146 protein-coding genes, 1 tRNA gene and 1 pseudogene are annotated in these 212,113 nt (G+C 43.0%); 86 read left to right on the top strand and 62 right to left on the bottom strand.

Annotated features, from left to right (window positions below; genetic code table 11):
- Both JZY04_RS12525 and JZY04_RS12520 read left to right on the top strand, forming a co-directional pair.
- On the top strand, positions 1-391 hold a 391-nt coding region (locus JZY04_RS12525), incomplete at its 5' end, for a DUF1573 domain-containing protein (RefSeq protein ID WP_220577430.1).
- 165 nt (positions 392-556) lie between these two features.
- Positions 557-1,837, top strand: a complete 1,281-nt coding sequence (locus JZY04_RS12520; RefSeq protein ID WP_122142641.1) for a kelch repeat-containing protein — start codon at positions 557-559, stop codon at positions 1,835-1,837.
- 52 nt (positions 1,838-1,889) lie between these two features.
- Here the strand turns inward: JZY04_RS12520 and JZY04_RS12515 are convergent, their stop codons facing one another.
- Together JZY04_RS12515 and JZY04_RS12510 are read right to left on the bottom strand one after the other, a co-directional pair.
- Entirely contained in the window at positions 1,890-3,182 is a 1,293-nt protein-coding gene (locus JZY04_RS12515) for a retropepsin-like aspartic protease (RefSeq protein ID WP_122142640.1), read from the bottom strand.
- A gap of 240 nt (positions 3,183-3,422) precedes the next feature.
- Entirely contained in the window at positions 3,423-3,560 is a 138-nt protein-coding gene (locus JZY04_RS12510) for a transposase (protein ID WP_032542923.1), read from the bottom strand.
- A 336-nt stretch (positions 3,561-3,896) separates the two neighbouring features.
- On the opposite strand from JZY04_RS12510, the gene JZY04_RS12505 reads away from it, so the two are divergent.
- A complete protein-coding gene (locus JZY04_RS12505; protein ID WP_250706866.1) occupies positions 3,897-5,069 on the top strand; it encodes a 6-bladed beta-propeller in 1,173 nt (390 codons plus the stop codon).
- A gap of 220 nt (positions 5,070-5,289) precedes the next feature.
- Here JZY04_RS12505 and JZY04_RS12500 read toward each other — a convergent pair whose 3' ends face one another.
- A complete protein-coding gene (locus JZY04_RS12500; protein WP_122142638.1) occupies positions 5,290-8,331 on the bottom strand; it encodes a DEAD/DEAH box helicase in 3,042 nt (1,013 codons plus the stop codon).
- Between the two features lie 54 nt (positions 8,332-8,385).
- Between JZY04_RS12500 and mnmA the strand changes: the two genes are divergently transcribed.
- The gene (gene mnmA, locus JZY04_RS12495) at positions 8,386-9,477 is read left to right on the top strand and encodes a tRNA 2-thiouridine(34) synthase MnmA (protein WP_181996402.1); all 1,092 of its coding nucleotides are present in this window, start codon (positions 8,386-8,388) and stop codon (positions 9,475-9,477) included.
- 55 nt (positions 9,478-9,532) lie between these two features.
- Here the strand turns inward: mnmA and JZY04_RS12490 are convergent, their stop codons facing one another.
- The gene (locus tag JZY04_RS12490) at positions 9,533-11,044 is read right to left on the bottom strand and encodes a GH3 auxin-responsive promoter family protein (RefSeq protein ID WP_005779518.1); all 1,512 of its coding nucleotides are present in this window, start codon (positions 11,042-11,044) and stop codon (positions 9,533-9,535) included.
- A gap of 169 nt (positions 11,045-11,213) precedes the next feature.
- Between JZY04_RS12490 and JZY04_RS12485 the strand changes: the two genes are divergently transcribed.
- Entirely contained in the window at positions 11,214-12,224 is a 1,011-nt protein-coding gene (locus tag JZY04_RS12485) for an ATP-dependent 6-phosphofructokinase (protein ID WP_005779516.1), read from the top strand.
- Positions 12,225-12,242: 18 nt separating this feature from the next.
- Here the strand turns inward: JZY04_RS12485 and rnc are convergent, their stop codons facing one another.
- From rnc to JZY04_RS12470, 3 genes are read right to left on the bottom strand one after another with little or no spacing between them, the layout of a single operon-like run.
- A complete protein-coding gene (gene rnc, locus JZY04_RS12480; RefSeq protein WP_032530639.1) occupies positions 12,243-13,115 on the bottom strand; it encodes a ribonuclease III in 873 nt (290 codons plus the stop codon).
- Between the two features lie 4 nt (positions 13,116-13,119).
- The gene (gene fabF, locus JZY04_RS12475; protein ID WP_005779512.1) at positions 13,120-14,382 is read right to left on the bottom strand and encodes a beta-ketoacyl-ACP synthase II; all 1,263 of its coding nucleotides are present in this window, start codon (positions 14,380-14,382) and stop codon (positions 13,120-13,122) included.
- A gap of 15 nt (positions 14,383-14,397) precedes the next feature.
- Positions 14,398-14,634 (bottom strand): acyl carrier protein, encoded by a 237-nt coding sequence (locus tag JZY04_RS12470; protein ID WP_005779510.1) that lies wholly within the window; start codon positions 14,632-14,634, stop codon positions 14,398-14,400.
- Positions 14,635-14,732: 98 nt separating this feature from the next.
- Here JZY04_RS12470 and purN point away from each other — a divergent pair, with 98 nt between their 5' ends.
- On the top strand, positions 14,733-15,359 hold the full coding sequence (gene purN, locus JZY04_RS12465; protein WP_181996394.1) for a phosphoribosylglycinamide formyltransferase: 627 nt from the start codon (positions 14,733-14,735) through the stop codon (positions 15,357-15,359).
- Between the two features lie 128 nt (positions 15,360-15,487).
- On the opposite strand, the gene pdxB is transcribed toward purN, so the two are convergent.
- Positions 15,488-16,531 (bottom strand): 4-phosphoerythronate dehydrogenase PdxB, encoded by a 1,044-nt coding sequence (gene pdxB, locus JZY04_RS12460; protein WP_122142636.1) that lies wholly within the window; start codon positions 16,529-16,531, stop codon positions 15,488-15,490.
- A gap of 132 nt (positions 16,532-16,663) precedes the next feature.
- Here pdxB and JZY04_RS12455 point away from each other — a divergent pair, with 132 nt between their 5' ends.
- Both JZY04_RS12455 and JZY04_RS12450 read left to right on the top strand, forming a co-directional pair.
- Positions 16,664-17,380: a glycosyltransferase family 2 protein gene (locus JZY04_RS12455; protein ID WP_032538286.1), complete on the top strand. Its 717-nt coding sequence runs from the start codon at positions 16,664-16,666 to the stop codon at positions 17,378-17,380.
- Between the two features lie 4 nt (positions 17,381-17,384).
- Positions 17,385-18,839 carry a glycosyltransferase gene (locus tag JZY04_RS12450; protein ID WP_122142635.1) on the top strand — a complete coding sequence of 485 codons (1,455 nt, stop codon included), beginning with the start codon at positions 17,385-17,387 and terminating at the stop codon, positions 18,837-18,839.
- Here JZY04_RS12450 and JZY04_RS12445 read toward each other — a convergent pair.
- Positions 18,830-19,711, bottom strand: coding sequence for a glycosyltransferase family 2 protein (locus JZY04_RS12445; RefSeq protein ID WP_032536483.1), 882 nt, complete (start codon positions 19,709-19,711; stop codon positions 18,830-18,832). The two genes, JZY04_RS12450 and JZY04_RS12445, sit on opposite strands and share 10 nt — an antisense overlap.
- A gap of 33 nt (positions 19,712-19,744) precedes the next feature.
- On the bottom strand, positions 19,745-20,527 hold the full coding sequence (locus JZY04_RS12440) for an alpha-1,2-fucosyltransferase (RefSeq protein WP_255584439.1): 783 nt from the start codon (positions 20,525-20,527) through the stop codon (positions 19,745-19,747).
- A 304-nt stretch (positions 20,528-20,831) separates the two neighbouring features.
- Between JZY04_RS12440 and JZY04_RS12435 the strand changes: the two genes are divergently transcribed.
- Positions 20,832-21,851, top strand: coding sequence for a glycosyl transferase family 90 (locus tag JZY04_RS12435; protein WP_005812245.1), 1,020 nt, complete (start codon positions 20,832-20,834; stop codon positions 21,849-21,851).
- A gap of 17 nt (positions 21,852-21,868) precedes the next feature.
- Positions 21,869-22,783, top strand: a complete 915-nt coding sequence (locus JZY04_RS12430; protein WP_122142633.1) for a glycosyltransferase family 8 protein — start codon at positions 21,869-21,871, stop codon at positions 22,781-22,783.
- Between the two features lie 21 nt (positions 22,784-22,804).
- Here JZY04_RS12430 and JZY04_RS12425 read toward each other — a convergent pair whose 3' ends face one another.
- Positions 22,805-23,803 carry a glycosyltransferase gene (locus JZY04_RS12425; protein WP_085960014.1) on the bottom strand — a complete coding sequence of 333 codons (999 nt, stop codon included), beginning with the start codon at positions 23,801-23,803 and terminating at the stop codon, positions 22,805-22,807.
- Positions 23,804-23,946: 143 nt separating this feature from the next.
- On the opposite strand from JZY04_RS12425, the gene JZY04_RS12420 reads away from it, so the two are divergent.
- A complete protein-coding gene (locus JZY04_RS12420; RefSeq protein ID WP_032536481.1) occupies positions 23,947-25,113 on the top strand; it encodes a glycosyltransferase in 1,167 nt (388 codons plus the stop codon).
- A gap of 38 nt (positions 25,114-25,151) precedes the next feature.
- Here the strand turns inward: JZY04_RS12420 and JZY04_RS12415 are convergent, their stop codons facing one another.
- The gene (locus tag JZY04_RS12415) at positions 25,152-26,150 is read right to left on the bottom strand and encodes a glycosyltransferase (RefSeq protein ID WP_005779398.1); all 999 of its coding nucleotides are present in this window, start codon (positions 26,148-26,150) and stop codon (positions 25,152-25,154) included.
- A 226-nt stretch (positions 26,151-26,376) separates the two neighbouring features.
- Between JZY04_RS12415 and JZY04_RS12410 the strand changes: the two genes are divergently transcribed.
- Positions 26,377-28,212, top strand: a complete 1,836-nt coding sequence (locus JZY04_RS12410) for an ABC transporter ATP-binding protein (protein WP_032542836.1) — start codon at positions 26,377-26,379, stop codon at positions 28,210-28,212.
- Between the two features lie 218 nt (positions 28,213-28,430).
- On the opposite strand, the gene JZY04_RS12405 is transcribed toward JZY04_RS12410, so the two are convergent.
- Positions 28,431-29,066, bottom strand: coding sequence for a viroplasmin family protein (locus JZY04_RS12405; protein ID WP_005779394.1), 636 nt, complete (start codon positions 29,064-29,066; stop codon positions 28,431-28,433).
- Positions 29,067-29,186: 120 nt separating this feature from the next.
- Here JZY04_RS12405 and JZY04_RS12400 point away from each other — a divergent pair, with 120 nt between their 5' ends.
- Positions 29,187-29,789, top strand: coding sequence for a nitroreductase family protein (locus JZY04_RS12400; RefSeq protein WP_005779392.1), 603 nt, complete (start codon positions 29,187-29,189; stop codon positions 29,787-29,789).
- Between the two features lie 548 nt (positions 29,790-30,337).
- On the opposite strand, the gene JZY04_RS12395 is transcribed toward JZY04_RS12400, so the two are convergent.
- The 3 genes from JZY04_RS12395 to JZY04_RS12385 form a co-directional block, all read right to left on the bottom strand.
- Positions 30,338-31,816, bottom strand: coding sequence for a sulfatase-like hydrolase/transferase (locus tag JZY04_RS12395; protein ID WP_122142631.1), 1,479 nt, complete (start codon positions 31,814-31,816; stop codon positions 30,338-30,340).
- A 150-nt stretch (positions 31,817-31,966) separates the two neighbouring features.
- Positions 31,967-33,607 carry a RagB/SusD family nutrient uptake outer membrane protein gene (locus JZY04_RS12390; protein WP_122142630.1) on the bottom strand — a complete coding sequence of 547 codons (1,641 nt, stop codon included), beginning with the start codon at positions 33,605-33,607 and terminating at the stop codon, positions 31,967-31,969.
- A 6-nt stretch (positions 33,608-33,613) separates the two neighbouring features.
- Positions 33,614-36,715 carry a TonB-dependent receptor gene (locus JZY04_RS12385; protein ID WP_122142629.1) on the bottom strand — a complete coding sequence of 1,034 codons (3,102 nt, stop codon included), beginning with the start codon at positions 36,713-36,715 and terminating at the stop codon, positions 33,614-33,616.
- Between the two features lie 1,015 nt (positions 36,716-37,730).
- On the opposite strand from JZY04_RS12385, the gene JZY04_RS12380 reads away from it, so the two are divergent.
- The 10 genes from JZY04_RS12380 to JZY04_RS12335 all read left to right on the top strand — a co-directional run bounded on the left by JZY04_RS12380 (position 37,731) and on the right by JZY04_RS12335 (position 49,224).
- Positions 37,731-38,633, top strand: coding sequence for an AraC family transcriptional regulator (locus JZY04_RS12380; RefSeq protein ID WP_022011212.1), 903 nt, complete (start codon positions 37,731-37,733; stop codon positions 38,631-38,633).
- 136 nt (positions 38,634-38,769) lie between these two features.
- Positions 38,770-39,309: a shikimate kinase gene (locus tag JZY04_RS12375; protein ID WP_022011213.1), complete on the top strand. Its 540-nt coding sequence runs from the start codon at positions 38,770-38,772 to the stop codon at positions 39,307-39,309.
- Between the two features lie 147 nt (positions 39,310-39,456).
- Positions 39,457-41,955 carry a tetratricopeptide repeat protein gene (locus tag JZY04_RS12370; protein WP_122142627.1) on the top strand — a complete coding sequence of 833 codons (2,499 nt, stop codon included), beginning with the start codon at positions 39,457-39,459 and terminating at the stop codon, positions 41,953-41,955.
- 6 nt (positions 41,956-41,961) lie between these two features.
- Positions 41,962-43,728, top strand: a complete 1,767-nt coding sequence (locus tag JZY04_RS12365) for an HSP90 family protein (RefSeq protein WP_122142626.1) — start codon at positions 41,962-41,964, stop codon at positions 43,726-43,728.
- An 8-nt stretch (positions 43,729-43,736) separates the two neighbouring features.
- A complete protein-coding gene (locus tag JZY04_RS12360; protein ID WP_005812223.1) occupies positions 43,737-44,816 on the top strand; it encodes a hypothetical protein in 1,080 nt (359 codons plus the stop codon).
- Between the two features lie 57 nt (positions 44,817-44,873).
- Complete coding sequence (gene speA, locus JZY04_RS12355; protein WP_005779381.1) at positions 44,874-46,766, top strand: biosynthetic arginine decarboxylase; 1,893 nt, start codon at positions 44,874-44,876, stop codon at positions 46,764-46,766.
- Positions 46,767-46,899: 133 nt separating this feature from the next.
- Complete coding sequence (gene argB / locus JZY04_RS12350; protein ID WP_122142625.1) at positions 46,900-47,673, top strand: acetylglutamate kinase; 774 nt, start codon at positions 46,900-46,902, stop codon at positions 47,671-47,673.
- Between the two features lie 61 nt (positions 47,674-47,734).
- Positions 47,735-48,244 carry an RNA polymerase sigma factor gene (locus tag JZY04_RS12345; RefSeq protein ID WP_005779377.1) on the top strand — a complete coding sequence of 170 codons (510 nt, stop codon included), beginning with the start codon at positions 47,735-47,737 and terminating at the stop codon, positions 48,242-48,244.
- Positions 48,234-48,743, top strand: a complete 510-nt coding sequence (locus tag JZY04_RS12340; protein ID WP_005779375.1) for a hypothetical protein — start codon at positions 48,234-48,236, stop codon at positions 48,741-48,743. The genes JZY04_RS12345 and JZY04_RS12340 overlap by 11 nt, the downstream gene beginning before the upstream one ends.
- A gap of 4 nt (positions 48,744-48,747) precedes the next feature.
- Positions 48,748-49,224, top strand: coding sequence for a DUF4252 domain-containing protein (locus JZY04_RS12335; RefSeq protein ID WP_005779373.1), 477 nt, complete (start codon positions 48,748-48,750; stop codon positions 49,222-49,224).
- A gap of 187 nt (positions 49,225-49,411) precedes the next feature.
- Here the strand turns inward: JZY04_RS12335 and JZY04_RS12330 are convergent, their stop codons facing one another.
- Complete coding sequence (locus tag JZY04_RS12330; RefSeq protein WP_122142624.1) at positions 49,412-50,191, bottom strand: head GIN domain-containing protein; 780 nt, start codon at positions 50,189-50,191, stop codon at positions 49,412-49,414.
- 18 nt (positions 50,192-50,209) lie between these two features.
- Entirely contained in the window at positions 50,210-50,944 is a 735-nt protein-coding gene (locus JZY04_RS12325; protein ID WP_122142623.1) for a head GIN domain-containing protein, read from the bottom strand.
- Positions 50,945-51,064: 120 nt separating this feature from the next.
- Between JZY04_RS12325 and JZY04_RS12320 the strand changes: the two genes are divergently transcribed.
- Positions 51,065-51,763 (top strand): SprT family zinc-dependent metalloprotease, encoded by a 699-nt coding sequence (locus JZY04_RS12320; RefSeq protein ID WP_022011219.1) that lies wholly within the window; start codon positions 51,065-51,067, stop codon positions 51,761-51,763.
- A 195-nt stretch (positions 51,764-51,958) separates the two neighbouring features.
- On the opposite strand, the gene JZY04_RS12315 is transcribed toward JZY04_RS12320, so the two are convergent.
- A complete protein-coding gene (locus JZY04_RS12315) occupies positions 51,959-52,357 on the bottom strand; it encodes a hypothetical protein (RefSeq protein WP_122142622.1) in 399 nt (132 codons plus the stop codon).
- Positions 52,358-52,584: 227 nt separating this feature from the next.
- Here JZY04_RS12315 and JZY04_RS12310 point away from each other — a divergent pair, with 227 nt between their 5' ends.
- From JZY04_RS12310 to JZY04_RS12220, 19 genes are all read left to right on the top strand, one after another.
- Complete coding sequence (locus JZY04_RS12310) at positions 52,585-53,565, top strand: GntR family transcriptional regulator (protein ID WP_122142621.1); 981 nt, start codon at positions 52,585-52,587, stop codon at positions 53,563-53,565.
- 72 nt (positions 53,566-53,637) lie between these two features.
- Complete coding sequence (gene fucI, locus JZY04_RS12305; RefSeq protein ID WP_005779363.1) at positions 53,638-55,410, top strand: L-fucose isomerase; 1,773 nt, start codon at positions 53,638-53,640, stop codon at positions 55,408-55,410.
- Between the two features lie 18 nt (positions 55,411-55,428).
- Positions 55,429-56,583, top strand: a complete 1,155-nt coding sequence (gene fucO, locus JZY04_RS12300; protein ID WP_122142620.1) for a lactaldehyde reductase — start codon at positions 55,429-55,431, stop codon at positions 56,581-56,583.
- Positions 56,580-57,218 (top strand): class II aldolase/adducin family protein, encoded by a 639-nt coding sequence (locus JZY04_RS12295; protein WP_122142619.1) that lies wholly within the window; start codon positions 56,580-56,582, stop codon positions 57,216-57,218. The genes fucO and JZY04_RS12295 overlap by 4 nt, the downstream gene beginning before the upstream one ends.
- A gap of 19 nt (positions 57,219-57,237) precedes the next feature.
- Positions 57,238-58,650 carry a rhamnulokinase family protein gene (locus JZY04_RS12290; protein ID WP_122142618.1) on the top strand — a complete coding sequence of 471 codons (1,413 nt, stop codon included), beginning with the start codon at positions 57,238-57,240 and terminating at the stop codon, positions 58,648-58,650.
- 11 nt (positions 58,651-58,661) lie between these two features.
- Positions 58,662-59,993, top strand: coding sequence for an L-fucose:H+ symporter permease (gene fucP / locus JZY04_RS12285; protein WP_032536472.1), 1,332 nt, complete (start codon positions 58,662-58,664; stop codon positions 59,991-59,993).
- A 13-nt stretch (positions 59,994-60,006) separates the two neighbouring features.
- Positions 60,007-61,110, top strand: a complete 1,104-nt coding sequence (locus JZY04_RS12280; protein WP_005779353.1) for a hypothetical protein — start codon at positions 60,007-60,009, stop codon at positions 61,108-61,110.
- Positions 61,111-61,280: 170 nt separating this feature from the next.
- On the top strand, positions 61,281-62,432 hold the full coding sequence (locus JZY04_RS12275) for a 6-bladed beta-propeller (RefSeq protein WP_122142617.1): 1,152 nt from the start codon (positions 61,281-61,283) through the stop codon (positions 62,430-62,432).
- Positions 62,432-63,646, top strand: coding sequence for a 6-bladed beta-propeller (locus JZY04_RS12270; RefSeq protein ID WP_181996398.1), 1,215 nt, complete (start codon positions 62,432-62,434; stop codon positions 63,644-63,646). The genes JZY04_RS12275 and JZY04_RS12270 overlap by 1 nt, the downstream gene beginning before the upstream one ends.
- A gap of 137 nt (positions 63,647-63,783) precedes the next feature.
- Positions 63,784-64,251 (top strand): ribosome assembly cofactor RimP, encoded by a 468-nt coding sequence (gene rimP, locus JZY04_RS12265; protein ID WP_005779347.1) that lies wholly within the window; start codon positions 63,784-63,786, stop codon positions 64,249-64,251.
- A gap of 2 nt (positions 64,252-64,253) precedes the next feature.
- A complete protein-coding gene (gene nusA, locus JZY04_RS12260; RefSeq protein ID WP_005812181.1) occupies positions 64,254-65,516 on the top strand; it encodes a transcription termination factor NusA in 1,263 nt (420 codons plus the stop codon).
- A 120-nt stretch (positions 65,517-65,636) separates the two neighbouring features.
- Positions 65,637-68,687, top strand: a complete 3,051-nt coding sequence (gene infB / locus JZY04_RS12255; protein ID WP_005779343.1) for a translation initiation factor IF-2 — start codon at positions 65,637-65,639, stop codon at positions 68,685-68,687.
- A gap of 74 nt (positions 68,688-68,761) precedes the next feature.
- Positions 68,762-69,265, top strand: a complete 504-nt coding sequence (locus JZY04_RS12250) for a CvpA family protein (RefSeq protein WP_005812179.1) — start codon at positions 68,762-68,764, stop codon at positions 69,263-69,265.
- A gap of 5 nt (positions 69,266-69,270) precedes the next feature.
- Positions 69,271-70,725, top strand: a complete 1,455-nt coding sequence (sufB, locus tag JZY04_RS12245; protein ID WP_005779339.1) for a Fe-S cluster assembly protein SufB — start codon at positions 69,271-69,273, stop codon at positions 70,723-70,725.
- Positions 70,725-71,471, top strand: a complete 747-nt coding sequence (locus JZY04_RS12240) for a hypothetical protein (RefSeq protein WP_122142615.1) — start codon at positions 70,725-70,727, stop codon at positions 71,469-71,471. The genes sufB and JZY04_RS12240 overlap by 1 nt, the downstream gene beginning before the upstream one ends.
- 23 nt (positions 71,472-71,494) lie before the next feature.
- Positions 71,495-72,247, top strand: coding sequence for a Fe-S cluster assembly ATPase SufC (gene sufC / locus JZY04_RS12235; RefSeq protein WP_005779335.1), 753 nt, complete (start codon positions 71,495-71,497; stop codon positions 72,245-72,247).
- An 8-nt stretch (positions 72,248-72,255) separates the two neighbouring features.
- Positions 72,256-73,599 carry a Fe-S cluster assembly protein SufD gene (gene sufD / locus JZY04_RS12230; protein ID WP_005779333.1) on the top strand — a complete coding sequence of 448 codons (1,344 nt, stop codon included), beginning with the start codon at positions 72,256-72,258 and terminating at the stop codon, positions 73,597-73,599.
- 11 nt (positions 73,600-73,610) lie between these two features.
- On the top strand, positions 73,611-74,822 hold the full coding sequence (locus tag JZY04_RS12225) for a cysteine desulfurase (protein WP_122142649.1): 1,212 nt from the start codon (positions 73,611-73,613) through the stop codon (positions 74,820-74,822).
- Positions 74,823-75,082: 260 nt separating this feature from the next.
- Entirely contained in the window at positions 75,083-75,403 is a 321-nt protein-coding gene (locus JZY04_RS12220; RefSeq protein WP_005779329.1) for a heavy metal-binding domain-containing protein, read from the top strand.
- A gap of 149 nt (positions 75,404-75,552) precedes the next feature.
- Here JZY04_RS12220 and JZY04_RS12215 read toward each other — a convergent pair whose 3' ends face one another.
- From JZY04_RS12215 to JZY04_RS12190, 6 genes are all read right to left on the bottom strand, one after another.
- Positions 75,553-77,751: an alpha-N-acetylglucosaminidase gene (locus JZY04_RS12215; RefSeq protein ID WP_122142614.1), complete on the bottom strand. Its 2,199-nt coding sequence runs from the start codon at positions 77,749-77,751 to the stop codon at positions 75,553-75,555.
- Positions 77,752-77,857: 106 nt separating this feature from the next.
- On the bottom strand, positions 77,858-79,708 hold the full coding sequence (locus JZY04_RS12210) for a RagB/SusD family nutrient uptake outer membrane protein (RefSeq protein ID WP_122142613.1): 1,851 nt from the start codon (positions 79,706-79,708) through the stop codon (positions 77,858-77,860).
- Between the two features lie 10 nt (positions 79,709-79,718).
- Complete coding sequence (locus JZY04_RS12205) at positions 79,719-83,111, bottom strand: SusC/RagA family TonB-linked outer membrane protein (protein ID WP_122142612.1); 3,393 nt, start codon at positions 83,109-83,111, stop codon at positions 79,719-79,721.
- Positions 83,112-83,274: 163 nt separating this feature from the next.
- On the bottom strand, positions 83,275-84,423 hold the full coding sequence (locus JZY04_RS12200) for a FecR family protein (protein ID WP_122142611.1): 1,149 nt from the start codon (positions 84,421-84,423) through the stop codon (positions 83,275-83,277).
- A gap of 88 nt (positions 84,424-84,511) precedes the next feature.
- Positions 84,512-85,054, bottom strand: a complete 543-nt coding sequence (locus tag JZY04_RS12195; RefSeq protein ID WP_122142610.1) for an RNA polymerase sigma-70 factor — start codon at positions 85,052-85,054, stop codon at positions 84,512-84,514.
- Between the two features lie 233 nt (positions 85,055-85,287).
- A complete protein-coding gene (locus JZY04_RS12190) occupies positions 85,288-87,447 on the bottom strand; it encodes an alpha-galactosidase (RefSeq protein ID WP_220575453.1) in 2,160 nt (719 codons plus the stop codon).
- 241 nt (positions 87,448-87,688) lie between these two features.
- On the opposite strand from JZY04_RS12190, the gene JZY04_RS12185 reads away from it, so the two are divergent.
- The 3 genes from JZY04_RS12185 to JZY04_RS12175 all read left to right on the top strand — a co-directional run bounded on the left by JZY04_RS12185 (position 87,689) and on the right by JZY04_RS12175 (position 91,755).
- Complete coding sequence (locus JZY04_RS12185; RefSeq protein ID WP_122142609.1) at positions 87,689-88,243, top strand: hypothetical protein; 555 nt, start codon at positions 87,689-87,691, stop codon at positions 88,241-88,243.
- A 121-nt stretch (positions 88,244-88,364) separates the two neighbouring features.
- Positions 88,365-90,569 (top strand): sodium-translocating pyrophosphatase, encoded by a 2,205-nt coding sequence (locus JZY04_RS12180; RefSeq protein ID WP_005779303.1) that lies wholly within the window; start codon positions 88,365-88,367, stop codon positions 90,567-90,569.
- A gap of 580 nt (positions 90,570-91,149) precedes the next feature.
- Positions 91,150-91,755 (top strand): ribonuclease HII, encoded by a 606-nt coding sequence (locus tag JZY04_RS12175; protein WP_005779299.1) that lies wholly within the window; start codon positions 91,150-91,152, stop codon positions 91,753-91,755.
- Between the two features lie 11 nt (positions 91,756-91,766).
- Here JZY04_RS12175 and JZY04_RS12170 read toward each other — a convergent pair whose 3' ends face one another.
- The gene (locus JZY04_RS12170; protein WP_032542926.1) at positions 91,767-92,693 is read right to left on the bottom strand and encodes a magnesium transporter CorA family protein; all 927 of its coding nucleotides are present in this window, start codon (positions 92,691-92,693) and stop codon (positions 91,767-91,769) included.
- Positions 92,694-92,980: 287 nt separating this feature from the next.
- Between JZY04_RS12170 and gpmI the strand changes: the two genes are divergently transcribed.
- The 3 genes from gpmI to JZY04_RS12155 are packed head-to-tail and all read left to right on the top strand — an operon-like array spanning position 92,981 to position 98,100.
- The gene (gene gpmI / locus JZY04_RS12165; protein WP_005779296.1) at positions 92,981-94,495 is read left to right on the top strand and encodes a 2,3-bisphosphoglycerate-independent phosphoglycerate mutase; all 1,515 of its coding nucleotides are present in this window, start codon (positions 92,981-92,983) and stop codon (positions 94,493-94,495) included.
- Between the two features lie 60 nt (positions 94,496-94,555).
- Positions 94,556-95,137: a DUF3109 family protein gene (locus tag JZY04_RS12160; RefSeq protein WP_005779295.1), complete on the top strand. Its 582-nt coding sequence runs from the start codon at positions 94,556-94,558 to the stop codon at positions 95,135-95,137.
- A complete protein-coding gene (locus tag JZY04_RS12155) occupies positions 95,134-98,100 on the top strand; it encodes an AsmA family protein (protein ID WP_122142608.1) in 2,967 nt (988 codons plus the stop codon). Before JZY04_RS12160 ends, JZY04_RS12155 begins: the two co-directional genes overlap by 4 nt.
- Positions 98,101-98,195: 95 nt before the next feature.
- Here JZY04_RS12155 and gyrB read toward each other — a convergent pair whose 3' ends face one another.
- From gyrB to JZY04_RS12140, 3 genes are all read right to left on the bottom strand, one after another.
- Positions 98,196-100,154, bottom strand: coding sequence for a DNA topoisomerase (ATP-hydrolyzing) subunit B (gyrB, locus tag JZY04_RS12150; RefSeq protein WP_220577429.1), 1,959 nt, complete (start codon positions 100,152-100,154; stop codon positions 98,196-98,198).
- 180 nt (positions 100,155-100,334) lie between these two features.
- On the bottom strand, positions 100,335-100,589 hold the full coding sequence (gene rpsT, locus JZY04_RS12145) for a 30S ribosomal protein S20 (protein WP_005779290.1): 255 nt from the start codon (positions 100,587-100,589) through the stop codon (positions 100,335-100,337).
- 39 nt (positions 100,590-100,628) lie between these two features.
- Positions 100,629-100,700, bottom strand: a tRNA-Glu gene (locus tag JZY04_RS12140).
- A 298-nt stretch (positions 100,701-100,998) separates the two neighbouring features.
- On the opposite strand from JZY04_RS12140, the gene recO reads away from it, so the two are divergent.
- Positions 100,999-101,727, top strand: coding sequence for a DNA repair protein RecO (gene recO, locus JZY04_RS12135; RefSeq protein ID WP_122142607.1), 729 nt, complete (start codon positions 100,999-101,001; stop codon positions 101,725-101,727).
- Between the two features lie 164 nt (positions 101,728-101,891).
- Here recO and JZY04_RS12130 read toward each other — a convergent pair whose 3' ends face one another.
- The 16 genes from JZY04_RS12130 to JZY04_RS12055 form a co-directional block, all read right to left on the bottom strand.
- Positions 101,892-102,341: a GatB/YqeY domain-containing protein gene (locus tag JZY04_RS12130; RefSeq protein WP_005779288.1), complete on the bottom strand. Its 450-nt coding sequence runs from the start codon at positions 102,339-102,341 to the stop codon at positions 101,892-101,894.
- Positions 102,342-102,424: 83 nt separating this feature from the next.
- Entirely contained in the window at positions 102,425-103,735 is a 1,311-nt protein-coding gene (ftsZ, locus tag JZY04_RS12125; RefSeq protein ID WP_005779287.1) for a cell division protein FtsZ, read from the bottom strand.
- 26 nt (positions 103,736-103,761) lie between these two features.
- A complete protein-coding gene (gene ftsA, locus JZY04_RS12120) occupies positions 103,762-105,192 on the bottom strand; it encodes a cell division protein FtsA (RefSeq protein WP_005822778.1) in 1,431 nt (476 codons plus the stop codon).
- A 76-nt stretch (positions 105,193-105,268) separates the two neighbouring features.
- Complete coding sequence (locus tag JZY04_RS12115; protein WP_005779283.1) at positions 105,269-106,009, bottom strand: cell division protein FtsQ/DivIB; 741 nt, start codon at positions 106,007-106,009, stop codon at positions 105,269-105,271.
- Between the two features lie 31 nt (positions 106,010-106,040).
- Positions 106,041-107,435, bottom strand: a complete 1,395-nt coding sequence (murC, locus tag JZY04_RS12110) for a UDP-N-acetylmuramate--L-alanine ligase (RefSeq protein ID WP_122142606.1) — start codon at positions 107,433-107,435, stop codon at positions 106,041-106,043.
- Positions 107,432-108,574 (bottom strand): undecaprenyldiphospho-muramoylpentapeptide beta-N-acetylglucosaminyltransferase, encoded by a 1,143-nt coding sequence (gene murG / locus JZY04_RS12105; RefSeq protein WP_122142647.1) that lies wholly within the window; start codon positions 108,572-108,574, stop codon positions 107,432-107,434. The genes murC and murG overlap by 4 nt, the downstream gene beginning before the upstream one ends.
- Position 108,575: 1 nt before the next feature.
- On the bottom strand, positions 108,576-109,871 hold the full coding sequence (locus JZY04_RS12100) for an FtsW/RodA/SpoVE family cell cycle protein (RefSeq protein ID WP_005779278.1): 1,296 nt from the start codon (positions 109,869-109,871) through the stop codon (positions 108,576-108,578).
- Between the two features lie 58 nt (positions 109,872-109,929).
- Positions 109,930-111,264, bottom strand: coding sequence for a UDP-N-acetylmuramoyl-L-alanine--D-glutamate ligase (murD, locus tag JZY04_RS12095; protein WP_005812148.1), 1,335 nt, complete (start codon positions 111,262-111,264; stop codon positions 109,930-109,932).
- Positions 111,265-111,404: 140 nt separating this feature from the next.
- Entirely contained in the window at positions 111,405-112,673 is a 1,269-nt protein-coding gene (mraY, locus tag JZY04_RS12090) for a phospho-N-acetylmuramoyl-pentapeptide-transferase (RefSeq protein ID WP_005779275.1), read from the bottom strand.
- 84 nt (positions 112,674-112,757) lie between these two features.
- Positions 112,758-114,215 carry a UDP-N-acetylmuramoyl-L-alanyl-D-glutamate--2,6-diaminopimelate ligase gene (locus JZY04_RS12085; protein WP_122142605.1) on the bottom strand — a complete coding sequence of 486 codons (1,458 nt, stop codon included), beginning with the start codon at positions 114,213-114,215 and terminating at the stop codon, positions 112,758-112,760.
- Between the two features lie 17 nt (positions 114,216-114,232).
- Positions 114,233-116,332, bottom strand: a complete 2,100-nt coding sequence (locus tag JZY04_RS12080) for a penicillin-binding protein (protein ID WP_181996396.1) — start codon at positions 116,330-116,332, stop codon at positions 114,233-114,235.
- Positions 116,333-116,359: 27 nt separating this feature from the next.
- Positions 116,360-116,701, bottom strand: a complete 342-nt coding sequence (locus JZY04_RS12075) for an FtsL-like putative cell division protein (protein ID WP_122142603.1) — start codon at positions 116,699-116,701, stop codon at positions 116,360-116,362.
- 28 nt (positions 116,702-116,729) lie between these two features.
- Positions 116,730-117,644: a 16S rRNA (cytosine(1402)-N(4))-methyltransferase RsmH gene (rsmH, locus tag JZY04_RS12070; RefSeq protein WP_122142602.1), complete on the bottom strand. Its 915-nt coding sequence runs from the start codon at positions 117,642-117,644 to the stop codon at positions 116,730-116,732.
- 20 nt (positions 117,645-117,664) lie between these two features.
- Positions 117,665-118,117 (bottom strand): division/cell wall cluster transcriptional repressor MraZ, encoded by a 453-nt coding sequence (gene mraZ, locus JZY04_RS12065; RefSeq protein ID WP_022012506.1) that lies wholly within the window; start codon positions 118,115-118,117, stop codon positions 117,665-117,667.
- A gap of 106 nt (positions 118,118-118,223) precedes the next feature.
- Positions 118,224-118,724 carry an HU family DNA-binding protein gene (locus tag JZY04_RS12060; protein WP_122142601.1) on the bottom strand — a complete coding sequence of 167 codons (501 nt, stop codon included), beginning with the start codon at positions 118,722-118,724 and terminating at the stop codon, positions 118,224-118,226.
- A 360-nt stretch (positions 118,725-119,084) separates the two neighbouring features.
- Positions 119,085-119,591, bottom strand: coding sequence for an RNA polymerase sigma factor (locus tag JZY04_RS12055; RefSeq protein WP_005779258.1), 507 nt, complete (start codon positions 119,589-119,591; stop codon positions 119,085-119,087).
- Between the two features lie 602 nt (positions 119,592-120,193).
- On the opposite strand from JZY04_RS12055, the gene JZY04_RS12050 reads away from it, so the two are divergent.
- The 4 genes from JZY04_RS12050 (at position 120,194) to JZY04_RS12035 (ending at position 124,965) form a co-directional block, all read left to right on the top strand.
- Positions 120,194-122,353 (top strand): TonB-dependent receptor, encoded by a 2,160-nt coding sequence (locus JZY04_RS12050; protein ID WP_122142599.1) that lies wholly within the window; start codon positions 120,194-120,196, stop codon positions 122,351-122,353.
- Complete coding sequence (locus JZY04_RS12045) at positions 122,350-122,838, top strand: DUF4625 domain-containing protein (protein ID WP_122142598.1); 489 nt, start codon at positions 122,350-122,352, stop codon at positions 122,836-122,838. Before JZY04_RS12050 ends, JZY04_RS12045 begins: the two co-directional genes overlap by 4 nt.
- Before the next feature lie 264 nt (positions 122,839-123,102).
- Positions 123,103-123,921 (top strand): 1-acyl-sn-glycerol-3-phosphate acyltransferase, encoded by an 819-nt coding sequence (locus JZY04_RS12040; protein WP_005812123.1) that lies wholly within the window; start codon positions 123,103-123,105, stop codon positions 123,919-123,921.
- A gap of 30 nt (positions 123,922-123,951) precedes the next feature.
- On the top strand, positions 123,952-124,965 hold the full coding sequence (locus JZY04_RS12035; protein WP_005822786.1) for a GNAT family N-acetyltransferase: 1,014 nt from the start codon (positions 123,952-123,954) through the stop codon (positions 124,963-124,965).
- Here the strand turns inward: JZY04_RS12035 and JZY04_RS12030 are convergent.
- Positions 124,937-126,265 carry a deoxyguanosinetriphosphate triphosphohydrolase gene (locus JZY04_RS12030; protein WP_032531048.1) on the bottom strand — a complete coding sequence of 443 codons (1,329 nt, stop codon included), beginning with the start codon at positions 126,263-126,265 and terminating at the stop codon, positions 124,937-124,939. The genes JZY04_RS12035 and JZY04_RS12030 overlap by 29 nt on opposite strands.
- 101 nt (positions 126,266-126,366) lie before the next feature.
- Between JZY04_RS12030 and dut the strand changes: the two genes are divergently transcribed.
- The 5 genes from dut to JZY04_RS12005 all read left to right on the top strand — a co-directional run bounded on the left by dut (position 126,367) and on the right by JZY04_RS12005 (position 134,543).
- The gene (dut, locus tag JZY04_RS12025; RefSeq protein WP_032541624.1) at positions 126,367-126,801 is read left to right on the top strand and encodes a dUTP diphosphatase; all 435 of its coding nucleotides are present in this window, start codon (positions 126,367-126,369) and stop codon (positions 126,799-126,801) included.
- 30 nt (positions 126,802-126,831) lie between these two features.
- Positions 126,832-128,589, top strand: coding sequence for a tetratricopeptide repeat protein (locus tag JZY04_RS12020; RefSeq protein WP_122142597.1), 1,758 nt, complete (start codon positions 126,832-126,834; stop codon positions 128,587-128,589).
- A gap of 8 nt (positions 128,590-128,597) precedes the next feature.
- Entirely contained in the window at positions 128,598-129,173 is a 576-nt protein-coding gene (locus tag JZY04_RS12015) for a DUF4292 domain-containing protein (protein ID WP_370635115.1), read from the top strand.
- Positions 129,170-130,483, top strand: a complete 1,314-nt coding sequence (locus JZY04_RS12010) for a murein hydrolase activator EnvC (RefSeq protein ID WP_005822790.1) — start codon at positions 129,170-129,172, stop codon at positions 130,481-130,483. Before JZY04_RS12015 ends, JZY04_RS12010 begins: the two co-directional genes overlap by 4 nt.
- A 70-nt stretch (positions 130,484-130,553) precedes the next feature.
- Entirely contained in the window at positions 130,554-134,543 is a 3,990-nt protein-coding gene (locus JZY04_RS12005; RefSeq protein WP_122142595.1) for a hybrid sensor histidine kinase/response regulator transcription factor, read from the top strand.
- A gap of 314 nt (positions 134,544-134,857) precedes the next feature.
- On the opposite strand, the gene JZY04_RS12000 is transcribed toward JZY04_RS12005, so the two are convergent.
- The 5 genes from JZY04_RS12000 to JZY04_RS11980 form a co-directional block, all read right to left on the bottom strand.
- On the bottom strand, positions 134,858-135,934 hold the full coding sequence (locus JZY04_RS12000; RefSeq protein ID WP_122142594.1) for a family 43 glycosylhydrolase: 1,077 nt from the start codon (positions 135,932-135,934) through the stop codon (positions 134,858-134,860).
- Between the two features lie 192 nt (positions 135,935-136,126).
- A complete protein-coding gene (locus JZY04_RS11995) occupies positions 136,127-137,293 on the bottom strand; it encodes a glycoside hydrolase family 76 protein (RefSeq protein WP_122142593.1) in 1,167 nt (388 codons plus the stop codon).
- A gap of 286 nt (positions 137,294-137,579) precedes the next feature.
- Positions 137,580-139,364: a glycoside hydrolase family 2 protein gene (locus tag JZY04_RS11990; RefSeq protein WP_122130139.1), complete on the bottom strand. Its 1,785-nt coding sequence runs from the start codon at positions 139,362-139,364 to the stop codon at positions 137,580-137,582.
- Between the two features lie 116 nt (positions 139,365-139,480).
- Complete coding sequence (locus tag JZY04_RS11985) at positions 139,481-141,517, bottom strand: beta-L-arabinofuranosidase domain-containing protein (RefSeq protein WP_122142592.1); 2,037 nt, start codon at positions 141,515-141,517, stop codon at positions 139,481-139,483.
- A 36-nt stretch (positions 141,518-141,553) separates the two neighbouring features.
- Positions 141,554-143,617 carry a beta-L-arabinofuranosidase domain-containing protein gene (locus JZY04_RS11980; protein WP_122142591.1) on the bottom strand — a complete coding sequence of 688 codons (2,064 nt, stop codon included), beginning with the start codon at positions 143,615-143,617 and terminating at the stop codon, positions 141,554-141,556.
- A gap of 277 nt (positions 143,618-143,894) precedes the next feature.
- Here JZY04_RS11980 and JZY04_RS11975 point away from each other — a divergent pair, with 277 nt between their 5' ends.
- From JZY04_RS11975 to JZY04_RS11965, 3 genes are all read left to right on the top strand, one after another.
- Positions 143,895-145,001, top strand: coding sequence for a family 43 glycosylhydrolase (locus tag JZY04_RS11975; protein WP_122142590.1), 1,107 nt, complete (start codon positions 143,895-143,897; stop codon positions 144,999-145,001).
- Positions 145,002-145,102: 101 nt separating this feature from the next.
- Entirely contained in the window at positions 145,103-146,917 is a 1,815-nt protein-coding gene (locus JZY04_RS11970) for a glycoside hydrolase family 2 protein (RefSeq protein ID WP_122142589.1), read from the top strand.
- Between the two features lie 95 nt (positions 146,918-147,012).
- Positions 147,013-149,520 carry a glutaminase domain-containing protein gene (locus JZY04_RS11965; RefSeq protein WP_122142588.1) on the top strand — a complete coding sequence of 836 codons (2,508 nt, stop codon included), beginning with the start codon at positions 147,013-147,015 and terminating at the stop codon, positions 149,518-149,520.
- Positions 149,521-149,887: 367 nt separating this feature from the next.
- On the opposite strand, the gene JZY04_RS11960 is transcribed toward JZY04_RS11965, so the two are convergent.
- A complete protein-coding gene (locus JZY04_RS11960) occupies positions 149,888-153,505 on the bottom strand; it encodes a glycoside hydrolase family 38 C-terminal domain-containing protein (RefSeq protein WP_122142587.1) in 3,618 nt (1,205 codons plus the stop codon).
- A gap of 343 nt (positions 153,506-153,848) precedes the next feature.
- Between JZY04_RS11960 and JZY04_RS11955 the strand changes: the two genes are divergently transcribed.
- From JZY04_RS11955 to JZY04_RS11885, 15 genes and pseudogenes are all read left to right on the top strand, one after another.
- A complete protein-coding gene (locus JZY04_RS11955) occupies positions 153,849-157,052 on the top strand; it encodes a TonB-dependent receptor (protein WP_122142586.1) in 3,204 nt (1,067 codons plus the stop codon).
- A gap of 6 nt (positions 157,053-157,058) precedes the next feature.
- Positions 157,059-158,912 carry a RagB/SusD family nutrient uptake outer membrane protein gene (locus JZY04_RS11950; RefSeq protein ID WP_022012520.1) on the top strand — a complete coding sequence of 618 codons (1,854 nt, stop codon included), beginning with the start codon at positions 157,059-157,061 and terminating at the stop codon, positions 158,910-158,912.
- A 20-nt stretch (positions 158,913-158,932) separates the two neighbouring features.
- On the top strand, positions 158,933-159,646 hold the full coding sequence (locus JZY04_RS11945) for a DUF3823 domain-containing protein (RefSeq protein ID WP_122142585.1): 714 nt from the start codon (positions 158,933-158,935) through the stop codon (positions 159,644-159,646).
- A gap of 96 nt (positions 159,647-159,742) precedes the next feature.
- Positions 159,743-160,155 (top strand): annotated as a pseudogene (locus tag JZY04_RS21510) (hypothetical protein).
- A gap of 91 nt (positions 160,156-160,246) precedes the next feature.
- Entirely contained in the window at positions 160,247-161,224 is a 978-nt protein-coding gene (locus tag JZY04_RS11935) for a family 43 glycosylhydrolase (protein WP_122142584.1), read from the top strand.
- Positions 161,225-161,883: 659 nt separating this feature from the next.
- On the top strand, positions 161,884-163,002 hold the full coding sequence (locus JZY04_RS11930) for a glycoside hydrolase family 76 protein (RefSeq protein ID WP_101604157.1): 1,119 nt from the start codon (positions 161,884-161,886) through the stop codon (positions 163,000-163,002).
- Positions 163,003-163,030: 28 nt separating this feature from the next.
- A complete protein-coding gene (locus JZY04_RS11925) occupies positions 163,031-165,193 on the top strand; it encodes a hypothetical protein (RefSeq protein ID WP_122142583.1) in 2,163 nt (720 codons plus the stop codon).
- A 26-nt stretch (positions 165,194-165,219) separates the two neighbouring features.
- The gene (locus JZY04_RS11920; RefSeq protein ID WP_005822815.1) at positions 165,220-167,700 is read left to right on the top strand and encodes a glutaminase domain-containing protein; all 2,481 of its coding nucleotides are present in this window, start codon (positions 165,220-165,222) and stop codon (positions 167,698-167,700) included.
- Positions 167,701-167,818: 118 nt separating this feature from the next.
- Positions 167,819-170,104, top strand: a complete 2,286-nt coding sequence (locus JZY04_RS11915; protein ID WP_122142582.1) for a GH92 family glycosyl hydrolase — start codon at positions 167,819-167,821, stop codon at positions 170,102-170,104.
- Between the two features lie 39 nt (positions 170,105-170,143).
- On the top strand, positions 170,144-171,610 hold the full coding sequence (locus tag JZY04_RS11910) for a glycoside hydrolase family 125 protein (RefSeq protein ID WP_005812073.1): 1,467 nt from the start codon (positions 170,144-170,146) through the stop codon (positions 171,608-171,610).
- Between the two features lie 142 nt (positions 171,611-171,752).
- Positions 171,753-172,889, top strand: a complete 1,137-nt coding sequence (locus tag JZY04_RS11905; RefSeq protein WP_005779199.1) for an aldose epimerase family protein — start codon at positions 171,753-171,755, stop codon at positions 172,887-172,889.
- Between the two features lie 149 nt (positions 172,890-173,038).
- A complete protein-coding gene (locus JZY04_RS11900) occupies positions 173,039-176,020 on the top strand; it encodes a family 43 glycosylhydrolase (RefSeq protein ID WP_122142581.1) in 2,982 nt (993 codons plus the stop codon).
- Positions 176,021-176,171: 151 nt separating this feature from the next.
- Positions 176,172-177,140, top strand: coding sequence for a glycoside hydrolase family 43 protein (locus JZY04_RS11895; protein ID WP_122142580.1), 969 nt, complete (start codon positions 176,172-176,174; stop codon positions 177,138-177,140).
- 738 nt (positions 177,141-177,878) lie between these two features.
- Complete coding sequence (locus JZY04_RS11890; RefSeq protein WP_122142578.1) at positions 177,879-178,925, top strand: hypothetical protein; 1,047 nt, start codon at positions 177,879-177,881, stop codon at positions 178,923-178,925.
- Positions 178,926-178,990: 65 nt separating this feature from the next.
- Positions 178,991-180,370 (top strand): PepSY-like domain-containing protein, encoded by a 1,380-nt coding sequence (locus JZY04_RS11885; protein ID WP_122142646.1) that lies wholly within the window; start codon positions 178,991-178,993, stop codon positions 180,368-180,370.
- On the opposite strand, the gene JZY04_RS11880 is transcribed toward JZY04_RS11885, so the two are convergent.
- Positions 180,362-181,339 carry a substrate-binding domain-containing protein gene (locus JZY04_RS11880; protein WP_044299818.1) on the bottom strand — a complete coding sequence of 326 codons (978 nt, stop codon included), beginning with the start codon at positions 181,337-181,339 and terminating at the stop codon, positions 180,362-180,364. The genes JZY04_RS11885 and JZY04_RS11880 overlap by 9 nt on opposite strands.
- Positions 181,340-181,549: 210 nt before the next feature.
- On the opposite strand from JZY04_RS11880, the gene JZY04_RS11875 reads away from it, so the two are divergent.
- Entirely contained in the window at positions 181,550-183,637 is a 2,088-nt protein-coding gene (locus tag JZY04_RS11875) for a glycoside hydrolase family 127 protein (protein WP_181996390.1), read from the top strand.
- Between the two features lie 28 nt (positions 183,638-183,665).
- Entirely contained in the window at positions 183,666-186,065 is a 2,400-nt protein-coding gene (locus JZY04_RS11870; protein ID WP_181996388.1) for a family 16 glycoside hydrolase, read from the top strand.
- Between the two features lie 369 nt (positions 186,066-186,434).
- Here the strand turns inward: JZY04_RS11870 and JZY04_RS11865 are convergent, their stop codons facing one another.
- Positions 186,435-187,496: a M20 family metallo-hydrolase gene (locus tag JZY04_RS11865; protein ID WP_032531066.1), complete on the bottom strand. Its 1,062-nt coding sequence runs from the start codon at positions 187,494-187,496 to the stop codon at positions 186,435-186,437.
- A gap of 189 nt (positions 187,497-187,685) precedes the next feature.
- Between JZY04_RS11865 and JZY04_RS11860 the strand changes: the two genes are divergently transcribed.
- From JZY04_RS11860 to JZY04_RS11835, 7 genes are all read left to right on the top strand, one after another.
- Entirely contained in the window at positions 187,686-189,491 is a 1,806-nt protein-coding gene (locus JZY04_RS11860; protein WP_122142575.1) for a long-chain fatty acid--CoA ligase, read from the top strand.
- A gap of 60 nt (positions 189,492-189,551) precedes the next feature.
- Positions 189,552-190,668, top strand: a protein-coding gene (prfB, locus tag JZY04_RS11855) for a peptide chain release factor 2 (protein ID WP_122142574.1) whose coding sequence is annotated in 2 segments (ribosomal slippage) — positions 189,552-189,614 and positions 189,616-190,668 — 1,116 coding nt in all. Because the reading frame shifts where the segments join, the coding sequence is not laid out codon by codon here.
- A gap of 153 nt (positions 190,669-190,821) precedes the next feature.
- Positions 190,822-190,956 carry a hypothetical protein gene (locus JZY04_RS21310; protein ID WP_005812004.1) on the top strand — a complete coding sequence of 45 codons (135 nt, stop codon included), beginning with the start codon at positions 190,822-190,824 and terminating at the stop codon, positions 190,954-190,956.
- Positions 190,957-191,072: 116 nt separating this feature from the next.
- Positions 191,073-192,392, top strand: a complete 1,320-nt coding sequence (locus tag JZY04_RS11850; protein ID WP_005779161.1) for an OprO/OprP family phosphate-selective porin — start codon at positions 191,073-191,075, stop codon at positions 192,390-192,392.
- Positions 192,393-192,394: 2 nt separating this feature from the next.
- Positions 192,395-192,865: a CYTH domain-containing protein gene (locus JZY04_RS11845; protein ID WP_122142573.1), complete on the top strand. Its 471-nt coding sequence runs from the start codon at positions 192,395-192,397 to the stop codon at positions 192,863-192,865.
- A gap of 56 nt (positions 192,866-192,921) precedes the next feature.
- Positions 192,922-194,217 carry a DUF4010 domain-containing protein gene (locus tag JZY04_RS11840; protein WP_044299813.1) on the top strand — a complete coding sequence of 432 codons (1,296 nt, stop codon included), beginning with the start codon at positions 192,922-192,924 and terminating at the stop codon, positions 194,215-194,217.
- A 170-nt stretch (positions 194,218-194,387) separates the two neighbouring features.
- Positions 194,388-196,961 carry an outer membrane beta-barrel family protein gene (locus tag JZY04_RS11835; protein WP_032531070.1) on the top strand — a complete coding sequence of 858 codons (2,574 nt, stop codon included), beginning with the start codon at positions 194,388-194,390 and terminating at the stop codon, positions 196,959-196,961.
- A 230-nt stretch (positions 196,962-197,191) separates the two neighbouring features.
- On the opposite strand, the gene JZY04_RS11830 is transcribed toward JZY04_RS11835, so the two are convergent.
- The 8 genes from JZY04_RS11830 to JZY04_RS11795 all read right to left on the bottom strand — a co-directional run bounded on the left by JZY04_RS11830 (position 197,192) and on the right by JZY04_RS11795 (position 211,748).
- A complete protein-coding gene (locus JZY04_RS11830; protein WP_032531071.1) occupies positions 197,192-198,415 on the bottom strand; it encodes a DUF2264 domain-containing protein in 1,224 nt (407 codons plus the stop codon).
- The gene (locus JZY04_RS11825; protein WP_122142572.1) at positions 198,412-200,502 is read right to left on the bottom strand and encodes a glycoside hydrolase family 2 TIM barrel-domain containing protein; all 2,091 of its coding nucleotides are present in this window, start codon (positions 200,500-200,502) and stop codon (positions 198,412-198,414) included. The genes JZY04_RS11830 and JZY04_RS11825 overlap by 4 nt, the downstream gene beginning before the upstream one ends.
- Before the next feature lie 56 nt (positions 200,503-200,558).
- Positions 200,559-202,094, bottom strand: coding sequence for a beta-N-acetylhexosaminidase (locus tag JZY04_RS11820; RefSeq protein ID WP_122142571.1), 1,536 nt, complete (start codon positions 202,092-202,094; stop codon positions 200,559-200,561).
- 30 nt (positions 202,095-202,124) lie between these two features.
- Positions 202,125-203,036, bottom strand: coding sequence for an alkaline phosphatase (locus JZY04_RS11815; protein WP_122142570.1), 912 nt, complete (start codon positions 203,034-203,036; stop codon positions 202,125-202,127).
- 20 nt (positions 203,037-203,056) lie between these two features.
- The gene (locus tag JZY04_RS11810; RefSeq protein ID WP_181996387.1) at positions 203,057-204,268 is read right to left on the bottom strand and encodes a glycoside hydrolase family 88 protein; all 1,212 of its coding nucleotides are present in this window, start codon (positions 204,266-204,268) and stop codon (positions 203,057-203,059) included.
- Positions 204,269-204,271: 3 nt separating this feature from the next.
- On the bottom strand, positions 204,272-206,179 hold the full coding sequence (locus tag JZY04_RS11805) for a heparinase II/III-family protein (RefSeq protein WP_122142569.1): 1,908 nt from the start codon (positions 206,177-206,179) through the stop codon (positions 204,272-204,274).
- A gap of 350 nt (positions 206,180-206,529) precedes the next feature.
- Complete coding sequence (locus JZY04_RS11800; protein ID WP_032531078.1) at positions 206,530-208,377, bottom strand: RagB/SusD family nutrient uptake outer membrane protein; 1,848 nt, start codon at positions 208,375-208,377, stop codon at positions 206,530-206,532.
- Positions 208,378-208,394: 17 nt separating this feature from the next.
- Positions 208,395-211,748 carry a TonB-dependent receptor gene (locus JZY04_RS11795; protein ID WP_122142568.1) on the bottom strand — a complete coding sequence of 1,118 codons (3,354 nt, stop codon included), beginning with the start codon at positions 211,746-211,748 and terminating at the stop codon, positions 208,395-208,397.
- Positions 211,749-212,113: the final 365 nt, after the last annotated feature.

Here is a 212,113-nt window from a genome sequence, read left to right as displayed (position 1 = left end):
AAATCCGGTCCATAATTACGATGTAAGAGAACTCTATATCCATCTTATTTCAGGAGGAATAGATGGAGATTCTCTTTCAAATATGCGAACTGTGATAAAAATAGAGAAAGATATGGTTGATTTGAGGAGTTTTGATTGGAGGCGAGAGCAGCATATAACTTTTGAGATACACAATATTGGTGATAATAATTTGGTCGTTTATGATAATAAGACATCTTGCGGATGTACTTCTGTTGAATACTCCAAAGAACCCGTTCAGCCCGGAAAGTCTTTAGCAGTTAAAGTAACTTATAAAGCGGATCATCCGGAACACTTTAATAAAACTATTATACTATATTGCAATGCTTCCGCTTCTCCTTTGGAGTTAAAGATAACTGGAAATGCTGAATAATTTAATGTTTATATTTAGTACTTTTGAATCTTTGTTGACAGGTATTTGTATATGTCCCCTTAGCTTGAATATATGTTGCTAAATATAGGTAGTCAACCTTGGATCATTGCATTGGAACCTATTAATGTTATGGCTTAAGGTTGATTTTTATTTAATATTTGTTATATGAGAAGTCTGTTTTTAATATTCTTTTTTTGCTATGTAACTGGGAAAGCCCAGGACAGAGCGTGTGTCGTGAGTGAAAAGGATAGCATTCCTCTTTCAAATGTATATATCTGTTTGAAAGATAGGAGAGTCATAGCTATCAGTGATGAAAAGGGTGTGTTCTCATTAGAGAAATATGATTCGTTGTCATTGAATGATACTTTATATTTTTCTCATATTAATTATTTGCACAAGAAATTGTCTTATGGTGATTTTATTAAAAATAGATGTACCGTTTTTTTAATAGAGAATAATCGGGTTTTGGAAGAAGTATCTATTTTTAGCAATAGGCATTTAAATCGCTTTTTGCATTATGAAATATTGTCTCCATTGAAAAGAGGAGTCTATTCGTTTGCTTCGGTCTTGGTAGATGGGCAGATTTATATTGTAGGAGGGAGTACGTCGTGCGGTCCCTTTCAGAATTATATACGCTCTACTCTATTTTGGGAAAAATATAGTAACATGATGTATAGATATGATATCAAGCAAGATAAGTGGGAGACGATCAGGCATAAGTTTAGAGAAAGGGCATATCATACGGCGGGTTATTATGATGGAAAAATTTTTATTTTAGGGGGAAAGAGATTGTCTGAAACCAGAATTGTTGATTATCTGGATAATGCAATAGAAATATATGATATTAAGCGTGATACCGTTTGGACAGATTATACTAATCCGCATCAAGCGACTCTATTGGGATCCGTTGTGTATAAAGATAATATGATTGTTTTAGGCGGTGTTAAAAAGGTTTTGCAAAATAATGAAGGAGTCTATTCGGATGAAATGCATTTATGGAATTTAAAATCCGGCTACTGGTATGAGTTGGGAAAAATGCCGATTAGGCGAGCTCCTGATGCAATTCTGGTTGATCATTGTATTTATTTAATCGGAAATAGTAACGGTGGCGGACGGAGTCTTGAATGTTATAACTTATTGACAGGCGCATGGACCAATGCCGGACATTTGTTATATCGGCTTGGCTGGCCCAGTTTAGCTTATCATAATGATATAATTTATATTTTTGAACAAGGTGTTGTGCAGACGTTCAATATAAAAAGCAGGCAAGTTCGTTCGTATATGATAGATCTGAAATTGAAATCTCCAGCTTTGTATTACTTTGATGGGAAATTATATATTTTGGGAGGATTTTATATGGGAGATCCCTCGCGCAATGTATATAGTATTGATCTGAAAGAATTTGATAAAACAGAAATCGATTATTATTATCACAATAAAAGGTAAGCATTCGGTGAATCCTGTCTATTGTATAGAAACTGAACTTTATTGTTTTTTCTTATTCTACCATTATTATCATATTTTTAAAATCTAAAAGTATCTCTTTGCAATTTTTGAAATAGTCAACCCCTAAATAGCCATTGTATTTGCCATTAGCATTCTTCATGATAGAAAACTTATGCATATTTGTTTTGTGTTTATCAATAATTAAAGGGAAATCAGATATTGAATGGCTTTTATTAATTATAAATCCACTTATTCCACCAGCCTTGACAGAATCTTTTTTAAGTCTTAGCTCTCCAAATTTATCTTTGTTTTGTTGATAGAAATCATAATTAATATATCCTTCCATAGTCATACCTGTATCACAGAATAAAAGTAAACGAAGATTATTATAGAAAGCTTCTACTCCAACACTACCCATGAAATTAATCATATTAGAAGGTCGTTTTTGGATATTTAAATCTTGTGAAAGAGATGGGAATATTATTTTCTGTTCTTTAGGGTATATTATTGTTTGACCTATAGCTTCCATGAAAGGATTACCTAATACAGCTTCCATAGTATATACCAACGAATCTGTTTTGGGGAAAATATTGTCAAGTATATTAACTTTTACATTAGTGTAGGTAATATTACCTATTCTGAGTGTATCTACAACTCCCACTTTTGAATAGACAATGTCACCTGATATACCTGTTATGGACATGGAGTCTGCTACAACCTTTATGTGGTGCTTTTTTGCAAATGAGGTCGAAACCATATGAATTGCTGCTCCGGTATCAAATATAAAAGGTTCTTTTGTTCCATTTATTTCTACTGGAATGTACCAATAGTGTTTTGCACCTTTTATGTCTGTAATCATGTCTATAATAACTTCAGAGTTAGGAGATTGTCTTATGACTTCGCTCTTAGGCGTATTGCTTAGATTTTTGTACCCTTTGTAGTAATTATGTATCATTGTCTGCATTTCTGCGTCTTTATCGTAGTCGTTCACTTTTTTTAGAGTTTCAGCAGCCTCTTTATATTTTCCTATTTTAGATAATTGTTCCGCCTTTATTATTGTATAAGCTATAACCGCAGATGAACCCAAATCTGCTGAATAGTTATTTAATAAAGAATCAAGTAGGCTTATAGCCTCATGTGGTTGATTAAATGCGCAATTTATACCAGCTTCAGCCATTAATCCTATCATTGGATATGCTAAACTATCTTTTATAGTAGGATAGACCCTTTTTAGTTCCAAATAATCGTACGTGTTGATCAAATCTGCAACTTTTTGATCAGTATATTGAGCATATGATGAAAAACATAGACTCAGAATTACTAAAATCAAGCTTGTTCTTTTCATAATATTATGGTGTTGTTTACAAATATGGTAAGTCTTATAGATGATAGCAAATATTCTTTTCCAAAATTTGTTAATCTTGTTTGGGGTGCTTGAAGTATTTTAAATTAATTTGGTAGAATATTAATTTGGTTTTCTTTTTATCAAGAAATATCGTTCTACACTTGGTTCCATATTTTGACCCCGTTTTACAAGTACATATCCACGTAGTTTCTCTAACAACAAGTCAAGAGGGAGCATACGTCATTGACAACCGGTCTTCACTAAATAAAAGATTGCATTCCAAATCATTCGTAAATCATATTTTCGCTTTCTTGCTTGCGGGTTCAACACTTTTGTTATATATTGCCACTCTGTTTCCGTTAAATCAGTTTGGTACATCTTTTTTAAGTTTGGTCACTTCAAAGAAAGCAACTATCAGACTGATATGGAAACTTTGTTAGGAATTTTCTTTACTGCCTCTAAACAAACTGCAAAATGCAGTAGTATTGGAAGGTCTGGAAATGAAGGTGATTTTCGGGGGAAGCGGGTCTTCGTTGTGCCCAGATGGTTATCCGTATGTATTCAGGTGTTCTAATGGCAATCTACATTGTTGCAAAGTTAATTCAGAGTCTGTTTGTTGTCCATAATAGACAACTTACTCTTTATTAAATGCTTATCATCTATTTTGGCGGATGATAAGGCTCTGTTAATTAATTAAAATTGAAGATCATGAATATGAGAAAAGTATTTTATTTAGTTCTATCACTTGTAATTGCAAGTTGCACCTCTAATAAGGAACTGCAAGAGAAACTGGCATTTATTGATGTCACCAAAGAATATCCCGAAAAGAAAATTGAGCTCACCGATATTGCGGATGTCTCTTATCTGTACCTCAATTCGAAAAATGATGATTATCTCTATAAAGGCAGCATTGATTATGTAACCGAAAACAATATTATTGTTATAGACCGCTCTCAGAACAGCGTGCTGTTTTTCTCAAAAGAGGGAAATCCCAAATCACATTTTAACCGTAGGGGACAGGGATCGGAAGAATACAGAGATGCATATTCGGTAATGTATGACGAAGCAAATGATGAAGTGTTTGTTTCGCCCGACTTTAGCGATCATATTATGGTCTATTCATCATTGGGTGAATTCAAAAGGAAAATAAATTTACCTCAGACGAATGTTAACGGACAAATGGCTTTGTTTGACGATGTGTCCATATTGGTGTATGATAACACGAAATTGTGGAAATCTATCATGCAAAGCAATGCCCCAGGTATAGTACAAACCATTGATTCAGCTTTCTTTCTTATTTCCAAATTGGATGGTACAGTGCTGGATTATATCTCACTACCAAACAAAAATATAGATCTGAGTTATAAAGATTTGAACAGTGTATTTACTGGTCAGGTGAGTTACGGACGTGTGAGAAAGTCGGCTGACGGATTACTTTTATACAATCCTGAATCCGACACCGTTTTTCATTACAGCAAAGAAAAGCATTTAACTCCATATATGCACAAAAAACCAATATTGAGCAGTCAAACCTCAATGACGGTTATGGATATCTGCATGGATGCGGGAAAATATCAGTTTATAGCGGTTTACCCTTATCGGGAAACAGCGAAATCTCCGACACCAAAGTATTATATGCGCAACAAAGCAACAGGAGAACTGTTTCGCCCAAAAATAACTCTTTCCGATTTTGAAGGAAAAGAGTTGTATATCAATCCCCGGCTTTTAAATTATTATGAACATGCATACCACTTTGAACTGGATTTTGCTGAACTCGAAGAAGCATATTACAAAAACAAGCTCAGCGGTAAACTCAAAGAACAGGTTGCTTCACTTCTTGAAGATGAGGAAAGTAATAATGTTTTTGTGTTTGCGGATTTTTATTGATAAAAACACACCTTCTGGGGTTGTTTTCAATATTGAGTGATTTGTAAAAAGAGTTACAGATAAGCCTGGACTACATGAAGAGATGATATTACATGTCGTACCAAGATCAATACAATATTTTAGTAATTGCCAACAAGTCTTCAAACTACAAAACAATGACTTTTCTCGTAGCGCACTCAGCGATAATACTCATTATTAAATATTTAATAGAGGGGGAAGTTTACAAAAGTCCCGCCCACTCCTGATTGGTTAGTGTGGGGAGCTGATCTGTTTCTGTGATGAAAGTTTCCGCCAGTTTTCGTTTTTCCTCTTGTAGCTGTATGATTTTCTCTTCTATGCTTCCTTGCGTGATGAAACGGTAAGCAATTACTTGTTTGTCTTGTCCGATACGGTGCGCGCGGGCAATGGCCTGTGCTTCGGCTGCCGGGTTCCACCAGGGATCGATGATGAACACATAGTCTGCTTGTGTCAGGTTGAGGCCCACTCCTCCGGCTTTTAGTGAGATAAGGAAAGCTTGTATCCTGGGGTCACGGCTAAAGCGTGCAATCTCTTCCGGGCGATTGGTAGAAGAGCCTGTTAGAAGAGCATAATCCCATTGACGTTTACGAAACTCATCGGCCACCAATTCCAGATGTTTGACGAAAGAAGAAAAGATCAGGACCTTATGGCCTTCGCTTCGGAGTGTTTCGAAGGTCTCTATAATCAGGTTTAGTTTACCGGATTCACCGATGAAACCGGGTAAAATCATCTGCGGATGGCAGGCGAGTTGCCTTAAACGGAGAATCCCGTTGAGTACTATGAGCGGTTGCTGACCTTTCTCTGCGGTCTGTTCCAGCAGAATGTTCCGGAGACTGTTCTTTTCATGTTGGTAGAGCTCGTTCTGTTTCTTTGCCATGTCGCAATAAATCACTTCTTCGGTTAATGACGGTAGTTCCGGAGCTACTTCCTGCTTGCTTCTGCGTAGTATAAATGGGGAAATGAGTTGTCGTAAACGAAACTTCATCCGTTCGTCACCTTGACGGATGGCGTTGACGAACTGTTTGCTGAACGCTGTCTCGTTTCCTAAAAGTTCAGGCTGTAGAAAATGAAACTGTGCCCAAAGATCCTTCAGGGAATTCTCAATAGGAGTTCCTGTCAGAATTAGCCTGTGTTTACTTTGTAATTGTATCGCTGAACGGAATGTAAGTGATTCGCTGTTTTTTATGTTTTGACTTTCATCGAGAACTATGTACTCAAACTTATATTGGGATAAAGTCGCAATATTATTGCGCATCGTGCCATAAGTGGTAAAGACCAGATGATATTGGTCGAAGTGCTTTGACAAGCGATTGATTTCATTGGTGGAGTTTCCGTTATATTCCGTCATTGACAGGCTGGTAAAACGGGATGCTTCCCGTTTCCAGTTATGCAAAAGCGAGGTAGGCACAACAATAAGGGTGGCATGCAGGCGTGGTGTCTGGCTTTTCTTTTGATTTAGTACAGCACATTGCAAGTCGTTTTGTCCGCTTCGGGAGGCGTTGGGGGCTTCGGTTTTTACCGGAAAAAGTGATAACTGCCCCTTTTCATCGAAGAAAGCTTCCTTTTGTACAGGAGAGCCTTGAGTGTTTTCTTTCTCTTCCAGGCTGTTTGTTTCCTGATTTGTTGAGGCGGCTGTTCCCGGTTTGTAGATGTATTGTAAAAGTGTAAGGGTTTGCAAGGTCTTTCCAAGGCCCATATCATCGGCCAGACATCCTCCGAATCTTTCGAGGTATAGGTTTGCCATCCATGAGAAACCTTTCTGCTGATAGGGGCGAAGATTGGCCTTGAGTCCTGCAGGTACAGGGATTGGTTTCTCCAATCGGACGTCGGTTACTATACCTGGACCTTTTTCCAGGATCGATTTTATTACACCCACAAAAGGACGCTTCAGTCGGATGTTCTTACCTGATTCTTTACCTATCTCAAGCAGATTGGCGTATTTGGTGAACCATTCTTCGGGGAGGAGGATAATGCGTCCGTCAGAGAGGGGATATTCCCTGTTGTTGTCCAGTATATTTTTGCGGAATCGGCTGAAGGGAATTTTCTGATTGTCTATGACGACATTGATATGTAATTCGAACCAGTCGGGGCCATCTTCGTAATCCTGTTCTATCCGGATATCCGGAAGATAGTATGGCTTCTTGTGCGTATCACTTGATAAGATAAACTTTTCCAGTAGCATTTCCCGGTGACGGCTGACCCACTCGGTAATGTTTTTTTCGGGAGCGATAGGCGATAGTTTGAAATGGGAATCACTGATACATTGTAATCCGGCTTTTTGAAGCAGACCGATTGCCTGCTTCTCGGCAGTTGAGTTACGTTGGAAATAGTGGATGACAGTTTGTCCATTCTCTTGCCCCCGGAAGATGATTTTCTTGATTCCATCGGAACCATGAGGTGAAAAAGTCCGGTCTCCATAACGAAAATCAAGCCGTAACAAAGTATCATTATAGATTGTATCTTCAAGGTAGAGATAAGCATCACACGGACGTCTTTCTCTGATCACTTTGACTCCTTGAATATTGATTTCATGGTAATACGCAAGGGGAATCATGATATTGTCTATGTATTTTTCAGTCAATGAAGCGTCCACACTGATACGTTCTTTCTTGGTGAAAGGCAGTAAGCGTGAGGCTTCAATATGGGGGACAGTAAATAAATCCATACCCAGCAATAGGGTGGCAGGATTGGAGGTGAGGACAGTGACAGGTTTTTGTTCCATCAGTGAAACCGACAGGTCGTCATAGTAGCATTGCAGTTGATAGCTGAAATATTCCTCGGTTACTTTAAAAGAGAAATGGGCTTCTAAATCGTGGGGATGGACACGGTATGCATGGTGTTCATAGAGTTGCTTGCTTCCACTTGGTTTCTGATAAAACGGAAGTTGCCTGGTGCGTATCAGTTCTAACATCTCCAACAGTTTCTTCTCTATGAAAGGACGGATTTGTTCTTTAAGTTTGTTATTGTCCTCGGCCAGTTTGCGGAGGAATTTAGGGACTGTTTTTTCACGGGAATAGACTCCCATCAGATATTTTTCAGTATAATGAGAAGCAATGTCAATGGCTTTTTGTTCTGCTTCATTCATTTTTTTGATCGCATCGGGAGAGGCATGGAAAGCTTGTTCGATCACTTCCAACGTGTTGTCAGGGGTTCGTCTGACAGTGTAGGGGATGAGTAATATCCCCAGAACAGGGTGCTCTACGAGTACAATGACAACTTGGTTGGTGGAAAGTGCTTTTTTCATTCTGTCCGGTTTGGAAGGTCAAAGATACGGGATTTTATGTAATTTTGCGGTATGATGGAGGAAAACAAACGAGTCTTATTGGGAATGAGCGGTGGTACGGATAGCTCTGTGGCTGCCATGCTATTACTTGAAGCCGGTTATGAAGTAACGGGAGTTACCTTTCGTTTCTATGAGTTTAATGATTCTACGGAATACTTGGAAGATGCCCGTGCATTAGCAACTCGCTTAGGAATCGAACACATCACTTATGATGCGCGCGAGATTTTCCGGAAGAAAATTGTTGATTACTTTATCGATGAATATATGGCCGGACATACTCCGGTCCCCTGTACTCTTTGCAACAACTGGTTAAAATGGCCTTTGTTGGCCAAGATTGCCGATGAAATGGGAATTTTCTATTTAGCTACCGGTCATTATGTGAGAAAGAAATGGATGGACGGAAGCTATTATATTACGCTTGCCGCAGATCCGGATAAAGACCAGTCATTTTTTCTGTGGGGATTAAAACAGGATATTTTGCAACGTATGTTGCTTCCGATGGGTGAGATGACTAAACCTGAAGCACGTGCTTATGCTGCCGGAAGAGGTTTTGAGAAAGTTTCAAAAAAGAAAGATAGCATCGGGGTTTGTTTCTGTCCACTTGATTACCGTAGTTTTCTGAAAAAGCATTTTTGCAATGCGGGAGGCGACAGGAGCAATAAAATAATCCGGGAAGTGGGCAAAGGCAGATTCCTCGATGAAAGCGGCAATTTTATTGCCTGGCATGAGGGATATCCTTTTTATACTATAGGGCAACGCAGGGGGTTAGGCATCCAACTGAACCGTGCTGTTTTTGTAAAGGAGATCCATCCTGAAACCAATGAAGTGATATTGGCTCCTTTAAAGTCCCTTGAAAAGTCAGAGATGTGGTTGAAAGACTGGAATATAATCAACGAATCCCGCCTGCTGGGCTATGATGATATTATTGTGAGAATACGTTATAGGAAACAGGAAAACCATTGTTCTGTCACAATCACTCCGGAGGGATTATTACATATACAACTACACGAACCTTTGTCCGCCATTGCAGAAGGACAAGCAGCCGCTTTCTACAGGGATGGTTTGTTGTTGGGAGGAGGGATTATAACGATGAATGATGAACGATGAATCGTATGCGGATAGCACACAGCCCATTCATCGTTCATCGTTTATCGATTATCGTTCATTGTTTATTCAAAGCAATCATTTCTTCAATGTAGTCTCTTGTATTGCTGAGTCTCGGTACTTTATGCTGACCACCTAATTTCCCTTTTTGAGCTAACCAGTCATGGAAAAGTCCTTTGCGTGCGACAATCACTTCCAATGGTTGGAGAGCGATATCTTTCCATCGTTTTGCTTCGTAGTCGGAGTTTACTTCTTTCAGTGTAGTATCCAGTACCGCCGCAAATCTTTCGATGGAATCGGGCATTTTGGCAAACTCAATAAGCCATTGATGACGGCATTTGGCATTTTCATCCATAAATACGGGGGCAGCGGAATATTCGCTGACTTGAGCACCAGTTTCAGCACATGCTTTGGCAAGCCCTTTTTCTGCATTATCTACGATCAGCTCTTCACCAAAAGCATTGATGAAGTGCTTGGTACGTCCTGTAATGACGAACTTATACGGATTCTTTCTGGTGAATTTCACAGTATCTCCGATCATGTACCGCCATAATCCGCAGGAAGTGGAGATCACCATAGCATAATTTTTATTTAGCTCTACTTCTTCAAGGCAATAGGTGCGGGGATTCTCTTTTTCCACATCCTCCAAAGGAATAAATTCGTAGAAAATACCATAGTCAATCATCAATAACATAGATGGGTCGGAGAAATCGTTTTGTGTCCCGAAATAGCCTTCCGATGCATTGTAGGTTTCGACATAATGCATTTTAGAAGAATGAATGACTTGCTTATATTGTTCACGGTAAGGGGTAAAAGCGACACCTCCGTGGAAGAATACTTCCAGATTGGGCCATACTTCTTCCAAGGTCTGCTTGCCTGTTTTTTCAAGAATACGTTTGATTAAGACCAGCATCCAGGAAGGAACACCCGAAAGATTGGTTACATCTACCGGTATGGTGCTGTTGGCAATAGCTTCAATTTTGGTTTCCCATTCGTCCATTAATGCTATTTGCTTGCTTGGCACACGTATCAGGTTGATCAGCGGACTTACATTCTGGATCAATATGGCTGAAAGGTCACCTACCAGACTATGGTTGGAGTTCAGGTTCGGACTATGGCTGCCTCCCAGAATCAGTCCTTTACCGGAAAAAAAACGGCTGTCGGGATTCATGCGGAAGTAGATTGCGGCCGCGTCTTTTCCTCCCCGGTAATGAATATCCTGCAAGGCCTCTTTGCTAACCGGAAGAAACTTGCTTTTATCGTTTGTGGTGCCCGAGGATTTTGCAAACCAGCGTATTTCTGAAGGCCACAATAGGTTTTGTTCGCCTGCACGGAGACGTTCCACATAGGGCTTTACTTCTTCGTAGGTTTGTATGGGGAGTCGGTTTTTAAAGTCTTCGTAATTGCGGATAGATTTATAATCATACTTCTTTCCCCATTCAGTATTTTCTGCCTGTTTTACGAGACGGGTCAATACCCGGTGCTGTATATCTCCGGCTTGTGTATCATAAAGATCTATGGCTTTTAAACGGGAATCAAATACTTTGCTTATAATCTTTGTAATATTCATTGCTCTTTAACATATAATGTTTAGTCGTGCAAAAATAGCCTTAATTATCTTTTTTTTCTATCTTTACGACGGAAATAATAGTTAAAAGTGAAGATATGTCATGCTTTTGCAGACAGATGGGTAACTTTTTTCTTTTAAATACGTAATATTCAATAAAAAAAGAGCAGCAATGAAGATCGGAATTCTTACATCCGGAGGAGATTGCCCCGGCATAAACGCTACGATTCGCGGGGTGTGTAAAACGGCCATTAATCATTATGGAATGGAAGTTGTGGGGATTCACAGTGGTTTTCAGGGATTGCTGACGAAAGAGGTAGAATCGTTTACTGAAAAATCCTTGTCCGGATTGTTAAACCTGGGTGGTACTATGTTGGGAACTTCACGTGAGAAGCCGTTCCGTAAGCAAGGTATTATTTCGGATGTGGATAAACCGGCGCTGATACAACGTAATATTGCTGAATTGGGACTTGATTGCGTGGTGTGTATCGGTGGAAATGGTACGCAAAAGACTGCCGCAAAATTTGCAGCGATGGGAATTAATATCGTTTCTGTTCCTAAGACGATTGATAATGATATCTGGGGTACGGATATCTCTTTCGGATTCGATTCGGCAGTGAGCATTGCTACAGATGCTATCGACCGGCTTCACTCTACGGCAAGCTCTCACAAGCGGGTGATGGTAATCGAAGTGATGGGGCATAAAGCAGGATGGATTGCTCTATACTCGGGTATGGCAGGAGGAGGAGATGTAATCCTGGTTCCGGAGATACCTTATAATATAAAAAATATAGGGGATACAATTTTAAATCGTTTAAAAAAGGGGAAACCTTATTCGATTGTGGTCGTTGCGGAAGGTATCCAAACTGATGGGCGTAAGCGTGCTGCCGAATACATCGCCCAGGAAATTGAATATGAGACAGGTATTGAGACGCGTGAAACGGTGCTTGGCTATATTCAGCGCGGTGGCTCACCTACACCTTTCGACCGTAACTTATCTACCCGAATGGGAGGGCATGCGACGGAGCTGATTGCTAATGGGCAGTTTGGACGTATGATTGCATTGAAAGGTGATGAAATATCTTCCGTTGCATTAGAAGAAGTAGCCGGAAAGTTGAAATTAGTGACTGAAGAACATGACCTTGTGGTACAAGGGCGCAGGATGGGAATATGCTTCGGATAATAATCCGAGGTGTTTAGATTATATACTGATATTTTCAGTTGATGTTATTTTATCAACTTGCGGAGATTCCTCTGTCTGGTTTATTTCAGGATCGTCGGGTGTATCTTCTGTGGAGATATTATTCTGTACTTTGGCTTCTTGTACACCTGCCATGAACTCAGGATCCCCTTTGATTTTTTTGAGGGCCATCTGTGCGGCATTCTGTTGTGATTCCTTTTTGGAGTATCCTGTACCGGATCCTCCGAGTATGCCTTCAATCCGGACTTCTGTCTGAAACACGGGATTATTCTCTTTGTCAAGGAACTGTTCTATTAATTCGAAAGAAACTTCCATCTTGTTTTTCTGGCTCCATTCGATCAGTTTAGACTTGAAGTTCACCTCTTTGCGTGAGAGTTTGTCCAGATCTATATAGGGCTCGATGATTTTCTTCTGCATAAACTGTTTGCAACATTCATATCCCCGGTCAAGATAAATGGCTCCAATAAAAGCTTCGAACGCATTCCCATACATATAGCTGTTGTGGGAAGAAGAACGTGTAGAATATTTGATAAGTTTGTCCAGGCCTATTTCGACTGCCAGTTTATTTAATGTTTCACGCTGAACTATTTTAGAACGGGTGTTTGTCAGGAATCCCTCTCTTTTACCTTCGAAATGTTGATAGACAATATCCCCTACGATGGCGTCAAGAATGGCGTCACCAAGGAATTCCAGGCGTTCGTTGTTCAACGGACGTCCTTTCTCCGAACGTACAGCTGTCGATTTATGCAGGAGAGCCTGCTCGTATAGCCGGATGTTGCGTGGATAGAATCCAAGTATGCGATAAAAACAAAAATAAGACTCTCTATCCTTACAGAACAGGAGCCTTATCTTATCTATTTTATTACGTAACACGACTTTATTCAGCGTATTTCTTGAAGATTACACAAGCATTGTGACCACCAAATCCGAATGTATTCGAAAGGGCAACGTTAACTTCACGTTTCTGTGCTTTGTTGAACGTGAAATTAAGGTTATAGTCGATGTTCTCGTCGTTATCACCTTCGGCATGATTGATAGTCGGAGGAACGATGCCGTTCTTGATGGCAAGGATACTTGCAATAGACTCTACCGCACCGGCAGCACCCAACAAGTGACCTGTCATTGATTTGGTTGAACTGATATTCAACTCAAAAGCATGTTCGCCAAATACTTCCTTGATTGCTTTGGCTTCCGATATATCACCCACCGGAGTGGATGTACCGTGAACGTTGATGTAATCCACTTCTTTAGGATCCATTTCTGCATCTTCCAGGGCATTCATCATCACCAGTTTTGCACCAAGTCCTTCCGGATGAGATGCTGTCAGGTGGTGAGCGTCAGCAGACATACCTACACCGGCTACTTCTGCATATATTTTTGCGCCACGGGCTTTTGCATGTTCAAGTTCTTCAAGAATCAGACATCCTCCACCTTCACCCATTACAAAACCGTCGCGGCTCGCGCTGAACGGACGAGATGCTGATTGTGGTTCGTCGTTACGAGTTGACAATGCATGCATAGCGTTGAAACCTCCTACACCGGCTGCTGCGATAGCGGCTTCCGAACCACCGGATACAATCACGTTTGCCTTACCCAGACGGATCAGGTTGAATGCATCGGCGATGGCGTTAGTAGAAGTTGCACATGCAGAACAAGTTGCGTAGTTCGGGCCGTGGAAACCATACATAATAGAAATCTGTCCGGCAGCAATATCTGAAATCATCTTAGGGATGAAGAACGGATTATACTTAGGACCGTTTTCTTTGTGGAGGGCATAATTGCTTGTTTCCTCCTCAAATGTACGTATACCACCGATACCGGCACCAAAAATAACGCCGATTCTGTTTAAATCCTCATTTTCGATATCAAGACCCGAGTCTGCAACCGCTTCTTTGGCAACGGCAACGGCATACTGTGTGTACAAGTCCATTTTACGTGCCTCTTTGCGGTCGATATATTGAGTTACATCGAAGCCTTTCACTTCACATGCAAATTGAGTCTTGAATTGCGATGCATCGAAATGAGTAATAGGTCCTGCTCCACTAACCCCGTTCACGAGGTTTTCCCAAAATTCCGGGACGGTATTGCCAACAGGAGTAATGGCGCCCAGACCTGTTACTACAACTCTCTTTAATTCCATACTGATGAAATCGAATTACTTAGCGTGTTCTTCGATGTAAGCTACAGCATCCTGTACTGTGCCAATCTTTTCAGCTTGGTCATCAGGAATAGAGATACCGAATTCTTTTTCGAATTCCATGATAAGTTCTACAGTGTCAAGAGAATCAGCTCCCAGGTCGTTAGTGAAGCTTGCTGTTTCTGTAACTTCTGATTCTTCTACGCCCAATTTATCGACGATAATCGCTTTCACTCTTGATGCAATTTCAGACATAACTTTAAGTTTTTAATTAATAATTAGTTTTATTTCTTTAAATTTGCGGTGCAAAGGAATAAATATTTATCGTCCTGCGCAAATTTTTGATTAAATAAATGCAATCTTTTGCACATTTTTCACTGTTTTGTGCACTAAAAGGTCTGATTATGGAGAAAAACATCGCTATTTTTGCTTCCGGCTCTGGTACAAATGCTGAAAACATTATCCGGTATTTCGAGGGAAATGATTCAGTCAGGGTAAAATTAGTTCTTTCTAACAGGAAGGACGCGTATGTTTTGGAGCGTGCACATCGTTTAGGAGTGCTCTGTAGGGCTTTTCCGAAGTCTGATTGGGAAATAGCGGAATCCATCTTGGATTTGCTGCGTGAACATCAGATTGACCTGATAGTGTTAGCCGGCTTCTTGTTGCGTATACCGGATGCACTTTTGCATGCTTATCCTAATAAAATTATAAATATTCATCCGGCTCTTTTACCTAAGTTTGGGGGAAAGGGGATGTATGGCGATCGGGTGCATGAGGCGGTGGTAATGGCAGGAGAGTCCGAAAGTGGTATTACTATACATTATATAGACGAGCATTACGATGAGGGAAGTATCATTTTTCAAGCTAAATGTTCAGTGCTTCCCGGAGATACCCCTGCGGAAGTGGCTAAAAAAGTTCATGCGTTGGAATATGAATGGTTTCCCAGGATCATAGAACAAACCGTAAATACCTTCTTGTAGAGCTGGTTTTCTGAGGAAATGTTTTATAGTATCGTATGAGGTTGTGTCGAAACTCTTTTCACCACAGCCTCATGTGATATTTAATATCCTCTTATTGAGGATCGGTATTATCAGGGTTAAATAGTAAATCAACTGATATTAATCTTATATGCTCCTTCTTCTCTCCTTAATGGGTAATCTCCCCGGAGTTGTTCAAATAGCTTCGGATGGGTCTTTAGTGCATCGCTGTCCCGTCGGGGATCGTAAATTTGCAGGGAGGCCGCTTCATAAGTTGTTGCGGAAATTATTTTGTTTTCCGGTTCCGGAGGAACAATCTGATAGCCGGCTTCAATCCGGAAGAACCGGCATAAGGCTTCAAGTGACATTCGGGTTGCGTTTGCTTTTCCGTCTGCGGAATATCCGGCGATGTGAGGAGTGCCTATAATTACTTTCTCTAATAATTTAAGATTGATATCCGGTTCATGTTCCCATACATCAATGACAGCATCGGACAAGGTACCTGACTGAAGAGCATCGAGCAGTGCCTCTGTTTCGATAACTTCACCGCGTGAGGTGTTCATGACTATTGTCCCCTTTTTCAGTGAACGGAAGAAGTGTTTGTCTGCCAAATGATAAGTTTTATATTTTCCCTCCTTATATAAAGGTACATGAAATGTGATTATGTCACACTCTTTGGCTATATTCTCTAAAGTAGTGAACATTGTGCTTTCTTCTTTTTCTGCTCTGGGAAGATCGTTCAGCATTACTCGCATTCCTAATTTTCGGGCTACATCAGCTACTTTGCTTCCTACATTTCCTACGCCTACGATGCCAATGGTCATTTGATGCAACTTCATTGCATGGGTTTGTTGTAAAATGAACAGGGCAGATTGGATATATTGTGCAACGGATGCCGAATTACATCCCGGGGCATTGGTCCATGTGATACCTGCTTCCCGGCAATAGGCTGTGTCGATATGATCGAATCCTATTGTAGCGGTTGCGATAAATTTTACTTTGCTTCCGGCAAGCAGTGAACGGTTACAATGCGTACGTGTGCGGATAATTAATGCATCGGCATCATGTATCAGTTCCGGGGTGAAATCTTTTCCCGGAGCATATACTACTTCATCGGCTATTTGCTCAATAGCCTCTTTGATGTAAGGTATTTTGTTGTCTACAATAACTTTCATGATTGATCAGGGGTTTGCATGCAAAGGTAGGAAATAAAAAGCAGGAAAGATTGGCTATATGGAAAATATTGCATAGATTTGCCCGGTAATGCGCATTACGATAAGTTTGAACTTAGACAATTTATATCAATAATGAAGTGTATCCACATTATTACTCCGGTAAAAGATTCTATTGAGTTGACGTTGCAAACAGCTGAGGCTATTTTAAAATCAGATTTCACCGTTCCTTTTCATTATACTATTTATAATGATTTCAGCACCGATGAAAACACGAAACGACTGAAAGAAGCATCCCTGGCGATGGGATTTGAGTTAATTAATCTGTCCGAGATCACTTCTCATCCTTCTCCCAATTATTTGCTGGTGCTTCAGATGGCACAAGAAAAGGCTGTTGCCGCTGAAGCAGGCTTGCTGATCGTTGAATCTGATGTGATTGTGAAAAAACACACTTTGCAGGCTCTTTTTGATGGTGCGCAGTCCAGACAAAACTGTGGAATAGCTGCTGCTGTGACAGTAGATGAGAACGAGGTAATTAATTATCCCTATTTATATGCGAAAGGCAAAGAAAATCAGGTGTTTCCGGAAAAGAAACATCTTAGTTTCTGCTGTTCTTTGCTGACAACCGACTTTCTGCGTGCTTTTGATTTTCATTCTTTGAATCCGGAAAAGAACTGGTTTGATGTAACTATTTCCCATCAAGCACTTGAAAAAGGTTTTGTCAATTATCTGTTTACTACTTTGACTGTATGGCATCGCCCGCATAGTAGTCGTCCATGGAAACAGTTGAAGTATACGAATCCGCTTAAATATTACTGGTTGAAGTTCACTAAAGGATTGGATAAAATTTGATGGTATGGCAAAGCCGTTAGTATCTGTAGTTATTCCTGTATATAATATGGAGGAGTTTCTGGAGGAGACACTGGATTCTGTCCTGTCTTCTGATTATCCGAACTTTGAGGTGATTGTGATGGATGATGGTTCGAAAGACCGTTCTCTTGAAATTGCCGAAAGCTATAAGTCCCGGTATGAAAATGTAAGGGTTTACACACAAGTAAATAGTGGCGTTGCCACGGCTCGTAATCATGCTATTTCTAAAGCAGGTGGAGTATATATTTTGCCGGTCGATGCTGATAATCGTATTAGTAAAGAATTGATTCATTCTGCTGTAGATATACTGGAGTCGGATCCGGAAGTAAAAGTGGTCTGTCCACGTGCCGAGTTTTTCGGAGACCGTTCGGGCGAATGGGTATTACCACCTTTCTCGCTATCATTGCTTGCTCGTAAAAATATGATGGATACTTGTGCTGTTTACCGTAAGTCCGAATGGGAAAGAATTGGAGGATACTGTGCGGAGATCGTGGCTCGTGAAGATTGGGAATTTTGGATCTCAATGTTAAAGGATGGAGGAAAGGTTGTAAAGTTGCCGGAAATAGGTTTGTTTTATCGGGTGCGCGAACAGTCTAAACGTGTTACTGACCGTTTGCTAAAAAAGCATGTGATTGACGTTCTAAATAGACGACATCCTGATTTCTTTGAGCGGGAATTGGGAGGGCCGTTACGTTATCAGCGTTCCTGGTCAAGGTTAATCAATCGGATTTCCCGAATAATCCACCCTCGGAGAGTCTTCGTTGGAGATGATTTTCAGGACTTATCTTCTTTTGTACGTGTATTACCTGTGCATTTTGAGAATGGAGGAACGTTGATATATGAAGGAAGAAATAAATTGAAAGAGTTTGAAATACATGGTAGAAAGTTGATAGTGAAGTCATATCAGCTTCCTCACCTGATTAATCGAGTTGTTTATAATTCTTTTCGTGCCTCTAAAGCCCGCCGTTCTTATCAATACGCACAGATGCTGCGTAAAGCAGGTATTGGCTCTCCTGCTCCTGTTGGATTTTATTCTACGGGAACATGGTTGTTGTTTGGCCGTAGCTACTTTGTGAGCCTAAAGTCCGAATGTCCTTATACGTATCGTAATCTGTTAGAGGAGACTTTTACCGGTGACAAAGAAAAGGTGTTACGTGCTATAGCCCGTACCACAGCAGCTTTACACGAAAACGGTTTTCTACATAAAGATTACTCGGGAGGGAACATTCTTTTTAGGGAAACGGATAAAGGCATTGAAGTGGAAATCATTGATTTAAACCGCATGCGTTTTGGTAAAGTCGACATAGAAACCGGTTGTAAGAACTTTGAGCGCTTGCCCGGAACACATGAGATGTTTGTTATCTTGGCAGATGAATATGCCAAAGTGAGGGGATTCGATGCCGATAGATGTCTGGAACTGATTGAGAAGAGTCATTTATGACGCATTGATTGAGACAACCCTTTGCCTAAGATTATGGTGGGCAATATATACCAACGTCTGAAGTGGAAACATAATTTGATTATAATGATCCATTTATATATGATATAGAATAAAAAATTGGAATGCTTTTTATATACATATAATTTTGAAATAAACCTTTCTTTGTAAGCCAACGCATAAACTTTTGTAGATTCACCTTGGAGGTGTAAAAATCTATAGGTTGGTAAAACCGTTGACTGATAGTTGTGATAAGATAATCTTGTACAGATATCATACTCTTCATAATAGAGGAATATATTAGTATCAAAGCCTTTGATTTTGAAGAAGACTTCTGAAGGAAACATCATAAATGCTCCGTTGATCCATGAAGCATGTATAGGAAACTGGTATACTTTCTTTTTTCTTTTGGGGTAGCGGGCGGGACATAATCTTTCCGGGATGTCGTTTCCTAAAATCTCATATAGAATACCGATTGGATGATTGAATGAGGGTACTGCCTTCAGGTGTTTGTTGTATTGCTGTGGTGTAATGCATCCTGTTTGAGGATTTTCTTTCAGGTAGTTGCATAATGGGCTAATGCAGTCCTCTAATAGCTCAGTGTCATTGTTTAGAAAACAGAGGTATTTCCCTTGGGCTATGTTTGCGCCAACCATATTCCCTGCCCCGAAACCACTGTTTATTTTGTTGCGTATAATAGTAATTTCCTGACCGGAAAGATTTTCAGTAAGGTGTTGATAGTCTGTTTCCTGGCTGGCATTGTCGACAACTATTATTTCGTAAGTGCCATTAGGCAGGTATTTGTGTATACTGTTAATGCAGTTTAGGGTTAATCGGGAGGTATTATAATTCAGGATGATAATTGATACTTTCATAGTGGTATGGGGGTTATTTAATTATTATTGGGTTTATATATCTATCGAAATCCAGCTTTCCGGAAGTATGTGAGGTATCTTCTTGACGTTTGACCAGCGTGAAGGTGCGATAACAGTTTTATCCTTATAGGCATTTAGCCATGCTCCCCACCAACTGAAACTGCTGTTGGCTATTATATTATGACGACACAGGCTCATCAACATCATGTCCTGCCAACTGTCAGGGCCCCTATTCCAAGATATATATTGATGGGGTAAATGATGTATCTTCAAATGTGCTTTCGTCCATTCCACATCATCAGAAAAGATATGGAAGAATGCTTTCGGTTCTTTTTTTAATATGATTGAGATTGCCTTTTGATAGTATTCTTCTGTGCATATATTTCCATATTTTATTTTGTTTTTAGCTGATGTATAATCTCCTCTTCGGATATGAATTGATACGCTCGAACGTTGTTCTTTAATTATCTTTGCCCATTCTTTTGTTCTGAAATTGGCATTTTCTGTGTTGAAAGAAAAAATATCTCTTATGGTATCTGAAGATTCTTTGAAGAAGAGTTCAGATTGAAAGAATCCTTTGTAATATACTAATGGCCATCTCTTGTGTTGTGTGTATTTATGAATGGATAATTCTTCTTCGGATTTTTCTCGTATAATCGAAAAGAATGCATACACAATTACTCTTTTAAGCCATTTATGGGCAGATATTGTTTGGGGATGGACCGAAAACACATCTTCCAATTCATATCCGTTATGTAATTTATATTTCTTCATTTCAGACATATCTATCCGAAGCTCCGGAAATATTGTTTTCATTTGTATATAGAAGGCGTAAATGAACATTTGATTCCCTANTTGATATGTTTTTTTAAACGTACGTTTAAAAAACATCATATTTTAACCTGACATTTATTTTTATATGTTGTGAAATATGGATTATATTGTATGAGGTGTAAAAGGCTTATTAAAGGTTTGTTTAATCTTTATCTCCGGTTTTCTTAATAAAAAACTGTAATTAGTTTTTTCAAGTAGAAAATAAGTCTTATTTTTGTTTCATTAAACGTACGTTTAATGAAACAAAAATGAAGCTGAAAGACGTTTAGCTTAACTGCTTAATGATATGAATGATAGTCTTTTATATAAACTTTCCAGTGGCAAGCCTCCTAAGTTTATTTATTTTATAAGTAATACTTTGAAGATGCTTATTCCGAATGCTTTTTATCGGTATAAGTTGAAAAGTACATTGGCTCAATTACAGTATCGTTCGGATAAAGACTATATCGAAGAGAGAGTGAATTATTATAATAAGCTGTCTTCTCCTTCTTCTTTGCCGGAAAAGTCTTTTATAAAGAATGAATTTCGGTATTTGATCTTTTTAGGAACTCTTGCGGACAATAAAAAATCTCTTTTTCATACCGCATATTTTTTTGATACCAGGGAATATACCCGTTGGTTTAAACAATCTCTTCGGTGGGGATATTGCCCGGGCGATGTATATTTCACTCCGGAATTCCCGTCTATTGTGAAAAGCCGTTTACTGACCGATTCCAATGATAACTCTGTTGTTATGAAACTGGATAAGTTCAGGCATTTTATGTTTGTAAATGATACAATGCCTTTTTCTTCTAAAAAGGATATGGTTATCTTCAGAGGGAAAATACGACGAAGCCGTACCCGTAAATTATTTTTAGAGATGTATATGGACCATCCGATGTGTGACTGTGGAGTCGTTGGTAAGGATGAGGGAGTACCGGACGCATGGATGACTCCTAAAAAAACGATTCGTCAGCATTTGGATTATAAGTTCATAATGGCATTGGAGGGGAATGATGTTGCATCAAATCTGAAATGGGTAATGTCTTCTAACTCGATAGCAGTGATGCCGCGTCCCACTTGCGAAACTTGGTTTATGGAAGGAAAATTGATTCCTAACTATCATTATATTGAGATTAAACCCGATTTTACGGATTTGGAGGAACGGTTGAAGTATTACATCGAACATCCGGAAGAGGCTCAACAAATCATAGAGCATGCTCATGAATATGTGGCTCAGTTCAGAAATCCTCGTCGTGAAAAGTTAATATCGCTGTTGGTTCTGGATAAATATTTTCGGATGACAGGTCAAAATATTGAAGATTGATAAAACTCTATTCTCCTATGATACATATAGCATGTAATATTGACTCTAATTTTACGGTACACTGTGCAGTAACTTTGGTTTCACTGTTCGAAAATAACCGTGAATCTGAGTTTTGTATCCATATTGTGGCCTCTACACTGCCTTCTGAAGATAAGGAAGTACTAAAAACAATAGCAGGTCGTTATGGTAATGAAGTACGCTTTTACTTTCCTCCGGAAGACTTGTTGCATAATTTTTCTATCAAGAAGTTTGGTAAGCGCATTTCTATGGCTACTTATTACCGTTGTATGTTCTCAGCCATTTTACCGGAAGAGGTGGATAAAGTGCTTTATCTGGATTGTGATATTGTTATTCTTGGAGATATATCAGAGTATTGGAATACAGATATGAGTAATTATTCGGTTGCTTGTGTCGAAGATATCGGCAGTAATGAAGATGAACGTTATGATATCTTGAAGTATGATAAGTCATTCTCTTATTTTAATGCGGGAGTACTACTTATCAATTTGCGCTATTGGCGTGAGCATAAAATAGATGAACAATGTGAACAGTATTTTTTACGATATCCCGAGCGTATCCGCTTTAATGACCAGGATCTTTTGAATGCTGTTCTGCATGAATCTAAACTTTTTGTTCCCTTAAAATGGAATATGCAGGATGGTTTCTACCGTTATGGGGTGGATAAAGGAGTGAAAGATAAGAAGCAATTGCATCAACAATTGCTCCATCCTGTTATCCTGCATTATACTAATAAAAAACCCTGGAATTATGATAGCATGCATCCTTTGAAAGGGGAATACTTTAAGTATCTGGATATGACTCCCTGGAAAGGCAAACGACCTTTATCTACTTTTAAAGCTCGTTTGTCTTGGTGGTTGAAGTTGCTTCCTTATGCAATGCGGTTCCGTAAGCCCAAGTATATGAAGCTGTAAATACATTGATCAAAGCATTTGCTATCTGTTGCGTCTTTTTTGTACAATTTTCCGGTATATAATCATTCCAATTGTATATAGTTTGAAATGATTATATATGCAGTATCGTCTGATCGCTTTTGATAATCCGATGTCTTTCAGACTGAGATAGTCATAATGGTGACAAATCTCCATTGTAGCCGCAATTATTTGGTCATTAAGGGGGGAAGGCCTCATGATGACAATATGATTGATTAAGTGGAATGCTTTTTTTAGTAGTTTTAATGGCTTTTCCGATACAGTTTGTTCCTGTTTGACAAATTGGTATTGATCATGCAGGATCTTAACTAACTGGAATTCTTCAATTGGATTGAAAGTTGTGTTTGTGAGGCTGTCGGTGCGAATTCTATAGTGATACTTAGGCGCTTGTATCAATACTGTTTTGTTAGCTCTATGAAATATCTTGTAACTGAGGGCTGCATCTTCGAAAAATTTTCCCATGGGAAAGCGGAGATTGTTGAATAATTCCCGTTTATATAACTTTTCCCAAACATAGTTTCGTATAATCTTATCCTTAATAAGAGCCATCATGGCATCTTTGTGATTAAATGTAATTATCTCTTTAGACTCAAATGCAGCTTTGATCTTTGTTCCATATTCTATATAGTGCGCACAGGCAGATATGTCTGCTTGGTACTTACTTAGAAGATTATAAAGTGTTTCGTACATATCATTTTCAATCCAATCATCACTATCCACGAAACCTATTAAATCACCGGATGCAATATCAAGGCCTGCATTACGAGCATCGCTTTGTCCTCCGTTTTTTTTGTGTATGACTTTGATTCTTGTATCCAATTTAGCAAATTTATCACAAATAGCAGGGGATTCATCTGTCGAGCCGTCATCAACGATGATCACTTCTAAGTGGGTATATGTCTGGTCTAAGACCGATTGAATGCATTGGCTTAAAAAGGGGGCTACATTATATACCGGAATAATAATACTTATTAATGGAGACTCATCGATTTTTTTCATCATTAAGTAGTTTATTTAGTTAAGTCTAGGATCATTTTTACATATATGGATGCAAATATAGTATAATAGTAGTATATATGTGCTCTTTTAACCTAAAAAATGTAAATGCAATCCGTTTGTTGTCTTGGCTATACATACTTTTGTATATGATAAAGAGAAGAATTTTATTTTTTCATGGTGAGTTTCCTGCTGGAGGAGCTGAAAGAGTTACAATGGATATTGCCGATTTTGTAGCTCAATATGGCTATGAAACATATGTTATTACACATCAGATTAACAGTGGAAGTTATTCCAATATTAAGGTTATTGAGTTTCAAGGTGGAGGCGATGTTGACAGTCAGGAGAATGCTGACTTTATCATACATACTCTCAACTCGTTGAAAATTGATATCTTCATTCTGCCTATTTGTCTTTTAAGCAGATTGGATTTTATTAAAAGTAAAGTTGATAGTAAATTGATCTTTGCTTGTCACAGCACTCCTTTCTGGGAAATAACAGCCCGTCTACATAGGAGAAGGGGTAGAGCGCGTGGTTCTTTCTTTAAAATGTTGGAATGGGGGTTATTAACTTATCCAAAGATAGTATGGTTAAAGAAATATGACTCTTTTTTTATTAATCAATATAAGTTTGTTTATGATCAAGTTGATGCTTTTACTGTTTTGTGTGAGGAATATAAACAAATACTGCTTAATAAAATGGGAGTATCACTTGATGAGCAGAAAGTACATGTTATATATAATTCTGAGAGACAATGTCCGAATGTTAATTTGAATAAGAAAAAGCAGATTCTCTTTGTTGGGCGTATGAGTTATTATGATAAGCGGGTTGACCGTTTGTTGGATATTTGGGGAATGATATATAAAAAAGTACCGGATTGGGAATTGATTTTAGTAGGAGGTGGAAAAGAACTTCCTCTACTTCAAGCTAAAAGTCAAAAGATGAAACTTCAACGAATACGTTTTGCGGGACATAGCGATCATGTCGATGATTTCTATCGTGATGCTTCCGTATTATGTTTGACTTCAGCTTTTGAGGGATGGCCACTATGTTTGACGGAGGCTCAGGCGAATGGTGTCGTACCTGTAGCTTTTGATTGTGTAGCTGGGATACGCCAGATTTTGTCGCCTTCAGGAGTTAATGGGTGCCTTGTACCTTCTTTTAGTTTACATAAATATGCTGAGATGTTATTGTCTCTGTTGATGGATTCGGAAAAGTTACAAAAGATGCGGAATAACGTGATTTTGAAGTCAAAAGAGTACTCTCCTGAAATTGTCGGACAAAAATGGCTCGGTTTGTTCGAATCATTGTTATAATCTCTTTTGTATGAATACCTTTTTAGGAGAATATAAGTTTAAACTTTTCTCTTCTTGGGAATCAGTTTGCGATAAAGTGTCATTCCTATTTTATATATTCTGAAATGATGATAAATAAAATATCGTTTGATGGTTCTTGACACTCCGATATCTTGTGGTTTTAGATAATCATATTGGTGCATAATCTCTAATGTTTTGTCAATGACCTCATTGTTGAGTGTTGAGGAGGGTAGTATAATCGTGTGATTGATTAAGTGGATGCTTTTCTTTATAATCATTACAGGTTTGTCATTGATTAGTTGACGTTTTTTCATGAATTGATATTGTTCGTGTATGGCTTGCACATATTGTATTCCTTTGAGAGGGCTGAACGAAGAATTAGTAGTGCTTCCCCAACGAATTCTGTAGTGATATTTAGGTTTGTATTTTAATACAGTTTTGTTGGATCTATCAAATATCTTATAACTTAGGGATATGTCCTCAAAAACTTGTCCAATAGGGAAATATAATCCGGTAAATAGGTCACGTTTATATAATTTTTCTACGACATAATTTTTTATAATCTTATCTTCAAACAATGTTTTCATAACATCTGCATGGTTGAAAGTCATTATTTCCTCTTGCGATCTGTAGACAGTTGGTCTGCCATCCTCATATTCCAGATAATGTGTGCAGGCAGATATATCTGCTCCGTATTGACTGATTAGATTATAAAGTGTCTCATACATATCGTTATCAATCCAATCATCACTATCCACAAAACCAATATATTCTCCGGATGCTGTGTCTAAACCGATATTTCGGGCGTCACTTAACCCACCATTTTTTTTGTGTATCACTTTCACACGAGCGTCTAAGGCTGCAAAATGGTCACAAATAGCAGGTGAATGGTCTGTGGAACCATCATCTACAACAATAATCTCCAGGTTAGTATATGTCTGATCCAAAATTGATTGCAGGCATTGATGTAGATATGCCTCTACATTGTATACAGGCACAATAATGCTGATAAGGGGGAGTGTTCCCGATTTTTCCATTTTTATTTAGGTTTAGTAATATGCTATTGTCTTTGTACGTTGCAAAGATAACACTTTGTTTTTGTTTTTCTGAATATATATTTGATAGCTTTATGGGATGCGTGGTTGTTTTTGCAGTATAAAAAGAGAGCATCTGCTTAATTCGCCACTGACTTTCTACTCTCTGAATAGTAACTTGCTGAATATTTTCTGTTATCTTTGCAACTTAATCATTTAATAGTAAGTAATGAAGGAATTTTTTCAACTTATGCGGCGTTTTGTACCGCCTTACAAGAAGTATGTAATATGGGCGTTGATACTGAATTTATTCTCGGCCATTCTGAATATATTTTCTTTTTCTTTGATAGCCCCCATTCTACAGATATTATTTAAGGTTGATAAAGATGTATATGAGTTTATCCCATGGGATACTGCTTCAATTAGTACAAAGGACCTTCTGATAAATAATTTCTATTATTATGTTTCAGATATGATCCAGATCAATGGCGCTTCTTTTACTCTGATGTTGTTAGGACTCTTTTTAGTGGTAATGACTTTCTTTAAAACATTCTGCTATTTCGCTTCGTCAGCCGTGATGATTCCTTTGCGTACCGGTGTGGTACGGGATATTCGAGTGATGGTCTATGATAAAGTGATTCGTTTGCCACTTGGATTCTTCTCGGAGGAGCGAAAAGGAGATATCATAGCCCGTATGAGCGGGGATGTGGGAGAAATAGAGAACTCGGTTACCAGTTCATTGGATATGTTGGTAAAGAATCCGATCTTGATAATCGCTTATTTTACTACGCTGCTTGTAATCAGTTGGCAACTAACCCTTTTCACTTTATTGGTTGTACCATTGATGGGGTGGGTGATGGGTACGGTAGGCAAAAAACTTAAACGTCAATCCCTTGAAGCTCAGGCAAAGTGGAGCGATACGATGTCGCAACTGGAAGAAACATTAGGAGGACTTCGTATCATTAAGGCTTTCATTGCTGAAAATAAGATGATGAATCGTTTCCTGAAATGCAGTAACGAGTTTCGGGAGGCAACCAATAAAGTGGCGACCCGTCAGGCATTAGCCCATCCGATGAGTGAGTTTTTAGGTACGACCATGATTGTAATTGTGCTTTGGTTTGGCGGTTCACTGATTTTGAGCAGTCATTCTTCTATTGATGCTTCTACTTTTATGGTATATCTGACCATCCTTTATAGCGTAATCAATCCTTTGAAGGAATTTTCAAAAGCCGGGTATAATATTCCTAAAGGTTTGGCTTCGATGGAGCGTGTGGATAAGATTCTGAAAGCGGAAAATAAGATTGTGGAGATTCCTGATCCGAAGCCGCTGAATGGGTTAAAAGAGAAAGTAGAATTTAGGGATATTTCTTTCAGCTATGATGGAAAGAAAGAAGTGCTTCAACATATTAACCTCACTGTACCTAAAGGTAAGACCGTTGCTTTGGTTGGACAGTCCGGCTCAGGGAAATCTACATTGGTAGATTTGTTGCCCCGTTATCACGATGTACAGGAAGGAGCGATTACTATTGACGGAGTCAGCATTAAAGACGTTCGCATCTCCGACTTGCGCAGCCTGATCGGGAATGTCAATCAGGAAGCCATCTTGTTTAACGATACTTTCTTTAATAATATAGCTTTTGGTGTAGAAAATGCTACGATGGAGCAAGTGATTGAGGCTGCCAAGATTGCCAATGCTCACGATTTTATCATGGAGAAAGAAGACGGCTATCATACGAATATAGGTGACCGGGGCAGTAAACTTTCCGGAGGCCAGCGTCAGCGTATCAGTATAGCACGGGCTATCTTGAAGAATCCTCCGATTTTGATTCTTGACGAGGCTACTTCTGCTTTAGACACTGAGTCGGAACGGTTGGTGCAGGAGGCATTGGAGCGTTTAATGAAAACACGTACCACCATTGCTATTGCCCACCGTCTCTCTACCATCAAGAACGCAGATGAAATATGTGTACTATATGAAGGAGAAATAGTAGAACGTGGAAAACACGAAGAATTATTGGCTAAGAACGGTTATTATAAACGACTGAATGACATGCAGTCGCTGTAGGCATGGCAGAGAGATAGTGAACTCCCTCACTTTTTAATAATAACTTTTTTGCTAAGGCGGGTAGGGCAAGGTGGATTTGCCCTACCGGGGTTATAGCTAATTCGATATCAGAAGAAAGAATCTTTGAGGCGGTTGAACGTTATCATGTTTGAAAGAAATTTTTTCGGTAGTATTCCTTTCGGGATTTATTTGTTATTGGGGGTGATACGATACAATCCTTATTTCCTTCCGAAGTCTGCCGGGATTTCTCCCCATTGCTTGGTTTCCCACTTCAATATTGGGGTGGAATATTTATTTTCTTTAAGCCATTTTTCTGCACGTTCTATCAATCCGAACAATTTTTCTGTTTCAGCGGTCCGGGGAAGTTTTGTCTTGCATTTTTTTTGTTTTACCCAGCTGATTGCATTTGCGCTATCGCTATAGATAGGCATGTCGAATCCTTTCTGTTTCAGTAAAGCGAGTCCATGTACCAATGCCAGAAATTCGCCAATATTGTTAGTCCCCTTCATCGGGCCGAAATGAAAAATCTCTTGTCGGCTTGCGACGTGAACGCCACGGTACTCCATAGGTCCCGGATTACCACTGCATGCTGCGTCTACTGCAAGGCTGTTTTCAATGACCGCTGCCGGGAGTGTGTCTGGGGGGGTAGGGGAATCAGCTGTTTTCTTCTTAGCATTCTTGCCGATATAAGCATAAGGTGATGAAGCGAAAGCACGTTCTGCTTCCTCCCGGTTATCGAAAGATTTATATTTGGCACTATCATATCCTTTCACCTGCAGCTGACATTCGGTCCAGGATGTATAAATGCCGGGAGTTACTCCATCCCATACAACGTAATATTTTTGTTTGGCCATACTTGGTGTTTTCAGCTTATTGGGCAGTAAAGGTACGAATATATTCTATTACCGAACAACTTTCGTTTATAGGTTGTTTTAATTTCAAAGAACCAATGTAAAAAAGAAAGGAGTATTTTTATGAAAAAATCCTTCGAAGAGGCCCTCAAACATAGAAGGACCTATTATTCGATAACAAATCAGTCTCCGGTTTCTGATGAGGAGATAGAGCGGATTGTCAATCTTGCTGTAACCCATGTGCCCTCTGCATTTAACTCTCAGTCCACTCGTGTAGTGCTGTTGTTGGGTGAGAATCACAAGAAACTATGGCATATTGTAAAAGAAACATTGCGAAAGATTGTTCCACCGGAAGTTTTTAAAACGACTGAAGCTAAAATTGATAATTCTTTTGCCAGTGGTTATGGAACTGTTTTATTCTTTGAAGACCAGTCGGTTGTGAAGGGACTCCAGAATGCTTTCAGTAGTTATAAAGATAATTTTCCGGGGTGGTCGTTGCAAACGTCTGCGATGCATCAGTTGGCGGTTTGGACAATGTTGGAAGATGCCGGTTTCGGAGCTTCCCTGCAACATTATAATCCACTAATTGACGAAGAAGTGCGTCATACCTGGCACCTACCGGAAGAGTGGCACTTGATTGCCGAAATGCCGTTTGGACTTCCTGTGCAAGGACCGGGTGATAAGGATTTTAAAGATCTGGATTCCAGAGTGAAGGTCTTTAAATAAGGTATATTCATTTAAAGAGGCCCGGAGTTGGTTGATCCCTGGTGGGGCTTAGGGACTTTTAATATTTCTGTGTTTGCTTCTTTGTGAAATTGATAGCCGTAGAGAGGTCATCAAGAGGATAAAGAACAAATTGTATGATAGGATTTCATCCGATTCAAAGTGCTAAAGTATTGGAAGAAAACCTGCTTAAGAAAGCAATTAAGGTTCATCTTAGGCGCTAAGATGTGTATCTCAGCACTCAAGATATACATCTTGGCAGCCAAGATGTATATCTTAGCGGCTAAGATGGAGAAAATGAAATGAAGGGGCATAAACAGGAAAGATACTAAGGAACATAAAATGATATAATAGACAAATATAGATAAAAAATACTGATATGCTATTGGATATCAGTAGTGCATCCGAAGTTTTACCTAAGAAACAGAAGGTGAAAGATGGAAGATCAAACTGAGCTTTTTGTATGGGAGATGCTTGAATTCAAGTTATAAATGCGACCCCTCTCTTCAATTTATCATTCGCATTCATAACTTGAATTCAGAGCATTATAATTAAAATGACGAGTATTCCTTTTTATAGTCAGTTTTCATAATTTTCGAAAACCTTCTTACAATCTCTGGATAGGCATATATTATATTGTGCAATTCGGATGGGTCATTATTTAAATCATATAGTTCTGCACCTTGTCCGTTATAATGAGGAATGTATTTCCATTTCCCCATTCGTAAAGCTACCTGCCCGGCATTATTTTGTGTCATAATATATGGGCGATAGATAGGTGCTTCTTTAGAAAGAAACAATTTGGATCCGTCACGGCTGTCATTTTTTTCTGAGTCTGGTAAAGTGCTTCCAATCAGTGAGGGTAAAGTGGAGAGTAAGTCTAAGTATACAAAGGGCTGCTCTTGAATAAATGGAGATTTCATCACTGCAGGCCATGAAAATATAAATGGAACTTTAGTTCCTCCTTCATGTAGAGAATACTTTTCACCACGTAGATTTCCATAAGGATTGTGTCCGTTTATATTCTCCAAAGCTCCGTCTTGATACCCTTCCTTTATCATAGGGGCATTATCGCTCGATATAATTAAGATAGTATTTTCGTAAAGTCCCTCCTTTTTTAAGATTTCTACTAATCGACCTATCAAATCATCAAATTCTTCTATAACATCGCCATACACACCTGCTTGAGATTTTCCTTTGAAGGCTTTGGAAGGGACTCGTGGTTCATGGGCATTGTGTGGAGCATAATACAAAAAGAATGGCGCGTCTTTTTGAGAATGGATAAATTCTTTCACTTTATCAAATAAATGGTCAGCCATTTTATCATCTTTCCATAATGCTTTTTTGCCACCTTTCATCCAACCGATACGACTGATACCATTTATAATGGTACCATCATGTCCCAAATGATAAGGCATGGATAGTAATTCGGGATGTTCAGCTCCTGTAGGGTATTTTCCTATTTTCTTTCTATATGAAACTTCTATGGGATCTTTAGTATCAAGCCCATCTACTCGTTCATTCTCAATAAATAAGCATGGTACTCTATCATTCGTAGCGGGAAAATAATAACAATAGTCAAATCCGATCTCATGAGGTCCCATAGAAATTTCTTCGTTAAAATTTACAGGATTGTTTTTACTGCCTAACCCTAAATGCCATTTCCCTACTAAACCTGTAGAATAACCTAACTTCTGTAACATTTTGGGTAAGGTGTTTTTAGCCGTATCTATGGAAAGGGGAGCATCAGCTGGTAAAATTCCTACATTTTTTCTCCATGCGTATTCTCCTGTCAGTAGGGCATATCGAGAAGGAGAAGAGGTGGAGGCCGGGGCATAAGCATTTGTGAATCTCACACCTTGGGCGGCTAAAGTGTCTATTGAAGGAGTTTTTATTTTTTCTGCACCATAGCAACCTATATCCGTATAACCAAGGTCATCTGCTAAAATACAAATTATATTGGGGCGTTGTTGAGAAAAAGTGTTCATGATACAACAACTTGCTCCAAGCATAAGAAATAAAGGTTTCATAAGTTATTTTTTTATTATAATAATGTATTATTGAATTTTTTGATAGAGAATATAAGTATGATTATTACTATGTTTTCATCTCCATTGTTCTCATAATATTAATTGTACTTACATTCTCTATTGTAATAAGTGAATTTTTACTCGATCAGCCTACTCACGTAAATTCGGATTTAAATTCTGTTCAGATAATGGTATAGGCCAAGTATAATCTTGTGGAATGCGGAAGTCTCGACGTCCCACATACCAGCGACAATTACCAGTAGGATCTACTTGTTTGGTAGCTTTATCATACTTTTTTGATTCAGGATAAGGAGCCCCCCAAATTGTGCCGACTAAGGCTTTATCAGCTATCTGCCAACGCATCACATCCCAGTAACGAATACCTTCAAATGCCAATTCCACACGGCGTTCGTTGCGTACCCTTTCGCGAAGTGTTGTAGGATTGGTATCAGTAATTTTAGGCATATTCACGTCAGTGCGCCCGCGTACTTTGTTGATAGTCGCATCCAAAATTTCTTGGGTGATGGGTTGACCGCTTTCAATCATACACTCCAAATAGCTCAATAATACTTCCGCATAGCGAACGATTGGGGTCACAGCACTGTAGCTGGTAATGTCAGTGATAGGTGCTTCGTTAAAATATTTTCTCCACATGAATCCGGTTTTACTTGTTTCTGACGAGTAGTCTAAACACTCTTTGGTCGCAGCATCATAGTCGGGGCTTATGCGGTATTCAGAGCCATTAAAGTTGGAACCGTTGTAGTAGATGGTGTAGTCTAAACGTGGATCACGGTTTTCGCCCAGATTTTTGTGATTGTAACGAGCATCGTCATAGCTGAACGCTGTACCATCATTGAACTCATATGCTTCGAACAGTCCTGCAGTAGGATTGGACAGGCTCCAACCACCATCTTTAGCTGAGAGACATTGCTGCGGCATGCCGCAACCAAAGTAATTTTCCAAGTATTCAATGTAGAAGATATTTTCTTTATTGGCCACACCTGTGGCAGGCCAGAATAGTTCAGAATATGTACTGTGGATGTCATTGTCACCATAATCCATAATTTCCTGATAAGCGGTAGCGGCACTATTCCAGTCTTGTTGCAACATGCAAGTACGTCCTAAGAAAGCTAGTGCAGCCTGTTTGCAGGCATGACCTGTTTGAGTAGAAGTGATGTCCTTGAACCGAGGTAAATCGACAGCTGCTTCTTTGAACTCGGTTGCACACCACTTTAGAATGTTGATTTGTGTCTCTTTAGTCACATTGTTGGCCTCTTCACCAGTCAGTACGGTAGTCACTAAAGGTACGTCTTTGAAATAACTGGTCAAGTAGTGATACTGGGTGGCACGTAAGAAACGGGCTTCAGCAATTTTTCTACGCGTAGTCTCTGTATCAGGACAATTTTTTATGCCTTTGAGGAATCGGTTACATTTGCCTATGCGCATATAGGCTGATTGCCAATATGACTTGATAAAAGCATTATTATTGGTTAGTCTACCATTTGAGATCTGGAAGAAGCCATTGGTCTCTCCTCGACGATCGAAAGCGTTATCCGACAAATGTTCCATAAACAGAAGTCCGTGATATGACCAAAAATCCGACACTCCATATTCTAAACCGTTTGTGATGCTTCCACGATATAGAGCGGTTAATGCCAGATCAGCATTTTTCTCATCGTTCCAAAAGTTCTCTTCAGCCAGGCTCGTTAGAGGAAATCTCTCCAAATCGCATGAAGAAAAAGCCAGGGCAGTCATCAATGTGATGACTGATAAGAATCTATTTTTTTTCATTGTATATTAGAATTTTACTGATAAACCAAATGTGTAAGTTGACATAGTAGGATAATAATTACCACCATTACTTGTGATTTCAGGATCCCATCCTTGTCGATAATTACTAAAAGTAAGAGGGTTATCTAATGACACGTAAAACCGCAAGTTCTCGGAACCGAATTTTTTAGATAGAGTTTTGTGTAATGTATAGCCCAATTGAACGTTACGTACCTTTACGAATGAAGCATCGAGTATCCAATAATCGGAAGTGAGTGTATTGTTACTGCCACCTTGTGAAATAGCTTCCAGACGCGGATATTTAGGGTATCGATTGTCCTGCTGTACGTTCCAGCAGTTTTCCATCTGCCATCTTTGGATATTTCCTTCTTGATAGAATGCATATCCTGCCCAACCTGAGAACATTCCGCTTACATCAGTTACTCCCTGAATCAGTACGCTGAAATCGAAATTTTTGTATTCTGCTCCTAAATTTAAACCAAAAGTATATTTAGGAATGCTTGTACCCAAATAAGTACGATCATCGGAAGTTACCTTGCCATCACCTGTAATGTCTACATAGCGAATGTCGCCGGCTTTTGAGCCTTTAGCGATAGATGACTGGTTGTACCATTCATCCACTTCTGCATCAGTCAGGAATACACCATCAGTTTTGTAACCATAGTACATGTTCATAGGATAGTTTATGAACAGGTCGCTACCGTTACCTACCATACCATTGGGTTGGGTGACATTACCCATACCCAATGTTAACACTTTATTTTTAATGATGGAGAAGTTGCCATTCAAATGATAGTGAAAATCGCCAATATGATTGCGATAGCCCAACTCAAACTCCCAACCTTTATTTTCTACGGCACCGGTATTAACTTGCGATACGTTCATACCGAAAATAGAAGAGTAACTGGCCGATGGCTTATAGAGTATATCAGAGGTCTTTCTGTGGAAGTAAGAAGCATTGAATGTTAATGAATTATTGAAGAAGGCTGTCTCTATACCAAAGTCATAAGTGCGTGTACGTTCCCATTTTAAGTTAGGGTCCACATAGGTTGTGACAGCAGCACCTTGGGTATAAACACCTCCAAACACATAGTTACTACCCAATGCATATACCGACTGATAAGGATAGTTACCAATGTTATTATTACCCAATACCCCATATGATGCTTTCAACTTCAAGTTGCTAAACCATGATGACAAGGATTCGTTCTCTTTCCAGAAGTGTTCCTCTGATATGCGCCATCCACCGGCCACTGAAGGGAAGAAACCAAACTTTGTGTCTGTAGGGAAGCGAGAAGATCCGTCGTAACGCATTGTAGTTTCAAATAGGTAGCGTTGATCGTAGTTGTAGGTTAACCGACCGAAAATTGATTGAATGGCCCAGTCGTATCCACCGCCACCGTTGGTTTGTCCGTCACCGCCGCCGGCATCCAAATAAGGTACATCATCTGAAGGGAAGTTAACGCGGTAGCCACTAAGAGTTCGCTGCCCTTCATCTTCCCAAGTGTAGCCAAACAATGCAGAAATATTATGCTTTTGAGCAATAGTAGTGGTATAGTCAGCTATGCCTTGGAAGGTTTTGTAGACTGTGCGATACATAGTCTGCTGCAAATTAGAGGGGCCAGTACTTTTGTCACCCGCTAATATTAAGTCAGCGCGATAAGCTTTTGTCTGGTTGAGTGTATAATTATACCCTCCGATAGCCTTCAATGTCAGTCCCTTGAGCGGTTTCCAGGTCAATTCCATATTTCCCTTGAACTTGTCATTATCTGCACGGTAAAACGATGCGCTGTTCATCCAAGCTACGGGAGTACCTGTTAGATTAGGTCCTAATCCTGGGTTTCCATTTTGTAGATAGCTGGGAGTCTTACCTGGATAGCGGACCGCATTAGTGATAATCCCTCCAGCGCCTCCTATATCGACAATACCTGGAGTAGAAGGTTCATGGTAATCGGAAATAACCCCTGATACGCGAATTCCCAAAGTAAAGTTTTTAGCTATTTCGGCATTCAGGTTAACACGAGCATTATATCGGTTATAGTAATTGTTTTCCATTAAACCATTTTGGCGGAGATAACCCATACTGGCCATGTACTTCACTTTGCCAGTACCACCGCTTACGCTCAATTCATGTTTGGTCTGTAGAGCATGACCACCTAACAGCTCTTCTAAATACATTTCATCGGCGTAATTATCAGGATCGCTTCCATCACGATACTTTTGAATCATTTCAGGGGTATAAGACTCTTTGCCAATAGCCATATTGTAATATTCGGCATATTCATAAGAGTGTGCCATATCGGGTAACTCGGTAGCTTGGTTCATACCGATAGAGGCATTGTAGATGATGATTGGCTTACCTTCTTTGCCATTCTTTGTGGTAACGAGAATCACACCGTTGGCAGCACGCGAACCATAGATGGCAGCAGAAGAGGCATCCTTCAGTACAGAGATATTCTCAATGTCGGCAGGGGTTAGGTCACTGAGTGAGCCGGGCATCCCATCTACCAAGACTAACGGGCTGGGGGTAGCTCCGAATGAACCTACACCACGCACTCGGATAGTACCACCATCATAACCAGGTTTACCGCTTGATTGAGTGATGGTTACTCCTGATAATTGCCCAGTAAGCATATTTGACACATCGGCTGTAGCTCGCGATTCCAGTTTCTTACTATCAACTGTGGCGATAGAACCAATCACATTCACTTTTTTTTGTGAACCGTAACCCACTACCACAACTTCAGACAAAAGCTTGGAATCTTCCGCAAGTACCACTTTCAAAGGCTTAGTGGGTACAGCAGCTACTTCTTTCGTCGCATAGCCAATATAGCTGATTATCAATATGGAATTCTCGGGTACAGATAGTGTAAAGTTACCATTTAGGTCGGTTATAACACCAATGGTGGTATTCTTTACCATCACACTTGCACCAATGATAGACTCGCCCTTGGCATCGACTACATTTCCCGTTACCTTTACAGCATGCTGCTGAGTGGTGAAGGTTGCGTTTGTTGCTGCTTTTACCTCGGAGAAAGGTGTGAAGCACACTGCACCTACAAGAAGCAGTGAGTGTAGCATTCTACAATAAATAAAATGTTTCTTCATACATGATAATAATTATTGAACCATCATTCTGATGATTTAAAGTTAATAATTTGAGAAAAGAATATAGGGTGCACCAAAATATATCGTTTAAGGGGGGTAAAATAATGTGGCTGATTCTTAATGTATAAATTATTGTTTATCTTTAATTGTTTTATCACTTGAATATATTTCTTTGTTGGAGCGAGATTGGTAGTTTGCATACACTTCATTAGACTGTAATGTAATTGGTGGACTTCCAGGCGGTTAGGCGGATTGCTGCTCAAGCTGGAATTGTATAGTAGGAGTTTATCAGAACTTGTATTGGTATCTAATACTAAAGTCAAGTTACGACTTTTATAAAAGTTATCAGTCATTTGGGAGCTTTTAAAATAGTGATTTGTCTTCATATCTTGTTTGCTTTCATTATAGTTTTTTTTATATATTTGTTTGATCTCTAATTAATATTGTTTTAGTTCTTTTTTATGAGGAAGCATAAGCTTCCTCATAAAAAAGAACTATGTCTCCTGAAAATAAGTCTGTGTACTCTATTTATTTACCTTATTATGATAATTCATTGATAATGCTTTGTTGCTTAGATCTGTCTTCTTCCCAATATAATATGGTAGTAATAAGTCTGGTTCCCCTCTTCCAGATCATCTTTTTAAGTGCTTAATTGGGGGGAGTGAAAAGACAAACATAATTTTTTGTGCTTTCCAAAGGAGCGTGGTATCCTATTGATGCTGATTTTATCAAAAATATGATAAAAGATGAACCATTCCAATAGGGTGATAATTTTTTGGGGGGCCAAAGACAAAAAGTCGTTGACAAGGAATTTTCGAACATATTTTCATAATATCATTTTTTTATATTGCAAAGTTATGAATATGAATTTAAAAAAAAATGCAGGTTCTAATTATATATATGTATTATATTACTATTTTTGTGGCATCAAAATCTATAAAACAAAAGATGTTTGACTTGCCATGTATAAAACTATGATTATGATGTAAAAATGAACTAAAAAATAAAAATGCTTATGGAAAAGGTCGCTGAAGGTTTTAAAGGAGAAAAGGCAATCGTAACTCCTTATAATATACGAAAGCTTCAAAGTGAAAATTCTATAACTCGAAGATTATTTGTAACTCACATAGGGTATTATCCCAATGCAGTTCACCATTTCAGAGAGAGAGAAAATGGATGCCCAGAGAATGTCTTAATATACTGTAAAGAAGGTTCTGGATGGATTGTATATAATGACGAGAAATATGTATTATACCCAAATCAAGCATTTATAATACCTGCAAATGAATATCATGTCTATGGTGCATCCGAGGCAACCCCTTGGAGTATCTATTGGCTACATTTCCGTGGGGAGGATGTTTCAATGTTTTCCTCAATTATAGGTACTTTAATTAGTCTTGAAGAATCAGATAAAAGCCGGCACGAAGATCGTTTTAGATTATTTGAAGAGATGTATCAGAATTTAGAAATGGGATATAGCCCTGCAAATTTAGAGTATATCAGTTTTTGCTTAATGTATTTTTTAGCCTCTTTTCAATATATTAATCAGTTCAGAGAAATAAAAAAAATAAAAGGGAATGATTTGATACAAGAGAGCATATCCTATATGAAAGAAAATATAGAGAATTCTGTTACTTTAGAGAACATAGCTCGGCATATTAACTATTCCGCTTCACATTTCAGTGCATTATTTTCTCAGAGAACATCTTTTGCTCCTATGGAATATTACAATTCTCTGAAGATACAGCGGGCCTGTTCATATCTGCAGTTTTCAGATTTAAAAATTAAAGAAATAGCATTTCGTTTGGGATACTATGATCAATTTCACTTCTCAAAAGCTTTTAAGAAAGAAATGGAACTGACCCCAAAGGAATATAGAAAGAAATACCAAGAAGTCAAACTAACGACGTTAAAATAGACCTTTATAAAGAAGTCGTTTGTAGAGTAGAAGTAAGTGTTCATAAGATTTATACTTGCATGCGAAAAGTTACCATCCGGGTTATTGGTTGTTCTATTAATAAATATCTATCTTTGCACCAAAATGCCGTTTGCTTATGATTCGTATATTTCTGACCGGCTATATGGGGGCCGGGAAAACTACGTTAGGAAAAGCTCTCGCACGAGAACTACATGTCCCATTTATCGATCTGGACTGGTATATTGAAGAACGTTTTCACAAGGCGGTCGGAGAATTATTTACCGAGCGGGGAGAGCCCGGCTTTAGAGAACTTGAAAAGAGCATGTTGCATGAGGTCGGTGAATTTGAAGATGTGGTAATCTCTACAGGGGGAGGAGCACCTTGCTTTTTCGACAACATGGAGTATATGAACCGGGTTGGTACTACTGTTTTTCTGAATGTAGATCCCAAAGTGCTGTTTCGCCGGTTACGGGTTGCCAAGCAGCAGCGCCCCATACTGCAAGGAAAGGAAGATGACGAACTGTTTGATTTTATAATACAGGCGCTTGAAAAACGTTCATCTTTTTATCGTCAGGCTAAATATATTTTCTGTGCTGACGAATTGGAGGATCGTAAGCAGATTGAAACTTCCGTGCAACAATTGCGCAAACTTCTGGATTTGCACATAGTAAGCTAAACTCTAAGAAAACTTATTTTCTGATTCGGCAATCATTCTTTTTCTTCTCTATTTTTTGTTCAGTCGACCAATATTACTATCTTGCAGTCGCTGTGAGGTTTTGTGCCTTCCGGTATCTTACAACCCAAATAAAACGATCAGACAATTATGGAAACTTTAAAAGAGAAATTCGAAGCCTTATCCCGTCAAGTCCGGGCATCCGGGAAACCTGCCGCCGCATGGTTCCCTCAGTTTACACCTGCTACATTGCTGAATGCCGAAAACTGGTGGGAAGCACTTGCTGTATGTGAGTACGCATTGGATACACAGGAAGATGAAACGCTTACAGCTGACTTTTTTGAGCTGATATTCAGTGCATACGATTGTAATGTAGAGGTGGATCTTAATGAAGAAGAGTATGCTTATTGGTGGGAGAAGGTGATAAGTATATGCGATCGTGTAGCTGTATTTAACGGTGCCGGTTGGTCGCAGAAAGGTGCGCAATATTCAGAAGCCCGTTATGGGACACGTGATCTCAGTCTCTTATTTCCTTATTATGAGAAGGCGGCAGCTATGGGAAGCCCGGAAGCTGAGGCAACCGTTGCCTATTGGCGTTATATGGGCTTCTATTGTGAACAGGATAAAGCGGAAGGAGAGCGCCGCTTTGAGGCTCTGTCTTCACCCGAGGCTGTGTTATGGGGAAAATACTACCGGGCCTATGCCGAACAACACACCGGTAGTAAAGAGAAAGCTTTGCTTATGCGGAAAGAACTGCTTGGTGAACTCCCTGAAGGACACCGTCTGCGTGCTCATGTTTATGCCGCTATGGGCGATGCACTGGACGTAGAAGAAGGAAATGTGGCCGAAGAGGCAGCATGCTATGAGAAGTCTCTTGAACTTGTTCCTAATTTATATTCTCTCAAGAATCTGGCTACGCTCTATTTCCGTTATCCGGAACTTGGTAAAAAGAAAGAGTTGGCGTTTGAGTTATGGGAGAAAGCCTGGCATGCCGGTGTATGGTCTGCAGCCAATTTCCTGGGGTATAATTATCAGGAAGAAGAGTGGCTTGATATGCCTAAAGCCATTGAATGGTTGGAGAAGGGAATGCTTTACTGCGAATCGTATTGCGCCTATGAATTAGCTCTGATTTACCTTTATAATGATGAGTATAAAAATGTAGAACGTGGTTTAATGTGCCTGCAGCGTTGCATTGACGATAATTATGTAGAGGCTTTTGAGACTCTTGCTAATATTTACTTTAACGGTGAATTGGTGGAAGAAGATATCCAACGTGCACGGCAGTTGCTGGAGAAAGCTATTGAATTGGGGTCCGGTAATGCGGCCTACCGTATCGGTTGGATGTATGAACGTGGATTACTTTCCGAAGATCCGGATTACCTGAAAGCCATGGAGTATTATGAGAAGGCGGCATCTATGAATAATGCTGACGGATACTCCCGGGCGGCTCTTTATCTGGCTAACGGATACGCCGGTGTTACGGATGCTGAGAAGTCAAAAGCCTATTATGAAAAGGCTGCGGGGTTAGGTTCATGCTTTGCATTGGTAGAGTTAGGATTCTTATATGAAAATGGAGATGTGGTAGAACAGAATTATGGGAAAGCTTTCGAATTGTTTCAGAAAGCCGCTGAGGAGGAGTACCCTTATGCAATGTATCGTGTAGGTCTTTATTTGGACAGAGGAATCATCGGTGAACCACAACCCGTAGAGGCATTCGCTTGGTATGAAAAGGCGGCCGGAAGGGGAGACGGAGATGCAATCTTTGCTCTCGGACGTTGCTATAAGAATGGGATCGGTACGGAAGAGAATCCGGATAAGGCTCTCGAATGGTTTGCTAAAGGGGCGGATAACAACGAACCGCGTTGCCTTACCGAGTTAGGACTGGCTTATGAATATGGCAGTGGGGTAGAAGAGAACCCGCATCAGGCAGTTGAATACATGACCAAAGCGGCCGAACAAGATTATGGCTACGCTCAGTTTAAGATGGGAGATTACTATTTCTTTGGTTATGGCGCTTGTCCGGAAGATAATAAACAGGCTGTGGAGTGGTATGAAAAGGCGGTCGCTAATGATATTCCCTTAGCTATGCTGCGCATGGGTGAGTATTATCTCTATGACTATGATAAACTGAATGAATCGGAGAAGGCTTTCAACTACTTTAAAAAAGCTGCTGAGGCAGAATGTTATAACGAAGGCCTGGGAATCTGCTACGAGATGGGAATCGGGGTGGAGGACAATGAAACCGAGGCGTTTAAATATTACACGTTAGCTGCGGACAGTGGAAATGTCATGAGTATGTACCGCACCGGACTGTGTTATTACAATGGGGTCGGTGTAAAACAGAATTATGCAGAAGCCTACCGTTGGTTTAATGATGCTGCCGGAAATGAGAATGTGGCTTCTTACTATTATTTAGGCAAAATGCTGATGTACGGTGAAGGTTGTGTGCCCGATGCGGAAACAGGTATTCAATGGCTGATGAAGGCTGCAGAGCATAACAGTGATAAAGCACAGTTCGAACTGGGTAATGCTTATCTGATGGGAAACGGAGTAGAGGAAAATGATGAGATTGCCATGGAGTGGTTTGAGAAGGCTGCTGAGAATGGAAATGAGAAAGCCTTGAAGATTACAGGAAGAAGACAACGCTAAAGTAAAATGGAAAAAGAAGGTAATAATCTGTTTCAGGTCAATCTAAAAGGGATGATTGCCCTGTTATCAGAACATATTTATAGTAACCCGAATACCTTTGCCAGGGAGTTGTTGCAGAATTGTGTAGATGCCATTACCGCACTTCATAATATCGACGAAAGTTATGCCGGGCGTATTGATGTTTTTCTGAAAGAGGACGGTTCGGTGGTCTTTCAGGACAATGGGATCGGCTTGAAAGAAGAGGAAGTCCATCGTTTCCTTACGGTTATTGGTGAAAGCTCGAAGAGAGATACCCCCGATGCAGACGATTTTATCGGTCGGTTCGGCATAGGCTTGCTGTCTTGTTTCGTGGTGACCAATGAAATTAGGGTAGAGAGCCGGTCGGCAATGGGAGGAAGCCCCGTCTGCTGGTGTGGAAAGGTGGATGGCACTTATCAGACCACTTTTCCCGAAGAAGAGTGGGCGATAGGTTCAAGGGTCGTGTTGTGCCCCAAAAGTGAGTGGACTCATTTGTTTGAGTATGAAGTGTTCAAGAAAATACTGATCAGTTATGGAGAGGTGTTGCCTTACCCGATTTATCTGCATCGTGGAGAGGAAGAAGAACTGGTTAATACCCCGTCACCGGTCTGGCTGAATCCGAAAGCTACCCGAAAAGAGTTATTGGACTATGGGACGAAGGTTTTTCAGTCGTCTGCTCTTGATGTCTTTCGTATCCGTACAGAGAGCGGGCGGGTAGAAGGCGTACTCTACGTATTGCCCTATCGTACACAATTTTCTGTACGTAACTCGCATAAGGTGTATTTGAAGCGGATGTTGTTGAGTGAAGATGATTGTAACCTTTTGCCCTCATGGGCATTCTTCATTCGATGTCTGGTAAATGCCGACGGGCTTCTTTCTACTGCGTCGCGCGAGTCGTTTGTCAGCAATGATTTATTGAAAGATGCCCGCAAAGAGATCGGGGTTGCCATTAAGGATTATCTTCGAGGATTGGTGCAGAACAATCGATCGGTGTTTGACAAAATACTGGATGTCCATCATTTCCATATTAAAGCCATAGCTTCGGAAGATAATGAACTGCTACGTTTGTTTATGGATTACTTGCCCTTTGAAACGAACAGGGGAATACGAAGTTTCGGGAGCATCCGTTCGGCGGGGAATACCATTGGCTATACACGTAATCTGGAAGACTTCAGGCAAGTACGGAGAATAGCCGGTGCACAAGGCCGGTTGGTGATCAATGCTGCCTATACATTTGATGAAACGCTGTTAAAGAAGTATGCCCGTCTTAATCAGGAACTGACTTTGGAGGAGATCTCACCCGCTCGTCTGTTGGAGCAGTTTGCTGAAGTGGAAGGTAACAAAGAACACCGGGCCTTTGAGGCAAAAGCCAGTGAGCTGTTGAAACGTTTTGGCTGTATCTGCCGCTTGAAACATTTTACACCGGTGGATACTCCGGTTATATTTGTGGCCGAAGAGAAAGAAGAGAACAGCAAAGTCGCCAATAATCCGTTGGCAGCAGTACTGGGTTCGGTAAATGCTAAAAAACGCTTACCGCCTACATTGACTTTCAATGCCGATAACGAGATGGTACAGACATTACTGCAAATTCAAGGAGACAATAAACTGTTTCAGCATGTAGTGTGTATTCTTTATGTACAATCGCTGTTACAAGGCAAATATCCTGTAAACAGTGAGGAAATGGAACTTTTCAATCACTCTCTTTCTGAACTGATGACTACTAAAATGAATGATTTTATAAACTTCCTCAATTAAACAAAAGTATGAAATACACACTTGAGATACAAAAGCTACTGTTGCAGGCACAAAATGATAACCTGCATCCCCGTGAGAAAGCCAATCTACTGAAAGAGGCTGTTCGCATTGCAGATGAGAATGAAGATATACAATGGGCTGTAGAGATGAGGCTGGACCTTATCTATGAATTGAATCTCCTCTCGGCAGATGCTGAAGAGATCGCGGTGTTCTCTAAAATCCTGGACAACTATGAAAACCATAAGGATTTGATTAATGAGGATGATATCTTATGGAAATACAAATGGATATGGTCTTGTACCTTTGATCTTCCCAGTATACCGATGGAGCAGGTGGAAGCGGTGGGTGAAGATTATAAAACCCGTATTTTGCGCAATGGTTATTCATTGCGTACATATTATCACCGGTTGTCTGTGGAATACACTAAAATGAGGGAATATACGAAAGCCAAAGATTACATAGATAAGATGCTGGCGGAAAAGATGGATGACCTGACTTGTGAAGCTTGTGAGCTGAACTTCATGTTGGATTATTATCTTGAAACTGGACAGTTTGAAGAGGCCTATAATCGTGCGCAACCTTTAATTTCCAAGCAAATTTCTTGTTACGAAGCCAATCTGAGAGCTTATCTGAAATTGGCATATTATGCTTATAAAGCCGGGAAGCCGGAGATAGCGGCGGATATGCGCGCACGGGCCGAAGAAGCTTTGGCGGGAAGAGAAAAAGATGAATATCTGCTTCTTTATCTTGGACTATTCATTGCCTATTATTTTATGACTGATCCGGACAGAGGCTGGGAGTATGTAGAACGTTGTATCCCATGGAGTCTGAATACTAATATGCAGAAAAGATATCGTTTCTCGTGTGATATGGTGGAGGCTCTAAACTACGAGCAGCGTGAAGAGGTCAGTCTGGCTTTACCGGAGGATTTTCCACTTTACCGGGTTGACGGAGTATATTCTGTGGCTGCGCTACGTAATTATTTTTATAGACAAGCGGATGAATTGGCAGGCTTGTATGATGCGCGTAACGGAAATAGCGGATATCAGGAACGATTATTTAATATCAATTTAATTGGCAACCTGTAGATTAATACGTATTTTTGCCGTCCAATTATTTATTAAAAACAACTGAATAACAGAAAAATGAGAAAGTGGCGTATTGAAGATTCTGAAGAACTTTACAACATCACAGGTTGGGGGACTTCATACTTTGGTATTAATGACAAAGGTCATGTTGTTGTTACACCGCGAAAAGATGGCGTAGCCGTCGATTTGAAAGAATTGGTCGACGAGTTGCAGTTGCGTGATGTGGCGGCTCCTATGCTGGTGCGTTTTCCGGATATTCTGGACAACCGTATTGAAAAGACTGCCTATTGTTTTAAACAGGCATCCGAAGAGTATGGATACAAAGCCCAGAATTTTATCATCTATCCGATTAAAGTGAATCAGATGCGCCCGGTTGTTGAAGAAATTATCAGCCATGGCAAGAAATTTAATTTGGGCCTTGAAGCCGGTTCCAAGCCCGAACTGCATGCAGTGATTGCTGTCAATACGGATTCTGACTCTCTTATTATCTGCAACGGCTATAAAGACGAAAGCTATATTGAGCTTGCTTTGCTGGCACAGAAGATGGGTAAACGTATCTTTCTGGTAGTTGAAAAGATGAATGAGTTGAAGCTGATTGCCCGCATGGCAAAGCAGCTGAATGTACAGCCTAATATTGGTATCCGTATCAAATTGGCTTCTTCAGGAAGCGGAAAGTGGGAAGAGTCAGGAGGAGATGCCAGTAAGTTCGGACTGACTTCCAGTGAGTTGCTTGAGGCACTTGATTTTCTGGAAAGCAAAGGCATGAAGGATTGTCTGAAACTGATACACTTCCATATCGGAAGTCAGGTGACAAAGATACGCCGTATCAAGACAGCATTGCGTGAAGCTTCTCAGTTCTATGTGCAGCTCCATGCGATGGGTTTCAAAGTGGAATTTGTTGATATTGGCGGTGGTCTTGGAGTTGATTATGACGGCACCCGTTCGTCAAGTAGTGAGAGTAGTGTCAATTACTCTATTCAGGAGTATGTCAACGACTCTATTTCCACGTTAGTGGATGCCAGTGACAAAAACGGTATTCCCCATCCCAATATTATCACTGAGAGTGGCAGGGCTCTGACTGCACACCACTCTGTCTTGATTTTTGAGGTACTTGAGACGGCTACTTTGCCGGAATGGGATGATGAAGAGGAGATTGCTCCGGATGCGCATGAACTGGTACAGGAACTTTATGGCATTTGGGATACATTGAATCAGAACAAGATGCTTGAAGCATGGCATGATGCCCAGCAGATACGTGAAGAGGCACTCGATCTGTTCAGCCATGGTATCGTAGACCTGAAGACACGTGCTCAGATAGAACGTCTTTACTGGTCTATTACTCGTGAAATCAATCAAATTGCCGGTGGACTGAAACATGCTCCCGATGAATTCCGCGGATTGTCTAAATTGTTGGCTGATAAATATTTCTGTAACTTCTCACTTTTTCAATCGCTGCCGGATTCTTGGGCGATCGACCAGATATTTCCGATTATGCCCATCCAGCGTTTGGATGAAAAACCGGACCGCTCGGCTACCTTGCAGGACATTACCTGTGATTCCGATGGAAAGATAGCCAATTTTATCTCTACCCGGAATGTAGCACATTATATGCCGGTACATAGCTTGAAGCAGAAAGAGCCTTACTATGTAGCGGTCTTTTTGGTAGGGGCTTATCAGGAAATCCTGGGAGATATGCATAATCTGTTTGGAGATACGAATGCGGTGCATGTTTCTGTCAATGAGAAGGGGTATAATATCGAACAGATTATTGACGGGGAAACGGTCGCAGAAGTGCTCGATTACGTGCAATATAACCCGAAAAAGCTGGTTCGTACTCTTGAAACATGGGTAACAAAATCTGTGAAAGAAGGGAAGATTTCTGTAGAAGAAGGAAAAGAGTTCCTTTCCAATTATCGTTCGGGCTTGTACGGATACACATACCTTGAATAAATAAAAAGAACTATCATTTTATAAATGACGAGCTACAAGTTACGAATACTGCACATGATATCAGTCTCGTTTCTTGTAGCTCGTGGCTTGTAACCTGATGGAGTATAAATCGTAATTTGTAAATAGAAAGAATATGAAGGAAAAACTGACAGTCATTAAAGTTGGTGGCAAAATCGTAGAAGAAGAAGCTACATTGAAGCAGTTACTGGATGATTTTGCTGCCATTGAAGGGCATAAGGTACTTGTTCATGGAGGGGGACGTTCGGCTACAAAGACAGCTGCTTTACTGGGGATTGACAGTAAAATGGTCAATGGACGTCGTATAACCGATGCGGAGACACTGAAGGTTGTGACGATGGTCTATGGTGGGTTGGTAAACAAGAATATTGTAGCCGGATTGCAAGCCCGTGGGGTCAATGCCTTGGGGTTGACTGGAGCGGATATGAATGTAATCCGTTCGATGAAGCGCCCCGTAAAAGAGGTCGATTATGGATTTGTCGGGGATGTAGAGCAGGTAGATGCCACATTGCTTTCTGATTTGATTCATAAAGGAGTGGTTCCGGTGATGGCACCGTTGACACATGACGGACAAGGGAATATGTTGAATACGAATGCAGATACCATTGCCGGAGAGACAGCTAAAGCTCTTTCTGCCATTTTTGATGTGACCTTGGTTTACTGCTTTGAGAAGAAGGGGGTTCTTCGTGATGAAAACGATGATGAGAGTGTCATTTCTCAGATCAATCGTGCCGAGTTTGAACGATATATTGCCGAAGGCGTTATTCAGGGAGGCATGATACCGAAACTTGAGAATTCTTTTGAAGCAATAAATGCAGGTGTGTCTGAGGTGATAATAACCTTAGCGTCAGCCATTCACAAAGGTGGAGGAACCCGGATAAAAAAATAATTCAAAAAAAAGAGGAATACATCTGTAACTTTTCACCAACTCACCCGTCAACTTAATAGAGATGCAAGAAATCAGCTTCCGAGACGACATATTGCCATTGAAAGATAAACTCTTTCGTTTGGCACTCCGAATCACCTTCGACAGGGCCGAAGCAGAGGATGTTGTTCAGGATACGATGATTAGAGTGTGGAATAAACGTGAAGAGTGGACACAGTTTGGATCTATTGAGGCTTATTGCCTGACTGTGGCGAAGAACCTGGCCATAGACCGAAGCCAAAAGAAAGAAGCTCAAAATGTGGAACTCACACCGGAAATGGAGGAAGAATCTGAGGCATCCGGTCCTTATGATCAGTTGATTAATAAGGAACGAATGTCAATCATCCATCGTCTGATTAACGAACTTCCTGAGAAGCAACGGCTTATTATGCAGTTGAGGGATATAGAAGGGGAAAGCTATAAAGAAATAGCGAAAATCTTGAATCTGACAGAGGAACAGGTAAAAGTGAATCTTTTCAGAGCAAGACAAAAGGTAAAACAAAGGTATTTAGAGATTGATGAATATGGATTATAAGTATATAGAACAGCTTTTAGAGCGATACTGGCAATGTGAGACTTCTTTGGAAGAGGAATCGGAATTGCGGTCTTTCTTTTCGGAGGAAGAGGTACCCGCTCATTTGCTCCGTTACAAGGACTTGTTTGTTTATCAGGCAGTTCAACAGGAAGCAGGGCTGGGAGAAGACTTTGATGAACGTATTCTGGCTCAGGTAGAGGCACCTGTAGTAAAAGCAAAGCGTCTGACGATGGTTGGAAGGTTTATGCCTTTGTTTAAGGCTGCCGCCGTGATTGCGTTGATTTTGTCATTGGGCAATGTAGCGCAACATACATTCTTTGCCGATGAGGCTTTGGATTATAATTATGATGCTTATAAGGACACATACGATGATCCCGAAGTGGCTTACAAACAAGTTTCTTCTGCTTTGATGATGGTGTCTGAAGGTATAAATAAATCACAGGATCAAATCGCCGGAGATAGTGTGAAGGTTGAATCGATTCGAGTGATGAAGGAATAAAATAATGAAGAGCGTTCTTTTAATGTGCTGGATGGCATTGCTGTCTGTGGCTGTTTCGGCCCAGGACTTTGCTTCACGTTTTATGGCTGAACATAAGGCGGATTCTAATCTGACTTGTGTTACGATCAGTCCGAAAATGATGGAGGAGATAATGAAGAGCGATGCTGAGAAAGATAAAGAGGTGCTGGATATGATCTCTAATCTCAAGAGTATGCAGGTGCTTACTTCCGATGTGGAAGGAAAAAAGTATTTTGATGCAGCTTTGAAGGTGGTTGAGAAGAATACCGGAAGGTTTGAATCGTTTCTTTCTTTTAAGGATAAATCTGAGAATTGTCAGATTATGGTTCGTAAAAAGAAGGATACAATTGTTGAACTGGTGATGCTGATGCACGAAAAGAATCATTTTGCTGTAATAAACTTTACCGGAAATATGAGTCCGGAGTTTATTGCACAGATAAAGAGACATTTTCATTTGCTTTAAACATATAATATAGTTAGTGTGCTTAATTAAAACAACTTTTTGATTTGAGGCTGTGAAGTTTCAATTCTCTCAATTTCAATAAAAAACTAACTAAATAAATGGGCTACCGCGTGATGCAGTAGCCCTTTTATGTTTATACTACGTCGTCTTCATAGAGCGAAGTTAAACTAAGAGAGAGTTTCTATATTTAAAGTTTTTGTAGTCCTCTTTTTGAAAAATTTATTTGCGGATTACCTTTGTATGCCACACTTCCACTTCCACTGACACCTCCCGTCAGGTTTTCAGTAGCATGACATTTTATGCTGCCCGAACCACTGATATGTGCATTGACATCTTCTGTCTTTAAATCTACGGCATTAATATCTCCCGAACCTGCAATACGATACTCGGCTTTGCCCGATTTGCCGTTCAGCAATACATTTCCCGAACCTGAAATATTTGCTTCTGTGCATGGTACATCGATTTTTTTCAAATTGATGTTTCCTGAACCGTAAATATGCGTTGACAGTTTTGTACAAGAGAAATTGGTTCCATTGATGTTCCCCGATCCGTAAATTGATATTTCCAGATCGTCGTTGCTCTCCATTCCATTTGTAAAGGTCGTATTTCCTGAACCATATATGGATAAATGGTTTAATGATGGAGAAGATACTCTGATTTCCAGTTTTCCGCTATTGCGGATGGAGCTATTCTTTTTAAATTTAACCACCAGTGTTTTTCCTTCAACAGTGGTTTCCAATAACTGGACGATGTTGTCGGGACCATAAATCTGTACAGTGGGAGTTCCTTGCTTTTGTGTATAAACAATATCCGAACTGCTCATTGATTTAATTTTGCTGAAAGAACCGACTCTTATGTCTTTAGTGATATAGTTTGAACTTCCACTTACCTGCTTTGTCTGTGAACAGGCCCCAATGATTAATAACAGCATGGAAATTGTAAGGCATGATAATAATTGTTTTTTCATGGTCTTGTGATTATTGTATTAGATATTCTTAATAGTTCCCACTCCTTTTTTATTGAGTGATTTTATGGTAGGATTACCTTTATACTTAATGCTTCCCACTCCTCGTACAGCTGCATTGATAGATTCTACTGCGTTGCAGGTAATATCTCCTACACCCTGTGAACTGGCTTCTACTATATTGGCCTGCAGGTTTCCGGCTTCTATATTGCCTACCCCTTTAGAGTGAAGAGTAGCTGCCTGAACTGTTCCTGCAAGTTTTACATTTCCTACACCCATTGATTGCACATTTAAGCTACTGCAGGTTAGTGATTTAATTTTTACATCACCTACTCCTTTGCTTTCCACATAGAGGTTGTCGGTAGTCAAACCGTTATCAATATGTACATCACCTACTCCTTTGAAGGAAATACTGTTTAAAGTTGGAGATGTAATTGTTATCTTCATCTTTTTGAAGTTGCGTACCTTTTTCGATTTATCTATGCTTAACAATAAGGTACTATCTTTTACAGCTACCTGTATTAACGCCACAATGTTATCCGGCCCATAGATTTGTACGTCTGTTTTTCCATCTGCGGATTGTGTGTAATAGATGTCACCTACGGTCCCCGCGTCAATTTTGTTGAACTCCTTCACTTTATAATCTCTCGTGATGAGTTTCTTACTGGGTTGAATACCTTCACCCATATATACGCAACTGCTCAATAACCCTGCTGTTAACAGTAATGTTGACAACATTTTAAAGATTGTTTTCATTTTATTTCGTTTTTAGAGGTTTCTATTAGTTTAGACGTAGGTTGAGTAGGAAAAGTTGCATCTATCTTTCTTTTTTCTGCAAAATAATCCGTTTATTTGTATTTATAATTAAGAACAACATTGGATAAGATTATTGAAGATAAGGAGTTAGGACGTCTGATCGTACGTGATAATGTGCGTGCCAAGAGACTCGTTTTTCGTACAAAAGCTGATGCGATCTATGTTAGTATACCTCCGGGAGTTACGATGAAGGAGGTAAAGGAGGCGATAGAGAAATTACGTTCCAGATTGTTGGATTCCAGGCAGAAGTTGATACGTCCTCTGATTGACCTGAACTATCGGATCGAGACAGAATACTTCAAGTTATCATTGGTCAGTGGTAAGAGGGAGAAATTCTTGGCTCATTCCGAATTGGGAGAAATGCGGATTATTTGTCCCCCGACGGCCGATTTTACAGATTCTAATTTACAGGACTGGCTCCGTAAAGTAATTGAAGAAGCTTTGCGGCGGAATGCAAAAATCATTTTACCTCCCCGTCTGTATATGCTTTCGGAGCGGTATGGGTTGCCTTACAAAAGTGTTCAGATAAATTCAAGTCGTGGACGATGGGGAAGCTGCTCTTCTCACAAAAAGATAAATCTCTCTTATTTTCTTGTATTATTGCCAAAGCATTTGATAGATTATGTTCTTTTGCACGAACTTTGCCATACTTGTGAGATGAATCATGGTGATCGTTTTTGGGATTTGCTTAATGGTTTCACCGGAGGTAAAGCTTTAGAGCTGCGCGAAGAGTTGAAAAAATATAAGACTGAGATTTGACATTGCAATCACAAAACAGATGTTGTAAGAATCCTTTCCACCAAAGATTACACTGATTGTTACAGATTGATTGCCGGCATTGATAATCGGTTTTGGGCTTTTTCATCTGTGCGAATCGGAATAATTCTGTAGTGTCTTTTGATATCTCCCTTTACAGTCTTTTATACCCTATGCGGTCAGGAAAAAAACGTCTTTCTATTTTTGTGGTAGCTGTTTGATACCGTCAATATCCTTTTCAAAACGGTAAGTACCACCTTTTTCACTCAGATCAAATGCGGCTACTGTTTCAGTCTGATTATTTACAATCATCAGTGCACTTTGCTCTGCGAAGCGTCCGACTTCGATAGCAGTAGGCTCTTCTTTAATCTGTTTATTCATGATCAAGCTGTCATTGACAAACAGTGAGATCGAATCACCCACGAAGCCTTTTGTCAGCTGAATGGAGTACGTTTCACTAAAGTGACGGACAGCTTCTTTTTTCCGTTGCAATCTCAGACTCATATATACAAAGATGACTACGACAAATATGACGGCAAATGCTAAAATGCCGTTTCCTACCATAAATTGCTTGTTAGTGTTAAGACGATGTGCCATAATACTATATTCTTTAATATTCGGGGTAAAGATAGCAAATCTTTTTGTATCTCATTTGTTTTTGTGTAAGTATAAAAGTTACAAAAAAATAATGAGATCTCTGAATTCTAATGCTTTTGTGTTGTATAACATATCAGTTTACATTGTTCGAGCAGAATAAATTATCTTTCTTTGTATCGTGATAGTTCAGCATAGCTATCTATAATTAAAAACCTTTATTGATACGTATGAAAATAACTTTTGGACAACAAACGACCAAAGTAAAGCAATTGGCTGACAAGATTAGCTTTGATATCTCGATGGGAGTATATAAATCGGGAGATTCACTGCCATCGATCAATCAACTTAGCCATGCGTATGAGGTTTCCCGAGATACTGTATTTAAAGCTTTTCTTGATTTAAAAGAGAGAGGAATTATCGATTCTACTCCCGGGAAAGGGTATTATGTGGTTGGAAGATTGAAAAATGTACTTCTTCTACTTGATGAATATTCACCTTTTAAATATGCACTTTATAATAGTTTTGTAAAGCGTTTGTCTATCCGTTATAAAGTCGACCTATTGTTTCATCAGTACAATGAACGTTTGTTCAATACCATCATCCGTGAATCGTTGGGGCGGTATAATAAATATATTGTGATGAACTTCGATAACGAAAAACTGTCTCCTAATCTTTATAAGATAAATCCATCCAAACTTCTTCTTCTTGATTTCGGTAAATTTGAGAAAGAGGGGTTTTCTTATGTTTGTCAGGACTTTGATCAAGGATTCTATAATGCGCTATTTCAACTGGCAGATCGATTGAGAAAATATCAAAAACTCGTTTTCGTGTTAGTAGATGATAGTATGCATCCCCGGAGTAGCCGTGACTTTTTTGAGAGATTTTGTGCCGATCAACATCTTGGTTGTGAAGTGGTGAGTGATATTGAGGGACTTCAGGTTCGCAGAGGAGAAGTTTATATAGCAATTCGCCAAATAGATGTAGTAAGTATTATTAAGAAAAGTAGGGTTGAGGGATTGCAATGTGGGGTTGATTTTGGCTTGATCGGATATAATGATACACCTGCTTATGAAGTGATAGATCAGGGAATAACTGCACTAAGTGTGGATTGGGAAAAGATGGGAGATAAAGCTGCTGAGTTTGTTTTGCAGGGGAAAACCATACAAGATTACTTGCCTACGGAGGTCAGGTTAAGGGCTTCTTTATAAAAGAGCTTTTCAGACCTGTATGTCAGCACAGGTCAGCATAGGAAGATTGTTTAATAAACTTAATAATATAGTATGAAAAAGTATCCAAAAATCGGGATTCGTCCCACCATCGATGGACGTCAGGGCGGCGTTCGCGAAAGCCTTGAAGAAAAAACAATGAATCTGGCAAAAGCTGTTGCCGAGTTGATCACTTCTAATTTGAAGAATGGAGACGGAACCCCTGTGGAGTGTGTGATTGCAGATGGAACCATCGGACGTGTGGCTGAAAGTGCTGCTTGTGCGGAGAAGTTTGAACGTGAGGGGGTAGGAGCCACTATCACTGTCACTTCATGCTGGTGTTACGGTGCCGAAACAATGGATATGAATCCGTATTATCCGAAAGCTGTTTGGGGATTCAATGGAACAGAGCGTCCGGGAGCTGTATATCTGGCTGCTGTGCTGGCAGGACATGCACAGAAAGGACTTCCGGCATTTGGCATTTATGGTCGCGATGTACAAGACTTGAATGACAATTCTATTCCGGCAGATGTAGCTGAAAAAATTCTGCGTTTTGCACGTGCGGCTCAGGCTGTAGCCACAATGCGTGGCAAATCTTATCTGTCTATGGGCAGTGTTTCTATGGGTATTGCCGGTTCGATTGTAAACCCGGACTTTTTCCAGGAATATCTGGGCATGCGTAATGAATCGATTGATTTGACAGAGATTATTCGTCGTATGGCTGAAGGAATCTATGATAAGGAAGAGTATGCCAAGGCAATGGCTTGGACTGAAAAATATTGCAAAAAGAATGAGGGTAATGACTTTAATATACCTGAAAAAACGAAGACCCGTGCACAAAAAGATGAGGATTGGGAGTTCATTGTGAAAATGACAATCATCATGCGCGATCTGATGCAGGGAAACCCTAAATTGAAAGAACTCGGATTTAAAGAAGAGGCTTTGGGGCATAATGCTATTGCGGCAGGTTTCCAAGGGCAGCGTCAGTGGACCGATTTCTATCCGAATGGCGACTTCTCTGAAGCATTACTCAATACTTCGTTCGATTGGAATGGTATTCGTGAGGCTTTTGTCGTTGCAACAGAAAACGATGCTTGTAACGGTGTGGCTATGCTGTTTGGTCATCTGCTGACGAATCGTGCACAGATTTTTTCAGATGTACGCACATATTGGAGTCCGGAAGCAGTGAAACGTGTGACCGGTAAAGAGTTGACAGGAATGGCTGCTAACGGTATTATTCACTTGATTAATTCGGGGGCAACTACTCTTGACGGAACCGGACAGCAGACGAATGCTAACGGAGAACCTGCGATGAAACCTTGCTGGGAAATTACAGAAGGAGAAGTTGAGAAGTGTCTGGAGGCTACTACCTGGTATCCGGCTAATCGCGATTATTTCCGTGGAGGTGGTTTCTCTTCCAATTTCTTATCAAAAGGAGGTATGCCTGTAACTATGATGCGGTTGAACCTGATAAAAGGTCTTGGTCCAGTGCTGCAGATAGCCGAAGGTTGGACAGTAGAGATTGATCCGGAGATTCATAAATTACTTGACGAACGTACGGATCGTACATGGCCTACTACCTGGTTTGTTCCTCGTTTGTGTGATAAACCGGCCTTTAAAGATGTATATTCTGTGATGAATAACTGGGGGGCCAATCATGGGGCGATCAGTTATGGACATATTGGGCAGGATGTGATTACATTGGCTTCCATGCTTCGTATTCCGGTTTGCATGCATAATGTAGAAGAAGACCAGATTTTCCGTCCGGCAGCTTGGAATGCTTTTGGTATGGATAAAGAAGGAGCAGATTATAGAGCTTGTACTACTTATGGTCCTATTTATAAATAACCTTTAGAAGAGTACAACATGATTAATCGATTTATATTAAACGAAGTTTCTTACTTCGGTCCGGGAGCACGTGAAGTGCTCCCAAAAGAGATTTCACGTTTGGGGCTGCACAAAGCATTTGTCGCAACAGACAAAGATTTGATAAAGTTTGGAGTAGCTGACAAAGTACTTAAGGTGCTGGAAGCTGCCAAGATTCCTTATGAAATATTCAGTGAGATTAAGCCCAATCCTACAGTGTCGAATGTGAAAGCCGGTGTCGAGGCATTTGCATCTTCCGGTGCAGACTTTATTTTGGCTATAGGTGGCGGATCTTCTATGGATACGGCAAAGGCGATTGGTATTATTACCAATAACCCGGAATTCAGTGATGTCGTTTCATTGGAGGGAGTGGCAGATACCAAGAAGAAATCTGTTCCCATCATCGCGTTGCCTACTACTGCAGGAACTGCGGCAGAGGTGACTATCAACTATGTGATAACAGATGAACAGAACCAGAAGAAGATGGTTTGTGTAGATCCTAATGATATTCCGTCTATTGCGATAGTGGATGCTGAGTTGATGTACACACTTCCTAAAAGTCTGACTGCAGCTACGGGACTCGACGCACTGACTCATGCTATTGAAGGTTTAATAACCAAAGGGGCATGGGAGATGAGTGATATGTTCGAAATTAAAGCTATTGAAATGATCAATCGTTATCTTGTGACTGCCGTTGAAGAACCATCGAATGCAGAGGCACGTAACGGTATGGCAGTAGCCCAGTATATTGCCGGTATGGCTTTTTCGAATGTCGGTTTAGGAGTCGTTCATGGTATGGCACATCCGTTGGGGGCTATTTTTGATATTCCTCATGGCGTAGCCAATGCGTTGTTATTACCTATTGTTATGGAGTTCAATGCTCCGGCTGCTCTTGACAAATATGTAGAGATAGCTAAGGCTATGAACGTGTATTCTGCAGGTATGGCTAAAGAAGAGGCAGCGAAAGCAGCGGTAGATGCTGTAAAAGCATTATCTTTGAGGGTCAATATTCCACAACACTTGTCCGATTTGGGCATTCAGGAAAGGGATCTTGACCGTCTTGCTACGGCTGCGTTTGCTGATGTCTGTACGCCGGGTAATCCACGGGAAGTAACAAAAGAAATTATTCTTGATTTATATAAGAAAGCATTATGATAACTAATGAACATATCGAGCAATATCTTGCTCAGGCACATCGCTATGGCGATGCCAAATTAATGTTGTGCAGCAGTGGTAACCTTTCATGGAGAATCGGTGAAGAAGCACTTGTTTCCGGAACGGGTTCTTGGGTACCGAACCTACAGAAAGAAAAAGTATCTGTTTGCAATATTGCTACGGGTATACCCCAGAATGGAGTAAAACCTTCTATGGAAAGTACTTTTCATTTGGGAATCCTTCGTGAACGTCCGGATGTAAATGTAGTTCTGCATTTTCAATCGGAATATGCTACGGCTGTTTCCTGTATGAGAAACAAACCGTCAAATTTCAATGTAACTGCTGAGGTACCTTGCCATGTCGGTAAAGAGATTCCTATCATTCCTTACTATCGTCCGGGCTCGCCTGAACTGGCTGAAGCTGTTGTGGAAGCGATGAAAGAGCATAACTCTGTATTGCTGACCAATCATGGGCAGGTGGTGTGTGGTAAAGATTTTGATCAGGTGTACGAACGGGCCACTTTCTTTGAAATGGCTTGCCGGATTATCGTTCAATCCGGAGGAGATTATTCGGTCCTGACTCCGGAAGAGATTGATGATCTGGAAATATATGTGTTAGGAAAGAAAACAAAATAGAAATAATGACGACCAGCTTATGAGTACTTACTTAGCAGCTGACTTTGGTGGAGGTAGTGGCCGTATTATGGCCGGTACCCTCACTGAAGGTAAGCTAAAACTGGAAGAGGTATATCGTTTTGGTAATCGGCAAATTAGACTTGGGAAGCATGTCTATTGGGATTTTCTTTCTCTCTTCGAAGAAATGAAAAACGGACTTCGTGTCGCTGCCCGAAAAGGCTATCTGGTGAAAAGTATCGCTATAGATACCTGGGGAGTCGATTTTGGGCTGATTGACAAAGATGGTAATCTGTTGGGCAATCCGGTTTGTTACCGTGATTCTCGTACTAATGGTATGCCTGAGCGGGTGTTTAAGCAGATTGATCAAGCTGCCCATTATGCAGAAACAGGCATCCAAGTGATGCCTATCAATACTCTGTTTCAACTATATAGTATGAAGCAGAACAACGATGTACAACTCCGGGTAGCTGATAAACTATTATTTATGCCTGATTTGTTCAGCTATTTCCTTACAGGAACAGCGAATAATGAATATTGTATTGCTTCTACTTCTGAGTTACTTGATGCTTGTCAGCGCAACTGGTCGGATAACTTGATTAGTGAATTAGGATTACCCCGACATCTTTTTGGTGACATTGTGCTTCCCGGGACTATTCGCGGTAAACTGAAACAAGAAATTGCGGATGAAACCGGTTTAGGCTGTATTGATGTCGTTGCTGTCGGTTCACATGACACAGCCAGTGCTGTATTTGCTGTTCCTTCCAATGAACCGGATCGGGCTTATCTTAGTTCGGGAACCTGGTCCTTGCTCGGAACAGAGATTGACCAACCGATTTTGACGGAGGAAGCACGTTTGGGAGGATTCACGAATGAGGGTGGCATACAAGGCAAGATACGCTTCTTGCAGAATATAACCGGGCTTTGGATTTTACAACGTTTGATGGTTGAGTGGAAAGAACGGGGCGAAGAAACCAGTTATGATCGTGTGATAGCCGAAGCAACGTTATCAGATATCCGTTCGGTAATCGATGTAGATGATTCCTCTTTTTGCAATCCAGACTGTATGGAAGAGTCGATTGCTGAGTATTGTCATAAGCATCATTTGAGAGTGCCGGTTTCTCAAGGAGAGTTTGTCCGTTGTGTCACTGAATCATTGGCACACCGTTATAAATTAGGAGTTGAACAGATGAATCGCTGTCTGCCGGTACCGGTTAAACAACTCCATATTATCGGAGGAGGCTGCCAGAATCGTTTGCTAAACCAACTTACTGCAAATGCTTTAGGCATTCCGGTATATGCAGGTCCGGTGGAAGCGACTGCTATCGGCAATATCTTAGTACAAGCGAAAGCTCAAGGTGAAATAGATACTTGGGAAGAGCTAAAAGAAATTATCATAAACAGTGTAAAACCTCAGGTATATTATCCTGAATAACCCGACAACCCATGAAAAACACCAACCGTTCCATTCTTCATAAAGATGGAGTTAGTTATATCCTGCCATTTATTTTAGTGACTTCTTGTTTTGCCTTATGGGGGTTCGCTAATGATATTACCAATCCAATGGTAAAGGCCTTCTCGAAAATATTTCGTATGAGTGTCACCGACGGGGCATTGGTGCAGGTCGCTTTTTACGGAGGCTACTTTGCGATGGCCTTCCCTGCTGCAATGTTTATTCGTAAATACTCTTATAAAGCCGGTATCCTGCTGGGACTGGGGCTATATGCTTTGGGTGCCTTGCTGTTTTTTCCGGCAAAGATGACAGGCGATTATTACCCTTTCCTGCTCGCTTATTTTATTTTGACGTGTGGACTCTCGTTTCTGGAAACAAGTGCTAACCCTTATATATTATCGATGGGTACGGAGGAGACGGCGACCCGACGATTGAATCTGGCGCAGTCGTTTAATCCAATGGGATCATTATTGGGTATGTATGTAGCCATGAACTTCATTCAGGCGCGTCTGAATCCCATGGATACGGTAGAACGCAGCCAATTGTCTCCGTCTGAGTTTGAGGTATTGAAAGAGTCGGATTTGTCCGTGCTGATTGCCCCTTACCTGATTATAGGATTAGTGATTCTTGCCATGCTTTTTCTGATACGTGCCGTTAAAATGCCTAAGAATGGTGATAAGAATCATAATATTGATTTTATACCAACGCTAAAGCGTATTTTTAAAGTTCATCATTATAGAGAAGGAGTCATAGCGCAATTCTTTTATGTGGGTGCACAGATTATGTGTTGGACTTTTGTTATCCAATATGGAACACGCTTGTTTATGTCGCAGGGAATGGAGGAGAAGGCTGCTGAAGTGCTTTCCCAGGAATATAATATAATTGCTATGATTATTTTTTGCATAAGCCGTTTCGTGTGTACATTTATTCTTCGCTACCTGAATCCGGGGATGCTTCTCAAGATTCTTGCGATTGCGGGTGGTGCTTTTACGTTGGGTGTGATTTTTTTGCAAAACATATGGGGATTGTATTGTTTAGTAGCTGTTTCGGCTTGTATGTCACTAATGTTTCCCACGATTTATGGCATTGCTCTTCGTGGTTTAGGTGATGATGCCAAGTTTGGGGCTGCCGGTTTGATTATGGCTATTTTGGGAGGCTCTGTGTTGCCACCGTTACAGGCTTGTATTATTGACCAACATACATTGTTGGGTATGCCTGCTGTAAACTTGTCTTTCATACTTCCTTTTATCTGTTTCGTAGTGATTATCATTTATGGACATCGTACTTGTGCACGTGTGAAGAAGATAAAAGCGGCACGAAAGTAATATTGAGAATCGGATGCGGCGTTTGACGATTCTTCTGAGCAACTGTTTTCTTCTGCTTGTGTCATTAGCCTCTTGCGGGAAAGTGCCATTAGCGGAAGAAGCAGTGTTTTCTATACCGGTGGATACAGCATTCATGAGGCTTCGTCAATGGGAGTGGTATTGTCAGAAACGGGCTGACAGTTGCCTGACAGAGAATAATTATCAGGGAGCTTTATCTTGGCTGGATTCCGCTCGTATCCAAGTGGAACATTACGGACGTCCTTATTATATATTGGCACGCGGGGACGTATATTATTCCATCCATCAATATGATTCTGCCCGTCGTTATTTTAGTATGGCAGCCCATTCCATTCATCCGCATATTGCTATCGAAGCTTGGAGGAAACTTGCAGAACTGGAACTTATGGAAGGAAATGAGAAGCAAGTGTTCTATTCCACGCAGAAGGCAGATGCGCTTTTCCGGGTGGAGATAGGCCATGTGCAAAGTGATAACAGTGAAGCTCTATATCAGGAAGAGAGGTTGAAAAACGAGTTAAACCAATTGAAGATTGCCAAACAGAATCGGGAAATTGCTATGTTAACTTTGAGCCTTTGTCTGATTATACTGATTGCTTTGTTTATTTTCTACCGGCAAAATAAGATAAAGCGTGAAAAAGAGCGTCTGCTTCTTGAAGAGAAAGCCAAGTTGGAGCAAGAGAACCAAATACTGAAACAAACTGAAGAGTTAAGTGCTTTGAGAGAAAAAGAGGCGGTTTTGCGAGAGTCTTTGTTCCGTAAGGTCGATGTTTTGCGTAAAATACCCTCCCTCAATGAAGAAGAGCAGGAGAGTGGTGAACATCGCATAGCTTTGTCGGAAAGAGAGTGGGAGGAAATTCGTCAGACGGTGGATAATGCTTATGATGGGTTTTCACAACGGTTGCTTGCACGCTTTCCTTTGTTGACTTTAAAAGATATTTATTTCTGCTGTCTGGTGAAGATCAATGTCAGTATAAAGGACCTTTCCGATATTTATTGTATTAGTCGTACCTCGGTTAGTAAAAAGAAATTTCGCATCAAGCGAGAGAAGCTTGGAGCAGAGGATTCGGACTCTTTAGATGATTTTTTGCGTGGTTTTTAGTTCTCGGAAACTTGTTTGTCCATGCTATTTTAAGAAAGGACCTGTCTAATGTGTTGGTATATAGTGTGATAGTGTGCTGATTTTTGAAGTGCTTTGTCTATATCCCTTTTTGTTTTTCCTGTACCCGATGGTTAATTTTGCAATATCAAAACTTTAAAAATGTACATGATATGTTGAATCGACTGAACTATTTCATTATGTCGGCAGGGCTACTTGTTTTAGTAGCATGTTCGTCTAATTCCGGAAAACAGGTAGAGGTGGCAAATACTCCTTTTGTTTACGATGGATTAAAAGAGTATCCGATAAAAGAGTTGAAACTGTCCGATCTGGCAGTTAGTGATTATGTGTTATTAAAAGACGATGAAAATTCATTGTTGGGTAGGTTACCGACAAATCCCTGTATGCAGGTCACTGAAGACCGGATTTATATTCAGGATGAAGAGCAGCAGGCTATATTTATTTTTGACCGTCAGGGAAATCCATTATTGCAAATGCGTCATAAAGGGGGCGGCCCTCAGGAATGGGCGTCTCTGAACTCTTTCTATGTGGACAGTCCTAATAAAGAAATTATAGTGTTGGACTGGGCTAAAAAGTTTATAGTTTATGATTTGAATGGGAAATTTAAACGAAGCTTCCCGACGCCCGGTTGCTCTTGGAAGTTTGCTAACTTGAATGATGAGGCCGTACTGATATATTGTCCTTTTACGAATCGTAATAACGGAGAGGCAGTTTGCATCGTTTCTAAAAAAGATGGCAAAAAGTTGCATGTGTGTCCTATTACGATAGATAATTTTGTGTGGGATAGCGAGGGGCGTATTGGCTATGAACCATTGAAGCCAGCTTATGGTGGGATTTTATTTTCAGATTTATCATTGAAAGGCGTGTATTTTATTGATGCTGAAACATATGAAGTAAAACAAGTTATTGATGAAGTGACAGAATATAAATTTGAAAATGCAGAGTTTGTTAAGCTACATCCGGCGATTGATGCTAAAGACTATACTTTGTATACTACGCTCGGTACGAAATGGTTGACTCCGGATATGCCAATGAACTATTACTATTTCGATAAGAAGGAGCAGAAAATGTATACTTTGAAAAATGAAACCGGATGGGCTGTTTTAAAAGATGTCTGCAATGTACAGAGAACCCGTACAACGAATACTCCAGGTATCGGCATTGGTTATTATTGGCCTTCTACTATGAAAGGAGAGTCGATGCAAGCTGAAAAAGAGCAGTTTGACTCTCGTTTCCGGGCAATAATGGACTCTATACCTGAAGAAGGTAACCCTGTATTACAAATTATGAACTTCAATAAATGATGAAGCTGTTCCGCAAGATATTGATTATTTGTCTTCTTGGGAAGTTAATGGCTTGTTCGCCATTAGCTTCCGGGGAGATAAATGATGTTTGGGGGCATAAGCAAGTGGCTACGGTTGAAATGGCAGGCTCTGATAGCGTTTGGGTCTGCCACTTGTCTATGTTGAAGGATACGGTTACTGTACCTCTTAGTCATTTTGTCGAGGAACTGGAAATGGTCAAACTTGATAATCGGGATGCTGCATTGGTATCTCCTTCCAAAACAATTATTGGCAAACAGTATATTTTAGTATATAAAATGGGGCATGTCCCTTTCAAACTTTTTACTAAAAGCGGGACCTATTTGAGGGATATCGGTTCCTTTGGTCAAGGTGCGGGTGAATATGGCTTAGCTTACGATGCACAGATGGATGAGGAGAATAACCGGCTTTATGTGTTATGTTGGCAGGCCGACCATATCTTGGTATTCGATTTACAAGGAAATATACTTCAACCGATTCGATTGGTGCATTGGTCACCTAAAGGGGTATTTCATGTAGAAACGGAACGAGGACGAGTGCATGTTTGTGCTCTTTCTTTTAATCGTGACTTTGTAGGTGATAGGCATTCGCCTATGATTTGGACGCAAAGTTTGGATGGCAAGATTATAAAAGAACTTCCGGCAGGGTATTTGGCCGTGAATGATTATGGAAATGAAATCAAATCTCTGAATAATGGGACGGTGATGGATATCGGTTTCTGGTTTGGAGGGCAATATCGTAACGATTCATTATATCACTATAATAACCACGAGTTTAGGCTCGTTCCACGTTTTACGCTTGATTATGGAGGACATGAGTTGACCCCACACAGCTTCGGAGAGTTGCCGAATCACTTCTGGGGAGAAATATCATATCCTGTAAGGCTAAGTCCACATTCGTCAACTACCACTCCTCCGGAATATTATATGGTTGATAAACATACTTTACGAGGCGCTTTTGTTGAAATATACAATGATTTCTTAGGTGGCATTTCTGCTGACTGGTTCTTTTCATCTCATGACGGATATTATGTTTGGAATGTTGAACCTGCACGATTGAAGCAAATGGTTGAGGAGCGTTTGTCTTCAGGTGAAATTATCTCGGATTCGGATCGAAGAAAGCTGACCGAACTGCTTGGGAGTATTAAAGAAAACGATAACAATTATATTTTCTATGGTCGATTGAAATGTAGATAGTTCCTGTTTTTTTCTTATCATTTCTTTTTTTTCTCTAATATTTTGTAGTCGAACAGATTATTTATATCTTTGCACCCGAAACGGATGAAAGGTGGAGGGGCGATTAAGCTCCTTTTTTTGTTCTTAATAGTTAATCAATGATAGAAAAAAGAACTGTTTGTCAGATTGTTGAAGAGTGGCTGGAGGGAAAAGACTATTTTCTGGTAGAAGTGACCGTCAGCCCTGATGACAAAATTGTGGTCGAAATTGACCATGCAGAAGGTGTTTGGATTGAAGACTGTGTGGAGCTGAGTCGCTTCATTGAGTCGAAACTGAACCGTGAAGAGGAAGATTATGAGCTGGAAGTAGGTTCTGCCGGAATCGGACAGCCATTTAAAGTATTGCAACAGTACTATAACCACATCGGCCTGGAGGTGGAAGTACTGACTAAAGGCGGACGCAAACTGAGCGGGGTCTTGAAAGATGCCGATGAAGAAAAGTTTGTTGTGACCGTACAAAAGAAAGTAAAACCCGAAGGAGCCAAACGTCCTCAGTTGGTAGAAGAGGATGAAACCTTCACCTATGATGATATAAAATATACTAAATACTTAATTAGTTTTAAATAATTATGGCCAAGAAAGAAGAAACAATCAGCTTGATTGATACATTTTCGGAATTTAAGGAACTGAAGAATATCGATAGAACCACGATGGTAAGCGTGCTTGAAGAGTCGTTCCGTAGTGTGATCGCGAAAATGTTTGGCACTGATGAAAATTACGACGTAATTGTGAACCCGGATAAGGGTGACTTTGAAATATGGCGTAACCGTGAGGTAGTGGCAGACGAGGATTTGACTAACCCGAATATGCAAATTTCGTTGACTGAAGCACAAAAAATCGATGCTTCTTACGAAGTGGGTGAAGAAGTAACCGATGAAGTGATTTTCGCTAAGTTCGGTCGCCGTGCTATTTTGAATCTTCGTCAGACACTGGCTTCTAAAATTCTTGAGCTTGAAAAGGACAGTATTTATAATAAATACATTGACAAAGTAGGTACTATCATCAACGCAGAAGTATATCAGATCTGGAAAAAAGAGATGTTGCTGCTTGACGATGAAGGAAACGAGTTATTGTTGCCGAAAACAGAGCAGATACCAAGCGATTTTTATCGTAAAGGAGAAACTGCCCGTGCAGTGGTGGCACGCGTGGACAACAAAAACAACAATCCGAAGATTATCCTCTCGCGTACTTCTCCGGTTTTCCTGCAGCGCTTGTTCGAGATGGAAGTACCTGAAATAAACGATGGCTTGATTACCATCAAAAAGATTGCCCGTATTCCCGGTGAACGTGCTAAGATTGCGGTAGAATCTTATGATGACAGAATTGATCCCGTAGGAGCCTGTGTAGGTGTAAAGGGAAGTCGTATTCATGGCATCGTACGTGAACTTCGCAATGAAAACATTGATGTGATTAATTATACATCAAATATTTCATTGTTTATCCAGCGTGCTTTAAGCCCGGCCAAAATCTCTTCTATTCGGTTGAATGAAGAAGAACGTAAAGCTGAGGTATTCCTGAAACCGGAAGAGGTATCGTTGGCTATTGGTAAAGGCGGTTTGAATATCAAACTGGCCAGTATGTTGACCGAGTACACTATCGACGTGTTCCGTGAGTTGGATGAAAACGCGCAGGATGAAGACATTTATCTGGATGAATTCAGAGATGAAATCGACGGATGGGTGATTGATGCTATTAAAGCAATTGGCATTGATACGGCTAAGTCCGTATTGACTGCACCTCGCGAAATGCTGATTGAAAAAACGGATCTGGAAGAAGAGACGGTGGACGAGGTATTACGCATTTTGAAATCGGAGTTTGAAGATAATGAATAATAGATCAATGCGATGATGTGCCGATATGCCAATAAACAGAAAGGGCGTATAGGAATTGGCACATTGGCATATTGAACGATTATCAAATTATTCTTTCTCCATTATTCTTTAAATTAAAGTATGACGATAAGGTTAAACAAAGTTACAAGAGATTTAAATGTAGGAATCGCGACGGTAGTTGAGTTCTTGCAAAAGAAGGGGTATACCGTTGAGGCAAACCCGAATACGAAAATTACCGAGGAGCAGTATGCAATGCTCGTGAAAGAGTTCAGCACAGATAAGAACCTTAGACTTGAATCGGAACGTTTCATTCAGGAACGTCAAAACAAAGATCGCAACAAGGCGTCTGTTTCTATCGATGGTTATGATAAAAAAGAGCCGGAGAAAACTGTTGCTGATGATGTGATTAAGACGGTCATTCCGGAGGATGTACGTCCGAAGTTTAAACCTGTCGGAAAAATAGATTTAGATAAACTGAACCGGAGAACTGAAAAAGAGCCGGTGAAAGAAGAACCGAAACCACAACCTGTAGTAGCTACTGAAGAAAAGAAGGTGGCGGAAGAGGTTAAGCCTGTTGTCAACGAAGTGAAAAAAGAAGAAGTCGCTACGGCTCCTGTTGCTTCGGAATCGAAACCGGTGAAAGAAGAACCGAAACCGGTGGTGGTTGAAAAGCCTGCAGAAACAGAGAAGAAAGTGGTTGAGGAAGTCAAGAAAGAAGAACCCAAAGTCGTGGTATCTCCAGAAAAAACAGAGAAGAAAGAAGAGAAACCGGTAGCAGAAGCACCGGCTACTCCAGTAGAGAAGGAAGAGGAGGGCGTATTTAAGATTCGTCCGACTGAGTTTGTATCTAAGATTAATGTTATCGGACAGATTGACTTGGCTGCATTGAATCAGTCGACTCGTCCGAAGAAAAAATCGAAAGAAGAAAAACGGAAAGAGCGTGAAGAAAAGGAAAAACTTCGTCAGGATCAGAAGAAACAGATGAAGGAAGCCATCATCAAGGAAATCCGTAAAGAAGATAATAAACAAGCTAAAGTAGCCGGTAAAGAAAATCTTGATCCCAACGGTAAGAAGAAACGTAACCGCATCAACAACAATAAAGAAAAAGTAGATGTGAACAACGTTGCTTCTAACTTTGCGCACCCCACTCCAAACAGTGAGCGTACCAATAATAACCGTGGAGGAAATCAGCAAGGTGGCGGCGGACAAAACAGAAACCGTAACAATAATAATAAAGATCGCTTTAAGAAGCCTGTAGTGAAGCAGGAAGTGAGCGAAGAAGATGTAGCAAAGCAGGTAAAAGAAACTTTGGCTCGTCTGACAAGTAAAGGTAAGAACAAAGGAGCCAAATATCGCAAGGAGAAACGTGATTTGGTATCGAACCGTATGCAGGAACTGGAAGATCAGGAGATGGCAGAAAGCAAGGTACTGAAATTGACAGAATTCGTGACTGCCAATGAATTGGCCAGTATGATGAATGTATCTGTTAATCAGGTTATCGGAACTTGTATGAGTATAGGTATGATGGTTTCTATCAACCAGCGTCTGGATGCGGAAACAATCAACCTTGTTGCTGAAGAATTCGGATTTAAGACCGAATATGTCAGTGCGGAGGTAGCTCAGGCCATTGTTGAAGAGGAAGATGCTCCGGAAGATTTGGAACACCGTGCTCCGATTGTTACAGTAATGGGTCACGTAGACCACGGTAAAACTTCATTGCTTGACTATATCCGTAAGGCAAATGTAATTGCGGGTGAAGCCGGAGGTATCACACAGCATATCGGTGCATATCACGTTACATTGGAGGACGGACGTAAGATTACATTCCTTGATACTCCGGGTCACGAAGCGTTTACTGCAATGCGTGCCCGTGGTGCGAAGGTAACGGATATCGCGATTATTATCGTAGCTGCCGATGATGATGTAATGCCTCAAACTAAGGAAGCTATCAATCACGCTGCGGCTGCGGGTGTTCCTATAGTATTTGCTATTAATAAGATTGATAAACCCCATGCTAATCCGGAGAAAATTAAAGAGACACTGGCTCAGATGAATTATCTCGTAGAAGAGTGGGGAGGTAAATACCAGTCGCAGGATATTTCGGCCAAGAAAGGTCTTGGAGTACCCGAACTGATGGAGAAAGTCCTTCTGGAGGCAGAAATGCTCGATTTGAAGGCAAATCCGAACCGCAATGCTACGGGTTCAATTATTGAATCAACTCTGGACAAGGGACGTGGATATGTTGCTACTGTATTGGTTTCCAATGGTACGCTGAAGGTAGGTGATATTGTGCTTGCCGGAACAAGTTACGGCCGTGTAAAGGCTATGTTCAATGAACGTAATCAACGCGTAACACAAGCTGGACCTTCGGAACCGGTATTGATTCTCGGTTTAAATGGGGCTCCTGCCGCAGGTGATACATTCCATGTGATTGAGACTGATCAAGAGGCCCGTGAAATTGCCAATAAGCGTGAACAATTGCAGCGTGAACAGGGATTGCGTACTCAGAAGCTGTTGACTCTCGATGAAGTGGGACGTCGTATTGCTTTGGGTAACTTCCAGGAACTGAACGTAATTGTGAAAGGTGATGTGGACGGCTCTATCGAAGCATTGAGTGATTCGTTGATCAAGTTGTCTACCGAACAGATTCAGGTTAATGTGATCCACAAGGCTGTAGGTCAGATTTCAGAATCGGATGTGACATTGGCAGCTGCTTCAGATGCTATTATCATTGGATTCCAGGTGCGTCCGTCAGCTTCAGCGCGCAAGTTTGCCGAGCAGGAAGGAGTAGATATACGTTTGTATTCTGTAATTTACGCTGCTATCGAAGAGGTGAAGGCTGCTATGGAAGGTATGCTTGCTCCGGAAGTGAAAGAGGTGGTGACTGCTACTATCGAAGTGCGTGAGGTATTCCACATTACTAAGGTGGGTACTGTGGCCGGTGCCGTTGTGAAAGAAGGCAAGGTGAAACGTTCGGATAAGGCTCGTCTGATCCGTGATGGTATCGTAATCTTCTCAGGTTCTATTAATGCCTTGAAGCGCTTTAAAGATGATGTGAAGGAAGTAGGTACAAACTTTGAATGTGGTATCAGCCTTGTCAACTACAACGATTTGAAGGTAGGGGATATGATTGAAACTTACGAAGAAGTAGAAGTGAAGCAAACTTTATAATTCTCACGAAACTGAAAATATACGGAGGCACAGAGTGATTACAACTCCGTGTCTCCGTTTTCGTTTTACATAGAATGACTACCATAGATATTATCATACTGATTGCCCTTGGAGCCGGTGTTATTATCGGATTTATGAAAGGCTTTATCCGGCAGCTTGCCTCCATACTTGGATTGATTGTGGGGTTGCTGGCAGCCAAAGCTTTGTATACTTCACTGGCTGTAAAGCTATGTCCTACAGTGACAGATTCCATGACTGTGGCACAGATATTGGCATTTGTCATTATTTGGATAGCTGTACCATTAATCTTTACGTTAGTGGCTTCAGTGTTGACAAAGGCGATGGAGGCAGTTTCGCTTGGCTGGCTGAATCGTTTGCTTGGAGCCGGACTTGGAGCCTTGAAATATCTTTTACTGGTGAGTCTGGTTGTCTGTGTCATTCAATTCATAGATACAGATAGCCAGTTGATTAGTCAAACAAAGAAGGAGGAATCCTTGTTATATTATCCTATGGAAAGGTTTGCGGGAATGTTCTTTCCCGCAGCAAAAGAGGTTACACAACAATATATACTCAAATAAAAATGATGCAACAAGAAGAACCCAATAAATATGTAAAAGAACTCACGCAGGAGAAGTACAAATATGGCTTCACTACGGAGGTACATACAGATATCATAGAGAAGGGACTCAATGAAGACGTAGTGCGGCTTATCTCGTCTAAAAAGAACGAGCCGGACTGGTTGTTGGAATTCCGTCTGAAAGCCTATCGTCATTGGCTGACACTGGAGATGCCTACCTGGGCACACTTGCGTATACCTGAGATTGACTATCAGGCCATTTCGTATTATGCCGACCCTACAAAGAAGAAAGAAGGTCCGAAGAGTATGGATGAAGTTGATCCGGAACTAATAAAGACATTCAATAAACTGGGTATTCCTTTGGAAGAGCAAATGGCACTGAGCGGTATGGCTGTGGATGCAGTGATGGATTCAGTATCTGTGAAAACGACCTTTAAGGAAACACTGATGGAGAAAGGTATTATCTTTTGTTCGTTCAGTGAAGCAGTGCGTGAACATCCCGACCTGGTGAAGAAGTATCTTGGATCTGTAGTAGGTTATCGGGATAACTTTTTTGCTGCATTAAATTCCGCGGTATTTTCAGACGGTTCTTTCGTTTATATTCCTAAAGGGGTACGTTGTCCGATGGAACTTTCCACATACTTCCGTATCAACGCAGCCAATACCGGGCAGTTCGAACGTACATTAATCGTAGCAGATGACGATAGCTATGTTTCCTATCTGGAAGGTTGTACCGCCCCAATGCGGGACGAGAATCAATTACATGCCGCTATTGTCGAGATTGTGGTACACGATCGTGCAGAAGTAAAATACAGTACCGTTCAGAATTGGTATCCGGGTGATGCCGAAGGTAAAGGTGGAGTATACAATTTTGTGACGAAACGTGGTAATTGTAAAGGAGTAGATAGCAAACTCTCGTGGACTCAGGTTGAGACGGGATCAGCCATTACCTGGAAATACCCTTCTTGTATTCTCTCAGGTGATAATTCTACCGCTGAATTTTATTCGGTAGCAGTGACAAACAATTACCAACAGGCAGATACAGGAACTAAAATGATTCATTTAGGTAAGAATACCCGTAGTACGATTGTCAGTAAAGGTATATCTGCCGGAAAAAGTGAGAACTCTTACCGTGGGCTGGTTCGTGTAGCCGAAAAGGCGGATAATGCCCGTAATTATAGCCAGTGTGATTCATTGTTGCTGGGTGATAAGTGTGGTGCACATACTTTCCCCTACATGGATATCCATAACGAAACAGCAGTTGTTGAACATGAAGCAACTACCAGTAAGATTAGTGAAGATCAGATATTCTATTGTAATCAGCGTGGCATCTCCACTGAAGATGCCATTGGGCTGATTGTAAACGGCTATGCAAAGGAGGTACTTAATAAACTTCCGATGGAATTTGCTGTAGAAGCTCAGAAGTTGCTTACGATCTCTCTTGAAGGTAGTGTAGGATAATGGGGTGCAAACGAATTGGTTGGTTATTGATATTCCTGCTTTATGTAGGTATAGCGTTTGCACAGAATCTGGATGATCAGGAGAGAAGATGGGCAATCAGTGGCTCTTGGGGAGGAGACTGGCCGATAGTAACAAAGAACACACTTTCGGGAAAAGCTGTTTCTACAGGCCATATACATACTTTATTGCTGGAGTATTATATTCCTTATACCCGTTTCTCTTTGAAGGGCGGTTATACAGGTGAAGAGATAAAACTGAATCCCGGTATTTCTGCCTCACTGAGCAATCTGGAAGTGGGAGGGCGATACTATTTCCTGCCACAACGTTTTGTGATTCAGCCTTACGGGGGACTCTCCACAGCATGGAATCTGTCTCCACGTCGACAATACGGCATAACCAGTGGCAGTTACTACGATCCTTCAAGGCAGGAATTTCGTAAAGACTACGATTGCCGATATCAGGTAAAAGAACCGCTATTCACTATCTCTCCGGTGATAGGGGCCGATATATATTTTCTTTCGTGTCTTGCTTTCACCCTGGAGTATAATTTCCGGATGGGCATTGCCGGAAGAATGAATGGAGAAGTAGAGAAGACTAATTCCCGGGGGACCGGGATAGTGTGTAGTAGCGGGATGCGGCAGACATTAAGCGTAGGAGTGAAAGTGAATTTTCCTTTTACTATTACGCAGACAGACGGCAATTCCATACTGCAATTGTTGGACGAAGTTATTTTTGGAGAAGAATAGATAATGAAATAATTGATAAGATCATGTTAGAGATAAAAGACCTGCATGCCAGCATTAACGGCAAAGAGATATTGAAAGGCATCAACTTGACGGTGAATCCGGGCGAAGTACATGCCATTATGGGACCCAATGGTTCAGGTAAGAGTACGCTTTCTTCTGTTCTGGTAGGTAATCCTGCTTTTGAAGTGACGAAAGGGAGTATTACATTCTACGGTAAGAACCTTTTGGAATTAAGTCCTGAAGACCGTAGCCACGAAGGTATCTTCCTTAGTTTTCAGTATCCGGTAGAGATTCCGGGTGTGAGCATGGTTAACTTTATGCGTGCTGCTGTCAATGAACAGCGTAAATACAAAGGTTTGCCTGCTCTGACAGCCAGTGAGTTCCTGAAGCTGATGCGTGAAAAGCGTGCAGTAGTTGAGTTGGATAACAAATTGGCAAACCGCTCGGTAAATGAAGGCTTCTCGGGTGGAGAGAAAAAACGTAACGAGATTTTCCAGATGGCTATGCTCGAACCCCGTCTTAGCATTCTGGACGAGACGGACTCCGGACTCGATATCGATGCGCTTCGTATTGTAGCCGAAGGAGTAAACAAATTGAAGACACCCGATACCAGTTGTATTGTCATCACTCACTACCAGCGTTTGTTGGATTACATAAAGCCAGATATCGTACATGTGCTCTATAAGGGACGTATTGTGAAGACAGCAGGTCCGGAGCTCGCTCTTGAGCTGGAAGAAAAAGGATACGATTGGATTAAGAAGGAATTAGGAGAATGAGTGTGATTATGAATGTAGAACAGCAATACATAGATCTTTTTGCTCAGTGTGAAGCGATGATCTGTCGTCATAGTGCCGAGCCCATGAATGCTCCCCGGGCGGCAGCTTTTGCTGATTTCGAGCGTCAGGGATTTCCTACGCGGAAGCAGGAAAAGTACAAATACACGGATGTCAGTAAATTCTTCGAGCCGGATTACGGCTTGAACCTGAATCGTCTACCCATTCCGGTGAATCCTTATGAGGTGTTTAAATGCGATGTTCCGAATATGAGTACCTCATTGTTTTTTGTGGTGAACGATGCATTCTACAATCAGGCACTTCCTAAGTCCGGATTACCTGAGGGAGTTATTTTCGGCGGTCTGAGAGAAATGGCTGAGCAACATCCGGAACTTGTAAAAAAGTATTATGGTAAGTTGGCAGATACTTCGAAGGATGCAGTAACGGCCTTTAATACAGCTTTTACTCAAGACGGAGTACTGATGTATGTCCCGAAGAATGTGGTTGTTGATAAACCCATCCAGTTGGTTAATATACTTCGTGCAGATGTCAATTTCATGGTAAACCGACGTGTGCTGATTATCCTTGAAGAGGGAGCTCAGGCCCGTTTGCTGGTTTGTGATCATGCCATGGATAATGTGAACTTTCTGGCAACGCAAGTCATTGAAGTGTTTGCGGAAGAAAATTCTGTTTTCGATCTTTACGAACTGGAAGAGACCCATACCAGCACAGTGCGTTTCAGCAATCTGTATGTGAAGCAGGGAGCGAATAGCAATGTACTGCTCAATGGGATGACACTTCACAACGGGACAACCCGTAATACGACAGAGGTTACCCTTGCCGGTGAAGGTGCCGAGATTAATCTTTGTGGCATGGCCATTGCCGATAAGAACCAACATGTGGACAATAATACTTCTATAGATCATGCTGTGCCGAATTGTACCAGTAATGAGTTATTCAAGTATGTACTTGATGATCAGTCAGTGGGTGCCTTTGCCGGATTGGTACTTGTACGTCCGGATGCACAACATACCAGTTCTCAGCAGACAAACCGTAACCTCTGTGCCACTCGTGATGCCCGTATGTATACTCAGCCACAATTGGAGATATATGCCGACGATGTAAAATGCTCCCATGGAGCTACAGTAGGTCAATTGGACGAAAATGCTCTCTTCTACATGCGTGCTCGTGGTATTGCAGAGAAGGAAGCCCGTTTGCTGTTGATGTTTGCTTTTGTCAACGAGGTGATTGATACCATTCGTTTGGAGGCATTGAAAGATCGCCTGCATTTATTGGTTGAAAAACGTTTCCGTGGTGAACTGAATAAGTGCCAGGGGTGTTCTATTTGCAAATAATCAGTGATAAAATGAATATTCAGAAGATACGTGAAGACTTTCCCATACTCGGCCGTACGGTATATGGCAAGCCTTTGGTTTATTTAGATAACGGAGCGACTACTCAGAAGCCGCGCTTGGTGATTGACTCGATTGTAGATGAATATTACTCGGTCAATGCGAATGTACACCGTGGGGTTCATTTCCTGTCTCAACAGGCAACAGAACTGCATGAGGCCTCACGTGAGACTGTGCGTCAGTTCATTAATGCACGTAGTACTCGTGAAGTCATTTTCACTCGCGGCACTACAGAGAGCATTAATTTAATTGTTTCCAGTTTTGGTGAAGAGTTCATGCAAGAGGGGGATGAAGTGATTATTTCAGTGATGGAACACCACAGTAACATCGTACCTTGGCAGTTGCTGGCAGCCCGTAAAGGGATTGCGATTAAAGTCATTCCGATGAATGATAAAGGTGAGCTGTTACTTGATGAATATGAAAAGCTTTTTTCTGAGCGTACTAAGATCGTCAGTGTAACTCAAGTATCCAATGTATTGGGAACAATCAATCCGGTAAAAGAGATGATTGCCACAGCACATGCCCATGGAGTACCTGTCATGATAGACGGTGCCCAGTCCATTCCTCATATGAAGGTGGATGTACAGGAACTGGATGCTGATTTTTTTGTTTTTTCGGGTCATAAGGTATATGGACCGACCGGAATCGGTGTCCTGTATGGAAAGGAAGATTGGCTTGAGCGTCTTCCGCCTTATCAGGGTGGGGGAGAGATGATTCAGTCCGTTTCTTTTGAGAAAACCGTTTTTGGTGAATTGCCTTTTAAGTTTGAGGCTGGAACTCCCGATTATATTGCTACTACCGGACTTGCCAAGGCTTTGGATTATGTCACAGGCATTGGTTTAGATCATATAGCTGACCACGAACATGAGCTTACCATCTATGCTATGCAGCGATTGAAAGAGATCCCGGGTATGCGTATCTTTGGTGAGGCAGCACATAAAAGTAGCGTAGTTTCTTTCTTGGTAGGTGACATACATCATCTGGATATGGGGACTCTGCTCGATCGGCTGGGTATTGCCGTTCGTACCGGTCATCATTGTGCAGAACCATTAATGCACCGTTTGGGTATTGAAGGTACAGTTCGTGCATCTTTTGCTATGTACAATACAAAAGAAGAAATTGATGAACTTGTAGCCGGCATCGAGCGGGTTAGTAAGATGTTCTAAGCCAGTGTGTGTATTCTGACAAATATTAAAGTGTCGTGAAAGTAATGGGTTTTCACGACACTTTTTTTATAATATCCGAGTGTTGAAATTATATTGATAAAAGGCGAGTCTTCGAGTATATCATTAGATGTTAAGTGGATAAAGTTTCATTTCCGAATGTAGCTTTTGAGAATATACAAATAATAAATAGCCGGTTCCTTGTAACTTTTCGCCTCTTTTTGCGTCTAATAATAATATAAACCTTATAAATAGAAAAGAATATGTTATTAGCAACCACTCCGATAATCGAAGGAAAACGAATAACCACTTATTATGGTATTGTGTCAGGAGAAACCATTATAGGTGCCAATGTTTTCCGTGACTTTTTTGCCAGTATTCGTGATATAGTAGGCGGACGTTCCGGTTCGTATGAGGAAGTGCTTCGTGAGGCAAAGGATACTGCTCTGAAAGAAATGTCTGAGCAGGCTCGCCAAATGGGTGCTAACGCTGTAATTGGCGTTGATTTGGATTATGAAACCGTTGGAGGAAGTGGCAGTATGCTGATGGTGACTGCAAGTGGAACAGCCGTATTTTTGGAATAAAAATAATTATCTGATTGTGATAATGGCGAGCTTAGAGTAAAAGCTCGCCATTATTTTTATTGCATTATCTAAAACTTTTTTTTCCTATCAAAGGATAAGATTAAGGAAAGGCTTCCTTATGAAAAAATATAAATAATATGGGATTTCTTTTATTTCAAATAAACTTGCTTTATTTCATCAGCATAATTGTGATAAATTGTTTTAGCTATCTCTATTTCTTTCTTGACAGGTATTGCAGAAAACCCTTCCTTATTTTCTATCCAACTGGTTTCCATCGCAAAGAAGTCAATTTCTTTTGGATTTTTTTCTTCTAACTTAGCGCGAAGATAATCGAAGTATCTTTTCCAACGCGGAGCGTATAAAGTGCTCAATATTCCGTTCCATTCTTTATGAGCATAGTCATGTAGACTTGAGTTTACAGACGTCCAAGTTGTTATCTGGCGCTTTGCATTATTTATAAACATCCTTTTTTCCGTCGGATTCGAACCACATGCCTCAGCTTGTCTTATATATTCTCCCAGTAGGAATTCTTTTCGTGTACTTAACAACAAGTCTTGATCAAGAATCATCTGGAGGAATTTTGAAGTATATAAATCAAATTTTTCTATATTCTTCTCTTTGTAAGCGTCTGATATGCATTTGTGGATATACTTACCGTAATCAGCTAACATTTGACGGGTTATATCTACTACGTCATATCGATATGTATCGATGTTTTCTAACTCTTTCTCTGCTTTTAATAGATGTCCGAGTGCTTGGAGGACATTTATAGGTTGATAATAAAGATGGGCTGTTCCCCAAGATGATACATAATCTATTTTTAATGATGGGCGAGCACAGAAATAAGATTCTTGGGGACCATCTGCAGCCCAGGGACAGTTATATACAGATGTGGACAATTGGAGCATAGCTGCTTCAGCATTGCTGTTTTCGTAACCATAGCGATATGTTGTATAATTAGTTATCCAGCTTTTTATATCTATGCTGTCTGTTCTCCAGGCCATATCATATACTATATCATAATTGATGGGATTTGTCCCTATGCCCTCTGGAGTGGTGCCTACTCCACATACATATTTACCTTTGGGATGATGCTCTGCTTTTATAACACCTGTAGCATAGCTCTGAAGCTTTCCGTACATTCCTATGCGTCCGCCAAAATTGGGTAAAGCACACCATATCCAGTTATGATCCAAGAAACCATCTTCTCTATGGAATGATGATGAAGGTTCACCACCCCACTGAGGGCGGGCACATGCCATTAAGTCGAGTACCAATGCTTCTCCATGTTTAAGTCCCTTCAATAATGCGACCGAAGGATTTCCACTCCAGCCTTGGAGTACCCATATGGCATTTGGATTGTTTGCTTTCATTACCTTATATATATTGGAAGCAGCCTCTGTTATATTTATCCCCTTTGAATTGCCTCCTTCATGAAAAGGATCTCCACCATAGTAGCGGGTTTCTCCAAATAATTTCTTTTGTTCTTCATAGAATATCCGTGCAACTTTAGCAAATAGGGGATCCGAAGGGACTAAGAATGCAGGACGTTGGTACGTAATCCATTTACCTGCATCTCGTATATCCGCATTAGGAAATTTTGTGATCATACTGTTAGGAACCATACCATAGAAGCCTTGTAGTACAGGCTCCATACCATATTCTCTCATACGATCTAACATCTTTTTTTGAAGTTTGGTTTGCCGATCAATGAATTGCTGTGAAACGGGACCGCCAAACTGTTCAAGGTTTCCCATTAACCACCATGCTTCGTAACCAGCTCCTGGTAAGAAATCGATTATTTCTTTCTCTGAGTATCCTAAACGTCTGAGTGTGTTTTGCCAAACTGCGTACTGTCCTATAACTGCTACTAATGGCATATTAATGCCTTGCATTGCCATGCGATCTATTTCATCTTCCCATTGTGTCCAATCCCAAAAGGCCATAGAGTAACTATAAGTACAATAATTCATATAATATCTCAATGGCAACGTAGCATTTACATGTATTTTTTCTTTTATTACTGGCAAAGAAGATGCATGTGACAGATTATGTCCAGTCCAACTTGTAGTGTTGTGTAGGTAATAACGCATATAATGGTTTAGTCCACGAGCCATAGAAACGCCGTTATTTCCTCGAATAATCAACTTTTTACCTTTGGTTTCTAACTCAAAGAAGTCTGTCTCGTTTATAACTTCTTCAAAGACGATATTTTTTGCTTGGTTAGGTACCATTTTATTGGCAAGACGCCTTAAGTTACTTTCTTCTGCGTGGATAATAGTAGTGCAGAAACAGAAAACCAACAGTATAAAATATGTTGTATTTTTACTTTTTATGTATGATATCATAAACTATTTTGCTTTTAAAATTAAAAAAAGAGGGTGAATCAATTTATTAAACTCATTCACCCTCTATCATATAACTATTCTATCAAAAACCGAATTTTGATTTAAATTACCATCCCGGATTCTGGATCAGATTTGGATTGATGTCAATGTAATCCTGCTTGATAGGATATAGATATTGCTTTTGAGTGAAGATTAATGGACGTTCAGGTAAAACTCTTGCCTGATAGAACTCCTCTGCTGTTGCGCCAGCTGAGGTCAATCCTCTCATTCCATTAGCGTCTTTCTCAAAGAAGCTTTCAGCCTCTTTCCAACGTTTCAGGTCATATAACCAATGTCCTTCGAAGATCAATTCATTCATTCTTTCACGACGTATAATTTTTATTAATGCATTGCCTGTCGGATTACCAAAAGCTTCTGTAAGTGTTGGCAAACCTGCTTTTTCTCGAATGGCATTAAAGTAATGAGTTGCATCAGCATCCAGTGTTCCACTATATTCAGCACATGCTTCTACATAGTTTAGATATAATTCTCCTAAACGGATAATTGGGAAGGGATATGCGTTAACAGTGAATGTACCTGAACTTAATGCTTGGTTAGAAGGGCTAACTCCTTTCTTTAAAGCATATCCGCCATAAAGATGATCAGCATTTAAGTCTGCAGCTGCTACACCATTTTGTTCTTTAAAACGAAGCTTTAAAGTTACAGTATCACCATTTATTTCGTATGGGCCACGGTCATATCCTACGAAAGCATAAAAACGAGGTTCACGTTTGCGGTGTAAATAAATAGTGGAGTCATTAGGCATAATTTTCATTCGGTCTTCCCATTTATAGGCCGGGTCTTCATCACAAGGAATTCCATTTTCGGAATAGAAAAACTCCACAGCCTCCAGTGTCGGACCGATACCGCCGATAGGGGCTTGACCACGAGGACAAAATCCTTTAGGAATAACCAATACTTGTAGAAAGTTTTGATCACTGCCAGTCTCTTTTTTGCCACTGTATCCCCAAATAAGTTCTTTATTCCATGGATCTACCATTGTATAGCGTTGATTGGCTACTGCCTGATCGAATTTGCTAAGTGGTTTACTGCTTACGTACCGGTATAGTTCATTTCCGGCTTGTTCGGCCAGTGTGATTGCTTTCTTAGTTTCATCCATTGCTGTCTTCCATTTATTTTTGTCATATACTTGGTTGATGAATGGAGTTCCATTTTTATCTCTAAAATCCGAGTAAAACTCATTATTACCATTGTATAGTGGGCTGGCTGCAAATAGATACATTCTTGCTTTTAATGCTTGGGCAACAACTTTAGTTGCACGTCCAAGATCACTGTTTGGTACAGTTAAAGGCAAATCTGTAATTGCTTTATCAAACATCTCTCCAATCATTGTAACGCATTCGTCATATGGCTTACGGGGGCGGAAGAATGTTTCTCCTTCTCCGTCCAATGGAATATCTGAATCGACAATCACTATAGGACCATAGTTTTGTAACAATACGGAGTGGAAATAAGCTATTAGAAAGTTGGTTTCTGCAAGCCATACTTTCTTTTTGGCTTCGTATTCTGCTGCTGAAATCGTCATTGGCACTACTTTATCAATATTACCCTGAAATATATAGCATTGCTTGATACCTTGGTAGCATTGTTGCCAAATATCTAAAACCGGATTACTGGAACTATATTGCAATTGCTGCATCTGCAAAAAAGAGAACCACTGTAGTCCCCAGTGTTTGGAACAAACAGTCTCGTTTGACATTAGCCAACTGAAGTTAGTACGGCAGTTGTTATATTGAGGGATAAAAGAGTAACAAGAATAGATAAAGTTCTCAGCCGTTGTTTCATTTTTAAAAGCGTCTTCCAATGTGGCAGTATCGTCTGGCACTATATCCAAATAGTCACAGCTATGGAAGAGAACTGCAGAAAGGAGTGTAAGAATAAATATTAGCTTTTTCATATGAACTCATTTAAAATGTTAATTGTAAACCGATTGTTGCAACACGTAAGTTTGGATAAGTTAGTCCTTTACCTCCACCAAGTTCCGGATCCCAATGTTTGAATGGAGAGAAGGTAAGCAAGTTTTGCCCTGATATAAAGAGGCGTGCCACCTTATAGGTATAACCTATTTCTACATTTTTGAGGCGCAAGAAAGCGGCACTTCTCAACCAGTAAGTCGAATTCATAAAGTTATTATGTGAGTCGAGATTACTGATTAAACGGGGATATTCTGCATTTGGATTAGGATTCTCCTCAGTCCAATAATCTTTAGCTATAAAATCGAGTAAAGTTGTTTGGTCGGATGTAAACGGATGAATGTTCTGCATCATTAAACTTGTTTTAGCCACTCCTTGGAAGAAGACAGAGAAATCAAAGTTTTTATATTGCACAGAGCCTCCGAAGCCATATACAATTTGAGGGACAGTTGGATCACCTATTTCAGTCATATCATTACTGTCGATTTTTCCGTCTCCATTTAAATCTTTGTATTTAATGTCTCCTGGTTTCAGGTTAGGGGAGAAGGTTTGTTCCGGGCTGTTCTCAACATCTGCTTCATCTTTAAATAATCCTAATGCTATCAAGCCGGTATAGCGGTTCAGTGGTTTTCCGATTTCTGAGCGATAAGATTCGTTTTCTGGATAACTAGGTTCGTCTGCTTCAAGAAGTTCATTTTTTGCATATGTGAAACTACCCTTTAACGATACAATAAGATCCTTGGAGAAAGCTTTATTATACTCAATATTTAGATCGATACCTCCATTTTTAACTTTTCCTAAATTTGCATAGGGACGTAGGTCTCCTGTAATTCCTGATTCTGCCGGTACGATGTTTCTGCGCATGAAGATGTCTTTACGTGTTTCTGTAAACCAGTCAAAAGCGATATTAAGTGAATTGAATAAGCTCAAATCAAATCCTATATTGGCTTTTATGCCGGTTTCCCAGCGTGCACCTGCTGCACCATATCTTGTAATTATGGCACCAGTTCCCGTGTTTTGCCAGTCATTACCAAATGTATAGGATGCTCCGGACAGATTTACGTAGGTTAGATAAGGGAAGCGTGAATCAGTTGACGAGTTGCCTACTTTACCATAAGAACCTCTGATTTTCAGGTTGGAAACAACATTCCTCAATGGAGTGAAGAAGCTTTCGTTGGAGATATTGTAACCGACAGCTACTGAGGGGAAGAAGCCGAAACGTTTGCCTTCTCCAAAGTTTTCGCTACCATTATATCCAAAATTGGCTTCGATCATGTATTTATTATCATAGCCATAAGTTACGCGTCCTGCAATACCTTGATTGCGTACTGGTAAAGTTGCGTAAAAGTCAGCTGGCGCATTTTCATTGTAATCTCTCTGTAGATATACTAACATTGCTCCAACATCGTGTTTATCTCCGAAAGTTTGTGCATAGTCCAGTGAAAGTTGATAGTTAAGTAAACGGTCACCTCCATTGGATGTGGTCGTAGTAAGTGCTTTACTACCTTTTGTGATAGCCTCATAGGTGTAATTGTATTCTCCGTTGGTTCCTTGTTCATAGTCTTTGATTCCGTAAAAATAAGGGGTAAAAGAACGTACTACGTTGGTTGTAGCCCAGTTTTTGAAAGATACCAGACCCTTAGCTTTTAATCCTGGAACAATGAATTTGAGGTCTTGCTCAAGATCAAGACTCGCAATCATAGTAGATTCGTTCTTTTCGGAATATCCGCCGACCATTTCAGCGTATGGGTTACGATATTTGCCGGCAATTGGTCCACCATTACGGTTACCAAAGAGGATATAGTCTTCACCATTTTGTGCAGGAAGTACTGGAGCAAACATAACGGGTGGTGCTTCGAAAATGCCTTGATAGATCGCATCGGTTCCAGCGGCAGAACCTGAGTAATCCAGTACTTGAGCGTTCAGTCTCACGTTAGCCTTGGTGGTTGACGTTAAATTGACGCCCACATTTGCTTGTAAGGATAAACGTAGTTGATTGATATTGTTATCAAAGTTGTTCTTGGAGTCTTTCTTTAGCATACCGTTATCATTGTTTAGTGTACCGCTAAGGAAATAAGTGACACGTTTACCACCACCAGTAACATTTACATTGGCAGATTGAGTAGTGGTGAAATCCTTAAATAGATAATCCTCCCAATCTACATTAGGGTAAATATATGGATTTAATTGATTACGTGTTCCGTCAATAACCTCTTGAGAATAATAAGGTTGTGCATCTGGAGTGCGGTTTAGTACTGCATTGTTTCTCGCAATCATATAGTCTACGCCATCTGCTACTTTTACGGTTCTGGTAGGCTGTGTAAAAGAATTCTGTACGCGAATATTGATTCGTGCTTTCTCCATATCTTTACCGCTTCTGGTTGTAATCAACATGACACCATTGGCACCACGTGCGCCATATAGCGCTGTAGCTGTTGCATCTTTTAGAATTGAGAATCCTTCGATTACTTCTGGTGAAAGAGCATTCAAGTCACTAATAGATACTTCTACATTATCGATAAAAACGAGTGGAGATGTGTTACTGGCAAAGGTCGAAATACCACGTATCCAGAAATTTGCTCCGTCAGCACCCGGTTCACCGCCACGTTGCACTGCTACTACACCGGCAATGCGGCCGGCAAATGAATTGCTTAGCGTACTTGATGGGGAACGGAGCTCACTGGCTTTTACCGTTTGTACAGCTCCCACTACACTGGCTTTTTTTTGGGCACCAAATCCGACGACGACAACTTCGTCAAGTTGTTTAGCATCTGGAGTTATCTTTAAAATGACGTTTGTTTTACCATTTAAAGGAAACTCGGTAGGAGTATATCCGATAAAAGTAGCTACCAGAACTGTATTTGCTGGGACTGTAAGGGTAAAGTTTCCCTCTATATCTGTCATTGTGCCTTGTGCCTTATTACCTTTTACCACAACATTGGCTCCTGGAACTCCTTCACCGTTTTCATCGAGAACTTTTCCGGTGACTTTTACTTCTTTTACTTGCTGTTGTGGGGCTTCTTCTTTTACTTTGCTAACTGTAATTTGCCGATTATTAATGTTATACTTTAATCCTGCCTCTTCTGACAGGATATTCAGAATGTCTTCTACATTTTGTTTATCTACTGATATTGACACTCTCTTTTGTAATACAGGTAAAAGATCCTTTGAATACAGTATAACAAACTCACTGTTTTTCTCGATATAGTCCAATATCTCTTTTACTGTTTTATTACTTGAATGGAGTGTGAAAACAGTTTGCTGGGCATAAGTCTTTGCTGCATAAACAGGAGTATTGATACTCGGTATAAGCAAAAAAATACTAATTAATAAAAAAAAGGACGTAATCCTCCCTGCCTTATGACAAGGAATTGCTTTCTTTTTCATACTTTTACATTGATTTTAGTTAATCATTAAAGTTTGTGATTTAATAAAAAGTCATTAGAGTCGGATAATATGGGCGTATTATCCGATTTTCTTTTTTATTCGCTTTCTTTCTACATAATGGTGTGTTTTTTTAAGGTTAAACATTGGTTACTTAAAACTTGTGTTATTCTATATAGATTACATTGTTTTTCATTGTATATTCAGCAGGTAAAATAGACCGAATCGACTTCATTACCTGATTTAAATCATCATTTAAATAGAGCTTACCAAACATTTGCTCGTTTTCTATAGCAGCATCGCATCGGATATTCTGGCCATAATAATCTTGTAACCGTTGCAAAACTTGCTTTAGACTTTCTCCTTGTAGAGTCCATATTCCGTCAATCCAACTGATATAATCACGGGCATCTACTTTCGCTTTACCGGTTATGCCTGCCTGGCTGAGTTCTACCTTTTCATTAGGTGCCATCTTGATATGGCGGTTCTGCTGATCTTTCACATTTACCGAACCTTCTACCAGTACAACAGTAGCCTTTTCTTGACCTTTATAGGCTGATATGTTGAAGGATGTGCCCAATACACTTACCTCAAATCCGGAGGTATTCACAATAAAAGGTTTCGAAGCATCATGGGCTACTTTCAGATATACTTCTCCTTCCACATAAATTTCTCTGTACTTTCCTTCAAATGTACGAGGGTAAATGACTTTACTCCCGGAGTTAATCCATATCTTGCTGTTATCGGCCAAAACAATTTGTGAGCGTTTGCCCTTAGGAACGATAATCTGGTTGTATGCCTCTTTGCTGTCATCCTCTGTAAGTTTATTGGAGTTGACTTGTACTTGTCCGGTAGCAGAATAAGTGACTTGGGCATTATTATCCAATTCTATTTTCTTTTGGTCCGAAACAACCAGTGTAACCTCTTTTATATCTTGAGGTATTTCTGTTTGCAGGCTTTGCGCTATCTTATTTAAGTCGTGCCTTTCTTCATCATTCATCAAAAGAAAGCAAGTAATCCCTATTAACATAGCTACAGATGCAGCTGCCAATGAATACCTCATGATGCTGAACCATTGTATGGACTTGCCGCTTTTCTTGATGTGGCTGACAGATGTGCTGTCGGCATTTATTTTGTTTTGTACCTTTTCCCATATATCCGTTTCCTCTGTTTCTGGGGGAAAACATTGGTTCCAAAGAAAGTCGAGTTTATCATATTCGGCTTGTTCCTCCGGAGATGCGAATGATTTCTTTTCCGGATGATCGCCATCCTTATTCAGGAAGGAAGCAAATAATTTAAACTTATTCTTTCTCATTACTTTAATAGGGTTACATAAATAAAGACGCAACTTCTTTAAGAATCTCCTATTCCTATTCTATTTTTTCTTTAAATTATCTTCCGATTTATTTTCTCAGGCCTTCTGAAATTATTTCTAATGCTTTGGCAATGTGTATATTAATGGTCTTTACAGAGATGTTCAGTATTTTGGCAATTTCTTTGTAAGGCAAACGTTCCATCTTTGCAAGAACAAAGACCATTTTACATTTGGGTGGAAGTGTCTGGATGAGATGATTGATTTGGGCGATTTCTTCCCGGCTGATAATCTGTTCGTCGGGTGTTTGCAGGTTGCCGGTTATTTGGAAATCGTCAATCTCCTCCCAAGAAGAGATTTCATTTGAATTTTCGGCTTTCCGCAGATAGGAGATAGCCTTGTTGTGGGTTAAAGTAAGTAACCAGGCTTTTATATTCTTGATTTCTTCTATTTCTTCCCGGTGCCTCCATACATCCAGAAAGACATCACTTACTACTTCTTCAGCTATCTCTTTTATCCGTACGAAACATAAGGCATAGTAGAACAAGTCTTTCGAATAGCTATTAACAAAATGGCGGAAAGAAGTCTCTTCTCCTTTCTTTATTCTGCTGATATCTTCTATGTTGTTGTTCATATATAGAGTAATGGTTACTGCATGTACGCTGCAAAAATATAAAATATAAACTTCTTTTCTTTATATTTATTATATTGTTTCACTCTTTAATATAATAATAAATGGTAACTAAGGTCCGAATCATCTTTATTGGCCTCTATATATCAGTTCTAAATCGGCCATAAATAAAGGCGAAACATCTGATGACGTTTCGCCTTTCACATTATTGGGGGAGAGATTGATCGCAGTTGAATTTATTCAGCTATCAATTCTATCACTCGGCTATTGGTCTGTGAAGTAGTGAATGCATTCAACCCAACTTTCATAAGGTAATCACCGGAGAAAGTTTTTTCGTTACCCGGCAGATTCGATTTCCGGCCCGGCATTAGATTAATTTCTTTCACCCGGTACATTTTTCCGGCATCAAGTCCCCGGAGCTTAATCGGGAGCAGTTTCTCGCCAAAGCGGGGATGGATATCATACGCGAAGAGAACAGCTTTCGAAGCATCCGGTGCGGCATACATAATCGCCATGTGATTGCTTTCATATGGAGAGATGAGGCGGTATTGATCACCATCCAGTATGACAGGCTTCAGGCGCTTATAATTTGCCACGGCTTCTTGGCAATAAGTCAGTTCGTCCGCTTTCATATCTTTCAGGCCGATGTCGAATCCCAATTTACACATGCTGGCAACATCGGTACGGAACTTTACACTCGTCCTGCTGTTCCAACTTGTAACATGGGCACACATGGCTTTGGAAGGGAAGAATTGTGAGAAACCCCACTGGATGAACAAACGCTCTATCGGATCGGTATTGTCCGAACACCAAAACTCTGTGAAGTATTTCAGTGCTTCGTAGTCGCAACGTGCACCACCGCCGGAACATAGCATCATCGGGACATTGGGGTATTTTTCTTTGACCCGTTTCAATACATTATATATACCGCGTACATGATTGATATAGAGTTGTCCTTGTTTGTCTTTCAGATAGGGAGAATAGATATTGGTGATGGGGCTGTTGCAATCCCACTTAAAGAAAGCTACATCAGGGTTTTCCGTCATAATCTTATCGACTACGCCGAATACGAAATCCTGTACTTTGGGGTTGCTCAGGTCGAGTACCAATTGATTGCGGTAATAATAAGTTTCACGGTTCGGATAATGGATTGCCCAGTCGGGATGTGCTTCGAACAGATCACTTTGAGGATTCACCATCTCCGGTTCTATCCAGATACCGAATTTGACACCGGCTTCTTTCGCTTTCTCTACTAATGCAGGGATACCTCCGGGAAGTTTGCTTTTCATTGCTTCCCAATCGCCCAGGCCGGCATGATCGTCGTTGCGTGGATGTTTATTCCCAAACCAGCCATCGTCGAGCAGAAACATATCTACACCCAGATGTTTGGCTTCTTTCATCAATTTACCCAATAACTCTTCATCGAAAGTGAAATAAGTGTTCTCCCAATTATTGAGGAGAGTCATCCGGTCTCCCTGGCCATCTTTCAGTTGGTAGTTGCGTGCCCAGTTGTGTAAATTGCGGCTGGCTTCTCCCGTACCGTTGTTACTCAGGGTAAAGATAAATTCCGGGGTAGTGAATATTTCGTTTGCTTTTAATTGATAATCCGAAGCATATGGGTTGATGGCAGGGATTACCCGCAAGTTCCCCTCGTTGTCTACCTCAAAAGTAAACTGGAAGTTGCCTGTCCAGCCAATGGTACCCAACATTACTTGTCCCTGATGTTCTTGTGCAGGCTGTTCCAGTCCGAGTTCGAAGAAAGGTTGCATGTGCATGGCTGCGCGGCTTCCTAATTTTGTATCGAGAATTTTTTTGCCCGGTTGCAATTGTTGTGTACTCATCTGTACCTCTTTGGCCCAGTCACTGCTGAATTCGGTGAGATAATATTTTTGGTTTGCGAAATAAAGCATCGTTGAAGCATAACGCCATAGAGTGACCGGTTTCTTCTGTTGATGCGTGATCTCACTCCATGTTTTGATTACATTTTGTTTAGGATAAGATACATAGTGCAACGTCACATCTACCGGATACTGGTCGTCTTTCATCCGGATGATGGTCTCTGTCCTGCCTTCTACTGTTTTCTGTTCCGAGGACACATAACGCAGGATGGTACTGGGGTTACCGTCGTTGTTTGTAATGGCTACAGCCGGTTCGAAATAGTCTTCCCCACCGGATCCCGGATATACTTCCCATCCGCGGGATCGCCCTGAAAGGTGGCTCAGGTCCCGGTCGTTTAATAGTTTGTCACCCAGATAAGCCTGATATAGGCGTCCGTTCGGAGCGACCTCTAAAATAAGGTCTGTCCGTTCTGTCGAGATGCGAATCTGCTTCGATTCTTGTGCACTTACATGGAGGCAGGCTGTAAGAACCAATAGTGTTGCAAGTAATTTTTTCATGGTATTATTATTGATGTTATAAAATATGCATTGTGCATGCAAAGTAAAGGAAACTTCGCTATATTCACAAATGAAACGAAAGGAAACAAACGGGAATCCATACTTCTGTTTGTTAAGTGGTTCTCCGGCAAGTAGTGCAACTTTCAGGGCAGATTCCTTTATTGCGGGAATTATCGTTCCGCTACTTTGTTTTTGCATAACATAAAATTGTGTAATTTTGGAGAGCTAAAAATAAAGGAGGATGAAAACAAATCTGAAACTAATTCCGGGAGCTATGCTTGTGCTTCTTTTTCTGATTACCGCCTGCAATCTCTACAGGCGACCGATTCCCGATGAGATGATAGGAGAGCATAGGATTCACCGTGCTGACGGCTTCATGACCCAGGACTATCGTTTAGCGATTAATCCGGTCAATGATTCGGTATATGATATTAAGTTGTGGGAGAAGAAGAGCTCCTCAAGAAAGCCGGAGCAGATATATTATGATGGATTACGTTTCCATTACCGGGATACTGTGCATATTTCCACGAAACGCGTCACGAGCGGTACGGAAACTTATCGGGTAAATAAAAGACGGGTAACACGAGATAAGAATCCTCGTACGTGGTATACTATTCGGCTGAGCAGTGGCGGATTTGTAATGTCTGATTCATTGATAGAGCGGCAAGGCGTTTCCGACGAGCAACATCGGAAGTGGCTTTACAAACAGTATGGCAAATTGACTTTCTGCGAAGGGAAAATTGTTTTTCTGAACAGTCGTTGTCCGGCGTTTTATTTAAAGAAGCAGGAGAGATGAAGCGTTTTGTATCTGCTCCCATTTTTCGGGGCTGGCAGAAGCAAAAGGCAAAAATATTTGGTTATCTCGTTTAGATTCAATACTTTTAGGCTTTCGTTAAACCTTTAAATATTGTACGTCTATGGATAGCATCCTTTTCTGGCTTGTTCCGCTTGCCTCTGTTCTGGCTCTCTGTTTTGCGCTCTATTTTCATAAGCAAATGATGAAAGAGAGCGAAGGTACTCCGCAAATGATTAAGATTGCCGCTGCTGTACGTCGGGGCGCTATGTCTTATCTGAAGCAACAGTATAAGATTGTTGGCTGGGTCTTTCTGGGACTCGTGATTCTGTTCTCTGTAATGGCTTATGGTTTTCAGGTACAGAATGCCTGGGTACCGATAGCCTTTCTGACCGGGGGCTTTTTCTCCGGACTTTCGGGTTTTCTGGGAATGAAAACTGCCACTTATGCTTCGGCACGTACTGCTAACGCTGCGCGTACGTCACTGAATGCCGGACTTAGGATTGCCTTCCGAAGTGGGGCTGTGATGGGACTGGTGGTAGTAGGGTTGGGGTTGCTCGACATCTCTTTCTGGTATTTGTTGCTTAACTGGGCGATTCCCGCTGATGCACTGACACCTACCCATAAACTCTGTATCATTACCACTACGATGCTCACTTTCGGTATGGGTGCCAGTACACAGGCGCTCTTTGCCCGTGTAGGCGGGGGAATTTATACAAAGGCCGCTGATGTGGGAGCCGATCTTGTAGGTAAAGTTGAGGCCGGCATTCCGGAAGACGATCCGCGTAATCCTGCTACCATTGCCGATAATGTAGGTGATAATGTAGGCGATGTGGCAGGTATGGGTGCCGACTTGTATGAATCTTATTGTGGTTCTATTCTGGCAACGGCTGCTTTGGGTGCTGCCGCCTTTATTCATACGGGTGATACGGTGATGCAGTTTAAAGCTGTGATTGCCCCGATGCTGATTGCTGCTATCGGTATCATTCTTTCCATTATCGGTATTTTCTCTGTCCGCACCAAGGAGAATGCCACCATGAAGGATCTGCTTGGTTCGTTGGCTTGGGGAACAAATCTGAGCTCGGCTTTGATTGTAGTGGCTACTTTTTTCATCCTATGGCTCTTGCGACTGGACAACTGGATGTGGATTTCGTGCGCGGTAGTTGTAGGGCTGGTTGTGGGTATTGTCATCGGTCGTTCGACGGAATATTATACTTCTCAATCCTATCGTCCTACTCAGAAGTTGAGTGAAAGCGGTAAAACCGGTCCCGCCACAGTTATTATTTCAGGTATCGGGCTTGGTATGTTATCTACGGCTATTCCGGTGGTTGCGGTGGTGATCGGCATCATTGCCTCCTATTTGCTGGCTTCCGGTTTCGACTTCGACAATGTAGGAATGGGGCTTTATGGCATCGGTATCGCTGCTGTCGGTATGCTTTCTACATTGGGTATCACGCTTGCTACGGATGCTTATGGCCCGATAGCAGATAATGCCGGTGGCAATGCAGAAATGTCCGCTTTGGGTAAAGAGGTCCGTAAACGTACCGATGCGCTCGATTCGCTGGGAAATACAACGGCGGCTACCGGAAAAGGGTTTGCCATTGGTTCGGCAGCTCTGACAGGATTGGCATTGCTGGCATCTTATATCGAGGAGATCCGTATCGGACTGACCCGTTTGGGTAATCTGGAACTGACCTTCCCGAATGGAGATACCATTACTACGGCTAATGCCACATTTGTAGACTTCATGAATTACTATGAAGTAAACCTGATGAATCCGAAAGTACTTTCCGGTATGTTCCTCGGTTCGATGATGGCATTCCTGTTTTGTGGACTGACTATGAATGCAGTCGGTCGTGCGGCCGGACACATGGTAGATGAAGTACGACGTCAGTTCCGCGAGATGAAAGGTATCCTGACCGGAGAGACCGAACCGGATTACGAGCGTTGCGTCGCTATCTCTACGAAAGGGGCACAACGTGAAATGGTGGTTCCTTCTCTGATTGCCATCGTTGCGCCGATTCTTACCGGGCTGATATTTGGTGTCCCCGGTGTATTAGGCTTGCTGATTGGCGGATTGAGCAGTGGGTTTGTACTTGCCATTTTCATGGCCAATGCCGGCGGAGCATGGGATAATGCGAAGAAATATGTGGAAGAAGGGAACTTTGGCGGTAAAGGCAGCGAGGTACACAAAGCTACAGTGGTGGGTGATACTGTCGGTGATCCGTTTAAAGATACGTCCGGTCCGAGCCTGAATATCCTGATTAAACTGATGAGCATGGTTGCTATCGTCATGGCGGGATTGACTGTTGCCTGGAGCCTGTTCTGAGTTCTAAAAAAGACCGTTTTATCCTTCTCCTACAGAAAATGTGTTTCGATCTTCCATCTTCCACCTTTTAATGACCAATTGCTTGTATTATTGTGTGTTAACAAGGTGGAAGATGCGTTTTTAAGGCCGTTTATCTTCCACCTCTATCTTCCATCTTCCACCCTCTTTCAGGGAGGTTGGTTTAATGTTAAATATCTGGGAGTTAGATAGATGAAACTGCTTTTCTATGGATAAATGTCAGTAATAGCATTTTGCTTTCCTTCATACCTTTAGCGATTATGGTTTGAAGTTTATCCCGGCCCTTGTACCCGGGCTGGTGAGCCCGCATACCTGTGCCCATGGGCCCGCATACCCGGGCTTATGAGCCCGGGTATGCGGGCCGGGATAAAGTTATGGTAACAGATGCTTGTTCTCTTATTCTTAATGTGTTATAGATGCTATGACGGATGCTTGCTTTCTTCTTAATCTTTTTGCAGAAAAGGTAGATACTCCTATTCCGGATAGTAAGATGAGATTCGGTTTGTTCTGTTGTTCATTTCCGTTTAATTGATTACATTTGCCATGTTAAATAAAAGAAACGATGCTCTTACCCTGGTTAAACGAAGAACTGATAGAAGCCGGTTGTGATGAAGCTGGACGTGGTTGTCTGGCGGGTGCGGTTTATGCCGCTGCTGTGATCCTGCCCAAAGATTTTGAGAACGAGTTGTTGAATGACTCCAAGCAGTTGTCCGAGAAACAACGTTATGCTTTGCGCGAAGTGATTGAACGGGAAGCCATCGCTTGGGCAGTCGGCATTGTTTCACCCGAAGAGATTGATAAGATAAACATCCTGAATGCTTCGTTTCTTGCCATGCACCGGGCAGTAGATGGGCTAAAAACCCGTCCTCAGCATCTGCTGATCGATGGAAACCGTTTCAGGAAATATCCCGATATTCCCCACACCACCGTCGTAAAGGGAGACGGCAAGTATCTTTCGATAGCTGCCGCCTCTATTCTTGCAAAAACGTATCGTGACGACTATATGAATGGGCTGCATCAGGAATTTCCATGTTACGGCTGGGACCATAACAAGGGGTATCCGACGAAAAAACACCGTGCGGCTATTGCCGAAAACGGTGTTACTCCTTATCATCGTATGACCTTCAACCTGTTAGGCGATGGACAGCTGGAGTTGTTTCCTAAATAGACAATCCTTTATCAGAACCACTTTATTTTCCTGAAGATAACAAAAGAAAGAGTCGACAGGAGTACGGATATCAGAATAATCAGCATGAAGGCATGAGGCATCTCTTCCAGGTGTATATCCACATTCATGCCATAAAAACTGGCTATTAACGTGGGGATCATCAATGTGATGGAAAGGCTTGTCATGCGTTTCATGATGGCGTTCACATTGTTTGAAATGATAGACGCAAAGGCATCCATCGTCCCTGTGAGAATATCGCTGTAAATGTTGACCGTATTGAACGCCTGCTTCAGTTCAATGATAACGTCTTCCACCAACTCTTCATCCAGAAAGTCGGTATCTTGAAAGATGGTTTTCAGTTTACCGATCATCACTTCGTTGCCGCGGATGGAGGTGTTGAAGTAGACCAGTGTCTTCTGCAACTTCATTAAGCGTAGTAAATCTTCGTTACGGATGCTGCGTTCCAATTCCTTCTCGGCAGCGGTGATGTCAATATTTATCTGTTTCAGGTACTTCAGGAACCAGACTGCCGAGGAATAAATCAGGCGGAAAATCAGATCGAGTTTGTTGCGCACTTCGATTCCTTTCCGACGGGTATGCTCGATGAAATCCGGAATCATATCCGTCTGATGGTAACATACCGAAACAATGATTTCATTGTTGGTGATGATGCCGATGGGGACGGTGATGTAGGGGAGGCTGCTTTGAGTGTTCTGTACCGGTATGCGCAGAATGGTCAGCAGCCAGTTACCTTCGGTTTCCGTTCGCGGGCGTTCATCGGTATCGGCTATATCGTTTAAAAAAGATTCAGGGACTTTCAGCGTTTCGGTCAGGAATTTAAAATCACTGCTGTCCGGGCACACTACGTTGACCCAGCTGTTCGGAAGCCATTGTGCTTTTTCCACAAAGCCGGCTTCACAATAAAGATATGTTCTCATCTTATTGCCTCCTTTCGTTTGTTGATGTCCGAGCAGAGGCATTACCGCAGAATGACTCTGTTCGTGTTAGTTAATACTGTTGCACGTTCGCGGGTTTGAATCGTCCATATTCTGTTTTTTATTTTTAAAGCGGCGCAAAAGTAAGGAAATCATTTCAAATCCACCGCATTTTTTCTTCCTTTTTGTCTGATAGGGAGATAGCTTAACATAGATTAAACGTGTTCGTAATTAACTTTTTTGTACCTTTGCACCCGAAAATCAGAACGACAATTAAATTTTAGAATATTATGAGTAAGAAAGCCCTTTTAATGATTCTTGATGGTTGGGGATTAGGCGACCACGGGAAAGATGACGTAATCTTCAACACTGCTACTCCGTACTGGGATTATCTGATGGAGACCTATCCTCACTCTCAGTTGCAGGCCAGCGGTGAAAACGTAGGTTTGCCCGACGGACAGATGGGTAACTCAGAAGTGGGTCACCTCAATATCGGTGCAGGACGTGTAGTTTATCAGGATTTGGTAAAGATCAATCTCTCTTGCCGTGATAACAGCATCCTGAAGAATCCGGAAATCGTTTCAGCTTTCTCTTATGCAAAAGAAAATGGAAAGAATATCCATTTCATGGGATTGACTTCAGATGGCGGTGTGCACAGTTCTCTGGATCACCTGTTCAAACTTTGTGATATTGCTAAAGAATATAATATTGAGAATACTTTCGTTCATTGCTTTATGGACGGACGTGACACAGACCCGAAAAGCGGTAAAGGCTTTATCGAACAGTTGGAAGCACACTGTGCCAAGTCTACCGGTAAAGTAGCTTCTATTATCGGACGTTACTATGCCATGGACCGTGATAAACGTTGGGAACGTGTGAAAGAGGCATACGACCTGTTGGTAAACGGTATCGGTAAGAAAGCTGCTGACATGGTGCAAGCTATGCAGGAGTCTTACGATGAAGGTGTAACGGATGAGTTCATCAAACCGATTGTGAATGCCAATGTAGACGGTACCATTAAGGAAGGCGATGTCGTTATTTTCTTCAATTACCGTAATGACCGTGCTAAGGAACTGACAGTCGTTTTGACGCAACAGGATATGCCGGAGGCGGGTATGCACACTATTCCCGGGTTGCAGTATTACTGTATGACTCCGTACGACGCTTCGTTCAAAGGTGTACACATTCTCTTCGACAAGGAAAATGTTGCTAACACACTTGGAGAATACCTGGCTGCTAAAGGAATGAAACAGCTTCACATTGCCGAAACAGAGAAATATGCTCACGTAACATTCTTCTTTAACGGCGGTCGCGAAACTCCGTACGATAACGAGGACCGTATCTTGGTTCCGTCTCCGAAAGTTGCCACTTACGACTTGAAACCGGAGATGAGTGCCTATGAAGTAAAAGATAAATTGGTGGCTGCCATCAACGAGAATAAATACGATTTTATCGTTGTGAATTATGCAAATGGTGACATGGTAGGCCATACCGGTATCTACGAAGCCATTGAGAAAGCGGTAGTTGCGGTAGATGCTTGCGTGAAAGATACCATTGAAGCTGCCAAAGCTCAGGGGTACGAGGCTATCATCATTGCTGACCACGGTAATGCTGACCACGCTCTGAATGAAGACGGTACTCCCAATACGGCTCACTCTTTGAATCCTGTACCCTGTGTATATGTGACAGAAAACAAAGATGCAAAGGTAGCAGACGGACGTTTGGCAGATGTGGCTCCTACTATCCTGAAGATTATGGGATTGGAAGCTCCTGCTGAAATGAACGGTCAAGTTTTAATTAAGTAAAAGCCTGATAAACAGATAGGAGGGCGGAGTTCTACTCCGCCTTTTTTATAGGATAGAATTATGATTCAGATAGATGACGTTGTTGTAAGCCTGGATGTGCTTCGCGAAAAGTTTATATGCAACCTGGATGCCTGCAAAGGTGAATGTTGCATTGAAGGAGATGCCGGGGCCCCGGTAGAACTGGAGGAAGTGGAGAAACTGGAGGAAGTGCTTCCGGTCGTTTGGGACGAATTGTCACCCGAGGCGCGTGCCGTGATAGACAAGCAGGGAGTGGTGTATACTGATCCGGATGGCGATCTGGTGACTTCCATTGTGAACGGAAAGGACTGTGTGTTTACCTGTTATGACGAGAAAGGATATTGTTATTGTGCCATCGAGAAAGCATACCGGGAGGGAAAAGTAAATTTCTATAAACCGGTCTCTTGCCATCTGTATCCCATACGGGTAGGTAATTATGGACCTTATAAGGCGGTAAACTACCATCGGTGGGATGTGTGTAAGGCTGCTGTATTGTTGGGCCGGAAAGAGAATGTGCCTGTCTACCGTTTCCTGAAAGAACCGTTGATTCGCAAGTTTGGTCAGGAGTGGTATGATGAACTGGAAATTGTGGTAAAAGAGTTACAGGATAGAGGGATGATATGAACAGACAAGTAAAGAAGATACTCAAGATCAGTGGCATCACATTGGGCTCTGTACTCTTGGTGCTGCTTGTAGCCATTGCTTTCGTGATTAATTTTATCGTAACTCCGAAGAAACTGACTCCGGTCGTGCTGGATGCTGCCAATCAGACTCTGAATGCACACTTGGATATGGAAAGCGTAGAATTGACTTTCTTTTCGACTTTCCCACAATTTGGACTGAAAGTTAAGAACGGCTCTCTGGTGTCCAGAACTTTGAATGATAGTAATTGGTGTAAAACCGATTCATTGCTTTCTTTCAAAGAGTGTGTGCTGACTGTAAACCCGGTGGCATATTTGACGGAGAATCGTATTATCGTTCATAATCTCTCTTTGGACGAAGTATCAGTGTATGCCTACCGGGACAAGGCCGGACAGGCAAACTGGGAAGTGACCCGTGCTTCGGCAGATACGATTCCGGAGGATACTGTGTCTGCTGACTTTAATAGCGAAATTGATATCCGGAATATCGAACTTAAACATGCCAATCTCATTTTCGATGACCGGAATACGGATATCTATTCGCGGATAGATGATGCTAATCTGAAGTTGAGACTTTCATTGACAAAAGGTGTTTCTACCCTGGGACTGAAGTTCGACAATAAGAATATACTTTTCTGGCAACAGGGAGAATTGCTGGTCAATAAGATAGCTACTTCTCTTCGGACGGATATTACGGTGGATCGTCAGACTGCTGTCTGGAAACTGAAAGATACGGAGCTTAATGTAAATGGGATTCAATTGGATGTGAACGGGGCATTCCGTCGGGATACTGTGGCAAAAACGATCGGTATGGATCTGGAATATGGCTTGCATGCTCCATCTATGGAGACAGTACTTCGAATGATTCCGAAAGCATATGTGAAAGACAGTAAAGTATCGGCCAAAGGGGAGGTTACTGTCAGTGGCAGGGTGAGAGGTGTGTATGGTGACAAAAAGTTACCGGCTGTGTCATTGAAGATCGGTATTAAAGAGGCTTCGGCACAATACAAGGGTTTGCCGTATGGCATTGATGAGGTGACGGCGGATTTTGATGCGTATGTCGATCTGATGCGTCATCAGCCTTCTTATCTGAATCTGAAAATCTTCCACTTTAAGGGGGCGCATACCGAAGTACTGGCCGATGCGAAAGTAGACGACTTGTTGAACGATCCGTTGATCACTTTTCATACCAAGTCGACCGTTGACCTGGATGCACTTGCCAAAACCTTTCCGTTACAGGAAAGTGTGACGATCCGGGGTAAACTGGATGCGGATATGGGAATGAAGTGTCGTCTTTCTACTTTGAAGAAGCAGGACATCGGACGTATGAAGTTGGGAGGCAAGCTCGAACTGAATGATTTCGAATTGAAAGATACTGCTAAAGATTTCAACTTCCTGGGTAATGCGACTTTCCGTTTCCGTGATAACGAGACTCTGCAGGCTCAGGTGGATATCCGGAAGCTGGTGTTGAGAAGCCGTTTGCTTTCTTCTGATATTGAACGGTTGGTTGCCAACGTAACTTCTACTAATCCGCAGGATACTACCCGTATCGTTTCTTTGCAGTGCGATATGGAAGTAAGTAAACTTCATGCTTCGATGGGAGATTCGATAAAGTTATACAGTGCCCGTGCTAAGGCCCAAGCGGCTTTGGAACCTCAGGAAGCGGATGTAACAAAGCCGGCGGTTGATTTCTCGCTTCGTGCCGATTCGCTTTTCTTCAGTGCGGCGGAGACTCGTATGGCTATGAATGTGGCCGGTATCAAGATGAAAGCTGAGAAATTGAATGACTCTTTGTGGGTGCCTAAGGGAATTGTTGGTTTCGACCGTTTGCGTTTCCGTACACCGGAGTTCGGATTGCCCATCCGTATGGCAAAGACAGCGGTAACAGTCGATGGGCCGAAAATCAGGCTGAAGAATGCTTCTGTCCGTATCGGACGTTCTGACATGACGGCTACCGGTGATATGGAGGGCGTTTACAGGGCTATGACGAAAGGCGAGAAGCTGACAGCGCATTTATCCCTTACTTCCAATCTGATAGATTGCAATCAATTAATTAATTCATTGTCTTTCCCTCAGGACACTACGGAAGTGCTTACCGACAGTGTACCTTCGGAGATGAAGTTATTCGTGATTCCCCGAAACATAGATTTTGAACTGCAGACAGATTTGAAAAAGGTAGTTTTTGAAAAAATGCTTTTTGAAAATGTGCATGGTGCGGTAGATATTAAAAATCAGGCCATACATCTGGAAGACCTTTCGATGCGCGCTCTCGATGCGGATATGAAAGCGGTAATGGTTTATAAGGCCAGTAGCCCGCGTGGTGGATATGCAGGTTTCGATTTCAAAATCCGGAATATCAATATTGCAAAGCTGGTTGATTTCGTGCCTTCACTCGACACGATAGTGCCCATGCTCCGTTCTTTTAAAGGGCGTGTTATGTTTGATGTGGCAGCCGATGCCCGCTTGGATTCGGCTATGAATATCCGTATCCCGACTTTGCGTTCGGCTATTCATATCAAAGGGGACAGTCTGGTTCTGATGGATGGAGAAACCTTTGCTGAGATTTCGAGGATGTTGATGTTTAAGAATAAGAAGGAAAATGTATTCGACAGTATTTCTGTCAATGTGACGGTACATGACGGTAATGTGACCGTTTATCCGTTCCTCGTAGAGATAGACCGTTATAAAGCGGCTATCGGCGGTGAACAAGGACTGGATATGAATTTTAATTATCATATTTCCATTCTTAAATCGCCATTGCCGTTTAAAGCCGGAGTAAATATTACGGGTAATCTGGATAAAATGAAATTCCGCATTGGCAAGGCTAAGTATAAAGATGCGGTTACCCCCGCTGCAGTGCATCGGGTGGACAGTACCCGTGTGAATATGGGTAACGAGATTGTTAACCGCTTCCGGAGAGTAATTACCGGACGAAGGCCCAGATAAAAAGATAGTCAAAGAAAAGCGCCGGTCCGAAGGATTTTCCTTCAGTACCGGCGCTTCTTCGTTGTAAGATGTGAGGTTGGTGTTTATATTACGAATTATGCATCGATATTTGCATACGTTGCATTCTCTTCTATGAATTCGCGGCGTGGTCCTACATCTTCACCCATTAACATGGAAAAGATATAATCGGCTTCTGCTGCGTTGTCAATATTAACTTGTTTCAGCATACGGTTTTCAGGGTCCATGGTTGTTTCCCACAACTGTTGGGCGTTCATTTCACCCAAACCTTTGTAACGTTGTGTATGAATTGCATTTTCCGAACCGCCACCGTAAGTGTCGATAAACTTCTGGCGTTGTGCATCTGTCCAGCAATACTCTTCTACTTTACCTTTTTTGCAGAGATAGAGTGGGGGAGTTGCGATATAGAGATACCCATTCTGTATGATTTGCGGCATATACCGGAAGAAGAAGGTCATGATCAGTGTGTCGATGTGTGAACCATCGACGTCGGCATCGGTCATGATGATGATCTTGTGATAGCGCAACTTATCGATATTGGCAGCCTTACTGTCTTCTTCAGTGCCGATGGTAACGCCTAAGGCGGTGTAGATATTGCGTATTTCTTTACTTTCAAGAGCTTTGTGATACATTGCTTTCTCTACGTTCAGAATCTTACCGCGTAGTGGAAGGATGGCCTGGAATGCACGGTTACGGCCTTGTTTGGCTGTACCGCCTGCTGAATCTCCCTCGACGAGGAACAATTCGCACTTTTGCGGGTCTTTATCCGAACAGTCAGCCAGTTTTCCCGGTAGTCCGCCTCCTGACATGGGGGATTTGCGTTGAACCATTTCACGTGCTTTACGTGCAGCGTGGCGGGCAGTGGCAGCCAGAATCACCTTGTCTACAATGGCTTTTGCTTCTTTCGGATGTTCTTCCAGATAATAGTTCAGCACTTCACCTACAGCTTGGTCGACAGCACCCATCACTTCGTTGTTTCCCAACTTGGTTTTAGTCTGTCCTTCAAATTGAGGTTCAGCAACTTTTACAGAGATCACGGCTGTAAGTCCTTCACGGAAGTCATCACCGGAGATTTCTATTTTGACCTTTTCCAGCATTTTGCTGTCTTCTGCATACTTTTTCAGTGTACGGGTCAGGGCACGGCGGAAACCTGCCAGATGCGTACCGCCTTCTATTGTATTGATATTATTGACATACGAGTGGATATTCTCAGAGAATCCGGTATTATACATGATAGCTACCTCGATGGGGATGTTCTGCTTCTCCGTGTTCAAATAGATCACATCGTTAATCAAGTGTTCGCGTGACGATTCTATGAAGCGTACGAACTCTCTTAAACCTTCTTCTGAGTAGAAAGTTTCGTGTTTGAAGCTACCGTCTTCGTTTATTACACGTCGGTCTGTCAGTGAGATGCGTAATCCCGCATTCAAGTAAGCCAGCTCACGTAAGCGTGAGGCCAGAATCTTGTAGTCATAGACTGTTTCGGTAAAGATACTGTCGTCAGGCCAGAATTGTTGTTTGGTTCCTGTATGGTCGGCTGTTCCTACTTCTTTGACTGCATAAAGGGGCTTGCCTATTTCGTATTCCTGCTGGTAGATTTTACCGTTACGGAATACCTGGGTGGTCATGTGTGTAGACAATGCATTTACACAAGACATACCGACACCGTGCAAACCTCCGGATACTTTATACGAGCCTTTATCGAATTTACCTCCGGCATGTAGCACAGTCATGGCAACTTCAAGGGCAGATTTCTGCTCTTTTTCGTGGAAATCTACGGGGATACCACGGCCATTGTCCTGTACGGTGATGGAGTTATCTTCGTTGATAGTTACTTCGATATGGTCGCAATAACCAGCCAATGCTTCGTCGATAGAGTTGTCGACAATTTCATATACCAAGTGATGAAGTCCCTTTACGCTGATGTCACCAATGTACATCGCAGGGCGTTTTCTAACTGCTTCAAGTCCTTCCAATACTTGGATACTATCTGCTGAATAAGACCCGTTATTGGTGGGATTCTGTTCTTCGCTCATAATTTGATTCCTAATTATAATAACAGAGCAAATATAGTGAAAATATCTGAGTTAGAGAAGAATGAAGAGTGAAAAAAGAAGAATTTAAAGTAAACCGGATGGGATGGTTTTAAACATGAAAAGCCGAACTAAAAAGTTCGGCTCTCAATATTGTATAGAGTCTGTTATAAGTCTTATTTCTTAAGCAAGCTTATTGATGTAAATAGCCAACTTAGATTTCAAGTTGTTAGCTTTATTCTTATGAATAACATTTGTTTTAGCTAACTTGTCTACCATCTTAGTGATGCTTGGGTACATAGCAGTTGCTTCTGCTTTGTCAGTAGTTGAACGAAGTTTTCTAACAGCATTTCTCATGGTTTTACCATAATATCTGTTGCGAAGTCTTCTGCTTTCTTCTTGTCTGATTCTCTTGATTGATGATTTATGATTTGCCATCTCGACTAATCTGTTTTAATTCGTTTATTTTTTTAATTGTAGCCCGTGGGGGAATCGAACCCCCCTTTCAAGAATGAAAATCTTGCGTCCTAACCGATAGACGAACGGGCCATCCTGTATTGAACATTTCTGCTCTTTTTGTTTCGCTTTGCTTTCGTTCTGTATCGTTGTTTCCCGATTGCGAGTGCAAAGGTAGGCCTTTTTTTGAAACTACCAAACTATTTGCAGAAAAAAATTCCAATTATTTTTGATAGATATATTGTTTTTCTTTGTTTATTCATTGATAATCAGTGATATATGTTCTTTTTGCGTTTTGTTCGGGATATGAACTTTTTTTTGAGATAGGAGTCTTTGATTGTCTATTCACACTTTTTTCGTAGCTTTGTTACCCGAAAGAAAAGTTAGAGATATGCTGCAAAAAACAGTTGGAATCGTTCTTCATATACTAAAGTATAACGATACTTCAAATATCGTTGAGATGTATACTGAGCTTTCAGGACGTGCATCTTTTCTGGTTGCTGTGCCACGCTCTAAGAAGGCTGCTGTCAAATCAGTACTATTCCAGCCGTTGGCGCTGATTGAGTTTGAGGCAGATTATCGGCCGAATACTTCGCTTTTCAGAATTAAGGAAGCTAAATCCTTTAGTCCGTTCGCCTCCATTCCTTATGATCCTTTTAAATCGGCTATAGCTCTTTTCCTTGCGGAATTTCTTTATCGTGCCATTCGCGAAGAGGCGGAGAACCGCCCATTGTTTGCCTATTTACAGCATTCTATCTTGTGGTTGGATGCTTGTAAGATTAGCTTTGCCAATTTTCATCTGGTGTTTCTGATGCGTCTTTCCCGCTTTCTGGGATTGTATCCCAATCTGGATGATTATCATACGGGTGACTATTTTGATATGTTGAATGCTAACTTTACTTCGGTTCGTCCTCAACTTCATTCTTGCTATATCCAGCCTGATGAAGCTGGGAGATTACTGCAATTGATGCGTATGAACTATGAGACAATGCACCTTTTCGGAATGAACCGTACGGAAAGGGCCCGATGCCTGGCTATTATTAATGAGTATTACCAGTTACATCTTCCTGATTTTCCTGTACTGAAATCATTGGATGTATTGAAGGAATTATTTGATTAGTATCTCTTGCCCATTTCTATGTACTTCATTTGGCTTTGGTAATCCGTGTCTGTAAACAAGATACCCCCGGATGTAACTCTGTGTACATCCGGGGGTAGATTTCTTTTAAAAGAGAGTATAGCTATTGTGTAGCTTCTCTTATAAGCAGGATTTATACGTTGAGATTATCCCAACAACTCTTTTACTTTAGTTGAAATAGCGCGTCCTTCGGCCAATCCGGCAAGTTTCTTGGAGGCTACTCCCATTACCTTTCCCATATCTTTACCACTGGTAGCACCTACTTCAGCAATAATCTCTTTCAGTGCAGTTTCCAGTTCTTCGGCAGTCATTTGTTTCGGTAAATAGGTTTCCATGACTTGTACTTGTGCCAATTCTGCATCGGCTAAGTCCTGACGACCCTGTCCTATATATATTTCTGCAGCATCTTTACCTTGTTTTACCAGTTTTTGCACGATTTTCAGTGCATCTGCGTCTGTAAGGATGTCATTGGCTCCCGGAGCAGTTTTAGCTTCCAGAAAGAACTTCTTTACATTTCTAAGGGTTTCAAGGGCTACTTTATCTTTCGCTTTCATTGCGTTTTTAATGTCTTCGCTGACTCTTTCGAATAAATCCATGATGTTATGTTATATTATGATTTAACGATTTATGGTTTATAATTGGTAAATCCGGGTTAATGATCGATATATTTAGCTATTTATTAAAATGTGATAACTCCACTGTCATCTATAGCTTCTTCAGTAGCTATCTCTTCTTCCAATGCGGCTTTTGCTTTGATCTTACCCAAAGTCGTTTTGTCGCGAAGGTAAGTAGGAGAGTCTTCTACCATAGCGATGATATCATCATTGTCCAGATCTTCCGGATTGAAGAGATAGATATGACGGCGTTTCCGCAGGTTGCGCGTTCCGATGCCACTGGCACTTTCACCATATGCTTTACGAATGCGCTCTTTGTTCTTTTCCTTCTCTTCTTCCAGCTGCAACTGACGTTCTTCTTCTTCCTGACTGCGTTTCTCGTGTAGGTCGTCCATACCTGGTACGTCTTCCACACCGAAACCGGTAGCAAGCACAGTGATCTTCACTTTCGTATCCAGTGAGGTATCCATAGCCACACCCCAGATCACTTCCACACCTTCGCGGAATTTGCTCATAAACTCGTGCACTTCATTCATCTCCTCCATCATCAGTTCGGAAGCAGGACAGAACGAAACATTCAGCATGACTTTCTTCGCATTGAAGATGTCATTGTTATTGAGTAACGGTGAATGGAGTGCGTCGTCGATTGCTTTGGTTACGCGGTTTTCTCCTTCACCGAATCCGGTACTCATGATGGCTACACCACCGTCTTTGAGGATTGTTTTCACATCAGCGAAGTCCAGGTTTACCGTACCCCGCATGGTGATGATTTCGGCAATACTTTTGGCTGCGATTGACAGTGTGTCATCTGCCTTGCCGAATGCGTTCATAAAGGTCAGGTCGGAATAAATTTCACGCAGGCGTTCGTTATTGATCACCAACAAAGCGTCTACATGTTGGGCAATGCGTTCTACTCCATCCAGAGCCTGGATAATTTTCTTTTCGCCTTCAAAGATAAAAGGGATGGTAACGATTCCGACAGTCAGGATATCCATCTCTTTAGCGATACGGGCGATGACGGGGGCTGCTCCGGTTCCGGTACCTCCACCCATTCCGGCAGTGATAAATACCATCTTGGTACCATCATTCAGCAGGTTTTTTATGTCTTCGATGCTCTCTTCGGCAGCATCACGTGCACGCTCCGGACGGTTTCCGGCACCGAGTCCTTGCGTGATGGAACGTCCCAGTTGCAGTTTGACCGGTACAGGAGACTCAGCCAATGCCTGGTTGTCGGTATTGCAGAGAACGAATGTCACGTCGTGTATGCCTTCCCGGTACATGTGGTTGACGGCGTTACCTCCACCACCTCCTACACCAATCACTTTGATGATTTTCGGCGAATCTGTAGGGAAATCGAATTGTACTATCTCGTCCATATTATATTGTATTATGAATTATCACTTTATTTCATATCTTCATCGGAGAAAATCTCATTAGAAAGTTTGTCGAAAGTCGATTTAAACCAATTCGGTTTGTTTCTTCTTTCTTCTTCTCTTCTTTTTTTCTCCTCCAGTTTACGTTGCTTTTCTTCTTCTTTCCGTCTTTTTTCCTCTTCCTCTTTTTTCTTTTTGGCAGCACGTGCAGCGGCTTCCTGTTCTTTCAGACTCTCATCTTCTTCAAACATATTCACCGGTTCGGGTTGAGGCTGAGGTTGTACATGCGGCTGGGGAGCAGGTGTCTCTTGCAGGCAACAGTTTTCATTGCCGGCAGCAAGCAGTCCGAATAAGGTGTTTTGTGTACCGTCTTTCTTCACAACATCTTCGTCTGCATGAATGGTGTTGCGTACGAATCGTGCGCTTCTCACCTTTTCTATCTTACTTCGTTTGCGGAGAGCTTCGTCCAGGTTTTTCAGATTGGAGGCTCCTCCTGTAATGATAAGTCCGGCCAACAGTTTATCATCATACCCTGAAAGTTGAATCTGATTCCATACGTTTGCGATAATTTCTTCAGTACGCGCCTCGATGATATTATTCAGTTTGCCGAGTTCTACGGTTCTACCTCCTTCTTCCAGTTGGCAGGTAGCAGGTTCTTCGCCTTCTTCCTCTTCGTAAAAGGCGTTACCATATCTGATTTTCAGGCGTTCGCCTTCTTCCTCTTCTATCTGAAGGGAAACGAGATCATGAGTAATACTGTTTCCTCCTAATGGCAGTACGGTAAGGAATCGGAGAATGTTATTCTTATAGATGGAAATAGTCGATGTGTCGGCTCCGAAATCAATCAGTGCACAGCCGGAACGTCTCTCACTTTCCGTCAGCACTGCATCTGCAGTAACCAGCGGGGAGATCAATAAATCTGCTATTTCAATTTTAGCTTGTTCGAAACAGCGTTCCAGGTTTTTTTTGAGCGAAGCACGTGCCACAATGTTCAGAAAGCGTCCTTCAATATGGCTTCCTGCCACACCGACGGGATCTGCCTGGAGATTGTTTCCAATTTTGTATTCTTGCGGAGCAACGTCCAGTATATCCATATCGATCAGTGGTATCTCAAGATTTTCGTCACAGATGGAGTCGACTAATTCCTGAGAGATAATGGTCTCCTCCTCAAGATCGCGACTAACTACATTGCGTACCGTACGGAGCGATTGCCCCCCGATACCCACATAGATCTTGGCAATTGAGTTGTTGAGAGCACCCTCCAGCTTATTGATGATGGAGGTCAGGCTCTGTGCCGTTTTATCCAGATTGTAAATCACTCCTTTCCGGATGAATGAAGACGAATCCTCCCTGGCATAAGCTAATACCTGTATGCTTCCATCACTATTCTTCTTTCCGGCTATACCGGCTATTTTCGATGAACCCAGTTCAATAGCGGCGATAAAATCTGTTGTTGCCATATAAAATTCTATTTTATTCCCTTTTGTATTATAAACTCATCTCTTTAACACAAAGGTACGTTTAGCTGTTTACGAATTATTGTTTCTTTTTTGTGCAGATAATCTGATTACCGAATTCCAGGCTGATGCGTGAATATTTGTTCCATCCCACCTGGTTCAGCCCTTTTTCGTAAAAGGTCTTCAATCGTCCCAGTTTATCCTCAAAATGTTCTAACTTGCCCAGATAGATAATATGATTACCTACACGGGGAATCAATTCGATCTCTTTCCCGGGGAGCACGTTTATTTGCACAATCTGGGCTTCCCAGAACGGATTGTTTTGCAAAAATACACCAAACTTATATAAATCCTTCATTGCAAACGACTTTTCTACATTTCCGGTGACAATTGCCCGGTGTGCTACGCATTTTGCATCGGGAGGCATCACTTTACCTTTGTTATCCAGATAGTAGTTTTCGCCATTGTTGCTCATGATGCGGAGAATCGGTACACGTTGGGTCACTTCCACGCAAAGTTTGCCGCTTGGAGTTTTATAGCATTGTGCTTCATTGATCAGCGGATGCTTGTTCAACTCTTTTTCCAGCGTTTTGGTGTGAATGCGGTCCATTTTCTTTCCAACGGGATAAATGCCTTTCTTTTGCAGGATGGCAGCTACCTCGTTTTTAGTGACGAAACCGGCATTGAGCGTATCCTTTATTACTAATTCCATGTCGCGGCAGACCTGATGGGCAGGTTTGCTGTTGAATACTGTCACAGCCGCTACGAGATAGGCTATGAGAAGTAACATGACGATGGTCAGAAGGATTCTTTTTATCATGAGGAAAGTTATTGTTTTGACGATTTACAAATTAATTGTCCGATGGAGTTATCCTTCGGGTCAATAGTTCACAAATATCCGGGACATAGCTATCTATGTCTCCTGCTCCCAACGTGATCAACACCTCGATATGCTTCGTTTTCAACACATCGAGTATTTCCTCTTTCTTACACATGCTTTTTTCAATACCCGGACGTAGGTTATCATATATCAGCTGACTGGTTATCCCTGGAATAGGCTGTTCGCGCGCCGGATAGATATCTACCAGTATTACTTCGTCGAGTAGCGACAAGCTATCGGCAAATTCTTTATAGAAGTCCCGTGTACGGGTATAGAGGTGTGGCTGAAAAACAGCGGTGATCTTTTTATCCCGGTAGAGTTCACGGATGGACATCACACTCTGTTTGATTTCGGAGGGATGATGAGCGTAGTCACTCAGGAACACGATCTGGTCGTTTTTGATCTTGAAGTCGAATCGACGGTCCACACCTCGGAAACTTGCCATTCCTTGTTTGATTTCTTCAGCGGTCACTCCATTGAGATAGGCAAGTGCCATGGCAGCGACTCCATTCTCTATATTGATACTTACGGGCACTCCCAGCTGAATGTTGTCGATGCGAATATCCGGTCCTATAAAATCGATGAAGATTTCTCCGTTTCCAATGCGAATGTTTTCAGCATGGAAGTCTCCTTTATCGCGTGAATAGGTGTAAATCTTGACACCCTCTTGCACTTTAGGCTGAAGAGAAATGCCTTCGCGGATGATCAGTGCCCCTCCCGGCTGGATTAATGTGGTATAGTGCTCAAAGCTTTCCAGATAAGCCTGTTCGGTTCCATAAATATCCAGATGATCCGGATCGGTTGCGGTAATGACAGACATATATGGAGACAGCCAGTGGAATGAACGGTCGAATTCGTCAGCTTCGATTACGGTATACGGACTGCTTGGAGAGAGTAACAGATTCGTTCCATAATTTTTGGAAATACCTCCCAAAAAGGCAGTGCAGCCTATATGCGAGTGATGAAGCAGATGGGCCGTCATCGTTGATGTAGTGGTTTTACCATGTGTACCGGCTACACAAAGCCCTTTACTGGAATGGGTGATGGTGCCTAATACTTGTGCACGCTTTTGTATTTCGAATCCGTTGTCACGGAAGTAAGTCAATTCGGCATGTTCCTGAGGTACGGCAGGAGTCAAAACGACCAGTGTCGTGGCTGGGTCTTTACAGGCATCCGGGATAAGATTGATATTTTCTTCGTAATGAATCTGTGCTCCTTCTTCTATAAGGTGTTGAGTCAGTTCACTGGGGGTACGGTCATAGCCTGCCACTACCTTCCCTTTAGAAAGGAAATAGCGTACGAGGGCACTCATTCCGATACCTCCTGCACCGACAAAATATACAGATTGAATAGTTTCTATGTTCATGGCTGTTGTGCTAATTTTATAACTTCTTTTGCTATCACGATGGCAGAATCCGGTAGGGCCAGGTGAGCGATGTTTTCACTAAGTTCTTTTAGTTTTCCGGAATCTGCTATGGTTTCTAATGCCACGGATAATAATTTCTCTTCCGCTTCTGCGTCCTTTACGTAGATGGCAGCTCGTTTGTTCACCAATGCCAATGCATTTTTGGTTTGGTGATCTTCTGCTACGTTGGGAGACGGAACCAGGATAACTGCTTTATTCAACAGGCAGAATTCGGAAATGGAGCCGGCACCTGCACGCGAAATAACCAAGTCGGCAGCAGCATATGCGGCAGCCATATCTTTAATGAAGTCTGTCACATACAGATTAGGAATGTTTCCGGCAACTTTTACGGCTTCCGTTACTTGCTGGTGATAGATTTTTCCTGTTTGCCAGATGAATTGTACATTTTTAGTCTGACGAATCAACTGCAATCCGGCAATCAATGTATTATTGATTGTGCGGGCGCCCAGGCTTCCCCCCAGAATCAGAATGGTTTTCTTCTCCGGATCCAGTCCGAAAGAGCGAATAGCTTGTTTTTGTTCCGGCTTCTCCGTTAACAGATTCTGACGTACCGGGTTGCCTGTCATAATGATTTTGCTGCCCGGAAAGAATTTATCCATCCCATCATATGCTACACAGATTTTCCGTGCTTTCTTTGCCAATAGTTTGTTGGTTACTCCGGCATATGAGTTTTGCTCCTGTATTAAGGTGGGTACACCCATCATTCCGGCCATTTTTAATGTCGGACCGCTTGCATATCCGCCTACTCCTACTGCTACCTGTGGACGGAACTGACGGATAATGCTGCGCGCTTTCCATTGGCTGCGTGCCAATTTCAGTAATACGGCAACATTTTTCCACAAATGTTTGCGATCGAATCCTGCTACGGGCAATCCGATGATCTGATAGCCTGCATCCGGTACTCGTTGCATCTCCATTCTTCCTTCGGCTCCTACAAACAGGATTTGTGCATCGGGACGTAATTCTTTTATGGCGTTTGCAATGGATACAGCCGGAAAAATATGTCCTCCGGTACCACCGCCACTGATGATGATCCTTAAAGTGTCATCCCGTCCCTCTTTATTATTTTCCTTATTCATATCACTCTTCAAATTTTGCATCACTGTTTAAGACTTCCGCTGTAGGCTCAGCTGCTGTTTGGGCTTCGCTTGCAACGGTTTCACTCCCTTCTTCTCCGGTAAGGAGGGGAGCGGGATTATCTTTTTTCTCTTCCAGATAAGCGGTATAACGGCTGACACTCAATATCATTCCGATATAGGCGCAGTTGATCAGGGTACTTGTCCCTCCTTTACTGATTAGTGGTAAGGGCTGTCCTGTGACAGGAAACAAACCGACAGCTACCATCATGTTCAGTATGGCTTGTGATACCAGCATCAAGGCGATTCCCATGACAAGGAATGCCGGAAATGTACGTTCACATTTCTGGGCGATTCGGCCTGTTCGAACCAACAGCCAGATGTAGAGAATAACCACAAAGGCTCCTCCTACCAGCCCCAACTCTTCAATGATAATGGCAAAAATGAAATCGGAGAATGCCTGACTCAGGAAATCGCGTTGAATCGAGTTTCCCGGAGCTTTACCTATCACGTTACTGGTAGCAATGGCTATACGTGCATGGGCTATCTGGGCATCTTTGTCAATATCGAACTTTGCAGCCGGTACTTCCTCTTTCTCAGTGAAGTTGGTGATACGGCTTTTCCAGGTATCAAAGCGGTGGAGGAACGGAATGTCGGTGTCTTTAGGTATGGCCAGCAGGAAGATTACTCCCAGACACCCAGCCAGTGCCAGTCCGCCTAATAACATAGCTAACTTTTTGAAGGCGACACGCCCGATGAACATCATCAATACTACGACTCCGAACAGCAGCATAGCTGTCGAAAGATTTTCCGGAGCAATGAGCATGCACACCAGTCCGGTCAGTATCATTATATATTTAAAGGCTTTCGGATTGGCTCCTTCATCATCCTGTTTTTTGGAAAGAATAAAGGAAACCGCAATGATTACTGCCATCTTGGCCAGTTCCGAAGGTTGAAACTGTAATCCCATAAAACTCATCCAGCGGGCAGCCCCATTTACACGGTCGCCTGTGATGACTCCCATCAATGTGACGAAAGCTAACAGCACTACCGAAATGGGGTACAGGAAGACCGGGAACACCTGAAACCATTTATAAGGGATGTTGTGCATCAAAACCACCACGATTGCGCCGATCATCAGGATGATGGAATGCTGTGTGATGGGTCCCCAGTGATCACCACTTTTATAAGTCAGTGTACTGGCAGCACTAAACACCTCTATAATAGAGATGAGGCAGAGGCAAAGGAAAATGATCCAGATTACCTTATCACCTTTGAATATGTTCTTTAATAAATCCACGGCTTTTAGTTTTTAGCTCTTAGGAGTCCTGCCTTTTTAAAGCTCAGAGACTCTTATTTCATAATTCTCTTACATACTTCTTAAATTGGTCACCCCGGTCCTCATAACTCTTAAAAAGGTCGAATGAAGCACAGCACGGGCTTAACAATACCGTTTCACCTTTTTTTGCCAGTTTGTAGGCTGCTTCTACAGCATCCTTCATGCCGGTTTGTACTTCTGCTACGGGAAGTCCCAGGCGATCAAAGAACTCATGGAGTTTTTCGTTGTGCAATCCAAGGTAAACCAATGCCGAGCATTTTTCCCGAACCAGCTCCTCTATTTCCGTATAATCATTCCCTTTATCTTTACCCCCGAGGATCAACACTGTTTTGGTGGTCATACTTTGCAGAGCGTACCAGCAAGAGTTGACGTTGGTTGCTTTGGAGTCGTTGATAAAATCAATCCCCCGTACACGTGCTACTTTTTCCAAACGGTGCTCTACCCCTTGAAAATCGCTGAGTGCCCTTCGTATATTCTCTTTGGTAATGCCGGCCAGATTTGCAGAAATCCCGGCAGCTAAAGAGTTATAAAGGTTATGTTGTCCCGTCAAAGCCAATTGTTCCTGCTCCATGTTGAAGGCAATTGGTGCGGTAATCACTACTTCATGGTCTTCTACATAAGCGATAGACCCTTCTTCTTTAATTGCCGAGAATGGATACAGGTGGGCACAGATGCCGTGTTTATCCAGTTCACGTTTGATGATAGGGTCATCATTCCAGAAGATAAAAGCGTCTTCTGATGTCTGGTTCTGTGTAATACGGAATTTTGCGTTGATATAGTTCTGCATGCAGTGATCGTATCGGTCCAGATGGTCTGGTGTGATATTCATCAGCACGGCGATATCCGCACGGAACTTATACATATTATCCAGCTGGAATGAACTCAGTTCAATTACATAATAGTCATGCTCCTCTTCCGCTACTTGTAATGCCAGGCTCTTACCAATGTTGCCGGCAAGTCCCACATTTAATCCGGCACTTTTAAAGATGTGATAGATAAGTGAGGTCGTAGTTGTTTTTCCGTTCGAACCGGTGATACAGATCATCTTTGCATCAGTGTATCTGCCGGCAAATTCTATTTCAGAGATAATAGGCGTACCCTGCTCTTTCAATTTCAGAATTAGGGGGGCGTCATTAGGAATTCCGGGGCTCTTCACCACTTCATCTGCATTCAGAATCCGTTCTTCTGTGTGCCGGCCTTCCTCCCAGGCAATGCCATGGCTGTCAAGGAGAGTTTTATACTTATCCTTGATGGCAGACATATCCGATACGAAAGTATCGAATCCTTTTACTTTTGCCAGAACGGCTGCTCCCGCACCGCTTTCACCGGCTCCTAATACTACAATTCTTTTCATGATTTTTAGTTATGGTTTATCAACCGGAGTTTTGTGTACGGTCGGTAAATCCTTTGTCTCTATGCTACAAGTTTGAGGTTCATACTCAGTGATCGGCAGCAGGCACTTGTAGCTTGTAGCCTGTTACCTGTCACTTTGGGTTATCTTATCTTTAGTGTTATAATCGTAATGGCTGCCAACACGATGGTTACAATCCAGAAGCGGACTGTAATCTTGGATTCGTGAAACAGTTGATCCGGTTTTGTAAATTTCACACTGCATCCCGGTTCCACCAGGCTCATCGAAGTACGGAAATGGTCATGTATCGGTGCCCGTTTGAAAAGACGTTGTTTTACCCCTTTTCTTTTGCCTGCTTTATAATAGAAGCGTTGCAGGAGTACTGACAGGTTCTCAACCAGGAATATACCACAGAGAATCGGAATCAGCAATTCTTTGTGGATAATAATAGCAAATACTGCGATGATTCCTCCAATGGTCAGGCTACCTGTATCACCCATGAATACCTGTGCCGGATAAGCATTGTACCATAAGAAACCGATTAATGCGCCGATAAAGGCACATATAAAGATTACCAATTCTTCACTTCCCGGAATATACATGATATTCAGGTAACCGGCGAATTCAATATGGCTCGATACATAGGCCAGTATACCCAGTGTCAGTCCGATGATGGCTGAATTGCCTGCTGCCATACCATCCATACCATCATTCAGGTTGGCGCCGTTGGATACGGCTGTTACAACGAAGATAGTGATAATGACAAACAAAATCCATCCGGCCGTTTGGGCATGTTCTCCCATGAAGCCCACAAGGTCTGCATAGTCCAGGTTGTTGCTTTTGAAAAATGGAATCGTGGTCTGGGTTGATTTCAGGTCGTGGGTGCCATGTATCACTTCGATTTCGTTTTCTGATTTCTGAATCTCTATATTCTCGCGGATTACTACATTAGGGCTCAGATATAGAGTCAGTCCGACAATCAGCCCGAGTCCCACTTGTCCGATGATTTTAAATTTGCCATGGAGGCCTTCTTTATCTTTCTTGAATATCTTGATATAGTCGTCCGCAAACCCCAAAGATCCCAGCCATACAGTAGTTATCAACATCAATATCATATAGATGTTATGCAGTTTTCCCAGTAATAAACAGGGAATCAGAATTGCTACAATAATGATCACACCTCCCATACTGGGTACGCCTACTTTATTAACCCCAAACGGATCGATCTTAGCGTCACGCTGCGTTTCGGTGATTTGTTTCCGTTTCAGCAGATTGATGAATTTGTCTCCCCAGATACTGGAAATGAGTAGCGCCAGGATGACAGCCATCAATGCCCGGAACGAGGTGTACCCAAACATTCCGGCACCCGGAAAGTTGAGTTTATGTAGCCATTCAAACAAGTAGTATAACATAACTTTATTTACAATGAGACGATTTATGGTTTACGATTGAAGGAATCAGGCATTTGGCATCGGAATTACTTCAATTATTGTCCGTTAAATAGTCAATGAAAAAATCTCTTTTAAAACCTCTTTATCATCAAAGTGATGTTTCACTCCTTTGATTTCCTGATAATTCTCGTGTCCTTTTCCGGCAACCAGAATCACATCTCCTTTTTCAGCAAGCATGCAAGCCGTGCGTATAGCTTCCTTACGGTCTGCAATGCTCAGTGTTTTTTTCTTGTCTTCGTTGTCCAGTCCGGCCAACATGTCGTTGATGATGTCCTGTGGCTCTTCGAAGCGTGGATTGTCTGAGGTGATGATAACCCGGTCGCTTCCCTTGGCTGCTTCTTTTGCCATGATGGGACGTTTGCCTTTATCCCGGTTGCCACCGGCACCGACTACAGTAATCACTTTGCCCTTTCCTTCAAGCACTCCATGTATGGCGTTCAAGACGTTGACCAAAGCATCCGGTGTGTGTGCATAGTCTACGATCGCTGTATATCCTTGCGGGGAGCGTATGGCATCGAAACGTCCGGCAACAGGATGCAACGTACTAAGTGCAACCAATACCTCCTCTTCCTTCTTACCCAGTAAAACGGCGGCGCCGAATACGGCCAATAAATTCGAAGCATTGAATCTTCCGATAAACTGCACTGCGAGCTCATGGTTGTTGAAGTCAAGAAGCATTCCCTCAAAATGTGACTCCAGTACTTTCCCTTTGAAGTCACTCAGGCTGCGGAGAGAATACGTGTATACTTTCGACTTCGTATTCTGCGTCATCACGAGTCCGTTTTTGTCGTCCAGATTGGTGAGGCTGAAAGAACTTTTAGGCAGTTCATCGAAGAATTTCTTTTTTGCTTTCAGATAATTCTCTACTGTTTTATGGTAGTCCAGATGATCGCGTGTCAGGTTCGTAAAGATGCCGCCGGCAAACTTCAGTCCGCTGATTCTTTTTTGCGCGATGGAGTGCGAACTTACTTCCATGAAAGCATATTTGCAGCCTTCGTCTGCCATACGTCCCAAAAGACGGTTCAGCGTAATCGGGTCAGGAGTAGTGTGTTCGGTAGGGATGGCTTCATCGTCTATATAATTACATACCGTAGAGATAAGCCCCACTTTGTAACCGAAATACCGGAATGTATTATATAATAAGGTGGCAATCGTCGTCTTTCCATTTGTACCGGTGACACCCACCAGTTCCATTTTCGAAGTCGGGTCTCCATAGAAAGCCGTAGCTACTTTACCAACAGCATCTTCACTGTCGATTACCTGAATGTAGGTAATTTTTTCGTTTAGTTCTGCAGGCAACTCTTCGCAGAGAATGGCTATGGCCCCTTTCTCAATTGCTGCCGGGATATAGGCATGTCCGTCGGTTTGTGTACCGCGCATGGCCATAAACAAATGGCCGGACCCTACCTGTCTGGAGTCGATGTCAACTCCGGTTATTTCGATATCCTGATTCCCGGTCATTTTTACCGGATGGATAGATGTTAGAATCTCTTTTAATTTCATACCTTAATCTATAATAATCAATTCAGATGGATACTAATGGTTTGTCCTTTCTTTATTGTAGTACCCTGGGGCAACGATTGGCTTCTCACTTTGCCAACTCCCGACAGAGCCACTTTCAATCCTTTGCTTTCCAGCAGGTAAACAGCATCTTTGGCTCCCATGCCGATAACGCTGGGTACAAAGTTCCGTAATTGTTCCTTTCCCTGCAGAATCACTGCTTTGGGAGCTGCCTGTGCATGTCCCCAAACTTCTTTATTCTTTTTAGTTTTAAACTCTGCCTGAGTCTGAATATTCAATCCTTCCAATACTTGTTTGGCCTCTGTCATTTCGCCTGCTTTAACATCGGGAATCACTACCGTATTGGTATCGATTGCGTTCCGAATGTCCAAACGTAGGTCTTTGGCATACACTCTTTCGGCAATTTTGCTGAAAACGCTACCGGCCATCAAGCCCCCGGAGGCAGGAGGATTTGGCTTTTGTATGGAAACGATACAGCTATACTTTGGAGCTTCTGAGGGAAAGTATCCGCAGAAACTGACCAGATAGTTCACTCCTCCCGATGTATATCCGGCAGCACCTTGTGAGATCTGCGCCGTACCCGTCTTACCCGAAACGGCAAATTGTTTGGAGCCTGCCGGGGCTGCCAGACCTTCATGCACAACCTTATAAAGAATCTCCTGTATTTGTTTCAGGGTCCGTTCCGAACAGATTCTCGGATTGATTATTTCTGTCGGATATTCTTTCACTATTTCGCCATTTTTTATGGCTGCTTTCACAAATTTGGGACGCACCATAACACCGTTGTTGGCAATGGCATTGTAGAAAGTAAGGATATTCATCGGTGGTACCTGGGTCTCATAGCCGATGCTCATCCACGGCAGAGTGGTTTTTGCAAAGTAACGCTCTTTCGGACCTTTGATATTAGGCTTACCTTCTCCGGCTATTTGCAATTGGAGAGGCTGATCGATACTCATTCGTTTCAGTCCGTCGACAAACTTTTGCGGGTTACTACCATAATATTTATCAATAATGCTGGATGTACCCACATTGGAAGATACTTCCAGTATTTGTGTAACTGTCAATGGACCATATCCGCCTTTGCGCCAATTCCAATCTTTCATGGGACGACCGTACATCATCTTGACACCATTGCCTGTGTCTATTACATCTTCCGGTGTGATTTTACCGTCTTCAAGTGCCACCATGATAGAAGCTGTCTTAAAGGTAGAACCCGGTTCGAGCATATCACTGATGGCATTGTTTCTCATTTCATAATAGTTGCCGTCTCCGGCTTTCATCATGTTTACGATGGCTTTAACCTCTCCGGTCGCTACTTCCATCAATACGGCTACTCCTACTTTGGCATTCAGCTCTTTCAGTTTATCGGTCAGGGCCTTTTCACAAATATCCTGCATGCCTACATCAATCGTAGAAAGAAGATCACAACCATCTACCGGAGGAATATCTACAATATTCAGGTATTTATTCATCACTTTTTGCCGGTGGGTAATCCCGTCATGCCCCTTCAGTATGGAGTCAAAAGCTAACTCTATGCCATTCTTGGCACCTTGGGCGGTGTCAGCATATAAGTCCCCCAGTGTGCGGGCTGCAAGTGAACCAAAAGGTTTTTTTCTTTGGTTATAAGCTAACTCGTGGAAACCGCCTTTGTATTTATTCAGGTTGAATACCGGCAGGCGTTTGGCTTCTTTATATTGGATGTATGAAATACGTTTTGGATAAATCAGATAGTTGCGACTTCCCTGCTTCCGTCCTTTTTTAAGGTGCGCTTTAAATTCCGAAGTACTTTTATCAGGGAATATCTTATGGAGTCCTGCACATATTTCGTCCAGATGATTCATCAGCATGGTGTCCTTCTTTACTCCACCGGCTTTGAAATCCATATAAATGCGATATTCCGGCAGCGAACTGGCCATCAGTTTGCCGTCGGAAGAGATGATGTTTCCGCGGTTGGGCTTTACCGTTACATTTTCTTTGACGAAACGGTCGGCCACATCCTGCCAGTATTGACGTTCGGCAAACATCGTGATGCCTGCTTTGACAACAATGGCTACTCCAACCAATCCCATCAGCAGGATGACGAAGAAGTAACGGGTCATTATATTTTTTTTGTTTACAGCCATCTTTTATTTCGTTCTGATTAAATAAGGTGGATTGGTCGATGTCTGCAAATCACTTTCTTTGGTGGATATATAGTCCTCTATTCGTGACTGGCGGCTTTTTTCCATCAATTCCGAACTTCGGGTCAGTGCATCGTATTTGATGTCAATCAGCTCTTTTTTCAACTTGTCTATTTCGATTTGCTGTTGCTGGCTTGCGTAACGATTATGAATGTAGAAAATGATAAGCACCATAATCAGTACCAGCAATTTAGTCTGGCGGCGAAAAAAATCCGTTGCCAGAATATCACCTCCCAGAATACTTTTCAGGGAATTGCTTTTCTTCTTTTTTGCTTCTTTATCTTCCATTTCACTTCTCTTATTTCACTCTGTTCTCTTACTTCTTTTCGGCTATTCTCAGTTTGGCACTGCGTGAACGCGGATTGCGTGCTATCTCTTCTTCATCGGGCACAATTACTTTGTTGTTTACCAGGCGGAAGGGAGTTTGCAGGTTGCCGAAAAAGTCCTGCGTTGTTTTACCTTCTACATTACCGGTTTTCATGATATTTTTCACCATGCGATCTTCCAAAGAGTGATAGGTGATTACCACCAGCCGTCCTCCTGGCTTCAATGCTTCTGTTGCTGCCATCAGCATTTCCTTCAGTGCTTCCATTTCCTGGTTTACTTCAATGCGGAGTGCCTGAAACACCTTTGCCAATTCTTTCTTTTCGCGTTCGCGTCCGAAAAGCGGTTTCACTACTTCAAGAAATTCACCGATCGTTTCTATTTTCTGTCCGCTGCGTGCTTTGACTATGACGGAAGCCAGTTTGCGGCTGTTTTTCAATTCACCATATAGGTAAAAAATATCTGCCAGGCGTTCTTCTTCGTATGTATTTACCACATCGGCCGCTGTGATGCCTGCACGCTTATTCATGCGCATATCCAGTTTTCCGTCAAAGCGGAAAGAGAATCCCCGTTCACTGTCATCGAAGTGATGTGAAGATACCCCCAGATCAGCTAATATGGAATCTACTCCTTCAATATCGTGGTAGCGCAGAAAATTATGCAAATAACGGAAATTGCTCCGTACAAAAGTGAAGTGCGGGTCGTTTACAATGTTACGTTCGGCATCCTCGTCCTGGTCGAAACCCAACAGGCGTCCGCCGTTTCCAAGACGCGAAAGTATTTCGCGGGAATGTCCTCCCCCGCCGAAGGTAACGTCTACATACGTCCCGTCCGGGGTAATGTTCATGGCATCTACGCTTCTCTTCAGCAGTACCGGTACATGATATGTTATTTCTTCTTCTTTCATTTTACCTCTTTGTTCGTTGTTCACCGTTCTTCTTTCATAATTTCCTCCAGGGCTGCACCAAATGCATCGGGGGCCATAAAGGGCATTTCCGTACGTTCCTTAGCCCATATTTCTATCTTGCTGTCTACACCGATAAAGCGCACGTCGCTTTGTATACCGGCTATTTGCAGATAGCGTTTGGGTATTAATATCCGCCCGTTTCCGTCTATCGTGATAATTTCTACATCACTGACGAATTGGCGGAAGATAAGTTGGTGGTTAGCATTCCATTTATTTAGTCGTTGCCGGAGTTCATTCAGCTCTTCATTCCAGACTTCTTCCGGATAGAGTACCAAGCAGTCTTGAAATACGTCTTTGCGCATGATAAGCTTGTCTTCAGAACCGGCTTGTAGCTGCCGTCTGAATTGGGCGGGGATAAAAACTCTTCCTTTCGCGTCCGCCTTAGCTTCAATATTGCCTAAAAAACGTATCATTTCACCTTATTATAATAAGCGACCGTAAAAGTAGGTATTTCCCCACAATTCCCCACAATTTTCCACCAAAAACTTTCGGAGAAGTTTTCAACCGATTGTTAATTGCTTATTCGTCTGATAATGAATTATGTTCGGAGATGCTTTGCTGGTGGGGGATAGAGTCGATTGTGTCCTTCCCGGAGCTGTTTTGTGGCTTTGTGGACTTCCGTCCGTATTTTAGTTGCAGGCTGACAAAATCGGTTTTCCTCACGTTGTTCAGGAAAGTCGGGGCGGCTTTGAAGCAAATGCGGGATACCCATACTTTGTTGGCGGTACATTCTTCCGGTTTATCCACCGCTTCACTGGTGATGCTGGGATAAAAATTACCCAATCCATCGATAGAAACGGTACGGCCTTCTTTCAAGTGGGCGGCAATAATGTCCGATAGTTGAGTAAGTGCAGAGAGTACGTCTCCGTTTTGAAGAGAACTTCTTTCTGCGAGCTGATTAGCAATCTGTACACTGTTTACAGGCTTTTTCTGTAAAGCTCGTGTTGTGGCATAATATCGTTCTTTGACGACACCTTTACTTTTGTCTACTTTCTTAGTGACTGCATAGTTGATGGACATTCGTACTTCGTTTTTTTATGTGTATACTTTCTCTGTCTTTCTCTTATTGTGTTAATCTATAACACCTATATCTAATGATTAAAAACATCCGGATGTTTATGAATAAAACATCCGGGTCTTTTATAGAATAACATCCGGATGTTCTATATTAATACATCCGGATGTTTTTAATCATAAATTTTAAGCAAAGATATGCTAAAGTGAGAATATTAGCAAGGAAATATGGGACGTTTCTTTGTTTTATGTTTCAAATGGTGCGAAAGAAAAGGAGCAGAAAAAGAGAATCTCTCTTCCTGCTCCTTGATACACAACTAAAAATCTGCACTAAAATGATTTATTGAAATCGACAATGTATGTGGCCTATTGTCTAAAGTCTTTCAGTTCTTCCTGTAGACGCTGGCGAGTGAAAAAGATGCGGCTTTTTACTGTTCCGAGCGGCAGGTCCAGTTTCTCGGCTATTTCTCGGTATTTGAATCCGGAAACATGCATGGAGAAAGGTACTTTATATTCTTTGGGTAATGAATTGACAATGCGGTGCATTTCTTTCAAGTCATAACGGCTTTCGGTGCTGTCGAATCCGGACTCTTGCGGAAGGCTCAGGTGATAGAGGTTATCGGTCTGATCTACAAAAGTCTGATCGCGTACCACTTTACGGTAGTTGTTAATGAAGATGTTGCGCATGATAGTGTACATCCATCCTTTAAAGTTAGTGTCGGGAGTATATTTATCTTCGTTATCTAACGCTTTAAGAGAGGTTTCCTGCAACAAATCGTTTGCTTCTTCACGGTCGGTTGTTAGTTTGTATGCAAAGCGAAGTAGTTCTTCCTGAACTCCAATTAAATCTTTTCTGAAGCTTAAACTTTTCATAACGTTGCTTTTTAAATTGTGAATATTCGTTGTTTTTCGATGATGCAAGTTTACGGCATTTTTTTAATTGTGATGGGGGAAATTTAGGCTTAAAACAGGGCGAAAACTGTCAAATGATAGTTTTTAGGTGTATTTTGATAGTTTTTGGGTGTTTTTGAGACAAGAGGTTTTCTATCTTTGCGTCGGTTTAAATATGAATGGGCATGAGGAGAAATACTATACATAGGATTTGGCTTGCATGGATGTTGCTGATGACATTCATGCCCTTGTCCGTGGTGAAGGTTTTTCATAATCATTGCGATGAAACATCGGTAACCTGCACAAATACGCAGCCCGGGAAAACACATCACGCATGTGACACCTGTCCCATTTGCCAATTCATGCTTTCTCCATTCATCGAGACGTCTCCTGCTCTTTTGACTTATATACCTTTCTATATAAGATGGGAGACCGGAACTTTTCAGGATAAGAAGCTTGCTCCTGCTTTTTATCCGCATTATCTTCGCGGACCTCCTTCCAATTTTCGTCATATCGTATAATTTGTCGGGCAGATATCTGTTGTTTGCCCGTTTATCAGTTTTATCTAACTAAAACGATTAAGTATGCGTATCGGATTTATTTCGGGTATGCTGGGTGGATTGTGTTTAACCTCTACCTTGCATGCCCAGGAGCCCGATTCACTGAAAGCTGTGTCCTTATCCGAAGTGGTGGTGACGGAGAGTTACCGACATCTGAAGAATAAGAATTCGACATGGCATATGGAGGTGGTAGGGAAGGAGTTTTTGCGTGAACACTTCACTGGCAACTTGATACAGACTCTTGGAACGATTCCGGGAATACATTCGATGGATGTCGGTTCGGGCTTTTCTAAGCCGATGATCCGGGGAATGGGATTCAACCGGATTTCGGTTGTAGAGAATGGAATCAAGCAAGAGGGACAACAGTGGGGAGCCGATCATGGGCTGGAACTGGATGCATTCAATGCAGGACAGGTGACTATCCGTAAAGGACCTGCTTCACTGCTCTATGGCAGTGATGCTATGGGAGGTGCTATTGAATTGGCTCCATTACCATTACCCACCAGTAACCAGTTGTTTGGTGAAGCGGACTTGCTGGGAAAATCTGTAAACGGAACGTTGGGAGGCTCGCTGATGCTTGGAATAAAGAAAGAAGCCTGGTATACCTGGGCGAGATATTCGGAGCAGCATTTTGGCGATTATCGTATTCCGGCAGATACCATTGTGTATCTTACCCAACGGATGCCTGTCTATCACCGGAAACTGAAAAATACGGCAGGTTTTGAGCGAGATGTCAGTTGGACAGCCGGTTTCAGGTATGGACGATACAAGTCTTCCTATTCAGTAAGTAATGTTTTTCAGAAAACCGGTTTCTTTCCCGGAGCACACGGTATTCCTGATATATCGCGTTTGCAGGATGATGGGAACAGCCGCAATATAGAACTACCTTACAGTCAGGTGAACCATCTGAAGGTATCTGCCCAGCAGAGCTTTTTGTGGGATCGATCGGCATTGATATGGGATATCGGCTATCAGAAGAATCATCGTGAGGAATGGAGCCGGTTTCATACCCATTATGATACTCAGTCTGTTCCGGAGAAGGATCCTGACAAAGAGTTGGCTTTTATATTGAGTACTTATAGTTCGGCTGTTAAGTTGAAGTTGTTTGGAGCTGCTTCGTGGCAACATATAGCAGGTTGGGATATACAGTATCAGAGGAATACTATTTCCGGATATTCATTCCTTTTGCCTGCTTACCGGAGATTTACCACAGGGGCTTTCTGGATGACAACTTACCGTCCGGGTCCTGCTTTGTCAGTCAGTGGGGGCTTTCGCTATGATTACGGAAAGATAGATGCATCTGCTTATACTGATCCTTATCTTGCGATTTATCTGCGGGAGCAGGGATATGATGATGATTTTATCCGGAAATATGAGTGGCGTAGCTATGCTGTCCATCGCCATTTTGGTGACTATTCCGGTTCGCTGGGAGTGGTGTGGACCCCTTCCGGAGGACACATGCTTCAAGTGAATATCGGGCATAGTTTCCGCTTGCCGGGGGCCAATGAACTGGCATCGAACGGTGTTCATCACGGCACTTTCCGTCATGAACAGGGAGATGCGGCTCTTTCGTCCGAGCGTGGTTGGCAACTGGATGTCTCGTATACCTATGAGAATGGTCCGTTATCGGTCAATTTTTCGCCATTTATCAGTTGGTTCAGCAATTACATCTTTCTTCGGCCTACCGGAGAATGGTCGGTGTTGCCCCATGCCGGACAGATTTACCGTTATACCGGTGCGGAAGCGTTGTTTGCGGGTGGTGAGGCGACAGTGGGAATTGACTTTTTACGTCATTTCAACTATCGTGTCAGTGGAGAATATGTCTATACTTATAATTGTGACGAACATATTCCTCTGAGTTTTTCCCCTCCGGCTTCCCTTCGCAATACGCTGACGTGGAGGTATAAAAACTTCAGTATTTATGGTGAGTTACAGCACATTGCCGCACAACACCGGGTAGCACGGAATGAGGATCCTACTCCCGGAGCGCAGTTACTGAATGCCGGGATATCCGCCAATCTCCGAATGGGAGGTGTATTAGCAGAAATTACTTTATCGGGTCGGAATTTATCCGATACCAGATATCTTAATCACCTTAGTTTTTACCGAAAAGTTGAAATCCCGGAACCGGGACGTAACTTTCAGATTTTAATTAAAGTACCATTTAAAAGTTTATTAAAATGAAAACCAGAATTTATTTATCAATAATCGGTCTGATGGCTTTTTCTTTCTTGTTTGTGTCCTGTTCAAAAGATGACGAAGGCGATACGGTAAAGCCCTTTATTAATCTGTTGGAGCCTGAAGAAGGTGCAGTGTTGAAGATCGGAGATGCTAACGGAGTGCATTTTGAGATGGATATAGCTGATAACGAAGCAATTGCTTCCTATAAGATTAATATTCATAATAATTTTGACGGCCATTCGCATACCAGGGCTTCAGAAGGAGGAACAACCAAACCTTTTGCTTTTGAGAGAACATATACGGATAAGGCAGGCCAAAAACAGGCGCGTGTACATAACCATGACATTAAGATACCGGCAGATGCCACTCCGGGAAATTATCATCTGATGGTATACTGTTTGGACCGGTCTGGTAATGAAACTTACGTAGCACGTAATATCGTATTAAGTACGACAGGCGGTGTAGAGAGTGAGCATCACCATGATTAAGTGGAATACCTGAACCTGAATATGGACAGGGCCATACCGACGGATGGGAAGTTTAAACTCCCGTCTTCGGGCATGGCCCTCTTTTGTGTATTGTTCTTTATCGCTTGATTATTAGTACTCTTTCTTCTCTTTTTTCTTCTCCATTTTCTCATAAATCGCCTTCTTTTTCTTTTTTTGATAGGACAAAATCTGCATTTTCTACCGATTTATTGCGATTAATAAAAAAGAACAGTTAATTTTGCGCAATCATTTCATCTAAAAAGAATGGCTGACGACTCTTTATTTTTAATAGATATTGATAAGATACTTCAGACGAAAGCTCCGAAGCACTCCAAGTACATACCAAAGTTTGTCGTCTCCTATCTGAAGAGAATCGTTCATCAGGAGGAACTAAACGTTTTTCTGCGCGACTCAAAAGATAAAGTGGGAGTGGATTTTCTGGAGGCTTGTCTTGAGTTTCTGGATGCAAAGCTGGATGTGAAAGGACTGGAAAATATTCCGAAAGATGGTTTATATACGTTTGTGTCCAATCATCCGTTGGGAGGACAGGACGGAGTTTCTCTCGGGTATATTTTGGGACGCCGTTTTGACGGGAAGGTGAAGTATCTGGTAAATGATTTGTTGATGAATCTTCGCGGATTGGCACCCTTGTGTATTCCTATTAATAAAACGGGCAAGCAGGCCAAAGATTTTCCGAAGATGGTAGAAGCCGGATTCAAGTCGGATGACCAACTCATTATGTTTCCTGCGGGACTCTGTTCCCGGCGTCGGAATGGAGTGATCCGGGACCCTGACTGGAAGAAAACATTTATCGTAAAAAGTGTCCAGTTCCAGCGTGATGTGGTTCCTGTCCATTTTGAGGGTCGTAATTCTGATTTCTTTTATAATTTGGCTAATGTCTGCAAGACCCTGGGGATCAAATTCAATATTGCTATGCTTTATTTGGCAGACGAGATGCTGAAAAATCGTCATAAAACATTTACTGTCACTTTCGGTAAACCCATTCCATGGCAGACTTTCGATAAATCGAAAACTCCGGCAGAGTGGGCACAGTATGTGAAAGATATCGTGTATAAACTGTAACAGATTAAGGAACAACTACTAACAAAGTATATGGAAGAAGTTATTGAACCGGTAAGCAAGGAGCTGATTAAAGCTGAGTTGACTGAAGACAAGCGACTACGTATGACCAATAAGAGTAATAACCAGATATACATTATTACTTATCAGGATTCTCCCAATATTATGCGGGAGATCGGGCGTTTGCGTGAGATTGCTTTTCGGGCAGCAGGAGGCGGTACGGGATTATCGATGGATATCGATGAGTATGACACCATGGAGAATCCGTATAAACAATTGATTGTCTGGAATCCTGAAGCAGAAGAAATTCTGGGAGGTTATCGGTACATTCTGGGGACAGACGTACGTTTTGACGAGCATGGTGCGCCGGTTCTCGCTACTTCACACATGTTTAATTTCTCGGATAAATTTGTGAAGGAGTTCCTGCCTACGACTATTGAACTTGGACGTTCGTTCGTTACGTTGGAATATCAGTCAACCCGTGCCGGAAGCAAGGGATTATTTGCCTTGGATAATTTGTGGGACGGATTGGGAGCATTGACAGTAGTTATGCCGAATGTGAAATATTTCTTTGGTAAAGTAACCATGTATCCCAGTTATCACCGTCAGGGGAGAGACATGATTCTGTATTTCCTGAAGAAACATTTTGGGGATAAAGACGGACTCATTACCCCGATGAAACCGCTTGAGATGGAAACAGAAGAGGCGGAACTGGCGAGAATCTTCTGCAAAGATTCATTTAAAGATGATTATCGGATACTGAACGGTGAGATCCGTAAGCTTGGCTTTAATATCCCCCCTCTGGTAAATGCTTATATGAGTCTGAGCCCGACTATGCGTATGTTTGGCACGGCTATTAATTATGGATTTGGAGATGTGGAGGAAACCGGTATCCTGATTGCTGTAGACGAAATTCTTGAAGAAAAGCGCATGCGTCACATCGAATCGTTTGTTAAGAACGATCCGGAAGACTGCCAGATAACTTCCGGTGTAAATAAAGTTTTCACTCCGAAAGTGGTTACACCGCAGGAAGACTGTTCCCGTTAATTTTACGATAAAGATCCAGGGCAAAGACATCGGTCATGCCCGAAATATAATCAAGCACCGCCTGTACTCTTTCGTAGAGTGCAGGCGCTTTTATATTATATTGCCCTGATACGCGGTTAATAAGCAGCTGTGAATAGGCTTTCTCCGGCGAAGTGACAGCATCTATCATTAATTCAAGGAGCGTGTTGATGACCCGGAAACCTGCTAACTCAATGTCCAGTACGTCCCGTGAACGGTAAATCTTCTTAAACGATACTTCCGAGCAATGTTTGTATGCTTTTTCCGGACGCTCTGAGATGTGCTTGATAAGAGGTCCTTCAAATGTGCCGGAAAGGATTTCGGTTTCGTTATCTAAGAATGCCCGGGTACATTCCTTGATCAGCAGGCCAATGACAGAAGAACGGAGGTAGGCTATCTGTTCGTTTGTGTCGTTGACAATGTTGAACGTTTTACGAATACGTGATTGGCGTTCCTCTGTGAAATAAGCCAGAAGCAGCTCCTTAGTCTCTTCCGTAGTCAGGATTTTCAACTTGTGGGCATCCTCGATATCCATCATTTGGTAACAGATGTCATCGGCTGCTTCTACGAGGTAAACTAATGGATGGCGTACGTATTTTAATGGCTGATCACTAATCTGGATAAGTCCCAGTTCCGTTGCGATGCGACGGAATCCTTCTTCCTCGGTCGTGAAAAAACCGAACTTGGACTTGTTTCCTGCAAGGCTCGATGAAAAAGGATATTTGACAATAGAAGCCAGGGTAGAATAAGTTAGTACGAATCCTCCTTTCCGGCGTCCTTCAAACTGGTGTGTCAATAAGCGGAAAGCGTTGGCATTTCCTTCAAAATGTGTCAAATCATCCCATTCCATCGGTGAAAGCTGATCTTGCAGCCGTGTTCCTTTACCTTCCGAGAAGAAAGTGGAAATCGCTTTTTCGCCGGAGTGTCCAAAGGGAGGGTTACCCAAATCGTGTGCCAGGCAGGCGGCAGAAACAATAGAGCCTATCTCCGGCAGAAAAGAGTCTTGTAATTGGGGTTGCCGTGTGAGGATCGCTTTTGATACATCATTGCCCAAAGAGCGTCCCACGCAAGATACTTCAAGGCTATGCGTCAATCGGTTGTGAACAAATATACTGCCCGGGAGCGGAAAAACCTGTGTTTTGTTCTGTAACCTTCTGAAAGGGGCAGAGAAAACAAGGCGGTCGTAGTCCCGCTGAAATTCCGAACGGTTTTCCTGACGCTCCTCGTGAAACTCTTCCATGCCGAAACGTTTAGCTGAAATCAATCTTTTCCAGTCCATCATGATCTTTACAATTGAGTATTTGCACATTATTTAACTGCAAAAGTATGAATTTTAGGCTCAAATTGCGTATTTTCGCCCGTTAAATAGTAAACATACTGAATATGAACGTACAAGTAATCAATAAATCGAAGCATCCGCTTCCGGCATATGCAACCGAACTTTCTGCAGGAATGGACATCCGCGCTAATATTTCCGAACCGATTTCTTTAGATCCGATGCAACGGTGTCTGGTTCCTACAGGACTGTTTATCGCTCTTCCACAGGGATTTGAAGCGCAAATTCGTCCTCGGAGCGGACTGGCTTTGAAGAAAGGGATTACTGTCTTGAATTCTCCCGGAACAATTGATGCCGATTATCGTGGGGAGATTTGTATTATCCTGGTGAATCTTTCGGCTGAGACGTTTGTCATTGAAGATGGGGAACGTATTGCACAGATGGTGATTGCACGTCATGAGCAGGCGATGTGGCAAGAAGTAGAGATCTTGGACGAAACGGAACGGGGTGCAGGTGGCTTCGGGCATACCGGAAGAGGATAGAAGTTCGATTGAATCAATAATTGTAGTAAAATGAAGATAGATAAATTGCTTTTCGGAGTGCTGTTGCTTCTGTTTGCCTCCTGTGGTTCATCCCGTAAGGTGGAGAAACCGTCAGGGCAAGCTGCCGTTCAGGAGATAAAACTCGCTCCGGAGCAGCAACGTAAATATGACTATTTCTTTCTTGAAGCATCGCGTCTAAAAGTGAAAAAGGAGTATACGGCCGCCTTCGACCTGTTACAACATTGTTTGGCTATTAATCCAACCGGTTCGGCAGCTCTATACGAGATTTCCCAGTATTATCTTTTTCTTAAACAAGTGCCGCAGGGGCAGGAAGCATTGGAGAAAGCAGTTGCTTATGCTCCTGATAATTATTGGTATAGTCAGGCATTGGCCAGTCTGTACCAACAGCAGGATCAGAAAGAAAAAGCGATCGGAATACTCGAAAAGATGGCGACACGTTTTCCCGCTAAACAAGATCCGTTGTTCAACCTGCTCGATTTATATAATCAGAAGGAAGACTATGGCAAAGTTATTTCTACCCTAAACCGTATAGAGGAAAAAATGGGGAAGAATGAGCAGATTACAATGGAGAAGTTTCGTATCTACCTGCAAATGAAAGATGATAAAAAGGCTTTTGAAGAAATAGAGAGTCTGGTCAATGAGTATCCGATGGACTATCGCTATCAGGTGATTCTGGGCGATGTCTATATGCAGAATGGCAAGGAGCAGGAAGCTTATGATACTTATAAGAAAGTACTTGCCGCAGAACCGGACAATCCGATGGCATTGTTTTCATTGGCTTCGTATTACGAGCAGACCGGACAGAAAGAACTGTTTGAACAACAGATGGATACTTTGCTACTGAACCGGAAAGTTCCTTCGGATACAAAGGTGAATGTGATGAGGCAGTTTATCGTCCAGAGCGAACAGGAGGGAAAAGACAGTACACAGGTTATCGGACTGTTTGACCGGATGATGCAAATGGATATGGACGACGCGCAAATTCCGATGCTTTATGCACAGTATCTACTATCCAAAGGGATGGAGGCACAGTCTATTCCGGTATTGGAACAAGTAGTACAGATAGATCCTACCAATAAAGCTGCACGCATGACTTTATTAGGTTCCGCCATCCGAAAGAATGATTATGAACAGGTGATTAAGATCTGTGAGCCGGGGATTGAAGCAACTCCGGATGCCTTGGAGTTTTATTTTTATCTGGCTATTGCATATAATCAGGCCGAACGTTGGGACGATGTACTGGAAGTCAGCCTGAAAGCACTGGAACATGTCACTCCGGAGAGTGACAAGCAAATGGTCTCCGATTTCTATACAATTACGGGTGATGTATATCATACCAAAAAGTTGATGAAGGAGGCGTATGCAGCGTATGATTCGGCTTTGGTATACAATCCGTCCAATATCGGTGCACTAAATAATTATGCTTATTATTTATCGGTAGAGCGCAGGGATCTCGATAAGGCGGAGGAGATGAGTTATAAAACCGTAAAAGCCGAACCGAGCAATGCTACTTATCTGGATACTTATGCCTGGATTCTTTTTGAGAAAGGAAACTATGCTGAGGCCCGTATCTATATTGACGATGCCATCAAGAATACCAAACCGGAAGAAGAGAGCAGCGTGGTGTTTGAACATTGCGGGGATATCTATTTTATGACCGGTGACGTAGAAGGTGCCTTGAAATATTGGAAGAAAGCACTTGAACTGGGTACTGAATCGAAAACACTTAAACAGAAAATAGAAAAGAAGAAATACATTGCGGAATGAAAGGATGTATGTTTAAGAAATCTGTTATCAGACAGTCATACCTGCTGCCTTTACTACTTTTGGTAATGCTGCTTGCGGGTTGTAAAACATCGAAGGTTGTCAAGACCGCACCGGTGGAACCGGCTTACCTTTCGTCTAAGCTGCAGCTGACAGTGCCTAACAAAAACGGCAGTATTACTGTAAGTGGCAGTATGAAAATGAAAAGTGGCGAACGGATTCAGCTGTCTGTCCTGATGCCGGTGTTCCGTTCAGAAGTAATGCGCATGGAGGTCACTCCGGATGAAGTATTGCTGATAGACCGTATGAATAAACGTTATGTACGGGCAACCCGTGATGAACTGAAAGAGTTATTGCCTGAGAATGCCGATTTCGGCCGCTTAGAGAAACTTTTGTTCAAGGCCTCCCTTCCGGGAGAGAAGAAAGAGCTTACAGGACGTGAACTGGGGATTCCTTCTTTGGAGAAAGCCAAAGTGAGACTGTCTGATTTTTCGACCGCCGAATTTGAATTAATCCCCACCGAGGTATCATCCAGGTATACTCAGGTGGCATTAGAAGACTTGCTAAAAATGCTGATGAAACTATGAACCGCTTTCTTTTGATTCTGGTAAGCTGTCTTTGTTTGACAACTGTTGTTTCAGCTCAGTCCAATAAACTGATTAAGGAGCTGGAGAGTAAGCGTGGTGCCTTGCAACAACAGATTGCGGAGACTGAGTCATTGCTGAAGAATACGAAGAAAGATGTAGGCAGCCAGTTGAACGGACTTGCCGCCCTTACCGGACAGATAGAGGAGAGAAAGCGCTATATCATTGCCATGAACAATGACGTAGAGGCTGTCGGTAGAGAAATCTCCGGATTGGAGCGTCAGCTCAGAGGGCTTCAGCGTGACTTAAAAGATAAAAAGAAGAAATATGAGTCATCCGTACAGTACTTGTATAAAAATAAATCGGTTGAAGAGAAACTGATGTTTATTTTTTCTGCGAAAAGCCTTGGACAGACTTATCGGCGCCTCCGTTATGTGAGAGAATATGCCACTTATCAACGTCTGCAGGGAGAAGAGATCTTGAAGAAACAGGAACAGGTGAACCGTAAGAAGAAAGAACTTCAGCAGGTGAAAGCCGCTAAAGAAAACTTGTTGCGTGAACGGGAGGGCGAAAAGGCTAAACTGGAAGCACAGGAGAAAGAGAAACGTGAGATGGTGGCCAGCCTTCAGAAGAAACAGAAGGGGCTGCAAAGCGAAATTAATAAAAAACGGCGTGAGGCTAACCAACTGAATGCAAAAATCGACAAGCTGATCGCAGAAGAGATAGAGCGTGCCCGCAAGCGTGCCGAAGAAGAAGCTCGCCGGGAAGCAGCCGCCCGCCGGAAAGCGGCTGCCAAAGAGGACAAGACCTCCTCAACGGGAAGCGGCACTGCTCCGGCAAAGAAAAAGGCGGCGCCTCTGGAACGTTTCACTATGAGTAAGGCCGACCGGGAACTTTCGGGTAATTTCGTGAGCAACCGGGGCAAACTGCCGATGCCTATCACAGGTCCTTACATCATTACCAGCCATTACGGACAATATGCCGTGGAAGGATTACGTAATGTGAAACTCGATAATAAAGGAATTGATATACAAGGCAAGCCAGGTGCACAGGCACGTGCTATCTTCGATGGTAAAGTAGCAGCCGTGTTCCAGTTGAACGGGCTTTTTAATGTACTGATACGTCACGGGGATTACATTTCGGTATATTGTAACCTCTCGTCTGCTTCTGTGAAATCCGGTGATACGGTAACCACCAAGCAGGCTATCGGTCCGATTTTCTCAGACGGCAGTGACAATGGGCGGACTGTCCTTCATTTCCAATTGCGCAGAGAGAGGGATAAGTTGAACCCCGAACCGTGGTTGAACCGGTGACGCTTTCATTGGGCAAATAGGCACATACATAACAACAAGTCGTTTTTTTAATCTTAAATGAATACAACACATGCGAATCATCACTCTACTAATTACTTTATTTGCTTTTGGGATAACACCGTTGCAGGCATTCTCCTATTTCTCTTTTAAGAAGTATCAGGTAGAAGACGGATTATCACATAACACAGTCTGGTGTGCCATGCAAGACAGCTATGGCTTTATCTGGCTGGGCACGAGCGACGGTTTAAATTGTTATAACGGGCGGGGCAACAAGGTTTACAGGAATATCCTGAATGATAAGTTCTCGTTGGAGAATAACTTTGTGCAGGCGCTTTTTGAGGAAGAGAATCAGAATATATGGGTGGGAACCAACTGGGGACTTTATATTTATGACCGGGAACATGACCGTTTCAGCTATTTCGACAAGAAAACCCGCTATGGAGTCTTTATTAGCAGTGAGATTAAGAAAATCATAAAGACCGAGAGCGGATTGATCTGGATTGCCACTCTGGGGCAGGGATTGTTTGTCTATGATCCTAAGACCGATGTGCTGACACAAAACAGCCTTCAGACTTCTTTTGTATGGGATGTCTGTGAAAGTAACTCCCGCCACATTTATGCTTCTTCCTTACAGGAGGGCTTGCTTTGCTTCGATGAGAGCGGCAAATTTCTACAGTCTTATCCTCTTTTATCCGCGGGGAATAATCCCGATAATTACCGCATTAACTGTTTGCTCGATATTCGCAGCGATATTTGGTTCGGAGCCGGAAGCAATCTGCTGTATTGCCTGAACGAGCGCACCGGAAAGCTGGACAGTTATAATGCCTCCCATCTGAACTTCGGTGTTATCCGCTGCCTGCTGAGTTATTCGGAAACAGAACTTCTGGTAGGCACTGACAACGGGCTTTACCTTTTTGACTTGCGTGATAAAACTTTTTCGCGGATCGATAACCCGTCAGATCCCAGAAGCCTGAGTGACCAGTCGATCAATGCGATGATGCGTGATGCGGAAGGTGGAATCTGGGTACTGACCAATCTCGGAGGAGTGAATTATCTGGCTAAACCTACCAAAAGATTCGACTATTATCCTCCTGTCTACCGGGATGGGGGGGTAACTGCCGGGAAAGTGGTAGGTCCTTTCTGTGAGAATGCCGCAGGAAATATCTGGGTGGGCACTCGCGATGGTTTATGTTTCTTCGACGTGTCCACTCATCAGTTGACCGCTTATCCGATCGGTGGGAAAGCAGACAAGAAATATGACATACGCTCTTTGTTGCTGGATGGTGACCGTCTGTGGATAGGCACTTATGCCGAAGGGTTGAAGGTACTCGATCTCCGGACCGGGCATGTGAAGTCGTACAATCATCTGCAGGACACCCCGAACACGATTTGCAGTGACGATGTTCTGGCTGTCTACAAAGATCGCAGCGGAGATATTTTTGTCGGGACCAGTTGGGGGCTGTGCCGTTACAATCCTCAGGAAGATAACTTTTCAACCATCACTACGGTAGGATCGATGGTATCTGTGGTCGATATTCTGGAGGACATGTATGACAATTTGTGGATTGGCACATCCAACAGTGGGGTGTTCCGCTTTAACACACGAAACGGACACTGGAAACATTTCCAGCACGAAAGGAATGATTCGACTACCATTACCAACAACTCCGTGATTACACTGTTTGAGGACTTGAAAGGTACCATGTGGGTTGGTACGAACGGTGGAGGACTTTGTTCATTTGATCCGAAGACGGAGACATTCGTTGACTTTGATCCGGACAATACCATATTGCCCAATCGGGTCATCTACTCCATCGAGCAGGATAAGACGGGCGATTTCTGGATATCAAGCAATGCGGGACTGATAACGATTAACCCGATCACCAAGCAGCATTTCCGCCAGTTCACGGTCAATGACGGTCTACAAGGTAACCAGTTCACTGCCCAGTCATCTTTGAAGACGGCAAGCGGCAAGCTTTATTTCGGCGGAATCAGTGGGTTCAATTCTTTTGTTCCCGACCAGTTCATGGATAACCAGTACATCCCTTCTGTATATATCACCGAAATACGTCTGCCCTATACGACAGATGAACGGGTGGTACAGGATATTCTTCATCTGGAAGAGCCTCTTTATCGTGCCAAGACCATTACGTTGCCTTACGAATATAATACTTTCTCAGTTAGCTTCGTTGCCTTGAGTTACGAAGATCCGTTGAAGAACCGTTATTCCTACCGCTTGAAAGGGGTGGACAAAGAGTGGGTGGTCAATTCAGAACTGAATACGGCTTCTTACACCAATTTGCCTCCGGGCAAATATGTGTTTGAAGTAAGAGGCTCGAATAATGATCATAAGTGGAATGACCAGACTACCTCTCTCCTGATTGTAATCACGCCTCCATGGTGGCTGACTACATGGGCATACTGCATCTATACGCTTCTTCTCATCGGATTTGCCTATTATGCAGGCTGGCGATGGAACCGGCATGTGAAGAAGAAGTACAAACACCGGATGGAAGAGTATCAGACTGCGAAGGAGAAGGAAGTCTACAAATCAAAAATTAGTTTCTTCATCAATCTGGTGCACGAAATCCGCACTCCGTTGAGTCTGATCCGTCTTCCTCTTGAAAGGTTGCTGGAAGATAAACGGGAAGGACGGGATGCCAAGTACCTGTCGGTGATCGACCGGAATGTCAATTACCTTTTGGGAGTCACCAATCAACTGCTTGATTTTCAGAAGATGGAGAACGGCGGAGTACAGTTGAATCTGAAGAAGTGCGATATCAATCAGCTGGTAAGCGATGTTTATGGGCAGTTTACAAGCCCTGCCGAACTGAAAGGCATCTCGGTGATGCTTGATCTCCCGGAAGGTGAGATCTTTGCCTCGGTGGATCGCGAAAAGGTCTGTAAGATTATTGTCAACCTGATAGGTAATGCGGTGAAATATGCCCAGAGCCGTATCGACATTAAATTGGCATCTTCCGGTGAAGGTTTCCGGGTTTCGGTGAGCGATGACGGTCCGGGTATTCCGGATGGAGAGAAGCAGAAAGTGTTTGAGGCCTTCTACCAGGTGAAGGACGGTAAGTCGGGTGCGGTGGGTACAGGCATCGGACTGGCCTTCTCCAAGTCGTTGGCCGAAGCACATCATGGTACGTTAAGTCTTGAGGACAGCGTGTATGGCGGTTCTTCTTTCGTGCTCACTTTGCCTTGGGGCGAGGAGGTGGTTTCTGAAGAGCCCGAAGTGCTGATACCGGAAAGTCAGAATCCGGTTGCCGAAGGATCGGTTGCCGAGGCGCCGGGCAGTAAGTTTACCATCCTGCTGGTAGAAGATAACGTAGATCTGTTGAATCTGACGCGGGAGTCACTGAGCACCTGGTTTAAAGTCCTGAAAGCCCAGAACGGCCGGCAGGCGCTTGAAGTGCTTGCCAGTGAAACGGTGGACGTGATTGTCAGCGACGTGATGATGCCTGAGATGAATGGTTTGGAGTTGACGGCTAAAGTCAAGACAGATATTGAATACTCCCATATTCCTGTCATCCTGCTGACGGCAAAAACTACGTTGGAAGCTAAGGTTGAAGGTTTTGAGTATGGAGCGGATGTGTATATCGAAAAGCCGTTCTCCATCCGCCAGTTGCACAAACAGATTGAAAACCTGCTGAAATTGCGCCAGTCGTTCCATAAAATGATGACCGAATTGTCCGGCAACAGTGGAGCTTCGCCTGTCAGTCTCGTAGAATATTCCGTTTCGCAGAAAGATTGCGAACTGATGGCTAAAGTGCGGGCAGCCGTCGAGGCGCAGCTCTCTGATGAGCATTTCTCTGTCGACACATTGGCGGAGTCCCTCAATATGAGCCGTTCCAACTTCTATCGCAAGATAAAGGCACTGGCCGGCATGCCGCCCAATGACTATCTGAAGACGATCCGCTTGAACAAGGCTGCCGAGTTATTGAAAAACGGGGTACGCATTACTGACGTGTGTGAGCAGATTGGTTTCAGTTCTTCGTCTTATTTTGCCAAATGCTTTAAGATTCAGTTTGGAGTGTTGCCCAAGGATTATCATTGATTATCCTCTGCGATGAATAATATTTTACGAAAACATTTACTGAAAGATGGCTTGGTCCGGCTTTTCGGAGACCTCCCGGAGAAGAGGGGATTTACGTATACGCGCAGGCAAGTTTGCGCATATATGCAGATTTATTTCCGTCTATGCGTAAATCCGAACCCTTCAGAAAGGCGTTTTGTGGCGTTTTTGGGGGGAGAAAGAGTTATTAGGGCGGAGAGGAGGGGGGTAGCGATACCCCCTGTTCCGCTGTTATAGATAGAAGTCGGTATGATTCTTAATTTTTATAAATTAAATATCGGCCGGAGAGGTGTCTTTCACTTCTCACTGATCCCTTCTTTGCGAGGTTTTCCCAGGAGAGGCATTCCATCGGTATCCCAGCTTATTTTTTGCAGGCGGGGACTGCGTGAGTCTGTTGCGCCCGGAGCGTCATTCGGGATTCTTCGGGCATGATAAAGCATATACCACTCCTTTCCGTCCGGCGAAGGTACGAAAGAAGGGCTGCCCGGTCCGAAGACACTGTCTTCGGGTTGTTGTTCAAAGACAGGCGTGTCCAGCTTCTTCCACGATGCTGCGTCTGTCAGGTCGCTGCCGGCATCGGCAGTCAGCAGTCCGATGCAATAATAAGGGGTCCAACTTCCACTTGCACAGTAGTATATCAGCACTTTGTCCTTGTTTCTCGACTCAAAGAACTGTGGGGCTTCGTTGACGTGGATCGGATAGGCCGTTTTACTGCCGTCGGGCGAAATCCATTGACGTTCCCATTCATACTCCGGTTCCGAAATCATCACCCTGTCCGACGAGAGTGTCCATGGATTCTCCATTTTGGCTATGTAGATGCATTGGGTTTCGGTCTCGATCCGTCGTTTGGGCCATCCGCACCAGATGAGGTAGCGTTCACCCCGGTGCTCAAACGTACTGGCATGGATTGCCCAGTTATCGTCTTTGTCCGTTTTGATCCGCCCTTTCATCACGAACTCACCCTCCAGCGGGTTGGCTGAGACATTTTCGATCACATAGATGTGGTGATTGTCCATATTGCCGTCGTCCGCGGCGAAGTATACGTACCATTTTCCGTCAATCCGGTGTATTTCCGGTCCCCAAAGGTGATACGAGCTGGACACCTCCTTCGGTATCCACACTTCTTTCCGGGTTGCATGCTCCAGATCGGTGATATCATTCGTTTCCCAAAGGATGATTTTATTCTCGGCTCCTTGTGTATAGTAATACTTGCCTTCATGAAAAACAGCCCATGGTTCTGCTCCCACGGGCAGTAGGGGGTTGGTATAGGTGGCTCCGGAAGGGACCTCCTTGGATGCGGGAGCTTTTTTGTTTTGACAAGCCGGACAGCAGATGAGTGCCAGCAAGAGCAACGGGATATGTATGAGTTTCATAGGCTTGGGGTTTACAACAACGTTACAAATATAGATACCTTTTGAGGGGGCTGAAGGCGGAGAGGGTCAAGTTTAGGCTATTTTAACGTGAATCGGTCAACCACGCGGAGGGCACAGAGTCCCACAGGGAATCTATTTCTTAGTTAAACAAGAGATTAAAACTTTGTGGAACTCTGTGGTGGGCCGATGGCGTCAGAGCTCGCTGATTTCCGAATACAGCTCAATCATGCAGGAGTTTTCCAGCAAGCTTTTGAACTTGTCTTTACGGTTGCCCGACCAGTCATTGTTCAGCAATCCGTTTTCGTCACGGGTATACTGCCAGGCATAGTCCGCATTGTCTATCATGGCTTTCACGTATGTATCCTTTTTATCAACCTCGTAAAGAGCTTTCAAGCCGCGGAAGAGGATGACGTTGAACCACGGACTTGACGGAAAGAACTTCATTTCCCCTTTTACCGTAGGCTGCGGTTTCAGGAAATGCCGGCAGGCACCTTTGGCCGTCTGCTGTGCGTCTTTCAGGTACTGTTCGTCGCCGGTAGCCTGATAGAGCAGTACGCCTGCTTGGATCATCTGTCCGCTGTTGTACGTATATTTGGCATAACCGATTTTTCCTTGCAGATTTTTATTGTCCCAGTAGACAAAATCAGACGGGTCACGGAGGTTATCACGTGTCCACTGGTAAGTTGCCTTGGCTTGGTCGAGGTATTTTTTCTCCTTAGTCAGTTTGTAGAGCTTCATGCAGAGAACTGTTGCAGGAGCATTCGAACAAGTATTCTTTGATTCCTTTTTCTGTTCGCACCAGTAGATACCGCCTCCCAGATCGTCCGACCATCCGGAATAGATGTAATCGTGCAAGGCAATGGCTTTCTTCAGGTATTCCTTATTCTTTGTGGCTGCGTAATAGTCGCAGAAGTCAATCGCTACCCAATCATTGTCGTCGTAGTAACGGTCATTCTGGCCGGCAAAGGCGGGATAAGACTGATAACACTCCGGTTGGCGGGTAGTATCCCAGTACAAGTCGAGTCCGGGCTTGATTTGTTTGTCCATCAGTTTCTTGTACTTTTTGTCGCCGGATGTTTTATAGAGCGATACACAGCCTGACACCATTGCCGAATAAGGCCACAAGAAGGATACTTCTTGTTGGGTAACCTCTGAGCCGGTGTTGGCTGTATACGTAATTTGTTGATTCGGATTTCGTGGATAAGTTTCCATCAGCAATCCATACTTTTTTACCTCATAGAGAGACAGTACCCGTTGGAGGAGTGAATCGGCTCTTTGAAGGTAGACTTTACCTCCCAACTGTGCCGACAAATAGGCAGGAACCAGCAAGAAGGTGAGGGCAATGAATGATTTTCTCATACTTATATTCAAATAATGGCGATCGGTGGTTGGGCAGGTGGCACGGTGTTCATAGGCGTTAATCCGGTGAGCGGGCTGTGCGACTTGACAATAACTCAACTACTGATTCGCATAAACAGTAAAATTGTAGATTGCAGTTGAGAGCTTCCCGGGGTGCAAGGACCTTTTCACCACAGGTTACACAGGTTATTCATGTTAACCATTCGTGACTTAGAAGTCACTCTGTGTTTACCCTGTATCCTCTGTGGTGAGTTTGGACACATCCCCGGGCGCGAGGCTCCCTTCTTTACTTTATTTTCTCGAAGATAGCTTTGATCCGTTTCATATCCAGTTTGGGAGTACGGTCGTAATAGTAGATACCGTTCTTCTCCTGTTCCACGTCGGTCAGCTGTGTATAGCAGAATCCCGTCACGTGCGGTGAGTCGATAAAGGCATCGATCTGACCTTCCAGACGTTTGTAGAATGCTTCTGCATTTTCCGGCATGCCTCCGTATCCCCATGAATTTTTCCGGTCTTTCTCTGCCATCCAGGGGATACCTCCGAACTCGTCAACCATGTAAGGTTGTCCTTCGTAAACAGCCAGAAAGTCTTTGTCGCGTGCATTACGATAAGGTTCTTTGCCCTCTTCCATCTTTAACTGCTCCGTCAGTTTGACACGATCCTGTTCGTAGTTGTGTACACTCCAGATATCTGTTATCACGTGATTGTCACCACTGGCATCATTTACCGGACGGGTCGGGTCGATGGCTTTCGTGATGTTGTATACGTCGCGGATCAGGCGGACATAAGCATCCGGACCGCCACCCCAGGTTTCGTTAAAAGGAGTCCAGGTCACCAGCGAAGGGTGGTTCCGGTCACGGACTACGACTTCACTCCATTCGCCCAGGAAGTTACGGGCAGCCAGTTCCTTGTTTACATCCAGCATCCAGCTTGCCGATTCTCCCCAAGTGATGTAGCCTAACTTGTCGGCCCAGTAATAATATCTCTCTTCGAAGACTTTCTGGTGGAGGCGTGCTCCGTTGAAACCGGCTTCTTTACCCAGTACGATATCGTTCTTCAAAGCTTCGTCACTCGGAGCTGTCCAGATACCTTCCGGATAGAATCCCTGATCGAGTACCAGACGCTGGAAATAAGGCTGGTTATTCAGGTAAAAACGTCCGTTGGCTGTGTGTACTTTACGCATACCGGCGTACGATTTTACTTCATCCACTACATTGCCTTTGGTATCCTTTACCTGATAAACGAGGTCGTACAGGAACGGAGATTCCGGCGACCACAGCTTCATGTTCTTAACCGGCAGAACCACCACTGAACTATTGGCACAGTTTACGCTCTTTTTGGCCACGGTTTTGTTTCCGTCTTTTAGAGTGACTTCCAATGTGTTGGCTGATTCATTGTAAAACTCCGGTTCGATGACCAACTGCTTCTGGTCGATGTCCGGACGGACGAATACTGATTTCAGTCCATTGGCTGAAACGGCCTCCATCCATACGGTTTGCCAGATACCGGTAGTACGGGTATATGAGCAACCTCCCGAATAGTAGTTACCACATTGTTTTCCTCCGGTCTGGAGTCCGGAGCGGAGGTCGTCCTGCACAAATACTACCAGGTTATGAGTCTTTCCGGGTGTAACATAACGGGTCAGGTCTACAGCGAACGAAGATGAACCGCCGAAGTGACGCTGTACGAACTTACCGTCGATAAAAATCTCTGCGCAATAATCTACGGCACCGAAGTTCAGGAAGATTTTCTTTCCGTTCCAGTCCGATGGAATGGTGATGTTGCGCTGGTACCACATCTGTTCGATGAAATCGGTATAGCCCACTCCCGAGAGTTTGCTTTCCGGACAGAAAGGTACCGTAATGTTTTTATCAAATTTCTCTGCCGATTGCAAGCGGCGGTCTTTTCCCGACTTTCCAAAATCAAAATCAAATGTCCAGGTACCGTTCAGGTTGATCCACTGTTCTCTTTCGAACTGTGGACGGGGATACTCCGCTCGCGGAGTATCTGCGCTGAAACAAGACCAACTGTTCAGCATGAATAGCATTGCTGCTGCTAAAAGTTTTTTCATTGTAATTGTGTGTTTGAAGCCTCTTTCCCTCCCTATCCCTTCCCACAGGGAGAAGAGGAAAGAAGGCTTATGTGTGAATATTAAGTTGTTTTTATTATCACTGTTTGTTGCGGAAATCAATGGGAAGCTCCTACTACCGGAAATTCCGTTATTCTTAAGGTAGTGCATCCGTAAGGAATCAATGTGATCTCCGTTTCCGGTCCCTCACCTCCACTACAGAAAGAATAGGGTTGAGGCCCTGCCATCTCGTTGTAAAGTTTCCATGACGGTATCAGCCTTGCCTTCATCCGTATCTCTATCGGAGCGTTTTCTTTATTCCAGGGGAATATGGAAGATTGCTTTTCCGGATGAATCGTTACCCGGGCATGTTCATTCGCTTTGCTGCGGTTGAAGTCCACCAGACCGTAATTCCATGGTTCTGTTGGAGTCACTGCATAATAATACGGGCCGTACCAAGGTTCCTCAAACTTTTTCTTTTCCCATTTCTCTTCCATCTTCAGGGCAAATACCAATGGGCCACGTTCAATGGCTACCGAATTTTCATACCAGGTATCGGCAGTGACTTCCATCGGCAGGTGTAGTTCCACGCGGTCTCCTTTTTTCCAGATACGGTCTACAACAGCCATCCGTCCACCTTCCACATGCTGAAGAAGCTGGCCGTTGACTGATATACCGGCTTGTTTGCACCATTTGGGGATGCGTAACTGAAGGGCAAAGTTGACTTCTTTCCGTTTCTTGTCCATAGATTGGAGTGTGAAACTGATTTTATCATCCATCGGATAGTAAGTGTCTTCACAGAAAGTCACCATGCAGCCTTCTGCTACCTTGGCCGTCACCTCCGATGGGGCATATGCTGTAACAGCCAGTCCGCCATCCGGTGTGGCATACCAAAGGCTCTGCGTGAATTTGGGCCATCCTTGGTGCATGTTCGATGCGCAACAAGGATATCCTGTCAATAGTCCGAAACAGTTGTCCGTTCCTCCATGATCCTGATCGAAGTTGCGGCGGTGGCGTGTCACCATTACCTGATTAGCTTGCTGGAAATATTGTTTCGTCATGAAATCGTCAGAAATTTGGGTAGGCAGTGCATTGAATGCAATCCGTTCCAGATGGTCGGCGAAGTCAATATCACCTGTGATCTCTACCATTTTCTCCAGCGAATACATCAGTTCCACTGCCGAACAAAGTTCGGAACCCTGAGTTGGATTATTGCCATGCAAAGCTTCGTCACCGCCATACATTCCCTGGGGCTGACCGTGAAACTGGCGAATATCACTGAAAGCACGTTTCACTGCATCGAGATATGCCTTGTCCGGTTCTTGTTGATAATAGATGACAGGTTCTTTGATGCCTTGCGCCAGGTTGACGCAATGAATTGTGTTGATGCGTCTCAGGTCACCCCGGTTCACCATGTCTACAAAACTAAAACTCTGTTTATGGATCAGTTTGCCAAGATCAAGGAGGAACGAATCTCCGGTGATATTATAAAGCCAATACACAGCCTGAAGATTATCACAAGCACGGAATTCTGCCCAAAAGGTCCAGTTGCCCAGTGGTTTTTCCGGTAAAGTTTTCAGTTGGTAGCGGAAATAGTTGGTCATGAACCGGATAACCCGCTGGTCATTGGTGGCGGAATAATATTGTTGAAGTATCTTTAACATTACCATGCGTGGCCACCAGTCGTGTGAGTTGTCCCGTTGTATGCCGGCCTCTCCCGGATAGTCTTTGGCCGGGCCAAAGAATCCGTCTTCCCGCTGGCTATTTAAAGCCCATTCTATCCAGGGTTGTACTTTGGCCTTCAGCTGTGCATCGTCCAGAAGGTATGCCAGTGGAAGTAATCCGTCAATCCAATACGGTCCTCTTTCCCATTGGTCACCGTCGCCGCCGAGCCAACCATTGCGTTCGCCCATCACTAACGGATACAGTTTGTCCATTTGCCCGGTTGCCCCGTTTTTCTGTCTGACCAGCATTTCCTGCAGCCATCCTTTAGCTTTGATACTGCCCAATGGCAGTTCCATAAAAGGTTTGCGCACCAACGGATAGCGGTTGTTAGTATAATTTTCGGGGGTATCGGCCCGGAGCCCGCTTCCTAAAGAAGAGAAGCAGAGGCCCAGTCCGATAAGCAGATATGTAAACGTATTCTTTTTCTTCATGAGTGTTTTTCTATTAATGTTTGGGTACAGAAAGTTTTATTCTCTGGTGTTCGGGAAAGCGGAAACACGCAGCCTGGCTGCTCCCATCGGTATCAGTGTAATTTCCTCTTTCTCTCCTTTCGGTGCATCCATTTCAGGGAGTTCGCTGCACAAATCGTATTGGTCGATGATCCATGAAGGAACTTTCCGTCCGATAGCTTTTACTTCAATCGGTGTACTTGCTACGGTGAACGGGAAGTTATCTGCCGGCCATTCTTTGCGTACTACTTTAAAGTCTTTCAAAGGTTTGTCCTTGCCGAGTACCAATGCGTAGTTCCAAGGAGTTTTTGCATAGATCTCGTATGTCGGCCATTGGCTGGCGTCGGCGCCTTCCTGCCATTTAGAGTCACCGATAGCCGTAGCGCGGCTGTCCTTTTTCACATAATCTTCGTCAATTTTCAGTGACATTGTCAACGGACCGTAGTCTACGCTTACACTGTTTTTGTTCACTTGCCATGTACGCATCGAAAGTTGCATCGGCAGCTGAATTTCCACTTGGTCATTGTCTTTCCATTCGCGATGGATGCAGGCATATTGTCCGGCTTCGGGGTTGGCCGCTACCTTTTTGCCGTTAACAAAGATAGTCGCACCCTCTGTCCATGAAGGAATTCTCAGATAGAAGGGGAAACTTACTGCTTTCGGAGTATTTACCGTAAACCGGATCGTTTCCTCAAAAGGATAGTTAGTCTGTTCGTGAAGAGTTATTTCGTTTCCGTCACCCACTTTCACTGTTGCTTTGCAGGCAGCATACATAGCGGCTGCTATACCGTTATCCGGACTGGCCAGAATCAGATGTTCGGCATAGTAAGGCCATCCCTGTGCATGATTGTGCTGGCAGCAACGGCTACTGAAGGGATTCATTGCCAGGAAAGGTCCCCGGTTGTCGATGCCCGGATGATGGTTCTTTGAGTCACTGACAGTTTGATTGGGACAAGTGATATAACGCAAACCCTTGAAGTCCGGCATTACGGCAGCCGGATAACTGTTGAATGCCACCTCTTCGCAGTGTTCTGCCCAGAAAGGATCGCCGGTCATACACAGCATCAACTCGTCCGAGGCCATCTGTTCCACCAATCCGCAGGTTTCTACTCCCTGGCGCGGGTCAATTGATCCCATACGTGCATTTTCATCGGCACCGAACATACCGCCCGGCACTTGTCCGAAAGTACGGCGGATCAGGTTGTGCACATTATAAGATGCTTTCAGCAGGGTCGAGTCTCCCGTCATCATATAATAGGTAGCCGGTTCACGGAAACACTGCGCGATGTTCACGTTGTGCCAGTTTGGCAATGCCGACGGACGGGTCCAGTCTGCTGTGTTGCGGTGTATTTTCTCAGCCAGTTCCAGTAAGAACTGATCTCCTGTACGGTTATAGAGCCAATATACGCTTAACAGGTTGTCCCCGCCACGGCTGTTTTCCCAATAATCTTCCAGAAACTGTTCATCCGGTACACTCAGTTGCCATTTGAAGTAATTGGTCATCAGGTCAATAACCCGTTGATCATTTGAATATTCGTAATAGGATTGAAGACACCAGAGCATGATCATCTGTGCCCACAACTCTCTTTTTCCGTTTCGTTCGTTGATAGGACCGAAATATCCGTCAGGCTGTTGGCTGGCAAATGCACCTTCAAGCCATATCTTGGCCTCGTCGATCATTTTCTGATCCTTTAATATATAGGCCAGGTTTCCATATCCTTTCAGCCAGTAGGGAACCTCTTCCCATCCATGGTCTCCTCCTTGGGTCAGCCAGGCATTGTTCTCCTTACCCAGCCATGCGCTGATTTCATTCAGATGCCCCGTCAGTCCATCTTTCTGTAGTTCCAGATATTTCTTTAACCATCCTTCGGGTTGGATACTTCCTACAGGTAGTTTAATGAAGTTCATCGGTTTCAGTGGCAGGCGGTTTCCTACATAATTTACGTTGGTTTGTGCACAGTCGGGCCGATTCACTATAGCTACTGCCGACGATGATTGATCGGAAGTGCACGATGCTGCCATTAATCCGGCGGTAATCAGGATTCCTGCCAGGCCTCCTTTCAGATTTTTCATCTTTTTCATGTTTGGGTGTTTTTACTTATGGTTATTATTTAGGGGTTATTTCGATACAAATCAGTAGCTTCGTCTGATATCATGCTACAAAGTTTGTGAATTCTGCATGAAATGTGTGAAACAAACTATTCAATAAATAGCAATTACTGACCAATAAGATGTGAAATACAGGTTCAGTGAACAATAGGAGCATAAAAAGAACAGTTTCTTTTGTTTATTGAGCAGTATTTATCCCTTTATTCAACGAAAATGTTTTTTCTTTGTAGCATCTTAATAACGAAAAGCTATGAAAACAAAGATCTACCTGCTATTTATTACTACCTTATTCTTCTGCGCCGGTTGTGGAAACAAGAACGGCGGACAGAAACAGAGGTCGGTAAGTGCAGCAAAGGATACATATGTAAATCCTTTGTTTCCGGAAGGAGCCGATCCGAGTGCTCTGTTCCATAATGGCAAGTATTATTATACACATGGGACAGAAGATAAAATCCTGCTTTGGGAAACGTCTGACATTACCGATATGGCTCACTCTGTTTGTAAAATGGTGTGGCGTCCGGAAGATCCGTCCAATTGTTGTCACCTCTGGGCACCGGAGATTCATTATATAAATGATAAATGGTATATTTATTATGCTGCCGATGATGGCAATACGGACAACCATCAGTTGTACGTACTTGAAAACTCTTCTCCCGATCCCATGCAGGGTAAATTTGAAATGAAGGGGAGCATTATGACCAATCCCGAATGGAATTGGGGTATACAAGCCACTACTTTCGAACATAAGGGAGTTCGTTATTTAGCTTGGTCCGGTTGGCCCAAGAGAAGAACCAATGCTGAAACTCAATGTATCTATATTGCCCGGATGAAAGACCCGTGGACACTTGACTCTTCCCGTGTCTTGATATCCAGACCCGAATATGAGTGGGAACGCCAGTGGGTAAATCCGGATGGTAGCCGTACGGCTTATCCTATTTATGTGAATGAAGGACCTCAGTTCTTCCATTCGAAGGATAATAAGACATTGATTCTCTATTATGCCGCCAGTGGTTCATGGTCACCTTATTATTGCATCGGAATGCTGACTGCCGATGCCGAAAGTGATCTGCTCGATCCGGCCTCTTGGACAAAAAGTCCGGTTCCGGTATTCCAGCAATCGTTGGAAAACGAAGTATACGGTCCGGGTGGTCTCTCGTTTGTTCCGTCGCCCGATGGCACGGAGTGGTATATGATTTACCATGCCCGTCAGGTAACCAACGGAGATACCGGTAGTCCTGAGACCCGCAATCCGCGGATACAGAAAATAGGATGGGATGCTAACGGAATGCCCGATTTAGGGATTCCGGTTCGTGCAGGAGTTGCCTTGCCGAAGCCTTCGGGTACTCCCTTGAAATAAAATAGTTATTTAGAACGTTTTTCCTTAGTTTGACAGGTAGCCGACTACCTGCCCCGGGGAACGTATTGCGTAATCAATAGGTTAAACATAATTTTAAGACAATGAAAAAGAGCATTTTAATTGCTGTTCTGACAGCGTCGATGGCTACTTCCGCTTTTGCACAATGGAAACCGGCAGGAGACAAAATCAAGACAAAGTGGGCTGAACAGGTAAACCCTGAGAATGTACTGCCCGAGTATCCGCGTCCGGTAATGGAACGGGGAGAGTGGAAAAACCTCAATGGTTTGTGGAATTATGCCATCACAGAAAAGGGAGCCGTTCCTTCGGCTTATGAAGGACAGATCCTGGTTCCTTTTGCCGTAGAGTCCAGCCTTTCAGGTGTTGGTAAGAAAGTAAGTCCCGATGAGGAACTCTGGTATCAGCGTACCTTCACTGTACCTGCCACTTGGAAAGGTAAAAAGGTGATGTTGAATTTCGGTGCTGTAGACTGGAAAGCCGATATTTGGGTGAATGATATTAAAGTAGGGCAGCATACCGGCGGATTTACTCCTTTCTCGCTTGACATTACAGCTGCTTTGACTGCTAAGGGAGACAATAAGCTCGTAGTGAAAGTATGGGATCCGACAGACCGCGGACCTCAGCCTCGCGGCAAACAGGTGAACCGTCCCGAAGGTATCTGGTATACGGCCGTGACAGGTATCTGGCAGACTGTTTGGATGGAACCTGTGGCCGAACGTCATATAACGAATGTTCGTACTTCTTCGGATATCGACCGAAAGAAACTGACCGTAGATGTTGCTACCAGTACCGGTTGTCCTTCCGAAGTTATTGAAGTGAAAGTGTTCGATGGCAAACAATTGGTTGCTACCGGAAAAGGACTGAATGGCCAGACCATCGACATTCAGATGCCTGCCGATGCAAAATTGTGGAGTCCTGCCTCTCCGGCTCTCTATTCCATGCAGATAGCTCTGTTGAATAATGGTAAAGTGACTGATAAAGTAGACAGTTACACAGCTATGCGTAAATATTCTACCCGTCGTGACAAGAACGGAATTGTACGCCTGCAACTGAATAATGAAGATGTGTTCCAGTTTGGTCCGCTCGATCAGGGTTGGTGGCCCGACGGGTTGTATACAGCTCCGACAGACGAGGCATTGGTGTATGACATCCAGAAAACCAAAGACTTCGGATTCAATATGATCCGTAAGCATGTGAAGGTGGAACCGGCACGTTGGTATACACACTGCGATAAACTGGGTATCATTGTATGGCAGGATATGCCGAACGGTGACCGTGAGCCGGAATGGCAGATGTATAATTACTTCACGGGTAACGAGCTGAACCGTAGTGAAGAGTCGGAACAGATTTATCGTAAAGAGTGGAAAGAGATCATGGACTATCTGTACAACTATCCTTGCATCGGTGTATGGGTTCCGTTCAACGAGCGTTGGGGACAGTTCAAGACCGAAGATATTGCGGCATGGACAAAGAAGTATGATCCTTCACGCTTGGTGAACCCGGCAAGTGGCGGCAATCACTTCCCTTGTGGTGATATTCTCGATTTGCATCATTATCCCAATCCGTCCCTCGACTTCTATGATGCCGGACGTGTTACTGTATTGGGTGAATATGGCGGTATCGGACTGGCATTAAACGAACACCTTTGGGAACCGAATCACAACTGGGGATACGTAAAGTTCAATTCTCCGGAGGAAGTAACGAAACAATATGTTGAGTACGGTAATGAATTGTACCGGTTGATTCAGCGAGGTTTCTCGGCTGCTGTCTACACACAGACCACTGATGTGGAAATGGAAGTGAACGGACTGATGACATATGACCGTAAGGTGATTAAGGTGAATGAAGCCCAGGTGAAGGCTATCAATACCAAGATATGCAATTCTTTAAATAAGTGATTAGAGTAGGGTGTCGATAGGTACACAAGTTTTTGATTAAGGTATAGATTGTTGAAGGATACGATTTTGAGTGAAACATACAAATAAATAAAATAATGAAAAAACTATTTGCAATGGCTTTAGCAGTCGGTATGCTATGTAATGCACAGGCAGCCGATTTGTACAAAGCGAGTAAAAATGTAGCTTTGCGTGCTCCGGCAGTGCCTCTCATCACTTCCGACCCTTATCTGTCCATCTGGTCGCCCACAGATGCACTGAATGAAAGCAGCACGATGCATTGGACCGGAACGGAACATCCTTTGTTGGGTGCCATACGTGTGGATGGGAAAACCTATCGTTTTATGGGCAAAGATAAGTTGAACCTTGAGACTCTTGTTCCGATGACGGATACCGATACCTGGCAGGGAAGTTATACTTTTGACCAGCCGGCTGCGGGATGGAATACCCTTTCGTTCAATGCTGCCGGATGGAAAGAGGGTCAAGGTGCTTTCGGTACTCCCGATATGCCTCGTGTCCAGACTCGCTGGACTACTCCGGATATCTGGGTTCGTCGTGAATTTCAGATCAATGACGACCTGAACGGAGAAACCATCTATCTGAAATATTCGCACGACGATGTATTCGAACTCTACCTGAATGATGAGAAGCTGGTTGCTACGGACTATTCATGGAACAACGACGTATTACTCGAACTATCGGACGCAGCCAAGAAGAAGCTGCAAAAAGGAAAAAACGTACTTGCCGCACACTGTCACAACACAACAGGAGGTGCTTATGTAGATTTCGGCCTTTATCGCCTGAACAAACAGACGACGGGCTTTGAGACGGCAGCCGTCCAGAAATCGGTAAGCGTACTCCCCACACAAACTTACTACACGTTTACTTGCGGTCCGGTGGAACTGGACCTGGTGTTCACCGCACCTTTGATGATGGACGACCTCGATTTGTTGTCTACTCCCGTTAATTATATTTCTTACCGCGTTCGTTCGCTGGATAAAAAACAGCACGATGTGCAGATGTACGTGGAGACCACTCCACAGCTTGCCATCAATGAACTGACACAACCTACCCGTTCGAAAGTGATCCGTCGTAACGGTATCAATTATGTACAGGCGGGAACCATCGATCAGCCTATCCTCGGACGAAAAGGAGATGGAATCTGCATTGACTGGGGATATGCTTATCTGGCCGGAAATATAGGTGCCAATACGGCTGTCAGCCTGGGTAACTATTATGGCATGAAGAACGAATTTGCGACTAAGGGTACTTTATTGCCCACGCAAGCCGAATGCGTGACACGTCGTGCCGATCAGATGCCGGCTATGGCCTATACCGATAACCTGGGCAAAGTAGGTGCCGATGGCAAATCCGGCTTCCTGATGTTGGGTTACGATGATATTTATGCTATCGAATACTTCTACCAGCCTCGTATGGCTTACTGGAAACATGACGGTAAAGTGACTATCTTTGATGCCTTCGAACGTGCCAAGGCCAATTATGCATCTGTTATGGAACGCTGTCGTGCTTACGACCAAATGATTCTGAACGATGCAGAAAAAGCAGGTGGCAAAGAATACTCTGAACTGTGTGCGCTCGCTTACCGCCAAGTGATTGCCGCCCATAAGCTGTTCAAGGATGCGGATGGTAACTTGCTCTTCTTCTCTAAAGAGAACAATAGTAACGGTTGTATCAATACCGTCGACCTTACCTATCCGTCTGCCCCGCTCTTCCTGGCTTATAACCCCGAATTGCAGAAAGGTATGATGACCAGTATTTTTGAATACAGTGCCAGCGGACGTTGGAACAAACCTTTCCCGGCTCATGACATAGGTACATATCCTATTGCGAACGGACAGGTTTACGGAGGAGATATGCCGATTGAAGAGGGTGGAAATATGGTGGTTCTGACTGCTGCTATTGCCAAAGTTGAAGGAAATGCCGATTATGCCAAGAGGTATTGGGATTTACTGACTATCTGGACGGATTATTTGGTAGAATACGGACAAGATCCCGAAAATCAACTTTGTACCGATGACTTTGCCGGGCACTGGGCACACAATGCCAATCTTTCGGTAAAAGCCATCATGGGAGTAGCCGGTTATAGCGAAATGGCCCGTATGCTCGGTATGGATGATGTAGCCGACCGGTATGCCGCTAAAGCCAAAGCTATGGCTACTAAATGGGAACAAATGGCACGCGAAGGCGATCATTACCGTCTGGCTTTCGACCGTGAGAATACCTGGAGTCAGAAATACAATATGATTTGGGATAAAATGTGGAATCTGCACCTCTTCCCCAACAATGTGATGGAGAAAGAAGTCGCTTACTATCTGACCAAACAAAATCTTTATGGTCTCCCGTTGGATTCCCGCAAAGAATATACTAAGTCCGACTGGATTATGTGGAGTGCTGCCATGTCTTCGGACAAAGCGACTTTTGAGAAGTTTATTTCTCCGGTATATAAGTATGCCAACGAAACCGTATCACGCGTTCCGCTGAGTGACTGGCATTATACCGATAGTGGTAAATTTGTCGGTTTCAAGGCACGCTCTGTAATCGGTGGTTATTGGATGAAGGTATTGATGGATAAAATGCAGAAATAATAAGAACTGGTATATAATAGAGTTTACTGTTAAGGGTTGTATCCAAAGCTTGTTCAGCTTGGACACAACCCTTTCTTAATTTCCCTTTAAAGATACTCCATTGGAGCTCCTAACTAATTAACTAATAAGGATGTTTGGGTGTGAATCAATGCTGGCCGTAGGCCCAGTCTGCTTAACTCACCGAGGTTGGGCAACTTGGATAGGAAGGATGCACTGAAATTCAGGGATATGTCAAGGCAAATCAAACTCTGAGGGGAGTTATGTGAAAAAAGAGTGGCTAACAGTACATAACCATTAGCCACTCTTTTTATTTCTTTGTTTATGCAAGTTAGTAGTTGAATTTCAAATCTTCCACTACTGATTTGCATTATTTATAAACTTCCAGTTCGTAGATACGTGTATCTCTGCCTCCGGTGCTCTGTGTAGGACGGGTCACAAGCAGACGGATGTAACGTACTTTTCCGTCATAGTTCAGCGGACGTGAAACGACATTTGCATGGTTACCGTCGATAGCATCCAGAGTGGTCCATTCATCGCCCGGGTTCATTTTCCCTTGCAGGAAGCAACCATTGGTGATGTATGAGTGACTTTCCTGTCCGGCATTCACCATCTTCCAACCGCTGATGTTTTGTGCTTCACCCAGATCAAAGTCTACATAGTTCGGCGTTTGTGAAACGTCACACCATTTTGTATCTGTCTTGCCATCCAGCAGGAAGTCCGGTTTTTCTTCATCGTTGGTGTATCCTGAACAAGCAATGATTTTTGCTCCTTTCAGGATATTTTCGCGTACTACTTCTTTACCTTCTCCGGCAGTAGCTGCATTGCCTACGTTATTGGTGCGGAAAAGAGCACTGGCTACGGTTGTAACCGGTTCATTTTCGGCAACCAAGGTAGCAGCAAATAAAACCACCTTTTCATTTCGGGGCAAGATTACGCTGGTAGCTCCTTTCGGAATATCCATACCAAACTTGAACATATAAGTGAATTCATAAGGCTGATCACCGTTGGATGCATGGCGGTGTGTACCGACATAGGCAATCTCGGCGTCTTTGAGATATCCTTCGGTGTGTCCTTTGTGTCCCCATTGGCCGATGAAGCCGGTATAAGAAGGCACAACGAATGAAGCGGTCTGCTTGCCAATGCGGAAGTCGGCCTGATTGTCTCCTTCGGTAGAGGCGGCAAGGATATAGAGACGGTTGTATTTGTTTCCCGCAGGCAGTTGTAAAGTATCACCCTGACAAGTCATTCCGTTCGCAATTTCTTTCTCTCCCAAGCGGAAAGTGGTCTGACCGACTACCAATGAATCCGGCAGGAGCTCGGCAGCAAAAGAATAACCCGATTCGAAGTCGCCTTCTCCGCGGAATTCATTATAAGAAGCACATTTGCGGTCGTAGTCAAGTGGTAAAGCGGCATATTCGACCGGAGATGACTCACGTCCCGATGGTTTGAGGCGAACCTTGTAAGTTCTTACAGAATAAGGAGTAATGTTTACCTGCAACTTGTTTCCTTCGAAAGTTGCATCGCCGATTGCCTTTTCCGTACCGTTGGCTTCGCTGGCACTGATGATCTCACCGGCAAAAGTCAGTGTAGCACTCTGTGCTTTCCGACCCTCGGTTTCGTATACACGCACTACATACTCATCGGTTTCTTCCGCTTTCTTCAGTGCCTTGATCAATACATTGCGGTTATCTGAAGAAGCAAACGAGAACGATTTTCCGGCATTTCCTTTGTGCTTTTCAGTACGGAAGGCTTTCAACTGTTGATTCAGTATCTCAGCTTTCTCCACAGTACCGGGCTTGTCCAGCTTTCCCTGATGTGGTACGAGGCTATAAGTGAACACATGATGTCCGAAATCCTGGTGATCCTGATATGCATAACCATTACGTGTTTCCGGCGTGTGAAGCAGGGTGAGGCGGATCGTATGGTTATCCGGCTTGTCCCATCCATATTTGCTGTCGTTCATCACCGATACACCATAACTTCCGTCACGATCGGTCAGGTCGGCCCAATATTGTGCATATACTTCATAAGCGGTTTCGATATTATTCCCACGTTCGATGCTTCCGATACCTAAGTCATATGTAGCTTTCTCGTTCTCAATGTTGAGAGGAAATTCGGCTTTCAGCAGTGCGTTAGTCGATTGCCAGTCTACTTCATTATAGAAGTCGATGCGTTCTGCGCGGCTGCCTTCATATAGGCGTATATATTGGCGGAATACCGATTCTCCATGACGTTTCTCTACACAAAGCGATTTACGTAAGGTTCCGTTCTCTACTAAAGTCATTTTTACATCATCTGTAATCGAAACCGGAGTTCGGTCAGTTGTCTCTTTCAGCACTTCCCATGCCGGCCAGTTGTACGACTTATTTTGAGTGAAGAGTGCCAGGCGGATTGCTTTCCCGGCTTTCACCAGCTCTTTGCCGTTCTTTTTGTCAGTCAGAGAGACGATATCTCCGTTTTTATCCAATGTAATCTTATACAGGGAGTTTTCCAGGGTATTGACGTTGGGGGCAACATCACCTGTGGCGGTTCCCGATGTGCGTACGTCATATACCACATATCCTGTAGCCGGAACTGTTGCTTCTACCAGGATGTGTGCCTTTCCGTCAGTATAAGAAATGAGCTGTGCAGATACTTTTTTGCCCTTTTCATCGTACACCGTTATCCCTTTGGGAGCTTTCGGAAGGTCAAGTTCTATTTCCGCAATATCTGTAACCGCAAATCCCAGTGCATTATAAAGGATTACCGGAATACCGCTGACCCGTGTATCCAATTCTTTGCCGATGCCATGGATGGAGGAAGTTAGTATATTGGAGAACTGTTTCAGTGAGATCAGTTCATCGTTCCATGAAAATTCATAGGCACGCGGTATGCTGGTTCCTGTCAGGTCATCGTGGAACTGATGATAAATGAAGCGTTTCCATGCTTCATTGATGGTGCTTCCCGGGTATTTGGCCTGATTCAGCCATTCGGCAGCTACGGCAGCTCTTTCGGCAGCATCTCCCAGCAATTCGTTCTGGCGGTTGTACAATTTCATGGCGGTCTGTGAGGTGTAGCATCCTGTACCGTGGACATCCATCAACAGTTCACCGTCGTATATCGGTAATTCCGGATGATTCTTATAAGGAAGGTAGTCTTTATAAAGCTGGTCGCTGGTCGCACTGATAATTTCTACCGGACCGTTCCCTCGGAGTCCTTTCTCCACAGATCGGACGGACCCCAGTGTCGGTGATCCGCCGATATCGCCTGTACCGTAATATCTGTATACTGCATTAAGAGGTGTACGGTCTGCCAGCTCTTTCAGTTGTTCGTTTTCTGAAAGGTCTTCGTCGTTCCATCTTCTGCCATAATCATATCCATGTGCCAGCATGATAGACGATCCGTCTATTCCTTTCCATAAGCCGATGGTGAACGGATGCTTGCTCTTGCCATAGAACGGATGCACACGCCAGTCCAGCTTTTGTGAAGAGAAACCGATCAGTCCACAATGTGAAGCGATGGTAGGCAGTGTCCAGCCAAATCCGAAACAGTCGGGCAAGAAAATATCGGTGCTTTCTACTCCGAATTCCTTTCGGTAATACTGTTGTCCCAGCATAATATTGCGGATGAACGATTCAGTCGAAGGCACCAGAGCATCTGTTGCATCCCAGCTACTTCCGGAGATGTGCCAGCGGCCTTCCCCGATATACTTTTTCATTTCTTCGTATTGTGCAGGATAGTACTCCTTCATCCAGGCATATTTCACTCCGCCTTCAAAGTTGAACACATAGTTCGGATACTTTTTCAGCAGAAACAGGTTCTGGTTGATCGTGTTCCATACATACTCTTTAATGGTAGTCTGTACATCCCAGTTCCACTGAGTGTCCAGATGGGCATCTGCCACCATGTAGGCTTTCGCCTTTTTTTCCTGTTTGTTCCCTTGGGCGTACGAGGCTCCTCCGGATAACAGCAGGGTAGCTGCCAGCATAGCAATGTGTAATTTCATGTTTGCTTAATACATTATTTAATTAATAAATGAGGAATCATACAAAGGTGACCAAATTCGTAGAAAGGAGATGAAAAATACTGTTCAATAAATAGCAGAATCTGTTCAGATGTCGTTTTGAGGCTCTGTGGAGGGAATTGAAATGTTGAAAAGAACAGATTTTGTTGTTTATTGAACGGAAATTATTGTCTTATTAGCTAAAAATAACTTTCCTTTGCAATGTTTCGAAACCGTAAAAGCTATACTATGAAATACATCCCGTCTTATATCCCGGGGATTATTTCCATAACGATGCTTTTATACATTAAAGATTTATAGAACCTGTTTTTTAAATTTATGTACTATGCGTAAAAAAGAACAAATGTTTTGGCTCGCAAGTCGTAGCAGAATGTGGCGCATACCACTTTGTATGGCTGCCTTTTCGCTTTTACCAAGTGCCTATAGTTTCGCCGGTGCCGAAAATCCGGCAACAGAAACTGTATGGGCTGTGAACTCCGTTCAGCAACAACGGACCGTAAAGGGTATAGTTATCGACGCCAATGGCGAAGCGGTAATTGGTGCTAATGTAAAAGAGCCGGGAAGCACGACTGGTACCATCACCGATATTAACGGTGAATTCTCGCTGAGTGTTGGCTCTAAAGCTACACTGGAAGTCTCATTTATTGGTTACACAACACAAAAAGTAAACGTAGGAGCATCAAACACAGTTAAAGTAATTCTACAGGAAGATACTAAAGTACTCGATGAAGTCGTTATTACCGGTTTCGGAATGTCACAGAAGAAAGCGACACTGACAGGTGCTGTTTCTGCGATTAAATCAACAGATATTGAACGCTCTGCTGCGTCTACTGCTTCAGGAGCATTGGTTGGTAAGATCGCGGGTCTGAATACCCGTATGCAAGATGGACGTCCTGGAGCTTCTACAGCACTACAGATACGTAACATGGGTACTCCGCTGTTTGTGATTGATGGTGTGCAATCAGATGAAGGACAATTTAATAATATGGACTTTAATGATATTGAAAACATTTCAATATTGAAGGATGCTTCTGCTGCTATTTATGGTATTCGTGCTGCTAATGGTGTAGTAGTGGTGACTACTAAGAAAGGGCAACAGAAAAGTAAAAATACAGTTTCTGTCAATGCTTATTATGGCTGGCAGAAAAACTCAAGATGGATTCAACCTGCTGATGCTAAAACTTATGTAAATGCATATACAGCTGCTGAGACTTGGGCCGGCCGAACTGATGGAGAACGTAAATTCTCAAGAGAGGATTATGATAAGTGGATGGCTGGTACGGAGAAAGGTTATACCGGATTTGACTGGGGAGATTATATTTGGAAGACATCTCCACAATATTATGTAAATACTAACTTTTCCGGAGGTTCGGATAAAGCCAACTATTATGTATCTGTGTCACATATCAATCAAGATGCCACAGTTCGTAATTATGGTGGATTCAAACGTACCAATGTTCAGATGAATATTGATATGAAAGTCAATGATCGTTTCAAGATTGGGGCAAGTATGAATGGACGTATCGAGTCACGTAAGAATCCTGGAGTTCCTGGAGGTGATGACTATGATCTTCCTTTATATGCTAACTTGAAGAACTGGCCGACAATGGGTCCGTACGCAAATGATAATCCTCTTTATCCGCAGAAAGTTTCAACGGATATTAATACCAATTTTGCCCTTCTGAACTATGAAAATTCTGGTAAAATGACGGATGATTGGCGTGTGCTTCAAATGCAGGCTACAGCAGAATACGAACTACTGAAAGGATTGAAGGCCAAGGGAATGGTGGGATACTATTTCGCTTATAGAGAAATGGAAAATCATGAATATCCTTTTAAGTTGTATCGATATAATCAGGCTAATGATACTTATGAAGTGGATGCATCAATGAATACTCCTTATCGTGAACGTATTCGTCATAGAAATGAAGATTTATTCTCTAATTTCCAGTTGAACTATGATCGTAAGTTTGGTGATCATTACATTAATGCTATTGCCGGTTTTGAGGCCTCTCAACGTAAAAGTCCAAACTTTAATATAATCTCAACTCCGGTAGCTAATAATTTGAATCTGATTCAATTTAAGGAAATTAAAACGTTTAATGATAATGGGAACGATACCCAGGCTCGAATGGGATATTTGGGACGTATCAATTATAGTTATGCTGATAAGTATTTAGTTGAATTTATTGGTCGTTGGGATGGTTCTTGGAAGTTCCGTCCGGGAAATCGTTGGGGGTTCTTCCCTTCGGCATCTTTAGGATGGAGAATTTCTCAGGAGAAATTCTGGCAAGAAAGTAAACTGGAAAGCATTTTCTCTGACTTTAAGATTCGCGGTTCTTATGGTGTAGTAGGAGATGATAATGTAAGTGATTATTCTGCATTTGATTATTTGGCAGGCTATGACTATAATAGAGGAGGCTCAGTTATCGACGGACAGTATGTTGTAGGATCTGCCCCTCGTGGGTTACCCAATCAGACATTGTCATGGATAAAAGCCAAAATATTGGATATTGGTGTGGATATGGGCTTCTTTAATAACCGGTTGACTGCTCAGATTGACTTCTTCCGCCGATTGCGTACAGGTATCCCGGAGTCACGTTATGATGTATTGTTGCCTTCTGAAGTTGGTTTTGGATTGCCGAAAGAGAATCTGAGATCAGATCTCCATATTGGTTATGATGCAATGGTGCGTTGGACAGATAATATCAATGATTTCAATTATAGCGCTGGCGCTAATGTGACTTATTCTCGTTTCTATGATTGGGAACAATATGATGATCGTCGCAGTAACTCTTGGGATAGATATCGTAATAGTATTTGGCATCGTGTAGGTTATATAAACTGGGGATATGAGGCTGTCGGACGCTTTGAAAATTGGGAGCAGATAGCGACTTATCCGGTAGATATTGACCGTAAAGGTAATCGTACAGTTGTGCCGGGTGATATCATCTACAAGGACGTAAATGGTGATGGTGTTATTAACTTTATGGATGAACGTCCTATTGGTTACAGACAGGATGGAACTCCTAACCTGAACTTTGGTATCAATTTATCTGCTAGCTGGAAGGGCTTTGACCTTTCAATGGACTGGACAGGTTCTGGAATGACTTCATGGATGCAACAATGGGAAACGGCACGTCCATTCCAGAATGATGGAAATAGTCCGGGTGAAATCTTGAAGGATTCTTGGCATTTGGCCGATGTGTGGGATGCTGATAGTGAGTTGATTCCTGGTAAATATCCTTTGATACGTATGAATAATGCCGAAACATCTGCTTATGATAAGAGCACATTCTGGCTGCATAATGTACATTATATCAAATTGCGTAATTTGGAGTTCGGATATACTTTACCGAAAATTTGGTTAGCAAAATCGGGTATTAGTAATTTGCGTGTATATTTGTCTGGAACCAACCTGTTGACATTGACTAATGTACCCATTATTGATCCGGAAGGTTCTAAAGATAATGGCTTGATTTATCCAACGCCACGTATTATAAATCTTGGTATTAACCTCAAATTTTAGCAAACAATGAAAAAGAGAAATTTTATAGCTGTTGCTGCTTGTGCACTGGCATTAAGTAGTTGTAGTGGATTTCTGGACCAAAAGCCAGATCGCATTATGACGGAAGATCAAGTTTATGGAGATGTTAATCTGACAAAATCTGTATTGGCTAATTTCTATGAACGTATATCATTAGGCCAACATGTAGGAGATACGGATGGGTTCGCTCTGTTGGATGAAGCCATTACTTATGATACTAAAGATGATCAGGAGGTAGATCGTAACTGGTGGCGTACATATGATTATACATTGATCCGTAATATCAACCAATTCTTAAAAGGGTTGAGAGAATCGACCGCATTGTCTGAAGTTGATAAAACTCCTATGGAAGGAGAGGCTCGTTTTATACGTGCATGGGTTTATTTCTGTACTTGTCGTACTTTGGGAGGAATGCCAATTGTTGGTGATGAAGTGTACGATTATACTTCTGGTATGGATATTACTACTCTTCAGGTTCCTCGTGCAACAGAGTCTGAAATGTATGATTATATTATAGAAGAGTGTAAGGCCATTGCGGAAATGTTGCCGACCGAACCTTCAAAGAATGGAGCTCGCGCAACTAAATGGGCCGCAAAAATGCTTGAAGCAAGAGCAGCCGTTTATGCAGGTTCTATTGCCCGATACAATACAGTTGCCGATTATCCATTGTTGAATCCGGAAACAGGAGTAGTAGGTATCTCTTCAGAGAAAGCAACTGATTATTATAAGAAAGCGTTAGCTGCTGCAGAAGAGGTTATCAATAGTGGAAAATATTCTTTGATGAGAGTTGCTGATGATGCTACTCCGCAAGAGAAAGCAGACAACTTCTTTAAGGCTGTATGTGAAAAAAATGGCAATACAGAAGTCATTTGGTCACGTGATTATATTTATCCGGGACAAACTCATGGTTATACCAAGTCAGTACAGCCCCATGATGGTGCCGAAGATGGAGGAAATAGCCGTTTATCTGCATTACTAAATCTGGTGGAAGCTTTTGAACCTATAGCTACAGATACTCCGGGAGAAGGGGCTAAGTTTGATGTTGGTACAAAGGATGATCCTAAATTTTATACTAATCCCGAAGATTTATTTGAAGGTCGCGATCCTCGTTTGGCCGGAACGATTCTTTATCCTGGTTCTTCTTTTAGAGATAAAACTGTCGTTTTGCAAACAGGACAATGGATTAAAAACGCTGATGGACAGTGGGAACAGAAATTGGGTCAGAGTCTTGGAGAAAAGGATGAGCAAGGAAGGTATGTTACAGCTTTGAATGGTCCGATGGTACGTAATGACCAACGTGAGTGTAATCGTACTGGTTTTTATATCCGTAAATATCTTGATAAAACGACTTCTGCCGGAACTGACCGTGGATCTGAAATGTGGAATGTTTATTTCCGTCTCTCTGAGGCTTATTTGATAGCTGCAGAAGCTGCTTATGAACTTAATGGTGGAAGTGATGCTACTGCTTTGAAATATATAAATGCAGTACGTTCCAGAGCAGGTGTTAAAGAATTAGCTTCTGTCAACCATCAACAGATTATGCATGAGAATCAAGTAGAGTTTGCCTTTGAAGGCCATCGCTGGTGGGATTTGAAACGTTGGCGTCAAGCTGATAAGATCTGGACAGGCTCAGAAATGGATATCACGGCTACACGCCGTGGCTTGTGGCCTTTCTTAGTTGTCTCTGACGATGATAAGAATGGAAAATGGGTTTTCTTTGAAGAAAATATGAATCGTTATTATAGAAATCCGTTGAAATGTCTACCTAAACACTATTATGCTGAGTTAGATAATGGTTGGCTGAATAACAATCCGAAACTGGTGAAGAACCCGTATCAATAATCTTAAATTAGAAAGAAATAATGAAAGCAATATCCAAAATTTTTTCAGCACTACTATTGGTAATGATAGTTATTACCAGTTGTACAAAGGATAATTATGATGCTCCGGAATCAATGCTGACTGGAGAGGTCGTTTATGAAGGAGAGGCTTTGCAACTACGTGGAAATGAGGCGGTCCGATTGTTCCTTTATCAGCGTGGTTATGAAAAGCATGATCCGATTGAAGTTTTTGTAAATCAAGACGGAGCTTATTCCGCATGCTTATTTGATGGTGAGTATCAATTGATCACCAAAAGTGGTAATGGCCCTTGGTCAGAAGAAGGCCGCGATACTATTAATGTTATTGTCTCTGGTAATACTGTACAAAATGTAGAGGTCGTTCCTTATTACATGGTCAGAAATGCTGAGATGAAACTGAATGGTAATGTAGTGACAGCTTCCTTTAATGTAGAAAAGATTGCAGGAAAAGAAATAGACCGTGTCTTCTTTATGTTAGGAACAACTCAATACATAAATGATGGTGAACACAATGTTGATCGTTTTGATGATGCAGATGGCGCCAAAATGGCTGAAATAAATGTAACAGGTGCACGTTATGAGTTTACTCCTAAGGACTATACAGACAATAAAATGTTTCAAACAGCTTTGAAAAGAGGTACTCTTTTCGGCCGTATTTGTATATGGCCAAAAGGTTCTGATCAGGGAATTTACTCTGAAGTGATTCGACTGAAATAGTTTATAATAATGTATAATGAGGGAAGGGTATCGGGTTTTCCTGATACCCTTTTCTTTTTCAATAAACTTTTTATTAACTCTTACATTTATTGTATTATGAACAAGAAATTCTTTATCGTAATATTGGCATTTGCATTCTCAGGTGTGACAAATGTAATGGCTAATACATCGAAGGATGAAGTAGCAGAAGTAAGTAGCACGAATAAAGTGACAGCTACTGAGTATTATTTAGAAGCTGCGGGACAGAGTATTCTATTGAACTTTTAGATTCCTCTCAAAGAAAATTAAAAATTATGACTAAAAGAGGAGGGCATGTTGAGATCAACTGTCATGGGCATGGTATTGTACCAGATGATCGTTTATTTTATACAGCCGATAGTTGGATAGGAGAAATTATAACTGATGAGATCAATACTGAAGCTTTTACCATAAGTACTAGTTATAATGAGAGTGCAAGTAGCTCTACTATTAAATATGAAACTCGGTATTATTATATCAGAGAAAGATAATTTGATAACTGGTTAAAATTAAAGTCTCCTATGTTTGGGTTTATTTCTGATAAACTGAATAAGGGGACTTTTCTTAATTTATATATTCAGCATGAAGAAACTTTTATTTTCCCTTTTTACTGTTTTTTCTTTCTGTGTACCTTCCATTGCACAGCAGTATTCCAATCCCGTTATTAATTACAGCCTTCCCGACCCTACGGTTATCAAGGCAGATGACGGCTATTATTACCTGTATGCAACGGAAAATATCCGGAATCTCCCTATTCACCGATCGAAAGATATGGTAAACTGGAGCTTTGTGGGTACGGCTTTTACCAATGAAACCCGCCCAACATTCGAGCCGAAAGGAAATCTTTGGGCACCGGATATAAATAAAATCGGTGATCGGTATGTGATGTATTACTCCATGTCTGTTTGGGGTGGAGAGTGGACCTGTGGTATCGGTGTGGCTGTCGCAGATAAACCCGAAGGGCCTTTTACCGATCATGGAAAACTCTTCCGCAGTAACGAAATCGAAATTCAGAACTGTATCGATCCTTTCTATATAGAAGATGGTGGCAAGAAATATCTTTTTTGGGGGAGTTTTCATGGCATTTATGGAGCCGAGTTAAGTGATGACGGACTCTCATTGAAAGAAGGAATGAAACCACAGCAGGTGGCAGGCACAGCCTATGAAGGAACTTATATTCACAAGCGGGGAGGTTACTACTATTTGTTTGCTTCCATCGGTCGCTGTTGTGAAGGGTTAAAGAGCACCTATACCACAGTGGTGGGGCGGTCAAAACACTTATTCGGTCCTTACGTAGATAAAAAAGGGGTATCGATGCTGGAGAATCACCACGAAGTGCTGATTGATAAAAATGCAGCATTCGTGGGCCCCGGGCATAACTCTGAAATCGTAACAGATGATAAAGGAGCGGATTGGATGTTTTATCACGCTGTCAGTGTAGCCAATCCTGAAGGAAGAGTGTTGATGCTCGACCGTGTAAACTGGAAAAAAGGATGGCCTGTTGTAGAGGGGAATACACCATCGTTGCAAGCAAAAGCGCCTGTTATCCGGCACAAATAAGGGGGTAAACATCAGTATTCTGCTATACTTCTAATGGTCTGTATACCGATATGTTACGTCTTATTCCGTTATCTCTATCTCGTCCCGCATGCCCGGGCCCGTCAGCCCGGGTATGCGGGCTCATGGGCCCGGGTATACGGGACGGGGTAAACATCGCACCATTTTCAGCTAAGTAATAGGGAAAAACAAAATGCTTTATACGGCATATTTGCTTAGAAAACTCGACTTTATTCTTTGTGAATCAGTTCTTTATTCTGAATTATTCTCCTAAAACAGTGGGTGGAAGATGGAAGATACAGGTGGAAGATAAACGGGCTGAAAACGCGATCTTCCACCAAGTCATCCTGCTGATTATTAGAATGATAATCGTTGAAAGGTGGAAGATGGAAGATTGAAATGCATTTTTTGTATGAGAGACGGCATAGCGAGAACTACAAATGAATTCTTTTCATATTGCTGAATGTGTTTCTTGGTCACGCAGAATATGGAATGAACAAATTCAGGTCAAAAGCCTGCTACAAATGTTCCAATATTGATATTAAGTGTTCTATCCCTTGTTTTTGGTCAGTTTTTGCTATTTATTGAATAATAATTATCCTCCTTTCTCCAATATTTCCCCAATCTTTGTAACATCAAAATTTAAAATCTGAGGCAAAGACATGAAAAACAAAGTACTGACCCTGGTAACTATCTTATTAATTCTTCCCTGTACACTCGCATGGGCTGCTCAGCCCGGGGATGGAAAACTGAAGCACTTTACGAAGAAAGACGCAACGACGGCAATCGATGCTTTTCATTCTACTTTTTATAATCCGGAGATGAAACTGTATGCCATTTCTTCGGATATGAAAGGAAGAGCTGCCATCTGGGTGCAGGCTATCTATTGGGATATGATTATGAACGCGTATAAACGTACGAAGGCTCCTGAATATCGCCGGTTGATAGAAGAGGTGTATCAAGGCGGATACGAACAATACGATAAATACAATTGGGACAATAAAATAGAATGGTTTATTTATGACGATATGATGTGGTGGATTATTTCGTTGGCGCGTGCTTACGAAATCACCGATGATCCGAAATATCTGGCACATGCCTCTTCGGGATTCTATCATGTCTGGAAAGAGTCGTACGATAAAGAGCGGGGTGGCTTGTGGTGGAATTTCAAGCACGATGGCAAGATGGCTTGCATCAACTATCCGACTACAGTAGGTGCCATGACTCTTTATAATGTAACCAAAGATCCCGACTATCTGGAAAAGGCTAAAAACGTATATGCATGGTCGAGGGATGTTTTCTTTGATAAAGAGAAAGGTCGTATAGCAGACAATATGCACTATCATTTCCAGAGACAGAACGGTATGGACATAGACTGGACAACCCAACTTTATAATCAGGCTACATTCATCGGATCGGCAGTGATGCTTTACAAAGCAACCGGCGAAAAGTCTTACTTGGACGATGCCATTCTGGCTGCGGACTATGTTCGCAACGAGATGTGTGATTCTGACGGACTGCTGCCGTTCAAGAACGGAGTGGAACAAGGTATTTATGCCGCCATCTTTGCACAGTATATCATTCGCCTGATAGAAGATGGCAATCAGCCTCAGTATATGGATTGGTTACGCCACAACATAGACGTGGCGTGGAACAACCGGGATGTGAAACGCAACGTGACATTCAAAGATGCAGCCAAACCCTGTCCGACAGGTGTGATGGAAAGCTATGATGCCAGCGGATGTCCCGCTTTGATGCAAGTGATTTCTCCATTCAAATAACAACACAAACACGTGACAACACAAACACATGAGTAAGAGGGTATTAGTTTTGATTGGTTTGTTTTTGGCCTGTGGCGGCGTCTATTCTCAAACCGCCACAGGCACAAAAACGAATTTCCAGACAGCAGAGCCGTGGAAACCGGAAACAGATGTGCGTGCCGATGCCGTGATGGTATACGGAACGCTGGATAAGAAAGGCGTTACTTTTGAGCAACGCGTACAATCGTGGAGAGACAAAGGATACCGGGCCGAGTTTATGACAGGGGTGGCCTGGGGAGATTATCAGGATTATTTTCTTGGAAAATGGGATGGGGTGAAAGATCACCTCAAAGAGGGGCAGCGTGACCGCGAAGGACGGGAAATTGCACACGGGCACCTGATTCCTTATATCGTACCTACCGAGAGCTTTATCCGTTACATGCAGGAAAAGCAGATCAAACGGGTGATCGATGCGGGCATTACTTCTATTTATCTGGAAGAACCGGAATTTTGGATGCGGGGCGGATATAGTGAAGCTTTCAAGTCTGAATGGCAGAAATATTACGGATTTCCCTGGAGAGATCAACAGGAATCTCCTGAGAATACGTACTTATCGAATAAACTGAAATATTATCTTTATTATAACGCTCTTAACGAGATATTTACGTATGCCAAAGCATATGGAAAATCGAAGGGGCTGGATGTGAAGTGCTTTGTGCCTACACATTCACTGGTCAATTATACGTCGTGGCAGATCGTAAGCCCCGAAGCGAGTCTGGCTTCGCTGGATTGTGTAGATGGATATATAGCGCAAGTCTGGACAGGAACTGCCCGCGAACCGAACTATTATAACGGAGTGAAGAAAGAGCGGGTATTTGAGAATGCTTTTCTCGAATATGGATGTATGAAATCGATGACGGCTCCGTTGAGCCGTAAGATGTATTTTCTGACGGACCCTATTGAAGATCGGGCGAAGGACTGGCTTGACTATAAGATAAACTATCAGGCTACTTTTGCTGCCCAACTGATGTATCCGACAGTAGACACGTACGAGGTGATGCCTTGGCCGGATCGTATTTATCAGGGATTGTATCGTGTGGCGGGGACAGACCGGAAAGAACGTATTCCGCGTGACTACTCTACACAAATGCAGATTATGGTAAATACACTGAACGATATACGGACTTCGGAAACCCGGGTAAGCGGTACGCACGGCATCGGAGTGCTGATGGCAAATTCACTGATGTTCCAGCGCTTTCCCGACCACGATGGTTATGACGATCCGCAATTCAGCAGTTTTTATGGGCAGACCTTGCCATTACTTAAAAGGGGAATACCGGTAGAATTGGTACATATGGAGAATACTCCGTTTGAGGAGACGTTTGAAGGGTTGAAAGTGTTGGTCATGTCTTATTCGAATATGAAGCCGATGGAACCCCGTTACCATGATTTCCTGGCAACCTGGGTGAAAAAAGGGGGAGCCTTGATTTATTGTGGTGAAGATATTGACCCCTATCAGTCAGTGCTGGAATGGTGGAACTCCAATGGTAACCGGTATAAAGTCCCTTCGGAACATTTGTTCGAAAAGCTGGGACTGGATAAGTCGCCTGTCAACGGGACTTATTCTTGTGGGAAAGGAACAGTGACCGTCCTGCGTGAGGATCCGAAACATTTTGTGCTGAAAAGTGGGAATGACCAACGATATTTTGACACGGTTTCGGCTGCTTACAGAAAGACTGCCAAGAAAGAAATAGAACTGAAAAATAGTTTCCTGCTTGAACGGGGACCCTATACCATTGCTGCCGTATTGAACGAAAGCGTCTCTGATGCTCCGATGGAACTTTCGGGATTATATATCGATCTGTTTGATAAAGATCTTCCGGTGCTGACTCGTAAAGCAATTCGTCCCGGTGAACAGGGTTATTTATATAATGTCAATCGGGTTCCGGGCGGGACAAAGGCAAAAGTCCTTTGCGGTGCTTCCCGGATATATGATGAAAAGATAGGAAAACGCAGTTATTCATTTGTTGCGAAAAGCCCGTTGCATACAACCAATGTTTCGAGAGTGCTTCTTCCGAAACAACCGCGACGGGTTTGTGTGAACGGGAAAGAAGAACTTGAACCGGGAAAATTGTGGGAAGAGCGTTCGGGTACCTTGCTGTTGAGGTTTGAGAATGATCCCGCCGGCGTGCAAGTAGATATTGAATGGTAAAAACTATAAAAAAAGAATCTGAAGTTATGAAACTTAAACTATCGACTCTGTTCTTAGGTGCAGCCGCCATGCTGAGCAGTTGTGGTGCACCGCAGGACATCAAGAGTGACAAAAATGAGTTGCGTGCGCCGGCTTATCCGTTGGTGACAATTGACCCTTATACCAGTGCCTGGTCGTTTACGGATAATCTGTATGACGGACCGGTGAAACACTGGACGGGTAAGGATTTCCCGTTCCTGGGTGTTGCCAAGGTAGACGGACAGATTTACCGTTTCATGGGAACGGAAGAACTGGAGCTGCTTCCGCTGGTAAAGACCTCGGAACAGGGCAAGTGGACAGCTAAGTATACAACAACGAAACCGGCTGACGGCTGGCAAAATGCCGATTTTAATGATGCTGCATGGAAAGAAGGCGAGGGCGCTTTCGGTACTATGGAAAATGAAAGTACAGCCAAAACCCAATGGGGAGAAGAGTATATCTGGATACGCCGTAAAGCGGATATTAAAGACAACCTGCAAGGTAAAAATGTATATCTGGAATATTCTCACGACGATGACGCCATCATCTATGTGAATGGCGTGAAGGTGGTGGATACCGGTAACTCGGCTAAAAAACACATGCTTGCCAAACTGCCGGAAGAGGCTGTGGCCGCACTGAAACAGGGAGAGAACCTGATTGCAATTTACTGTAACAACCGTGTTGCCAACGGTCTGATCGATTGCGGTCTGTTGGTAGAGAAGGACAATACACAGAACTTTACTCAGACAGCCGTGCAGAAATCAGCAGATGTGCAGGCAATGCAGACCAATTACGAATTTACTTGTGGACCGGTGGATCTGAAACTTATCTTCACTTCACCTCTCTTTATGGACAATCTCGATTTGATGGCTCGTCCGGTGAACTACCTTACATATGAAGTAGCTTCGAATGATGGAAAAACACATAACGTAGAACTTTATTTTGAAGCCGGTCCGCAGTGGGCACTCGACCAACCTCATCAAGAAGCCGTAGCCGAAAGCTTTACCGAAGGTGATTTGGTATACCTCAAGACAGGAAGCCGCAATCAGGAAATATTGGGTAAAAAAGGCGATGATGTCCGCATTGACTGGGGATATTTCTATCTGGCTGCTGACAAGGAAAACAGCACTTGTGCAACCGGAGATGGAAAAACACTGAGAAAGAGCTTCATCGACGGACAACTGACTTCATCGAAAACCGATGGAAGTGATAAGTTGGCATTGGTTCGCTCACTGGGTGAAACGAAGAAAGCAGAAGGACATCTGCTCCTGGGATACGATGATTTATATTCTGTTCAGTATTTTGGTGAGAACCTCCGTCCGTACTGGAATCGTACCGGAACCGAAACCATTCTGTCACAGTTTGCAAAAGCCGATAAAGAGTACGATGCATTGATGGATAAATGTGCCGCATTCGATGCCAATCTGATGAAAGAAGCCACCGAGGCCGGTGGGCGTAAATATGCCGAGCTCTGTGCGCTGGCTTATCGCCAGGCTATCGCTGCCCATAAGTTGGTGGAAGCTCCGAACAAGGACCTGCTGTTCCTTTCAAAAGAAAACTTCAGCAATGGTTCAATCGGTACGGTAGACATCACTTATCCTTCTTCTCCTTTGTTCCTTATGTACAATCCGGAATTGGCAAAAGGTTTGATGAACCACATCTTCTATTATAGCGAAAGTGGAAAATGGAACAAGCCGTTTGCCGCACATGATGTAGGTACTTATCCGTTGGCTAACGGTCAGACATACGGTGGCGATATGCCGGTAGAAGAATCGGGAAATATATTGGTACTGACTGCTGCTGTCGCTGCTGTTGAGGGGAATGCCGACTATGCTCAGAAACATTGGGATGTACTGACCACCTGGACGGATTATCTGGCAGAATACGGTCTGGATCCGGATACCCAGTTGTGTACAGACGACTTTGCCGGACACTTTGCACACAACGCCAACCTGTCTATCAAAGCCATTCTGGGTGTAGCATCTTATGGCTACCTGGCTGATAAGTTGGGCAAGAAAGAAGTGGCTGAGAAATATACACAGAAAGCCAAAGAAATGGCTGCCGAATGGGTGAAGATGGCAGATGACGGTGATCACTACCGCCTGACCTTTGACAAGCCCGGAACTTGGAGCCAGAAGTACAATCTGGTATGGGATAAACTGATGAATCTGCAGATATTCCCTGAAACAGTTGCACAGAAAGAGATAGCTTACTATCTTGGCAAGCAGAACAGATATGGATTGCCGCTGGATAACCGTGAAACTTATACCAAGACCGACTGGATTATGTGGACTGCTACACTGGCACCGGATAAAGCCACATTCGAGAAGTTTATCGACCCGGTTTACCTGTTCATGAACGAGACTACCGACCGTGTACCGATGTCTGACTGGGTATTTACCGATCGTCCCAACCAGAGAGGTTTCCAGGCTCGTTCGGTAGTAGGCGGATACTATATCAAGATGCTTGAGAAGAAGTTGAAAAAATAAGATTCTGTCGCAGGTTACACGGATTTTCACAGGTTAATCATTTTTCCCATTGATATTGAAGATTAAAGAATCTGTGTTAATCCGCGTAATCTGTGGCGAATTTAAAACCATTATTATCATGAAGAAATTAGCGCTATTACTTGTTGGCGTACTGGGTACTGCTCTTTGTACTTTTGCAAAGAACACAACAGAGCCGGTGGACTATGTGAGTCCGTTGGTTGGTACCCAGTCAAAACATGCTTTGTCTACCGGAAATACATATCCGGCTATTGCCATGCCTTGGGGGATGAACTTCTGGGTGGCACAAACCGGAAAAATGGGTGACGGATGGGCTTATACGTATGATGCTGATAAAATCAGAGGGTTTAAACAGACTCACCAGCCCAGCCCGTGGATTAATGACTACGGGCAGTTTGCCATTATGCCTGTTACGGGAAAGGTGGTATTCGATCAGGATCAGCGCGCAAGCTGGTTCTCGCATAAAGCTGAGGTTGCCAAACCGTATTATTATAAAGTATATCTGGCCGATCATGATGTAACTACCGAGATTGCTCCGACCAGCCGTGCGGCTATGTTCCGTTTCACTTTCCCTGAAAGCAATGACTCTTATGTGGTGGTAGATGCTTTCGACAACGGTTCGTATGTGAAAGTGATTCCGGAAGAGAACAAAATCATCGGATACACGACCAAGAACAGTGGAGGTGTACCCGAGAACTTTAAAAATTACTTTGTACTGGTTTTCGATAAACCGTTCACTTTCACTGCAGCAGTAACCAACGGTAATATCCGTCCGGGTGAATTGGAATCGAAAGATAAACATGCCGGTGGTATTATCGGTTTCTCCACCCGTCGTGGAGAAACGGTAAACGTGCGTGTCGCTTCCTCCTTCATCAGTCCCGAACAGGCTGAACAGAACCTGAAAGAACTGGGCAAAGACAATCTGGAAGCTGTTGCTGCCAAAGGACGCCAGGAGTGGAACAAGGTGCTGGGACGCATTGAGGTGGAAGACGATAATATGGATCATCTCCGCACGTTCTATTCTTGTCTGTATCGTTCGGTACTCTTCCCGAGAAGTTTTTATGAACTGGATGCCAAAGGAAGCCCGGTACATTACAGCCCCTACAATGGGAAAGTCTTGCCGGGTTATATGTTTACCGATACCGGTTTCTGGGATACTTTCCGTTGCCTGTTCCCGTTCCTCAACCTGATGTATCCTTCGATGAACGAAAAGATGCAAGAAGGATTGGTGAATACTTATAAAGAGAGTGGATTTCTTCCCGAATGGGCAAGCCCGGGTCACAGAGGCTGTATGGTAGGAAACAATTCCGCTTCGGTAGTGGCCGATGCCTATCTGAAAGGTCTGAAAGGATACGAGATAGAAACCCTCTGGGAGGCAGTGAAGCACGGTGCGAATGCAGTTCATCCGCAGGTTTCCTCTACCGGACGTCTCGGTTACGAGTATTACAATAAACTGGGTTACGTACCCTACAATGTAGGTATTAACGAGAATGCCGCCCGTACGCTGGAATATGCTTATGATGACTGGTGTATCTATCAACTGGGCCGGGCGCTGAATAAGCCCGAAGAAGAGATAGCCGTCTATGCACAGCGTGCCATGAACTATAAGAACCTGTACGATAAAGAACATAAGCTGATGCGTGGCAAGAATAAGGACGGACAATTCCAGTCACCATTCAACCCGCTGAAGTGGGGTGACGCTTTCACCGAAGGAAACAGCTGGCACTATACCTGGTCCGTATTCCATGATCCTCAGGGACTGATCGATCTGATGGGCGGACAGCAAGGATTCAACCAAATGATGGACTCGGTGTTTATCCTGCCTCCTGTATTTGATGACAGCTATTACGGTGGTGTGATTCATGAGATCCGTGAAATGCAGATCATGAATATGGGACAGTATGCCCACGGTAACCAGCCTATCCAGCATATGCTTTATCTGTACAATTACTCGGGACAACCGTGGAAAGCGCAGCATTGGATTCGTGAGGTGATGGATAAACTTTATACACCCAATCCTGACGGTTATTGCGGCGACGAAGACAACGGGCAGACATCGGCCTGGTATGTGTTCTCTGCAATGGGATTCTATCCTGTATGTCCGGGAACGGATCAGTACGTGATGGGTACACCGTACTTCAAGCAGATGAAACTGCATCTCGAAAATGGCAAGACGGTGGTAATCAGTGCACCGGGTAATAGTAATGAAAACCGTTACATCGCGTCGATGACTGTAAATGGTAAGTCGTTAACCCGCAATTACCTGACACATAAAGAACTGATGAACGGTGCGAAGATCACGATGAAAATGTCGTCTACTCCCAACAAACAGCGCGGAGTGCGTGAATCGGATTTTCCATATTCGTTTTCTAAAGAAGTTCGTTGAGGCTGCAAAAAAGATAACTTATATAAACCAATCAAGATTATGCCAGGAAAAAACTCAAAGAAAATGATCGGGGCATGTGTCGTAACTGCGGCATTGCTCTGTGTACCTTCGGTTCTGAAGGCAGAAGGTATGTTGTCACATTATACTTGTGTGGCAGATGCTATTCAGAAAGACAACCGTCCGGAACCGGCTAAACGTCTGTTCCGTTCACAGGCAGTAGAAAATGAAATTATCCGCGTACAGAAGCTGTTGCGTAATTCGAAGTTGGCCTGGATGTTTACCAACTGTTTTCCGAATACGCTGGATACCACCGTACACTTTCGTATGGGCAAGGACGGCAAACCCGATACTTTTGTTTATACCGGAGATATTCATGCCATGTGGCTTCGCGACTCGGGCGCCCAGGTATGGCCTTATGTACAGCTCGCCAACTCCGATCCGGAGTTGAAAAAAATGCTTGCCGGAGTGATCAACCGCCAATTCAAGTGTATCAATATCGATCCGTATGCCAATGCGTTCAATGACGGTCCTAAAGGCGGCGAATGGATGAGTGACCTGACGGACATGAAGCCTGAACTGCATGAACGTAAATGGGAAATCGACTCACTCTGCTATCCCTTGCGTCTGGCTTATCAGTACTGGAAGACAACAGGTGATGCCAGTATCTTCGATGAAGAATGGATACAGGCGATTACCAATGTATTGCGTACTTTTAAAGAACAACAGCGTAAAGACGGTGTAGGCCCGTATAAGTTCCAGCGTAAGACAGAGCGTGCACTCGACACGGTGACTAACGACGGACTGGGTAACCCGGTGAAACCTGTCGGACTGATTGTTTCTACTTTCCGTCCTTCGGATGATGCTACTACACTGCAATATCTGGTTCCTTCGAATTTCTTTGCCGTGTCTTCGCTTCGTAAGGCAGCCGAGATTCTGACAACGGTAAATAAAAAGACCGCTTTGGCCAACGAATGTAAGGCTTTGGCAGATGAAGTGGAGACAGCCTTGAAAAAATATGCTGTTTACAATCATCCCAAATACGGAAAGATCTATGCTTTCGAGGTAGACGGTTTTGGCAACCATATGCTGATGGACGATGCAAACGTTCCGAGTTTGCTGGCTATGCCTTATCTGGGCGATGTTTCAGTGGACGATCCGATTTATCAGAATACCCGTCGCTTTGTGTGGAGCCTCGACAATCCTTACTTCTTTAAAGGTAAGGCAGGCGAAGGCATTGGCGGACCGCATATCGGTTACGATATGGTATGGCCTATGAGTATCATGATGAAGGCTTTCACCAGCAAAGACGATGCAGAAATCAAGTCGTGCATTAAAATGCTGATGAATACGGATGCGGGTACAGGCTTTATGCACGAATCGTTCCACAAAGACAATCCGGAGAAATTTACCCGTGCCTGGTTTGCGTGGCAGAACACTTTGTTCGGCGAATTGATCCTGAAACTGGTGAACGAAGGTAAAGTGGATATGCTGAATAGTATACAATAAGGATATAACGAAACAGAAAAGAATACGATTCACCACAGATTACGCGGATTACCACAGAATTTTTGATATAAAGTCTCAATAGGACAATTTATTAATCTGTGGAAATCTGTGTAATCTGTGGTGAACTCAAAACAGTTTAATCATGAAGAAATTAGCTGTATGGGCACTTGGTGCCCTCTTTGTAGCCGGTTGTGCAAAGACAGAACAGACTACTACGGATTCCGGTTTGGTGAAGAGTAACTTCCGGACTGAAGTGAACGGAAAGAAAACCGATTTATACGTACTCCGGAATCAGAACAACATGGAGGTTTGCGTCACTAACTTTGGCGGACGCATCGTTTCGGTGATGGTTCCCGGTAAAGACGGGGTGATGCGTGATGTGGTACTTGGCTTCGATTCCATTCAGGATTATATCAGCAAACCTTCGGATTTTGGTGCGAGCATAGGCCGTTATGCCAATCGCATCAATCAGGGAAAGTTTACGCTGGATGGTGTTGAATACCAGTTGCCGCGCAATAACTACGGACATTGCCTGCATGGTGGTCCGAAGGGATACCAGTATCAGGTATATGATGCTCTTCAGACCGGTCCTCAGGAACTTGAACTGACCTATCGCTCAAAAGACGGTGAGGAAGGTTTCCCCGGTAACATTACTTGCAAAGTAATCATGAAACTGACAGACGATAATGCGATTGATATTCAGTATGAAGCCGAAACTGACAAACCGACTATCGTCAACATGACCAACCACTCTTATTTCAATCTGGATGGTGATGCCGGCAGCAACGCAGATCATCTGCTGACTATCGACGCCGATTCTTACACTCCGGTGGACAGCACCTTTATGACTACAGGTGAGATTGTGACAGTGGAAGGTACTCCGATGGACTTCCGCACACCGACTCCGGTTGGTGCACGTATCAACGATTTTGATTTTGTTCAGTTGAAGAATGGCAATGGCTACGATCATAACTGGGTGCTGAATGCCAAGGGAGATATTACCCGGAAAGCCGCAACTCTCGAATCGCCCAAGACAGGTATCGTACTCGATGTATATACCAACGAACCGGGTATTCAGGTGTATGCCGGCAACTTCCTCGATGGTTCGCTGACCGGAAAGAAAGGCATTACTTATAATCAACGTGCTTCTGTCTGTCTGGAGACTCAGAAATATCCCGATACACCGAACAAGCCCGAATGGCCTTCGGCTGTGTTGCGCCCGGGTGAGAAATATAACAGTCATTGTATATTCAAGTTCTCGGTTGACAACGGCAAATAATCACAAGCGTTTTTAGTTGTATTGGCATAAGGAACATAGGATCCGACAGGTTTGATTCTATATCCTTATGCCTTTTTTAATTTCTTATGTTCATACCATAACACATACACAAACGATAATTTCCCCAAAAACTCAAATAGAATACGCTTATGTTTATAGATACTTTGAAGAGAATTCCTTATCGTTCTTTAGGATTTATCCTATTGGCGACTTTTACTTTACCGGCTGCTACTGCACATAGTCAACGGACTTGGCAGACGGGTGACCGGGTTCCTTTTCTCCGTTTCGGTTTTGATGAGTGCGAAGGCAATACGGCCCGTAACAGCGGAAGTGGCGGACAGAAATATGATGCCCGGATAAACGGAGGTACGGTAGAGTGGGTACACGGATTGCAAGAGGGAGCGGCGAGACTCGGCAATAAAGGACACTTCAGATTGCCGGACGGTGTGTTGGCGCAGGTGAAAGATTTCACCTTGTCCGTCTGGGTATATCTGAACGAACAGTCTGCCAACCAGACGGTGTGTACGTTTGCCAATGGAACCGACAGTTATCTGATTCTGACAACCCAAAGAGGTAATGAAGAAAACGGTGTTTCTTTGGTCATGACTAAGACTCTGAAGAGTGAAGACCATGCTGAAAAAGAGGAACGCATCGCATATACCCGCCAGAAAGATAAACTGTCGGCTGATGCATGGCATCATCTGGCTTTCACGCTGAAGGGAAGTGTCGGTACTCTTTATGTAGACGGAGTGAAAGCGGAAGTAAAGACTGACTTTACCGTGAACCCTTCGTCATTGGGAAATACAACCGATAATTATATCGGCAGGCCGACTTGGCCTGATCCTTATCTGAATGGGATGATTGACGATTTCAGGTTATATGACTGTGCTCTGACAGACCAACAGGTATACGACCTGGCATCGGTAGCAGACGATCAGTTGGCACGGGAAGACAGAGATAAACTTTCATTGGGTGATTTGTCGGCAGTTACGTCTGATCTCGTACTACCTTCGTCCGGGAAAAGCGGGAGTGTCATTTCATGGAGTTCGGCTCAGGAACAATATATAAGCAACGATGGGAAGATTCGTCGTCCCGATGCGGGAACCGGTGATAGAGCGGTAACCCTGACAGCCACTGTCCGGAAAGGGAAAGCGACTTTGACTAAGGACTTTGTAGTAACCATCCGGGATATCGGAGTAGAACCGGAGGATGTGAATGTGTTTGCAATGCAGACCGGGAATCCTACCGTACCTGCGTATCTGGCAGACGCATCTTTTTATTATGATGAAAGGACAAAGACTTTTTACGCGTTCGGAACCAATGACGGGGCGGGTGGTGAGAATGTATATCCGGCCCAGATGTGGTATTCCAAAGATTGCAAGGAATGGAAGAATAAGGTGATTGCTTTCCCGAAGTCGTGGACAGACTATGCCGGGACTTTGTATGTATGGGCTCCGAGCATTGAGTACAATCCGGATACAAAGAAATATTATCTGATGTATAGCATTGCCTCGCATACCTTTGTCGGGATGGCGGACGACTTACTGGGACCGTGGGAAGATGCCAACGGAGCGGCTCCCGGAAAGATGCTCTTTAAGGGATATGACGGGCAGTTCTTTGTGGACGATGACCGGACGATGTATATTGTGACCGATTCCTGGCATTTTAAGATTATGAAATTGAGGTTTGATGAGGCGGGTAAAATCTATATCGATAACAGTGATCCGGCATTTACCGGAACTGACTCCAACGAATTTATCGGCACATACCACTACACGCAGATAGAAGAGATCAAGAATGCCTTTGAGGCTTCGTTTATCTATAAAAGAAACAACCGGTACTATTTGATGTGGTCGTTTAACGGCAGCGAAAATTATAATGTCAGATACGCCGTGGCTGATAAGATCACCGGACCTTACCGGGAAATTGACCAATCTATGACCTTTCCGATATTGCAGCGTGACGATGCCAACCGGATTTTAGGACCGGGGCATCATTCGATGTTCGATTACGGAGGACGCACATTCATTGCTTATCACCGCCAGCACTACCCGTTTGTGGACAGTAAGCGGCAGACTTGCATCGACGAGGTTTTCTTTCATGAAGATGGAAGCATATGCATGATAAAACCGACCCATCAGGGAGTGACTGTTGCTCCGGATGTCCCGGCCGATCATCGTACGAACCTTGCTTTGGGGAAGCAGACCAAAACTTCGTCGGCAAGGGTGTATGATGGTTCGGAGTTTACTCCCCGCTATCGTACGCATGGCATTTCATTCTGTTATGCCGGCAACTTTGCCGTGGACGAGAATTACGGAACCCATTGGGATCCGGGAGCAGGTGTCCGTAATCCTTGGCTGATTGTCGATTTGGGGAGTGACTGCAAGGTGGATGAAGTAGAGACAACCTTTGAGTTCACCAGCCGTACGTACAAGTACAAGCTCGAATATCTGCCGCAGAAAGAAGCCGGAACCCTGGATGCTGCGTCAGACAGCCGTGAATGGAAGATTTTTGCAGACCGTAGTACGGATGGAGCGAAGCAGTCTCCGGTAACGGATGTGAAGCCGGGCAAGTCCGCGGTGAAAGCAAGATTTATCCGCCTGACTATACTGGAAGGTGTAGACATTCCTTTGAGAGCAGACGGGCTGGATATGAAGAATGCGGAGAATGGATGGAGTGTTTTTGAATTGAAAGTTTTTGGAGAAAGTCGTGCAGACGATCTGGGTCGTACCTTTGAAGCGGAAAGTTTCCATAACCTTTACGGGGTGACTCTTGAAAGTAATGAGGCCAATGACGGATTTGTTATCGGTGGAATCAGTAATAATGATTATCTTCTTTACCGGAATGTGCATTTCGGCCAAGGAGCCGGTACATTTACGGCCAAAGTAGCTTCCGGTACCGAAAGCGGGAAGATAGAAATCTATTTGGACTCTTTGGCAGGCAAGCCCATCGGTGTACTGGAAGTAGGTAACACGGGAGGAGAACAATCCTGGGAAGTTGAGACAATATCTCTTGACCGGCTTGCGAAGGGGTATCACGAAAAACTGTATCTGCTTTTTAAAGGTAAGATTGATACCGATAACCTGTTGAAGTTAGACTGGTTTCAGTTTAATAAGCGCCGAAGAAAATAGTCGGTTGGCTTAATACTGATCAGAAACGAATACGATTCACCACAGAGGACACAGAGTTTTAATCTCTTGTTTATTAAGATGTTTAAGAGAAAGATATTCTCTGTGTTCTCTGTGTCCTCCGTGGTGAATTAAACTCAAAACCCTTACAGTTATGAAAAAGAAAATGATTATTGGCGGGACAATGTTGCTGGGATTACTGATTACGTTTTGTTCGTATACAGGAGTTACTGAAAAGCCGGAGATCCCCGAAGTGAAAGCTATGGGAGAGGCGGTTCCATTGGGTGATCCATTCATTCTGTTGCACGACGGCGTTTATTATGCCTATGGAACGCATGCGGCAGATGGCATTGAAGTCTATATTTCAAAGGACTTGAAGCGGTGGAAACTGCATGGGCTGGCACTGAATAAAGAAGATGTGTGGGCGGATAGCCGCTTCTGGGCACCTGAGATTTATGAGATCCATGGTAAGTTTTATATGTATTATACGGCGGATGAACACATCTGCGTAGCGATTTCCGATTCACCCGTAGGACCGTTCAGACAGAAGGAAAAGAAACCAATGATAGCTGACGAGAAAATGATCGACAGTTCGTTGTTTATTGATGATGACGGGAAGCCGTATCTTTTCTTTGTCCGGTTCAACGATGGCAACAACGTGTGGGTAGCCGAACTGGAAAATGATTATATGACGATCAAAGCAGAAACCATGCGTCCTTGCGTTCATGTGTCCCAAGCATGGGAAGAAGTCTGGCCCCGGGTCAACGAGGGCTCTTATGTGCTTAAACACAAGGGGCTGTATTATATGACCTATTCCGGCAATAGCTTTGAAAGTCCGTTCTATGGGGTAGGCTGTGCTACGGCAACCGATATAATGGGCGAATGGACCAAATATGATGAAAACCCTATTTTGCAGAACCCCGGTACTTTGCAGGGTGTAGGGCATAGCGCTATGTTCAAAGATAAAGAGGGTAAACTTCGTATCGTTTATCATGCACATAAGGATAAAGAGCATATTCATCCGCGTGGAATGTATATTGGTTCTGTCAGCTTTCAAAAGGTGAATGGTGTGGACCGTATGCGCATTAGCAAAGATTATATTACTGCAGAGCTGGTAAAGTAAAGCAGAGAGAGTGATTTGATAATATGATCCTGTTCTCCTGTATCAGCTTTCAAAAAGTAACTGAAATGCTTTTTCTGATAACTGCCTCTTCCTTTCTTTCTGTTCAACCGGAAGGATAGGAGGGCGATAGTCGGGGTGAATGCAATGAAAAGCCGGGCTTTTTGGACTCTGAAGCCGGCATTTCCCGGAAAAGAAGTAAGCATCCGGTACAAAAGAAGTAAATATTTACTCTAAAAGAAGTAAGCAATTTCCGAAAATGCTTACTTCTTTTTTGAAAATCTCCTAATGTTTTGCCCGATTACATATATTGTTCCGGAATAGAGAGATTATTTTCCTCCTTTCTTTTCTGGTTGACAAGTACAGGAGATCCCTCTCTGACTTTCTAAAAGCACTTTCTTTTTACGAAAAACAAACATGAGTGCTCTTAGTTCCCCCTTTGGGCATTCATTGTGTTGTGAAAACGTCCGGATTCCTACAATATGATAAACAGAAAAATGAAATGGAGACGATTTTTAGTACGAACCTGGCTAATGTACTGAAATAATCGAACCTGAGAAGGGCTGTTTAGCAAACTGTCAAAAAGCTATATGGCATGTTTCTTTTGATGCCGAACTAATTTATAAAGGAGCAGATTTCATTTGTTTCTTTCGTAATTCTGATTTGAGGTTGTTATCTTTGTTGCGATAACTTTAAAGGGCAGTATTAAGAAAACATACATTCTTCATTTTAGACGCGATTATGGTTAAACTCTTATTGATATGTCTGGCAGCGATAGTGATGATCTCTTGCGGATCGGAGCAGGAAAAGTTAACTGTGTATATTTCCGATACGTGTACGGATACTCTTCAACACGAAATCTTCTTGTCGGAAGAAGAAGGACTGAATATTTTCTATGATTTGTGTGTAACTGATTCTTTTTGTGCTTTTTTGGACGCACGTAATGATACATTATTAAAGATCTTCACAGCTACAGTTCCTCCTGCTTTTGCCGGATTGGGGATGAAAGGAGAGGGGCCGGATGATTTTCTTTTTCCTTTTTTTGAGAAGTCGATAGGCAGGGGAGGCAAGGGAAAGCTATCGTTCATTGAATTGAATAGTTGGAATAAAAAGACTGTTTCGATTCATTCGGCAGCATCTCCCGGTCCTGTCGCTGTTTCTGTTGTTGAGGCACAACAATTGCCAGAGATGCCTGTAGTCAGGGATTATAATGAAACAGACTCTTGTGTATATGGCATTGATGTAGATATGCAGCATGGTTTGTTTTTCATTTATGATAAGCATACTGCCCGGGTTAAGACAGTGGATTATCATCGTGATATTAAGTCCGGATATCCGGAAGGACATTTATCTTATCTATACGAGAGCTGTTTAATGGTAAATCAAGATGCAAAGGCAACTTGTACGGGATTGCTGAACCTGAACTCTCTCTGTTTTTATGATTTAAAAGGAAATCTGATGAAAGAAATAGTGATAGGGAAAGAGCTGAAATACCCGGACTATGATCCTGAGTTTCTTGATTTTCCGAATGCACCTAAATATTTCATTTCTCTTTGTGGCACCCCCAATTATCTTTATGCCCTTTATAACGGTTTCCCAGGTACTTCGGGTAAATCAAAGATTATGGTCTTTACCTGGCAAGGTGCTCCGGTTGCCATTTATCACACAGATGTAAAATTGGAGAAAATTGCTGTTGATCCATCCGGCAGATATGTATTGGGACTGAATATAACGGAAGAGGGAGGGAGTGATGTGTTGAAGTTTGACCTTCCTCTTAATGAAGTTTAACTCTGTTAGGTGCTTATATTCAGCACTATCCTTTAACTTTGCCTGAAACATAAAACCACATGACTATGAAGACTTTTTATTCCGTCTTTTATTTATGCTTCTTGCTCTGCCTGCCTTTTTCCGTAGTGGGATGTTCGGAAGATAATGAACCATCCGGGGAGATTGAAATAAACCAGCTGCCAGGTACTGCGCAGTTCTTTTTATCTAATTATTTTCCGGGACAATCTCCGGAGAAGATAGAAAGAACGATGACCGGGCAGGAGGACGATCAGTTGCTCTACCGGGTTGCTTTTCCCGATGAGGTAAAAGTGGAATTTAATGAAAATGGAGGATGGAAGAGTCTGATGGTTCCAAATCAAAACTTGCCCGAATCACTTCAATCCCTTTTTGGAGAAGTCATCGCATATGTAAAACAACACTTCTCTAATGATCCGTTTGTCGGTGTGGAGAACACCTGTTACGGAGAATGTGTGTTATTGAACAGTGGCAAGAAAGTAGCATTCTACTACGACCAGACCTGTGTCGGGTATGAAATGGATATAAAAGGTGAATCTTCATTGCCGCAATCGGTGCGGGAGTTTACTGAAAAATACTTTCCGGATGGAACCTTTGAGGCTGTGATTGAACATATACCTGACGGGGAGTTTCCTGCCGGTTATACTTTCTGGTTGGAGAACGGATTTAAATGCGTGCTTGATGATCGTGGAGAGTGGACGGAAGTGAATGGAGGAACCGAACTGTTGCCGACTTCGATTCTGGAAACATTACCTGCGAAAGTGACGGAAGATTTGCACCGGAACTATTCGAATGCACAAGTCACCTTCATTCGTCTGGAGGGTACCCGTTATACAATTCAGGTCAGCAAGACTGTGTATGTGACTATCGATCCCGAGAGTAAACCGATAGTGGTACCTCTGATGCAGGCACAGGCACTTGCAGAAGAGTATTTCGGTAAGCAGAGTTCCATCTCTATCAGTCATCCGCTGCATTCGGATGTGCTCAACTTTACCGTCCGCCTGCCGAACGGCTTTAATATGCTTGTTAACGAAGATGCCAGTGAATGGATTAATATAGACGGAAACGGATTTGCGTTTCCGGAGAAGCTCGTGGCATCGTTGCCGGAAAAGATTACCGATTATGTTTCGGGATATTCGAATTCTGAAATCACACGGGTAGACCGTTCGGTGGCAGCTTCCTATTTGGTGGAACTAACCAACGGAGACGGATTGATGTTCGACTCACAGGGAGATTTTCTTGGGAAAGAAAAGATAGAGTTGGGCGCCTCAGAGAAGGTGTACAGGTATATGCGTTATCATTATCCCAATGACCTGGATATGTATCTCGGCTCTTACAGCATAGAGGGTTGGGTATACAAACTGAGTGACGGTTCGCAAGTCAGATTCGACCGGAACGGTAATTTTGTGGAGATCATCTCATTAAAGTGAGTGCCGGATATTCAGTTCCCAGGGGTTCTCTATGGTTTTTATCTCTTTCTGCGTAAGAAGTGAAGCCATGGTTTGCCCCATTTGCTTGAAGTCGGTGGATAAAGTAGTGATACCTCCGGCCAGTATCTCTTTCAGCGGAGTGTCGTTGTAAGAGATGATACCGAAGTCTTTTCCGGGAACAAACTGCTGTAGTTGCGCCTGTTTAAGCAGATCTACCAAATCCCGGTCGTTGACAGTCATAAATATTTCCCCTTTCTTGATCATCCGGTCCCTTACGGAGTCGGTATATTCGTGTGTAAACTGATGTTCCTCACAGAAAGTACAGAGGCCGTTGTATCGTTCGATAGGCTCTTTCTCTTCCTTCTGGACCATGATGATGTGGTCGTACTTTTTCAGGTGCGGGAGTCCGTGTACCAAAGCTTCGTAAGTGTCTTTCTCGAAATTCTGTGCAACGGAGGAGTATTTGCCTGCCAGTTCCGGGTGAAAGTGGTCGAGTAGGAAGACCCGTCCGGATAGGCTCTCCAATAGTGGGGCTATGTTGGTGAACTTGCCCGGCATCAGGATATATGTGGTGTATTTATAGTTGGCTTCATTGATGAGCGTCTCGAAGACTTTGCGGTTATAGTTGTGAAAATAGAGATCTACGTTTGCGGTCTTTTTGATGGAAGACATGAATGAATTGTAAAGATCTTCCTTGAACTCGTTGAATTCGTTGAAAAGGAGGAATACATTTAGCTTTTGCGCAATTCGGGTTGTTGCTATGTAATAACCTACACCCGGGGTGGAATCGATAATTCCTTTTGATTTAAGCTCGCTCAAACCTGCGAATACCGTATCTCTGGATAGATTATAGTTCTTTCTGAATTCATTGATAGAGAGAATCCAGTCTCCTTTTTTATAACTACCATTGTTGATGCCGTCTATAACGTGATTTACTACTTGTTTGTATTTTGATTCATTCCTTTTCATATTCTTGTTTTTGGTGCTGCAAAGATAGGATAAAAAACGTAAAAGGCTATGGATATTCTCCGGATATAGTATATGTTTTGTAACATAATAAAAATACAGACCAGTTCGTATCAGTTTTGATGGCTTTCATTATCTTTGCACTGTTGCTTGGATCATAAGATTCATAAGCAAGAAAGAAAGACGGGAAAACAACAAACTATAAATAAAACAATGAGAACGTACAGATTTATGTTTCCGGTGTTGCTTGCAATGACTGCGACCGGAAGTTTGACGGCAAAGTCGTCTGATAAAGGAGGTTCCGGCATTCAGTTTCCGGAAGTAAGCCAGGTGAAAATAGAAGATGCATTTTGGAAACCCAAATTGGATCTTTGGCAGAAGGTGACGGTGAATGATGTCTTTGACAAGTTTGAAGGGAAGCATCTGGAACATCCGGGAAAATTCTGTAATACGTTTGAGAACTTTGACCGTGTGGCAAAGGGCGAGCGAAATATCGGTCAGCATGCAGGTGCTCCCTGGTTTGACGGACTTGTTTACGAAACAATCCGTGGGGTGGCAGACTTGATGGCAAGACAGTCGGATGTTGCTTTGGAGAAACGTGTCGACGGATATATCGACCGAATAGCTAAGGCACAGGCATCGGAGCCCAATGGTTATATCGATACTTATACTCAACTGATGGAAGCTGACCATCAGTGGGGAGAACGGGGAGGAATGCTTCGTTGGCAACACGATGTGTACAATGCCGGTATGCTGGTGGAAGCAGGGATACATTATTATAATGCAACCGGAAAAACGAAGTTGCTGGAAGTGGCAACCCGCTGTGCCAATCTGATGGCTGGATACATGGGGGCTTTCCCTAAAAAGAATGTGGTTCCGGCCCATTCCGGTCCGGAAGAGGCTTTGGTGAAACTTTATATCATTTATAAAAACAATCCGGAACTGAAAAAGCAAATCAATGTCCCGGTTGCTGAGCAGGACTATCTCAAATTGGCCGAATTCTGGATCGAAGGCAGAGGACATCACTGTGGATTCCCTTTGTGGGGTACATGGGGTAATCCGTCTGCCGAACAATGGATACGTGACCGGAAATATGAAGCTCCCGAATTCGGGAATCATACCCGTCCGTCATGGGGGGACTATGCGCAAGATTCCATTCCGCTTTTCGAACAGAAGACTATTGAAGGACATGCCGTTCGTGCTACTTTGTTTGCTACCGGAGCAACGGCTGCCGCACTTGAGAATCATTCACCGGAATATATTGCTGCCGTTAGTCGTTTATGGGATAATATGATTGGAAAGCGTATGTTCATCACCGGCGGAGTAGGTGCTGTTCACTTTGACGAGAAGTTCGGACCCGATTACTTTCTGCCTACAGATGCTTATCTGGAAACTTGTGCTGCTGTCGGTGCCGGTTTCTTCAGTCAAAGAATGAACGAGCTGACAGGTGATGCCAAGTATATGGACGAATTGGAACGCACCTTATATAATAACGTCCTGACAGGTATTTCTCTTTCCGGCACACAATACACTTACCAGAATCCGCTGAACTCTGCTAAGCATGCCCGTTGGAGCTGGCACGATTGTCCTTGTTGTCCGCCAATGTTCCTTAAGATGATGTCTGCAATGCCCGGATTTATCTACTCGCAGAAGGGAAGTGACGTTTATGTGAACCTTTTTGTTGGTAGCGAAACGGAAATGACTCTGGCGGATCGGAACCGGGTACGTTTGACGCAAAAGACCGGTTATCCGTGGGAGGGTGTTGTCACCATGACCGTTGAACCCGAAAAAGAGAAGACTTTTATATTGAAAGTGCGTATCCCGGGATGGGCGCAAGGTGTGGAGAATCCTTATGGCCTGTATCGTTCGGAGGTACGGTCTGCCGTAAGCCTGAAGGTAAACGGTAAGTCGGTTCCACTAAAAATATTCAAAGGATATGCCGAAATTCAACGGAAATGGAAAAAGGGGGATCAAGTTGAGCTGACACTACCCGTTCAGCCGCGTTTGGTGACAGCCAATGAAGCAGTGGCGGATTTACAGGACAAAGTAGCCATTGCCGCCGGTCCCTTTGTATATTGTCTGGAAGGATGTGATAATGAAGGTTTGGCTGATTTGAAGGTTGATATGCGTTCTCCCCTGTCGATCACTTTTGAAAAGGGATTATTGAATGGAATCAATGTAATTAAAGGTCAGGCATTGGATAAGACAGGAAAGAAAGTACCGGTTACGGCTATTCCTTATTATGCTTTGGGCAATCGCCAGGATAAGGGTTATGCGGTTTGGATTCCGGCAAGTAAATAATGCGAACGAACATAAACACAATTGTAAAATGAGGGTAAACTGTTTGTTAGCTCTGATATTGTCTGCTTCGGTAGTAGCGGCACAGGACGCTGTGATCCGGGTGGATGCGGGTAAGGTCGAGAATAAAATAACTCCTTATTTATATGGAGCTTGCATGGAAGATGTAAATCATGAGATTTATGGGGGAATTTATGATCAGCAGATTTTTGGCGAGAGCTTTGAGGAACCTGCCTCCATGGATAACTTTATCGGGTTTACCCGGTGCGAAGGGGTATGGAAGATGCAAGATGATCAACTTTCCGTATCGTCGCATCCGGGGGCGAAATTGGTTTATGATGATGCGGAGTTCTCTGACGGTAGGGTCGGAGTCGATATAAAATTTACCGATGACATTTCGTCTGCCAATAATGCGGGACTTTTGTTGCGCGTCGGTGAATACGGAGGTGGAGCGGATAATTTTGATGGATACGAAGTCAGCCTGTTTGCCGATGGCAAACGCGTGCTGTTAGGTAAGCATCTGCACAACTGGCAGGAACTGAAAACAGTTCCGGTAGATGTAGATCCGTCGCAATGGAATCGTATGGAAGTGAAGATGGAGAGTGATGAACTGGTGATTCTGCTGAACAGTCATGAAGTATTGCGTTTCGAAGATCATCTTACCACTTTACGTAATGGAAAGGTCGCTTTCCGCAATTGGGGTGCCGGTGCATCTTTCCGTAACCTGACCATCGGAGATGGTACTCCTGTCAAGCTGTTAACCCGATCGGCGCCACAGGTCAGTGGCATGTGGGATGCTTTTGCAGATCTGAATGCGGCCGCTTCATATAAACAGGTTGCGGACAAACCTTTTCATGGACACTATGCTCAGCAAGTAGAGTGTCTGGCAGGTATCGGTAAAGTGGGCATTGCCAACCGGAGCTTGAATCGCTGGGGGATCTCCGTACGTCAGGGTGAGAAGAAAACCGGTAGCCTTTATTTGAAAGGGAAGGCGGAAGTATGGGTAGCCCTTCAAAGCGTGGATGGTGAAAAAGAATATGCTGTACAGTGTATCCGTACCGAGTCCGGCGACTGGAAAAAGTATACATTTGAGTTGATTCCGGACAAGACCGATGAAAACGCACGCTTTGCCATTTATTTGAAAGGGAAAGGGCGTTTTCTGGTAGATATGGTCACTTTGATGAACGGTGCCGACCGGCAGTTTCGTGGGTTGCCGTTGCGTAATGATATCGGGCAGGCAATGGTGGATCAGGGGTTGCGTTTCCTGCGCTATGGAGGTACGATGGTTAATGCTCCCGAATACCGTTTTAAGAATATGATTGGTGATCGTGCATTGCGTCCGCCTTATAAAGGCCACTGGTATACTTATTCGACTAACGGTTTCGGTATCGAGGATTTCCTCCGCTTCTGCGAGAAGGCAGGGTTTATGCCTGCTTATGCAGTGAATGTAGAAGAGTCGGCGCAGGATATGGCGGACATGATTGAATACTTGAACGGGTCGGTAGATACGGAATGGGGGAAGAAGCGTGCCGCGAACGGGCATCCCGAACCTTACGGATTGAAGTATCTGGAGATTGGAAACGAAGAGGTCATCTGGGGGGATATCGAGGCAGACTATCAGCATTACATTGATCGTTTTAATGATATCTATGAAGCGGTTCATGCCAAAGATCCGGAGGTGCAATTTATTCATTCTGCCTGGTGGCGTCCCGAATCGCCTAACATGGAAAAAGTATTTAAAGCCCTTGACGGAAAAGCTGCTTATTGGGATTATCACCCTTGGACGGATGATCTCGGTAGCCGTGAGAACATAGACAGGGAGTTGACGGATATGAAGGCCAAGTTCTTGAAATGGAATCCGAATACAACGATGCGTTGTGCCATTTTTGAAGAAAATGGAAACCTGCATAACATTCAGCGTGCCATTGTACATGCTACCGTTCAGAATGTAGTTCGCCGCCATGGTGACTTCATCCTGACTACCTGTGCGGCCAATGCCCTTCAACCCTATCTGCAAAATGACAATGGTTGGGATCAGGGGCAGGTATTTTTCACACCGGGACAGGTTTGGGGAATGCCGACTTTCTATGCACAGCAGATGTCTGCTGCCCATCACCATCCGTTACGTTTGTGGAGTGAAGTGAAAGGAGAACTGGATGTGACAGCCACAACGAATGAAGCACGTGATGAAGTGATTCTGCATGTTGTGAACACTTCACCTGAGGTACGGCGGAGCCAGATAAACTTGTCCGGTTTCATTCCGGAGGGAAATATGGAAATATATACTTTGAGTGGAGAACTGAATGACGAAAATCTTCCCGATACGCCGACCCGGATTCTTCCGAAAGCTATCTGGATGCAGGCTGCCGGATCTGATTTTATTTATTCGTTTCCTGCTTACTCGTATACGATTGTCGTGCTTGGGAAGTAAGTTATCGTTATGGGAATTAACATTGTTAATGCCACTTCGGAAAGTTTTGCTGACAGATTGTAAACAACAAGTCTTTTGCATGTAAAAGATTTGTTGTTTACAATCAAAACACTTGTTTTAACAGATCGTTAAAACAAGTGTTCCTTCAATGTGATATAAACACTTATAACCTTCTATTTATCAGCCGGAACCTAATCAAAGGACCTTTGTTTCCTAAAGCCTCTGCCTGCATGGTTTCGAGTGATCTACTTGTCAGAATGACAAGTAGAATATAATTGATGAAAAGTTATGGAACCTTTTATGGTCTGAAAATAGCTGATGCATTGCACGAATTTGTTCCATCGGCCGACAGCACTACAGACGGAAGGGTCAGATTTCCAAGCCGTCCAGTATCTTCAGGTATAACTCCAATGCTTCTTCGATTTCTTTAATCATGATATATTCATCGGCTGTATGTGAACGCGAAGAACGGCCGGGACCCATTTTTACCGAAGGGAAAGACATTAACGCCTGATCAGAAAGGGTAGGGGAACCGAAAGGTATACGTCCCAGTTTTTTTGCTTTTTGTACAAACGGGTGACTCTCTTCGATACGTGAAGAGTTAAGGCGGAATGAGCGGGCTTCGGCTTTGCAGGAAATATGTTTTTGTATTTCGGCAAACAGTTCTTCATTGGAGTAAAGTTCGTTGCTTCGTACGTCCACTACGAAATTGCAACGGTCGGGGATGACATTGTGCTGTGTACCGGCATTGATCACCGTGACACTCATTTTGACAGGGCCCAGCAGAGACGATTCTTTGGCAAAACGGTAGTCGCGGAACCAGGCAATGTCGTCCAATACCTTATATATAGCATTATCACCTTCATTACGGGCTGCGTGTCCTGCTTTTCCGATGGCAGTGACATCAAGTACCATTAACCCTTTTTCGGCAATGGCAGGTTGCATTTCGGTAGGTTCTCCTACTACGGCAAAACTGATAGGAGGAAGTCCGGGCAATACACTTTCGATACCCCCTTTTCCCGATACTTCTTCTTCGCAGGATGCCAGATAAATGAGGTTATAACTTTGTTGCCTGCGGCATAGTTGCAGAAACACCTGTAAGAGTGTCACTACGCTTGCACCGGCATCGTTGCTGCCCAATCCGTAAAGTTTCCCATTCTCTTCGCGGGGAGTGAACGGATCTTTTCGCCAACCGTTGACCGGTTTTACGGTATCGATATGGGAATTGAGCAGGATTGTCGGTTTCTTCAGGTCGAACATGGGACTCAGACACCAGATGTTGTTTCCTTTACGGCCTGTGGTCATACCTTCGGCCTCGATATAGTTTTGCAGGTAATCGGCTGCTTTTTCTTCTTCGCGGCTGAGCGAAGGGATGCTGATCAGAGATTTCAGCAAGCCGACAGCTTCGGATGTAATGGATTCGTCTATCATTTCTTTTTTTGCTTTGAACGGATGCAAATGTACAAATAATACTTGAATCTTTCAGTTTGTCAGACAACTATTTATCAGGTACTATATGGCTAAGTGCCTGACTCTGTTAAGCAAAATAATTCAGTGTTCACACCTGATAATTCCAAATTAAACGATACCTTTGCAGACGAATAACTAACAACAAAGGATATGACTTATCATCATTTATCTGTCTTGGTTCATCGTCAGGCTGAAAAGTATGGCGACAAGACAGCTCTGAAATACCGTGACTATGAGAAGGCACAGTGGATCCCTATCTCTTGGAATGAATTCTCGCAAACTGTAAGGCAGGCCGCCAATGCCATGGTGGAACTGGGGGTACAGGAAGAAGAAAACATCGGTATTTTCTCTCAAAATAAGCCGGAATGTCTGTTTACGGATTTTGCCGCTTTTGCTAATCGTGCGGTGACGATTCCACTCTATGCAACCAGCTCTCCGGCACAGGCACAATACATTATCAATGATGCACAGATACGTTTCTTATTTGTAGGAGAGCAGTTCCAATACGATGCTGCTTTCAGTGTATTTGGCTTTTGCCCTTCACTTACCCAGTTAATTATTTTCGATCCGGCAGTAGTAAGAGACCCGCGTGATATGAGTTCCATCTACTTTGACGAGTTTCTGGCCAAAGGAAAAGATTTGCCGCACAACGAAGTGGTGGAAGAACGTACGGCACGTGCCAGTGCCGATGATTTGGCAAATATATTGTATACGTCCGGTACTACCGGTGAGCCCAAAGGAGTGATGTTACATCATTCTTGCTATCTGGAAGCATTCCGCATTCACGATATTCGTTTGGTGGATATGACCGACAAGGACGTTTCGATGAACTTCCTGCCTCTGACCCATGTGTTTGAGAAGGCGTGGACTTATCTCTGTGTGCATAAAGGAGTACAGGTATGTATCAATCTCCGTCCGGCCGACATCCAGACGACGATTAAAGAAATTCGTCCGACGTTGATGTGCAGTGTACCCCGTTTTTGGGAAAAAGTATATGCAGGTGTCCAGGAGAAAATTGCCGAGACTACCGGTATCAAGAAAATGTTGATGCTGGATGCCATCAAGGTAGGGCGTATCCACAATCTTGAGTATCTGCGGGTAGGTAAGACGCCTCCCAAAATGATTCAGCTGAAATATAAATTCTACGAAAAGACTATTTATGCCTTATTGAAAAAGACTATCGGTATAGAGAATGGTAACTTCTTCCCGACGGCCGGTGCCGCTGTTCCTGATGAAATCTGTGAATTTGTGCATTCCGTAGGTATCGATATGTTGGTGGGATATGGTTTGACGGAATCTACTGCGACTGTTTCGTGTACTTCGAAGACCGGTTATGACATCGGTTCGGTAGGACAAGTGATGCCGGAGGTAGAGGTAAAGATCGGGGAAGACAATGAAATTCTGCTTCGGGGAAAAACGATCACGAAGGGATATTATAAGAAAGCGGAAGCTACGGCAGCTGCTATTGATGAAGAGGGATGGTTCCATACCGGAGATGCCGGCTATTTCAAAAATGGTCAGTTGTATCTGACGGAACGCATCAAGGATCTGTTCAAAACATCGAATGGAAAATACATTGCTCCCCAGGCATTGGAAACCAAATTGGTTATTGACCGTTATATCGACCAGATAGCTATTATTGCCGACCAGCGTAAATTTGTATCTGCGTTGATTGTACCCGTATACGGCTTTGTGAAACAGTATGCCAAAGAGAAAGGTATCGAATACAAGGACATGACCGAACTGTTGGAGCATCCTAAGATTATTGCTTTGTTCCGTGCACGTATTGACACGTTGCAGCAACAATTTGCCCACTACGAACAGATTAAACGTTTCACATTGCTTCCTGAACCGTTCAGTATGGAAAAGGGAGAACTGACTAACACTCTGAAACTGAAACGCTCGGTAGTGGCACGCAATTATAAAGAGGTAATTGATAAAATGTATGAGGAGTAAGAACACGAAATTTTGTATATCTTTGCTCCCCATTATTAACGAAAACCATAAATAAGAAGTATGATTACTATTGAACAACTTAAAGACGTGAAAGAGCGCACTGATGCGCTGAGGAGGTATCTTTGACATCGACGGGAAGAAAATTCAGGTCGAAGAAGAACAATTGAGAACACAGGCTCCGGGATTCTGGGATGACCAGAAGAAGGCCGAAGCACAAATGAAACTGGTGAAAGGATTACAGAAGTGGATTGACGGTTACAACGAAGTCAAAACACTGGCAGACGAACTGGAGCTGGCTTTCGATTTTTATAAAGACGAACTGGTCACTGAGCAGGAGGTGGACGAGGCGTATGCAAAGGCTCTGGAACATGTGGAAAACCTGGAGTTGCAGAATATGCTTCGTGATGAAGCCGACCAGATGAGTTGCGTGCTGAAGATTAACTCCGGTGCCGGTGGCACGGAGAGTCAGGACTGGGCATCGATGCTGATGCGTATGTATCTTCGTTATGCCGAGACCAATGGTTATAAAGCAACCATGGCCAACTTGCAGGAAGGTGATGAAGCGGGTATTAAAACCTGTACCATCCAGATCGAAGGCGACTATGCTTATGGATATCTGAAAGGTGAAAACGGTGTACACCGTTTGGTTCGTGTTTCCCCTTACAATGCGCAGGGTAAGCGTATGACTTCTTTTGCTTCCGTGTTTGTCACTCCGTTGGTGGACGATAGCATTGAAGTGAATATTTTGCCGGCCTGTATCTCTTGGGATACTTTCCGTTCGGGAGGTGCCGGTGGACAGAACGTAAATAAAGTGGAATCTGGCGTTCGTTTGCGTTATCAGTACAAGGACCCTTATACCGGAGAGGAAGAGGAAATCCTGATTGAGAATACCGAAACCCGTGACCAGCCTAAGAACCGGGAGAATGCGATGCGTCAGTTGCGCTCTATTCTTTACGATAAAGAATTGCAGCACCGCATGGCCGAACAGGCCAAAGTGGAAGCCGGTAAGAAAAAAATCGAATGGGGGTCGCAGATACGAAGCTATGTATTTGATGACCGTCGTGTAAAAGACCATCGTACCAACTTCCAGACCTCTGATGTAAACGGAGTGATGGATGGTAAAATAGAAGGCTTTATCAAGGCTTATCTGATGGAATTTTCGTCCGAAGAGGCTTAAATATAACAGAATTGTAACATCCTCCGGGGTTTTCTGCCCCGGAGGATGTTTTTTTTATTTCCTTTCTTTGCTCATCATTTTATTCTCCATATTTTTGGCTGGTTAAAAGATTTGTTCTTACTTTGTTAGCGTTGAACTTTAAAGCTAACGATTATGAGTAAGAATAAGAAAAAAGTAACACACAGCAAGAAAGAAGAAGAACAAGCCAAAAAGGTCGTTAAGGTAGTTTTTGTCTCGCTGGTCATTCTGGCATTGGCTATGATTATCGGTTTTTCTCTTTTGGGCTAAGAGTGAGTGATTAGTGACTGACAATTAGTGATTAGTACCGTATAGATGAATTGTACTAATCACCGGTTATTAGCTGCTAATCACTGCCAATTAATCGCTAATCACTAAAAAGACGGATGAACAAGCAACTGATTACTATTTTTTCTATCTTCTCAATTACTTGTCTGGGGATGGTTTCTGCCCAGGAGTCTAAATCTTTTCTTCCTGAGGTGAAGAAAGAATCATTAACCTTCAGTTCGGAGGACAATAAGTTTAAACTGACTTTCAATGGTCGTATCCAGGCAGATGGAGCGGTGTTTTTTGGAGAGGATTACCAGCCCATAGGCAATGGTGTCGGATTTAGGCGTGTACGTTTAGGTGCCACTGCTGCATTTGGTAAAAGATTATCTGGTAAAATAGAGATGGATCTGACCGATGGCGGATTTTCGTTAAAAGACTGTTTTATTAAATATGCTTTTCCCAACGGGCTCTACTTTAGGGCAGGTAATTTTAAAGAGAGTTTTGGGATGGCTGCAATGACTTCTTCGGGCGATTTATGGTTTATGGAGAAAGCGAATGTGGTATCGGCATTTGCTCCTGAATATCATATTGGCGTACAGGGAACTTGGGAACATGACCAGTTCCTGGGGGTAGCAGGTGTACATTTCAAGCGAATTGAAGGTAATAAAGAAAAAGATTATTCTGAAAGTAACAACAAAGCCGGAGAAGATGAAGGAATATCGGTGACTGCCCGTGCGGTTTGGCAACCTGTTTCGGCAGATAAAGTGAAAGGCTTTCATCTGGGAATTGCTGCATCTTATCGCACTCCGAAGACTACGGTTGGTTCACTGATGCCAAATACGGTGAGATACAGTACAAGGTCGCTGTCTTATATCAATAAAATCAAGTTTCTGGATACATCGCCTATTGCCTCGGTCAGTCACGACTGGCTGGCGGGTGCCGAGTTGGCCGGATTCTACAGAGGGTTTCGTTTTCAGGGAGAATACATTATGAACAACACAGTGCGTATGGAAGGATTAGCGACGGAGAAGTTCAATGGTTTCTATGTACAGGCTGCTTATCTGCTGTTTGGCGGACAGCAGCGGTATAGTAAATCACGTGGCGCTTTTTCACAGCCGTCGTTTGGGCGTAGTTGGGGCGACATAGAACTGGCAGCCCGTTTTGACCGTATCGACCTGAACGGAACAGAGGTGATGGGCGGATCGGCCAACGGATGGACGTTTGGGGTGAATTATTATGCTACCCGGAATCTTAAATTCCAGATTAACTATTCGTATGTAGATAATGATAAATATGCCAATGCCTTCGGACAGGCAGCGGTGGGGTATAAATCGAACGGAGAGATTGCTTACAAACCCGAGGAAGTAGACGAATCGTTGGGGAAGGGGGGGAATGCATATGGCATTCTGGGACTCCGTATACAATTGAATTTTTAAATATGTCACAAGAGATAGAACGTAAGTTTCTCGTTAAAGGAAACTATAAATCACAGGCTTTTGCGCAGAGTCGCATTGTTCAGGGCTATATCAGCAGTGCCCGTGGAAGAACGGTCCGGGTACGTATCCGCGATGGGAAAGGTTACCTGACTATTAAAGGAGCCTCCGATACCTCAGGGTTGAGCCGCTATGAGTGGGAGAAAGAACTGCCGCTTATTGAGGCAGAGGAACTGATGAAACTTTGTGAACCGGGAGTGATCGATAAAACCCGATACCTGGTTCGTAGCGGGGAACACGTATTCGAAATAGATGAATTCTACGGTGAGAATGAAGGACTTGTAGTAGCTGAGGTTGAATTGGGGGCAGAGGATGAAATGTTTGTAAAACCTGACTTTATCGGGGAAGAGGTAACTGGGGATGTTCGCTACTATAATTCCCAGTTAATGAAAAAACCGTATACTACCTGGCCGTAGCTAACAAATAATCCGTATATTTGTTTCTTTAGTTACGGGCTCAAGAATAAAGATATATGGAACAACTGTACAACTACTTGCCGGAAAAGCTGGTGACCTTTATTCTGGTCACCTTGTTTTCACTTTTAATAGGACTCTCGCAACGCAAGATCAGTCTGAAGCGTGAAGGAGAAACCACTCTTTTCGGTACGGACCGCACCTTTACGTTTATTGGAATGTTAGGGTACCTTTTGTATATCCTCGATCCGGAAGAGATGCGGCTCTTTATGGGAGGCGGGTTGATACTCGGTATGCTTCTGGGATTGAACTATTATGTAAAACAAACCCAGTTTCACGTATTCGGGGTGACGACCATCATCATTGCGCTGATCACTTATTGCATTGCTCCTATTGTTTCTACACAGCCTTCCTGGTTTTATGTCATGGTGATTGTAACCGTTTTATTGTTCACTGAATTGAAGCATACCTTTACGGAGATTGCACAGCGAATGAAAAACGATGAAATGATCACACTTGCCAAATTTTTGGCTATCAGTGGAATTATTCTCCCCATGCTACCCAATGAAAATATCATTCCGGATATCAATCTGACCCCCTATACCATTTGGCTGGCTACAGTAGTTGTCTCGGGCATTTCTTACCTTTCTTATCTGTTGAAGCGATATGTCTTTCGTGAATCGGGAGTATTGGTTTCCGGTATCATCGGTGGATTGTATAGCAGTACGGCCACTATTTCAGTATTGGCGCGTAAAAGCAGGAATATCCACTCGCAGGAAGCACCCGAATACGTTGCTGCCATGCTGTTGGCTGTGAGTATGATGTTTCTGCGTTTTATGATTTTAATTCTTATTTTCAGTTCCACCATCTTTGCCTCTATCTATCCTTATCTTTTGATTATGGCTGCTGTTGCAGCCGGTGTTGCCTGGTTTATCCACTGCCGGCGGAAACGGACGCCTGATGCTGATCTTGTGGAAGAAGAGGATGACAGCAGTAACCCTTTGGAGTTCAAAGTAGCACTGATTTTTGCCGGACTATTCGTTATCTTTACTGTGTTGACACATTACACATTGATTTATGCCGGTACCGGAGGATTGAACTTATTATCGTTTGTGTCCGGATTCAGTGATATCACTCCTTTCATCCTGAACTTATTGCAGGGAACCGGGAGTGTGGCGGCCACTGTTGTGATGGCTTGTACCATGCAAGCCATTATCAGCAATATTGTGGTGAATATGTGTTATGCACTTTTCTTTTCGGGTAAACAGAGTAAGTTGCGCTCATGGATATTAGGCGGTTTCGGCTGTGTGATTGCGGCAAATGTTGTCGTACTTTTTTTCTTTTATCTGATTTAATGTGCGTTATCGAACAACTTCTGATAAAAAAGAATAAAAATCGCCCTATTTCACCTTTCTTAACTCCGAGGGTTTCGTAAACGAATATAAAGTCGATATTTTCGTTGCCAATCCGTAACAAATACTATGATTTTGCGTCTGATAGACTATAAACTAAAACATAACTTCACATGAGAAACAAACTACTACTATTATTGCTGTTGATGTTTATAACATCCGGCATGATGTATGCTCAACAGCAGAAACCTCAGCAAACCCAGCAACGTACAGCAGCTCCATCTTATACATTGAAAGGCGTGCTTCTTGACTCGCTGACGCAAGAGGGAGAACCTTATGCTACGATCAAAATCGTGAAAAAGAGTGCTCCCCAAAAAGCCTTGAAAATGGCCGTAACTGACTTGAATGGTAAATTCCAGGAAAAATTGACTGTCGCTCCCGGAAACTATGTCGCTACTTTTTCATCTGTAGGTAAAGTGACATTGGTGAAAGACTTCACCGTAAAGGCAGGAGATAAAGTAATTGACCTCGGACAATTGAATATGGCTGAGGCTACTAACGAACTGAAGGGCATAGAGATCGTTGCCCAGAAACCATTGGTAAAGGTGGATGTGGACAAGATTGAATATAACATTGAGGACGACCCGGACTCAAAGACCAACACAGTGATGGAAATGCTTCGTAAAGTCCCGTTGGTTACAGTGGACGGTGAAGACAACATTAAGGTGAATGGCAGCAGCAGTTTTAAAATCCATGTAAACGGTAAGCCGAATAACATGATGAGCAATAATCCGAAAGATGTGCTCAAAAGTATGCCTGCTAATACAATTAAGCATATCGAGGTAATCACTTCTCCGGGAGCTAAATATGATGCAGAAGGTGTAGGCGGTATCCTGAATATCGTTACTGTAGGCGGTGGCTTTGAAGGGTATACCGCTACTTTCCGTGCCAGTGGCAGTAACCGTGGTGCCGGTGCGGGCGGATATGCCACTATTAAGTCGGGTAAACTGACTCTGACCGGTAACTATAACTACAATTATAATACAACTCCGAAGAGCTACTCAAATAGTTTCCGTGAAAACTTTGACTCGGAAGATCAGAAATATCTGGAATCAAACAGTACTTCCGATTATGACGGTAGTTTCCAGTACGGTAATCTGGAAGCCAGTTACGAAATTGATACATTACGCCTGCTGACTGCTTCTTTCGGTATGTATGGAGGTAGTAATGATAATAACAGTGACGGACTGACTACGATGTGGAATGCAAACAGAGATGTGTTGGCTTATCAATATGGCTCTCTGAGTGATGGAAGCGGTTCGTGGTATTCGATGCGGGGTAATGTCGACTACCAGCGTACGTCTAAAAAGAATAAGGACCGTATGATTACTCTTTCCTACAAGATCAGTACTCAACCCCAGAATTCGGATTACTACACTAAGTATAGAGATATAAAGGATCCTTTTGAATTGGAAATTATTGAGAAGTTCCTATTAAACAACTCTCACTCGGATGGAAAAACGAATACTACTGAACATACCTTCCAGGTGGACTACACCACCCCTATCGGAAAGTTACATACGATAGAAGTAGGTGGCAAATATATTATCCGTAATAATTTAAGTGATAATAAGTTGTTCGAAGCTAAAGGGGCAACCGACGATTATGAATACAACAACGACCGTAGCAGTAAGTACAAGCATATGAACGACATTCTTGCTGCTTATTTAGGATACACTCTTCGTTATAAGGGCTTCTCTTTTAAACCGGGAGTACGTTATGAATATACCGCTCAGGATGTAAAATATTTGGCTGGAGCTATCGGTCCGGAAGCAGATTTCAGCACCAACTATAATGATTTTGTTCCATCTGTTACGATGGGTATTAAGATTGGTAAGACACAGAACTTGCGTGGTGGTTACAACATGCGTATCTGGCGTCCGGGTATCTGGAACTTGAATCCTTATTTTGACGACCGTAACCCGATGTTTATCAGCCAGGGTAATTCGAATCTGGAAAGTGAAAAGAGCCACTCGTTCAATCTGAGCTATAGTATGTTCAGTATGAAGTTCAATGTGAATGTTTCTTTGCGTCACTCATTTGGAAACAATGGTATTGAGCGGGTGAGCCGTCTGATCGGTAAAGGCGGTGAGGACTTCCCCGGAGGACATCATGCTCCCGAAGGTGCATTGTACAGCACGTACGAAAATATCGGTAAGAACCGTAATACAGGTCTGAGCCTTTATGCTAACTGGAATGCTTCTCCCAATACTCGTATCTATCTGAATGGTGATGGTAGCTACGCTGATATTAAGAGTCCGGCCCAAGGATTACATAATTATGGATGGAGCGCTTCTATGTATGGCGGCATTCAGCATACTTTCCCATTGAAAATACGCGCCAGTCTGAATGCCGGAGGAAGTACTCCTTACATTAGCTTGCAGGGTAAGGGATCGGGTTACTATTACTATAGCCTGAGTGTGAACCGTTCATTCATCAAAGATCGTTTTACGGTAAGTGCTTATGTAAGCAATATCTTCGAGAAATATCGTTCATTCAACAACACTACTATCGGTGAAAACTTCTTGTCTAAGAATAGCAGCCGCTATCCGAGCCGTAGCTTCGGTGTCAGCCTCAGCTATCGTATCGGTGAGTTGAAAGCCAGCGTGAAGAAAGCTGCCCGCAGTATCAATAATGATGATGTGAAAGGTGGCGGTGGCCAGGGTGGTCAAGGCGGTGCTAACTAAGAGTTAGGACTTCTTGGTAAAGATAAAAACAGAAAGGTGTAGCTATCCGCAGTGGTAGCTACACCTTTCTGTTTTTGAATGGGGATGTGTCATTATTCACCACAGAGTAACACTGAGTCCCATAGAGCGAACTTGATCTATTGATAACTACTGAATATTTATCTGTGTAAATCAGTGTAATCTGTGGTGAATACGAGTTTCGGTACACCCCATTTCGTCCGGTTGCCGGTTTATAATGAATGATCTGCCGGCACCTCTTTCCCCGACCAGGCTTTCAAGTTGGTCCATTCGGCGGGAGGAGCTGACCAAAAGGCATCGTCAGCAGGTAATCCCAGTGGTAAGAACCCGGTCAGACACAGATAAGTACTTCCCGTATTGATGTAGCTTTCCGACATTTTTATCTGATTACCGGAGAAACCTATCCTTAACCAGCCGTTTGCGTCAAAATTGTCGGCTGACCGGAACTGATTTTCAATGACCTTGGTCATTGCACAACGTACTTGGGCGGGAGTAATATGTTCGGGAAGCAGATGTAGTAGGGCAGCTTGCCCTAACGCATGAAATACTCCGGTACGATACACGATAGACCGTCCGATTACCGGATAAGTTCCTTCCGGTGAAATAAACCGTTCCAACTGTTCGGCATAGCGTCCCAAGCGTTTCTGCTGTACTTTCAGAAATTCAGCTCCCGGCATCCGGTGCTTTTGCATGACGATTAATATGTCAGTTAGCATGGGGTGAATCACAAAGCTGTTGTAATAATCGAGATGGAAGTCAGCCCCGTCACCGTATTGGGCATCTCCCTTATACCAAAGATCCCTGAACTTGCGTACTCCGTAGTTGAGGCGTACCGTGTCGCACTCACCGGTGAATTCTTGCAATGCAGCCTCTACGATAGAGGCAAACAGCAACCAGTTGCTTTCGTTGGGTTTAATGGCACGACTTCGTTTCAACTCTGTCACTACCCGCTTGCGGGCAGATGCAGAGAGATTACCCCATAACTGTTTGGGGGCGCGCAGCAATCCTTCTGCCAGGAATGCGGCATCTACCAAGGGCTGCGAAGGTTCTCCGAAAATCAGGTAATCGGGTGAGGAGGGGTTAACGGCATTGCTGATTCCTTTTACAGTCAGCTCGATGTATTTCTTGCGTAACTGTCCTTCCGGCGTATCGTCCGCTCCCAATTCCAGCCATGGAGCCATGCCGCAAACTGTACGTCCTACTGCTTCCAGATAAGAGAAACGTTGCCGGTCGGGGGCAAGCGATTGGTATGGCATTCTTTTCTTCAGTGTTTCGTTAGCCAGATTACTGAGTACCGGATCGGCCAGGCGGACAAGTGTCTTTACCCAGACATCCCGGTCGGCAGTTCCTGGCCGGCACTGTGCCCAAAGACAGGGGACTGCCGGCCATCCTCCGGCCAGCAATCCCCATACAATAATTAAGATGATCCGTTTCATTGAAGCGATCCGTCTTCTTTATATTCCACTACCACTACGTCCGTAAGTGGCTTTTTCCCTGGAGTAGTTACACGGATGGTATTTTCTCCTGCCTTCAGTTTGACACCTTTCCATACAACTGTGGAGTAAGTATCTGCTTTTTGTTTGCCACAACTGACACCGTTTACAAACAGTTCGGCTTCCGGGGCAGTGGTGAATGCCATGAAAGTCTGCTCCGGTTGGTAGCGAAGCCTGCATCGCTTCTCTGCCAAGTAAATCATCGGCTCCTGTTTGTTCCAGTTTGCTTTATAGAAGTAGTAGGAGTCTTTCTTCACCTTTCGGTCGAAGGTGACGAGACCTTTGTCATTGATACCCGGGCGGTCACCTTCCGTACGGTGGGCAGCGCCGAAGTCGAACATGTTCCAAACGAATGTACCCCATACGAACGGACGTTCGGCTATGATTTTCCAATTCTCCATATGATAGTAGGTCTGCCAGTTTTCAGGGTGCCACCATCCCGAAGCGGACGGTTGCCTGAGCGAGTCCTGCTGGTGGTAGACACTGGCTCCTGCCCCGTATTCACTGATGCCGATACGTATTTCGGGATATTTCTCGTGTGTACGGTCCAGAAAGGTTGCCAATGTTTTCGGAGTACTTCCATACCAACCGTCGTAACGGTTCCAGGCAATGTTATCGGTAATGAAGTTCAAATCACCGTTCTGGTTGCTGGCGGAAGTTGTCGGACGGGTAGGGTCTTCCTGTTTCGCCAGTACATTCAGTTCTTTGATATACTCTACAGGATTGTCCCCGACTTCCTTCAGTTCATTGAACAGGCCCCAGAAGCAGATAGAGGGATGATTGTAGTGCTGGCGAATCAGTTCGATGAGTTGCTGTTTGCCATTCTCACGGAAGGAAAGCTGGTTGACAAAACCTTTATCCGCATATCCTCCGGGACCGACAAACGGAATCTCAGCCCAAGTGACGATACCGTGCCGGTCCATCAAATCGTACATATAAGTTGCCTGCGGATAGTGTGCCAGGCGGATGGCGTTGACTCCCATCTCGCGCATCAGTGCCACATCTTCTTCATGATGCTGGGGACGGAGTGCGTTACCCACTTCGGCACGATCCTGATGGCGGCATACCCCATGAAGTGGTAAATGCTTGCCGTTCAGGAAGAATCCTTGAGCCGGATCGGTATGATAATAGCGTAGACCTAATGGCTGTGTTACACTGTCGATTTGTTTACCGTTCTTGTGGAGGCTGACAGTGACCTGATACATAAACGGGTCTTCACAACCATTCCAAAGACGCGGTTTTTGAATCAATAAAGGAAGCTGTTCCTGAATATCGGTCCCCTGTTTCAGCGATATGCTCCGGTTTTCTTTGCAAATCACTTTAGAGCCGTCCGTCACTTGGATCCGAAGTTCGGCCGCTCCATCGGTTGCCCGGTTGGACAGGTTCACTTTGGCATATACTTTTGCTTCTTGGGCGCTGACGGCTTCCTGAACCAGATAAACTCCCGGTGAAGCATAATCCAGAGGCGAGATGCAAGTCTCGTCGGTAATCAGCAGATGTACATCCCTGTAGATTCCCCCGTAAAAATTGAAGTCGCCTACGAGTGGCATTATGTCCAGTTGCTCACCGTTATTGGCACGTACCAGAATGGAGTTCTTTTCTCCGTATTTCACTAAGTCTGTGATTTCGAATATAAAGGCCCCGTATCCGCCCCGGTGTTCGCCAATGTGTTTACGGTTGATGAACACGTTGGCTACACTGTTCACACCTTCAAAGCGAAGAAACAGGCGCTTGCCTTTCCATTCGGGACGAACATATAGAGCTTTTTCATAGTTCCCGATACCCCGTTTGTAGTCTGTTTTGCCGGCAAGCGCATCTTGTGCATTCCAGGTGTGCGGCAGGTCTACCCTGCGGGTGTCTCCCTGTACCTGATGCGAGAAACGGAAATTCCAGTTATTGTTGAGTAGAATATCCTGACGCTGGGCGTGAAGGGAGAGAGAGAAGAGAAGTAGGAGAAGAAAGGGGCTTAAACCTTTTCCTCGGCCCCTCCGCCATAAGGAGGGAAAATAGTTACATTTCTGCTGTTTCATATGTTCTTGATTATGTATTGATTAATGATGTTATTATTGAGATCATCTGTATTTCCCTATCCGTTTTGTAATACGTCCGCTTTCTCCGGTCCGCCCGGTTCGGGAGTTTCTTGTGGGTGAATCACATCGAAATAATAGATGCCTTGTTCCTTCAGATAGTCCAGGAAGGACGGCAACCGCATGCAGAAACGGCTCCAGTCTTTTGCGCCGGGTGAAGTCCATGCCGATTCTGCCAAAGCTATCAAACGCGGGAAGGTCATGAAATCCAGTCGTTTGGCATCCGCGATCCGTTCGGTCCAGAGTGTGAACTGCATACCCAGTATCTGATCTTCGTATCCTTTAAAGAGATGACTGACCGGTTCGGGAAAAGCGTAGACATCTTGCAACGGATTGAATCCATCCCAATAGCGTCCCACTTTATGTGAGGCATCCTGTACGAAATCGCCATACAGCGGACGGCGTGGAGTCAGTACTACCTGATAGCCCTGTTCAAGCGCTTTCAGCAACTGGTACTTGCGGTCGTGACGCCACCACATTACCAGTGCTTTCGAGGGGGAGATACCGGCATCTACTATTTCGTCCCAACCGATTATCTTCTTGCCTTTGGCTGCTACCAGATCGGCGGCACGGCGGATGAAGTAATGCTCCAGTCCGGTTTCATTGACCAGCCCTTTTTCCTTTATGAAGTTCTGGATATCCGGATCTGTGAACCAGTTCTGGTTACCATAGTGCACTTCGTCACCTCCGATATGGATATAGGGAGCCGGAAAGAGAGCGGTTATTTCATCGAGCACATCGCTGATAAAACGATAAGTTTCTTCTTTGCAAGGATGGAATGTGAAATGCTTCCAGCGTCCTTCACCTCCCCCCGATACCTCCGGATAGGCACGGCAGACTGCCGTGGCATGTCCCGGCATATCGAACTCCGGAATCACCATAATCTGGCGTTCGGCTGCATAGGCCACGATCTCCCGGATGTCGTCCTGTGTATAGAACTGCGGAGCTGCTTTGGCATCATGCCAATTACCGACGGCTCCTATCTCCGTCAGCTTAGGATATTTTTTGATTTCAATGCGCCATCCAGGTTCGTCTGTCAGATGCCAGTGGAATACATTGAGATGGAGCCTCGCCATCAGGTCGAGGTATTGTTTTACTTTCTCTTTGCCGAAGAAGTGGCGGCTTTCATCGAGCATAAATCCGCGCCATGCGTAGCGTGGCGAACTGTAAATCCGGCAACAGCGGATTTTGCCCCGTCCGTGCTGTGCCAGTTGTCTGATGGCCTGGCCGGCATAAAATGCGCCTTTCTCAGAAGTGGCATCAATGAAGATAGAATCCGGCGTAATTTCCAGTTGATATGCTTCATCCGAATATGCTGTACCGATGGCAGGCAGAGACTTAGAGATAGTAGTTCGTACACACTCAGCCGAAACTTCGTCATAAGAGAATGTGCCTTTATGTGTCTCTATCGCAGAAGGAGCGGGGAATAGCTTTTGTGCTTGTAAGCCTTGAAAAGCAAATAGAGCAAGAAGAAGAAATTTTATTCTCCCTCTTGCTGTATTATGAATGAATAATGGTCTGTTGGTTCGTTTCATCCTATGTCTTTAACTTGTTAGCATTCTTTTTTACTTAAATACTTCCATTATAGGCCTTCCGATCCATACTTGTGGCTGTTTCAGTTTGAAAATGGCAGCCACGGTAGCGGCTACGTCAAACTGCATCATGCTGGCCTGAATCTCATGCCCTTTCCTGATATTTTTCCCCGAGATGATGAACGGAGTCTGCATTTCCAGCATTGTTTTTCCTCCGTGTCCTTTATTGATTCCGCCATGGTCGGATGTTACTATAAAAATCGTTTCAGCCAGCATTCCGGCTTCTTTCACCGCGTCAATCACTTTGCCGATGTATCCGTCTATTTCTTCAAGCTTCTGGTAATAAGCCGGTGTGTCATGTCCTTCCTTATGTCCTACATGATCCGGATTATCCCAAGCGATAAGTGTCAAAGCCGGCTTTTTCTCTTTAATATACTTCACGGCTGTTTCGCATAGTTCCGTAGGGTGTTTTTCGTAGTTAATCCCTTGGTTGTATTTGTTTACTGCCAGCGTATCTACCAGGTATTTGATGCCGATCCATTCGTAGAGAGTGCCAATTTCAGCTTTCGGGTCAGCTTCGCGGAGCAATTGGAATACAGTTGGAAAAATGCCATCTTTACTTAATTCTTTCGAAGGAAGATCCGGGGTGCTTGAATTCCAAGTCGTGTATCCGTGTAGCTCCGGGCCTGCTCCCATGAACATAGATGCCCAGTTCACTGCACTGGACGAAGGGAGTACAGAGCGTTTGGTCAGTGTGTAAGAACCATCATTCATTAGTTGTTTGATATGGGGGATATTAGCTTTCTCTACACTGTAGGAACCCCAGCCGTCCAACCCAATCAAAACTACATGTTTGGCTTTCCACTTGCTGCCGGCATGGCAATTGGGAACTATCGTTAATAAACAGATAATTAAACAGGCTAATTTAAACACTTGTGTTTTCATGATACTTTTTTATAATAAAATTATTTATCTAAATCTTTTCTACGCTTCAGGGCTTCAAGAAAGTAGTAGTCTGCATAGTTCAGAGGTACGTCGATTTCACTATTATGCGGAATACTGCCTACGCTATGCATCAGGATAAAATTGCCGTTAGTGCCCAATGCGGCCCGATAGTCAGGTGAGGCGAGACTATGCATGATGCGGTCTGCATATTCCCTGTAAGAAGCGGCATCGGGGACGTCATATGTGCTGATCTCGTACAGGGCAGAAGCGATGCAGGATGCGGAAGAGACGTCCCGGGGTTCATCGGGTATATTGGGTGCGTCCATGTCCCAGTAAGGTATCAGATCTTCGGGCATGTGCGGATCATTTTTCATCCTATTGAATGTTTTCAGTGCCTGATCCAGATATTTGCGGTCTTTCGTTTCACGATAGCAAATAGTGAAGCCGTAGATGGCCCATGCTTGTCCACGTGACCAAACCGATTCATCAGCATATCCTTGTGCTGTTTGTTTATGGCGTACGGAGCCGTCCGAAATATTGTAGTCCACTACGTGATAGCAACTTCCATCAGGACGGAAATGCTCGGAAAGAGTACGGTCGGCATGTGCTACGGCTACTTTATGGAAAATGGAATCACCGGACAGTTTGGTTGCTTCGAACAGAAGTTCCAGGTTCATCATGTTGTCAATGATAACCGGACATTCCCAGCCTCTTTCACTTTGCCAGCTATTACCCTTTACATCCCAGCTTTGAATGACTCCGGCATTGGGGCGGAAACGCGTACAAAGTGATTTGGCTGCCTGTACCATTACGTCTTTATATGCAGCTGTATCGGGAGCGAGCCTCAGGCCGTTACCAAAACTGCAATTAATGATGAATCCTATATCGTGATGCCAAGTCAGGTGCTCGGCCGGGCGAATGGCTTCAGTATATTTTCTGGCCAGTGGGAGGTAGCTGGTGTCACCTGTCAGTTCGTACATATACCAGATGCTACCGGGAAAAAAACCACTGCGCCAATCGGCATATCCGCAGTAATATACAGATCCATCTCTATTGAGAGTTACAGGATTGAGACATTTTCCGCTGGCCTCGATGGTGTCGATGGCCAAACCGAGTTGTGCTTTGGCAAATTCTACATTTTCTGTTATAAAAGACGGTACTGTGGGTTTGTGGTTTGAGCAAGCCACACATATCATTGCGCAGGCTGCTCCCAATAAGGGTTTTAAGTTCATGTTTTATTGTTTTTTTATGGTAAAAGAATAATTTCCTGTTTTATGAATGTTTGTTGCTGTGAGTGTAATGCGACAAATCGATTTACCCCATACATTGGATAGCCGGGGATCTGTTAATGGGATTATTTCTGTTTCTACATCGAACAGTTGTTTATCATATTCTATGACGGCTTTCTTTCCTTTTACTTCCAATTGAATTTTTCCCGGTATTTCCGTACACACCTGTCCCCATGTCATGAAATTGATTTGATTGGGCTGTTTGGCTGTCTTCAGACGGAAAGAATCTGAAATCCGTAATTGTCCTTTCTGAAGTGAATAGGAACGTATCCATGATTCCACTTCTGCTTCGGCCGGATAGGCTGTCGCTATATTGGCTGTGAATGTGTTTTTCCTCTTGTCAGCTTGTACTTGTGTTGCTTTATATGTTGCTCCGTATTTCTGGGGGACGCCATTAATCAGGGGGAGATTGTGATAATTGCTCTGCATGGTCCAAATGGTGTAGCGATCCTTGCTGAATGTCTGGCGTGTATAAGTCCCTACTCCGGCATCGATAAGAAAAGGAGTTTGGTCTATCCAGAATGAGAAGGTACCTGCGTCATTATGATTATGGCTTTCGTCGTTATATCCTCCTTTAGCGGCCAGGAAGTTTCCTTTATTGTCAGTTATATAGCAGAATTCGGTTTCCGGATACCAGGAGAATGGGGGAGTCAGATGTGCCGCTTGAGTTTCTTTTAGTTCGTTCGCAATTTTTATAGCAGCAAGCGTACGGTATATATCGCGTCCGGAAGGAAGCTTATTAGTGTTAATCATAGCAGCGAATCCTTTCATTTCGTTACTGTTTACAGCCTTGCCATACCGGAATATCAAGGGAGCGTCTCCACTGCTTTTCGCCGAGGCATCAGCGAAATTAACCACCCATCCTTTGCCCACGTATGAACGTGATATATATTCGCCCATATTCTTTATCATGGGATTATCGAAGATGGAGACAGTTCCTCCGGTAACGGCTGACAGTAATTCCAGATAATCAAACATTTTCCCGGCGGCATGTCCCCAGTAGGAGGGACCTTCCTCACATGCACCGTCGGTATGGGTATAGTTGATGAATTTATCTACCGAAACCATACTGCGGTATACTGCCTTCGCTAACATTTCTTTATCATTTTCAAGCAGCATAAAACACATTAAGGCGTTGCTGTTACACCAAGGATTCCAGTTGTTGACCATCATTCCCGGTTTATAGTCCACTGCCATCCACCAGAAGTGATCGTTATTCATGTAAGGATCCAGTATACGCTGTTGGAGCGTATGCCGTAAACGTTCGGATATGGCAGGATTGAGTTTGTCAAATTCTTGATGCATGTAATAATAGGTCCATGCGAGTAAAGAGCCCAGGTCACCTGCTGTCAGGTCTATGATGTTTTCTTTAAAATCGGGTAGTGAGCGGCGAGACTGTTGAGCATTCAAATGGGCGGCCAATGCCCAGGAAGTCATTTCGCAGGAATGATATACACCGTTGATCAGCTGATCGATAAATCGTCCTTTCCCTTCTGCGAGTTCAGCGAGTAGCAGGTCGGCTATGGCATTGTTATTGTTGGCGAAAGGAGTTTCCATGACGCTACGGTTGCCGCTGCGTTCAAATTCCATATAATCAGTAGCTTTCACAACCTGCCATTGATAATTTAACTGCTTCTCTCCGCGAAGGATACATTCATTCTTGAAAGAGCCTAAAAAAGTGTCCCATCCGGTTCGGTCGGTATAAGCAGGATAGGTGACCCATTGTTGATTTAATATAAGCACTTCCTGCAAACTGCTTACGCTGGCTTGTTTTTGAAGATAGTTCCGTTCTGTATAGCTGAGGGCTCTTACAGTACAGCATAGCAAGAGAGTGAATATTAATAATTTCTTCATCGTAATAAAATTAAGATTTTAACGTAGGCAAAGTAACAAAATTTATTGCTATTTCATCTTACTAAATGGTTCTTAATGCTATATAAATTTTCTATTTTAGTTGGATATTTGAGGGAGTCAATCCTCAAAAGAGGAAAAGTCGATAAGAGAGTTTATTTAGAACTTTCTTTTCAGATGGAATAGAGGGCGTGTGTCGAAACTCACCACAGAAGACACTGAGTAACACAGAGTGAATTTTAAGTCATTGATTATCTATGTTGATAATCTGTGATAATCCGTGTAATCTGTGGCGAAAAGAGTTTTGACACAGCCCTTTGGTTTATAAGAATCAGTAGCTTAAACGTATTTGTTTAATTCCAGCCCGAGTTCTGAGTCAGTGATTTATTCATATCAGTTTCATGTTTTGGGATTGGCCATACATAATATTGGTCTCCTCCCCATGTATAAGGATAGGTGACAGTACCCCATACATCTTTCATCCCGGCTGTACCATCAGCATTATTAAACTTACTTTCTTTCCATGTTTTCCAACGGAGTTCTTCGTAAAAGTCAACCCCTTCACCTGCTGTTTCCCAGCGGAATTCATTCTGGATGCGAATGCGCATATCTTCCTGTCCCTGGACCATAGTGGCAGTATTGCTGTTCAACAGTGCAACACCGGCACGTTGGCGTACTTTATTCAACCATTCGATGGCCTCGTCGGTTTTACCCTGCTCATTCAATGCTTCAGCCAATCCTATGACGACAGTTGCGTAGCGGATAATTGGCAGGTCAATCGGAGATTGTTCGCGATTGGTCATTTCACTTGAACCTTCGGCAACAAATTTGCGGAACAAATAGTATAAATGGCTCTGGGTGTCAGTGCGTAAGTCATAAGGATAATCGGTGTCGGCACCATAATAGGGCCAGCGTGAAGTGAAGGTGTGGTCTACGCTGTTTCCGGAACCATCATATGTAGCATATGGAGTGATGACAGTCTGGGCTAAACGAGGATCTCGGCTGTCATAAGCAGCTTTAATACGGGCCTCGTTTCCTGCCGGCAGATAGAATGCTTTTGCCTTGTCACTTAGCTTTTCCAGACGTCCGTCTACTTTTGCTTTTATTTTTTTTACCATATCGTCCAATGCCTCTTCCGTACCGTCAAAGCCGATTTCGCGATACTGTGCTTTTACTGTTGCCGGATCAGTATTACGCAAGAAGAATACTTCACGGTCTTTAATATCTAAGCTTGAGAACCCCGGAATGTATTCATCCCAGTTAAATTTACTGCCGTCTATATTTTCGTAGGTTTCTACAAAATCCACACTGGCCAACATGGTGTTCCAGCAAGAACCAAATGTAGTACGGCCGCCATAACGGAAGCTCATGGAATTTCCGTAAGTGCTGCCATTGTTATCGATACACTGCAAAGAGAAGATAGCTTCATCACTCTGTTCATTAGCTTCTTTGAAGAGTTGCTTGTAACCATCCTGAAATAATGAATGTCCCAATTCACCTACTTTGCGGAAATCTGCTTCCGCTTTACTCCATTCTTTGGCCCACAGATAGATTTTGCCACGCAGTGCATAAGCCACTGATTTGGTGACATGACCCCATTCTGCTTTACCGGCAGCGATACGGTCGGGGAAATTCGGATCATTTATTGCGTCGGTTAAATCTTGTATGCAGAAATTCCATATATTCTCTTCGCTTTCACGTGGTTTGTCTGCTTGATCAAGTTCCATAGGCGTATCATAATAAGGAACACCCCTGAAGACTGCATTCAGCTTGTAATAATAAAACGCACGCAATACTTTTGCTTCGGATAATAATTTACCTTTTACGCTTTCACTTATCGGTGCGTCGGGTAGATGTACAATGGCATCATTGGCACGATAGATACCTGCATAATGTTGTTTCCAATAGTCTGAGAATATTCCGGAACCGATAGAAGCTGTACCGGCCAGCAGTGGATAATCGTTGTCGCGACAGGTTGCACCCACGCTGAATGCCTCCATTAGATAAGCCTCTTTTGCCACATACCCTTCGCGCAGGGTGGCGTAGATAGAGGCTACTCCCATAGTACAAAAGTTTTCATTACTCCACATACTGCCCGATGATGCTTTATCATATGGCTTTGTATCCAGTAAATCTCCCTGGCAACTGCTTATAGCAATTGCTGTGGCTGTTAATATGAATAATTTATTTAATAGTTTCATAAGATTTCAAGATTTATTTAGAATGTTATATTGGCACCTATTGCAATTGTTCTAAACGGAGAATAGCCCATACCGGTAGCAGATTCCGGGTCTTGGCCTTCAAATCCGGTAATTGTCAGCAGATTTTCAGCTGAAACGTAAACACGTGCATTCTGCATAGCGATTTTTGAAACCCAGTTTTTCGGTAGAGTATAACCTAAAGACAGGTTTTTCAATTTGATGTAATCACCTTTGTATAGCCATAAAGTTGTATTTCCATGACGATTTTGTACATAGCCGTCTATATAAGCCATACGCGGATATTTCGCATTGATGTTGGTACGTGGATCATCCGGATTTTCGGGATTGTAGAAATAATGGTTTTCGGCAATCCGTTGTGCGATGGTGCTACCCCATTCTGTAGATGCGGCATTATAGCCAGTGGTTGCTCCCCAGTATATGCTGAATCCGGCAGCTCCCGCCCATACCATAGAGAGGTCGAATCCTTTCCATGCGGCAGAGGCCTGAAAACCGAAATTGTATTTGGGCTTATTGGATGTTTTTTGGAAAGTATAGTCGTTATCGTCACCATATACTCCATTATTATTGGAGTCGGCATAGATGTAATCGCCATACCAGATCTTGTTTTTGGCAACCGTCTTGCCCGGCTGAAATTCATATCCGGCTGCGATCATGTCTTTTACCCATGTCATATCTTTTTCTGTACGGATCATACCGGTCTTAGGTCCTCCTTGAGGATTTACGCTGCCATCCGCATTGTAGTAAGAGCCATTGCCATGATAAACGTTCCGTAAATAGTATTCATTCATCATGCGGCCTTCAACAATGGGGGTTGTGCCACCACTGGACACTTTACCGATATTATCTTCCCATTTACCTCCGGTCAGTTTGTTACTCGGATCTTCTACCCATGTTCTTTCATAAGAGCCGTTATAGGCATCTATATTGCTTTTGTTATATGAGAAGTTGCCGTTAATGGAGTAGCTCACCCCTCCTATGTTATCACGCCATCCCAGTGATAACTCAACTCCCTTATTGCTCACTTTGGCGAGGTTCTGACGGGGGGCAGTCATTGTTCCGAATACATAAGGAATAGTTGGGCGGTATAAGATACCGTCGGTTTTCTTCTGATACAAGTCGGCACTTATGCTCAGACGGTCCTTTAATAAATTAACATCAACACCAAAGTTGACAGAGGTGGTAGATTCCCATTTCAGTAAGCTATTGGCGATGGCACCCATATACAGTGCGGAATTTAAGGCATTTCCAAATACTGCGTTGGTGGTACTGTATACCGACATGTATTCGTAGTTACCAATTTCAGAGTTACCTAATTTACCCCAGGATGCACGGATTTTCAGGTTATCCAGCCAGGTACGGGTATTTTCCATGAAGCTTTCTTCTGAGATACGCCATGCACCTGATAAGGAAGGGAAGAATCCCCAACGATGATCTTTATGGAAGCGTGAGGATCCGTCATAACGGAAATTCGCCTCAAATAAATACCGGGAATTATATGCATAGTTCACGCGTCCGAATACAGAACGTGTGGCATAATCCTGGGTTGCACCTTTGGTACTTGTCATTTCGGTTGCTTCATCAAACTGGTTCAGTGATTCGTCGATCAAGCCTTTCTTTGCGGCATCTACAGTATAGTAATTCTTGTAGAATTCCTGATAACCCAACAATGCGGATACATCGTGTTTCTGAGCAAATGTGTGATGGTAGTTTAACAGGTTTTCCAATGTATAAGAGTAATTGGATTCATAACCGAAACTTGTGCTTAATTGAGAAGGAGGAGTGATACCATCGACAATTACCCCGTCACTGAAACGTGTCTGATAAGCGGGTACTCCCCATTGGCGGGTTTCGTAGATGTAACGGTTGTAATTGAAGTTGAAATCCCAACTTAGATCTTTAAAGAACTTGACCTTACTAAATAGGGTCGTGTTGAAACGGTTGTAGCGTTTGAAGCCATCATTCCGTGCCAGTTTATATAGTGGGTTATTGGCTGTTGCACGTTCGTCCGGACATTCCGGGTAGCCGAAACTTCCGTTCCATTCGGGATAAGTACCGGCTGTAGATTGTCGGAGGAAAGTATTGGCATTGCTAAAGTCACCCACCTCACGGTCCATTTGTGAGGCATAAGTGCGCGTACCTAAAGTCAACCATTGAGTTGGGTTGGCTTCAATATTGGCACGTACAGAGTAGGTTTTGTTGGCTGTATTGTCTACAATACCTTCATTATCCTGATAACGGGCTGACAATAAGAAACGAATTTTGTTAGATCCTCCTGAAACTGAAAGATTATGTTCGTGTATCATACCTCCTGAGTATAGCTCTTTCAGCCAGTTGGTATTTGGGTATGCGATGTAATTAGGAACACCGTTTTCGTTTACTCCATTGGGATCTTTTGATTTCTCTCTCCACAAATCGATATACTTTTGGTCAAAAAGAGTTCCGGAGCCAACATTTTCGCAAGATTCGTTCATTAATTCCATATAATCCGCATAGTTGCTCATAGTTTCTATCATGCGTGTCGGGCTGTTGAAAGAGACGCGTCCACTATAGTTTACCTGTATCTTGTCGCGATCACCGCTTTTTGTTGTGACTAAGATGACTCCGTTGGCAGCACGGGCACCATAAATAGCACAAGAAGCTGCATCTTTTAGAATAGAGATATTTTCTATGTCCTGAGGGTTAATGGCATTCAATGAACCTTCCATGCCATCGATGATAATCAAAGGTGAGGCATTATTCATTGTACCGTTACCGCGTACCCGTAGGGTTGTGTTATCCTCTCCCGGCATTGCCGAGCCTGAACTGGCTTGAAGTCCTGGACTTAGACCGGCTAATGCCGAAGATACTGTGGTAATGGGGCGTGATTTAGTTTGTTCTTCAAAATCAACGGCAGATACGGCACCTGTTAAATTTGCTTTCTTCTGTGTGCCATACCCTACCACTACTACCTCGTCGAGTGTTTTGCTGTCTTCTTCCAGTTGGATGTTGAAAGACACCTGGTTGCCACTTACTTTGACTTCTTTATTGAGATAGCCGATGTAAGAGATTTGCAGTGTTGCGTTGGACGGTACTTCGAGACTAAACTCTCCGTTCAGGTTTGTGATGACGCCAATAGTTTTATTACCTTTTACAATGACGTTAGCTCCGATAATCGGTTCTCCATTTGCATCTTTTACAATACCTTTAATCGTTCTGTGCTGTTGGGGGACTGCTGTGATCGCATCTCCGTTTTCAACTGTCTCTTGTGAAGAAACAGCCCAGGCACTACCGCTTAAAAGCATTATTAACGATGTACTTACAAGTACCCTTTTAGAAGATAAGGGTAGCAAATGTAATTTGCTTTTTCTCATAATACTTTAGATTGAGTTAATAAAAGTGTTAAATACATCGCAAAACTACGGTAACTGATCTGATCCGATGTGATACTTTTATTCTCAATAGGGGCACTAATTATTCAGAGGCTATTTGGAATCTGTCCTAATCCGTGTTTTCCATATGGTTTTATGTACAAAATTTTGTGATAAGATGCTAAATTGAATAGGAATCTTGGGCATAATTTGTTCTTTTTCATGATCCGTATACTATTAAACTTTACAAAAAGCAAATGAAAGAATCGGACTATGTCGTGAAGCAGACCTCTCTATGCTATTTTTGTTCGCAGTATAGGCACTAATTGTTCTTAACTCAGTAGAAGTTCCAGAAGAACTTTGGCGAT

Source organism: Bacteroides sp. 11BF, assembly GCF_019633765.1.
Taxonomy (GTDB): Bacteria; Bacteroidota; Bacteroidia; order Bacteroidales; family Bacteroidaceae; genus Bacteroides; species Bacteroides hominis.
This window is presented reverse-complemented; position numbering and strand designations above follow the sequence as displayed.

Coding starts and splice junctions, on each gene's coding strand:
- JZY04_RS12455 (WP_032538286.1), top strand. CDS start 16,664: ATGAAGTGTATCCACATTATTACTCCGGTAAAAGATTCTATTGAGTTG.
- JZY04_RS12010 (WP_005822790.1), top strand. CDS start 129,170: ATGAACCGCTTTCTTTTGATTCTGGTAAGCTGTCTTTGTTTGACAACT.
- JZY04_RS11965 (WP_122142588.1), top strand. CDS start 147,013: ATGAAAAAACTATTTGCAATGGCTTTAGCAGTCGGTATGCTATGTAAT.
- JZY04_RS12445 (WP_032536483.1), bottom strand. CDS start 19,711: ATGAAAGTATCAATTATCATCCTGAATTATAATACCTCCCGATTAACC.
- mraZ (WP_022012506.1), bottom strand. CDS start 118,117: ATGATACGTTTTTTAGGCAATATTGAAGCTAAGGCGGACGCGAAAGGA.
- JZY04_RS12490 (WP_005779518.1), bottom strand. CDS start 11,044: ATGAATATTACAAAGATTATAAGCAAAGTATTTGATTCCCGTTTAAAA.
- JZY04_RS12425 (WP_085960014.1), bottom strand. CDS start 23,803: ATGATGAAAAAAATCGATGAGTCTCCATTAATAAGTATTATTATTCCG.
- JZY04_RS11860 (WP_122142575.1), top strand. CDS start 187,686: ATGACTTATCATCATTTATCTGTCTTGGTTCATCGTCAGGCTGAAAAG.
- JZY04_RS12390 (WP_122142630.1), bottom strand. CDS start 33,607: ATGAAAAAAAATAGATTCTTATCAGTCATCACATTGATGACTGCCCTG.
- purN (WP_181996394.1), top strand. CDS start 14,733: ATGCAATCTTTTGCACATTTTTCACTGTTTTGTGCACTAAAAGGTCTG.
- JZY04_RS12405 (WP_005779394.1), bottom strand. CDS start 29,066: ATGGCCAAACAAAAATATTACGTTGTATGGGATGGAGTAACTCCCGGC.
- ftsZ (WP_005779287.1), bottom strand. CDS start 103,735: ATGGACGAGATAGTACAATTCGATTTCCCTACAGATTCGCCGAAAATC.
- JZY04_RS12175 (WP_005779299.1), top strand. CDS start 91,150: ATGCTCTTACCCTGGTTAAACGAAGAACTGATAGAAGCCGGTTGTGAT.
- JZY04_RS12180 (WP_005779303.1), top strand. CDS start 88,365: ATGGATAGCATCCTTTTCTGGCTTGTTCCGCTTGCCTCTGTTCTGGCT.
- speA (WP_005779381.1), top strand. CDS start 44,874: ATGAGAAAGTGGCGTATTGAAGATTCTGAAGAACTTTACAACATCACA.
- JZY04_RS12520 (WP_122142641.1), top strand. CDS start 557: ATGAGAAGTCTGTTTTTAATATTCTTTTTTTGCTATGTAACTGGGAAA.
- JZY04_RS11830 (WP_032531071.1), bottom strand. CDS start 198,415: ATGAAACGGATCATCTTAATTATTGTATGGGGATTGCTGGCCGGAGGA.
- JZY04_RS12050 (WP_122142599.1), top strand. CDS start 120,194: ATGCGTATCGGATTTATTTCGGGTATGCTGGGTGGATTGTGTTTAACC.
- fucP (WP_032536472.1), top strand. CDS start 58,662: ATGAAAAACACCAACCGTTCCATTCTTCATAAAGATGGAGTTAGTTAT.
- mraY (WP_005779275.1), bottom strand. CDS start 112,673: ATGTTATACTACTTGTTTGAATGGCTACATAAACTCAACTTTCCGGGT.
- JZY04_RS12340 (WP_005779375.1), top strand. CDS start 48,234: ATGGATTATAAGTATATAGAACAGCTTTTAGAGCGATACTGGCAATGT.
- murD (WP_005812148.1), bottom strand. CDS start 111,264: ATGAAAAGAATTGTAGTATTAGGAGCCGGTGAAAGCGGTGCGGGAGCA.
- JZY04_RS12325 (WP_122142623.1), bottom strand. CDS start 50,944: ATGAAAACAATCTTTAAAATGTTGTCAACATTACTGTTAACAGCAGGG.
- JZY04_RS12295 (WP_122142619.1), top strand. CDS start 56,580: ATGATAACTAATGAACATATCGAGCAATATCTTGCTCAGGCACATCGC.
- JZY04_RS11795 (WP_122142568.1), bottom strand. CDS start 211,748: ATGAGAAAAAGCAAATTACATTTGCTACCCTTATCTTCTAAAAGGGTA.
- fucI (WP_005779363.1), top strand. CDS start 53,638: ATGAAAAAGTATCCAAAAATCGGGATTCGTCCCACCATCGATGGACGT.
- murG (WP_122142647.1), bottom strand. CDS start 108,574: ATGAATAAGGAAAATAATAAAGAGGGACGGGATGACACTTTAAGGATC.
- JZY04_RS12330 (WP_122142624.1), bottom strand. CDS start 50,191: ATGAAAAAACAATTATTATCATGCCTTACAATTTCCATGCTGTTATTA.
- JZY04_RS12400 (WP_005779392.1), top strand. CDS start 29,187: ATGAAAAAATCCTTCGAAGAGGCCCTCAAACATAGAAGGACCTATTAT.
- JZY04_RS11955 (WP_122142586.1), top strand. CDS start 153,849: ATGCGTAAAAAAGAACAAATGTTTTGGCTCGCAAGTCGTAGCAGAATG.
- JZY04_RS12280 (WP_005779353.1), top strand. CDS start 60,007: ATGCGGCGTTTGACGATTCTTCTGAGCAACTGTTTTCTTCTGCTTGTG.
- JZY04_RS11845 (WP_122142573.1), top strand. CDS start 192,395: ATGTCACAAGAGATAGAACGTAAGTTTCTCGTTAAAGGAAACTATAAA.
- JZY04_RS12185 (WP_122142609.1), top strand. CDS start 87,689: ATGAAAACAAATCTGAAACTAATTCCGGGAGCTATGCTTGTGCTTCTT.
- JZY04_RS12505 (WP_250706866.1), top strand. CDS start 3,897: ATGAGAAAAGTATTTTATTTAGTTCTATCACTTGTAATTGCAAGTTGC.
- JZY04_RS11985 (WP_122142592.1), bottom strand. CDS start 141,517: ATGAAGAAAAAGAATACGTTTACATATCTGCTTATCGGACTGGGCCTC.
- JZY04_RS12130 (WP_005779288.1), bottom strand. CDS start 102,341: ATGGATTTATTCGAAAGAGTCAGCGAAGACATTAAAAACGCAATGAAA.
- pdxB (WP_122142636.1), bottom strand. CDS start 16,531: ATGAAAGTTATTGTAGACAACAAAATACCTTACATCAAAGAGGCTATT.
- JZY04_RS12335 (WP_005779373.1), top strand. CDS start 48,748: ATGAAGAGCGTTCTTTTAATGTGCTGGATGGCATTGCTGTCTGTGGCT.
- JZY04_RS12250 (WP_005812179.1), top strand. CDS start 68,762: ATGACTACCATAGATATTATCATACTGATTGCCCTTGGAGCCGGTGTT.
- dut (WP_032541624.1), top strand. CDS start 126,367: ATGAACGTACAAGTAATCAATAAATCGAAGCATCCGCTTCCGGCATAT.
- JZY04_RS11935 (WP_122142584.1), top strand. CDS start 160,247: ATGAAGAAACTTTTATTTTCCCTTTTTACTGTTTTTTCTTTCTGTGTA.
- murC (WP_122142606.1), bottom strand. CDS start 107,435: ATGAACATAGAAACTATTCAATCTGTATATTTTGTCGGTGCAGGAGGT.
- JZY04_RS11895 (WP_122142580.1), top strand. CDS start 176,172: ATGAAAAAGAAAATGATTATTGGCGGGACAATGTTGCTGGGATTACTG.
- fabF (WP_005779512.1), bottom strand. CDS start 14,382: ATGGAATTAAAGAGAGTTGTAGTAACAGGTCTGGGCGCCATTACTCCT.
- rsmH (WP_122142602.1), bottom strand. CDS start 117,644: ATGAAAGAAGAAGAAATAACATATCATGTACCGGTACTGCTGAAGAGA.
- rpsT (WP_005779290.1), bottom strand. CDS start 100,589: ATGGCAAATCATAAATCATCAATCAAGAGAATCAGACAAGAAGAAAGC.
- JZY04_RS11870 (WP_181996388.1), top strand. CDS start 183,666: ATGAGGGTAAACTGTTTGTTAGCTCTGATATTGTCTGCTTCGGTAGTA.
- JZY04_RS12030 (WP_032531048.1), bottom strand. CDS start 126,265: ATGATGGACTGGAAAAGATTGATTTCAGCTAAACGTTTCGGCATGGAA.
- JZY04_RS12440 (WP_255584439.1), bottom strand. CDS start 20,527: ATGAAAACAATATTTCCGGAGCTTCGGATAGATATGTCTGAAATGAAG.
- JZY04_RS12450 (WP_122142635.1), top strand. CDS start 17,385: ATGGCAAAGCCGTTAGTATCTGTAGTTATTCCTGTATATAATATGGAG.
- JZY04_RS12055 (WP_005779258.1), bottom strand. CDS start 119,591: ATGAAAAGTTTAAGCTTCAGAAAAGATTTAATTGGAGTTCAGGAAGAA.
- JZY04_RS11840 (WP_044299813.1), top strand. CDS start 192,922: ATGGAACAACTGTACAACTACTTGCCGGAAAAGCTGGTGACCTTTATT.
- JZY04_RS11815 (WP_122142570.1), bottom strand. CDS start 203,036: ATGAAAACACAAGTGTTTAAATTAGCCTGTTTAATTATCTGTTTATTA.
- JZY04_RS12075 (WP_122142603.1), bottom strand. CDS start 116,701: ATGGAAGATAAAGAAGCAAAAAAGAAGAAAAGCAATTCCCTGAAAAGT.
- nusA (WP_005812181.1), top strand. CDS start 64,254: ATGGCCAAGAAAGAAGAAACAATCAGCTTGATTGATACATTTTCGGAA.
- JZY04_RS12000 (WP_122142594.1), bottom strand. CDS start 135,934: ATGAAACTCATACATATCCCGTTGCTCTTGCTGGCACTCATCTGCTGT.
- JZY04_RS11960 (WP_122142587.1), bottom strand. CDS start 153,505: ATGAAATTACACATTGCTATGCTGGCAGCTACCCTGCTGTTATCCGGA.
- JZY04_RS12410 (WP_032542836.1), top strand. CDS start 26,377: ATGAAGGAATTTTTTCAACTTATGCGGCGTTTTGTACCGCCTTACAAG.
- JZY04_RS11905 (WP_005779199.1), top strand. CDS start 171,753: ATGAAGAAATTAGCTGTATGGGCACTTGGTGCCCTCTTTGTAGCCGGT.
- JZY04_RS11880 (WP_044299818.1), bottom strand. CDS start 181,339: ATGAAAAGGAATGAATCAAAATACAAACAAGTAGTAAATCACGTTATA.
- JZY04_RS12370 (WP_122142627.1), top strand. CDS start 39,457: ATGGAAACTTTAAAAGAGAAATTCGAAGCCTTATCCCGTCAAGTCCGG.
- JZY04_RS11885 (WP_122142646.1), top strand. CDS start 178,991: ATGAAGACTTTTTATTCCGTCTTTTATTTATGCTTCTTGCTCTGCCTG.
- JZY04_RS11915 (WP_122142582.1), top strand. CDS start 167,819: ATGAAGAAATTAGCGCTATTACTTGTTGGCGTACTGGGTACTGCTCTT.
- JZY04_RS12345 (WP_005779377.1), top strand. CDS start 47,735: ATGCAAGAAATCAGCTTCCGAGACGACATATTGCCATTGAAAGATAAA.
- JZY04_RS11835 (WP_032531070.1), top strand. CDS start 194,388: ATGAGAAACAAACTACTACTATTATTGCTGTTGATGTTTATAACATCC.
- sufB (WP_005779339.1), top strand. CDS start 69,271: ATGCAACAAGAAGAACCCAATAAATATGTAAAAGAACTCACGCAGGAG.
- JZY04_RS12380 (WP_022011212.1), top strand. CDS start 37,731: ATGGAAAAGGTCGCTGAAGGTTTTAAAGGAGAAAAGGCAATCGTAACT.
- JZY04_RS11820 (WP_122142571.1), bottom strand. CDS start 202,094: ATGAAACGAACCAACAGACCATTATTCATTCATAATACAGCAAGAGGG.
- JZY04_RS12210 (WP_122142613.1), bottom strand. CDS start 79,708: ATGAAAAAGCTAATATTTATTCTTACACTCCTTTCTGCAGTTCTCTTC.
- JZY04_RS11890 (WP_122142578.1), top strand. CDS start 177,879: ATGGTTAAACTCTTATTGATATGTCTGGCAGCGATAGTGATGATCTCT.
- JZY04_RS11865 (WP_032531066.1), bottom strand. CDS start 187,496: ATGATAGACGAATCCATTACATCCGAAGCTGTCGGCTTGCTGAAATCT.
- JZY04_RS12190 (WP_220575453.1), bottom strand. CDS start 87,447: ATGAAAAAATTACTTGCAACACTATTGGTTCTTACAGCCTGCCTCCAT.
- JZY04_RS12225 (WP_122142649.1), top strand. CDS start 73,611: ATGAATATTCAGAAGATACGTGAAGACTTTCCCATACTCGGCCGTACG.
- fucO (WP_122142620.1), top strand. CDS start 55,429: ATGATTAATCGATTTATATTAAACGAAGTTTCTTACTTCGGTCCGGGA.
- JZY04_RS12195 (WP_122142610.1), bottom strand. CDS start 85,054: ATGAACAACAACATAGAAGATATCAGCAGAATAAAGAAAGGAGAAGAG.
- JZY04_RS11945 (WP_122142585.1), top strand. CDS start 158,933: ATGAAAGCAATATCCAAAATTTTTTCAGCACTACTATTGGTAATGATA.
- JZY04_RS12430 (WP_122142633.1), top strand. CDS start 21,869: ATGATACATATAGCATGTAATATTGACTCTAATTTTACGGTACACTGT.
- JZY04_RS11850 (WP_005779161.1), top strand. CDS start 191,073: ATGAACAAGCAACTGATTACTATTTTTTCTATCTTCTCAATTACTTGT.
- JZY04_RS11825 (WP_122142572.1), bottom strand. CDS start 200,502: ATGAAACAGCAGAAATGTAACTATTTTCCCTCCTTATGGCGGAGGGGC.
- JZY04_RS12420 (WP_032536481.1), top strand. CDS start 23,947: ATGATAAAGAGAAGAATTTTATTTTTTCATGGTGAGTTTCCTGCTGGA.
- JZY04_RS12045 (WP_122142598.1), top strand. CDS start 122,350: ATGAAAACCAGAATTTATTTATCAATAATCGGTCTGATGGCTTTTTCT.
- JZY04_RS11950 (WP_022012520.1), top strand. CDS start 157,059: ATGAAAAAGAGAAATTTTATAGCTGTTGCTGCTTGTGCACTGGCATTA.
- JZY04_RS12500 (WP_122142638.1), bottom strand. CDS start 8,331: ATGAAAAAAGCACTTTCCACCAACCAAGTTGTCATTGTACTCGTAGAG.
- JZY04_RS12375 (WP_022011213.1), top strand. CDS start 38,770: ATGATTCGTATATTTCTGACCGGCTATATGGGGGCCGGGAAAACTACG.
- gpmI (WP_005779296.1), top strand. CDS start 92,981: ATGAGTAAGAAAGCCCTTTTAATGATTCTTGATGGTTGGGGATTAGGC.
- JZY04_RS12315 (WP_122142622.1), bottom strand. CDS start 52,357: ATGGCACATCGTCTTAACACTAACAAGCAATTTATGGTAGGAAACGGC.
- JZY04_RS12170 (WP_032542926.1), bottom strand. CDS start 92,693: ATGAGAACATATCTTTATTGTGAAGCCGGCTTTGTGGAAAAAGCACAA.
- JZY04_RS12275 (WP_122142617.1), top strand. CDS start 61,281: ATGTTGAATCGACTGAACTATTTCATTATGTCGGCAGGGCTACTTGTT.
- JZY04_RS12515 (WP_122142640.1), bottom strand. CDS start 3,182: ATGAAAAGAACAAGCTTGATTTTAGTAATTCTGAGTCTATGTTTTTCA.
- JZY04_RS11805 (WP_122142569.1), bottom strand. CDS start 206,179: ATGAAGAAATTATTAATATTCACTCTCTTGCTATGCTGTACTGTAAGA.
- JZY04_RS12485 (WP_005779516.1), top strand. CDS start 11,214: ATGAAGATCGGAATTCTTACATCCGGAGGAGATTGCCCCGGCATAAAC.
- JZY04_RS12080 (WP_181996396.1), bottom strand. CDS start 116,332: ATGACCCGTTACTTCTTCGTCATCCTGCTGATGGGATTGGTTGGAGTA.
- JZY04_RS12015 (WP_370635115.1), top strand. CDS start 128,598: ATGTTTAAGAAATCTGTTATCAGACAGTCATACCTGCTGCCTTTACTA.
- ftsA (WP_005822778.1), bottom strand. CDS start 105,192: ATGGCAACAACAGATTTTATCGCCGCTATTGAACTGGGTTCATCGAAA.
- JZY04_RS11810 (WP_181996387.1), bottom strand. CDS start 204,268: ATGAACTTAAAACCCTTATTGGGAGCAGCCTGCGCAATGATATGTGTG.
- JZY04_RS12270 (WP_181996398.1), top strand. CDS start 62,432: ATGAAGCTGTTCCGCAAGATATTGATTATTTGTCTTCTTGGGAAGTTA.
- JZY04_RS12215 (WP_122142614.1), bottom strand. CDS start 77,751: ATGATATCATACATAAAAAGTAAAAATACAACATATTTTATACTGTTG.
- JZY04_RS12365 (WP_122142626.1), top strand. CDS start 41,962: ATGGAAAAAGAAGGTAATAATCTGTTTCAGGTCAATCTAAAAGGGATG.
- JZY04_RS12470 (WP_005779510.1), bottom strand. CDS start 14,634: ATGTCTGAAATTGCATCAAGAGTGAAAGCGATTATCGTCGATAAATTG.
- sufC (WP_005779335.1), top strand. CDS start 71,495: ATGTTAGAGATAAAAGACCTGCATGCCAGCATTAACGGCAAAGAGATA.
- JZY04_RS12395 (WP_122142631.1), bottom strand. CDS start 31,816: ATGAAACCTTTATTTCTTATGCTTGGAGCAAGTTGTTGTATCATGAAC.
- gyrB (WP_220577429.1), bottom strand. CDS start 100,154: ATGAGCGAAGAACAGAATCCCACCAATAACGGGTCTTATTCAGCAGAT.
- JZY04_RS11800 (WP_032531078.1), bottom strand. CDS start 208,377: ATGAAACTATTAAATAAATTATTCATATTAACAGCCACAGCAATTGCT.
- JZY04_RS11980 (WP_122142591.1), bottom strand. CDS start 143,617: ATGAAAAAGATGAAAAATCTGAAAGGAGGCCTGGCAGGAATCCTGATT.
- JZY04_RS11920 (WP_005822815.1), top strand. CDS start 165,220: ATGAAACTTAAACTATCGACTCTGTTCTTAGGTGCAGCCGCCATGCTG.
- JZY04_RS12310 (WP_122142621.1), top strand. CDS start 52,585: ATGAAAATAACTTTTGGACAACAAACGACCAAAGTAAAGCAATTGGCT.
- JZY04_RS11900 (WP_122142581.1), top strand. CDS start 173,039: ATGTTTATAGATACTTTGAAGAGAATTCCTTATCGTTCTTTAGGATTT.
- JZY04_RS12205 (WP_122142612.1), bottom strand. CDS start 83,111: ATGAAAAAGAAAGCAATTCCTTGTCATAAGGCAGGGAGGATTACGTCC.
- recO (WP_122142607.1), top strand. CDS start 100,999: ATGCTGCAAAAAACAGTTGGAATCGTTCTTCATATACTAAAGTATAAC.
- argB (WP_122142625.1), top strand. CDS start 46,900: ATGAAGGAAAAACTGACAGTCATTAAAGTTGGTGGCAAAATCGTAGAA.
- rimP (WP_005779347.1), top strand. CDS start 63,784: ATGATAGAAAAAAGAACTGTTTGTCAGATTGTTGAAGAGTGGCTGGAG.
- JZY04_RS11930 (WP_101604157.1), top strand. CDS start 161,884: ATGAAAAACAAAGTACTGACCCTGGTAACTATCTTATTAATTCTTCCC.
- JZY04_RS12415 (WP_005779398.1), bottom strand. CDS start 26,150: ATGGAAAAATCGGGAACACTCCCCCTTATCAGCATTATTGTGCCTGTA.
- JZY04_RS12510 (WP_032542923.1), bottom strand. CDS start 3,560: ATGTACCAAACTGATTTAACGGAAACAGAGTGGCAATATATAACAAAA.
- JZY04_RS12020 (WP_122142597.1), top strand. CDS start 126,832: ATGAAGATAGATAAATTGCTTTTCGGAGTGCTGTTGCTTCTGTTTGCC.
- JZY04_RS11995 (WP_122142593.1), bottom strand. CDS start 137,293: ATGAGAAAATCATTCATTGCCCTCACCTTCTTGCTGGTTCCTGCCTAT.
- JZY04_RS11975 (WP_122142590.1), top strand. CDS start 143,895: ATGAAAACAAAGATCTACCTGCTATTTATTACTACCTTATTCTTCTGC.
- JZY04_RS12220 (WP_005779329.1), top strand. CDS start 75,083: ATGTTATTAGCAACCACTCCGATAATCGAAGGAAAACGAATAACCACT.
- JZY04_RS12005 (WP_122142595.1), top strand. CDS start 130,554: ATGCGAATCATCACTCTACTAATTACTTTATTTGCTTTTGGGATAACA.
- JZY04_RS21310 (WP_005812004.1), top strand. CDS start 190,822: ATGAGTAAGAATAAGAAAAAAGTAACACACAGCAAGAAAGAAGAAGAA.
- JZY04_RS12200 (WP_122142611.1), bottom strand. CDS start 84,423: ATGAGAAAGAATAAGTTTAAATTATTTGCTTCCTTCCTGAATAAGGAT.
- JZY04_RS12115 (WP_005779283.1), bottom strand. CDS start 106,009: ATGATAAAAAGAATCCTTCTGACCATCGTCATGTTACTTCTCATAGCC.
- JZY04_RS12360 (WP_005812223.1), top strand. CDS start 43,737: ATGAAATACACACTTGAGATACAAAAGCTACTGTTGCAGGCACAAAAT.
- JZY04_RS12290 (WP_122142618.1), top strand. CDS start 57,238: ATGAGTACTTACTTAGCAGCTGACTTTGGTGGAGGTAGTGGCCGTATT.
- JZY04_RS11925 (WP_122142583.1), top strand. CDS start 163,031: ATGAGTAAGAGGGTATTAGTTTTGATTGGTTTGTTTTTGGCCTGTGGC.
- JZY04_RS11990 (WP_122130139.1), bottom strand. CDS start 139,364: ATGAAAAAACTTTTAGCAGCAGCAATGCTATTCATGCTGAACAGTTGG.
- JZY04_RS12060 (WP_122142601.1), bottom strand. CDS start 118,724: ATGTCCATCAACTATGCAGTCACTAAGAAAGTAGACAAAAGTAAAGGT.
- JZY04_RS12240 (WP_122142615.1), top strand. CDS start 70,725: ATGGGGTGCAAACGAATTGGTTGGTTATTGATATTCCTGCTTTATGTA.
- JZY04_RS12040 (WP_005812123.1), top strand. CDS start 123,103: ATGGCTGACGACTCTTTATTTTTAATAGATATTGATAAGATACTTCAG.
- JZY04_RS12085 (WP_122142605.1), bottom strand. CDS start 114,215: ATGAAATTAAAAGAGATTCTAACATCTATCCATCCGGTAAAAATGACC.
- mnmA (WP_181996402.1), top strand. CDS start 8,386: ATGGAGGAAAACAAACGAGTCTTATTGGGAATGAGCGGTGGTACGGAT.
- JZY04_RS12385 (WP_122142629.1), bottom strand. CDS start 36,715: ATGAAGAAACATTTTATTTATTGTAGAATGCTACACTCACTGCTTCTT.
- JZY04_RS12035 (WP_005822786.1), top strand. CDS start 123,952: ATGGAAGAAGTTATTGAACCGGTAAGCAAGGAGCTGATTAAAGCTGAG.
- JZY04_RS11970 (WP_122142589.1), top strand. CDS start 145,103: ATGAAAAAGAGCATTTTAATTGCTGTTCTGACAGCGTCGATGGCTACT.
- JZY04_RS11875 (WP_181996390.1), top strand. CDS start 181,550: ATGAGAACGTACAGATTTATGTTTCCGGTGTTGCTTGCAATGACTGCG.
- JZY04_RS12155 (WP_122142608.1), top strand. CDS start 95,134: ATGAACAGACAAGTAAAGAAGATACTCAAGATCAGTGGCATCACATTG.
- JZY04_RS11910 (WP_005812073.1), top strand. CDS start 170,144: ATGCCAGGAAAAAACTCAAAGAAAATGATCGGGGCATGTGTCGTAACT.
- JZY04_RS12435 (WP_005812245.1), top strand. CDS start 20,832: ATGAATGATAGTCTTTTATATAAACTTTCCAGTGGCAAGCCTCCTAAG.
- JZY04_RS12160 (WP_005779295.1), top strand. CDS start 94,556: ATGATTCAGATAGATGACGTTGTTGTAAGCCTGGATGTGCTTCGCGAA.
- infB (WP_005779343.1), top strand. CDS start 65,637: ATGACGATAAGGTTAAACAAAGTTACAAGAGATTTAAATGTAGGAATC.
- sufD (WP_005779333.1), top strand. CDS start 72,256: ATGAATGTAGAACAGCAATACATAGATCTTTTTGCTCAGTGTGAAGCG.